Source organism: Kluyvera intermedia (assembly GCF_034424175.1).
Taxonomy (GTDB): domain Bacteria; phylum Pseudomonadota; class Gammaproteobacteria; order Enterobacterales; family Enterobacteriaceae; genus Kluyvera; species Kluyvera intermedia.
In genome coordinates, this window is the sequence record NZ_CP139986.1 from 3,394,017 (window position 1) to 3,619,763 (window position 225,747).

At 52.5% G+C, this 225,747-nt stretch carries 236 protein-coding genes, 1 tRNA gene, 1 other RNA gene, 6 pseudogenes and 1 other annotated feature (1 of these 245 cut by a window edge); of the genes and pseudogenes, 100 read left to right on the top strand and 144 right to left on the bottom strand.

The annotated features are described in order from the left end of the window. The first annotated feature begins 169 nt into the window (after positions 1 to 169). Positions 170 to 934, top strand: a complete 765-nt coding sequence (locus U0026_RS16405) for an SDR family NAD(P)-dependent oxidoreductase (RefSeq protein ID WP_062775261.1) — start codon at positions 170 to 172, stop codon at positions 932 to 934. Positions 935 to 1,105: 171 nt separating this feature from the next. On the opposite strand, the gene U0026_RS16410 is transcribed toward U0026_RS16405, so the two are convergent. The 4 genes from U0026_RS16410 to U0026_RS16425 are packed head-to-tail and all read right to left on the bottom strand — an operon-like array spanning position 1,106 to position 4,080. Next, positions 1,106 to 1,867 (bottom strand): amino acid ABC transporter ATP-binding protein, encoded by a 762-nt coding sequence (locus U0026_RS16410; RefSeq protein WP_062777155.1) that lies wholly within the window; start codon positions 1,865 to 1,867, stop codon positions 1,106 to 1,108. Continuing rightward, entirely contained in the window at positions 1,860 to 2,525 is a 666-nt protein-coding gene (locus tag U0026_RS16415; RefSeq protein ID WP_062777152.1) for an amino acid ABC transporter permease, read from the bottom strand. Before U0026_RS16415 ends, U0026_RS16410 begins: the two co-directional genes overlap by 8 nt. 14 nt (positions 2,526 to 2,539) lie before the next feature. Further along, complete coding sequence (locus U0026_RS16420; RefSeq protein ID WP_062777149.1) at positions 2,540 to 3,181, bottom strand: amino acid ABC transporter permease; 642 nt, start codon at positions 3,179 to 3,181, stop codon at positions 2,540 to 2,542. 47 nt (positions 3,182 to 3,228) lie between these two features. Then, on the bottom strand, positions 3,229 to 4,080 hold the full coding sequence (locus tag U0026_RS16425) for a transporter substrate-binding domain-containing protein (protein WP_062777146.1): 852 nt from the start codon (positions 4,078 to 4,080) through the stop codon (positions 3,229 to 3,231). Between the two features lie 232 nt (positions 4,081 to 4,312). Between U0026_RS16425 and pdxR (U0026_RS16430) the strand changes: the two genes are divergently transcribed. Next, a complete protein-coding gene (pdxR, locus tag U0026_RS16430; protein WP_062777144.1) occupies positions 4,313 to 5,776 on the top strand; it encodes a MocR-like pyridoxine biosynthesis transcription factor PdxR in 1,464 nt (487 codons plus the stop codon). On the opposite strand, the pseudogene U0026_RS16435 reads toward pdxR (U0026_RS16430), so the two are convergent. From U0026_RS16435 to U0026_RS16445, 3 genes and pseudogenes are all read right to left on the bottom strand, one after another. Next, a pseudogene (locus U0026_RS16435) lies at positions 5,773 to 8,868 on the bottom strand (efflux RND transporter permease subunit). The gene pdxR (U0026_RS16430) and the pseudogene U0026_RS16435 overlap by 4 nt on opposite strands. Before the next feature lie 14 nt (positions 8,869 to 8,882). After that, positions 8,883 to 9,953 (bottom strand): efflux RND transporter periplasmic adaptor subunit, encoded by a 1,071-nt coding sequence (locus tag U0026_RS16440; RefSeq protein WP_062777141.1) that lies wholly within the window; start codon positions 9,951 to 9,953, stop codon positions 8,883 to 8,885. A 54-nt stretch (positions 9,954 to 10,007) separates the two neighbouring features. Then, positions 10,008 to 12,731 carry a cation-transporting P-type ATPase gene (locus U0026_RS16445; protein WP_373859559.1) on the bottom strand — a complete coding sequence of 908 codons (2,724 nt, stop codon included), beginning with the start codon at positions 12,729 to 12,731 and terminating at the stop codon, positions 10,008 to 10,010. Positions 12,732 to 13,236: 505 nt separating this feature from the next. Here U0026_RS16445 and U0026_RS16450 point away from each other — a divergent pair. Beyond that, positions 13,237 to 13,485, top strand: coding sequence for a DUF1158 domain-containing protein (locus U0026_RS16450; protein ID WP_062777136.1), 249 nt, complete (start codon positions 13,237 to 13,239; stop codon positions 13,483 to 13,485). A gap of 134 nt (positions 13,486 to 13,619) precedes the next feature. On the opposite strand, the gene U0026_RS16455 is transcribed toward U0026_RS16450, so the two are convergent. After that, positions 13,620 to 13,967 (bottom strand): RamA family antibiotic efflux transcriptional regulator, encoded by a 348-nt coding sequence (locus tag U0026_RS16455; RefSeq protein ID WP_062777133.1) that lies wholly within the window; start codon positions 13,965 to 13,967, stop codon positions 13,620 to 13,622. A 33-nt stretch (positions 13,968 to 14,000) separates the two neighbouring features. Beyond that, positions 14,001 to 15,116, bottom strand: coding sequence for an MBL fold metallo-hydrolase (locus tag U0026_RS16460; RefSeq protein WP_164717444.1), 1,116 nt, complete (start codon positions 15,114 to 15,116; stop codon positions 14,001 to 14,003). Between the two features lie 174 nt (positions 15,117 to 15,290). Between U0026_RS16460 and U0026_RS16465 the strand changes: the two genes are divergently transcribed. The 3 genes from U0026_RS16465 (at position 15,291) to nfsB (ending at position 17,010) form a co-directional block, all read left to right on the top strand. Then, a complete protein-coding gene (locus U0026_RS16465) occupies positions 15,291 to 15,866 on the top strand; it encodes a TetR/AcrR family transcriptional regulator (RefSeq protein ID WP_062777130.1) in 576 nt (191 codons plus the stop codon). After that, complete coding sequence (locus U0026_RS16470) at positions 15,866 to 16,234, top strand: MmcQ/YjbR family DNA-binding protein (protein WP_062777127.1); 369 nt, start codon at positions 15,866 to 15,868, stop codon at positions 16,232 to 16,234. The genes U0026_RS16465 and U0026_RS16470 overlap by 1 nt, the downstream gene beginning before the upstream one ends. A 122-nt stretch (positions 16,235 to 16,356) precedes the next feature. Beyond that, positions 16,357 to 17,010, top strand: coding sequence for an oxygen-insensitive NAD(P)H nitroreductase (gene nfsB / locus U0026_RS16475; RefSeq protein ID WP_062777124.1), 654 nt, complete (start codon positions 16,357 to 16,359; stop codon positions 17,008 to 17,010). An 88-nt stretch (positions 17,011 to 17,098) separates the two neighbouring features. Here the strand turns inward: nfsB and U0026_RS16480 are convergent, their stop codons facing one another. The 3 genes from U0026_RS16480 to U0026_RS16490 form a co-directional block, all read right to left on the bottom strand. Continuing rightward, positions 17,099 to 17,386, bottom strand: coding sequence for a helix-turn-helix domain-containing protein (locus U0026_RS16480; protein WP_062777121.1), 288 nt, complete (start codon positions 17,384 to 17,386; stop codon positions 17,099 to 17,101). Next, complete coding sequence (locus U0026_RS16485) at positions 17,367 to 17,696, bottom strand: type II toxin-antitoxin system RelE/ParE family toxin (protein WP_062777176.1); 330 nt, start codon at positions 17,694 to 17,696, stop codon at positions 17,367 to 17,369. The genes U0026_RS16480 and U0026_RS16485 overlap by 20 nt, the downstream gene beginning before the upstream one ends. 180 nt (positions 17,697 to 17,876) lie before the next feature. Continuing rightward, positions 17,877 to 18,746 carry a helix-turn-helix transcriptional regulator gene (locus U0026_RS16490; RefSeq protein WP_062777118.1) on the bottom strand — a complete coding sequence of 290 codons (870 nt, stop codon included), beginning with the start codon at positions 18,744 to 18,746 and terminating at the stop codon, positions 17,877 to 17,879. Positions 18,747 to 18,853: 107 nt separating this feature from the next. On the opposite strand from U0026_RS16490, the gene U0026_RS16495 reads away from it, so the two are divergent. Together U0026_RS16495 and U0026_RS16500 are read left to right on the top strand one after the other, a co-directional pair. Continuing rightward, complete coding sequence (locus tag U0026_RS16495; protein WP_062777115.1) at positions 18,854 to 20,281, top strand: MFS transporter; 1,428 nt, start codon at positions 18,854 to 18,856, stop codon at positions 20,279 to 20,281. A 202-nt stretch (positions 20,282 to 20,483) separates the two neighbouring features. Beyond that, positions 20,484 to 21,728, top strand: coding sequence for a mechanosensitive ion channel family protein (locus U0026_RS16500; RefSeq protein WP_062777112.1), 1,245 nt, complete (start codon positions 20,484 to 20,486; stop codon positions 21,726 to 21,728). 3 nt (positions 21,729 to 21,731) lie between these two features. Here U0026_RS16500 and U0026_RS16505 read toward each other — a convergent pair whose 3' ends face one another. The 7 genes from U0026_RS16505 to U0026_RS16535 all read right to left on the bottom strand — a co-directional run bounded on the left by U0026_RS16505 (position 21,732) and on the right by U0026_RS16535 (position 31,424). Continuing rightward, on the bottom strand, positions 21,732 to 22,712 hold the full coding sequence (locus U0026_RS16505) for a LacI family DNA-binding transcriptional regulator (RefSeq protein WP_062777109.1): 981 nt from the start codon (positions 22,710 to 22,712) through the stop codon (positions 21,732 to 21,734). A gap of 75 nt (positions 22,713 to 22,787) precedes the next feature. Further along, complete coding sequence (locus U0026_RS16510; RefSeq protein WP_062777106.1) at positions 22,788 to 23,939, bottom strand: Gfo/Idh/MocA family protein; 1,152 nt, start codon at positions 23,937 to 23,939, stop codon at positions 22,788 to 22,790. Then, the gene (locus U0026_RS16515; RefSeq protein ID WP_062777103.1) at positions 23,936 to 24,964 is read right to left on the bottom strand and encodes a sugar phosphate isomerase/epimerase family protein; all 1,029 of its coding nucleotides are present in this window, start codon (positions 24,962 to 24,964) and stop codon (positions 23,936 to 23,938) included. Before U0026_RS16515 ends, U0026_RS16510 begins: the two co-directional genes overlap by 4 nt. 20 nt (positions 24,965 to 24,984) lie before the next feature. Further along, the gene (locus tag U0026_RS16520; RefSeq protein WP_062777100.1) at positions 24,985 to 26,229 is read right to left on the bottom strand and encodes an MFS transporter; all 1,245 of its coding nucleotides are present in this window, start codon (positions 26,227 to 26,229) and stop codon (positions 24,985 to 24,987) included. A 225-nt stretch (positions 26,230 to 26,454) separates the two neighbouring features. Then, positions 26,455 to 27,846, bottom strand: coding sequence for a phenylalanine transporter (gene pheP, locus U0026_RS16525; protein ID WP_062777098.1), 1,392 nt, complete (start codon positions 27,844 to 27,846; stop codon positions 26,455 to 26,457). A 280-nt stretch (positions 27,847 to 28,126) separates the two neighbouring features. Then, positions 28,127 to 30,343, bottom strand: coding sequence for a TonB-dependent receptor (locus U0026_RS16530; protein ID WP_062777095.1), 2,217 nt, complete (start codon positions 30,341 to 30,343; stop codon positions 28,127 to 28,129). Between the two features lie 169 nt (positions 30,344 to 30,512). Continuing rightward, the gene (locus U0026_RS16535; RefSeq protein ID WP_062777092.1) at positions 30,513 to 31,424 is read right to left on the bottom strand and encodes a LysR family transcriptional regulator; all 912 of its coding nucleotides are present in this window, start codon (positions 31,422 to 31,424) and stop codon (positions 30,513 to 30,515) included. A 139-nt stretch (positions 31,425 to 31,563) separates the two neighbouring features. On the opposite strand from U0026_RS16535, the gene U0026_RS16540 reads away from it, so the two are divergent. After that, positions 31,564 to 32,874 (top strand): serine hydrolase domain-containing protein, encoded by a 1,311-nt coding sequence (locus U0026_RS16540; protein ID WP_062777089.1) that lies wholly within the window; start codon positions 31,564 to 31,566, stop codon positions 32,872 to 32,874. Between the two features lie 54 nt (positions 32,875 to 32,928). Here the strand turns inward: U0026_RS16540 and sbmC are convergent, their stop codons facing one another. Next, a complete protein-coding gene (gene sbmC, locus U0026_RS16545; protein WP_062777086.1) occupies positions 32,929 to 33,399 on the bottom strand; it encodes a DNA gyrase inhibitor SbmC in 471 nt (156 codons plus the stop codon). A gap of 429 nt (positions 33,400 to 33,828) precedes the next feature. Between sbmC and U0026_RS16550 the strand changes: the two are divergent. Next, positions 33,829 to 33,957: pseudogene (locus tag U0026_RS16550) on the top strand (integrase); the annotation flags it as partial. A gap of 119 nt (positions 33,958 to 34,076) precedes the next feature. Here U0026_RS16550 and U0026_RS16555 read toward each other — a convergent pair. The 3 genes from U0026_RS16555 to U0026_RS16565 form a co-directional block, all read right to left on the bottom strand. Continuing rightward, entirely contained in the window at positions 34,077 to 34,853 is a 777-nt protein-coding gene (locus U0026_RS16555) for an ORF6N domain-containing protein (protein ID WP_062777083.1), read from the bottom strand. Between the two features lie 83 nt (positions 34,854 to 34,936). Further along, positions 34,937 to 35,662, bottom strand: coding sequence for a BRO family protein (locus U0026_RS16560; RefSeq protein WP_062777080.1), 726 nt, complete (start codon positions 35,660 to 35,662; stop codon positions 34,937 to 34,939). After that, the gene (locus U0026_RS16565) at positions 35,652 to 35,825 is read right to left on the bottom strand and encodes a hypothetical protein (RefSeq protein ID WP_062777077.1); all 174 of its coding nucleotides are present in this window, start codon (positions 35,823 to 35,825) and stop codon (positions 35,652 to 35,654) included. The genes U0026_RS16560 and U0026_RS16565 overlap by 11 nt, the downstream gene beginning before the upstream one ends. Before the next feature lie 111 nt (positions 35,826 to 35,936). Here U0026_RS16565 and U0026_RS16570 point away from each other — a divergent pair, with 111 nt between their 5' ends. Next, the gene (locus U0026_RS16570) at positions 35,937 to 36,305 is read left to right on the top strand and encodes an Arc family DNA-binding protein (protein ID WP_082806324.1); all 369 of its coding nucleotides are present in this window, start codon (positions 35,937 to 35,939) and stop codon (positions 36,303 to 36,305) included. 225 nt (positions 36,306 to 36,530) lie between these two features. After that, positions 36,531 to 37,631 carry an acyltransferase family protein gene (locus U0026_RS16575; protein WP_082806323.1) on the top strand — a complete coding sequence of 367 codons (1,101 nt, stop codon included), beginning with the start codon at positions 36,531 to 36,533 and terminating at the stop codon, positions 37,629 to 37,631. Between the two features lie 8 nt (positions 37,632 to 37,639). On the opposite strand, the gene U0026_RS16580 is transcribed toward U0026_RS16575, so the two are convergent. From U0026_RS16580 to U0026_RS16790, 43 genes and pseudogenes are all read right to left on the bottom strand, one after another. After that, the gene (locus tag U0026_RS16580) at positions 37,640 to 39,520 is read right to left on the bottom strand and encodes a tail fiber/spike domain-containing protein (protein WP_062777073.1); all 1,881 of its coding nucleotides are present in this window, start codon (positions 39,518 to 39,520) and stop codon (positions 37,640 to 37,642) included. Between the two features lie 58 nt (positions 39,521 to 39,578). Continuing rightward, complete coding sequence (locus U0026_RS16585; RefSeq protein WP_062777072.1) at positions 39,579 to 42,056, bottom strand: host specificity factor TipJ family phage tail protein; 2,478 nt, start codon at positions 42,054 to 42,056, stop codon at positions 39,579 to 39,581. Next, positions 42,043 to 42,459, bottom strand: coding sequence for an NlpC/P60 family protein (locus tag U0026_RS16590; protein WP_062777070.1), 417 nt, complete (start codon positions 42,457 to 42,459; stop codon positions 42,043 to 42,045). The genes U0026_RS16585 and U0026_RS16590 overlap by 14 nt, the downstream gene beginning before the upstream one ends. Beyond that, on the bottom strand, positions 42,422 to 42,892 hold the full coding sequence (locus U0026_RS16595) for a hypothetical protein (RefSeq protein WP_062777069.1): 471 nt from the start codon (positions 42,890 to 42,892) through the stop codon (positions 42,422 to 42,424). The genes U0026_RS16590 and U0026_RS16595 overlap by 38 nt, the downstream gene beginning before the upstream one ends. Next, positions 42,892 to 43,389 carry a hypothetical protein gene (locus U0026_RS16600; RefSeq protein ID WP_062777067.1) on the bottom strand — a complete coding sequence of 166 codons (498 nt, stop codon included), beginning with the start codon at positions 43,387 to 43,389 and terminating at the stop codon, positions 42,892 to 42,894. Before U0026_RS16600 ends, U0026_RS16595 begins: the two co-directional genes overlap by 1 nt. Continuing rightward, the gene (locus U0026_RS16605) at positions 43,389 to 46,079 is read right to left on the bottom strand and encodes a tape measure protein (RefSeq protein ID WP_062777065.1); all 2,691 of its coding nucleotides are present in this window, start codon (positions 46,077 to 46,079) and stop codon (positions 43,389 to 43,391) included. The genes U0026_RS16600 and U0026_RS16605 overlap by 1 nt, the downstream gene beginning before the upstream one ends. Positions 46,080 to 46,137: 58 nt before the next feature. Further along, positions 46,138 to 46,812, bottom strand: a complete 675-nt coding sequence (locus U0026_RS16610) for a DUF6246 family protein (protein WP_062777064.1) — start codon at positions 46,810 to 46,812, stop codon at positions 46,138 to 46,140. Positions 46,813 to 46,862: 50 nt separating this feature from the next. Further along, positions 46,863 to 47,621, bottom strand: a complete 759-nt coding sequence (locus tag U0026_RS16615) for an Ig-like domain-containing protein (protein WP_062777062.1) — start codon at positions 47,619 to 47,621, stop codon at positions 46,863 to 46,865. Between the two features lie 64 nt (positions 47,622 to 47,685). Beyond that, the gene (locus U0026_RS16620; RefSeq protein WP_062777061.1) at positions 47,686 to 48,075 is read right to left on the bottom strand and encodes a phage tail termination protein; all 390 of its coding nucleotides are present in this window, start codon (positions 48,073 to 48,075) and stop codon (positions 47,686 to 47,688) included. Further along, entirely contained in the window at positions 48,072 to 48,440 is a 369-nt protein-coding gene (locus U0026_RS16625; RefSeq protein ID WP_062777057.1) for a hypothetical protein, read from the bottom strand. The genes U0026_RS16620 and U0026_RS16625 overlap by 4 nt, the downstream gene beginning before the upstream one ends. A gap of 2 nt (positions 48,441 to 48,442) precedes the next feature. Beyond that, a complete protein-coding gene (locus U0026_RS16630; RefSeq protein WP_062777055.1) occupies positions 48,443 to 48,790 on the bottom strand; it encodes a hypothetical protein in 348 nt (115 codons plus the stop codon). Continuing rightward, a complete protein-coding gene (locus tag U0026_RS16635) occupies positions 48,790 to 48,963 on the bottom strand; it encodes a hypothetical protein (RefSeq protein WP_062777053.1) in 174 nt (57 codons plus the stop codon). Before U0026_RS16635 ends, U0026_RS16630 begins: the two co-directional genes overlap by 1 nt. Beyond that, positions 48,963 to 49,343: a DUF7370 family protein gene (locus tag U0026_RS16640; protein ID WP_062777052.1), complete on the bottom strand. Its 381-nt coding sequence runs from the start codon at positions 49,341 to 49,343 to the stop codon at positions 48,963 to 48,965. The genes U0026_RS16635 and U0026_RS16640 overlap by 1 nt, the downstream gene beginning before the upstream one ends. A gap of 2 nt (positions 49,344 to 49,345) precedes the next feature. Continuing rightward, positions 49,346 to 49,711, bottom strand: a complete 366-nt coding sequence (locus U0026_RS16645) for a hypothetical protein (protein ID WP_062777050.1) — start codon at positions 49,709 to 49,711, stop codon at positions 49,346 to 49,348. A 9-nt stretch (positions 49,712 to 49,720) separates the two neighbouring features. Beyond that, positions 49,721 to 50,806 carry a major capsid protein gene (locus U0026_RS16650; protein ID WP_062777048.1) on the bottom strand — a complete coding sequence of 362 codons (1,086 nt, stop codon included), beginning with the start codon at positions 50,804 to 50,806 and terminating at the stop codon, positions 49,721 to 49,723. Positions 50,807 to 50,816: 10 nt separating this feature from the next. After that, positions 50,817 to 51,251 (bottom strand): hypothetical protein, encoded by a 435-nt coding sequence (locus tag U0026_RS16655; protein WP_062777046.1) that lies wholly within the window; start codon positions 51,249 to 51,251, stop codon positions 50,817 to 50,819. Between the two features lie 3 nt (positions 51,252 to 51,254). Then, entirely contained in the window at positions 51,255 to 52,442 is a 1,188-nt protein-coding gene (locus tag U0026_RS16660; protein ID WP_062777044.1) for a DUF2213 domain-containing protein, read from the bottom strand. A 63-nt stretch (positions 52,443 to 52,505) separates the two neighbouring features. Then, positions 52,506 to 52,835 (bottom strand): hypothetical protein, encoded by a 330-nt coding sequence (locus tag U0026_RS16665; protein WP_126440818.1) that lies wholly within the window; start codon positions 52,833 to 52,835, stop codon positions 52,506 to 52,508. Between the two features lie 99 nt (positions 52,836 to 52,934). Further along, positions 52,935 to 53,939, bottom strand: coding sequence for a phage minor head protein (locus tag U0026_RS16670; protein ID WP_073971174.1), 1,005 nt, complete (start codon positions 53,937 to 53,939; stop codon positions 52,935 to 52,937). Further along, entirely contained in the window at positions 53,866 to 55,335 is a 1,470-nt protein-coding gene (locus tag U0026_RS16675) for a DUF1073 domain-containing protein (RefSeq protein ID WP_062777040.1), read from the bottom strand. Before U0026_RS16675 ends, U0026_RS16670 begins: the two co-directional genes overlap by 74 nt. Positions 55,336 to 55,347: 12 nt before the next feature. Next, positions 55,348 to 56,820 (bottom strand): hypothetical protein, encoded by a 1,473-nt coding sequence (locus tag U0026_RS16680; RefSeq protein ID WP_062777038.1) that lies wholly within the window; start codon positions 56,818 to 56,820, stop codon positions 55,348 to 55,350. Next, positions 56,820 to 57,335, bottom strand: coding sequence for a hypothetical protein (locus U0026_RS16685; protein ID WP_062777036.1), 516 nt, complete (start codon positions 57,333 to 57,335; stop codon positions 56,820 to 56,822). Before U0026_RS16685 ends, U0026_RS16680 begins: the two co-directional genes overlap by 1 nt. 165 nt (positions 57,336 to 57,500) lie before the next feature. Beyond that, complete coding sequence (locus U0026_RS16690) at positions 57,501 to 57,719, bottom strand: hypothetical protein (RefSeq protein ID WP_062777032.1); 219 nt, start codon at positions 57,717 to 57,719, stop codon at positions 57,501 to 57,503. Further along, positions 57,712 to 57,864 carry a hypothetical protein gene (locus tag U0026_RS16695; protein ID WP_023311425.1) on the bottom strand — a complete coding sequence of 51 codons (153 nt, stop codon included), beginning with the start codon at positions 57,862 to 57,864 and terminating at the stop codon, positions 57,712 to 57,714. The genes U0026_RS16690 and U0026_RS16695 overlap by 8 nt, the downstream gene beginning before the upstream one ends. Before the next feature lie 124 nt (positions 57,865 to 57,988). Beyond that, entirely contained in the window at positions 57,989 to 58,510 is a 522-nt protein-coding gene (locus tag U0026_RS16700) for a KilA-N domain-containing protein (RefSeq protein ID WP_062777030.1), read from the bottom strand. A gap of 199 nt (positions 58,511 to 58,709) precedes the next feature. After that, the gene (locus U0026_RS16705) at positions 58,710 to 59,183 is read right to left on the bottom strand and encodes a lysis protein (protein ID WP_062777028.1); all 474 of its coding nucleotides are present in this window, start codon (positions 59,181 to 59,183) and stop codon (positions 58,710 to 58,712) included. Further along, positions 59,180 to 59,629: a lysozyme gene (locus tag U0026_RS16710; protein WP_062777026.1), complete on the bottom strand. Its 450-nt coding sequence runs from the start codon at positions 59,627 to 59,629 to the stop codon at positions 59,180 to 59,182. Before U0026_RS16710 ends, U0026_RS16705 begins: the two co-directional genes overlap by 4 nt. Continuing rightward, positions 59,619 to 59,936, bottom strand: a complete 318-nt coding sequence (locus tag U0026_RS16715; RefSeq protein WP_062777024.1) for a phage holin, lambda family — start codon at positions 59,934 to 59,936, stop codon at positions 59,619 to 59,621. The genes U0026_RS16710 and U0026_RS16715 overlap by 11 nt, the downstream gene beginning before the upstream one ends. Before the next feature lie 706 nt (positions 59,937 to 60,642). After that, positions 60,643 to 61,326, bottom strand: coding sequence for a DUF1133 family protein (locus tag U0026_RS16720; protein WP_062777022.1), 684 nt, complete (start codon positions 61,324 to 61,326; stop codon positions 60,643 to 60,645). After that, positions 61,323 to 61,904 (bottom strand): recombination protein NinG, encoded by a 582-nt coding sequence (locus tag U0026_RS16725; RefSeq protein WP_062777020.1) that lies wholly within the window; start codon positions 61,902 to 61,904, stop codon positions 61,323 to 61,325. The genes U0026_RS16720 and U0026_RS16725 overlap by 4 nt, the downstream gene beginning before the upstream one ends. Next, positions 61,897 to 62,346: a recombination protein NinB gene (locus U0026_RS16730; RefSeq protein WP_062777018.1), complete on the bottom strand. Its 450-nt coding sequence runs from the start codon at positions 62,344 to 62,346 to the stop codon at positions 61,897 to 61,899. Before U0026_RS16730 ends, U0026_RS16725 begins: the two co-directional genes overlap by 8 nt. A gap of 233 nt (positions 62,347 to 62,579) precedes the next feature. Next, positions 62,580 to 62,861, bottom strand: a complete 282-nt coding sequence (locus tag U0026_RS16735; RefSeq protein WP_062777016.1) for a hypothetical protein — start codon at positions 62,859 to 62,861, stop codon at positions 62,580 to 62,582. Positions 62,862 to 62,949: 88 nt separating this feature from the next. Continuing rightward, positions 62,950 to 63,654: a hypothetical protein gene (locus U0026_RS16740; protein ID WP_062777014.1), complete on the bottom strand. Its 705-nt coding sequence runs from the start codon at positions 63,652 to 63,654 to the stop codon at positions 62,950 to 62,952. Beyond that, positions 63,651 to 64,067 (bottom strand): HNH endonuclease, encoded by a 417-nt coding sequence (locus U0026_RS16745; RefSeq protein ID WP_062777013.1) that lies wholly within the window; start codon positions 64,065 to 64,067, stop codon positions 63,651 to 63,653. Before U0026_RS16745 ends, U0026_RS16740 begins: the two co-directional genes overlap by 4 nt. Before the next feature lie 146 nt (positions 64,068 to 64,213). Next, positions 64,214 to 64,342, bottom strand: a pseudogene (locus tag U0026_RS22785) (ead/Ea22-like family protein); the annotation flags it as partial. A 128-nt stretch (positions 64,343 to 64,470) separates the two neighbouring features. After that, positions 64,471 to 64,692 carry a hypothetical protein gene (locus tag U0026_RS16755; RefSeq protein ID WP_062777009.1) on the bottom strand — a complete coding sequence of 74 codons (222 nt, stop codon included), beginning with the start codon at positions 64,690 to 64,692 and terminating at the stop codon, positions 64,471 to 64,473. Then, on the bottom strand, positions 64,689 to 64,853 hold the full coding sequence (locus U0026_RS16760) for a hypothetical protein (protein WP_164717408.1): 165 nt from the start codon (positions 64,851 to 64,853) through the stop codon (positions 64,689 to 64,691). Before U0026_RS16760 ends, U0026_RS16755 begins: the two co-directional genes overlap by 4 nt. Beyond that, positions 64,850 to 65,119 carry a hypothetical protein gene (locus U0026_RS16765; RefSeq protein ID WP_062777008.1) on the bottom strand — a complete coding sequence of 90 codons (270 nt, stop codon included), beginning with the start codon at positions 65,117 to 65,119 and terminating at the stop codon, positions 64,850 to 64,852. Before U0026_RS16765 ends, U0026_RS16760 begins: the two co-directional genes overlap by 4 nt. Continuing rightward, positions 65,116 to 65,406, bottom strand: coding sequence for a hypothetical protein (locus tag U0026_RS16770; protein ID WP_062777006.1), 291 nt, complete (start codon positions 65,404 to 65,406; stop codon positions 65,116 to 65,118). The genes U0026_RS16765 and U0026_RS16770 overlap by 4 nt, the downstream gene beginning before the upstream one ends. Continuing rightward, the gene (locus U0026_RS16775; protein WP_241974016.1) at positions 65,403 to 66,284 is read right to left on the bottom strand and encodes an ATP-binding protein; all 882 of its coding nucleotides are present in this window, start codon (positions 66,282 to 66,284) and stop codon (positions 65,403 to 65,405) included. Before U0026_RS16775 ends, U0026_RS16770 begins: the two co-directional genes overlap by 4 nt. Positions 66,285 to 66,286: 2 nt before the next feature. Beyond that, entirely contained in the window at positions 66,287 to 67,141 is an 855-nt protein-coding gene (locus U0026_RS16780; protein WP_062777004.1) for a replication protein, read from the bottom strand. Positions 67,142 to 67,173: 32 nt separating this feature from the next. Continuing rightward, positions 67,174 to 67,473 (bottom strand): CII family transcriptional regulator, encoded by a 300-nt coding sequence (locus tag U0026_RS16785; protein ID WP_062777002.1) that lies wholly within the window; start codon positions 67,471 to 67,473, stop codon positions 67,174 to 67,176. A gap of 130 nt (positions 67,474 to 67,603) precedes the next feature. Beyond that, the gene (locus U0026_RS16790) at positions 67,604 to 67,819 is read right to left on the bottom strand and encodes a helix-turn-helix transcriptional regulator (RefSeq protein WP_073971171.1); all 216 of its coding nucleotides are present in this window, start codon (positions 67,817 to 67,819) and stop codon (positions 67,604 to 67,606) included. 76 nt (positions 67,820 to 67,895) lie between these two features. Here U0026_RS16790 and U0026_RS16795 point away from each other — a divergent pair, with 76 nt between their 5' ends. From U0026_RS16795 to U0026_RS16810, 4 genes are all read left to right on the top strand, one after another. Then, positions 67,896 to 68,591: a LexA family protein gene (locus U0026_RS16795; protein ID WP_126440822.1), complete on the top strand. Its 696-nt coding sequence runs from the start codon at positions 67,896 to 67,898 to the stop codon at positions 68,589 to 68,591. 69 nt (positions 68,592 to 68,660) lie between these two features. Beyond that, positions 68,661 to 68,966 (top strand): hypothetical protein, encoded by a 306-nt coding sequence (locus U0026_RS16800; protein ID WP_057101628.1) that lies wholly within the window; start codon positions 68,661 to 68,663, stop codon positions 68,964 to 68,966. A gap of 3 nt (positions 68,967 to 68,969) precedes the next feature. After that, positions 68,970 to 69,557: a hypothetical protein gene (locus U0026_RS16805; protein ID WP_174525772.1), complete on the top strand. Its 588-nt coding sequence runs from the start codon at positions 68,970 to 68,972 to the stop codon at positions 69,555 to 69,557. Between the two features lie 83 nt (positions 69,558 to 69,640). Next, positions 69,641 to 69,997: a hypothetical protein gene (locus U0026_RS16810; protein WP_062776998.1), complete on the top strand. Its 357-nt coding sequence runs from the start codon at positions 69,641 to 69,643 to the stop codon at positions 69,995 to 69,997. A gap of 32 nt (positions 69,998 to 70,029) precedes the next feature. Here the strand turns inward: U0026_RS16810 and U0026_RS16815 are convergent, their stop codons facing one another. Beyond that, positions 70,030 to 70,404: a hypothetical protein gene (locus tag U0026_RS16815; RefSeq protein WP_062776997.1), complete on the bottom strand. Its 375-nt coding sequence runs from the start codon at positions 70,402 to 70,404 to the stop codon at positions 70,030 to 70,032. A 352-nt stretch (positions 70,405 to 70,756) separates the two neighbouring features. Here U0026_RS16815 and U0026_RS16820 point away from each other — a divergent pair, with 352 nt between their 5' ends. Beyond that, positions 70,757 to 71,119, top strand: a complete 363-nt coding sequence (locus tag U0026_RS16820; RefSeq protein WP_062776995.1) for a transcriptional antitermination N peptide — start codon at positions 70,757 to 70,759, stop codon at positions 71,117 to 71,119. 278 nt (positions 71,120 to 71,397) lie between these two features. Here the strand turns inward: U0026_RS16820 and U0026_RS16825 are convergent, their stop codons facing one another. Next, complete coding sequence (locus U0026_RS16825; RefSeq protein ID WP_062776993.1) at positions 71,398 to 71,652, bottom strand: hypothetical protein; 255 nt, start codon at positions 71,650 to 71,652, stop codon at positions 71,398 to 71,400. Between the two features lie 164 nt (positions 71,653 to 71,816). Here U0026_RS16825 and U0026_RS16830 point away from each other — a divergent pair, with 164 nt between their 5' ends. From U0026_RS16830 to U0026_RS16905, 16 genes and pseudogenes are all read left to right on the top strand, one after another. Continuing rightward, entirely contained in the window at positions 71,817 to 71,978 is a 162-nt protein-coding gene (locus U0026_RS16830) for a hypothetical protein (protein WP_156484212.1), read from the top strand. A gap of 154 nt (positions 71,979 to 72,132) precedes the next feature. Beyond that, complete coding sequence (locus U0026_RS16835) at positions 72,133 to 72,342, top strand: hypothetical protein (protein ID WP_062777167.1); 210 nt, start codon at positions 72,133 to 72,135, stop codon at positions 72,340 to 72,342. Position 72,343: 1 nt separating this feature from the next. Next, positions 72,344 to 72,514, top strand: coding sequence for a host cell division inhibitory peptide Kil (locus U0026_RS16840; RefSeq protein WP_062776991.1), 171 nt, complete (start codon positions 72,344 to 72,346; stop codon positions 72,512 to 72,514). Continuing rightward, the gene (locus U0026_RS16845) at positions 72,501 to 72,713 is read left to right on the top strand and encodes a DUF551 domain-containing protein (protein WP_073971170.1); all 213 of its coding nucleotides are present in this window, start codon (positions 72,501 to 72,503) and stop codon (positions 72,711 to 72,713) included. Before U0026_RS16840 ends, U0026_RS16845 begins: the two co-directional genes overlap by 14 nt. A gap of 71 nt (positions 72,714 to 72,784) precedes the next feature. Further along, positions 72,785 to 73,780 (top strand): coiled-coil domain-containing protein, encoded by a 996-nt coding sequence (locus tag U0026_RS16850; RefSeq protein ID WP_062776990.1) that lies wholly within the window; start codon positions 72,785 to 72,787, stop codon positions 73,778 to 73,780. Between the two features lie 8 nt (positions 73,781 to 73,788). Then, entirely contained in the window at positions 73,789 to 74,085 is a 297-nt protein-coding gene (locus tag U0026_RS16855; RefSeq protein WP_062776988.1) for a host-nuclease inhibitor Gam family protein, read from the top strand. After that, on the top strand, positions 74,086 to 74,907 hold the full coding sequence (locus U0026_RS16860) for a PD-(D/E)XK nuclease-like domain-containing protein (RefSeq protein WP_062776986.1): 822 nt from the start codon (positions 74,086 to 74,088) through the stop codon (positions 74,905 to 74,907). Next, positions 74,907 to 75,476, top strand: coding sequence for a hypothetical protein (locus U0026_RS16865; protein ID WP_062776984.1), 570 nt, complete (start codon positions 74,907 to 74,909; stop codon positions 75,474 to 75,476). The genes U0026_RS16860 and U0026_RS16865 overlap by 1 nt, the downstream gene beginning before the upstream one ends. Continuing rightward, positions 75,476 to 75,769 (top strand): hypothetical protein, encoded by a 294-nt coding sequence (locus tag U0026_RS16870; RefSeq protein WP_062776982.1) that lies wholly within the window; start codon positions 75,476 to 75,478, stop codon positions 75,767 to 75,769. Before U0026_RS16865 ends, U0026_RS16870 begins: the two co-directional genes overlap by 1 nt. Continuing rightward, positions 75,766 to 76,887, top strand: a complete 1,122-nt coding sequence (locus tag U0026_RS16875; protein ID WP_062776980.1) for a DNA-methyltransferase — start codon at positions 75,766 to 75,768, stop codon at positions 76,885 to 76,887. The genes U0026_RS16870 and U0026_RS16875 overlap by 4 nt, the downstream gene beginning before the upstream one ends. Then, positions 76,884 to 77,102, top strand: a complete 219-nt coding sequence (locus tag U0026_RS16880; protein ID WP_062776978.1) for a hypothetical protein — start codon at positions 76,884 to 76,886, stop codon at positions 77,100 to 77,102. Before U0026_RS16875 ends, U0026_RS16880 begins: the two co-directional genes overlap by 4 nt. A gap of 86 nt (positions 77,103 to 77,188) precedes the next feature. After that, entirely contained in the window at positions 77,189 to 77,539 is a 351-nt protein-coding gene (locus U0026_RS16885; protein ID WP_062776977.1) for a hypothetical protein, read from the top strand. A gap of 62 nt (positions 77,540 to 77,601) precedes the next feature. Then, complete coding sequence (locus U0026_RS16890) at positions 77,602 to 77,751, top strand: TraR/DksA C4-type zinc finger protein (RefSeq protein WP_327030840.1); 150 nt, start codon at positions 77,602 to 77,604, stop codon at positions 77,749 to 77,751. Positions 77,752 to 77,759: 8 nt separating this feature from the next. After that, positions 77,760 to 77,936 carry a hypothetical protein gene (locus tag U0026_RS16895; protein ID WP_241974017.1) on the top strand — a complete coding sequence of 59 codons (177 nt, stop codon included), beginning with the start codon at positions 77,760 to 77,762 and terminating at the stop codon, positions 77,934 to 77,936. 102 nt (positions 77,937 to 78,038) lie between these two features. Next, positions 78,039 to 78,104: pseudogene (locus U0026_RS16900) on the top strand (helix-turn-helix domain-containing protein); the annotation flags it as partial. A 161-nt stretch (positions 78,105 to 78,265) separates the two neighbouring features. Beyond that, a complete protein-coding gene (locus U0026_RS16905; protein WP_062776971.1) occupies positions 78,266 to 79,429 on the top strand; it encodes a tyrosine-type recombinase/integrase in 1,164 nt (387 codons plus the stop codon). A 15-nt stretch (positions 79,430 to 79,444) separates the two neighbouring features. Here the strand turns inward: U0026_RS16905 and U0026_RS16910 are convergent. Continuing rightward, positions 79,445 to 79,521 (bottom strand) — tRNA-Arg (locus U0026_RS16910). Positions 79,522 to 79,767: 246 nt separating this feature from the next. Between U0026_RS16910 and folD the strand changes: the two genes are divergently transcribed. The 6 genes from folD to U0026_RS16940 all read left to right on the top strand — a co-directional run bounded on the left by folD (position 79,768) and on the right by U0026_RS16940 (position 84,861). Further along, positions 79,768 to 80,634 (top strand): bifunctional methylenetetrahydrofolate dehydrogenase/methenyltetrahydrofolate cyclohydrolase FolD, encoded by an 867-nt coding sequence (gene folD / locus U0026_RS16915; protein WP_062776969.1) that lies wholly within the window; start codon positions 79,768 to 79,770, stop codon positions 80,632 to 80,634. Between the two features lies 1 nt (position 80,635). After that, positions 80,636 to 80,848 (top strand): ribosome-associated protein YbcJ, encoded by a 213-nt coding sequence (gene ybcJ, locus U0026_RS16920; RefSeq protein ID WP_062776967.1) that lies wholly within the window; start codon positions 80,636 to 80,638, stop codon positions 80,846 to 80,848. A 130-nt stretch (positions 80,849 to 80,978) separates the two neighbouring features. Next, entirely contained in the window at positions 80,979 to 81,500 is a 522-nt protein-coding gene (locus tag U0026_RS16925) for a metal-dependent hydrolase (RefSeq protein WP_062776965.1), read from the top strand. 314 nt (positions 81,501 to 81,814) lie between these two features. Next, positions 81,815 to 82,648 carry a xanthosine phosphorylase gene (xapA, locus tag U0026_RS16930; protein ID WP_062776963.1) on the top strand — a complete coding sequence of 278 codons (834 nt, stop codon included), beginning with the start codon at positions 81,815 to 81,817 and terminating at the stop codon, positions 82,646 to 82,648. 48 nt (positions 82,649 to 82,696) lie between these two features. Further along, positions 82,697 to 83,902 carry an MFS transporter TsgA gene (gene tsgA / locus U0026_RS16935; RefSeq protein ID WP_062776961.1) on the top strand — a complete coding sequence of 402 codons (1,206 nt, stop codon included), beginning with the start codon at positions 82,697 to 82,699 and terminating at the stop codon, positions 83,900 to 83,902. Between the two features lie 23 nt (positions 83,903 to 83,925). Then, positions 83,926 to 84,861, top strand: a complete 936-nt coding sequence (locus U0026_RS16940; protein ID WP_062777164.1) for a LysR family transcriptional regulator — start codon at positions 83,926 to 83,928, stop codon at positions 84,859 to 84,861. A gap of 88 nt (positions 84,862 to 84,949) precedes the next feature. On the opposite strand, the gene cysS is transcribed toward U0026_RS16940, so the two are convergent. Both cysS and U0026_RS16950 read right to left on the bottom strand, forming a co-directional pair. After that, entirely contained in the window at positions 84,950 to 86,335 is a 1,386-nt protein-coding gene (gene cysS, locus U0026_RS16945) for a cysteine--tRNA ligase (RefSeq protein WP_062776959.1), read from the bottom strand. A 112-nt stretch (positions 86,336 to 86,447) separates the two neighbouring features. Beyond that, positions 86,448 to 87,470, bottom strand: a complete 1,023-nt coding sequence (locus tag U0026_RS16950; RefSeq protein WP_174525771.1) for an RNA-guided endonuclease InsQ/TnpB family protein — start codon at positions 87,468 to 87,470, stop codon at positions 86,448 to 86,450. Positions 87,471 to 87,728: 258 nt separating this feature from the next. On the opposite strand from U0026_RS16950, the gene ppiB reads away from it, so the two are divergent. The 5 genes from ppiB (at position 87,729) to mnmH (ending at position 91,840) form a co-directional block, all read left to right on the top strand. After that, the gene (gene ppiB / locus U0026_RS16955) at positions 87,729 to 88,223 is read left to right on the top strand and encodes a peptidylprolyl isomerase B (RefSeq protein WP_062776957.1); all 495 of its coding nucleotides are present in this window, start codon (positions 87,729 to 87,731) and stop codon (positions 88,221 to 88,223) included. A 3-nt stretch (positions 88,224 to 88,226) separates the two neighbouring features. Further along, on the top strand, positions 88,227 to 88,949 hold the full coding sequence (gene lpxH / locus U0026_RS16960; RefSeq protein WP_062777158.1) for a UDP-2,3-diacylglucosamine diphosphatase: 723 nt from the start codon (positions 88,227 to 88,229) through the stop codon (positions 88,947 to 88,949). 118 nt (positions 88,950 to 89,067) lie between these two features. Next, positions 89,068 to 89,577, top strand: coding sequence for a 5-(carboxyamino)imidazole ribonucleotide mutase (gene purE / locus U0026_RS16965; RefSeq protein WP_062776955.1), 510 nt, complete (start codon positions 89,068 to 89,070; stop codon positions 89,575 to 89,577). Next, positions 89,574 to 90,641, top strand: a complete 1,068-nt coding sequence (gene purK, locus U0026_RS16970; RefSeq protein WP_062776953.1) for a 5-(carboxyamino)imidazole ribonucleotide synthase — start codon at positions 89,574 to 89,576, stop codon at positions 90,639 to 90,641. The genes purE and purK overlap by 4 nt, the downstream gene beginning before the upstream one ends. Before the next feature lie 107 nt (positions 90,642 to 90,748). Further along, a complete protein-coding gene (gene mnmH / locus U0026_RS16975) occupies positions 90,749 to 91,840 on the top strand; it encodes a tRNA 2-selenouridine(34) synthase MnmH (protein WP_062776951.1) in 1,092 nt (363 codons plus the stop codon). 107 nt (positions 91,841 to 91,947) lie between these two features. On the opposite strand, the gene U0026_RS16980 is transcribed toward mnmH, so the two are convergent. The 3 genes from U0026_RS16980 to ybbA all read right to left on the bottom strand — a co-directional run bounded on the left by U0026_RS16980 (position 91,948) and on the right by ybbA (position 96,470). After that, complete coding sequence (locus U0026_RS16980; RefSeq protein WP_062776949.1) at positions 91,948 to 93,090, bottom strand: porin; 1,143 nt, start codon at positions 93,088 to 93,090, stop codon at positions 91,948 to 91,950. Between the two features lie 282 nt (positions 93,091 to 93,372). Further along, positions 93,373 to 95,787: a putative ABC transporter permease subunit YbbP gene (gene ybbP / locus U0026_RS16985; RefSeq protein WP_062776947.1), complete on the bottom strand. Its 2,415-nt coding sequence runs from the start codon at positions 95,785 to 95,787 to the stop codon at positions 93,373 to 93,375. Then, on the bottom strand, positions 95,784 to 96,470 hold the full coding sequence (gene ybbA, locus U0026_RS16990; RefSeq protein WP_062776945.1) for a putative ABC transporter ATP-binding protein YbbA: 687 nt from the start codon (positions 96,468 to 96,470) through the stop codon (positions 95,784 to 95,786). The genes ybbP and ybbA overlap by 4 nt, the downstream gene beginning before the upstream one ends. On the opposite strand from ybbA, the gene tesA reads away from it, so the two are divergent. From tesA to U0026_RS17005, 3 genes are read left to right on the top strand one after another with little or no spacing between them, the layout of a single operon-like run. Further along, positions 96,438 to 97,070, top strand: a complete 633-nt coding sequence (tesA, locus tag U0026_RS16995) for a multifunctional acyl-CoA thioesterase I/protease I/lysophospholipase L1 (RefSeq protein ID WP_126440827.1) — start codon at positions 96,438 to 96,440, stop codon at positions 97,068 to 97,070. The two genes, ybbA and tesA, sit on opposite strands and share 33 nt — an antisense overlap. Positions 97,071 to 97,092: 22 nt before the next feature. Beyond that, complete coding sequence (locus U0026_RS17000; protein WP_062776942.1) at positions 97,093 to 97,860, top strand: SDR family oxidoreductase; 768 nt, start codon at positions 97,093 to 97,095, stop codon at positions 97,858 to 97,860. 58 nt (positions 97,861 to 97,918) lie between these two features. Further along, positions 97,919 to 98,773 (top strand): thioredoxin family protein, encoded by an 855-nt coding sequence (locus U0026_RS17005; protein ID WP_062776940.1) that lies wholly within the window; start codon positions 97,919 to 97,921, stop codon positions 98,771 to 98,773. An 87-nt stretch (positions 98,774 to 98,860) separates the two neighbouring features. Here the strand turns inward: U0026_RS17005 and fetB are convergent, their stop codons facing one another. Further along, on the bottom strand, positions 98,861 to 99,643 hold the full coding sequence (fetB, locus tag U0026_RS17010; RefSeq protein WP_062773771.1) for an iron efflux ABC transporter permease subunit FetB: 783 nt from the start codon (positions 99,641 to 99,643) through the stop codon (positions 98,861 to 98,863). Further along, positions 99,636 to 100,307: an iron efflux ABC transporter ATP-binding subunit FetA gene (gene fetA / locus U0026_RS17015; protein WP_062773773.1), complete on the bottom strand. Its 672-nt coding sequence runs from the start codon at positions 100,305 to 100,307 to the stop codon at positions 99,636 to 99,638. The genes fetB and fetA overlap by 8 nt, the downstream gene beginning before the upstream one ends. A gap of 126 nt (positions 100,308 to 100,433) precedes the next feature. Between fetA and U0026_RS17020 the strand changes: the two genes are divergently transcribed. Both U0026_RS17020 and U0026_RS17025 read left to right on the top strand, forming a co-directional pair. Next, positions 100,434 to 101,348: an SPFH domain-containing protein gene (locus U0026_RS17020; RefSeq protein ID WP_062773775.1), complete on the top strand. Its 915-nt coding sequence runs from the start codon at positions 100,434 to 100,436 to the stop codon at positions 101,346 to 101,348. Continuing rightward, the gene (locus U0026_RS17025; protein ID WP_062773777.1) at positions 101,348 to 101,809 is read left to right on the top strand and encodes an NfeD family protein; all 462 of its coding nucleotides are present in this window, start codon (positions 101,348 to 101,350) and stop codon (positions 101,807 to 101,809) included. The genes U0026_RS17020 and U0026_RS17025 overlap by 1 nt, the downstream gene beginning before the upstream one ends. A gap of 3 nt (positions 101,810 to 101,812) precedes the next feature. On the opposite strand, the gene cueR is transcribed toward U0026_RS17025, so the two are convergent. Next, positions 101,813 to 102,223: a Cu(I)-responsive transcriptional regulator gene (gene cueR / locus U0026_RS17030; protein ID WP_062773779.1), complete on the bottom strand. Its 411-nt coding sequence runs from the start codon at positions 102,221 to 102,223 to the stop codon at positions 101,813 to 101,815. 94 nt (positions 102,224 to 102,317) lie between these two features. Between cueR and copA the strand changes: the two genes are divergently transcribed. The 3 genes from copA to ybaK all read left to right on the top strand — a co-directional run bounded on the left by copA (position 102,318) and on the right by ybaK (position 106,384). Then, a complete protein-coding gene (copA, locus tag U0026_RS17035; protein ID WP_062773781.1) occupies positions 102,318 to 104,819 on the top strand; it encodes a copper-exporting P-type ATPase CopA in 2,502 nt (833 codons plus the stop codon). A gap of 89 nt (positions 104,820 to 104,908) precedes the next feature. Then, a complete protein-coding gene (locus tag U0026_RS17040) occupies positions 104,909 to 105,703 on the top strand; it encodes a TraB/GumN family protein (protein WP_062773782.1) in 795 nt (264 codons plus the stop codon). Positions 105,704 to 105,904: 201 nt separating this feature from the next. Continuing rightward, complete coding sequence (gene ybaK, locus U0026_RS17045; protein WP_062773784.1) at positions 105,905 to 106,384, top strand: Cys-tRNA(Pro)/Cys-tRNA(Cys) deacylase YbaK; 480 nt, start codon at positions 105,905 to 105,907, stop codon at positions 106,382 to 106,384. A 75-nt stretch (positions 106,385 to 106,459) separates the two neighbouring features. On the opposite strand, the gene ushA is transcribed toward ybaK, so the two are convergent. Next, on the bottom strand, positions 106,460 to 108,112 hold the full coding sequence (gene ushA / locus U0026_RS17050; RefSeq protein ID WP_062773785.1) for a bifunctional UDP-sugar hydrolase/5'-nucleotidase UshA: 1,653 nt from the start codon (positions 108,110 to 108,112) through the stop codon (positions 106,460 to 106,462). 174 nt (positions 108,113 to 108,286) lie between these two features. Here ushA and U0026_RS17055 point away from each other — a divergent pair, with 174 nt between their 5' ends. Together U0026_RS17055 and ybaL are read left to right on the top strand one after the other, a co-directional pair. Then, positions 108,287 to 109,507 (top strand): MFS transporter, encoded by a 1,221-nt coding sequence (locus U0026_RS17055; protein ID WP_062773787.1) that lies wholly within the window; start codon positions 108,287 to 108,289, stop codon positions 109,505 to 109,507. A gap of 254 nt (positions 109,508 to 109,761) precedes the next feature. After that, complete coding sequence (gene ybaL / locus U0026_RS17060; RefSeq protein ID WP_062773789.1) at positions 109,762 to 111,438, top strand: YbaL family putative K(+) efflux transporter; 1,677 nt, start codon at positions 109,762 to 109,764, stop codon at positions 111,436 to 111,438. A gap of 86 nt (positions 111,439 to 111,524) precedes the next feature. Here the strand turns inward: ybaL and U0026_RS17065 are convergent, their stop codons facing one another. Both U0026_RS17065 and hemH read right to left on the bottom strand, forming a co-directional pair. After that, on the bottom strand, positions 111,525 to 112,829 hold the full coding sequence (locus tag U0026_RS17065; protein WP_062773795.1) for an inosine/guanosine kinase: 1,305 nt from the start codon (positions 112,827 to 112,829) through the stop codon (positions 111,525 to 111,527). A gap of 62 nt (positions 112,830 to 112,891) precedes the next feature. After that, positions 112,892 to 113,854 (bottom strand): ferrochelatase, encoded by a 963-nt coding sequence (gene hemH, locus U0026_RS17070; RefSeq protein ID WP_062773796.1) that lies wholly within the window; start codon positions 113,852 to 113,854, stop codon positions 112,892 to 112,894. 86 nt (positions 113,855 to 113,940) lie between these two features. On the opposite strand from hemH, the pseudogene U0026_RS22790 reads away from it, so the two are divergent. Continuing rightward, positions 113,941 to 114,018 (top strand): annotated as a pseudogene (locus U0026_RS22790) (hypothetical protein); the annotation flags it as partial. A gap of 18 nt (positions 114,019 to 114,036) precedes the next feature. Here U0026_RS22790 and adk read toward each other — a convergent pair. The 7 genes from adk to U0026_RS17105 all read right to left on the bottom strand — a co-directional run bounded on the left by adk (position 114,037) and on the right by U0026_RS17105 (position 120,995). Beyond that, a complete protein-coding gene (gene adk, locus U0026_RS17075; RefSeq protein ID WP_062773798.1) occupies positions 114,037 to 114,681 on the bottom strand; it encodes an adenylate kinase in 645 nt (214 codons plus the stop codon). Between the two features lie 234 nt (positions 114,682 to 114,915). Further along, positions 114,916 to 116,790 carry a molecular chaperone HtpG gene (htpG, locus tag U0026_RS17080; RefSeq protein ID WP_062773800.1) on the bottom strand — a complete coding sequence of 625 codons (1,875 nt, stop codon included), beginning with the start codon at positions 116,788 to 116,790 and terminating at the stop codon, positions 114,916 to 114,918. Positions 116,791 to 116,898: 108 nt separating this feature from the next. Next, on the bottom strand, positions 116,899 to 117,504 hold the full coding sequence (gene recR, locus U0026_RS17085; RefSeq protein WP_061282030.1) for a recombination mediator RecR: 606 nt from the start codon (positions 117,502 to 117,504) through the stop codon (positions 116,899 to 116,901). After that, positions 117,504 to 117,836, bottom strand: a complete 333-nt coding sequence (locus tag U0026_RS17090) for a YbaB/EbfC family nucleoid-associated protein (RefSeq protein ID WP_052283815.1) — start codon at positions 117,834 to 117,836, stop codon at positions 117,504 to 117,506. The genes recR and U0026_RS17090 overlap by 1 nt, the downstream gene beginning before the upstream one ends. Positions 117,837 to 117,892: 56 nt before the next feature. After that, on the bottom strand, positions 117,893 to 119,824 hold the full coding sequence (gene dnaX / locus U0026_RS17095; RefSeq protein WP_062773802.1) for a DNA polymerase III subunit gamma/tau: 1,932 nt from the start codon (positions 119,822 to 119,824) through the stop codon (positions 117,893 to 117,895). Beyond that, positions 118,499 to 118,563, bottom strand: a sequence feature (DnaX frameshifting element). Its footprint overlaps the gene before it by 65 nt. Before the next feature lie 92 nt (positions 119,825 to 119,916). Then, a complete protein-coding gene (apt, locus tag U0026_RS17100; protein ID WP_062773804.1) occupies positions 119,917 to 120,468 on the bottom strand; it encodes an adenine phosphoribosyltransferase in 552 nt (183 codons plus the stop codon). A gap of 149 nt (positions 120,469 to 120,617) precedes the next feature. Then, positions 120,618 to 120,995, bottom strand: a complete 378-nt coding sequence (locus U0026_RS17105) for a DUF454 family protein (RefSeq protein ID WP_062773806.1) — start codon at positions 120,993 to 120,995, stop codon at positions 120,618 to 120,620. A gap of 66 nt (positions 120,996 to 121,061) precedes the next feature. Between U0026_RS17105 and priC the strand changes: the two genes are divergently transcribed. The 4 genes and pseudogenes from priC to U0026_RS17120 all read left to right on the top strand — a co-directional run bounded on the left by priC (position 121,062) and on the right by U0026_RS17120 (position 122,333). Continuing rightward, entirely contained in the window at positions 121,062 to 121,589 is a 528-nt protein-coding gene (priC, locus tag U0026_RS17110) for a primosomal replication protein N'' (RefSeq protein ID WP_062773808.1), read from the top strand. Positions 121,590 to 121,601: 12 nt separating this feature from the next. After that, positions 121,602 to 121,760, top strand: coding sequence for a pleiotropic regulatory protein RsmS (gene rsmS, locus U0026_RS17115; protein ID WP_073971095.1), 159 nt, complete (start codon positions 121,602 to 121,604; stop codon positions 121,758 to 121,760). An 83-nt stretch (positions 121,761 to 121,843) separates the two neighbouring features. Then, positions 121,844 to 121,948 (top strand): annotated as a pseudogene (locus U0026_RS22795) (Rpn family recombination-promoting nuclease/putative transposase); the annotation flags it as partial. 187 nt (positions 121,949 to 122,135) lie between these two features. Beyond that, a complete protein-coding gene (locus U0026_RS17120; protein WP_062773810.1) occupies positions 122,136 to 122,333 on the top strand; it encodes a hypothetical protein in 198 nt (65 codons plus the stop codon). 29 nt (positions 122,334 to 122,362) lie between these two features. Here the strand turns inward: U0026_RS17120 and mscK are convergent, their stop codons facing one another. After that, positions 122,363 to 125,716 (bottom strand): mechanosensitive channel MscK, encoded by a 3,354-nt coding sequence (gene mscK, locus U0026_RS17125; RefSeq protein WP_062773812.1) that lies wholly within the window; start codon positions 125,714 to 125,716, stop codon positions 122,363 to 122,365. A gap of 125 nt (positions 125,717 to 125,841) precedes the next feature. Next, a complete protein-coding gene (gene acrR / locus U0026_RS17130) occupies positions 125,842 to 126,486 on the bottom strand; it encodes a multidrug efflux transporter transcriptional repressor AcrR (RefSeq protein ID WP_062773814.1) in 645 nt (214 codons plus the stop codon). Positions 126,487 to 126,628: 142 nt separating this feature from the next. On the opposite strand from acrR, the gene acrA reads away from it, so the two are divergent. The 6 genes from acrA (at position 126,629) to U0026_RS17160 (ending at position 133,430) form a co-directional block, all read left to right on the top strand. Beyond that, positions 126,629 to 127,825, top strand: coding sequence for a multidrug efflux RND transporter periplasmic adaptor subunit AcrA (gene acrA / locus U0026_RS17135; protein WP_062773816.1), 1,197 nt, complete (start codon positions 126,629 to 126,631; stop codon positions 127,823 to 127,825). 22 nt (positions 127,826 to 127,847) lie between these two features. Continuing rightward, on the top strand, positions 127,848 to 130,994 hold the full coding sequence (gene acrB, locus U0026_RS17140) for a multidrug efflux RND transporter permease subunit AcrB (RefSeq protein ID WP_062773818.1): 3,147 nt from the start codon (positions 127,848 to 127,850) through the stop codon (positions 130,992 to 130,994). 548 nt (positions 130,995 to 131,542) lie between these two features. Then, on the top strand, positions 131,543 to 131,917 hold the full coding sequence (gene tomB, locus U0026_RS17145; protein ID WP_062773820.1) for an Hha toxicity modulator TomB: 375 nt from the start codon (positions 131,543 to 131,545) through the stop codon (positions 131,915 to 131,917). 25 nt (positions 131,918 to 131,942) lie between these two features. Beyond that, a complete protein-coding gene (locus tag U0026_RS17150; protein ID WP_062773821.1) occupies positions 131,943 to 132,161 on the top strand; it encodes an HHA domain-containing protein in 219 nt (72 codons plus the stop codon). Positions 132,162 to 132,301: 140 nt separating this feature from the next. After that, positions 132,302 to 132,856: a maltose O-acetyltransferase gene (gene maa / locus U0026_RS17155; protein ID WP_062773823.1), complete on the top strand. Its 555-nt coding sequence runs from the start codon at positions 132,302 to 132,304 to the stop codon at positions 132,854 to 132,856. A 103-nt stretch (positions 132,857 to 132,959) separates the two neighbouring features. Then, the gene (locus tag U0026_RS17160; RefSeq protein WP_062774064.1) at positions 132,960 to 133,430 is read left to right on the top strand and encodes a YlaC family protein; all 471 of its coding nucleotides are present in this window, start codon (positions 132,960 to 132,962) and stop codon (positions 133,428 to 133,430) included. On the opposite strand, the gene pdxR (U0026_RS17165) is transcribed toward U0026_RS17160, so the two are convergent. Further along, positions 133,405 to 134,850, bottom strand: a complete 1,446-nt coding sequence (gene pdxR, locus U0026_RS17165; protein WP_062773825.1) for a MocR-like pyridoxine biosynthesis transcription factor PdxR — start codon at positions 134,848 to 134,850, stop codon at positions 133,405 to 133,407. The genes U0026_RS17160 and pdxR (U0026_RS17165) overlap by 26 nt on opposite strands. A gap of 102 nt (positions 134,851 to 134,952) precedes the next feature. Here pdxR (U0026_RS17165) and U0026_RS17170 point away from each other — a divergent pair, with 102 nt between their 5' ends. Next, positions 134,953 to 135,663 carry a GNAT family N-acetyltransferase gene (locus tag U0026_RS17170; protein WP_062773826.1) on the top strand — a complete coding sequence of 237 codons (711 nt, stop codon included), beginning with the start codon at positions 134,953 to 134,955 and terminating at the stop codon, positions 135,661 to 135,663. Here U0026_RS17170 and ykgO read toward each other — a convergent pair. Together ykgO and U0026_RS17180 are read right to left on the bottom strand one after the other, a co-directional pair. Next, a complete protein-coding gene (ykgO, locus tag U0026_RS17175) occupies positions 135,660 to 135,800 on the bottom strand; it encodes a type B 50S ribosomal protein L36 (RefSeq protein ID WP_003859006.1) in 141 nt (46 codons plus the stop codon). The genes U0026_RS17170 and ykgO overlap by 4 nt on opposite strands. Next, the gene (locus tag U0026_RS17180) at positions 135,800 to 136,063 is read right to left on the bottom strand and encodes a type B 50S ribosomal protein L31 (protein ID WP_052283831.1); all 264 of its coding nucleotides are present in this window, start codon (positions 136,061 to 136,063) and stop codon (positions 135,800 to 135,802) included. Before U0026_RS17180 ends, ykgO begins: the two co-directional genes overlap by 1 nt. Before the next feature lie 282 nt (positions 136,064 to 136,345). Between U0026_RS17180 and U0026_RS17185 the strand changes: the two genes are divergently transcribed. The 5 genes from U0026_RS17185 (at position 136,346) to U0026_RS17205 (ending at position 141,283) form a co-directional block, all read left to right on the top strand. After that, on the top strand, positions 136,346 to 137,377 hold the full coding sequence (locus U0026_RS17185) for an isopenicillin N synthase family dioxygenase (protein WP_062773828.1): 1,032 nt from the start codon (positions 136,346 to 136,348) through the stop codon (positions 137,375 to 137,377). Positions 137,378 to 137,403: 26 nt separating this feature from the next. After that, entirely contained in the window at positions 137,404 to 138,210 is an 807-nt protein-coding gene (locus tag U0026_RS17190) for a MetQ/NlpA family ABC transporter substrate-binding protein (protein ID WP_062773829.1), read from the top strand. Continuing rightward, complete coding sequence (locus U0026_RS17195) at positions 138,207 to 138,998, top strand: methionine ABC transporter ATP-binding protein (protein WP_073971100.1); 792 nt, start codon at positions 138,207 to 138,209, stop codon at positions 138,996 to 138,998. The genes U0026_RS17190 and U0026_RS17195 overlap by 4 nt, the downstream gene beginning before the upstream one ends. Beyond that, positions 138,995 to 139,654 (top strand): methionine ABC transporter permease, encoded by a 660-nt coding sequence (locus tag U0026_RS17200; protein WP_164717445.1) that lies wholly within the window; start codon positions 138,995 to 138,997, stop codon positions 139,652 to 139,654. The genes U0026_RS17195 and U0026_RS17200 overlap by 4 nt, the downstream gene beginning before the upstream one ends. Positions 139,655 to 139,750: 96 nt before the next feature. Continuing rightward, positions 139,751 to 141,283 (top strand): EAL domain-containing protein, encoded by a 1,533-nt coding sequence (locus U0026_RS17205; RefSeq protein ID WP_062773832.1) that lies wholly within the window; start codon positions 139,751 to 139,753, stop codon positions 141,281 to 141,283. A 60-nt stretch (positions 141,284 to 141,343) separates the two neighbouring features. Here the strand turns inward: U0026_RS17205 and U0026_RS17210 are convergent, their stop codons facing one another. From U0026_RS17210 to yczE, 3 genes are all read right to left on the bottom strand, one after another. After that, entirely contained in the window at positions 141,344 to 144,430 is a 3,087-nt protein-coding gene (locus U0026_RS17210) for a beta-galactosidase (RefSeq protein ID WP_062773834.1), read from the bottom strand. A gap of 93 nt (positions 144,431 to 144,523) precedes the next feature. Then, positions 144,524 to 145,603, bottom strand: a complete 1,080-nt coding sequence (locus tag U0026_RS17215) for a LacI family DNA-binding transcriptional regulator (RefSeq protein WP_062773835.1) — start codon at positions 145,601 to 145,603, stop codon at positions 144,524 to 144,526. 76 nt (positions 145,604 to 145,679) lie between these two features. Next, entirely contained in the window at positions 145,680 to 146,294 is a 615-nt protein-coding gene (yczE, locus tag U0026_RS17220; RefSeq protein ID WP_062773837.1) for a membrane protein YczE, read from the bottom strand. Positions 146,295 to 146,383: 89 nt separating this feature from the next. Here yczE and yczR point away from each other — a divergent pair, with 89 nt between their 5' ends. Beyond that, positions 146,384 to 147,808 (top strand): MocR-like transcription factor YczR, encoded by a 1,425-nt coding sequence (gene yczR, locus U0026_RS17225; protein ID WP_062773838.1) that lies wholly within the window; start codon positions 146,384 to 146,386, stop codon positions 147,806 to 147,808. A gap of 87 nt (positions 147,809 to 147,895) precedes the next feature. On the opposite strand, the gene U0026_RS17230 is transcribed toward yczR, so the two are convergent. The 3 genes from U0026_RS17230 to ffs form a co-directional block, all read right to left on the bottom strand. Next, entirely contained in the window at positions 147,896 to 148,111 is a 216-nt protein-coding gene (locus tag U0026_RS17230; protein ID WP_062773840.1) for a hypothetical protein, read from the bottom strand. Then, positions 148,108 to 148,356, bottom strand: coding sequence for a hypothetical protein (locus U0026_RS17235; RefSeq protein ID WP_062773841.1), 249 nt, complete (start codon positions 148,354 to 148,356; stop codon positions 148,108 to 148,110). Before U0026_RS17235 ends, U0026_RS17230 begins: the two co-directional genes overlap by 4 nt. Before the next feature lie 304 nt (positions 148,357 to 148,660). Further along, positions 148,661 to 148,757, bottom strand: an RNA gene (gene ffs, locus U0026_RS17240) — signal recognition particle sRNA small type. A 165-nt stretch (positions 148,758 to 148,922) separates the two neighbouring features. On the opposite strand from ffs, the gene U0026_RS17245 reads away from it, so the two are divergent. Next, the gene (locus U0026_RS17245) at positions 148,923 to 149,234 is read left to right on the top strand and encodes an MGMT family protein (RefSeq protein ID WP_062773842.1); all 312 of its coding nucleotides are present in this window, start codon (positions 148,923 to 148,925) and stop codon (positions 149,232 to 149,234) included. A gap of 55 nt (positions 149,235 to 149,289) precedes the next feature. Here U0026_RS17245 and U0026_RS17250 read toward each other — a convergent pair whose 3' ends face one another. After that, on the bottom strand, positions 149,290 to 149,793 hold the full coding sequence (locus tag U0026_RS17250; protein WP_062773843.1) for a YbaY family lipoprotein: 504 nt from the start codon (positions 149,791 to 149,793) through the stop codon (positions 149,290 to 149,292). A 217-nt stretch (positions 149,794 to 150,010) separates the two neighbouring features. Between U0026_RS17250 and tesB the strand changes: the two genes are divergently transcribed. Further along, the gene (gene tesB / locus U0026_RS17255; protein WP_062773845.1) at positions 150,011 to 150,871 is read left to right on the top strand and encodes an acyl-CoA thioesterase II; all 861 of its coding nucleotides are present in this window, start codon (positions 150,011 to 150,013) and stop codon (positions 150,869 to 150,871) included. 107 nt (positions 150,872 to 150,978) lie between these two features. Here the strand turns inward: tesB and amtB are convergent, their stop codons facing one another. The 5 genes from amtB to U0026_RS17280 form a co-directional block, all read right to left on the bottom strand. Continuing rightward, complete coding sequence (gene amtB / locus U0026_RS17260; protein ID WP_062774066.1) at positions 150,979 to 152,265, bottom strand: ammonium transporter AmtB; 1,287 nt, start codon at positions 152,263 to 152,265, stop codon at positions 150,979 to 150,981. Positions 152,266 to 152,298: 33 nt separating this feature from the next. After that, a complete protein-coding gene (glnK, locus tag U0026_RS17265; protein ID WP_004858743.1) occupies positions 152,299 to 152,637 on the bottom strand; it encodes a P-II family nitrogen regulator in 339 nt (112 codons plus the stop codon). Between the two features lie 209 nt (positions 152,638 to 152,846). Beyond that, entirely contained in the window at positions 152,847 to 154,625 is a 1,779-nt protein-coding gene (locus U0026_RS17270) for a SmdB family multidrug efflux ABC transporter permease/ATP-binding protein (protein WP_062773850.1), read from the bottom strand. Continuing rightward, entirely contained in the window at positions 154,618 to 156,393 is a 1,776-nt protein-coding gene (locus U0026_RS17275; protein WP_062773851.1) for a SmdA family multidrug ABC transporter permease/ATP-binding protein, read from the bottom strand. The genes U0026_RS17270 and U0026_RS17275 overlap by 8 nt, the downstream gene beginning before the upstream one ends. A gap of 23 nt (positions 156,394 to 156,416) precedes the next feature. Then, positions 156,417 to 156,875, bottom strand: coding sequence for an Lrp/AsnC family transcriptional regulator (locus U0026_RS17280; RefSeq protein ID WP_062773853.1), 459 nt, complete (start codon positions 156,873 to 156,875; stop codon positions 156,417 to 156,419). A 115-nt stretch (positions 156,876 to 156,990) separates the two neighbouring features. Between U0026_RS17280 and U0026_RS17285 the strand changes: the two genes are divergently transcribed. After that, positions 156,991 to 158,040 (top strand): PLP-dependent cysteine synthase family protein, encoded by a 1,050-nt coding sequence (locus U0026_RS17285; protein WP_062773855.1) that lies wholly within the window; start codon positions 156,991 to 156,993, stop codon positions 158,038 to 158,040. 45 nt (positions 158,041 to 158,085) lie between these two features. Here U0026_RS17285 and cof read toward each other — a convergent pair whose 3' ends face one another. Then, the gene (gene cof / locus U0026_RS17290) at positions 158,086 to 158,904 is read right to left on the bottom strand and encodes an HMP-PP phosphatase (RefSeq protein WP_062773857.1); all 819 of its coding nucleotides are present in this window, start codon (positions 158,902 to 158,904) and stop codon (positions 158,086 to 158,088) included. 98 nt (positions 158,905 to 159,002) lie between these two features. Between cof and U0026_RS17295 the strand changes: the two genes are divergently transcribed. Both U0026_RS17295 and queC read left to right on the top strand, forming a co-directional pair. Beyond that, a complete protein-coding gene (locus tag U0026_RS17295; RefSeq protein ID WP_062773859.1) occupies positions 159,003 to 160,703 on the top strand; it encodes an SgrR family transcriptional regulator in 1,701 nt (566 codons plus the stop codon). A gap of 67 nt (positions 160,704 to 160,770) precedes the next feature. Next, entirely contained in the window at positions 160,771 to 161,466 is a 696-nt protein-coding gene (gene queC, locus U0026_RS17300; RefSeq protein WP_062773861.1) for a 7-cyano-7-deazaguanine synthase QueC, read from the top strand. A 242-nt stretch (positions 161,467 to 161,708) separates the two neighbouring features. Here the strand turns inward: queC and U0026_RS17305 are convergent, their stop codons facing one another. The 9 genes from U0026_RS17305 to bolA form a co-directional block, all read right to left on the bottom strand. Continuing rightward, complete coding sequence (locus U0026_RS17305; protein WP_062773863.1) at positions 161,709 to 162,107, bottom strand: YbgC/FadM family acyl-CoA thioesterase; 399 nt, start codon at positions 162,105 to 162,107, stop codon at positions 161,709 to 161,711. 103 nt (positions 162,108 to 162,210) lie between these two features. Next, entirely contained in the window at positions 162,211 to 162,588 is a 378-nt protein-coding gene (locus tag U0026_RS17310; RefSeq protein ID WP_062773866.1) for a helix-hairpin-helix domain-containing protein, read from the bottom strand. A 150-nt stretch (positions 162,589 to 162,738) separates the two neighbouring features. Continuing rightward, positions 162,739 to 164,610 carry a peptidylprolyl isomerase gene (gene ppiD, locus U0026_RS17315; RefSeq protein WP_062773868.1) on the bottom strand — a complete coding sequence of 624 codons (1,872 nt, stop codon included), beginning with the start codon at positions 164,608 to 164,610 and terminating at the stop codon, positions 162,739 to 162,741. Between the two features lie 212 nt (positions 164,611 to 164,822). Then, the gene (hupB, locus tag U0026_RS17320) at positions 164,823 to 165,095 is read right to left on the bottom strand and encodes a nucleoid-associated protein HU-beta (RefSeq protein WP_062773870.1); all 273 of its coding nucleotides are present in this window, start codon (positions 165,093 to 165,095) and stop codon (positions 164,823 to 164,825) included. Between the two features lie 209 nt (positions 165,096 to 165,304). Continuing rightward, positions 165,305 to 167,659, bottom strand: coding sequence for an endopeptidase La (gene lon / locus U0026_RS17325; protein ID WP_062773871.1), 2,355 nt, complete (start codon positions 167,657 to 167,659; stop codon positions 165,305 to 165,307). Positions 167,660 to 167,842: 183 nt separating this feature from the next. Further along, entirely contained in the window at positions 167,843 to 169,117 is a 1,275-nt protein-coding gene (clpX, locus tag U0026_RS17330; RefSeq protein ID WP_062773872.1) for an ATP-dependent protease ATP-binding subunit ClpX, read from the bottom strand. A gap of 124 nt (positions 169,118 to 169,241) precedes the next feature. Further along, positions 169,242 to 169,865 carry an ATP-dependent Clp endopeptidase proteolytic subunit ClpP gene (clpP, locus tag U0026_RS17335; RefSeq protein WP_062773874.1) on the bottom strand — a complete coding sequence of 208 codons (624 nt, stop codon included), beginning with the start codon at positions 169,863 to 169,865 and terminating at the stop codon, positions 169,242 to 169,244. Between the two features lie 230 nt (positions 169,866 to 170,095). Then, complete coding sequence (gene tig / locus U0026_RS17340) at positions 170,096 to 171,394, bottom strand: trigger factor (protein WP_062773876.1); 1,299 nt, start codon at positions 171,392 to 171,394, stop codon at positions 170,096 to 170,098. A gap of 335 nt (positions 171,395 to 171,729) precedes the next feature. Beyond that, on the bottom strand, positions 171,730 to 172,047 hold the full coding sequence (gene bolA, locus U0026_RS17345) for a transcriptional regulator BolA (protein WP_062773878.1): 318 nt from the start codon (positions 172,045 to 172,047) through the stop codon (positions 171,730 to 171,732). Between the two features lie 298 nt (positions 172,048 to 172,345). Between bolA and U0026_RS17350 the strand changes: the two genes are divergently transcribed. The 9 genes from U0026_RS17350 to U0026_RS17390 all read left to right on the top strand — a co-directional run bounded on the left by U0026_RS17350 (position 172,346) and on the right by U0026_RS17390 (position 181,966). Next, positions 172,346 to 172,924 carry a lipoprotein gene (locus tag U0026_RS17350; RefSeq protein ID WP_062774068.1) on the top strand — a complete coding sequence of 193 codons (579 nt, stop codon included), beginning with the start codon at positions 172,346 to 172,348 and terminating at the stop codon, positions 172,922 to 172,924. 45 nt (positions 172,925 to 172,969) lie between these two features. Continuing rightward, entirely contained in the window at positions 172,970 to 174,445 is a 1,476-nt protein-coding gene (ampG, locus tag U0026_RS17355) for a muropeptide MFS transporter AmpG (protein WP_062773879.1), read from the top strand. Between the two features lie 472 nt (positions 174,446 to 174,917). Then, positions 174,918 to 175,865 carry a cytochrome o ubiquinol oxidase subunit II gene (gene cyoA, locus U0026_RS17360; RefSeq protein ID WP_062773881.1) on the top strand — a complete coding sequence of 316 codons (948 nt, stop codon included), beginning with the start codon at positions 174,918 to 174,920 and terminating at the stop codon, positions 175,863 to 175,865. Positions 175,866 to 175,884: 19 nt separating this feature from the next. Continuing rightward, complete coding sequence (cyoB, locus tag U0026_RS17365; protein ID WP_062773883.1) at positions 175,885 to 177,876, top strand: cytochrome o ubiquinol oxidase subunit I; 1,992 nt, start codon at positions 175,885 to 175,887, stop codon at positions 177,874 to 177,876. Further along, positions 177,866 to 178,477, top strand: a complete 612-nt coding sequence (locus U0026_RS17370) for a cytochrome o ubiquinol oxidase subunit III (protein WP_062773885.1) — start codon at positions 177,866 to 177,868, stop codon at positions 178,475 to 178,477. The genes cyoB and U0026_RS17370 overlap by 11 nt, the downstream gene beginning before the upstream one ends. Beyond that, positions 178,477 to 178,806 (top strand): cytochrome o ubiquinol oxidase subunit IV, encoded by a 330-nt coding sequence (locus tag U0026_RS17375; protein ID WP_062773886.1) that lies wholly within the window; start codon positions 178,477 to 178,479, stop codon positions 178,804 to 178,806. Before U0026_RS17370 ends, U0026_RS17375 begins: the two co-directional genes overlap by 1 nt. Positions 178,807 to 178,817: 11 nt before the next feature. Continuing rightward, on the top strand, positions 178,818 to 179,705 hold the full coding sequence (gene cyoE, locus U0026_RS17380; protein ID WP_062773887.1) for a heme o synthase: 888 nt from the start codon (positions 178,818 to 178,820) through the stop codon (positions 179,703 to 179,705). A gap of 318 nt (positions 179,706 to 180,023) precedes the next feature. Continuing rightward, the gene (locus U0026_RS17385) at positions 180,024 to 180,179 is read left to right on the top strand and encodes a Hok/Gef family protein (RefSeq protein ID WP_062773889.1); all 156 of its coding nucleotides are present in this window, start codon (positions 180,024 to 180,026) and stop codon (positions 180,177 to 180,179) included. A gap of 422 nt (positions 180,180 to 180,601) precedes the next feature. Beyond that, a complete protein-coding gene (locus tag U0026_RS17390) occupies positions 180,602 to 181,966 on the top strand; it encodes an MFS transporter (protein ID WP_062773891.1) in 1,365 nt (454 codons plus the stop codon). Positions 181,967 to 182,008: 42 nt separating this feature from the next. Here the strand turns inward: U0026_RS17390 and U0026_RS17395 are convergent, their stop codons facing one another. Continuing rightward, positions 182,009 to 182,500 carry a YajQ family cyclic di-GMP-binding protein gene (locus U0026_RS17395; protein ID WP_062773893.1) on the bottom strand — a complete coding sequence of 164 codons (492 nt, stop codon included), beginning with the start codon at positions 182,498 to 182,500 and terminating at the stop codon, positions 182,009 to 182,011. Between the two features lie 279 nt (positions 182,501 to 182,779). Here U0026_RS17395 and panE point away from each other — a divergent pair, with 279 nt between their 5' ends. Both panE and yajL read left to right on the top strand, forming a co-directional pair. Then, positions 182,780 to 183,691, top strand: coding sequence for a 2-dehydropantoate 2-reductase (panE, locus tag U0026_RS17400; protein WP_062773895.1), 912 nt, complete (start codon positions 182,780 to 182,782; stop codon positions 183,689 to 183,691). Further along, positions 183,654 to 184,247: a protein deglycase YajL gene (gene yajL / locus U0026_RS17405; protein WP_062773898.1), complete on the top strand. Its 594-nt coding sequence runs from the start codon at positions 183,654 to 183,656 to the stop codon at positions 184,245 to 184,247. Before panE ends, yajL begins: the two co-directional genes overlap by 38 nt. A 97-nt stretch (positions 184,248 to 184,344) precedes the next feature. Here the strand turns inward: yajL and U0026_RS17410 are convergent, their stop codons facing one another. Together U0026_RS17410 and thiI are read right to left on the bottom strand one after the other, a co-directional pair. Then, positions 184,345 to 185,130, bottom strand: a complete 786-nt coding sequence (locus U0026_RS17410; RefSeq protein ID WP_241974018.1) for a hypothetical protein — start codon at positions 185,128 to 185,130, stop codon at positions 184,345 to 184,347. Positions 185,131 to 185,443: 313 nt separating this feature from the next. After that, positions 185,444 to 186,892 carry a tRNA uracil 4-sulfurtransferase ThiI gene (gene thiI / locus U0026_RS17415; RefSeq protein WP_062773902.1) on the bottom strand — a complete coding sequence of 483 codons (1,449 nt, stop codon included), beginning with the start codon at positions 186,890 to 186,892 and terminating at the stop codon, positions 185,444 to 185,446. A 199-nt stretch (positions 186,893 to 187,091) separates the two neighbouring features. On the opposite strand from thiI, the gene xseB reads away from it, so the two are divergent. From xseB to U0026_RS17435, 4 genes are all read left to right on the top strand, one after another. After that, positions 187,092 to 187,334: an exodeoxyribonuclease VII small subunit gene (gene xseB / locus U0026_RS17420; RefSeq protein WP_062773904.1), complete on the top strand. Its 243-nt coding sequence runs from the start codon at positions 187,092 to 187,094 to the stop codon at positions 187,332 to 187,334. Position 187,335: 1 nt separating this feature from the next. Next, the gene (gene ispA, locus U0026_RS17425; RefSeq protein WP_062773906.1) at positions 187,336 to 188,235 is read left to right on the top strand and encodes a (2E,6E)-farnesyl diphosphate synthase; all 900 of its coding nucleotides are present in this window, start codon (positions 187,336 to 187,338) and stop codon (positions 188,233 to 188,235) included. Between the two features lie 18 nt (positions 188,236 to 188,253). Further along, positions 188,254 to 190,116: a 1-deoxy-D-xylulose-5-phosphate synthase gene (gene dxs / locus U0026_RS17430; protein ID WP_062773907.1), complete on the top strand. Its 1,863-nt coding sequence runs from the start codon at positions 188,254 to 188,256 to the stop codon at positions 190,114 to 190,116. Positions 190,117 to 190,180: 64 nt separating this feature from the next. Further along, entirely contained in the window at positions 190,181 to 191,155 is a 975-nt protein-coding gene (locus tag U0026_RS17435) for an aldo/keto reductase (protein WP_062773909.1), read from the top strand. Between the two features lie 136 nt (positions 191,156 to 191,291). On the opposite strand, the gene pgpA is transcribed toward U0026_RS17435, so the two are convergent. The 6 genes from pgpA to nrdR form a co-directional block, all read right to left on the bottom strand. Next, the gene (gene pgpA, locus U0026_RS17440; protein ID WP_228552159.1) at positions 191,292 to 191,783 is read right to left on the bottom strand and encodes a phosphatidylglycerophosphatase A; all 492 of its coding nucleotides are present in this window, start codon (positions 191,781 to 191,783) and stop codon (positions 191,292 to 191,294) included. Next, a complete protein-coding gene (thiL, locus tag U0026_RS17445) occupies positions 191,776 to 192,747 on the bottom strand; it encodes a thiamine-phosphate kinase (protein WP_062773911.1) in 972 nt (323 codons plus the stop codon). Before thiL ends, pgpA begins: the two co-directional genes overlap by 8 nt. Positions 192,748 to 192,821: 74 nt before the next feature. Next, the gene (gene nusB / locus U0026_RS17450; RefSeq protein ID WP_062773912.1) at positions 192,822 to 193,241 is read right to left on the bottom strand and encodes a transcription antitermination factor NusB; all 420 of its coding nucleotides are present in this window, start codon (positions 193,239 to 193,241) and stop codon (positions 192,822 to 192,824) included. Between the two features lie 19 nt (positions 193,242 to 193,260). Further along, complete coding sequence (ribH, locus tag U0026_RS17455) at positions 193,261 to 193,731, bottom strand: 6,7-dimethyl-8-ribityllumazine synthase (protein ID WP_062773913.1); 471 nt, start codon at positions 193,729 to 193,731, stop codon at positions 193,261 to 193,263. An 85-nt stretch (positions 193,732 to 193,816) separates the two neighbouring features. Further along, positions 193,817 to 194,920, bottom strand: a complete 1,104-nt coding sequence (gene ribD, locus U0026_RS17460; RefSeq protein WP_062773915.1) for a bifunctional diaminohydroxyphosphoribosylaminopyrimidine deaminase/5-amino-6-(5-phosphoribosylamino)uracil reductase RibD — start codon at positions 194,918 to 194,920, stop codon at positions 193,817 to 193,819. Positions 194,921 to 194,923: 3 nt separating this feature from the next. Beyond that, on the bottom strand, positions 194,924 to 195,373 hold the full coding sequence (nrdR, locus tag U0026_RS17465; RefSeq protein ID WP_052283888.1) for a transcriptional regulator NrdR: 450 nt from the start codon (positions 195,371 to 195,373) through the stop codon (positions 194,924 to 194,926). 150 nt (positions 195,374 to 195,523) lie between these two features. Between nrdR and U0026_RS17470 the strand changes: the two genes are divergently transcribed. Both U0026_RS17470 and U0026_RS17475 read left to right on the top strand, forming a co-directional pair. Further along, a complete protein-coding gene (locus U0026_RS17470; protein WP_082806307.1) occupies positions 195,524 to 196,066 on the top strand; it encodes a SadB/YajI family lipoprotein in 543 nt (180 codons plus the stop codon). A gap of 293 nt (positions 196,067 to 196,359) precedes the next feature. Continuing rightward, the gene (locus U0026_RS17475) at positions 196,360 to 197,223 is read left to right on the top strand and encodes a nucleoside-specific channel-forming protein Tsx (protein WP_062773919.1); all 864 of its coding nucleotides are present in this window, start codon (positions 196,360 to 196,362) and stop codon (positions 197,221 to 197,223) included. Positions 197,224 to 197,311: 88 nt separating this feature from the next. Here the strand turns inward: U0026_RS17475 and U0026_RS17480 are convergent, their stop codons facing one another. The 7 genes from U0026_RS17480 to queA form a co-directional block, all read right to left on the bottom strand. After that, the gene (locus tag U0026_RS17480) at positions 197,312 to 197,419 is read right to left on the bottom strand and encodes a type I toxin-antitoxin system toxin Ldr family protein (protein WP_126441012.1); all 108 of its coding nucleotides are present in this window, start codon (positions 197,417 to 197,419) and stop codon (positions 197,312 to 197,314) included. Positions 197,420 to 197,708: 289 nt separating this feature from the next. Then, positions 197,709 to 198,056 (bottom strand): HNH nuclease YajD, encoded by a 348-nt coding sequence (gene yajD / locus U0026_RS17485; RefSeq protein WP_062773921.1) that lies wholly within the window; start codon positions 198,054 to 198,056, stop codon positions 197,709 to 197,711. A 110-nt stretch (positions 198,057 to 198,166) separates the two neighbouring features. Next, positions 198,167 to 199,138, bottom strand: a complete 972-nt coding sequence (gene secF, locus U0026_RS17490; protein ID WP_062773923.1) for a protein translocase subunit SecF — start codon at positions 199,136 to 199,138, stop codon at positions 198,167 to 198,169. Between the two features lie 10 nt (positions 199,139 to 199,148). Beyond that, entirely contained in the window at positions 199,149 to 200,996 is a 1,848-nt protein-coding gene (secD, locus tag U0026_RS17495) for a protein translocase subunit SecD (RefSeq protein WP_073971097.1), read from the bottom strand. A 27-nt stretch (positions 200,997 to 201,023) separates the two neighbouring features. Beyond that, entirely contained in the window at positions 201,024 to 201,356 is a 333-nt protein-coding gene (gene yajC, locus U0026_RS17500; protein WP_062773927.1) for a preprotein translocase subunit YajC, read from the bottom strand. A gap of 22 nt (positions 201,357 to 201,378) precedes the next feature. Then, complete coding sequence (gene tgt / locus U0026_RS17505) at positions 201,379 to 202,506, bottom strand: tRNA guanosine(34) transglycosylase Tgt (RefSeq protein ID WP_062773929.1); 1,128 nt, start codon at positions 202,504 to 202,506, stop codon at positions 201,379 to 201,381. A gap of 53 nt (positions 202,507 to 202,559) precedes the next feature. Next, complete coding sequence (gene queA, locus U0026_RS17510; protein ID WP_062773931.1) at positions 202,560 to 203,630, bottom strand: tRNA preQ1(34) S-adenosylmethionine ribosyltransferase-isomerase QueA; 1,071 nt, start codon at positions 203,628 to 203,630, stop codon at positions 202,560 to 202,562. 91 nt (positions 203,631 to 203,721) lie between these two features. Between queA and acpH the strand changes: the two genes are divergently transcribed. Beyond that, positions 203,722 to 204,303 (top strand): ACP phosphodiesterase, encoded by a 582-nt coding sequence (gene acpH / locus U0026_RS17515; RefSeq protein WP_062773933.1) that lies wholly within the window; start codon positions 203,722 to 203,724, stop codon positions 204,301 to 204,303. Positions 204,304 to 204,474: 171 nt separating this feature from the next. Next, positions 204,475 to 205,077 carry a peroxiredoxin C gene (locus U0026_RS17520; protein ID WP_062773935.1) on the top strand — a complete coding sequence of 201 codons (603 nt, stop codon included), beginning with the start codon at positions 204,475 to 204,477 and terminating at the stop codon, positions 205,075 to 205,077. A gap of 103 nt (positions 205,078 to 205,180) precedes the next feature. Here U0026_RS17520 and U0026_RS17525 read toward each other — a convergent pair whose 3' ends face one another. The 6 genes from U0026_RS17525 to U0026_RS17550 form a co-directional block, all read right to left on the bottom strand. After that, positions 205,181 to 205,876 carry a fimbrial biogenesis chaperone gene (locus tag U0026_RS17525; RefSeq protein ID WP_062774069.1) on the bottom strand — a complete coding sequence of 232 codons (696 nt, stop codon included), beginning with the start codon at positions 205,874 to 205,876 and terminating at the stop codon, positions 205,181 to 205,183. Next, the gene (gene ecpD / locus U0026_RS17530; protein WP_062773937.1) at positions 205,845 to 207,488 is read right to left on the bottom strand and encodes a fimbrial adhesin EcpD; all 1,644 of its coding nucleotides are present in this window, start codon (positions 207,486 to 207,488) and stop codon (positions 205,845 to 205,847) included. The genes U0026_RS17525 and ecpD overlap by 32 nt, the downstream gene beginning before the upstream one ends. Then, the gene (locus U0026_RS17535; RefSeq protein WP_062773939.1) at positions 207,478 to 210,003 is read right to left on the bottom strand and encodes a CS1-pili formation C-terminal domain-containing protein; all 2,526 of its coding nucleotides are present in this window, start codon (positions 210,001 to 210,003) and stop codon (positions 207,478 to 207,480) included. Before U0026_RS17535 ends, ecpD begins: the two co-directional genes overlap by 11 nt. Before the next feature lie 23 nt (positions 210,004 to 210,026). Then, on the bottom strand, positions 210,027 to 210,695 hold the full coding sequence (locus U0026_RS17540; protein ID WP_062773940.1) for an EcpB family pilus assembly chaperone: 669 nt from the start codon (positions 210,693 to 210,695) through the stop codon (positions 210,027 to 210,029). A gap of 60 nt (positions 210,696 to 210,755) precedes the next feature. After that, entirely contained in the window at positions 210,756 to 211,340 is a 585-nt protein-coding gene (gene ecpA / locus U0026_RS17545; RefSeq protein WP_062773942.1) for a common pilus major fimbrillin subunit EcpA, read from the bottom strand. A 188-nt stretch (positions 211,341 to 211,528) separates the two neighbouring features. Next, positions 211,529 to 212,083 carry a helix-turn-helix transcriptional regulator gene (locus U0026_RS17550; RefSeq protein ID WP_062773943.1) on the bottom strand — a complete coding sequence of 185 codons (555 nt, stop codon included), beginning with the start codon at positions 212,081 to 212,083 and terminating at the stop codon, positions 211,529 to 211,531. Between the two features lie 464 nt (positions 212,084 to 212,547). On the opposite strand from U0026_RS17550, the gene U0026_RS17555 reads away from it, so the two are divergent. Together U0026_RS17555 and U0026_RS17560 are read left to right on the top strand one after the other, a co-directional pair. Continuing rightward, entirely contained in the window at positions 212,548 to 213,360 is an 813-nt protein-coding gene (locus U0026_RS17555) for a winged helix-turn-helix domain-containing protein (protein ID WP_062773945.1), read from the top strand. A gap of 4 nt (positions 213,361 to 213,364) precedes the next feature. After that, positions 213,365 to 213,841, top strand: coding sequence for a hypothetical protein (locus tag U0026_RS17560; protein WP_126440831.1), 477 nt, complete (start codon positions 213,365 to 213,367; stop codon positions 213,839 to 213,841). A 135-nt stretch (positions 213,842 to 213,976) separates the two neighbouring features. On the opposite strand, the gene U0026_RS17565 is transcribed toward U0026_RS17560, so the two are convergent. The 3 genes from U0026_RS17565 to U0026_RS17575 are packed head-to-tail and all read right to left on the bottom strand — an operon-like array spanning position 213,977 to position 217,110. Beyond that, complete coding sequence (locus tag U0026_RS17565) at positions 213,977 to 215,845, bottom strand: amidohydrolase (RefSeq protein WP_062773948.1); 1,869 nt, start codon at positions 215,843 to 215,845, stop codon at positions 213,977 to 213,979. A gap of 22 nt (positions 215,846 to 215,867) precedes the next feature. Next, positions 215,868 to 216,410 carry an antibiotic biosynthesis monooxygenase gene (locus tag U0026_RS17570; RefSeq protein WP_062773949.1) on the bottom strand — a complete coding sequence of 181 codons (543 nt, stop codon included), beginning with the start codon at positions 216,408 to 216,410 and terminating at the stop codon, positions 215,868 to 215,870. A gap of 58 nt (positions 216,411 to 216,468) precedes the next feature. Beyond that, positions 216,469 to 217,110, bottom strand: a complete 642-nt coding sequence (locus tag U0026_RS17575; protein ID WP_062773951.1) for a hydrolase — start codon at positions 217,108 to 217,110, stop codon at positions 216,469 to 216,471. A 273-nt stretch (positions 217,111 to 217,383) separates the two neighbouring features. Here U0026_RS17575 and U0026_RS17580 point away from each other — a divergent pair, with 273 nt between their 5' ends. Continuing rightward, on the top strand, positions 217,384 to 218,286 hold the full coding sequence (locus U0026_RS17580; protein WP_062773953.1) for a LysR family transcriptional regulator: 903 nt from the start codon (positions 217,384 to 217,386) through the stop codon (positions 218,284 to 218,286). Here U0026_RS17580 and malZ read toward each other — a convergent pair. From malZ to phoB, 5 genes are all read right to left on the bottom strand, one after another. Then, positions 218,280 to 220,094 carry a maltodextrin glucosidase gene (gene malZ / locus U0026_RS17585; RefSeq protein ID WP_062773955.1) on the bottom strand — a complete coding sequence of 605 codons (1,815 nt, stop codon included), beginning with the start codon at positions 220,092 to 220,094 and terminating at the stop codon, positions 218,280 to 218,282. The two genes, U0026_RS17580 and malZ, sit on opposite strands and share 7 nt — an antisense overlap. Before the next feature lie 156 nt (positions 220,095 to 220,250). After that, a complete protein-coding gene (gene proY, locus U0026_RS17590; RefSeq protein ID WP_062774071.1) occupies positions 220,251 to 221,603 on the bottom strand; it encodes a proline-specific permease ProY in 1,353 nt (450 codons plus the stop codon). 139 nt (positions 221,604 to 221,742) lie between these two features. Continuing rightward, complete coding sequence (brnQ, locus tag U0026_RS17595) at positions 221,743 to 223,062, bottom strand: branched-chain amino acid transporter carrier protein BrnQ (RefSeq protein ID WP_062773957.1); 1,320 nt, start codon at positions 223,060 to 223,062, stop codon at positions 221,743 to 221,745. A gap of 411 nt (positions 223,063 to 223,473) precedes the next feature. Continuing rightward, positions 223,474 to 224,769 carry a phosphate regulon sensor histidine kinase PhoR gene (gene phoR / locus U0026_RS17600; protein WP_062773958.1) on the bottom strand — a complete coding sequence of 432 codons (1,296 nt, stop codon included), beginning with the start codon at positions 224,767 to 224,769 and terminating at the stop codon, positions 223,474 to 223,476. Positions 224,770 to 224,790: 21 nt separating this feature from the next. Further along, complete coding sequence (gene phoB / locus U0026_RS17605; protein ID WP_062773960.1) at positions 224,791 to 225,480, bottom strand: phosphate response regulator transcription factor PhoB; 690 nt, start codon at positions 225,478 to 225,480, stop codon at positions 224,791 to 224,793. Positions 225,481 to 225,671: 191 nt separating this feature from the next. Here phoB and sbcD point away from each other — a divergent pair, with 191 nt between their 5' ends. Beyond that, on the top strand, positions 225,672 to 225,747 hold the start of the coding sequence (gene sbcD, locus U0026_RS17610) for an exonuclease subunit SbcD (protein ID WP_062773962.1). 1,127 nt of this gene lie beyond the right edge of the window; only the first 76 of its 1,203 coding nucleotides appear in the window; the start codon lies at positions 225,672 to 225,674; its stop codon lies off the right edge, out of view.

The window sequence follows — 225,747 nt, forward strand, 5'->3', positions numbered from 1 at the left end:
GCATACCGTTGGCTGTGACCCATCATGTCGCTGGCGAAAAAAAAAGTGATAGAGCCAGTGTAGACCTGCGGTTGTGACACCGGTGTCACAACGCCATCTACCGACTGTCCCTCGGCAGGCAGAGTCCTGGTTTTTATAGTGTTCAGAACAACCTGCACAGGAGAGCACAATGCAAAATCGTAAAGTGGTGTTTATTACCGGGGCGACCTCCGGCTTTGGGGAAGCCGCAGCGCAGGTCTTTGCGCGCGCGGGCTGGTCACTGGTGCTGAGCGGTCGTCGGCTGGCGCGACTACAGGCCTTGCAGGCAGAGCTGGCATCACTGGTGCCGGTGCATGTGATGGAACTGGACGTGCGCGATAGCCAGGCGGTGGCGTCCGCGGTCGCCACCCTGCCCGCGGAATTTGCGGATATCACCGCGCTGATTAATAACGCCGGGCTGGCGCTTGCCGCGCTGCCTGCGCAAAAAGTGGAGCTGACGGACTGGCATACCATGATTGATACCAACGTCACCGGGCTGGTGAACGTCACGCATGCGCTGCTGCCAACGCTGATTCGCCACGGCGCGGGGGCCAGTATTATCAATATCGGCTCGATTGCCGGGCAGTGGCCGTATCCCGGTAGCCATGTGTATGGCGCGAGCAAAGCGTTTGTGAAACAGTTTAGCTATAACCTGCGTTGCGACCTGCTCGGCACCGGTGTGCGGGTGACCGACCTGGCGCCGGGGATTGCCGAAACGGAGTTTACGCTGGTGCGCACTAAAGGTGACCAGGCGGCATCGGATGCGCTTTATCGTGGTACGACGCCGCTGTCCGCGATCGATATCGCCGAGCAGATGTTTTATATCGCAAGCCTACCGGATCATATGAACATTAATCGCGTGGAGGTGATGCCGGTGCGTCAGGCGTGGCAGCCATTTGCGATTGACAGGGATTAGTATGGTTTGCTCCCTCTCCCTTGCAGGGAGAGGGCCGGGGTGAGGGTATTACGCGCACGTTTCCCCCTCACCCTAACCCTCTCCCCACGGGGGAGAGGGGACTGTTTCGCGCCGTTGCATGATTTTCTTCCCCCCTCCCATGGGTGAGGGAACCGAATGGCGTGGTTTGTATTATCGGCTGCTTTGCAAAAACTGTTTTACCCGCTCGGACTTTGGCTGCGTAAAGAAGATCTCCGGCGGGGCTTTCTCAATCAAAATCCCCTTCTCCAGAAACACCACTTCGTTCGACACCTGGCGGGCAAACTCCATCTCGTGCGTCACCACCACCATGGTGTAACCATCGGCTGCCAGCGATTTCATCACGCTTAGCACTTCATTCACGCGCTCGGGGTCGAGCGCTGAGGTCGGTTCGTCAAACAGCAGCACCTCTGGCGACATCGCCAGCGAGCGGGCAATCGCTACACGCTGCTTTTGCCCGCCGGAAAGGGTTATCGGGTAAGCTTCCGCTTTATTGGCCATCCCCACTTTTTCCAACTGCTGGCGCGCAATCGCCTGCGCCTCGCCGCGCTTCATGCCTTTCACGTGCAGCAGCGCCTCCATCACGTTCTGCTCAACCGTCAGGTGCGGCCACAGGTTGAAGCTCTGAAACACCATCCCCACCCGTTCGCGGATTTTCGACAGGTCACGGTGCGACATCGCTTTACCGTTGTTATCATCCACGCCAATGCGCTGACCGCCAATGTGGATCTCGCCCCGGTCGGGCTGCTCCAACCAGTTCATACAGCGCAACAGTGTCGATTTCCCCGAGCCTGAGGAGCCGAGAATACTGACCACCGTCCCCTTCTCCACCGTCAGGTTGATATCGCGCAGCACCTCAACGTTATCGAACTGTTTAGAGACATTTTTGACGCTTACCGCCGTGATATCAGACATGGCTCATTCCCCTTTTGGCGCTATAAACAGTTAACCGTTTCACCAGCAGTTCAAGCACAATGCTGATAGCCCAATACAGCGCAATGGCGACAATAAAGGCGTTAAACGGAATAAAGTAGGTCGCCTGCACGCTATTCGCGGCGGCCGTAATTTCTTGTACGGTAATAATGCTTAGAAACGCGGTGTCCTTCAGGCAGATAATCAGTTGATTGCCAAGAAGCGGCAGCGCGGAGGAGAAAATATTCGGCAGGACGATACGGCGAAAAAGCGTATAGCGGGAGAACCCCTGAACTATCGCAGCTTCAATATAGCCGTGTGAGAATACCCGACGCTGGCTGCGTAAAATCTCAAAGAAATAGGCGCCGTGGTAGATAACCAGTGCCAATAATCCCGCCGTCCAGGCATCAAGGCTCAGCCCCAACTCCGGCAGGCCGTAGTAGAGTAAATAAGCAAGGATCAAAAACGGGACGGCGCGCATCAGGTTTACCAATCCCATAATCACATTATTGAGTACGCGCTTTTGATATTCGGTGAGATAGCACAGCAGGACGCCGATAAATAACCCACAGACGGCGGCAATAATAAACAGTTCCAGCGTCGCCAATAGCCCGGCGAAAAAGTTGCCGCGCTCGGCCCAGATAATTGCCCATTGATTCATGATTCCTCCTGGGTTCAACGCGCCAGTCGTTTGGCTTTTCGTTCCGCCATGCTCTGGAGTTTCAGCAGCAGACCAATAATCACCACATACAGCAGTCCGGCCGCCAGAATGGGGGAAAGCGGTTCATAGGTCACAGATGAAATACGGTTAGTGACACGGGTGAGATCCACCACGCCGATGACTGCAATCGCCGGGCTGCCTTTGATTAAAAAGGACATCTCATTAACCAGTGCGGGCAGGCTTTCCAGCCACATTTGCGGCAGCATGATGTAGCGAAAATAGGGCCAGCGGCGCATCCCCACCGACTCCGCCGCTTCGCGCTGTTCCCGCGGGAAAGTGCGAAAAGCATTGCGCCAGATTTCGGCGTTAAACGCCGAGGTGTTCAGCGTCAGGGCGACAATCGCCGCCACCGTTTTATCCAGATTGATGCCCACGGTCGGCAGTGATAAAAACAGGAACAGTACCAGCGTCACCAGCGGCGTGGCGCGTGCCAGGCTGATATAGACCACCAGAATCTGGTCAATGACCGGGATTTTCATCATACGTACAAAGGCGATGACCAGCCCGATAACCACGCCACAGGCGATGGCGATAGCCGAGATCCAGAGGGTCGTCCATGCGCCTTCAAACAGTAACTGCCATGCGATTGAGTCCATGTAGCCCTCCTGTGTCAAACGGGCGGCGGGCTATCCCGCCGCATTCATTACTGTCCGGCTAATTTGTGGAATTGCGCGGCGCTGGTGATGGGTTCCGTTGGCAGGTCGTCATAGGTTTCGCCAAACCATTTTTTCTGCAAGGCAGCAAGCTGACCGGTTGCCCGCATGTGCTCGGTAAATTTCGTCATGTAAGCTAACAGCTCCGGCGAGCTTTTCGGCATCGGCCAGGCCATATAGCCCGGGCCGGAAACCGGCAGTCCTTTGGCGAAGACTTTCGGTTTGGCTTTCACCAGGTCGTTGACGGAAATCACCACGTTAATCACGTAGTCGAGGCGTTTGTTGGCTAAATCAGCATAGGCTTCCGGGTAGGAAGGATATTCCACCACCGGCCCCAGTTTGCCGCCGGTTTTTTCAATCATCGCTTTCAGTTCGGGTAAACGCGCTAATAACGCGCTGCCTGCCTGAAGACCCACTTTTTTACCGCTAAGATCGGCAATGGTATTTAACGAGGTGTCCCCCGCTCGCTTCACAAAATAGTGCTGCGCCGAAGCCCATGGTGGGGTGAAATTAAACACGTTAAGACGTTCATCGGTGACCACAGCACCGGTTAAGGCCATATCGTATTGCCCGGTTGAGACTGCGGCTAATAGCCCGGTCCACGGTAAAATACTTTGCGTGACGTTGAATTTGGCGTACTCACGCAGCGCCGCCAGCATATCTTTGTTAAACCCGTCGGCATTGCCGTTATTCATAAAGTTAAACGGCGCGTAATCATCCTCAGTCGCCACTTTTAACGTCCCGGATTTTTCAATTGCCGGTAAGTCGGCCGCAGCCACCTGCACAGAAAAGGTCATTGCCATGACGGCAGCCAGATAATACGAACCCATCGTTTTTTTCATCGTGTGACCCCTGTTAAACATGCCCGATACGTTTATTCCTGACGCCCTGAAAGCGTTGCAAGATATGTGCCGACAGCGACAAACCGAAGCGGTTGCGAGTGGCGTTTTTACTGTAGGGAGACTTTTTACTTTCTGAATAGAGCCAGTTTTTGCGCGTCGTTGTGTCAGACGATTTCAGGCTGGTACAAAAATTGCTGAGGTCTTTGAAAGCGAATGGGGAAAGGAGCAGCGGATGATTCGGCACTTAATGCACGTGGATTTCGACCGTCAGCGCGGTTTACAAGAGCAGGTTCGCGAGTCGCTGGTCAACGCCATTCTGGGCGGTATTTTTGCCGCCGAGACGCCGTTGCCCTCATGCCGACAGCTGGCGCAGCAGCTTCAGGTTTCACGAAATACCACCGCGCTGGTGTTCGAAAGTCTGGTCAACGAAGGCTATCTGATTAGCCGCCCCCGCAGCGGTTATTATCTGCATCCGGACTACCACGCCCCGCGCCAGAACAGCGCCGTACCTGCTCCGATTGATGCCGATAATGCACCATCATGGGGCAAGCGGCTCAATATTACCCCCAGCCAGCAGGAGTCGATATTAAAACCCGCTGGTTGGATGAACTACCGCTACCCATTTATCTACGGTCAGCCTGATGCCCGCCAGTTTCCGCTGGTGAGCTGGCGTTCAGCGGCTAACTGGTTGCACGGCGGCGCGCGCGACCCGTCGTGGGTTGTCGACCACATCGACCAGGATGTGCCGATGTTGATCGAGCAGATTCGCACTCGCGTGCTGCCCAAGCGCGGTATTGTTGCCGCGCCGGACGAAATTCTCATCACGCTGGGTTCGCAAAATGCGCTGTATCTGTTAACCCGTTTGTTGATGTCTCGCCAGACCCGCGTCGGCGTGGAAAATCCCGGATTTCGCGAAGCGATTAACACCTTTGGGCTGAGCGAATGCCAGATTGTGCCGCACCCGGTCGATGAACAAGGGATCGTGCTCAATGATGCCCCGTGCGATTACTACTATGTGACGCCAGGGCATCAAGTGCCGACCGGAGTCACCATGAGCAAAGCCCGTCGCAACCAGCTACTGACACACGCAGCCCAACACGATGCGGTGATTATTGAAGATGATTATGATTCGGAAAGTAACTTCCAGATAAACCCGCTCCCGGCGCTGAAAGCCAGCGACCGCAGCGGGCGAGTGATTTATGTCAGCAGCCTGTCGAAAGCGCTGTCACCGGGATTACGACTGGGGTTTATGGTCGCTGACCCGGACTTAATTGATGAGGCGCGCGCGCTGCGTCGGCTGGTGTACCGCCATCCACCGACCAATATTCAGTATCAGATGGCGCATTTTCTGGCGCAGGGCCATTACGAAACTCATCTGCGGCGCTACCGCGATGATTCTGCCAGACGTTGGGAGATGCTCAATAACGCACTTTCGACGCTGCTACCAGCGTGCCAGCCGCTGCCCGGCAGCGAGCATGCCAATGCTTTCTGGCTGCGCACGCCTGCGCATATCAGTACCCAGCAGTTAACCTGGCGTGCGGCGCATACCGGGGTGCTCATTGAACCCGGCGCGCGTCATTTTCTTGATATCACGCCGCCGGATAACTTTTTCCGCATGGGCTTTCATGCCATTCACCCCGACGCCATCGCGCCGGGGGTGGATGTGCTGCGTCATCAGCTTGCGCAGATGGGTTAACCCGCCCGGCGGTGCGCCCACTCGCGCAAACGCTGGAACAGCGCATACAGCGATGGGATAAACAGAATGCCAATCACCGTCGCCACCAACATCCCACTGAACACCGTGGTACCGATTATCTGGCGGCTCTGCGCCCCCGCGCCGGTGGAGAACATCATCGGCATGATCCCGATAATAAACGACACCGCTGTCATCATCACCGCCCGGAAGCGGCGCGTTGCCCCTTCACGTGCGGCATCAACAATCGACAGCCCCGCCTGCCGCTGGGCGCGGGCAAATTCGACGATCAGAATCGCGTTTTTCGCCGCCAGGGCTATCAGTAGCACCAGCCCTATCTGCACGTACACGTCATTCGCATAGCCCGCAAGCCACAACCACAGCAGCGCGCCACCGATGGCGAACAGCACCGACAGCATTACGCTTGCCGGTAGCGTCCAGCTTTCATACTGCGCGACGAGGAACAGCCACGCCATCGCTACCGCCGCCAGCACAATCCATATTGCCTGGTTGCCGGTCTGCTGCTCCTGCCAGGACAAGCCGCTCCACGCGTAGTCGTAGCCTTCCGGCAAGTGCTCAGCCAGCAACGTTTCCATCTGCATCATCGCCGTGCGGCTGCTGACCCCTTCTGCCGCCGAACCACTAACCGAGACCGACGGGAACTGGTTGTACTGCTGGATAAACGGCGCGCCAACGGTTGGCGTAATGGTCACCAGATTGCTCAGACGCACGCGCTCGCCGTGGTTGCTGCGCACAAACAGTTCGCTGATTTGCCCGGCGCGCTCGCGCCACTGCATGTCGTTTTGCATCACCACGTGGTAGACGCGGTTGTTGATACTGAAGTCCCCGGCTCGTGCGCCGCCGAATGCCGTTTGCAGGCTGCTAAAGATGCGTGATACCGGCACGTCTAAACGGGCGGCCTGGTCGCGGTCGACCGTCAGTGTCAGTTGTGGGACGTTGCTGCTCCAGGTGGTGAACACACGACTTAACTGCGGGTGCTGATTCGCCGCCATTAATATCGTGCGCGTCACCTGCTCCAGTTCAGCAGAAGATTGCCCGGCCTGCGCCAGAATGCGCAGGTCAAAACCGGCAGCATTCCCCAGCCCCGGCAGCGTCGGCGGTGCAAACAGCATAATGTTCGCTTCCGGCAGCGCATGAAGCTGGCGCTGTAATTCACCCATCACCGACGCCAGCGGCGCGCGCTGCGACCAGTCTTTGAGCATCAGCGAGATAAAACCGCTGTTAGACGCGCTGGTACCGCTGAGAATGCTAAAGCCGGAGACCTGAATTACATCCTCTACCGCCGGATGCGCCGCCAGCAGTTCACGCGCCTGCGTCATCACCGCTTCGGTACGTTCTAAAGATGCCGACTCCGGCAACTGGACGTTAGCAAAAACGTAGCCCTGATCTTCGGCTGGCAGGAAGCCTTTCGGCATGGTCATAAAACTAAACACCACCAGCAGCGCGGCGGTTAAGGTTGCCGCAACGGCCACCCACGGGCGGCGGTTCATCCACATCACTAATCGACCGTAGCCATCGCGCGTGGCGTCCAACCCACGGTTGAACAACACGAAGAATGCCGCAGGTTGCGCCGGACGCGGGCGCAGCAACAGCGCACAGAGTGCCGGAGTGAGAGTCAGCGCCACAATGCTCGACAGCGTCACCGCCGTGGAGAGCGTGACGGCAAACTGACGGTACAATTCGCCAACGATCCCCGGCAGCATCGCCACCGGGACAAACACCGCCAGCAGCGCCAGCGTGGTGGCGATCACCGGCCCGGCAATCTGACGCAGCGCCAGCGCCGTTGCTTCGGTGCGATTTAACCCGTCCGCCATATGCCCTTCGACGCTTTCCACCACCACGATGGCGTCATCCACCACCATGGTCAGCGCCAGAATAATCGCGAACAGACTCAGGGTGTTGGCACTGTAACCCAGCAGGTAGAGCACCGCGAAGGTGCCAACCAGCGACACTGGAATGGCTAACGCCACAATCAACGTCGCGCGCACGCTTTGCAGGAACAGCGAAACCACCGCCACTACCGCCAGCAGAGTGAGCGCCAGCGAGGTGCCAATCTCTTTAATGGTTGCCGCCACAAAGCGGGTGGTATCAAATTTGACTTCCCAGGTCAGGTCGGCCGGAAAGCGGTTTTGCAGGCGGGTGAGTTCGTCGCGCACGGCGCTCGCCACCTGCAAGGCGTTAGCGGTCGGCGTGGGATAAATGCCCATGTAGGCTGATTCCACACCGTTTAGCTGGGCGCTGGAATTGTAGCTGCGCGCGCCAAGCTCGATGGTTGCCACATCGGAAAGGCGAACTAACTGCCCTTGTTCACCGCTGCGCACCACGATTTCAGCAAACTCCGCTGCGGTAGTCAGACGTCCCAGCCCGTTGATGGTCAGGGTTTGTTGTTGACCGTTAAATACCGGCGGTGTGCCTACCTGCCCGGATGCGCCCTGCACGTGCTGCTCGCTGAGCGCTTTGGCGATATCGTCGCTGGTGATATTCAGCGCATTCATCCGGTCCGGGCGCAGCCAGATACGCATGCTGTAATCACGCGCACCAAACATCTGCACCTGGCCAACGCCCGGCAGACGCGCCAGCGCTTCACGGATCTGTGTGCTGGCGTAGTTACTGACCTGTAATGGCGCAAGCGTGCCGTTTGGGGAATAGAGGCTCACCCCCATCAGCAAATTACTCGCGCGTTTACGCACCTACACGCCGTTTTGCTGGACGTCGGTAGGCAGTTGCGCCACGGCCTGAGCGACGCGATTTTGCACGTCAATCGCCGCCATATCCGGGTCGGTTCCTGCGGCAAAAGTCAGGTTAAGACTGTAGCCGCCATCGTCTGAGCTGGTCGACTCCATGTACAGCATCTGGTCAACGCCGTTGAGCTGTGTTTCCAGCGGCGCGGCAATGGCCTCCGCCACATCCTGCGCGCTGGCGCCAGGCCAACTGGCGCTCACGTTCACCACCGGCGGGGTGATTTGCGGGTACTGCTCCACCGGAATAAGCTTCAACGCCACCGCACCGACAAAAGTCATCAGCAGCGCAATCACCATCGCGAAACGCGGACGACGGATAAAAAACGTCAGCATCGTTCACTCCTTCCTTAATTCAACGGCTGCACGGCTGCGCCGTCGGTCAGACGCTGTGCGCCTTCGATGACCACGCGCTCGCCTGCCTGAAGTCCCTGGCTAACGGCAAAATTTTGTCCCTGCTGCCCGCCTAATGTCAGGCGCAGCTGCACAGCGGTATTCTCAGACGTCAGCACCCAGCTAAAGTAGCCCTGCGCATCTTGCTGAACCGCCGACACGGGGATCATCAGACTCTCGCCTGTGACCTGTGGACGCAGCGTGACGTTAACATTGCCGCCCGGCAGCAGCCGGTGCTGCGGGTTGGCAAATTCGGCGCGAACGGCAACGCTTGCGGTACGCGCATCGATACGGTTATCGACGGAGGTCAGCACGCCATCTTCACGTTTGCCATCAAGGGTAATTTGCGCCAGCCATGCAGCTTTCAGCGTGCTGATATCCGGGTGCTGCCCGGCCTTGCTGTAAAATGCCGACTCGTCGAGCGCAAAACTCACGCGCACCGGGTCGAGCTGGACCACCTCCACCAACACGCCGCTGGCGGGGTTCACCAGGCTGCCAACGTGAAAGGCGCTGTGCCCCACGCGACCGTTCACCGGCGAGGTAATACGGGTGTAATCAAGGATAATCTGCTGGGCGCTGACCCGCGCTTTCGCCTGTTCAACGGCGGCAGCGGCGACATCACGCTGCATCTGCGCGGTATCCACATCATTACGGCTGATCGACTGGTGGGTTTTCAGGCTCTGGAAGCGAGTCAACAGCTGCTGAGCCTGACGTAACGAGGCCTGCGCGCTTTTTAACTCAGCCTGCGCTAACGCCAGCGCCGCACGCGGCTGGGCATCGTCGAGGGTAAACAGCAGGTCGCCTGCCTGAATATTTTGTCCATCCTGGAATTGGCGCTGCACGATTGCGCCTTCGGTACGGGCGCGGATATCGACGGCATGAATGGCCTCGACGCTGCCCGGTAACTGGCGCTCCACCGCATGTGGTGCAGGTTCAACGGTAGTGACACGTACCGGAACCGCAGCCGATGCGAGGGTGCAGTAAGCCAGCCCGCAGGCAAGCCAGGCGAGGCGGAGTGTTTTTTTCATCGGGGAGTCCTTGCAGAGTCAGTGCTCCTCTCCCTTAGAGAGGAGCACTTCAGGCTATGCGGTTTTGCGGAATCGGCGGGTCAGGCGCTTTTCAACTTCAACCACCAGGAACATCACCCCACCCATGGCGAGCGTAATCCCCCAGTAGCGCAGCGGCAGCGCTTCGGTGCCAAACAGCGTCTGCATCAGCGGCAGATAGATAATCGCCACCTGCAGCGCCAGCAGGACACCGGTCACAAGCCAAATGCCTTTGTTCTTCAACAGGCCGCTGTTCAAGGAGAAACGGTCGCTGCTGCGGCAGTTGATCATGTAAACCCACTGCGCGGTCACCAGCATCTGCAACAGCACGGTGCGGATAAACTCGGCGCTGTGGCCGCGCGGTGCCAGCCAGGCTTCCAGCATAAAGGCGGCGATGGCAATCATCGAGCCAACGAAGGCCACGCGCCAGACGGCAAAGGCATCCATCACGTGCTGACCGGTTTTACGCGGCGGGCGGTTCATCACGTTACGCTCGGCGGCTTCAAAGGCGAGGCCGAAGGAGAGCGTGGCGGAGGTCGCCATGTTCATCCACAAGATCAGTACCGGCGTCAGCGGGATAATATTGCCCGCCAGCAGCGCGATGATAATCAGCAGTCCCTGCGCCAGGTTGGTCGGCATGATAAACAGGATGGTCTTTTTCAGGTTGTCGTAGACCCGACGGCCTTCTTTGACCGAGCTGGCGATAGTGGCAAAGTTGTCATCGGTCAGTACCATGTCGGCGGCCTCTTTGGTCACCTCGGTTCCTTTGATACCCATGGCGATACCGACGTCAGCCTGACGCAGCGCCGGGGCGTCGTTAACACCATCACCGGTCATACCAACGATTTCACCGCTGTCCTGCAAGGCTTTTACCAGGCGCAGCTTATGCTCCGGGCTGGTACGTGCAAAGATGTCGTACTCCACCGCCGCTTTGGCCAGCTCGGCGTCGTCCATGTGCTCCAGCTGGTAGCCGGTCATCGCTTCGCTGCTGTTGTGGATCCCCAGCATCTGGCCGATGCTCATCGCCGTCTGCGGGTGATCGCCGGTGATCATCTTCACGCGGATCCCCGCGTTCTGGCAGGTGTGGATCGCATCAACCGCTTCTGGACGCGGCGGGTCCATCATTCCGGCAATGCCGAGGAACACCAGGCCGTTCTGGAGGTCGCTGTGGTCGAGCGTTTTTTGCCCAGCCTTGGCCGGTTTGGCCGCCGCTGCGACCATGCGCAGCCCCTGGCTGGCAAAGCGCGCCATTTCAGTTTCCCAATAACCCCGGTCGAACGGTGCAATACCGCGCGAAGTCTGCTGCTGCTGACACAAGGCAAACAGGACATCCGGCGCGCCGGTCACCATCACGGTCTCTTTATCAGCCAACTGGAAGTGGGTGGCCATATATTTGTACTGCGAATCAAACGGGATTTTCGCAATCAGTTGGGTACGCAGTGGCGTAAGGTTAGCCTTCGCCGCCAGCACCTTCAGTGCGCCTTCGGTTGGGCCGCCGGTAATCCCCCAGTGGCCTTCGGTATCCTGAACCAGCTGGCTGTCATTACACAGATCGATAGTCCGCAGGTAGGTTTCCAGTACCGTATTCGGCTGAACCTCGACCGCCGTGTCGCAGCCTTCCAGATAAATTTTGCCGTGCGGCTCGTAGCTGTTGCCGTCTACGCGGTAGCAGCTATCCGCGGTAATGATCGCTTTCACGGTCATTTCATTCATGGTCAGGGTGCCGGTTTTATCCGAGCAGACCACGGTCATCGCTCCCAGCGTTTCCACCGTAGGCAGCTTGCGGATAATCGCCCGCTTGCGCGCCATCGCCTGGACACCCAAAGACAAGATAATGGAGATAATCGCTGGCAGACCTTCCGGGACAGCGGCAACGGCCAGGCTAATCAGCGACAGCAGCAGTTCGCCCAGCGGGATATCGCGCAGCAGCATGCTGAAGACAAACAGCGCCACCATCATCGCCAGAATAATGGCAAAGATGGCCTTGCCAAGTTTATCCATCTGCACCAGCAGCGGCGTGCGGTGTTTTTCAATGCCCGCCATCATCTGGTTGATGTGGCCAAGCTCAGTCTCCTGACCGGTAGCGACCACCACGCCCATGCCGCCGCCCGCGCTCACGGTGGTGCCGGAGAACAGCATGTTGGTACGGTCACCCAACGACAGTTCACCGTGTAATGCTTCGGTGTGCTTATCAACAACGGTTGACTCACCGGTGAGGATTGCCTCTTCCACGCGCAGGTTGTGCGCTTCAATCAGGCGCATGTCCGCCGGAATGCGGTCGCCCGCACGCAGCACCACGATATCGCCCGGGACCAGTTCGGTGGTCGCCACCGTCATGTGGTTACCGTCGCGAATCACCTGCGCGTCACTTGCGAGCATGTTGCGGATGCTTTTCAGCGATTTCTCGGCGTTGCTTTCCTGAATATGACCAATCAGGGCGTTAATCACCGTGACACCGAGAATAACGGCGGTATCGACCCAGTGGCCCATCACTGCGGTTAGCGCAGCGGCGGCCAGCAGGACGTAGATCAGGACATCATTAAAATGCGCGAGAAAACGCAGCCAGGCAGGCTTGCCTTTCTTTTCCGGCAATGCGTTCGGGCCGTAGACATGCAGACGCTGCTGGGCATCGGCGGCGCTAAGCCCCTCGGGCTGGCTGTTCATCTGCGACAGGACATCCTGTGCAGAACGCTGGTACGCATGCTCGTGCGGGTCGTGACCCGGGTGTGGCACATTCTGATTGTTTATCATTTTTGACAAAATAGCGTTTCCTTTTAAATTCCTGCGAACGGAAAGCCTGAATTCATTTTCTGGCCAAGGCGATATCGTTAATTATTTACCGCGTTCAAAGAACGTTTATTCTCAGACAAAATTCTTTGTTGTATAAATTTCAAAACGACATTAAGTTTATTAACTGATATTAATATTACAGAATATTCCTAAACCCAATCTAAACGAGGTCATTATGTTTGGAATCTACAGAGGGCGCCGCCTGGCGCTGTACATAGTGTTAGCTATAGTGGTCGCTACGCTGGTTGGATACAGTACTTATACTTTTGTAAAAATACTGTCTGGTGCATGACGTTAATTTACGAAACACTTATTTAGTTTAATTTAGATTATTAATTGACATGCGCGATACGATTATTTTCGTAAGACTTGTTATTTATATTAATTATTCGCTTCGTCATTTATTAAATTAGAAACATTGCGTTCCATAAAAAATTACCGGACAATAATATCTTTAACTAAAGATTAACATTACATGAAGCATCCACTCGAAACGCTGATGACCGCCGCCGGCATTTTATTGCTGGCGTTTCTCTCCTGCCTGCTGCTGCCAGCACCGTCACTGGGGCTGACGCTGGCACAAAAGCTCGTTGAGACCTTCCATTTTATGGATCTCAATCAGTTCTATACGGTGCTGTTTTGCGTGTGGTTTCTGGCGCTGGGGACGGTGGAATATCTGGTGCTGCGTTTTGTGTGGCGGCGTTGGTTTTCGCTGGCGGATTAGATGATGGTGCGTCCCGGCGTCGCTTCGCTCGGCCAGGCTACGCGCACATACTTATTCCCTCGCCCCTTTGGGGAGAGGGTTAGGGTGGGGGGAAACCGGCGACAAAGCCACATCCCCGCTCCCCCCTGAGAAGATCAATGCGTTTGCGGGCGATGATTCTCTTTGCGGTACGCACCCGGCGGTTGATTAAACGTGCGGGTAAAAATACGCGTAAAGGTCTGCTGGGATTCAAACCCATACTTCAGGCAAATGTCGTACACCTTTTGATCGGTTGTACACAACTCATCCGCCGCCAAATCGAGCTTACGCTTGCGAATATAGCGCCCAAGGCTCTCCCCTTTGTGCTGTAAGAAAATGCGCTGCAGATGCCATTTTGAATACCCGGCTCGGCGAGCAATTTCATCAATGCGCAGCGGTTGATGCAGATTATTGTCAATCCATTCGACCAGTGTGTCGACAACCTGAGTGGCTAATTCGGTCATATACCCCTCCCCTCATTTAACTACAACCGGTGGTTATTCCCACCAGGCATGAAATGTTTGCATAGTGTCGGCAAGCCATACAGGCTCACCCTGCATCGGCGTCAGCAGCCGATACGTCTTGTCTTTACTGGCAGCGGCCAGCCGTTTGTACGGGTCATCCCAGGTATGTTTTGCCAATACAAAGCGCCCGGCGTGCCCCGGCAGCACACGCTGTGCGTTAAGATCTACCGCCGCCTGCGCGGTTTGCTCCGGCATCATGTGAATGTAGCGCCAGTCCTGGTCATACTGACCGTCTTCCTGAATGGCGAGGTCAACCTTGCCAAACTGTTCGCCAATCGCTTTAAAGTGCGGGCCGTAGCCGCTGTCGCCGCTGTAGTAAATCTTTTGCGTCGGCGTCACGAACATAAAGCTGGCCCACAGGGTCTGGTTACGCTTGATGCCTCGGCCGGAAAAGTGACGCGCGGGTAAAACGTGTACGCTCAGCGCATCACTGATAGTGACGCTTTGCTGCCAGTCCGCTTCGGTGATGATCTCGTCTTTCATCCCCCAGTAACGCAGGTGAGAACCCACCCCCAGCGGCACGACAGCGCGTTTCACCTTCGGCATCAACCCTTTAATGGTGGCGTAGTCGAGATGATCGTAGTGATCGTGGGAGATAATCAGCAGGTCGATTTCCGGCATATTGGCCGCCTGCCATGGATAATTACCGTCAAACGCCTTATTCAAAAAAGCGAAGGGTGCGGCGTAACTGCTAAATACCGGGTCAATCAGAATGCGTTTGCCGGACAACTGTAAATACCACGACGAGTGGCCCAGCCAAATCATGGTGTCTTGTTGCAGTGGCAGACTGGCGAGGTCAGTTGGCACCAGCGGCAGCGGCTGCTGTGGACGGGCATTTTCACGTTTAGCCGTTAAAAATTCCCACCACGCCATGATCATATTTTTGTCGCCGGTAAAACCCGGCGTAGGCAATGTGTTCTGGAACGCGCCATCGCGATAGTTTGGCGAGCGCTCTATCTGACTTTTCTCGGCCCCCTGCGGTGCCTGGCCAAAACCAGCGTTCAGAACGAAAGGTAAACTTGCAGCACTGGCAATAAGCATGATGGCAACCACACAGATGATGAAACGTTTCATGTCCTGACCCGAGATTGGCTTCATCCAGGAAGCCACACTAAAAAAGTTGATTATGAGTGAGTAGGCACTCATTATAGGAAGGTGAGAAAAAAATCGTCAAGCAATTTCCAAAATTAAACAATCGACGTTGAAGTCTCAGGGCTCAACATGTTTCAATCACCGTTTTAACCGTCAGAGAGGTAAAGTGTAGTGGCTCGTCCGAAGAGTGAAGATAAAAAACAAGCGTTACTAGATGCTGCTACCAGCGCCATTGCCCAATCCGGTATTGCCGCGTCGACTGCGCTTATTGCACGCAGTGCCGGGGTGGCTGAAGGCACACTGTTTCGCTATTTCGCCACCAAAGACGACCTGCTGAATGCGCTTTATCTGCATCTGAAGAGCGACCTGTGTCAGGCTATGCTTGCCGGACTTGTCGAGAACGTCTCGCCAAAAGAATTTACCCACAGTATCTGGAACAGCTATATCGACTGGGGCGTGCGAAACCCCACCGGGCATCACGCCATTCGCCGCATGGCGGTGAGCGAAAAAATCACCGATGAAACCATCGAGCAGGTGCGTGCCATGTTCCCTGAGCTACAGAAGCTCTGCCAACGCTCGGTTCGTCCGGTATTTATGTCGGACGAATTCCGCTCCTTTGGCGATGCGCTGTTCCTGTCGCTGGCGGAAGCCACCATTGAATTTGCCAGCCGAGAGCCACAGCGCGCCGATGCTCTGAAGGCGCTGGGTTTTGAAGCCATGTGGCTGGCACTCGCCGAGGAAGAGTAATGGACGGTAAAACTCTGCATGCACGGGCGCATGATTTTGCGCTTACCCTGCCCTTCTCGGATATCTACTGGCCGTTCGGGCCGGAATATGACGTCTTCACCGTCGAAGGGAAGATATTTATGCTGAAAACCTGTCTGCGCGGTGAGGCGATCCTCAACCTGAAGGTCGATCCCGAGCAATCGCTTTTACATCAGGCGATCTACCCGCATATCAAGCCGGGTTACCACATGAATAAAAAACACTGGATTTCCGTCTATCCGGGCCCGGAGATCACCGAGGATCTGCTCAACAGTTTGATTGAGGATTCCTGGAATCTGGTGGTCAACAAGTTGCCGAAGCGTGTTCAGCAACGCGTCCGTCCCTCCTGATTTTGCGTTCAATGCGATAAGTGTTATCGCATTGAATACCCTTCTCATTTGTTAATCAGCGCGGTACCCTGCTGTGATTCAACGCACCGATTGGCGGTGCTTTTCATCATTCAGGAGTATTTATGGATATCGTTTCCGTTGCCTTAGCACGCTATTCCACCAAGGCGTTCGACGCCAGCAAAAAACTGACCGCTGAGCAGGCTGCAAACCTGAAAACGCTGCTGCGCTATAGCCCGTCGAGCACCAACTCCCAGCCGTGGCATTTCATCGTCGCCAGCACCGACGAAGGGAAAGCACGTGTGGCGAAATCCACTGCGGGCGGCTACGTGTTTAACGAACGCAAAATGCTCGATGCCTCTCACGTGGTAGTGTTCTGCGCGAAAACCGCCATTGATGACGCGTGGCTGGAAAAAGTGGTCGATCAGGAAGAAGTCGATGGCCGTTTCGCCAACCCGGAAGCCAAAGCGGCTAACCATAAAGGCCGTACTTTCTTTGCCGATCTGCACCGTAAAGAGTACCACGATGACGATCAGTGGGCTGCGCGTCAGACCTACCTGAACGTCGGTAACTTCCTGCTGGCAATGGGCGCAATGGGCCTGGATGCGGTACCGATTGAAGGCTTTGATGCTGCCGTTCTCGACGCCGAGTTTGGTCTGAAAGAGAAAGGCTTCACCAGCCTGGTGGTGGTACCGGTGGGCTATCACAGCGAAGAAGATTTCAACAAGAAGCTGCCTAAATCACGTCTGCCTGAAGAGACGGTGATTACCGAGATTTAATCGGTTTAGGTGTTACTCCCGGCGGCGCTGCGCTTGGCCGGGCTACGTATTGCGGTAACCCGGTTTCGCTACGTGACGCCGGGAAATCTCAATATAGCACTATCTGCGGATGCTTGACGCCGCACGCCAGCGCATAGCGCGTCAGCGTGTCCAGGCTCGCACGGGTTACATTCGCTTCCATTCTTGATACCGTTGGCGCACTGACGCCCATCTTCATCGCCACCTGCGCCCGAGTCAGCCCCGCATGATTTCGCCATTGTGCCAGCATGGCACGCAGTCTTTCTCGCCGTGCCTCAGCATCAAACGCTGCTTTCACATCCGGTGCGTCCAGCATCTCGGCTTTCAGTTCATCCCAATCAATAATTTTCTTGCTCATCCCGCATCTCCTGTAGCCGCTTTAGTGCCAGACGTATCTCCGCTGGGGGCGTTTTTGGCATTTTTTTAATAAAAACGCGTAGCAAAAAAATCGTTTCTTCACGCTGAAATACATAGATGCCTCGGGTATGGATACCTCCGAGCGTGCGTATTTCAAAGAGTCCATGAGAAAGAGGCTTGCTGTCCGGTTCCCGCAGTAAGGTAGGGTTATGCCGAAGTTTCTCTATCTTGCCGATCATTTTAGCCTGAGCCGACGCAGGCAGTGCCAGCAGCTCATCTCTGACATCCGAATGAACAACGATTCTGAACACGATTTTCGTCTCTGAAATATTAGCATATAAGGCAAATTGCATTAAAGGCTAATCTGCCAACCATGCATGACTTTATGCGCAATAAAGACGACATTCAGATCCTATCATCAATTCTGGATAGCGGATCGTAAAACAGCATCGAACCGTAGCCCGGCCAAGCGCAGCGCCGCCGGGAGTGTTTCAGCGCGAGAGCTTCTCCAGCACTACCTCCCCCGCTTCATCGACCGGTAAATACACCAGCAGGCGTGAGCCGTTACGCGGCGCGGAGTACCAGTACATTTGCTGGAGCTGGAATTCACCGAACTCGGGATGGTTAAAATTTTTAATCTGGTTTTCGACGCCGCGAACTTCGTAGCGCTGATGCCACAGGGCTTCAAACTCGGCAGAGGCGGCGAAAAAACGTGCCAGCTTGTTTTCCCACGCCGGTTCACCACGGTGTTCTGCCATCGCGGCGCGGAAATAAGAGACAAAGGTCGCCAGCGCATCACGATTCGCCAGACGGCTGCGCCAGCCGGGGTGCGTCAGATACAGGTAGATACAATTTCTATCGTCTTCCGGAAGGGTTGAAAAATCGACCCCCATCAGCCGACAAAAGGCATCATTCCACGCCACAATATCGAAATTCGGTCGCTGAACGCTGGCGGGATTAGGCAGCAAACTGTCCAGCATACGGCGTGCGCCGGGGCTTATTGAGTCACACTGAGGGACGTTGACGGATTCCAGCGGCGCCAGCCCCGCCAGCACAAACAGATGGCGCGTCTCAAGCTCGCTGCACGAAAGCGCCTCGGCGACCGCTTGCATTACCGCGACCGACGGATTAACCTCGCGCCCCTGCTCAAGCCAGGTATACCAGGTCACGCCAACATCTGCCAGCATCGCCACCTCTTCGCGACGCAGACCCGGCGTGCGCCGCCGTCCGCTGCGCGGTAATCCCAGCCGTTGCGGATCGAGACTTTCCCGTCGCGCCCGAAGAAATGCACCCAGCTGCTTACGGCTATCGCTCTGCCGTGTCTGCAATGCATCAATTTCACTGTGGCTGATGAGGCTCATGGTATCTCCAGCATAGTAGTGCCAATACCAGTATAACCAGGAACTGGTACCCGTTTATTTAAAGAGCGATGCTACGGCCAATCGCTGAATGACGCAATGGAGTCACCATGAAAACGTCTACTGTTTCACCCGGCCGTGCGGGGCTTCTCCTGCTGATGATCGGCCTGATGTTGCCGCAAATTGATACCTCAATTACCAACGTCGCCCTCGATTCAATTACCGCGTCGCTGCACGCCAGCGCCACGCAACTGGAGCTTATCGTCGCATTGTACGGCGTGGCGTTCGCCGTCTGTCTGGCAATGGGCAGTAAGCTGGGCGATAACTACGGCCGTCGTCGCCTGTTTATGTGGGGCGTGGCGGTGTTTAGCCTGGCCTCGCTGCTGTGCGGCATATCGAATTCAATTACCGCCCTGCTGGCTGCACGCACGCTGCAAGGGGCGGGTGCGGCGTTGATAGTGCCGCAGATTCTCGCGACGCTTCATGTGACTATGAAAGGTACCGCGCACGCTCGCGCAATTAGCCTGTACGGGGGGATCGGCGGGATCTCGTTTATCGTCGGCCAGATGTTCGGCGGCTGGCTGGTGTCGGCGGATATCGCCGGGATGGGCTGGCGTAACGCTTTTTTCATCAACGTACCGATTGGCCTGCTGGTGCTGGCATTCAGCCGCCGCTATGTCCCGGAAACCCGTCGCGACGAGCATTCCAGCATCGACTGGCAGGGCACGCTTAGCCTGGGGCTGGTGCTGTGCTGCCTGCTGTTTCCGATGGCATTGGGGCCGGAACTGCATTGGCCGTGGTCAATGCGTCTGATGCTGCTGGCGACGATTCCACTGCTGTTCTGGATGCGCACAAGCGCGCGACAAAAAGAGCGACGCGGTGAGCATCCTCTGTTACCACCACGGCTGTTGAAATTCGCCAGTATTCGCTTCGGGATGGTTATCGCCCTGCTGTTTTTCAGCGCCTGGTCTGGGTTTATGTTCTGTATGGCGCTGACCATGCAGTCGGGTCTGGGCATGGCACCGTGGCAGTCAGGAAACAGCTTTGTCGCCCTTGGCGTCGCCTACTTCCTGTCGGCGATGTACGCACCGAAACTGATCGCCCGCCACAGTATGGGACGGATTATGGTTGCCGGTCTGGTGGTGCAAATTAGCGGTCTGTTGCTGCTGATGGAGACTTTCCATCACTTCGGCCAATCAACCACTACGCTAATCCTGATGCCGTCGACGGCGCTGATTGGCTATGGTCAGGCGCTGATTGTGAACTGCTTCTACCGCGTAGGAATGCGTGATATCACCGCCAATGATGCCGGTGCCGGCAGCGCGCTGCTCAGTACGGTGCAACAAGCCACGCTGGGCCTTGGTCCTGCGGTATTTGGCTCACTGCTGCTGGTGTTGATGCGTAACCATCACGGCAGTTATACCGATGCGATGGTCGGCTTCCTTGGCGTTGAAGCGGTGATGATGCTGCTGCTGGCGATTATCGCCATTGGCCTGCGCCATCATTTAAACCGTAGCCCGGCGCTCTCCACCTCGTAATGTTAAGTTCCTGTATATGCTCGTCGTCTTTCAAGTTGCAGGTGCGTTGGCTGTGTTCGTTCACCCGAATCACTTACTACAGTAAGCTCATCGGGATTCACTCGCTTGCCGCCTTCCTGCAACTTGAAATCCATAGAGCATAGCGGTTTGCATATTATAGCCAGCCTGTCCATTATAAAGGGCTGGCATTAAAGGAGACGTTATGCAGGAACTGATTACCCAAATCGAAGAAATGGGCATTGAAATAAACCATACCAATTCACTCTTCATCATCTTTGGTATTATTTTTCTCACTGCCATCATTGTCCATCTGATACTGCATCGGCTGGTGCTTCGAACCTTTGAAAAGCGTGCGCAGGCGAGCAGTCATTTATGGCTGCAAATCATTACGCAAAATAAACTGTTTCACCGTCTGGCGTTTACCCTGCAAGGGATTATTGTCAACGTGCAGGCAGTGTTATGGCTGCAAAAAGGCAGCGATGCGGCACAAATATTAACCACCGTCGCGCAACTGTGGGTCATGCTATATGCCCTGCTATCGTTCTTCTCGTTGCTGGACGTTATTTTTAATCTCTCACAAAAACTTTCGGTAGCTTCGCAACTACCGTTAAAAGGGATATTCCAGGGCGTTAAGCTGGTCAGCGCCATTTTGGTCGGCATCCTGATAATCTCCCTGCTACTGGGGCAGTCACCGGCAATTCTGATAAGCGGTTTGGGTGCCATGGCCGCGGTATTGATGCTGGTGTTTAAAGACCCGATACTCGGTCTGGTGGCGGGCATTCAGCTGTCTGCCAACGATATGTTGAAACTGGGTGATTGGCTGGAGATGCCGAAATACGGTGCAGACGGCGCGGTGACCGATATTGGTTTAACCACGGTCAAAGTGCGTAACTGGGATAATACTATTACCACTATTCCGACCTGGTCGTTGGTGTCCGATTCCTTTAAAAACTGGAGCGGAATGTCAGCCTCCGGCGGGCGTCGAATTAAGCGCAGTATTAATATCGACACCACCAGCGTGCATTTTCTGGATGAGCAAGAACAGCAGCGCTTAATTCAAGCGCGATTGCTCAAACCGTATATGGACTCACGTCATGAAGAAATTACCATGTGGAACCAGCAGCACGGTGGCGGCGAGTCGGTGCTTAACCTGCGTAAGATGACCAATATCGGTACGTTTCGTGCCTATCTCAATGAATATCTGCGCAACCATCCGCGTATTCGCAAAGATATGACGTTGATGGTACGCCAGCTGGCACCGGATAATAACGGGCTGCCGATTGAGATTTATGCGTTTACCAATACCGTGGTGTGGGCGGAATATGAAAGCATTCAGGCCGATATCTTTGACCATCTTTTTGCGGTGGTGGAAGAGTTTGGTTTACGTATTCACCAGTCACCGACCGGTAATGATATTCGCGCCCTGGCAGGCGCGATAGGTCAGTAATCCTCAGGCGCTGGCGCGTGAAATAAAGCGCCAGTCCAGCATCACCCGTTCCGTTGGGACGTCCGGATTCTCAATCTTATTAAGCAGCAGCTCCACGGCCTTAGCCCCGATCTCACGTGACGGTTGCTGGACGGTGGTAAGCTGCGGCGACACCATTTCAGCCAACTCCGTGCCGTCAAAACCCACAACCGCAATATCTTCCGGCACCCGTAGCCCGGCCTGTTCAATGGCACGCATGGCACCGGCCGCCAGCGAATCGGAAACGGCAAATACCGCATCCGGGCGTGGATTCATCGCCAGCAGTTTTTTCATTGCCGCCTTACCCGCCGCCGCGCTCAGGTCGTTAGCGTACTCAACGGCCGAACAGTCCAGTTCCTGCTTTTGCAGTACCGATTTATATCCCTGTTCGCGCAGACGGGCATATTTATAGCTCAGGTCGTGGTTGATCAGCGCAATATGCTGACGCCCCATTGCCGCCAGATAACCCACTGCATGTTCCGCCGCATCGACATCGTTAATACCGACGCAAGACACCGCGCCCGCATCGGCATATTCAGCACACTGTACCCACGGCGCATCACCAATGACGGTGGTCAGTTCCGGCAGTCTGGTGAAGGCGTCCATGGTGATAATTCCGTCGACCATTTTGCCGGTCAGCAGGCGCAGGCCCGACTTTGAACGTTCAATATCAGAGCCGGAGTGGCACAGCAAAATACGATAACCGTTTTGCTCAGCCGCCTCCTCGATTCCTTTCACCACCTCGGCGCAAAATGGGTTAGCGATATTCGACACCATCACTAAAATCATCGAGCTGCGTGCCGTCCTGAGCTGGCGTGCCAGAAGGTTCGGCTGGTAGTTGCTCTCTTTTATCGCCTTAAGCACCCGCTCGCGATTTTTCTCTTTCACCGTCTCGCTGTTATTCAACACACGCGATACGGTGGCGACCGAAACCCCCGCTAGTTGGGCGATTTTCTGAATTGACATAGCTACGCGATTCCCTGCAATTAACGCTTTGGTGCAGGCTATCATAAAAACGTGCCCGGCGTACCGGGCACAGGATTATTGCTCTACGCTGACCCAACGCCGTTGTTGATGGCTTTTCACTATTGCATCAATGATATACATCACGTTCGCGCCTTCACTGAATGAAGCAAAACGACGCTCGCGAGCCTCCGGCATTTTTCCGGCCTCAACCGCCTGGTAGAAATTAAGCATCATATTTTTAAACGCATCCGGCCAGCCTTCGCTATGCCCCCCGGGGAAATGCGCCTGCCCGGCAACATCACGATTGAGCAGGCTAGGATCATCGCTTAGCCATTGATTTGCCTGGCTGCGTTTGCCAATCCACAATTGCTGCGGGTTTTCCTGATCCCACGACAGTGAGCTTGCGCTGGCGTTGATATCAAAATGCAGGCGGTTTTTACGCCCGGCGCTGACCTGCGAAACGCTAAAGCAGCCTTTGCTGCCGTCGTCAAAGCGGAACAAAATGGAACCGGCGTCTTCGGTAGTGACCGGAATATCCTGATACTGCGCGTCAGGACGATGCTCGCTAAAGGTAGCTTCTGCGGTGACGCTGGCTTTGCGCGTCGGCCAGACGATAGCAAGGTCAGCCATCACATCAACAATACGCCGCCCGGTGACGAACTGGATGGTATCGCACCAGTGGGAGCCAATATCGGCCACCGCACGCGACACGCCGCCCTGCTGCGCATCCACTCGCCAGTTGAAGTCGGTTTCCAGTAACATCCAGTCCTGATGATAACCGCCGTAGGCTGAAAAGAGCCGCCCGGCGCTACCGTCACGCATCATGCTCGCCGCCTGCTGCACCATCGCAAACTGGCGATAGACAAAACTGACCCCGTGTACCACGCCCGCCTTTTGCGCCAGTTGCTCAAGCTCTCTCGCCTCTTCCGGCGTCAGGCACAGCGGTTTCTCGGAGAAAACGTGCTTGCCCGCGTTTAGGATCTGCCGGTTGACCTGCGCGTGCAGGAAGTTGGGCGTGCAGTTGTGTACCACCTGTAATCCCGGATGGGCCAGCAAAGCATCAACGTCACCGTAAGCATGAGGAATATTGAGCTGGCGCGCCTTTTCCTGCGCCTGTTCCAGCGACGCATCGCACAGCGCTACCACCTCGACAAACCCCAGTCGGCGCAGCGCTTCTACATGCGCCGGGCCGATAAACCCGGAGCCAACGATACCGACATGAATCATCCGCGTACCTCGCTGCCTGCGGCGAAGTCATCAAATGCCCGTGCGGAGACAGGGATGATATGCCGCTGGATAAATTCACTGCCTTCCCGTGCGCCAACCTGCGCATCCTTCAGGCAACATTCCCACTCCAGCACCGCCCAACCGTCAAAGTCATACTGGGTCAGCTTGCTGAAAATCTTTTTAAAATCGATATCACCGTCGCCCAGTGAGCGGAAACGCCCGGGGCGATCGGCCCAGTTTTGATAGCCGCCGTAGACGCCGCTGCGCCCGTTTTTCTGGAACTCAGCATCCTTGACGTGGAACGCCCGAATGCGTGAGTGGTAGATATCGAGATAAGCCAGATAATCAATGTTCTGCAGATGCAGGTGGCTCGGATCGTACAGCATGTGGCAACGCGGGTGGTTATCCAGCTTGTCCAGAAAACGCTCAAAGGTCACGCCGTCATGCAGGTCTTCACCGGGGTGAATTTCATAGCATACGTCGACTCCGTGCTCCTCAAAGCAGTCGAGAATCGGCCGCCAGCGTTTCGCCAGCTCGTTGAACGCCTCATCCAGAAGCTGAGCATTGTGCGGCGGCCACGGGTAAAACCACGGCCAGGCCAGCGCCCCGGAGAACGTCGCATGAGCTTTAAGCCCCAGCCTTGAGGAGGCCTGTGCGGCTTTCATCACGCTGTCTACCGCCCACTGCTGGCGCGCCGCTGGATTGCCTTTCACGGCGGCAGGCGCAAAAGCATCGAAAGCCTGGTCGTAGGTTGGGTTCACGGCGACAAGCTGCCCTTCGAGGTGGGTCGATAGCTCGCTTATCACCAGACCGTGTTCCGCCAGCCGCCCGGCGATATCATCGCAGTAGGTCTGGCTGGCGGCGGCCTGCTCAAGATTGAAAATGGCAGGATGATTGCACGGCAACTGTAGTGCTTTGAACCCTAGCCCTACCGCCCATTGTGCCAGCCCATCGAGCGTATTAAACGGCGGCTGACCGCCGATAAACTGCGCCAGAAAAATCCCCGGCCCCTTGATGGTTTTCATACCCTTCCTCCTTAAAAAAATCACGCCTGCTCTTTATCGTCGTACTTAAACGAGACCAGGAAAAGCAAAGCAATAACGACGGCGGCAACCGCAGGGATCCACCAGAAATTCACCCATGCCTGCGGCACGGTTTGCCCGGCGACCAACTGGTTGTAGAGGACGCCGGAGATCTGCGAGCCCAGCAACATACCGATACCGTATGTGAACATCACCACCATACTCTGCGCTTGTCCTTTCACCTTCTCCCCCGCCACGCGGTCGGTGTAGATAAAGCCCACCACAAAGAAGAAGTCGTAGCACACGCCGTGCAGCAGAATGCCGAGATACAGCAGGAAGCGCGTTTCTTCGTTGATGCCGAGTGCGAAGAACATGTAGCGCACGAACCACGCCAGCATGCCGATAAGCAGCATGTATTTCACGCCCAAACGACGGAACAGCAGCGGGATAATCAGCATAAAGACGATTTCTGACATCTGCCCGAAGGACATTGCGGTGCTAACGTCCGCCACGCCCGCATCGGCCAGATAAGAGGCGGTGTAGGCGTAGTAGGTGCCTAATGGCACGGAGATAAGCGTCGCGCAGATGGCGAATACCAGAAAGTGGCGGGTTTTCAGCAAGGCAAAGGCATCGGCACAAAACAGATCGCGCAGTTTCAGCGGTTGGCCTTTGGCCGGGGCTGGCGTGTGTGGCAGCGTCAGGCTGTAGACCGCCAATATCACCGAGCACAGCGCCGCCAGCGTAAAGATACCGGTGGTATCTGATATGCCCGTCACGCCGATAAAGATCCCGGCAATAATCCAGCCGATAGTGCCGAACACGCGCACCACCGGGAAGGTTTTGTCGATATTGTTCAGGCTGTGGAAAGCAATGTTGTTGGTCAGCGCCAGCGTTGGCATGTAGCACAGGGTGTAGCCAAACAGCAGGCCGATAAGCAGCGCGCCATTTTCTGCCACCAGCGCCTGCGGCACAAACCATAGGATTACCGCACCCAGCAGGTGCATTACTGCCATCACCTTTTGTGACGGGAAGAAGCGGTCAACCAGCATCCCCAGTACAAACGGTGAAAGGATAGAAGCAATCGGCCCTGCCGAGAAAGCATCACCAATCAGCAGGGACATATTGTGTTGGCTCATCACCAGACCTAAGGTGACTGACCAACTGCCCCAGATAAAGAACTGCATAAACATCATCAATGACAGACGCGGCACCAGCAGCCGGTGCTGTACTCCGTTATTTTCAGGACCTTGTGTTGTTGTGGAGACCATGTTTTTACCCTCAAAGTAATCGATTACAAAAACAGCTCAAAAGAAAAGTAATCGATTACAAATTAAAGATCGCGCATGAAATAGCAGATTTGCGAGAAGGGTCACGATTAAAAATGAGTCGGGGATAGAGGCGGGATGGGAGAGTGCCCGGCGGCGCTGCGCTTGGCCGGGCTACCCGTTCAAGTAGCATGGCCGAGCATCGCGACGCCGGGAAGTGCGCGGTAATTACGCTTTGCGACGTAACACTTTAAATGCGATGAACAGGAACAGCACCCATACCGGCAGCAGAATAGCCGACAGACGCATGCCGTCCATGGTGCACATTAGAACCAGTACCATCAGCAGGAAAGCGATACAGATATAGTTGCTGGCCGGTGCCCACAACGCTTTGAATTTTGGCTCACGACCTTTACGACGCATAGCGGCACGGAATTTGAGGTGCGCCATGCAGATCATTACCCAGTTTAGCAGCAGCGTTGCCACCACCAGCGCCATCAGCAGACCAAACGCCTTCTGCGGCAGCAGATAGTTCACCAGCACCACCAGCGAAGTAATGGCCCCGGAGAGAACAAGCGAGTTCACCGGCACACCGCGACGGCTGACTTTGGTCAAAAAGCGTGGTGCGTTACCCTGCACTGAGAGGCCAAACAGCATGCGGCTGTTGGAATACACGCCGCTATTATAAACCGACAGTGAGGCCACCAGAATGACAAAGTTCAGCACCGAAGCCACCAGGTTGCTGTCCAGATTGTGGAAGATCATCACAAATGGGCTGCTGTCAGATTTAATGGCATGCCACGGGTAAAGCGCCAGTAATACAATCAGTGAACCGATGTAAAACAGAAGGATACGGTATACAACCTGATTGACGGCTTTCGGAATTGAGCGTTCCGGATCACGCGCTTCCGCCGCCGTAATCCCAATCAGTTCCAGCCCGCCGAAGGAGAACATAATCACCGCCAGCGATAAGATAAGCCCTTTCCAGCCGGTCGCCAGGAAGCCATCGAAGCGCCAGAGGTTATCGATACTGGCATGCTCGCCGCCTTTACCCGAGGCCAGCATCCAGATGCCAAAACCAATCATGCCAATGATCGCCAGCACTTTAATCAACGCAAACCAGAATTCCGTTTCGCCATACAGGCGCACGTTTACGAGGTTAACGGCGTTAATCAGCACGAAGAAGCCCGCGGCCCACACCCACGTTGGGATATCAGGCAGCCAATATTGCATATAGATCCCGGCGGCAGTCAGTTCAGCCATGCCTACCAGCACGAACATGACCCAGTAGTTCCAGCCGGAGAGAAATCCAGCGAACGGCCCCCAGTATTTATAAGCAAAATGAGCAAACGATCCGGATACCGGCTCTTCAACAACCATCTCGCCTAAAAGGCGCATGATCATAAAGGCGATAACACCGGCAATGGCATAACCCAACACAACCGCCGGGCCTGCCATTTGGATAGCCGGGCCGATGCCGAGGAACAGGCCGGTACCGATGGCGCCGCCGAGGGCGATTAATTGGATATGGCGGTTTTGTAATCCGCGGTGAAGCGTCGGGCTATTTTCCGACGACGCATCCGGTTGATTCTGGCTGGATGCTGATGACGCGTTTCTCACGTCTGACCCCTGTAGCTTTGATATGAAGGGGCACCTTTTAACACTTAGCGCGGCTTGTCGCAAGGCAATCAGTACCCGTAGCACTACGCTAAAAAGCCAGGCAATGCGTAAGATGAGCGCGGTAGGCCTGAAAGCTGCGCACCATCCGGCAGTGTGCGGCAGATTGCCGGATGGCGCGCAGCTCATCCGGCCTACGGTATGATTTATCTCATCCGCATGATGATGAATTTATTGCCACCATGATGCTGAGTGTCAAAACGCTCCTGTTAAGAAGCCTCTTTTAGAAGTCGTAGCTGACGGAAACTTTCAGCGTACGCGCTTCACCCTGGTACAGATAGACACCAAGGTCATCGACGCCAGACCAATATTTCTCGTTGGTCACGTTGGTGATACCGGCACGCCACACCAGATCGTTCTGATCCTGATTCAGGTGCATACGATAACGGACGCCTAAATCCAGCGTGGTGTAGCTATCGAGTTTTTTGGTGTTGGCAGAGTCAGCATATTGGGAGCCGGTATGGTTAACACGCGCGGTGGCCGTCAGGCCCTCAACCGGTTTGATGTCGTATTCAGCACCCAGAACTGCATAGAAGCGGGATACGCCAATCGCATCGTTACCATCGTTGAGACCGCCTTTGGTTTTGGTCATCTCCGGGTCAATCCACAGGGTGCTGCCGTTCAGGCGCAGGCCAAGAACCGGTTCGCCAAAGACGTTCAGCTCAACGCCACGGTTGCGCTGCTCGCCGTCCATGCCGTAGTAGCCGTCGCTATCGAGCACGCCGGACGGTTTCTTAATCTGGAACAGCGCCAGTGAACCGCCAACACGTTCGTAGTCAATTTTCACGCCCACTTCATCCTGCTTCGAGTGAGCGATACCGATACTCTGACCAAAGTTTTTCGCTGTGCTTGGCGCGTTGCCGCCCGGTTGCAGCGCTTCGGTATGGTTTGCGTACAGCGATACCGTTTCCCACGGCTTGTAGACCAGGCCGAAGGTTGGCATCCAACGGCTTTCATCAAAGCTTGAGGTGGTGGTTTCCAGACCGGTGCTGTTGTTGTAGTTGCGAATCACTACTTTCTGATGACGTGCGGCAGCGGTAAACAGCACGGTGTCATCAAAGAAGCCCAACGTATCGCTGAACAGCCAGCCCTGAGTCCGGTTGCGCGCGGTGGTCAGCGGGTCGTGATAGTTGCCACCGGTCAGGGTGTAATCCGGCATCGCAACGCCCTGGTTGTCGTAGATATTAGTGGTTGGGTTGGTTTTAGTATTCGACATACGCCAGGCCGTGGCATCGCGGGTGAGCTTCGCCGAGTAGCCAATATTCACTTTATGTGAGATAGCGCCAGTGTCGAAGTTGCCGCGAAGGCCGCCCATGCCGCTGAAGCTATCAATAAGGCGGTTGGTATCCAGACGCCCGACGGTAGCATCACCATTCACATTGGTCAGCTTCGGCGTGGCGTAAATGCCCTCTTCGTGTGCATGCTGCGCACCGAGGCCAACGTAAGTGGTCCAGTTGTCGGTCAGATCATATTCTGCTTTTGCCATACCGAATTCGTTTTCAATATCGCTATAGCCCCACTTCTGGCCGGTATTTTTGGTATTGCTCGGCACATCCGGGATTTCGCTAATCGCCGCGAACCCCACGCCCATCTCACCGCCGTGGAAGGTTTTTTTCTGGTAGCCAAAATCGAACGAAGAACGGAAACGATCGCCACGATAATCCAGCCCTAAGGAAGCCAAAGTGGTACGACGGTTGTCGTTATCGACACGCGCTTCCCCTTCGCGATGCAGCACGTTCACGCGGGCGCCCCACTGGTTGTCATCGCCAAAACGGCGGCCAACATCCAGCGCACCGCCGACCTGAGAGTTACCGGTGTAATCCACGCCGATACGCGTCGTGGGGATATCTTCGGCGCGTTTAGGTTCCAGGTTAATCATCCCACCGACGCCAGAGCTTGCCGCACCGTTCACTAGCGCGTTAGCTCCTTTAAAGACTTCAATGCGTTCCAGCATCTGGGTATCGACCACCTGACGCGGTACGACGCCTGACAGGCCGCCCATCGTCATGTCATCACCATCGAGCTTCAAACCGCGAATACGATAGGTTTCGGCAAAGTTACCGTAACCCTGAACTGCCTGCACACCGGCATCGTTTTTGACCACGTCGGCGATGGTTTTTGCCTGCTGATCCTGCACCAGCTTCGAGGTGTAGCCGATAACGTTGAACGGCACATCCATTGATTTCTGCTCGCCTAGCATCCCAAGGCGTCCACCGTGAGCTATCTGCCCATCAAGGTAAGCGGGTACCAGTTGGTCGCCGCCGGGCGTGAAATCACTGCTACCCACGCCCTGCACCACCATGGTTTCGGTCTGATTTTTCTTAGCAGTGGCCTCTTGTGTCGCTGCATTGGCGGCAGGCATGACAGCGCTTATCGCCAGTGCGAGCGCAGACAGTTTTGTTTTCATGAGTGGATCCCCAGGTATCAATAAAAAATTCATCTGAAGTGCCAGCAGGTTTCGCAACTTCGCGCCTCAGAATCCCCCAGTGAAATCCCTCACCGATGACTGAGCCAGCCGTACCGCCTTGATGAATAAAAAAGAGACTGAGAACTATACTCATTATCGTTACATGATCAAGCGCAATGAAACACTTAGGGAGAATGCGTATTTAAGGTGGAGGCATTGTCGCGCTGCGGGCGCTTTGCCACAGTGCCGGGATTTGTAAAAGCACCTCTTCAATCATTCGGCGTTTATCATGGCCGGGGCGCCAGAGGGTGACCATTGTCTGACTTATCCCTTCATTGCCGACTGCCACAGGGATGACTGATACATTTTGCCAACCCGCGGCCTGAAAATGCGTGGGCAGAAAACCCCATCCGCAGCCTGATTCAATCAGGCCTTGTAGCATCTCCAGTTCGTTGGTGAAAATAATGCTTCCAGCAATTTGCAAGCGTTGCGATACCGGAATATCAGAGGCCGCATGCATAACAATTTGCGGGGTTAAGGACAAATCGAGCAGTGAACACGGCTTAGCAACCTCCGCGAAAAGCGACTGTGCGGCGTAAAAATCCATCTCGATTGTGCCGATTGCTCGCCACTCCATTTCCGTGCCGATACTGCGATTGTTTGCCTGGAAGAATCCCAGGTCAGCCTCTCCGGCAGCCAGCGCCTGCTCCCCGGCTTCACGCGGCATGCAGATCAGACTCAATCGTACATGCCGTTTTGCCATAACGGTAATCAGGCCATGGATAAACTGCCGCGGCGTAAAGGCATCGTAAACGACACTCAGCGCGTGTGTTTGCGTCGACGGCACCTGACACGCAAACTGCTCAAATGCCCTCGCCTGCTGCATAAGCAGTTGCGCCTGTCGCCGAAGCAACTCACCTTCCGGCGTTAATTGCAGTGCTCTCCCTTCACGGACAAACAGCGCATATCCCAGGCCATCTTCCAGCAAATCGATAAGATCGCGTAGCGTCGTTCGGTCTTTGCCGAGTCTGGAGGCAGCTTTCATCAGGCTTCCGTACTTCGCCACGGCAGTAAAGGCTTCTAGCTGAGAAAACGAATACGACAGTGAAGGCAAAACAAACTCCTGGGTTCAAAGTGGGGGTTTTTCCCCCATTAGGCGTTTTTTATTATAGGCCGTCGATTTTTATACTGCACCTAACCCGTTATCACCCCGGGTTAAGGTGTCTATCTTTTAAACTTCGAACGAGAATACGATGAATAATAAACAAAAATCGTTAACTACCGGGTCATGCATCCTGGCAAGCGTTATCGCTGGCGCACTGTTTTCCCCCTCTGCAATGGCGGCCTGCGAAGGCACTGCGTTAACGCATTGTCCCGCGCCTTTTGATAAGCAGCTGCCTGACACACGGAAAATGCTAACCTGGAGCCAGGCCGATCGCGTAATCGGTTTTCGTAACGACTATCGTAACTATCAGGGCGATGTCTTCCACCACGGTAAATCCACTCCTCTACTGGCCGCCGAAAAACCGCTAAAACAGGCGACGTATCAGGTCAACGGCCAGCAGTGGAATCTGCAGGACTATATTAAGCGACAGAATGTCAGCGGGATGCTGGTGCTAAAGGACGGTAAGGTCGCGTGGAAATATCTTGCAGCGGGCAATACCGATACGACGCTATGGACCTCACGCTCGGTGGGGAAAGCCGTCGTTTCTGTGCTGGTAGGCGCGGCGGTCAAGGAAGGCAAAATTCACTCAATGGACGACCTGGTTACCCAATATGAACCTGACCTAAAAGGTACAGCCTGGGAAGGCGTGACCTTGAAGCAACTGATCCAGCATACCTCCGGCGTAGCGTGGAACGAGGATTATACCAATCCACAGTCTGATTTCGCTAAATTAACCCAATGCGAAGCGCATCCAGGCACCTACGACTGCGTTCGTAAACTGGTTTCGGGCCTGAAACGTGCTCACCCTGCCGGAGAGGCCTGGTCCTACTCCTCGGGCGGCGCCTGGTTACTGGGTGACGTTCTCGAACGCGCAACCGGCATGCCGCTGGCCCATTATCTGGAAAAAACGCTCTGGAAGCCTTATGGCATGGCCAATGATGGCGTCTGGCATTCCTACAGCAAAGATAAGCATGATGTTGGCGCACACGGCTTTAACGCCACGCTGGAAGACTGGGGTCGCTTTGGCGAGTTTGTCTTAAACGATGGACGTCTTCCCGATGGTACACAGGTACTGGCGAAGAACTGGATAGCGCAATCAGCAGACTGGACCACGGCGAAAAACTCGGTCTCGGCTGGTCATCCGCAGGGAATTTACGGCTACCAGTGGTGGAATAATGAAGTGCCCGTTAATGCGACAGGAGTGATACCGCGCCCGCAGGATTCGCTTAAAGATTCTATGTGGGCATTGGGTATTTTTGGCCAGATGATTATGGTTAACCGCGCGGAAAACCTGGTTATCGTCCAGTGGTCAACCTGGCCACAGGCGGAGCCATCGTTCAGCGCACAGCCTCTTGAGGCCTCGCTGATGTTTAGCGCGATAGCCCAGGCACTGCATTAATCAGCAGCCGTTATTGATAACGCCAGAGCCACCTTCGCGCTCTGGCGTTTTCCCTTACGGTTTTGGCTCTACCGCGACATACATTTCAATATCCCAGTAGCCGTCTTGCGCCCCGTTGTTATGATAAATTTCAAAACACGGTTTAGCCGCAATCGGGTGCTTTTCATCCTTCAGAACGCTATCAAAGAACTGATACCAGGGTGTCGCAAAGTCATGATTTTCGACACGAGTCCGCGCTACAGCGTACAAGCCACCGGCTACTGACGCCGTCATCACTCCTTCGCTATTTTCCGGCACGACAAAATCATCAGCAACGGAAACGACCGTGTCACAGCGTAGTTTTTCCGCTGGGACTTCATCAGGGTTATCGTAATAGACGGCGATCCACTCCTGCGCGGGGATCTGCTTGCCATCTACCCACATCATCAGTTGTTCGAAACCTTGCTTTACTGTTTGCTCCCACGGGCCAACCATATGAAAACCGGCGATTTTACGCGGTTCAACTTGTTTAAGTTCGTAGTCCATACTGCCTCCGCATCAACACTGTATTTTCATACAGTGTAATCTGTAACTTGAGGTTTAAACAAACGGATAGTGAGCATTATGTGAGCGAATTCGCAATGTGGTTTGGGAGCGTATAGATATCGTTGAGGGGGGAGTAAAACAGAGAAAATGGTGCGCCCTGCAGGATTCGAACCTGCGGCCCACGACTTAGAAGTTCATAGAACTACCAACTATAACAGCTACTTACCGCATCATTGCTGCGCTCACACGTCCCATGATGCTAAAACTTAGAAAGCCATCACAACCCATCAAAACGCATGAGTGTCCCGAATGCGTCCCACCAACCGCATGGCATTAGTGCAATATGAATAAGTTCCTAAGTCTGTTTTGAGTTGTTTTAGCCAAATTTATTCCCATGTATACTCCTGGCTTGAAATCAGGGCTATCTATGCCATCGAGAAGCAACTGGCGCACGCAAACAGCGGTTCAATACGAGGGATATACAATCACGCTCAGTACATGGATAAGCGCCGGGAGATGATGCAATGGTGGGCGGACTGGGTTGATGAGAAGGTATGAATCATTAGCACAAGACGACTAACCACCTACCCCGGTGTTGAGTTGTTTTGCGCTAATTTTTTGTCCCATCCATGCCCCAAACGAAAAACCCGCCTAAGCGGGTTGTGATTTTATGACAGTTAGAACAGTTTACGAAGGTCCACCCCGTACACCGCCAGCCACGCCGCGCGAGGCCAGGACTTCACGCTGCCAAAGCGCGGGTCTTGTACATCATGTGGAGTTTCGTCGTTATCGCGACACCATTTACGCAGAGGCTGCCAGGGGAACTTCTTTCCGAGCTTCTTCTCTACCGGGATAATAGCTGCATAGTTTTTCCCTTCGCCAAGGCGCTCTGCCAACTTATTTTTCTCGCGCACAGCAATAGAAGCCGTTGTCATAGCAGTTACTTCTCGCTTCTCGGAAATCCAGCGTTTCTCTTTAACTGCACGATCACGCTGTTCAGCAATGATGCGATTCTCTTTCACCTTCAAGAGCAGATCTTCGAGTGCGGCTTCATAGCTAAGCGGAATACCGATAACCGGAGCTGGACGGAAGTACGAATCCTCTAGGCACTCGAAGAAAGACCATGCGTCGTCCGTATCAACAATCTTGGACATACGCGCAGCCCCTTTTTCGGTCCACAATGTAAGCGATCTTGCATTTTTACCAACAGAGTGACTATCAGATACCCTGTTCTTAAACTCACGCAATTCTGGCCCGCTTAAAAGAAAGTAGTGCTTACCGTCTTCAAACCGTTCAAGATTTCGCGAAAGGTTTTTACGAATATTGGCCTCGTCCGTGCCATAACCTTCAGCCAGCGTTTCAGTCGTTACAACGCGCAATCCCTTCCATTCAATAACCGGCAATGGCTGGGGATCGACATTTGGTTCACGAACTGCTAAATTTAATGAAGTCATTGGTTGGTCCCTTATGACAAGTTTCAATGGAAGCCGGTAGCTCTAACTGCCGGCTTTTCTATGTGCGCCATCCCATGCGCCTATCAGTGAATCCATCCTTCCTCACCGCGAAGCCTCGCAAGCATTGGCTGTGCCCGCTTCACGACAAAGTTGTTGTTATCAAGGTTCTCAGCCTCGCGAAGTAACATCTTTTTTGTTTCATCCGTCATGTACTTTGTCTCACAGGCAATATCGCGAATCTTCCCTGAAAGCTCAGAGCCTAACTGTTTCATTCCTGGGTATAGGTGTTTACACATCTGCTGGCTTTTCTCCATCCACAGTTGCAGATAGCAGAGGCTTACCAGTTCATCGTCGGAGAACTGCTTGGCGATCGGTGAGTGTTCAACCTCACGATCAAGAATGTCGAGCACCCAGCGGCGGAACTCTTTAGCCTTGGGCGTGGAAGCAAACATCGCAACCAAGTGAGCACCTCGCAGCGAGTAAACTCTGACCGATTTGTTACGTAAGCTATTGTTTATCCCGTTGACCTTCATATTGAGGGTCAATGACATGGAGTCAGAAAACTCATCAGCATTACGGGCATAGATCTGGCTGATGGCATCAGTTTTTTTGTAGCCGAGAGCCTTAGCCAGTTCGGTGGAGGTAAACCAGATAGAGCCGCTTTCAGTGATGGGATTGAAAGCGAATCCTTGGAAGTTATAATCTGATTTTGCTACACTATTCATGTCGATATTTCCTATGCGGTTATTTTCGATAGAGGCCCGGTTAGTGTTAGCGCACTTCTGGGCTTCGCTGTTTTTAGCGACCATTCGCCACCTCTTCCCTCACGCCCTTCGCCAGCAGACGAACAATTGCAGAGTTCAGAGAAATGCAATCCATCTCAGCCAAGCGCCTGATATCTTTATCCAAACGAGCTGGTAGGCGAAGGTTTAGCTTGATGTTCTTTCGTTCTGTAAAAAGTGATTCTTGCATATCAATCTCCATCTTTGGGGCCAAGTTAACACCTGATATTAAATTAACACCATTGCAGCATATGTCAAGTTGGCCCCATAATAAAATCAAGAAATAATTTTGAGGGTTACCATGAGCAAGTATCCAAGTCAGATGCAGGACAAGTTCAACCTTCGCTTCCCGGACGGGATGCGGGATGTCATAGCAGAACGAGCTAAACGGAATGGTCGCTCTATGAACTCTGAAATCGTGGATATCATCTCAAATGCTTTGTCACAGCCAGCACTAGCACAGGAAGGAATTGAGTTTTTGCTAGGCTTGGCTGATCCAGGTGAGGTTGAAAAGCTGTCAGAAAATGAAAGGAAGCAAGCCAGGAGTCTTCTTATAGATGCATCAGCTATTATGGCGCAGAGACTGGAATCAGAAACCAAAGATTTAAGAGTGCTTTTGTACTTAGCTTCAAAAGAGAGCCCCCTTAATGAGACCAAAAAGACCACCTAACTGTTAAAGAGCGCCTACCCCGTGATTAGGATGGTATGGTCGCTAGATGAGGATGGTGTACTTCTATAGGTTCGGCGAGAAACCACGTGGACTAGTTAAAGAAATCTAATCGATTTTTCTTGCATGTGAAGATAATAACTACTATCAGGGAGTAGTGTGCTGATGCTTGCTTGGTGCTATACTCCTGCAAATTTTTATTAATAATATAAACATTTAGAGCTATTTATGGTCGATGATAAAATAGATTCAAGAGCGGTAAATGAGCCATGCTTGACCGTTGCAAATGCACTAAGTAGGGGACAAAATAACCTAGATTTAATTAGGATAATAGCGGCCTTAATGGTTATATTTGGACACTCATTCGCCCTGACTCTTAATCCAAATGCGCAGGAGCCATTTAGTTATTTCTTCAACTTCACTTACTCAGGGTCCATAGCTGTAAAGATATTTTTCTTCATAAGTGGATTGCTTGTAACTAACAGCATGATGAGAAGCAATGATATTTTGACATTTGTTTCTGCCCGGTTTTTCAGAATATACCCGGCATTCGCCGCCACCATAATAATCACAGGACTTGTAATCGGACCGGTGGTGTATAGCGGGACTTTAGAACAGTACTATGACAGTGGATCATATGTTAATTATATAGTCAACTCATTGCACTTTAACACTCAGTACTTTATTGATGGTGTATTTACTGGCAATAAAGATGGCGGTTCTATCAATGGTTCACTCTGGACCATAGCAATAGAGGTTTCGGCCTATTTACTGGTGTTGTCTGCTTATATATTTACTGGATTTAAAAACAAAATAATCCTGAATACTTTATGTATACTTACAATAGTAATCCCACTTACAAGCATTGATGGATTAAACTTTATAGCAGAGCGTACATCAGAGGCGTTTCTTTTGCCTTCGTGTTTTGCACTGGGGTCTCTTTACGCTATTAACAAAAACAATATACATGCAGATTTAAAGATACCTATAGCGTTCTTCATTATATATAAAGTTTCATACTCCCCTTTGATGAGTTATTTTGCATTTTATGCCGGAGTTTGCACTCTTGCTCTGTGGTTGTCCACAACGAGAATTGCAAAGATGATTACCATAAGAAAAGACATTTCTTACGGTATTTATTTGTGGGGATTCCCTATACAGCAATCACTTAGTTATTTTTACGGGCTAAGTACAATTCAATTAATCATCTTCTCATCCATCCTCTCAATAATCGCAGGTTATGTATCATTTGTTTTCATTGAGAGTCCAGCTATAGCTCTTTCTAAAAAGATAATTAGTCGCCAGAATGAGGGGAAGGCTCATCCGTGAGCCTAAACTTAAGGTTGAACTGTATCAATCCAGTATTCACCGTCAAGGTGGATCATGTCGTTTGCAGACAGGGGGAATGGCGAGACGTCTGTCACTAACCCCCCAGAATGCGTTAATGTGATCCCTGTTTCACCAGCCTTTATATACCCCTGTATTGGGTAGGATTTGTTGTCCGATGTATCAAACAGACACCCATTAACAAATGAGGTTTTCGTTGCCGCAACTGGTGTTGTTACGGCTATAGCGCCTGAAACCGAACTCCCGCCGCCAAACTCAACATGAACATAAAGCTTAAGTTTGTTCCCAAGTTTGTTATAGGCCCCGAAAACCGAACCGGCTCCAACGTTAACATTGTTAATCGTTGGTGTGTATGGGTGAGATGCTGCCTGTATAGGTGCGGCAACAAAAAATGGTGCTTCGTTTTTAACTGGCAGACTAGAGTCAACGCTCAGCATCCTGGTAATTGACGGCCTGGCAAGAACAGCGTAGACATCACTCCCTGCCGGTGAATCGTATGCTAGATTAATACCAGAAACGTTACATCCGCCTGCGGAAACATCAACTGCATACTTTATATTCCACGCCCTTCCGCCTTGCACATTGATATCAGAGCAAGATACGGCAATAGAAATTCCTATATTTTCTATAGAGGCATCAAATGTCTGTCCGTCGACATATGTATCATGAAATGTAAACCCTCTGGCTATACCCTTTAAATCAACACCAAGCGTACCTTCTGACGGCTTGAGCCTTTCAAACTTAAAGGCGTCGCCACCATCTATTTCAATTTGGGTATAACCGCCATTGCACCCTATGGCATGAACATCGTTTATTTCTAAAAAACTATTTTCCTGAAAACCGTCTGGGTCAGAAGGCTTGCTCTCATAAATTTTAACACCAAGGCCACCTGTCCCTCTAACCTCTATACTTTTAAGTGAGTGGTCAAAAACTGACTGAGCATACAGTCCAATACCACCAACATAATGAATCTTTAAATCACTGAATAATGACCATAACCCCACCCTTCGAATATCGAGGCCATTACCAGTAAAGTTTGCCGTATTATTACTGGTAATCGTGAAGCCGCAGAACTCAACCCCGAACGCTGCTCCACCTCCTGATGAACCCCAACCAAGCCCCCATGCTTTTACAGCAGCAGAGAAATCACCAAGCGGGGTGATAAATGATGAGTTTCTTCCAGCGCCATGAATCCTGGCTACTGCTCCTGTATCCTGATCTACTAACTGTAATTCCCCTGATATCTTATACGTCCTTCCGCTAGATCCATACACAACCTGCCCGCTTACCTGAGAGTGTTTTATTGCCCTTCTAAACGCCTCAGTGTCATCAACATCACTCTGAAAGAGAAAATCATCAATGGTATAACGCTCAGCCATCTTGTCATGAACCGTTCTGGCTACAGTCCCAGATCCAGGCTGTTTTACCGATATAAGAGCATCACCACTTCCATCTTGTGCGTTAATTAAATCTGCCCGAAGAGAGGCGTCACCCACACTCAACCACTTGCCAATCCCCACCCCCCCTGTAGTTCCAGGCGTAGAACCAGAAGGAACGACTTTAGGGAATGCCCCGTCCCAGCGATAGTACTCACCATCAGTTTCATCCTGAAGCACCTGATTCGGGAGTTTCAATTCGTTATCTGGTAAAGGCGCTCCAAGTTGAAAGCTTTTCAGTGTGATGTAACCAAACTCTGATATAGCCTGCTGAGCAATCCAGCGAAGCCCTTCTATCGTGTAATGCTTCGAACCAAAGCGGTCTGTGTAAGTCCAGCCCATTGAGGTGACAAACTCGTCAATCTTCCCTGCGTTAAATTTCAGGTCACGAGGTGATTCACTTGGAACGGGCAGGTTAGTTGGTTGCGTGCTCATATTTTTCCCATTAAAAAACCCGGCGCGGTGGCCGGGTTATGCTGTGAAACTGGAGTGATTAGGAGTAGATGCTGTCGCTATATTCCGCGACCGTCAGAGATACCGTATTGTCGGTGTTCGGTTTAATGCTGTTGACCGTCCACAACTGACTATCCAGCTCTTGCACTGTCGCTATGAGATAGCGCGATGGTAACTGCACTGTGTCTCCGTTCCAGATGTTGAGTTGAATATCGGGAATAGCTGCGGTAAAGCCGTATTTAGTGTCTATTCTGGCAGTCGCTGGATAACGTAATGTCGGATTTCCTAAGCTGTCGGTAACAATCACATACATCGAGTCGGTAAACTCGATCGGCTCACTGGTTTCGAAATCATTCCCTTTGCGGCCGGTGATGTAACCCTGTTGCTGGTTGCTATCGTAAATGTCTGCAATCTGTACGACACTGCCAACCTGCATAATACCGTCTTCAAACACCTTGGCATTCATCTTCGTTCGAGAGTAGATAAGTCGCTTCGTCTCGCGTAGCGCACGCTCCCTGGCCTGATACTCATTACGGAAACCGGCTATCTCAAGCTTGTTTGGGTTCTCTGCTTCCTGCTCGACAATAGTGCCATTCAGCACACGGTAGTTGATGTAAGTTTTGTTGTTCGTTGTCGGATGGACATAGGAGACCTGCACGCCGTCGTAACCGCCTGGAAGTGTTGCTTCGTACGTAATTTTGTACTCATCCGTCTTCATGTTGGCCCGGTTGAATACGGCTGCTGGGTTATCGACTTTCTGATCACGTGTAAATGTCAGTACGCCGTCATCCCAGTACGCCATCACAGACGCAGCATTGCAGATGGCCTGAACACGGTCACCTAGTGAATCTTTCTCATCGTCGAAGGTGTAGTCGAAGTATCCCAGCCTCTCATCAGGAAGGCTTTCAGCAAGCGAGTAAAGCCCATAAAGGTCAATGCTGCTTTCCTCCTGTGCCCCCATCACAAGCCATGTGTGCGCCACAGCATCTGCGAAACTCCTGGATGCTCGAAGGTTGTAATCTACCGCCTGTGTGTCAAGGTCGTAACTTATCGTGTGTCGCGTAACCAGTGCATTATATTTTCGATCACGACTACCAAGAGCGTTCTCAGTTGCTCTGACCTTCACTCTCACCAGTGTGTCGGTTTGGTGAACGACATTACTCCGGATATTAACGGCATGTATTTCCTCAAGTTTCAGAATAGAGTGGTCGTTGGAGTTGTTGGTACGCTGTAGGTTAATGGCGTACTTCCCAAATCCGGCCGCCGGTTTTAGCTTATCGGTACGGTAAAAAATCTCGCTGTCAGATTTGTGCGGAGTACCTTGATGGAAGGTGAATGTTTGCTGAGTACCCGGAACCTGATTGTAATCGTCGTCGATTTGCCAGATTGTCACCTTCCAGTCGGTGTAGTCCCTACCGCCGAGCGATGATTGCGTGTGCAGCCACAAATCTGTCGATTCAACCGGTGAGAAGAATGGCCCAACGACCAGCGCTTCATTATCATTGAGGACAAATTTAGTCGTGTTAATTGTTGCGTTCGCCGGAATATCAGATGGACCAGTCAGTTCCCCCATGGTGAATGTATACCAGTGAACCGGATCGATAACTGAGCCGTCATCGGTTTCTGCTGCTGATACGAGGACGCCAGAGAATGAAGCGTCGGTAGTCACGGTGCCTGATGGTGTGTTGTAAGTAACGTTAACAACAAACGTCACAGCGTGCGGAAGCACTAGCCACATGAAGTAGTCAAACTCAGCTTGCTTCACGATTTTCATCGCTATCTGCCCGCCAGCGTAAGTACCACTTACAACAGAATTAGCCGTCGCCGACTCAACAGGGAAGTTATCGCTCTCGTTGGGCCCCGGCATTTCCTGTCCATCAACATCATCAAAAGAGTACCCTTCATTGATCGTTGGTATCACTTCGCCCGGCTGGTAAAACTGGAATTCTGCTCCCGCCATAGACCCGAGGCTCGATTCAGAGTAGCGGACAGAGCTATAGTCATATTTTCCTATACCGATGCACATCCACTCGGTAACGTATTTCAGCCCGCCATCATTTTCATCTCGTCGGACATATTCAAAAATAGACTCCTGAATCAAGTCAGGGAATGAACGAACCTGACCGTAAATATCCGGCTTTGCCTTATAAACACGGGCTGTGTTCGTCTGCCCAGTCAGGCTGTTATTCGGTGAGTCAACAGTGTTTCCACCAGTGTTAGAGATAGCTGGTTTCGGAGCAAGAAACGAGAATACCGAGCCAACAACTTTAAATATTGGACTCAGGATGTCGCCGATAACGCCCTTTGGCTGGTCGAATATCTGGATGTGGTCCAGCTCGCTCAGCTCAAACGTCAGTTCGTCATCGTCGCCCAGCTTCACACCATTGCGGACGATCAGCAGGTCGCTGTGAAGGGTGGAATCATTGGCTGCAATCCAGTCATAAAAAATGGTGCCGTTTGGCACCCTGTAGCGTTCTTTTGGCGTTCCGGGAAATCGGCTTAACTCAATGAGAGCCATACTTGAAAAACTCCACCTTAGTGAATGCCCGCTGAATAACGAGTAAAGAATCTTCTCTCACGCTTCCGTTCTCTCCACGCGAGTGCAGCGCCTTGCGGTTCAGTACCAGCCCAACATGCGCAGGTTGCGCACCGCGGTACCCGACAAATATCCCACCCTCTACAGGCTTATCGACCTGGTTCCAGAAAACTACGTCACCCAGATAGCAGGTAAAGAAGTCCTCACCGGCTTCGTAGTCCGGAGTCTGGTGCAGTTCAATGCCGAGAACATGCCGGTAATACATCACCACCAACCCCCAGCAATCCACCTTATCGAATGAACAAGCACGATTAGCCCACGGCACGCCAATCACCCTCCTAATAAAATCAGAGGTGCTGCAGGCCTGAGTATTCCTGCGGATCATAAAGTCGACCTATATTGTTATTTAGCGGGTTGGTAACAGACAGCGTGACAGAGGCCGAATCTGCATCGATATCAACCGTTTTGACGTACAGCGTCCACGATTTAATCGGTACAGACACATCCGAGCTATCGAATATTTGCCGCGTTGCAGTTATAGCTGTCAGCCGGGCCGTTCCCTTCCATTTCGTCATCAACATTTTGATATCCGACGACAGCCGCCCAAGCTTCACCGTCGCGTCGATCACCGGCGTGCCGCTCTGCTGGCTCTCTTCGATTTCAAAGCGTGCTGGCGTGTAAGTCTGGCTTCCAAGTGTCTTCGGGAAGAACTGCTTATCGACCAGGCGCACGTAGCCAAATGATGGGTGGTAAAAGGTGATAGTGTCGTAGAGTCCGCGCGTCGGGCGCTGCTGTTTATATTCTCTGTACGTCGGCATTATGGAACCCTCGGAAGTGATTCCGGATCGCGTCCGTCCGGATAGCCAGTGACAACGATATCCAGCCAGGAATCCCACGGAGCCGGCAGTTCAACAATGATGTCGTCGAATTCGTCGTCGGCGTTGTAGAGGTGGTTCGCAATAACGGTCCCCGTCCAGGTCACCACCCCGCCAGAGATATTTGTCTGCACCGGCATCTGCGTGAAGTGAAGCTCCTGCAGTTGCATGCCACTGCCGCCCAGGTTGATATTCATCCGGAACCAGTTCAGGCCCTTATTGAGATAATTTGGGCTGCGCAACCACTGCTGAAAAGCGCGCTCCTGATCCAGTGTGAAGATCCAACTTAGCGACCAGGTAACCTTCAGGTCATCGGTGAGGTTCTGGAAGATAGCCGGGCCGACCGCTGGCTGGTCAGTCTGGAACCCGGTATCGAGCGTCATATTTTTGCTGGATTTTTGCGCCAACGGCAGCCAGTCGGGATAGTCGATAATTGGCATCAGCTTTGCCCTCTTGGCGTGCGTTTAACATTCATGTTGCTGGTAATGGCACTACTTGCAGGACCACCGTTATTCATGTCAGCTATGAACGCCTCAAGCGTCCAAGAACCATCACCATTCTGCGTAGCCTGAGCATCCACAGAAGCGGGTGAGTAGTTGTATATGTTGAGTATTGGAGCCCCTCCACCACCTCCGGCTGTCATATCCTTATTGCTGATAACCTTGCCATTGTCTCCCGGTATCATGTACTGCTTACCGGTGCTGGCCTGGTAAATCTCCGGTTTCCCCTTTTCGCCTACCTGATACAAGCCGCCAGCATTCACCGGGCCGCCGTTGTAACGCATGCCTGTTAGAGCAAGGCCTGATGCCAGGCCTACCGTTGACGTAATACCTGTCATGGCAGGAACTGAGTTCCCACCAAAAGAGGCAAGACTGGCAAAGGCTGCTGCCGGAGCCCATGCAGCCGCCGTCGTGGTCGCCATACCGACAGAAGCAGCGGTAGAAGCTGCGCCCAATGTCTGCCCGATAATAAAGTTTTTGAGGGCCTCAACTCCAACCTGGACTAGCGAATTGACCACGCTGTTCAGCATCGTATTCCCGAGTGAACGCATAGCATCCTGCGCTGACATCGTTCCGGTGATCAGCCCGGTTAACGCATTGGATGCATTGCCTGAAAACGCATCCACCGCGCTTGTCAGCATTTCATAACCAAGGCCTTGTTGGCTGAGCAATTGCCACTGAGCGGCTGTCATCTGCTCATTGAACTGGTTTTCCTGCGCAGTCTTTAAGGCAAGGTACTGGGCATCGGTAGCTGCCTTTGCGGCAACGAATTGATCGTAATTTATTTTCCCTTTTTGGTAACTTTGCTGGAGTATCGCCTGTTCCTGCTGCTGATATTGCTGCATCAGGGCTAACTTCTGGTTATTTTCATTCACCAGTTGCTGTACCGGGTCAACTTCTGCTCGGGCAGAAGCTACCGGATTGACTGTGGCCTGGGCGTTAATCTTGGCGAGGTTATTCTGGTGCTCCTGCTCGATGCGCTCAGATTCACGGCTGTACTGCTCTTGAGAGAGAAGTAATTGCCCGTTAGCGTCGGTCTGCCCTTTCAGGCTTTCGAGTGCCGCTTTCTGCGTGTTATAGCTGGCGTTTTCTTTCAGCTCAGGAACGGCGTTTTGAGCCTTAAGAGCTGCGGTGGTTTGCCAAGTCTTCTCCGCGTACTTACCGGCCAGGTCAATATCCTTCTGTGTCGCCGCTGCCCCCAAGGACTGCTGGGCGCGAAGAATGGCCTGTTCCTTGCTTAGGTCTTGCGTTGATCCGGCTGCTAACTCAGATTGCTGTTTCAGATTGGCAAGTTTTTGCGCTACAGACTCTGTTTGAGATTCGGCATTTGCGTTTGTTTTGTTATTTTCTTTCTGGGCCGCAGTGTTTTTGTAAGTTGCTGCGTACTGGTCTTCTAGCGCCTTAACTCTTTTCTCATCAGTAAGACCTGCGTCAGCAGCATCATACTGAGCCTGAAGCCTGGCCCTTGCCTCACCTTCCAGTTTCGATAATGCAAGGCGGCGCTCACCGTTCTGGACGAGCTTTGCTGTCTCTTTGCTGTCAGACTTGGAGTCTGGCCCTTTGAAGCCAGTATCATTCTTTGCATCGTTTGCGGCTTTCGCTCTAATGTGAGCAATTTCACCCTCAACCTGCTTAAGCTGGAATGCAGCTTGTGTGCGACGAATTACCCAATCGTCTTCGCTAAAGTCATACCATTTTCGCCCTTCCTTTAACTCATCGTTATATTTCTTCTGTAGCTCAAGGAGCTTTGGCATCCTGCCAGCATCACCTGCGTTGTTATTGTAGTAATTAAGGTTGTCAGCAACGTTTTGCATCAACCCTGCCAGTGTTGATGTAAGGCCAATGGCCTGGTTCAAGTCGCTTATTGCATTCTTAAATGCAACATCAAGACTGTTTTTAGCCCTGTCGATGCTGACCGGCATTTTGTCGAATTCATCATTTACAGCCTGAGAGCGGTTCTGTATGGCGTTAAGCGCATCTGTTGCCGTCAGCTTCCCTTCCAGCATTCTCTTGCGCAACTCACCTATAGAGATACCCATTCCGGTAGCAATCTGGCGGGCAAGCTCTGGCATTTGCTCAAGGATTGAGTTGAATTCCTCCGCGCGCACCGTACCGCCCGCGATAGACTGCCCAAACTGACGTAATGCGTTAGACATCTCTTCGGTTGATGAGCCGCCGATTGTGCCTATTTTTTGCAGAGTTGAAGTAAGGGCAAGAATCTGTGAGTTTGTAGCTCCAGTCTCTTTAAGCGATGATGTTAATGACTCCCAAAGGCGCTCAGTATCTGCAAGGCTATTGCCGGTTTGTGAGGCGATTGCAGATAGTGCTTTCATCGACTCTTTGGCAGCATCAATACTAGGACTAAGTCGAGTTACGCGGGCCTGAAGGGTATTCATCTCATCGCCAATTGCGATCAGTCGCTTAGCTGTCTCGATGGTAAAAGCAGCGGCAATTGCTACCCCAACCTTGCTCATTGCCCCTTCAAATTTACTGGCAGATCGCGACGTTTTGTTAAAGCCACCTTCCATCTGATCAAGGCGTTGATTAACTTTCTGTTGCGCCTCAATTAGATTGGCAACGTTCATTTCTACTTCATAAACAATATTGCCAAGTTGCTTTTCGCCTGCCATTAGTTATCTCCGGGCATAAAAAAACCCGCATGCGCGGGAGTTACAATAAAATTATCAATCAGACTAACTTAGCCAGCCGGCGCTTGCGTCGCGCAAAGAAATCATCCGCCGATGCCTCATATTCTTCTCTTGTATAGCCTTTCTGATCTGGATATTTTGCTGCCAGCATTAATTGGAATTCCGTCATAGTTAGCTGCTCTGCTTCATTTCTAGGCATGCTGAAGTGATGACGGGCGGCGCTTACGTAATCGAATGCTCTAAATTCTGTGGTTGCCTCGCCAGTTTCATGCTTTTGAAGCCGCCTAACTTTTGCCTTCCCGATTACGCCATGCACGATTAGCGACTGGGCTATCACAATCATTTCAAATGCAGACATGACACCTTTTCGGTAAACGAATGCCCACTTACCCGATTTGCCAGGGATTATTTCTCCCGTTAGCAATGAAGTATCTTCATCACAACAAGCCTGAATAACACTGATTGCGGCAAGCATGCTTCTCTTTATTACCTGAGGCTGGTGAGCGAACTTAAGTAACCAATCAGGGACGAAGCCATAAGCATTAACGCCGCGTTGTAACAGCGAAGATACCTCGTTGTTGTGCAGGTCGTAGAAAGCCTGAACTATCTCATCTGGCTCTCCGATTCGTGTCATTGCCGTTAATGATGGGCGGAAGAAATAATCCCGGTCACCAACGGTTATGCTGCATTCGCCTATTTCTTTTACTGGCGTCATTTTTCCTCCATAAGCAAAATCAAGGGCAGCCTCGCCACCCTTTGGTTTGATTACGGGACAGTCACGGTCACTGTGTGCGTAGCCGTAAAGTCACCATCATCGGTTTTCACCGTGATGACCGCTGTGCCAGCCGTTGCATTTGATGGAGATGAAATCGTGACGGTGTTACCAACAGCGGCAACAGTCGCTCGGGCTGGTACTGATGAGCTAACGGTGAATAGCTTGTTATCTGCGTCAGCAGGTGCAATAGCTACCGTGAAAGTGTTGCTAGCCCCTGCAGCCAAAGAGCTGGTTGTTGGTGTCAATGTCACACCAGTAACAGGAATGTCTGTGTCCGCTTGGGTTAACTGGAAGGTGGTGCCAACGTTCAGCTTAAATTCAAAGCTGTACGTAACGATTTCCTTCACGCCGCCACCATCACTCGCGCCTGACGGAACCATATAACCAATGTGGTAATAATCACCCCAATGCAGGCGCATCCACACCGCTGGCTGGCGTAATGCCTTAACTTCATCAACGATGTATTTAACAAATGCCTGAATACCAAACTCATCAGTGCGATCTTTTGTTCTGACTTCACCCTCAATTGAATACGTTGGGTCTAAAGCAGAGATCATCGTAGCGGTAATGCCGCCTTCATCAGCATCAGAGTTCAATGATTCTGGGCTCAAATCCCATGACGTAGTAGTCGGAAGGCCCATCAGTTTCCAGTCACCCTCCGCTGGAAGAGTATCTGGGCAGCCGTAGGCCAGTTCGAGCGTCTTAGCTCGCCCAATCATGCGGTCAAAGCTGGTTGGACAACCTTGCATAATTTCTTACCTCAATTTTGATAATAAAAAAGCCGCCGCAGCGACCTTGTTTGAGCTTTTGGTGTTACTCACCGTAGAGGCAAGCAAATTGCAGACGCCATACCATGCGTCCTTCTGTTGTTTGAACTGGTGCCGGGATGCCGCCCATGTTGGTTATTTGCCCGACGCATGGGTTGCTGATAGGGTTTGCCTGAATGTAGTCAATTATCGCCTGAGCATCAGCCGCTGACTTTTCGTAATCTCCAATGCTTTTCCCGCTAATTAAATCCACTAGAACGTAATATTCAGAAGACAAATCACGATCTATTGCTGGCCCACCGTTGGGGCGAAAAACAACAAATCGCTCAGCGAGCTTTCCGGTATCCCTCCAGCTTAGGTATTGAGTGCTGTAGTCATCAGTAAGGTGGGCATCAAACAACATGTTGCGAACACGGCGATACATTGGAGGATTCACAGGCTCATTTCCTTGTAAACAACCCGGTCTATCTGCTCTTTGGAATCCTCAAACCCTTTGGTTAAAAATTCCTTCTGCGCAGTAGCTCGCCTGAAGGTTTGCGGCACATTCGGATCGTGAACGTATATCGCATAGTTTGCAGAGTAACCAACACGACCGGTTAACCTATCGCCTCGAACGGAAATGTCTCGAAACTGACTATTGATAAGCGTGGACGTGTCGATAGGGGTATAAATGGCAGCCTGAGTTGAGCCAATAATTAAAGCACTTTGTATGGCCCTAACCGCCTTCCGACCCTGAATGTTACCAATCAGGGCATCAAGGTTTTTCTTCGCCTTACTGATGCCAGTTACTTTCGCGCCCATAGCTACACTCCAGTAATAATTGCCCAATCGTCTGCAATGCGGTCGAACGTATCGGCATATCGAATGACCTGCATAATCTCGTCAGCTCCAGCATTAAGCGGGTCTGGGTCAACACTGGTTCCGATGAGAATGTAATCGCCTGTGCTGGCGTCGGCGTACTCGCTCCAAATCGTGTTCTTAGCGACTATCTCAGCGCCGATGCTGCCAATGCGCTTGCTTAGGCCGCCTTCGTAGTCACAAAGAATCTGGATTGGTGCCGAGTACCCGAGACTGTCGCCGCTTTCGCTGTAACCGAGCGTTTTCCAGACCGTGGCTTGAGCGGTGTAGCTCCAACTGGCCGCTGCCGACATTATCCATCCCTCCAACTAACCACTACCGCACCCGTAGCGCGAATGGTCACGCAGTTGATAACCCACTCGCCGTCCGTTTTCACGTAGCCGGTAGTCTCTCGCCCGGTGTCCGTTTGCACCCATACGCGAGACAACGCTTTCGGCTTGCTCGCCGTTACCGGTTGCCACTCCATCAGCAGCCCCCGACAACAGCAAAGAACCCGACAGAATTACCCGCGCTAATTGGTAGCTCTCCAGTGCATCCACTCGTATCAAGTTGAGACAGGGAGTTACGTAGCCAGGTGATGCTATCGTCGCCATACTCAAACGAGCGGGAAGCGCCAGACGGCGCACCCTGCGATTTGATGCGGCGCGCACCTGATGACGTAGCCATCAGAGCCGCTGCGTACATCAGAATTAGCTGCGCGGTGCAATCGTCATATCCGGCACCTTCAAGGCACGGGATAATCTTGTTCACCACGCAGAGGATCGGATTAAGCAAAGCGTCAGGGATGGCATACCCCAATTCGGAGAGGAAGCCTTTCACATCGTCAGCCGTAACTGGAGTAGCCATAGTTATTTCCCTTTCTTCTGCAAATCTGCCAGCACTGCTTCTGCATCATCGGCGCGTTTCTTTTCTGCTGCCAGCGCGTCGGCGTGAGCCTTGTCTTTCGCTTCGGCTTCGGCGGCCAGCTTTTCGTTCTGCTCCAGCGCGTCAGCGAGTTGCTTTTGCAGGCCGGTCAGATCTGCTGACGGCGCGGAAGGAGTGGAGACTTCGAAGGAAAGCTTCTCGCCTTTCTTCTTGTCGGTTTCCTTCGCCTTGCCAGTGCTGATCCAGCGCTCAGCTGTTGCGTCGTCCACATCTACCACCGAACCAACCTCCAGTTTGCGGAGATTGGCACCGGCGTGCAGGTTATTTGCCACGATTTCTACCAGTGCCATGATTTATCCTCAGCTCGATGCGTGAATTACGGAGTATTTGTTGTTGATGTCCTGCTTAACCATCAACCCCATTGCGCCCCAGGTGCGCCAGATGTAGTCGCTGTTGTACTCAGGGCGCGGAGATGCAACGGTACCGATAGCCTGGCCGACGATCGGAGCGATAACTCCTGCGCCTAGTGGAACAATGACGATTTCGTTACCAGTCAACTGGCTGTCTTCTTTAATCGCTGCCACGCCGGTCAGTTTCAGGATTTCATCCATGATGGTGCCCGACTGGAAGTTGTCAGAGAAGTAGCGCTCCAGATTGGAGATGATTTCACCGGACACATACCAGGTCTGCTCTGCATACTGACTATTCACTCGGCGCATCTGGTCACGCAAAGCGATCGCGCCTGCACGGATAGCCTGTGATGTCGCAGTGCCAGACGTAAAGTCGATGTTCAGGCCAGAAGCACCGAGGTCGATTTGCGCCACACGCTCATCGTCTTTGATGCCTTTCCAGGTCAACCCATCGAATACGGCGAAGTTACCCGCTTTATCACGGAAACCGTTGAAGATGTAGTCAACGTAACGACGCTGGACGTCTTCAACCGAACCACGCTGCGCATCAGACTGTGACTGCAAGGCCTGAGGGCTGTTGAAAATCGGGTCACGCCACTCAAACTTAAATCCTGAGTCGTGGATCGGCACCATCGTGCCATCGAAGGAATAGCTGCGAGCATCGAGCGCCGCACCAACCTGACCAGACATTGAGGTGTGCGCCCAGCCGCGACCGCCGGTGCGGGCATAGTCGTAGCGTGACTGTTCAATGCGCACTGAACGAGACAGCGGCATCAGGTCATTCAGCAGCGTGAACTCTGTATTCGGTTCGAACTGCTGCAGCACGGTGGTATCGAAAGCGCGGTACAGGCGGCGAATATCATCTACAGCGTTTACCGCGTCCAGATGACCATTCTCGCCAAAGCGCGTACGAGCCAGAAAGTCAGCAACAGCCTGCGCACTGGCATTACGCTCATTTTGCAGGTTGTTGAACTGCCACTGGTTAACTTCTGCGTTACCGGTCTTTTCGCCGATAGACTTGGAGAATACAAACATTCAGTGCTCCTTACTTGAACACAACACGAATCAGATCGCCCGCCACCGCAGTGACAGCTTTATCTTCTTCGATGTAGGCGAATACAACGGCATCAGCGACAACGGCGGTGACGCGACCATTTGCGACGGCAACAGGCTGGCCTTTGGTGTAGGTACCGGCAGCGGCCCGAACGTTCAGGAACATACCTGGCAACGGATGAATGCCAACGACCAACTCATTGGTTGGAATGGCATCATCAACGCTCAGGCAGCGCAGGTAATCTTTGTTTGCCACGTACTTAATCGCTGCTTCTGCACCTGCCACAGAAGCCGTGAATTTATCCGTGGCGCTGAAGAATCCCACGGTTCCAGGCAGAGTAGATGCAGCTGCGCCGCCTTCACGGTTGAGAAGCGGGTTCGGGAATACGCCACCCGCGTGGATGATATGCTTTCCATCTTTAGCCATTATTTACTCCGGCATTTCGCTGACTGATTCTGAGGAATTGACCTGGCGGAATGCACCATTCAGGCCGGTGGAGGACTGGCATTGAGCAAACAAACCATCCAGAGCTGCGCCATCGAGCGCGTTAACAGCAAGGTCGTCCAGGCCAAACTTCGTTTTTACGGCTGCGCGCTTTTCGCCTTTCTCTTTATCTGCATTAACGGTCATGCCAGATTTAACAGCGGCGAGATCATCAGCGAATGGTTTGAACCATGCAGGTGCTTGCTCATTGTTGGTTGCGGTATCTTTGGCCTTCTTATCAGCCTCTTCTTTATCTTTCTTGGCCTTCTCATCAGCATCAGCTTTCGCTTTTGCGTCTTCAGTGACCATCTGGTTATACGCATCCATCAGCTCAGCTTCAGTCTTACCTTCGACTTCTTTGCCTTTCGCTTTCAGCGCGTTCGTGATGAGTTCTTTCATCGGGTTTGCTTCCTCTTTGACGTGCTTAGTGTTGGCGCTGAAAAACGCCATGAAGTGGTTGAGCATCTGCTTTAATGCAGGGTCTTGCGGATCAGGGATATCGCTATCTGATAGGTTTACAGTTTCAATCTGCTGCTCATCTCCATCAGAGTTAACGAAGATGCCTACGCCTTCATCCGGAGTACCGGCGCCAGGCTCATCGAGCAGCACCGCAACATGGTCAAACATCATGTTGGTGGCGATCTCGTTGTACTTCTTGCCCTTCGATTCGCCGTTGGCGGCGATGCCGGAATACAGCAAGCCAGTGGAGATGTGGATGGGGTCAGCGTTGGTACCTGCGAGCATCTCATCCAGGCGGTTAATCAGGCGTTTGCCCTTCTCACTGGATTCGGCGTACTGGCGGTTGACGTACATGTCTCCCGTCACCTTCCCGTCTTTATGGCTGACGTTCTGCAGCCAGGCACCGACGTGGTATTCGTTTACCGCCCGGACATCGCGCGCCGAAACATGCTTGCCGTCCACCTTCGGGTGGCCCAGCGGCATCGGGTTACGCTCAAGCGTGTTGTAGGACTTTTCGATTTCTGCTGCCGGGTACAACTTCCGGTTCATCACGATATCGTCCACGACAGGCGTGATGCCGCGAACCACGATATGTGGCTTGCTGTCGATGGTTTCAGTGGTGATGTTTGAAGCGGAGTTGACGACGGTCAGCACGTTAACGCGGTTGCGTTTCATGCTGGGTCCTCATTAGTGGATTTCAGGCAATAAAAAAGGCCGCCATGGCGACCCTTCTATTTTTTATTTCAAACGAATTCTTGCATCATCAAGATTGATTTTCCTTCTTCCATCGAACAGCTCGACTTCTTTTTTACAGGAAGGGCACCATAATTCGTCAATATCGCGATCTACAGGGGTTTTACAAGTTTTGCAGTAAAGAGTACCGTCTTTATCCCATAGTTGCTCAAACTTCATTTTATAATGGCTTGATGGTTTGCGAAGTTTTGCTATTAGCGCCACCACTGTGATGGCGAGTACAGCGATAGCAAATTCACGCCAGTATACTAAATACGGAGTTATATACCCCCTCGCAAAGCCGTATATAAATTCCTTTCCTGAATCTGTTAGCATGGGTATTGCTATCGACGTGAGAATAAGGAAGATGCCAGTCAATATTTTTTTCATATCAGTAAAGTTGTAAGTTGCGGTTTCTCAACTCTGCATTAGACGTTAATTTTCTTCAGCCGTCCACGCCTTACGCTCTTTCGCTAATTTATCCGCCAGCCCCTCATTGAAGATGCTTCCATCGTCGTTGAGCAGTACCGGAATCTGGCTGCAGTAGCAGTTGTACCGGTTGCCATTCTCAGCGTAGAAGTCCTGAACCTCTTCGGTGGTGTAGACCTTGCCGTGACGACTGGCGTGCCACGCTCTAGTCGATGGCTTCAGTGCTGACAGCCACAGCAAGCCGGTATTCAGCCCAAGTCTGTCAGCTGCCCAGTCTGTTTCGTTCCACTGTGCTTGTCGCAGCGCGCCGACCTGCTCAGTCTGAGCGATGGTCTTCGCCTTCGACATCGACACATCGAGCCGCTTACTGATAACGCTGGCTGTCTCGCGAGGATTGACGCCACGAGCCACCGCATCGGTGATGATATTGGTCAGGTCGCCGCGGGCTGTGTCGCTGATAACCTTCCAGTCACTGAACGTTGTCAGCCTTGCCGCCGCTATCTGGTTTAGATAACCGGGGCTGTTTAAAAGCTGCTGTAACGTCGTCTGACTGGCGTAAATCTGCGACTGCTGTGAAAGGTTGTTGAATGCCTCTAAAGTCCCACGTTGTGCCTCAGCGGAGACGTAATCCATCGCCCACAGGTTTTGCTCGCCGCCATCCAGCAGGTAATCATCCAGAATCGACTGCACCGCCTCGAGCAAATCAGTCAGTTCCTGCGCCGACATGTCGTAGATGAACTTGCCAGCGTTGACCTGGTAGAGCCGCATATCCTCGCCGTGGTCATGGCAAAGGAAGTGCCAGTTATGGCTGTTAACCTCTCGCTCTCGCCCGGTAAGGCGCTGGTCGAACAATGCTTTCAGTGCGCGCTTGATGCCGAGATACCGGTCTTCGATATCCCGGAAAATCGCGGTTACCTGCTTAGCTGAGCGCGTCGGGTCAACTTTGCTTCTCGGAACTATCGGCAGCCCCACCTTTGCCGTCTGTTCTGGTGTCATCGGCCAGTGGATCATCGGTCGTTACCTTCTCTTCTGGTTTCGGCGGTTCTTTCGGCTCAGGTAGCGGGTCAAGGCCAACAATCTCGCGCAGCTCATTAGCGGTAAATGCAGGCTCGCCACCATAGAAGCCAGATGCTTTCTGCACAATGTCAGCCAGTTTCGAAGCGTTCTCGATTTTCTCTTTCTCACCGGGCGCAAGCAGGTCGCTCCATGAGATGGTGACTTCACCTTTGGTTGGGGGATCAATGATGCCCAGAGTCCAGAAACGCTCAAGCAGCGCTGTGATGCGGTCAGTCAGGAAGCCATTACGGCGCGTGTTGCGTCGGATAGCCCAGTCCGTTTTATCCTCGTCGCTAGCCAGTCGCCCGGTCTGCTGACCGAACAGGATGGTAAACGGGATTTGTACGGAGGCTGCCAATTCGTTCGCAGTAACCTCCCAGGTCGGCCCCGGGTCGCCAGGAGTAACACTAAGCACGTGCATCTGCCCGGCCTGCATAACGGCTGCCGCATCGGTACCGCGATTCAGCTTGTTGACCTTGTCGCCCATCGCTTCGCCGAGATCGGCATATCCAGCCTTCTTAGCCTGGTCTGCCAGCGTAGCCATGTCGGTCTCTTTGCTGAACTCGACTGCAATCTGACGGCTAGCATTCTTGAGGAATCCTTCAGCGCCACCTCCGGAAACCTTCTCAAGATCGAGCCCTTTGTTGAAGCCGGCTTCAAGTAGTGGAATGCCTGACAAGACGTTGTCGTCTTCAGACCCTTCGCAGAACAGTATCACCCGACTCGGATGCACCGGTTCGCCACGCATCGGGCCAACGAATGCTTCATCACCGACAGGCTGCTCGTTGAAGTTGAACATCTTCGGCTGACCAAATGTTTCTGACTGACGGTCATTATCCCAATCAGCTACCGTTAACTGCGGTTCCCATACCGGGATAAGCTTCACCAGTGCGGACTGACCGAGCGCCTTCACCAGTTTCATATCTACCGGCTCGTTCCACGGCTTGTTGTCTTTCACCTGCAACAGAAGCGCGGAATATCGCCCGACCATATTGCGGCGATCGGCATCCTTCACCTTTGGCCACCACTTCTTCATGAACTTGGTGACATTCTTTTCCCATGGGTTGGTTTTCTTGGCCTCCTGCGCTTCGTCACCATCCACAATGATCGGGTAATCCTGCCAGCAACCGTCCAGCAACCGATGCACCACAGCAAAGCCAGCGGCGTTACGTCGGTACATGTTGTAGAAGTCGTTGAAGGTGATAGTGCGCGGATAGCCAAACTCCTGGTAAAGCGTCGGGCGTTTCGTGTTGCCGCCACCAATGCCAATGGCATTCAGGTAACTCGCTCGCCGCATTTCAGTGGCGAGGTTGTTCACAGCCAGTTGAAGGCCGTTATCTTGTTCGCTCACTGGCGATGCTCCTTAGAAGAATACTGTGCCGACCTGCTTGCGGTTGTTCTTCGCTACTGCGAAATAACGGAAGCTGTCAGCGCCATGCGATGTGAAGTCATGAAGCGGTTTATCTTTCCAGCAGCCGCGTTTGTCGTCCCACTCCTTTCGGTAGCCCTCAAGATGAGAGATACCCTCAGAACATTTCTCTTCATCGAATACGCAGGACGGGAGGATTTCACGGGCCGATTCAATACCGGTGTCGATCCCAGCCTTTGGCACGACCCGGAAATTCATCGAGTACATCTGACCGTCAATCTCGTAGCCCTCTCGAGCCAGTTCTTTACGTGACTTCGCATCAGCAGCAAACTCGCGGTTCTCGATGTCGTGCGGGCCCCAGTGTTCGCCGTACTCATAGCCACGGTCTTTTAGCACCTTCATGTAGTGCCTCAGACCCTCACCAGAGTTTTCGTAGTAGTCGATGATGTGGAACTCATTGCCAACTTCGCGAACAAACCAGATAGCCGTAGAGTCGCCCACGCCGATATCCCAAAACGTGTGAACCGGGAGGTGTGAGTTATCCGGTATTTGACCGATCCGCTTATTGGTGTAGAGCCAGCGGAACTGCTTGGCGTAATACGCGCCCTCAACAGACTGCTGGAATGCCTCAGACGGAATGGTCGGGTACTCTCGCTTCATATCATCGCCGAGGGTCTTCTCTTTGGCGTGATACCAGGCTTTCTGGCGTTCGTTGACGACTACACCATGCTTTGCTTCCATCTCGGCGAAGTAATCAATCAGGCGCTGCGGTAAAGGCTCTACCGGGTCGATTGCATACTGCGGATTCTTCCACCAGGAGAAGAAGAAAAACTTCCAGTCCAGTGCGGATAACGTTTTTCCCTGCAATAACGCTTTCTCAGCCGTCTGGCAGTAATCGAAGAAATACCCCGCCCGACCCTCTGCCGTGCTTTCGATAGTGGCAAAGCATCCGGTTGACACCGCCTCAAATGCACCAGTGACGATTTCACGGGCTTTATGAGGAAACTTGGCGCATATCTTCCCAAACTCGGACACGTGCAGGTAACGCAGCGTACCACCACGAAATGAGGTACTGACGTATAACGACCCCCCCTTCTGAAATACCAATTCTCCCGAAGAGTCATTGCTCGCTGGGTTCGCAGCTTTTATTTCTTTAGGCAGCTTGTCGTAGGCGTACTTCACTTTCTCGCGGAACAGGCGCTTAGCGTCATTCAACGTGTGGGCAATCAGCGCGCACTTCGCAGACTCGAACAGGGCCGCATCCAACTGGATGATGCACACCTCAGTGGTGAAGCCGAGCTGACGAGCTTTCAGGATGATGTTGCGGGTGTGGATCCCCTCGAAGTATTCGCGCTGCTCAGGTGTCATCCTGAACCGCGTTGGCTTTCCCTCTTTGTCGGTGATCCAGTAAAGATTGTTCAGCCGCCAGTCTTTGTCGGCTAGCAGCTTGATGTGCTCAGGTTTCATTAAGCCCCCTGAGACAGTGAATCCATCAGATTAGACAGGTCATCGACCGTCTTATTTCCTTCCTCGGTGTCGAGGTTATACGCCTTGCGCTCAGCGTTTATCACTTTAATTTGAGCATCAACACCGGCAGTGATCGAACGAGACATTGAGGCGTGATTGTCTTCTGTGATTTCTGCATCCTCGAGGAAGTCGCGCAGCTTATTGGTGATGCCGCGCCATGCAGCCAGACCTTCACGGTGAGCCATGACTACAGCGGCCGCCTCATCGGATGCCTTGTCAATAATCTGCTCATCAGTAACCACTGGTGACTGGTTACCGTCTTTGGTTACCGACTTGGTTACCTTGGCTTTCGTTGCCGCTCTGACCTTTTCTGTCAGGTCGCGCTGCCATCCCTCTTTGTTAGCTCTCTTCAGGATGGTGGCGTGGTTAACGCCATGCTTTTCACCGATGGCCCTTACTGACAATGAACCAGCCCGGTAAGCCGATTCAATGGCCTCCCAATCTGGTTTGCTCATTGGTTACTCCGTTATCTATTTACAGGCTCTGACTTCACCTTCTGGCTGATACCATGCTTAACGATGAAATCACCCACCTTTTGGTAATCAGGCTCGCGCCGCGTCATCATGCAGAATAGTGTTAGCGTCCTGATATAGATGGGAAGCCACCACTTGCTTTTGATTTCAACTGACAGTCTGAACGTCGCCATTGCTTTCTTCCTCTGCTGGCACTGGCGTGAACTGCACGCGCTTCACATCGGCCGGGGCGAAATACAGCCACTCGCCGGTCTCAGTCGCCAGCGGCACAAAGCCATTAACCAGCTCAGGCTGACGTCGTGACATCTTGCCCGTGAAGCTTTCGCCTGTTTGGGTGGTTAGCGTGATTTGGTAGATGTCAGCCATTCAGTTCCACCTCTGCGCCTTCTGCGACAACCTCTTTCTTGAAGCAGATATCAGTTAACCAGTGCCAGTTAGTCAGTGCCGCGACAAACAGCAAAGGCTTCATGTATGGGCGAAGTGTCATTTTATAGGTTAGGGTGCCAATCATAATTTACCTCTGCTTGTCATTATCGAAGCCCCTCAGCGAAGAGCTTCTGTAATGAAGAGCCGTTGTGAAAGTGGCTCTCTTTAACTATCTGTTTTTTCAGCAAAGCGTAAAATTGCGCCCGGCATCAAACGGCAATATCCAGCGTCAACTGAAGCTGTTCACGCCAGAATTCTACATTGGCCTCAATCGCTGGCTTATCCCATCTCCAGCGAGCCATCTCTCTTGCCCCATTGCTGGCTTTTGATTTCCGGTCATCGTGAATACGGCAAGCTTGCTCAAACTTCTGTTGCTCAGTCAGTTCGCCACGAAGCAGGCTATCAATGTGCAAGTCGCACCACACAGCAAAGCGAGCATCACACCAACGGGCAAACGCAACGGAAAGCTTGGGATGTAGCCACGTCCCGCCACCCCTGTCCTTTCGCGCCCTACTGGTTTTTACATACCTCGATTGTGAGGGATGTAAAATTTGAGATTCTTCGCCCGTAAGCGCCTCATCTAAAGCCCGGACGTATTCGAGCGTTTCTGCCAGGCGCATCCAGTTATCTATGCGTTTGCCATATCTTTCAGCAATGCCAGTGACATTGACCCAACCATCGGTATTGAAGCGCACAGCTTCACCTTTGTAATTCAGTGGAATCACATTCATAGCGTTTACCTTTCTTTGAGATGAACCCTTGCCGCAATGGAAATCAGCCCACCGAAGGCTCGCCAGCACAAACTGACTTCCTCAAGGGCTCATTTCAAAGTGGTTGGTTCGGTGTGGTTATGTGCGCATTGCGGTGCGCGGTTTACTGCGGGCATAAAAAAGCCCGACCGAAGTCAGGCTCTGTTATTTGGGTTACGAATCACTTCAGGCACTGGGTAGTGATGTATTCCTGCATGCCGTGAATCATTTTGTCGACGGTGGCGATTCCGTCTCGGTGATCGAAATAATTCCGTCGAGCGTCTGGAGTAAGTTCGGGGGCTCCTGCATCATCCACGCCGGTGGCGGAGGTGGCTTTACGCACGGCTGGGCAAGTTGCGGCGACGCGCAGCCGTTTAGCGCCAGAATCGACATCCCGACGCAAATCGCTAATGGTTTTTTGCGCATCGGCTAGCTCCTTCGTGTATTTGGCATCCAGCGCAGCGACATAACGCTGGCGCGTCTGCATGTCGGTGATGGTTGCTTTTGCCAGAGCGGCTTCGTTAACTGCTGTGTCTCGCTGCTTCTTGTATTCGGTGGCGTTGTCGCGGTAGTGGTTAACGAAGAAAGCCTGCACTCCGATTAGTACGACAACCGACAGCTGCAACCAGTAACGCTTAACCAGCGCGCCAATCACGACAGGAACAGAGCGCGCTCCGCCTCACGTCGACGGGTAAGCCCATTCAGGACTTTGCCGCCAGCTTTATTCCAGCGCAGGAACTCGTCAGCCGCCCCTTGAACATCTCCATCATTAAGCTTTTTCAGCAGAGTAGAAGTAGAGAGCGCCCGGGAACCGACGTTGTAGGCAAACGAGACCAGAGCATCGAACTGACCCTGGGTTAGCTTTACCTTAACCACTTTGAGGACGTCATTCTCAAAGCTAACGAGGCCTGTGCGAAGAAGACGATCTGCAGTTTTCATGTCTATCTTCATTCCGGGTTTTACTGGTTTTCCATCTACAGGATGAGTCCAGCCATAACCGATTGTCCAAGGAGCGCCACCTGTTCCCGGATCAGGATACGCGGTTAAGCTGCATCCCTCGAAATCCTTGATGTTCTTTATCCCTTTTTCACTAGTTTGCATCGTCCACCCCTACTTTCTTGGCAGTGAATTTCTTGATAAGCGATCCGATTGAAGCAGTACCGAGATAGCCAATAAAAACACTGCCGATATAGGCAAGGTTTGTGCTCATACCGATGAACACGAGAATGTCTCTTACGAACCAGGCAAACATCGCGCACATCAATCCATCAATAAGCGTTTTTGATAGCGTGTCACCGTTATAGCGGCCACGCAGATACGCCATGATGAATGCCAGGATCGCACCAATGCCCTGCTCTTTGGCAGCTAGCAAAGCGGCGATGAAGTCTTGTTTGTAGGGCATCTTCATAGTCTCTCTCCTCGCAGTAGAAGCGGGAGCTGTGTTTGTAGTGGGGAAAGGCCGTCAGACACATATGCTACGGGGCATCTGAGTTTGAATGTCTGCGGCCTGCAATAAAAAAGCCCACGGCGAAGTGGGCAAGATGAGGGTAGTGCGTTGAGCTTTCGCTCTTATGGTCCTGGGTAGGTATTTGGTGTGTGGTGACCGGTGCTGTGTTTTCCGGCATGTAAATGAACTACCCGTCGTCGCCATGGTGAGCCTTTACCTCACCATCTAGCTGATAAGTTAGCGCATCAGCCTGCGCATTCACCACAACGATAATTGCACTGCGCCTGTTTCGGTTAGCGTAACGGGATTAACCGGTCACCCCAATGCAATTATCTGTTGTGCAGATACAAAAAAGCCCCGAGCTGTTAACTCAGGGCCATTAAATAGTTGCTCAGCTCACCCCATCCACCTAAGTGACCTTTGATGGGCTACGCTACACGATGTGTTTCATCTCATCTCAGAGAATCATCAGGCGCATTGATTGGTCACCCCGGACACCTACTTGCTGAGCGATGGTGTCGTACGCTCTTGCAAACCTCTCAGCTTGCGATGGTTGGAGTGCCAGACTATGCGTCGAAGATACCAACTAGGCGGTTTAGTGGTGAGAGCCGCCTCTTTCGCCTCACCACCCTAGCTCTTTCGCCTTCGACGTCCGAGCATACACTGATTATGCATCTTCAAAACTTGTTTTCAAGTCTTTTTTGAAAGTTTCTTTATTTTCGATACCAAGTTCTGCAATTAACGTGAAGAAGACAGCAGAATTGAACAACTCAATACACCAACGAACGCGATCGATGCACTGTTTTTCGGTAAGAAATGGGGCGTGGCAGTGCTGCATCCATCGGGCCATATCATTGATGGTCTTTCGCCAGGTGTAATAGTCCTTTCCGATTTCGTAGACGATGCTGTTTGTGGCGAATGATTTGAGAATCATGCGCTCCATGAATTCAGCTTCTTCCTCGTCAGCCGCCTTCCCCATCAGGTCAGATAGTGACTTCTTAGGCCAGATGATAGCCTTTGCCTGGGTGATCAGCTGATCGCCAGTGAATCCCATCTTGCGCAGCCCAGCCAGAACCGTGGTTATGCGCTCTTGCTGCTCACCAGTCCACCCGGTAAGAATCATCGACCACATGCCGCCGCCGTCGGTCAGGTGCTCCGTACCACTCCCGCCAAACTCTCTGCCCCACAATCCGAGCAGAGAGCGAACCCAGCGGCTTTGTGATGGGGTCAGGCGGCGGTATTTCCCCAGGTACGACCGGCGAGGAACGGAGGCCAACTTCATCCAGGAACATTCAGGATCGGCACGCAGTACCGAGGATTTCTGGTAGTTATTGATTTCGGTGCGGGTCATGCTGCCTCCCTGGTTTTGATGAGTTGACGCCTCAGGGCGCTGAAATGCTTCCTGATAGCTTCGAGTTCTTCAACGGTATATCGGTGCGGGGTGTTATCGTTATCGAGTACCTCGACGCGTTCAGTGCCGATTTTGCGTATCAGGCGAATGCGGTACTGCTGCTGATTTCCGGATAACTGAACATTGCAGTGGTGACATTGTTTATTGATATTGTCTTCGGTATAGCGCAGGTGTGATGCCTTACCACGTGAGCGGTAGTGACCTGCTTCCCACTGGACGGTGTCGAACGTTCCGCAACTGATGCATGGCAAATCATGGTCACGCTCACGAATGTAGTCATTAACGACGCGCTGAGTTACGTCTTCCCAATGCCTGAGAGGTTTGACGGCTGCTTTTCGCTTGCGCCATGCAACGCGATCCGCTTTCTGTTTTTCGGCGAGTTGTTTTTCTCGCTTCTTCCCCAGCACCTGTAGAGCGTATTCAGCGCCATGCTCAGGGCAGCACCACCAGACGTTATCGAATGTGGCAGCAAATTTGGTTTTGCAGATTTTGCAGCTGCGGCGGGATGGTTTACGCATTGCGATCACCCCACTGCTTGGCCCACTCGATTTCGATGCGGGACTTCTCGCTGAATTTGACGTTCTGCTGAGTGCCGAACCAGTAGATAGCCTCGATGACTTCAACCATCTGCTTGACGGTCATCTTGCTGGTGCGCTGTCCGAACATCACAATGCCGCCATCCAGACCGGGGGCCATGCGCTGCTCCTGCTTTTTGGATTTGGCAACCATCGCGGTTATCAAATCCTTCCAGTCATCTGAGTCGTATTTGTTGCCGAACCAGAGAACCTGGTCAGAGAGGTCTTTCAGAAGCGGCCACATTTTTTTGTTTTGAATTGCGGTGCGCGTCATCTCTTTGATATCGAGAATCAACGGACGCTTAGCATCCACCGGCAATGCCCGGATGAAGTTGATAGCGTTCTGCTTAACGGATTCGTTAACGAGATGGAATTGTTGCTTCACGCTTCACCTCCGCAGAGGTCAAACGCAGAATGCAGAAAAGCACAGGCGCCGGAAAGCATCTGTGACAGGTGATGTGATACTTGTTTGTTCATTTGCGCCATGTGTCCCCACTTGGCGCCGGATGCATTACAGCCGGGCGTTCAACTCCGACTGCAATGCAATTATCGCTTACTGATTATGATTTATCAAACGATGTTGCGTGACGTTGATGTTCTTTGCGTTCTGCGGAGGATTTAGGCATCAATATTCACCTTGATAGCAAACACCTTCACCGGTTCCGGCCCGAAGTGCGGATGAGTAATCACCTTCACCTCATAGCCGTCATATGGGATGTCGATGCGCTTGCTCAGGTCATCGCGCTTCGGGTAGCCGCGAGTAATTATCAGCCGGTCATACCAGCGACCGAAAATGCGATTTCCCCAGTACGGATTCACCAGCCGGTACTCTTCGACTTTCTCTCCGCGCTTCATCTGGTCGAAGTATTCACCGTTCACTGCCAGTTGCAGGTTAGCCATCACTTCACCTCCCGCGCAGCTTTACGCTTTGCTCTTGCCAGCAAACAAGTAAGCACGAAAGCACGGTGCTGTCGCATTCCTTCAGTCATCACCCCACCTCCTTCGGCGCTGCCGGTAGTGTGCATTCGCACTCCACTGTCCCAAGCATCTGCGGGCAGTGATAAGTTCCGCGTCCGCCGCATTTAGGGCAATTGGTTGACGTTTCCGAGATTTCCCGAAAATATCTGGTTGACGAATCCTCGTTTTTCCGACAATTGCCAGCCTCATAAGCTACGCGCATCCAATGGAACAGGACTTCTGTCATTACACAGCCGCAATCAACATCGATAGAGCCTTCCTGCTGTGAAAGCCACTGCTCAAACGGCAACTCATCACGATTACTTACAGGTTCGAGTTGTTCGGAATTACCGGATAGCTGAAGCATGGCGTCCTCATTGGTGAGGGTACCATCGGACTGAAGCATGGCGGCGCGGCAGGTGTTCCACCCTGCGTGATAATCAGTGAAATTCTCCGTTTTCTTGTAGGCGGGAGGCGCTGGCGGTGCGGCGTAGAGAGGCGTCGAATGCAGGCCTAATATCCCCTCAGCATTGGCGACATAGCCGCTGTCGGTAGTTAATTGGTCACCAGTGCGGGCGTGAACTATCCACGCCACCGGCTCACCCTTCGCCATCCGCAGTTCCCGCAGCTCTCTCATCAGCGAAAGCTGCTTGGGCGTCATACCGTCACGCTCTAACTTCCATATCATCTGGTCGAGTTCTTCGTCGGTTACTGGTACTGTTTGGTTGGTTGTCATGCTGCACCTTCCTGATATTTTTCGAACCAGAACACGACTGGCTTTTCGACCGTCTCAACCAGGCCAAATCGTTCAGCGGTACGGAAGTTGACGCTATAAGCGCGAGCCCTATCAGCCTGTCGCGCAATCTCTTCCCGGAACAGGTCAACGCTAAATGTGGCCTTGAATAGATTGCATGGCGCACAAGCCGGGAACAGATTTTCAATAGCGTCATTCTCAGGCCGCCAGAATTCACCCGTAGCCACCGCGCGGCGTGTACCATTTGACTGGCGTTCGCCAAACTCCCATTTGCGCAGCGCGGCTTCAACGTGGTCTGCATGCCAGCCTTTCTCGGGCAGTTCGCAGCCGCAATAAGCACAACGGCCGCCGAACTTCATACGCAGCTCTGTGCGTTGTTTCTTCGTCAGTGCCATCATGCCTCTCCTTCGATAACCTGGATGCCAGCGGCGCGGTGTGCTTCACGGTATGCCGATACTACGGGGCAGGTATTCGCCATATCAGCGTTAACGCTACCGTCCGCGTTTAGGTACTCTGCTGGCAGCTTCACGGTGACGGTGCGGGACTCTGATTCCAGTGGTGGCAGGTCTGGAGTCTTAACACCAAATAGCGCCGCCAGTGCCCTGTAGTTCTGTTCACTGTGATAGCGACCTTTGCAGCGAACCAGTTTCTCGGCGGCAGCAGTGATTGCCTGCGCCTTCTCCAGCGCCTCTACCAGCGCCAGAACTTCCACAGTATGCATCGCCATATTGAACTCTCCGTGTTCGTTGGCTTTCTCTGCTGTCGCTCGAAGTTGCTGCGCCAGTGCTGTGATATCGTTCATTGGGCCTCCTTTGGGTGCCAGGTGTACACCGGAGCGATAATCACCTCCATGCAGGTTCCGCGCTCATTATGCTGCTCAAGTGCTTCGAGAATGTCTGCGTCGGACTGTGTGTCTCCGTAGCTTCCGACTATGCAAAGCAGATCAACGGGTGCGCCAAGATTTTGCATGGCTATGGTTAACTGTTTAGCCAGTTTCATTTTCATTGCTTCGTCGCTCATTGGGCCTCCTTCTTGACCAGCTTGGTCATGTCGATAATTTCTTCGCACAAATCTGAATATTGAAACGGGCCGCAGTTATGCGAGTTTCTGAGTGCAGAGAATGCAGTCCGACGCAATTCTTTGAGAGCGGTTTCAAGTTCTTGATAGGTCGGCTTGCTCATAGCGCTGCTCCCTGTCGTAACTGGGCGGCGAACTCTTTAGCTACCGTTGAATATGGGTGCTCATGTGGGCCAAGAACTTTCAGGCTGGATGCGAACATCTCAACACCCTGAGCCTTGATGTTTGCAATGGCGGCGTCGGTTGCCGGGGTTTTAGGCCACCCCATGCGTTTTAACGCTGGAGTATCGCGGTAATCATCTTTCAGCCCCGCATTCTCCGCGACCACCGCAGCCAGTTGCTGCTCAAGTTCTTCGTATGTTGGTTTCATGCCATCACCCCGTAAATTGATAAGACCCGACGCATTGCCGCACTGCTACGGCATTCGCTGAAAATTAAATTCGTACTAACCCGACCTGATTTCTCATCGTCAGTCTCCAGCCGGTAATAGACCGTTCGCCAAAGCTTCGACTCGACAACAATCACGCCCTCACGGAATAACGTGTTAGTCGCCTGGCTAATGCAGGATCGGGAGCTTCCGTGAAAAGCGGCTACGTCAGTGGAGTTAAACGAGCGATGTGTTTTCAGGTATTCGATAATTGCTTGTCGTGCTGTCATGACTGGCTCCTGTAGCTATCCCAGGTGAATGACAAGGTGCAGCCGCCGCCGTCGTTCATGCGGTCAATGACGCGCTCCCCGATGAATGCCGATAACTCATCCTTGGTCTGGTTGCTGATCAGAATGGTGGGCTTCATTTTTTCGTACCGAGTGTTGATGATTTCAAACATGATCAGCTTCTCGGCCTCGCTTCCGAACTGAACGCCAACCTCATCAATAATCAGCAGGTCTACATGGGTGAAGTGCGATATCACTTCATCCTCGCTACGGGTTGATGTTTTAGACCATGTCGATTTGAAGTCGCGTGCAATTTTGAGTGCGGTAGTGAATATCACTGAACTCTGGTGATGCTCGATTACGTGGCGAGCTATCGCCAATGCGAGATGATTTTTCCCTGTTCCTGGCTTTCCGCACATCACTAACCCACCGCCTTGCTTAAGACGTTCAGGCCATTTTGCTGCGTATGCCTGGCATACTCGCATGGCGCGATCGGCATCTTTCGTGACTGGTTGGTAGTTATCCAGGGTGCAGGAGGCAAACCGCTCAGGGATGCTCAGAGAGCTAAGCAGAGAATCAATATTTGCCTGCTTAGCGAGCCGCAGAGATTCCTGATGTTCAATTTCACGATCAGCAAGCTTGTCTCTCAGGCATGACGGGCATTTAGATTTCGATGAGATGATTTCTCTTCCAGCGATCACCACTTTTCTGACAAATGCCGAGTAATCACCGTGTTTGCAGCAATTCGCATCGACCTCTTCAAAGGAAACTCCATCCTGCAATTCCGGCTTAGGATTGCTTACTGACTCAAGCTCTCGACGCAATGACTCAATGTCTTTCAGTTGCCCGTCAAGAATCTGTTTGTGCATGTTGATATTCATTGTTAGTCCCTCGCCCACGCAGGAATTTCGGTTTTCCCATAGTCTTTGCCAGCGAAATTCTCTGGAATTCGACTTTGAGGTTTTTGTTGCTGCTTACCAGCTTTAGGCTCAAACAGTCCTTGCCAGCCATTGGCGATGCTCTGGTTAATGATTTCTTCAGGTTGGTATCCGTTGTTCCTACAGCGTTCGAGAAGGTTTATCGATTGTGTAACCGTCTGCTGGGATTTGATTGGCTTCTTCAGGTCATGCCTGTATGAAACCCATGAAGCCCATAGCGAGGAAGATAACCATTCTGGTAATGCCGAATTGTTGGGGTCGAAACTAACGGGCTTAGGCGTCTTATTTGTTTTATTACTATTGTCTTTCTTGTCTTTTGTATGTTTGTCTTTTGTGTTTACCTGATTCGGGTAAGTGTCGTTACCTGATTCGGGTAAACTTTTCTTACCTGATTCGGGTAAAGTTACCTCTTTCAGGTAATGTTTTATTTTCTTACCTGATTCGGGTGAGTTAGCCCACTCGCTGACTGTTTTGTTAATCCCTACACTTCTCCCAGATTGGGAGAAAATCCCACGCTTCACTAATGCACTTTTTGCTGCTGAACATTTATGAGAAAGAATCCCGGTTAGTGCAGAAAGTTGTTCATTGCTAACCCAATCAGATTTCTTGTTAAAGCCATAGGTTTTGCGCATTACAGCCATGAATACCAGTAGCTGATGCTGAGACAAGCCAGCCAGCATGACAGCTTCAAGAAGTTCGTTGGCAATGCGCGTATAGCCATCTTCAAGATCTGCCACGCGCAGCTCCTTAAGTGCCACGTCAGGCACAGGGAAATTGATTACTCTGGCGATATTTGCCATAATTACTCCTGTGAATTGATCCAGTTATTCGGCTAGAATTTCATGGAAATCTGATCAGAGTCCTCGGTTGCCGCCGGGGACTTTTTCTTTGTGAGAACAGCAGCTACTTCCTTCGCAAGACGGGCCATGTCGTCATCGACAACACCCCACTCCAGAACAGCGAGAAGCATTGATAGCTTCGGCAGCATGCTTTCCTTCCAGCGCGTAATACCTGATTTATCCATACCCAGCGCTTTGGCTACGTTAGTGGAGCCACGCATGGCAATCTGATTCAGGATCCAAGACTCGATTTTTCGAGCCTGGTCTTTGTTTCGTGTCGTTGTGGTTTCCATTGTGTAAAGTTCCTTTGTGTTGAAATAGTTAAAAGGCCATGCGCAGATACGCATAGCCATTAAGACTTGTTTGTTATTTGAAGTTAGCTTTTCAGCTACGTAGGCCGGACGGCCGTTGTGAGGGTATTAATTATGCTGCGTGGTGTTCAGGTGGGAACACGTCGTCAAGATTAACGGTTGCGCCTAACTTGTTTAGGCAGTCAACAATCGCTCGACAAGTTTTAAGGTCTGGGTGGCGTCTACCACACTCCCAATGACCTATTGCGCCTTGGCTACATCCAATAATGTCCGCCAACGTTGTTTGGGATACCTTCAAGGACTCCCGATACATTCTTAGGTTGCTCATACATCCTCCATAGTAACCATAACCAGACAATACAATATGTACTTTGATAAAGCAACACAAAAAATACATAACGTGCATGGCTGATTGTAGTACAAAGCGTAATAATGGCGATATGAATATGAAATGGAACGAACTGGCAAGAGCCAGAATGAAAGAGCTTGGCATTACGCAAGAAATGCTGGCTGAAGAGCTTGGAATGACGCAGGGTGGCGTAGGTCACTGGTTGCGTGGATCGCGACATCCATCGTTAGATGAAATCGGGATTATTTTTCAATATCTTGGGATTTCAAATGTTTCATTTAATCATGATGGTACATTCTCGATCTCTGGCCAGGTTACCAATGCGCCAGTGAAAAAGCAGTATGACTACCCAGTATTCTCACATGTACAGGCTGGCATGTTCTCCCCTGAATTTCGCACATTCACCGAGCGTGATGCGGAACGATGGGTAAGCACAACGAAGAAAGCCAGCGACAATGCATTCTGGCTTGAAGTTGATGGTCACTCAATGACAGCACCACCTGGTTCAAAGCCAAGCTTCCCGGAAGGAATGTTGATTCTGGTAGACCCGGAAGAACCGGTCGATCCTGGTGACTTCTGCATTGCTCGCCTTGGTGGCGATGAGTTCACGTTCAAGAAGCTGATCAAAGACAGTGGGCAGGTATTTCTACAGCCGCTAAATCCTCAGTTCCCTATGATGCCATGCAATGAGCATTGCCGGGTTGTAGGGAAGGTTGTTGCATCACAGTGGCCTGAAGAGACGTTTGGGTAAATAAGTTTAGATTAAAACAAACTGTAATCAGTGACAAAATCAAGTTTCCTAGCAAGGGAGTAGTTAGATATGCCACAAATTAAAAAATCAAAAGATTTTAATACTAATTTTGCTGATGTTTTTATCACTACAGGCATGAATATTGGTGACAATGAATATTGTCAGATTACATTTTGCAGGCACATCGTTGATAATATCAGCATCCCTGATGAAGCGAATCCCGATGCTGCCGCCAGTATGTACTTAGAGGCCACCAACACAATTACCCTCCCGATGTCTATGGCAAAAAACATGGCACAGGCAATCCTTAATGCCCATATCGCTGATCCTGGCCTTGTAACTCCATTTGAGAGAAACGTCGAAATAAAGGATTAATTCGTGGATCGCGCCTCAATAGTCAGCTCATCGTCAGCAGCAGTCAAGGTTGACGCATATGTGATGCCTGCATATCATGAAAAAGCAGATGCGCAGCCTATTTTGCCATCAGAACCAATTGAATTCAGTTTAGTGGCCCCTAGAACTAAGCCCACATCTGACGGTCCAAGTAATGCGCGACAAGCAAACTTAGAGGTAGACGACGTGGTCATTTCACGGGAAGAATTGGAAGCTAAACTAGCCCAAAATAAAGCTGAAGTCGATGTAATCGCTGCGGAAATGCGGCGCGAAATGGCTGAGTTTAGGGCTTTTCAGTCGCAGCAATTTACTGCAATAAGCACTTCTATCTCTGAAATCAAATCACAGATTTCCGGAGTCAATGGCGAAGTTACTGGCCTCAAAGGCCAGATTGATGGATTGAAAACAACATCTGCAACCTTGCAATGGATGGTGGGGGCAATATTAGCTTTATTAGCTGTAATTCTCGCTCTCCCTCAAATGCAATCTTACCTTAAACCTGTCGACAACCATCAAACTCAAAGCGTACCTGTAAATCAACCTCAGCCCACCGCTACCGAAAGTCACAAATAACCCGGCCACCGCGCCGGGTTTTTATTTGACCAGACTATTCATGGTGTTAAGATGATTCCGATTGCAATCAAGGGAAATATAAAATGAAGAAAGTAGTTCTTTTAGCGCTTGGAGCGCTTTTATTGTCTGGCTGTACTGTTCGTGTGGCCGATCTGACTGTGGCAAGCACCAAAAATTACAACCTCAACGGTGGTAAGTTCTACAAAGGTAAGCGAGTTACTGCTGAGGACAGCTATCCAGTAATCATCTTCCCTACTGGCATTCCTAACGTCAAAACCGCAGCAGACCGTGCGATCGAGAAAGACCGCTGCGCTGTTGGTCTGAGCGATGTTGTGGTAACGCAGCTCAACCACGCGTTTATCTTCGGTAAAATCGGCCTACGCGTAGAAGGCAACTTAGTCATTGACCGTAGCCTTCCTGGTTGCGAAAACGCGAGCTAAGTTCACTTCAACCCGGCCACCGCGCCGGGTTTTTACTGCCTCCACCCTTCCCTTTCCCTCTGCTCTTCTAGCTCATTCACTCTTTCGAAATTTTTTCTTTTCTTCATGATAGATATGAGTTGGCGATAGCCATGATGCGCTGGCGCGTAAAATTCCATATAGTATTTTTTCCCGGTCAGCTCTTCATACTCAGCAGCCTGATTATCATGCTTTTCCTTCAAAGCGGGAAAAGACAACTCGCCCAAAGCTATCTGCTGCTCACATAGCTGAACAGCCCTTTCCAGGTTGTCATCTATATCCCTTAACTTGTAGTGCCTTTTTATTTCTTCTTGAAGTTTAAAGTGCAGATCTATCACCTGGCTTCCGCTAAGCCACCGCAACTTATCCACCCATTCTTTCTTATCCATAACCATGCCCTCTTTGGTGTTTTTATGAGCATATCACCACAGATTAAAAATAAATACCTCACTCAAACAATACGTTATGGTGTTTTCTTTGATTTATAGAACAAATTGTATTGACCAATTACAAGTACAACATGTACTATTAATTCCATCAACAGGACGCAACATTCACCAGGACGGTGAGAATACAACGATTCAGTGATGAATCTACGCGGCTGAAAAGCCGAAACAACCAAAGTGAACTTTGGGGTGAATGCAGAAGCTAACCTTCTCGGCGGAGGCGCTTGGCAATGAGTTCGCGACCGGAGTTAGTCGCCCGGCTGTGTTCACCACCAAAGTTCATTAGGAGGTCACCATGTCCCGCAGAACAGCATTCAATGGTTCAGCTTCAGGCCGCCGCCGTGAGCGACGCGCAGCTCTCCAGAGCGAATTAACAAGCAGTACCGAAACATTGCACCGCCCTACTCTTAGCCGCGCTCAGAAGCAGGCTCATGGCTCGCATTTCACACCTTCATGCATCGAAGAAGCAACGGCTATTAAGTCCGTTTCTCAGGATGCCAAGTCTCAGCAGGATGAGTACAAACGCCAGCTGGAACGCGCGGTAATTGTATTTGGTTATGAGTTTGGCCATGCGCAGTTGGAGTCAGGAATGTGTCTGCCAGATGTGGCTTTATACGCAGCGGGGCATCGCAAATCCAAACAAGTCACCGCTCGCTGATTTGAGGATGAATATGAAAAACAGCGTTAAATGTCCGGTCTGTGGCCGTGACTTCGACCCACGCACACCGGTCTGCCACATCAGCAAGTATCACCAGTCTGCGAAGAATTGCGAGCTGGAGAAGATTCGAGACGCCAGGCGCAGATATTACACGCAACATTCAGGCCGATAGCTCTTCACGAGGGGCTGACGGTAAACAAACAGAGAGGTGAGTATGGAAGAAACCACAAATGAACTGGTCAGGAAAATGGCTGACCAGTTTTTAAAGGAAATGGAAGTTATTTCAGCGAACCAACAACGCTTTCAATTTCTTTTTGACGCTTATCAAAAGAGTCAACGAGAGAGTCTGGAGCGCCGTTAACTGAGAGTTCGTAAGACTCTTTCAGCACTGCCCTTGCTTGTTGTGTTACTTCAGCAGGCAGATGCGCAATCGTAGCCATGAGGACGGCCTTGAGTGCGTTGTTTTTAGTCTCAAGCTCATCAACTCTTGCGCTCAATTCCTTAACTAAATATTCAACTTTAACTTCTGACATAAATAAATCCTTTTTATGACTGTGGAAACACCAGTCTACGGCTTTCCTTTGACTGTGGAAAGCAGGGAAGCCACGCGCCGGGCGTGGATAAATATCCCGGCACTAATCTGACATAGGCTGCCTAACTGGCGGCCTTTTTATTGGTAACTACAGAGGGTAAGAGGATGGAAGGATTGCAACCGACTCAGGCCATGATAGATGCAGGAATTAAAGAACTTATCGAAAACGGTGTGGATATTGAAACCTTGTGGGGTGATATCGAAATAAGCCTTGAAGATTTGCTGTGCTTTGTATGGCAGGCGATGAAATCTGCACAAATCGAATGACCCGCTCCGGCGGGTTTTTTCATACCTCAGCAGCTTCTCAGAGGCTGTTCAGTTATGAAGCGGCTATCCAACCGCAATGACGCAACAGTACAAACTGGCACGGCGTCGAATGCATTTCAACGTTCAGCGGCGCGGCTTAAGCGCGGAGATGATTATGAGTAATACGGAATTAGCTTTGAAGATATTCATCATTTGGTTTATTGGCGTGTTCCTGCTTGGCATTGCCATCAACTTAACGACCAAAAAGGAATACAGAAAAACACTCAAGGAACTTGCAGTGGAGCACATACGAATGACCACCGTATTTGGTGGTGTGGGCGCTGTAATTTGTGCGCTTGTCTGGATTTTATTCGAGGTGTTTTGAAATGACTATCAACCACAAGTTACTCATTCAGGCACAACAGAAAGCCCGTGCAGCACGTCAGAACGGTGACGGCGCTAAGTGGATGGAAGCCAACGAAGAGATGAAGAAAGCGGCTGGTATGCCGTGGTATCGCGGGAATGTGGCGGGAGGTACTCAGTATGGAATGGATTAAGTGCAGCGACCAGATGCCATCTAATGACCTTGATGTAACACTATTCTCACCAACTATTGGCGTTTTTAACGGTTATTTTTGGCGCGTCCAAATTTGTAATGAATCAGTAGGGTTTTATAGCAACAGTGGTGAGCACGATGATGGATTGAAGAGTGATGTTACCCACTGGCAACCGCTTCCCAAGCCACCAACAGAATAACCCCCCCTCCCTTTCCTCTCTGGCAGTCATTCAGATGCCGGGCAGCGCTTACACACAATTCAGGAGAACTCATGAGCGAGTTGACCGTAATCGAAATCAAACCAGACCAGGCTCCGGCGCTTTATGTGCCAAACGGGCTTGATGCTTATCTCGAACAGATCCGACAGTTGTCTCAGGAAGTCCCTGATGTAACCACCAAAAAAGGCCGAGACCGCATTGGCAGTCTGGCCCGCGCCGTTGGCTCAAGTAAAAAGGCGATTGAGGATCCGGGCCGTGCTTATCTGAAGCACCTCAAGGAAGCAGTGAAGCCAGCAGAAGAAGAACTGCGCCGATTCACTCGTGAGTGTGATGGTATTCGCGACGCCATCCTGAAGCCTCGTGACGATTGGGAGGCAGAGCAGGAACGCATCAAGGTAGGGGAAAAAGCCAAGCGAGAATCTGAGGAACTAGCTAAGGAGATTGAACTGGCTCACAGGGAAGCGATCCTGGATAACATCGAATATGACCGTGAACTGGCAGAGAAGAAAGCCGAAGCCGAACGCCAGCGCATTGCTCACGAAGAAGAGTTGAAACGTCAGGCAGCGGAAAAAGCCAAGCGCGAAGCAGAAGAGAAAGCAGCGGCCGAACTGGCGGCGGCGAAGAAACGTGAAGAAGATGCGATCGCTGCAAAGGCTCAGGCTGAATTGCTGGCTAAGCAAGCACAGGAACGCGCAGAGCGGGAAGCTAAAGAGGCACAAGAGCGCACAGCAAAACTGGCGCAGGAAGCGCGTGAACAAGCTGAGCGTGAAAAGCAAGAAGCTATTGCCGCCGAGCAGCGCAAAGCTCAGGAAGAAGCGACTCGCATTAAGCGTGAGGCTGAGCAGAAAGAAGCGGCACGACTGGCAGAAGAGAAACGCATCGCTGATGAAAAGGCCAAGCGTGAAGCTGATGTTAAGCACCGCAAAGCGATCGACACAGACATTGTGAACGCGCTCACCGCAAACTCCAGCATCAGCCGTTACCAGGCTATCGAAGTACTTACCGCTCTGATGAACGGCCTGATACCACATTCCAACATTAATTACTGAGGTGGCTCATGGCAGCGTACCACGTTCAAGACCGTATCGAGGCGCAGAACTGGACGCGCCATTATCAGCAACTGGCCCGTGAAGAGCGCGAGTCTGAACTTGCAGATGACCTTGAAAAAGGATTGCCTCAGAGCAAGCTGGAGTCGTTATGCATTGACGAATTACAGCGCCGAGGTGCTAGCCGGAAGGCAATCTCAAAGGCATTCGACGACGACGTCGAGTTTCAGGAAAAGGCCGGAGAGTTTATCCGCCACATGGCTGAGGTAATCGCTCGCCACCAAACAGATATAGACGAGGCAAACTAAATGAAGCCAGGTGTATACAAGGGACTTAGCGACGCTGACTACCACGCCGATCCGGCAATTGGTTCAACGTCGGTTAAGCAGGTTAGCATCAGCCCAGCAAACCTTTACTTCAACCCATTCAAAGGCAGTAAGTCTGCACATATTGGCTCTGCAATCCACTCCGTTCTACTTGAGCCGCATGCTTTCAGTGAGAGTTATGTGTTGCGTGATGACATAGCAACTCGCGCATCGAAAGAATTTAAATCACTGGCTGCCGTTCACTCGCCTGATCGCATCATCATCGGTAGCGAAGTTGAAACCATCAAGCGGATGGTGGAAACCGCAAAAATGAATGATGACCTTACCAACTACATGGCGACAAAAGGTGATTCTGAATTATCAATGTTCGCTAAATGCCCTACTACCGGGTTAATGCTTAAGTGTCGATTTGACCGGTTATCAGAGTCACTACCCTACCCTCTGGACGTGAAAAGTTGCCGTGATGCATCAGAGCGAGGGTTTAGTAGCGCGTTCGGTCAGTACAAATACCATATTCAGGCCGCGTTTTACCTCTACGTCCTAAAGCTCGCTACAGGCATTGAGCTTAATAACTTCGCTTTTTTCGCTATCGAGAACACCGCCCCGTACCGGAATTGTATGTACTACATCGGCGAAGAGTCTCTTGATTTGGGCCGCCGTGAAATGTGGCCAGCGCTGGAAAAAATAAAAGAATGCATGGTTGATGAGTCCGTTAAGTACGAGGGGATCGTCCTGCCATCCAACGAAATTAACGTCCCGGCATATCTGCTGGATGAAGAATATGACGATGAGGTAATTCTCTGATGGATCTTTCACGAACAATCATTCCCAAGTCAGACCAACTCAACTTTGAAGATGTCCAGAGCCTGAACATTACGGCAACCATTAAAGCCGTTCGAGCTGGCAACTCTGAGCAGCCAGTTTTCATCGATCTAGAAGGTTATGAAGGCAGGCCATACAAGCCGTCTAAATCAATGCGACGAGTTCTTATCGGTGGCTGGGGTGCTGATGGTCATTCATGGGTTGGTAAGTCGCTGACTCTAGCGGGTGACCCCAGCGTTAAATTTGGCGGCGTGGCTGTCGGCGGGATTAAGGTTTACGCCATGAGCGATGTTGAAGGTGATTTCTCTCTGATGCTGTCTGTGTCTCGCGGAAAGCGCCAGGAGCACCGGGTGAGAAAACTAGAGGTGCAGAAGAAAATTACTGACCCACAAGAAATTCTCACGTGGTTTAGCGGATCCGCATTGAAGGCTGATTTGACGGTGCTTGAAACAACATACAACAGAGCCAAGGCAGCCCTTTCTTCTCATCCAGAAGAGATGAAGAAACTCGAATCCGTTTACTCAACAAGGAAGGCGGAACTGGAGGCGTAATGAAGTGTGACCCTTGGGAGTGGTACGAAGAGGACTTCCTCCGGGAAGTCGCCTCATCGATGACTGCTGATGATATCGGGGAGAAGCTCGACCGCACATCAAGCTCGGTATTCAACAAAGCCTCAAGGATGGGAATCAGGCTAACCGCGTTAAAGGAATGCAAGCCATGGAATCAGATTGAGGAAGAGATGATAGCTAACCTCCCCGCTAACGCCGTCGCTGACCGAACCGGTCGCAGCATCTACGCGGTACGGGCCAAGCGGTACAAGCTGAGTCGACGGGAGGCCGCATGACTTATCAACTACACGTTGGACGCTGCGAGGAAGTACTTAAGGCAATGCCAGATAACTCTGTCGATGCGATCGTAACCGACCCGCCATACGGACTGAGCTTCATGAATCACAAATGGGATTACGACGTACCCACGGTAGAGCAGTGGAAGGAGTGCTTGCGGGTACTTAAGCCGGGCGGTCATCTGCTGGCTTTCGGTGGTTCACGAACCTATCACCGCCTTGTCGTTAATGCAGAGGATGCCGGTTTCGAGATCCGCGACCAAATCCTCTGGATTTACGGCAGCGGTTTCCCGAAGTCACATAACTTAGATGGTGAGTTTGATGGCTGGGGTACCGCATTGAAACCCGCTCATGAGCCTATCGTCATGGCACGCAAGCCATTTAAGCAGACTGTATCCGCCAACATGTCCGAGCATGGTACCGGAGCGATTAATATCGACGCCTGCCGGATACCAACCGGAGAGGTACTTATCGGTGGGTCTGGCGGCCTGCTTTCGCATCAGCGTGACGGTAACGAGCCAGTTGGCGACTACGAACAGGCACCGGAGGGACGCTGGCCAGCAAACATCATTCACGACGGAAGCGATGCTGTAGTGTCAGCGTTTCCGGATGCGAAAGGCCAGCAAGGGAATTTAAAAGAAACTGGACGCGCACGTCCATCACAGGGTCGATATGGAGATATGGCTCCGCCAAAGGCGCACGTTGCCAGGGTGGAAAGTGAAAAAAGCGCCGCCAGATTCTTCTACTGCGCCAAGGTCAAACCGAAAGAGCGCGACGAAGGCCTCGAGAAATTCATCTCGACGTCAGCCAGTGATATGACCGGCGGACGCAAAGAGGGAAGCGTCGGAATTAACGATCCGCGCGCAGGTGCCGGACGAATCAATGGCGCTAAGAACAATCACCCTACTGTTAAGCCAATCGCTCTGATGAGCTATCTATGCAGGCTGATTACTCCGAAAGGCGGTACCGTGCTTGATCCGTGGATGGGGAGTGGCAGCACAGGTCGGGCAGCTATCGAGGAAGGATTTAACTTCATCGGCATCGACCTGAATCCTGACTACGTGACAATCGCTTCGGCACGTATCGCACACTCCTTCAAGAAAACGGAGGCAGCATGACACCAGAAGAAAACAACGTAGTCCGCTCACAGGGACGTAAGTGTGTAGCAGAAATTCAGCAGGCACTTAAATGCAGGCCTAAGCCGAAATGGAATGCAGTAGTGCCGCCGATTCTCAAGAAGCACCACAAGGTTATTGCCGGGCTTGGTGTTTCTCTCATTGAGTTCAATAGCATCATGGGCCGCATGCAGGGCCGTTACGGTGTCGAGTCATGACCAAACTATCGCAAATCATCAGGGAGCTTAGAGCTCCCTTTTTATTGCTCACATTAACTATCAATCAGACGTTCAGGGAGTGAGAAATGACAGAGTTTAAAGGTACTCCGGGCAAGTGGGGGTTTACTCATAGCTCAGCAAGCGATAGCAGCACTGCGTGCATAGAAATTACATCAACGGAATCTCTCCATGAAGTTGCCTACTTGCAGAGCACCCCATCAAACATTGGGAAATATGAGCAGACATCATTCGACAGAACGATTTCAAACGCTCACTTAATCGCTGCGGCTCCTGAACTACTCGAAGCACTGCAATGCCTGTTCGAACACTATAAAGCACTAGCTGATTCAGGCGATGCCGGTAACTGGCTACTCGAAGATGAACCCGCAGGCAAGAAAGCCCTCCACGCCATCGCCAAAGCACTCAGTAAGGAATAGCTATGGACATTATCGATAACGCATCAACGCTTGAAGATTTGCATCGTGAAGCAGCACTGAGTATGCACCGGCTTAACCGCAACCTGGTATCTGCGGAGAAATGTAGTGATTGCAGAGATCCGCTAACTAAGGAGCGTCAAGAGGCTTCTCCCGGCTGCACGATGTGCGTTAGCTGTCAGGATGATGCAGAGAGACGGAATCGGAGGATGTGATGGGAAAAATGACTTTCGTATTTGAGTATGAGGACGGCAAGGAGCCGCTGGTTAACGCGGGGATGGAGTTTATGGGCGGGAAGATTGTAGCGGCGGCTTTTCGTGATGCTCTCGAAGATCCTGAGGTTTGTGATGTCCCGGCTCCAGAACCTGATTGGCTGGAGAAACTACTCAACAGGTCATGACGCAACTGATAGCTAATTCACTGAGTCGGCTATTGGGTGCAAGCCGTTATCACCTGATGTTCTTGCCCACTCCGGTGGGCCTTTTTTTGCCTGGAGAAAACCATGGAGCAATACAGCCTTACTTTAGATGAGGCCTGTGCATTTCTGAAAATATCCAGACCCACCGCGACAAACTGGATCCGCACTGGCCGACTTCAAGCAACCCGCAAAGACCCTTCCAAACCTAAATCCCCTTACCTCACCACCAGACAGGCTTGCATTGCGGCGCTTAACTCACCGCTGCATACTGTCGATGTGAGCGCGGTGGATGCATTTAAAGAGGAAATAAAATGTCCATCTTCCGCAGAGGTGAAATCTGGTACGCCTCGTACTCGCTCCCGGGCGGGAAGCGAATTAAGGAATCTCTTGGCACAGCGGACAAGCGGCAAGCTCAGGAATTGCACGACAAGAGAAAGGCCGAACTCTGGCGAGTAGACCGGCTTGGTGATTTTCCTGACGTCTCGTTTGAAGAAGCATGCTTGCGCTGGCTGGAAGAGAAAGCAGATAAGAAGTCTCTCGACTCAGACAAGAGCCGGATCGAGTTCTGGCTGATTCATTTTGAGGGTATAAGGCTTAAGGATATTACTGAGGCGAAGATTTACGCTGCAGTAAGCAGGATGCAGAACAGGAAGGCAAAGGAGATCTGGCAGAGTAAGGTTGATGCAGCAAAGAGGAAGGGGAAGGATGTGCCTGTGTTCGAACCCAGGCCTGTAACTACCGCAACAAAGGCCAAGCACCTTGCAATGATGAAGGCGCTACTCCGTGCCGCTGAGCGCGACTGGAAGTGGCTGGAGAAAGCACCTGTTATCAAAGTTCCAGCTGTGAGAAACAAACGTGTCAGATGGCTTGAGCATGCCGAGGCCAAACGGCTTATTGATGAATGTCCGGAGCCGCTGAAGTCGGTCGTTAAGTTTGCGCTGGCAACCGGCCTTCGTCGGTCGAACATCATCAATATGGAATGGCAACAAATCGACATGCAGCGTCGTGTTGCCTGGGTGAATCCTGAAGACAGTAAATCAAACCGCGCTATTGGCGTAGCGCTGAATGAGACTGCATGTAAGACGATCCGCTCTCAGATAGGCAACCATAGTAAATGGGTGTTCGTGCATTTGAAATCGGGCTATCGAGGCGATGGGACATCAACGCCTTCAGTACGGAAGATGAGAGTAGACGATAACCGGGCATGGGGTGCGGCTTGTAAACGAGCGGGCATTGAAGACTTCCGCTTTCACGACCTGAGACATACATGGGCAAGTTGGCTGATTCAATCTGGAGTGCCGTTGTCAGTTCTGCAGGAAATGGGTGGATGGGAGAGCATAGAAATGGTTCGCCGATATGCTCACCTGGCACCTAGTCACCTGACCGAACACGCACGCCAAATTGACTCGATTTTTGCCGATGATGTCCCAAATATGTCCCACACGGGAAATCAGGAGAAAGCGAAAGAAGCGTAAGTGTATGATTTGAAATGGTGCGCCCTGCAGGATTCGAACCTGCGGCCCACGACTTAGAAGGTCGTTGCTCTATCCAACTGAGCTAAGGGCGCACTGGGGAACTTCTTGATGAGGTGAAGCGCGTGGAATTATACGGGCGCAGACAGGTGAGTCAATCCATTTCCATGCGAAACCTGCACTGAATGTGGTGATGGATAAACTACCGCCAACTATCGCTCAACTCTTCAACAAAACGACTTTCCGATGAAAACTCGCAAACGATACCTGACAGCGGGCCTCGCATCTGACAAAATATGTCCATCCCCCCTTCGTTAATGACAGATGGAATAATTTCCCTGATGGCAGCAAAGATTATTGACGGTAAAACGATTGCGCAGCAGGTGCGCTCTGAGGTTGCGGAAAAAGTGAAGGCTCGCATTAAAGCCGGAAAACGCGCCCCTGGGCTGGCCGTTGTGTTGGTTGGCAGCAACCCCGCATCGCAAATTTATGTCGGCAGCAAGCGCAAAGCCTGCGAAGAGGTGGGCTTTATCTCCCGCTCCTACGATCTGCCGGAAACCACCAGCGAAGCTGAACTGCTGACGCTGATTGATACCCTGAACAACGACACCGCTATCGACGGTATCCTGGTGCAGCTTCCGCTGCCTGCGGGCATTGATAACGTGAAAGTATTGGAACGTATCGATCCAGACAAAGACGTTGATGGTTTCCATCCGTATAACGTGGGCCGTCTGTGCCAGCGCGCACCGCGCCTGCGTCCATGTACCCCACGCGGTATTGTGACGCTGCTTGAACGCTACAATATCGACACTTACGGTCTGAACGCCGTGGTGATTGGCGCCTCCAACATCGTAGGCCGCCCAATGAGCATGGAACTGCTGCTGGCTGGCTGTACGACCACTGTGACCCACCGCTTTACCAAAAACCTGCGTCATCACGTCGAAAATGCCGACCTGTTGATCGTAGCGGTCGGTAAACCTGGTTTTATTCCGGGTGAGTGGATCAAAGAAGGCGCCATAGTGATTGATGTCGGGATTAATCGCCTCGAAAGCGGTAAAGTAGTCGGCGATGTGGTGTTTGAGGATGCCGCTGCGCGCGCGTCCTACATCACCCCGGTACCAGGCGGCGTAGGTCCAATGACCGTCGCAACCTTGATTGAAAACACCTTACAGGCGTGTGAAGAGTATCACGACGTGGAGAAGGCATAAGATGGCAACATTTTCTTTGGGTAAGCATCCGCATGTGGAACTCTGTGACTTACTGAAACTGGAAGGCTGGAGCGAAAGCGGCGCACAGGCGAAACTCGTCATTGCCGACGGTCTGGTAAAAGTTGACGGTGCGGTAGAAACCCGCAAACGCTGCAAAATTGTCGCGGGTCAAACCGTAGATTTTGCTGGCCAGAGCATTACCGTCACCGCATAAGCCTCACCAGTAACCCGGCAGAGCATTGCGACGCCGGGTTCATTTTTGCACAATTTCAGAATAACACCCTGCTGCATAAATTGCCTCTAACAGCGATACTCTGTACTCCTTAGCTTGATACGGATTACAGATGCCCACCATCATCACCCATGCCGCCGTCCCAATTTGCCTGGGGTTAGGCCTTGGCACGCGCGTTATCCCACCACGTTTACTGTTTAGCGGCATTGTCCTTGCGATGCTGCCCGACGCCGACGTGCTGGCGTTTAAGTTCGGTATTGCCTACGGCAACGTTTTTGGCCATCGCGGCTTTACCCATTCGCTGCTGTTCGCTTTTCTTGTTCCTCTACTCTGCGTACTGATAGGCCGACGATGGTTTCGCGCAGGGCTGGTCCGCTGCTGGCTATTTCTGACGGTTTCACTGCTTTCACACAGTTTGCTGGATTCGGTTACTACCGGCGGTAAAGGCGTCGGCTGGCTGTGGCCGTGGTCGGATGAACGCTTCTTTGCCCCGTGGCAGGTAATTAAGGTCGCGCCATTTGCGCTTTCTCGCTATGCCACACCGTATGGGCATCAGGTGATTATGTCGGAGCTGATGTGGGTGTGGCTACCGGGTGTGGTGGTGATGGGGTGTCTGTGGTGGCGTCGGCGGTGAGTCAGGGGTCCCGGCGGCGCTGCGCCTGGCCGGCTACATTTGTAGGCCGGATAAGGCGTTTACGCCGCCATCCGGCGTTATCCAAAATGACACTGCTGACAAAGTGAAGCTCATCACAAATCATCATACCTGGCGGCCCCCTTTCAGAGCACTAAAACGTTTGTTCTATCCGTAATCGTTTGATTATCAAAAACTAAAAATCGCCCTCGCCGAGATTGATATAATAATCATATCAATAACAGCATTTATCAAATTGGATTGGCAATCAACCGCTCCCCAGAATAGCGCAAAACATCCCTGATTCTGGAGTTCCTATGTCACCGTCAATCCTCAACAATACCCCTTATGAAGCCGTCGAAATCCTTCGCGCAGCCAAGCCTGGGTTTATCCCACGTATCGCACTGATTCTCGGCTCTGGCCTCGGTGCACTGGCCGACCGCATGGAGAACAAAACCGCATTATCCTACGAGGAACTTCCGGGCTTTCCGGTCAGTACCGTCATCGGTCATGCCGGGGAAATTGTTATGGGTACGCTGCACGGCGTACCGCTTATCTGCATGAAGGGGCGAGGTCATTTCTACGAAGGTTTAGGTATGGGCATCATGACCCAGGCGGTGCGGACCTTTAAGCTGCTCGGCTGCGAATTTATGTTCTGCACCAATGCCGCGGGTTCGCTTAACCCAGCGATTCCTGCCGGAAGCCTCGTCGCCTTAAACGATCATATCAACACCATGCCATCCACACCGATGGTCGGCCCAAACGATGACCGCTTCGGCCCGCGCTTTTTCAGCCTGGCAAACGCCTACGATAAAGATCTGCGTGAACAGTTACATCAGACGGCGAAAAGCCTTGAAATCTCCCTCAATGAGGGCGTTTTCGTCTCCTACCCGGGGCCGAACTTCGAAACTGCCGCTGAGATCCGCATGATGCAACGCATGGGCGGCGATGTGGTCGGCATGTCGGTTGTCCCTGAAGTGATTGCCGCGCGCCACTGCGGGCTGAAGGTGCTGGCAGTTTCCGCCATCACCAATATGGCGGAAGGGCTGAGCGATGTAGAACTCTCGCACGAGCAGACGTTGAAATGTGCAGCCATGGTGACCGACGATTTTATTCGTCTGATAGGTCAGTTCATTAAACAGTTCGCCTAATCCTTGAATGATCGGCGGGCTGTAAGCTGCTCGCCTGGAGAGATGTATATGTCAGAATCGTCATTTTCTCGTCCGAATTTAAACGCCGTCTCGTACCTGAGCTACTACTTCGTCGGTGCGCTTGTCTCTACGCTCGGTATCGTGCTCGGTCCACTGTGCGCGGCATTTAATAAGGATCCAAGCTTTATCGGCCAGGTCTTTACGCTCATGAATATGGGCATGTTTATTCCGATCATGCTGGGCGGGATTCTGATGCGTAAATGGGGGCTACAAAAACCGCTGGTGATTGCGGCGGCTTTGACTGTCCTTATCAGCGCGATTCTTTTCGTTTCCCCTACCCTGACGATGTTCAGCTTCGCGGTGGCCGGTATTGGCGCCTGCGGAGGGATTTTCATGACCATCGGCAGCTATCTGGTTGTACGTATTAACCCGGATGAAAAAAGCCGCTCCTCAAGCCTGATTTTTACCGACTTCTTCTTTAGTCTTGCTGGCGCGACTCTCTCCTTCCTGCTCGCCTGGTTGTTCCGTATGGGCGCAAGTTGGATAGCGATGTACGGCATCATGGGCGGCTTAGGTGCGCTGATGTTAGCGTTGACTTTGCGCTGTCGCTTCCCGACAACAGAAGCACCTGCGCCGCAACAGCACAACACGGCTGTCACCCGCGAACCCTGGGGGCCGTCGATTTACTTGATCTGTTTTGCCCTCTTCGCCTTCCTGCTGGCGGAGCCTATCTTCACTATGTGGACGCCGGGCTACCTACAGTTCCGCTTCCATATCCAGCCGCAAGAAGCGGCGCTTTATACCACCGTGTACTGGGTCGCGAAGGCAATTGGTCTGTTCCTCAATCAGTTCACCGTGAAGTGGATGAAGTTACGCACCTTCCTGCTGGGCTGTACCTGCATCGGGCTGGTCGCCATTGCGCTGATTGCCAACAGCAGCAATACCACGCTTATTCTGGTGGCCTGCGCAGTCTTTGGCTTCTTTAACTCAGGCCTCTTCTCCGGACTAATGAGTTACGGCTCGCTACAGGTTAGCCAGAGTTCACCGACGCTTATCTCTGCACTGCTGACCTGCGGCACGGTGGGAACGCTGCTGTTCGCAAGTGTCTCTTCACTGGTAAATGGCCATTACGGTCTGCACGGCGCGTTGAATACGGCCACGATTTCCTACGCTATTTTGCTGCTGGTTCTGGTTGTCGCCATCGTTTGTAGCCGCGCAGAACGTCTGCACACCACCGCGCCGGCGGCGGTTTGACAAGGCAAAAGGAGGGAGGCATGATGGCCTTCCCTCCTCTTTTCCCTGAACAGCCGATGAACGACGCTCTGGCCAACAATCGCATAAATATCCGCGCCCTACGCTATTTTCAGGCCCTTGCCGAAGAGTTACATTTTGGCCGCGCCGCCACGCGGCTGAATATCTCCCAGCCGCCACTCAGCATCCAGATTAAAGAGCTGGAGGAGACGCTGGAGACCAAACTGTTCGAGCGAACCAGTCGTAAGGTAGCGCTGACCCGCGCAGGTCAGGTGTTAAAAACCGAGGTTGACAGGATTCTGAACGCCACGGAGCTATCCCTTAACTACGTGCGACAAATTGGCCGCAGCGAAAACCAGCATATCAGCATCGGCATCGTCGGCAGCGCGCTTTGGGGCACGCTACTGACACGGCTGAAAAAGTTCAAAGCCACCCATCCCGATGTTGACTGGAATCTGCACGAATTGTCACAACATCAGCAAATTGACGCACTGCGTGCTCGCACCATTGATATCGCGATTAACCGCAACGTATTGCCTTATAGCGAAGCCCATATTCGCAACCAGCTTATCTCCCATGAATTCATCGCGCTTGCCGTGCCGGAAAACGATCCCCTGACCCAACTGGACGCAGTGCCTTTAACCGAGCTTGCCACAAGGCCCCTGATTTCACTGTCTTTCCAGCAAAGTGACTTTGCTCGTCAGCTTAATGACCGCTGCGCGGAAGCCGGGTTTTATCCGCTGATAGCGCATCAGGTAAATGAGCCACAAACGGCGCTGGCGCTGGTTAGCGCGGGAATGGGGGTGTCATTGTTGCCGGAGACCTGCGGGCTTATCCACTGGCCTGGTGTACGTTTTTTAGCGCTGGAGGAAGCTGTGCCAGCCGATCTGTATGCGTTGTGGTATGACGAACCGCTATCTGAACTGATGACGGCATTTGTGGCGGGATTACAGGGACGTTAACGCCGAGAGATTCCCCGGAGTCGACGCTACCGTCGATGTAGGCCGGATAAGGCGAAGCCGCCATCCGGCCTACGTACACGTTACAGACTTACTTACGACGCCAGGTGGTACCCTGCGGGCCATCTTCCAGCACGATGTTCATCGCGTTCAGACGGTCACGCGCGGCGTCGGCTGCCGCCCAGTCTTTGGCTTTACGCGCATCAAGACGCTGTTGGATCAGCGCTTCAATTTCTGCGACTTCACCATCATCTGCCTGCGCACCGCTTTGCAAAAATGCTTCTGGCTCTTGCTCCAGCAAGCCCAGTACTGAAGCAAGCTTACGCATATGTGACGCCAGCGCATTGGCGGCATGCGCATCTTCAGTTTTCAGACGGTTCACTTCACGAGCCATATCGAACAACGCGGAATAGGCTTCCGGCGTATTGAAGTCATCATCCATCGCTTCAATGAAACGCGCTTCAAACGCTTCGCCACCCGCCGCCGCGACGGATTTGTCAGTGCCACGAAGCGCTGTGTACAGACGCTCAAGCGCTGAACGCGCTTGTTTTAAGTTCTCTTCGCTGTAGTTTAGCTGGCTACGATAATGGCCGGACATCAGGAAGTAGCGGATGGTTTCCGCGTCGTAATATTTCAGCACATCACGCACGGTAAAGAAGTTGCCCAGCGATTTGGACATCTTTTCACGGTCAACCATCACCATGCCGGAGTGCATCCAGTAGTTAACGTATTCACCGTCGTGCGCGCAGGTAGACTGAGCGATTTCGTTTTCGTGGTGCGGGAACATCAGATCTGAACCGCCGCCGTGAATATCAAAATGGTTGCCCAGCTGTTTGCAGTTCATTGCTGAACATTCAATGTGCCAGCCCGGACGACCTGCGCCCCACGGGGATGGCCAGCTTGGTTCACCCTCTTTCGACATCTTCCACAGCACAAAGTCCATCGGGTTGCGTTTAACGTCAACAACGTCAACGCGCGCACCCGCCTGAAGCTGGTCCAGATCCTGACGTGACAGCTTGCCGTAATCGACATCGGTTGGAACGTCGAACATCACGTCACCGTTGTCCGCCACGTAGGCATGGCCTTTGGCGATGAGCTGCTCGGTGATTTCGATGATTTCAGGAATATGGTGGGTGGCACGCGGCTCCTGATCCGGACGCAGAATATTCAGCGCGTCAAAATCGTTATGCATTTCAACGATCATCCGATCAACCAACGCCACGAAGCTCTCACCGTTATCGTTAGCGCGTTTGATAATTTTGTCGTCGATATCGGTAATATTGCGCACGTATTTCAGCTTATAGCCAAGGAAACGCAAATAACGCGCCACCACGTCAAAGGAGACAAACGTACGGCCATGGCCGATATGACAGAGATCGTAAACGGTGATACCACACACGTACATACCGACTTCACCGGCGTGAATAGGCTTAAATTCCTCTTTTTGGCGCGTCATTGTGTTGAAGATTTTTAGCATCGAGAATTCCATGTTTACGTGTGTGAACCGGGCTTTCGCCTCAAACGGCATATTCTACCCGTAATTCAACCCGGAAGCAGCACACAATGCAAGTTGGCATCCACCCCACATTCTATGTGAGGTTTCCTGCACCCAGACGGCAATGCCCTGCCGCAAGAATATTCTTCGCCGCATTAATGTCGCGGTCATGTATTGCTCCGCACTCAACACAAGTCCATTCTCTTATTCGCAAACCTGCCCTACCTTTCGGACTGTTGACAGAAATAGCACCGCAACACGAACACGTTTGGGTGGAGTACCTTTCACTGACAATATCAAACACGACTGACCGCGCGATCGCCTTATATTTCAATTGTGTTTTCAACATTGTCCAACTTGCATCTAAAACACTTTTAGCAAGCTTGGTTTGAATCAATGCCTTACTACTTATATCACCAACAAATATCGCCACGTATTGGTTAACCAGACCCGTAGTGTATTTATGTAGACTATCCTTTCTACGATTTTTAATTTTTGCATGAATGTTTTTAATGCGATATTTTTTTCGAGCCCTTTGCGCTTTTCTTAACACCGGCTCAAGACTGCGATAAAAGTGTCCAACCTCAAGCCTTCCACCCTCTGAATCTGTCGCCGTAGCCTTCAGACCTAAATCAATCCCTAGCGCACGAGTTCCTGGTGAGATCGAAGTCGATATTTCTACAAAAATATTAAAATACCAACGCCCGCGACTATCCTCAGCAAAACTACCAGCACGAAATATATAATTTTCAAGATGATAGCTATCCCACACCTTAAATAAATGCCCTGCAAATAATACACATCCATCACGCCATTGCGCTGCTCGTGATTTAAAAGGAACCCAACCTAAAGAACGCCTCACGCCATGACTTTTGCGCCATCTTAAACGAGGTCGCTTAGATTGTTGGCGAGCCTTGCTATGATAGGAAATAACCTCCTGCACGGTTGACGAACCAATTATCCATCCCCGTTTTCGCTGAATGCCCGCAGTCATTTTTCGCACATCAAAAGCCGATAGCCACTGAGGTTTCTGCGCACCGAACTCCCCTGCGTTAGAATATGCAGCGCAGGTTATTTCATTTGTCAGATTAAAGATGGCATTCACTTCACTTGCCATTTTCCGTAGCAAGCCTGCATGACAATCCTTTACCCGGACAGAAAGTGTTCTGATATGTGTGCTCATACTGTGTATATACACAGTCAAGGGAAATATAAGATTGACCAACATCAATGACAATGCATAACGCCGCCTGGCCTCTTTGCAATAGCGCAGGAAAGGCTTAGTGATCGATGTGCACGGTTATGCTATAACAGGCACCTATATGCCGCTAAATTGCGGGCTAAAGCACCATACTAAACGGAACAGGATGCAGAAATGGTTACTTTCCACACTAATCACGGCGATATCGTCATCAAAACGTTCGACGATAAAGCGCCGGAAACAGTTAAAAACTTCCTGGACTACTGCCGCGAAGGTTTCTACAACAACACAATTTTCCACCGTGTTATTAATGGCTTCATGATTCAGGGCGGCGGTTTTGAGCCTGGCATGAACCAGAAAGAAACCAAAGAAGCCATCAAAAACGAAGCGAACAACGGTCTGAAAAACACCCGTGGTACGCTGGCAATGGCGCGTACCCAGGCTCCACACTCAGCGACTGCACAGTTCTTCATCAACGTTGCAGACAACGACTTCCTGAACTTCTCCGGTGAGAACCTGCAGGGCTGGGGTTATTGCGTATTCGCAGAAGTGGTTGAAGGTATGGACGTTGTTGAGAAGATCAAAGGCGTTTCTACTGGCCGTAGCGGTATGCACCAGGACGTTCCAAAAGAAGACGTTATCATTACAAGCGTGACCGTTAGCGAGTAATTGGTGGCGACACTCTTTATTGCAGACCTGCATCTGCAAACAGAAGAACCGGCGATTACCGCCGGTTTTCTGCGTTTTTTACACGGTGAAGCCCGCAGCGCCGATGCGCTGTATATCTTAGGCGACCTGTTTGAAGCCTGGATTGGCGACGACGACCCTAACCCGCTGCACCGTGAAATTGCCTGTGCTATCAAATCATTGGCTGATTCCGGCGTCCCCTGCTACTTCATTCATGGCAACCGGGATTTCCTTATCGGCAAGCGTTTTGCGACCGAAAGCGGCATGCAATTGCTGCCTGAAGAGAAAGTGCTCGATCTCTACGGCCGCCGGGTGCTGATTATGCACGGCGACACGCTTTGCACCGACGACCCCGGTTATCTGGCGTTTCGTGCCAAAGTTCATACGCCGTGGATCCAGAAATTATTCCTGGCCTTACCGCTATTTATCCGCCGCCGCATTGCACAGAAGATGCGTGACGACAGCAAAGCCGCCAACAGCAGTAAGTCGATGGAGATTATGGACGTCAACGCACAGGCCGTAGTTGAGGTCATGGAAAAACATCATGTGCAGTGGCTGATTCATGGGCATACCCATCGCCCGGATACCCATACGCTCGATGCCAACGGCGAAACCGCACATCGTGTGGTACTGGGCGCCTGGCACACGCAAGGCTCGATGGTAAAAGTCAGCGTCGACGACGTCGAACTTATCCCCTTCCCGTTTTAATATCTCCGCCCAATAAGAACATTCTCTCTCTACGCAACCGTTTTCCTTGCCCATTTTACATGTTATTCTCTGTGACCTCTAAGTCGTGTGCAGCACACCCACAGGAGTTTTCAGACGCATGTCTTCGCGCAATAATCCGGTACGTATCGCCATCGTGATGGGGTCCAAAAGCGACTGGGCTACCATGCAGTTCACCGCAGAAATCCTCGATATTCTGAACGTTCCTCACCATGTTGAAGTGGTTTCCGCCCACCGCACCCCCGATAAACTGTTTAGCTTCGCCGAAGAAGCAGAGAGTAACGGTTATCAGGTGATTATTGCCGGTGCCGGTGGTGCTGCGCATTTACCCGGAATGATTGCAGCCAAAACTCTGGTGCCCGTGCTGGGTGTACCGGTACAAAGCGCAGCGTTAAGCGGCGTCGATAGCCTTTACTCCATCGTCCAGATGCCGCGTGGTATTCCGGTTGGCACGCTGGCAATTGGTAAAGCGGGCGCAGCCAACGCCGCCCTGCTCGCCGCACAGATCCTGGCGCAGCACGACACTGAACTGCACCAGCGCCTGCAAGAGTGGCGTCGCGTACAAACGGATGAAGTGCTGGAGAATCCAGACCCACGAGGTGCGGCATGAAGCAGGTCTGCGTATTGGGTAATGGTCAGCTAGGCCGAATGTTACGCCAGGCCGGTGAACCACTGGGTATTGCCGTCTGGCCTGTTGGCCTGGAAGCCGACCCGGCTGCGGTGCCGTTCCAGCAAAGCGTGATTACCGCCGAGATTGAACGCTGGCCGGAAACCGCATTAACCCGCGAGTTAGCGGAGCATAAGGCGTTCGTTAACCGTGACGTCTTCCCGATTATTGCCGACCGTCTGACGCAAAAACAGCTGTTCGATAAGCTCAACCTCGCGACCGCACCGTGGCAGTTGCTGGCGAGCGCCGAAGAGTGGCCTGCGGTCTTTGACCGTCTGGGTGAGCTGGCTATCGTCAAGCGCCGTACTGGCGGCTACGATGGTCGCGGCCAGTGGCGTCTGCGCAAAGACGAAACGGCACAGTTACCGGACGACTGCTACGGCGAGTGTATTGTCGAGCAAGGGATTAACTTCTCTGGCGAAGTCTCGCTGGTCGGCGCACGTGCCCACGATGGCAGCACCGTATTCTATCCGCTGACCCACAACCTGCATCAGGACGGGATTCTGCGCATGAGCGTGGCTTTCCCACAGGCTGATGCCGGGCAGCAAGCGCAGGCAGAAGCGATGCTTTCGGCGATTATGCAGGAGCTGAATTATGTTGGCGTGATGGCGATGGAGTGCTTTGTCACCCCAGCCGGACTGCTGATTAACGAACTGGCACCGCGCGTTCATAACAGCGGTCACTGGACGCAAAACGGAGCGTCAATCAGTCAGTTCGAGCTACATCTGCGCGCGATTACCGACCTGCCGCTGCCACCACCGGTGGTGAATAACCCTTCAGTGATGATTAACCTGATTGGCACCGAGCTGAACTACAATTGGCTAAAACTGCCACTGGTGCACCTACACTGGTACGACAAAGAGGTTCGTGACGGTCGTAAAGTCGGTCACCTGAATCTCAATGACAGCGATACCGGCCGTCTCAGCGCCACGCTGGAAGCGCTGGTTCCTCTCTTGTCTACCGAGTACGCCAGCGGTATTGCCTGGGCGCAAGCGCGTCTGAAATAGGCCATTAATGCCGGGGAAGAAACTTACGCTTCCCCGGCCCCCTCTTCAAAGCGTAAAATCCTGTCATAACCGCAATACCCCCTGTAGATACATAGAAGGATTTCCCCATGAATAATGGGACGGATTACTGCGCGATTCTGCGTGCAGAAACGCCCATCATTGACGTTCGCGCCCCCGTCGAATTTGCGCAAGGCGCGATGCCTGCCGCCGTCAATCTCCCGCTGATGAACGACGAAGAACGTGCCGCCGTCGGTACCTGCTACAAACGCGAAGGGGCAGACGCGGCGCTGGCGTTGGGGCATAAATTGGTTGCCGGCGAGACGCGTCAAAAACGCATTGATGCCTGGCTTGCCGCCTGCAAAGAGGCGCCGCAGGGCTATCTGTGTTGCGCGCGCGGCGGACAGCGCTCGCATATTACGCAGAGCTGGATCAAAGAACACGGTATTGATTACCCGCTGATCGTCGGCGGCTACAAGGCGCTGCGTCAGGCGGCGATCCAGGCCACCGAGATGCTGGTGCGCCATCCGATCGTGTTGATCGGCGGCTGCACTGGCAACGGCAAAACACCGCTGGTGCGCGAACAATCACAGGGGATCGACCTCGAAGGGCTCGCCCACCACCGCGGATCGTCGTTTGGTCGTACGCTGACGCCACAGTTTTCTCAGGCGACCTTTGAAAATCATCTGGCGACTGCGCTGCTGAAAGGCGCGCATCAGCAGGATCAGGTTCGCTGGGTGCTGGAAGATGAAGGCCATATGATCGGCGCTAACCATCTGCCGGAATGCCTGCGCGATCGGATGGCACAGTCACCGATCGCCGTCGTCGAAGATCCGTTTGAGCTGCGCATTGAACGCCTGCGAGAAGAGTATTTCACCCGCATGCATCACGATTTCATCGCCGCCTATGGTGAAGAGCTGGGCTGGCAGGAATACAGCGAGTATCTGCATCATGGGCTGTTTGCGATTCGCCGCCGTTTGGGGCTACAGCGCTTTGCGGAACTGACCGCCACGCTCGATAACGCGCTAGCTCAGCAACAATGCAGCGGCTCTACCGAAGCGCATTTTGCCTGGCTGGTGCCATTATTAAACGAATATTACGATCCGATGTACTGTTATCAGTTAGAGAAGAAAGCGGACAAGATTGTGTTTCGCGGGACGTCAGAAGCCGTGGTCGAGTGGCTGGCAGGCAATCAATTGTAGGTCGGATAAGGCGCGGCATCGCCATGCCTGATGGGCCGTCATGCTTATCGGGCCTAAGCGTACCGTTAAACAAAAAGTAAGGGCGGCAAAAGCCGCCCTTTTTACGATTAGAAATCGTAACGCAGACGGACCAGGTTCATATCACCCAGGTCGTCGGTGCTGGAGGTAAAGACGTGTTCGTAATCAACACGGAAACCATAATCCAGCTGGAAGCTGATACCCACGCCATTGTCGATGCGCTGGTAGTTGCGACCATTCACGTATTCAATACGGTCACCCATGAAGTATGGCTGAACAGATTTAAGCGCATACTGGCCAACCGGGATTTTGTAGCCCGCGAAGTATTCCACACCCCATGCATCGCCCGCGAAATAGTCATTAACAGACGCTTTCTTGGTGGTCATGAAGTTCTGATACCAGCCGCCGCCAACAGAGAAGGTCCAGTTGTCTGGCGTCCAGCTCAATGCGGTACCGACGATGTTTTGATCGTAGGTTTTGCTGTCGTTGTTGTGGGTGGTGTTCATATCAGCACGGGTGTAGTTCCATGCGGTACCCCAGGTCAGGTCGTCGGTGATATGGTAATCCACACCCAGTGAACCGCCGCCTTTACGTTTGTAAAGCAGGCCGTTATTCAGGTTTAGGTCATCGCTGAACAAGTAAGAAGCGTAGAGATCAACATCGCCCACGGTTTTCTTATATTTCAGAGATTTACGGGTACGATAAGAACCATCGTAGTCGCCGTTGATGCCGTTACCTGAAGCCTGACCAATCATGTCATAGTCCCAGATATCGGTTTTCACACCCACAACATCGTAGTAGATGCTGTTTTGTTGACCGAAGGTCAGCGTACCCCAGGTATCACTCTTCAGGCCGGTGTAAAGCATACGACGAGTCGTGTCGTTGGCGCCTTTAGCGTAGTGGTTATCCCAGTCGAATACCGCAGGAATGTTCACACCCAGCTCGTAGTAGCTGACCCAGCTAATATCATCGAACAGGTAGTAATCTGCTGCGAAACGGAAACGGGTGCCGCCGTCAAAACCGTTACGCTTGTAACCGTTTTTACCGTCATTACCGTTCATGTTCTGGAACTGCGGACGAATACTGCCGCCCACGGTGAAGTTCAGACGGCTTAATGGGTTACCAGCCTGAGGATCCTGCTTAAGCAGGGTGATTTCAGCCTGGGATGCGAAAGACGTCAAAGCCACTGCAGCACCGATCGATAACGCCAGTGCTTTCATTTTTATAGTCATTATTTTTCCTTGATAGATTGCGAGCCAACTATCTGGCTGACAAATATTATCGTTTATTAATAAATTCCACCTCGCTGATTTTTAATGAAACGTGCGATTTAGGTTTCCAGATTTACCCAATGGTGCCGTAAAAGAGACAAAGCGATGAAAGGATAGGCAATTTGACGAGACAGCAAAATGTTGCCGGCTTCACTGCGTGACGCCGGGGTGTGTCGTAATAACCCCTGGCGCCATTCCCGGGGTCGGCGTAAACGCCTCACCCGGGCTACAGATTATGCAAAACTAACTGGCGAACTGACGGAACAACGCACGGCCTTTCAGGAGTCGCAGCCCCAGGCCTACTCCGCAAAGCGACAGCAGTAATGCCCCGCACAGCGGCAATGCCACCCACAAACGCCAGTCCGGCGACCATGGGAAATCGAACACTTTGCTTTGTAGCATCGCTAACGCGGTTTCAGCGCCGATTGCCGCCACCAGCCCGGAAATCGCGCCCAATAGCGCAAACTCCGCCAGCAACGTGGCACGCAGCAATGGCTTGCCAGCACCGAGCGTACGATAAACCACCAGTTCCTGATGGCGCTGACGCATGCCAACCTGCACCTGAGCAAGCAGCAGCAACACGCCACAGGCAGTGACAAGAACCACCATCACTTCCAGCGCCCGACTGACCTGCGACAGCACCTGCCCTACCTGTTTCAAAATAGCCCCGATATCCAACAGACTCACCGTTGGAAACTCGCGGTTAAGCTGGGTCAGAAGCGTAGTATCGCGATCCCAGCGGAAACTGGTCAGCCAACTCTGCGGCTGACCGTCCAGCGCGCCGTCCGGGAAGATAAAGAAGAAATTCGGCCGTAGGCTCTCCCAATCCACTTTCCGAATACTGCTCACCTTCGCGCTAAAGTCCTGGGTGTCACCGGTAAAGGTTACGCTATCGCCGAGACCAATATTAAGCCGCTGCGCCAGCCCTTCCTCAATCGACACCTCCCCCGCTTTCGGCGGCCAACTGCCCGCCACCAGTGGATTATGTTCAGGGCGCTGGTTTTGCCAGGTGAGGTTTAGCTCACGGTTGAGCGATTCGTCTTTATTGCCTTCAGTACTCTGGTTATTAATCTGCGTCAGACGAGCGCGGACGATCGGATAGAACGCCGCCGGGATCACCTGATGATCGGCGAGGAAGGTTTTCACCTCACGCACCTGCTCAGGTGCAATGTTGATAAGGAAATAGTTCGGGCTTTCCGGCGGAAGCTGCTGCTGCCAGCGATCCAGGAGATCGCCTCTCAGCACCAGCAGTAGCGCCAGTAGCATAAACGACAGCGAGAAGGCCGCCAGTTGGCTCAACGTTGACCACGGCTGACGGAGCAACCGGTTGACCGCCAGACGCAGGGGCAACGCGCGCAGCGTCAGGCGTTTTAATACCTTCAGCAGCAGCCACCCCACCAGGCCACACAGTACCGCCAGAACCACCGCCCCGGCCAATACCGACCACAGAAGCGGGCTTGCGCCCATCAGCCACGCCAGCAATGCCACCGTCACCGCACTCACCAGCGGCAGATAAATTTTCAGCGGCCAGACGTTGGCGACCATATCCTGGCGCAGTACGCGTAAAGGCTGCGTTGCCAGCAGTAAGCGGTACGGACGCAGCCCCACCAGCATCGAGATCACCGTCATTGACCCCACCGCCCACAGCCACGGCCAGGCGCTGGCGGCAGGAAGCGCTGCCGGTAATACCGGCTTTAACAGCATCAGCAGAATGGACTCAAAAAGCAGCCCCATCGCTCCCCCCGCCAGCGCCGACAGCGCCAGCAGCAGCACCCACTGGCCGATAATCAGTTTGCGCAGCTGCGCGCGTCCAGCCCCCAGCGTTTTCAGGACCGCCACCAGATCGTAACGACTGCGGCAATAATGCCCCATTGCCACCGCGACTGCCGCCACGGCTAAAAGCAGGGTTAACAAGGCGGACAACAATAAAAACTGCTGGGAACGTTGCAGCGATTTGCCCAATGCCCCCTCGTCCTTGTCCGGACTCAGCCAGCGGTGTTCGGGCTTAAGCTGCGGCAACAGCCAGCCTTCATAGCTCGCCAACTGCGGCGGCGTTCCCGCGAACTTGTAGCTCCAGCTCACCCGGCTACCAGGCTGTACCGCACCGGTTTTCGCCACATCTGCCAGGTTCATCATCAAGCGCGGAGCCATTTGGAAGGGGTTAAAGCCGCTGTCCGGCTCCTGTATGACCTCTCCAGCAATCCGTAACGTGGCGTCACCGACGTCAATGTTATCGCCAGTTTTCAAATTCAGCAGCGCCATCAGACGTGGCGCCATCAGCACCGTACCCGCCTGCGGCTTCACGTTGGCAGGTAACGTTTGTAGTTCACCGTACAACGGGTAGCTATCGTCCACGGCATTGACATCCGCCAGTTGTGGGGTATCGCCCGCCCAGGTCATGGTCGAGAAGTTAATCTGTTCGCCGACCGTCAGCCCCAGCGCACGCGCTTTCTCCAGCCACGCATGCGGGACTTCACGTGAACTGCGCAGCGCCCGATCGCCCGCCATATATTCACGACTTTGTTGATTAAGCCCTTTGTCCATACGGTCACTGATGCTGCCCAGCGCCAGCACGCAGGCCACCGCCAGGCTTAACGCCAGCCAGACAATCAGCAGCGATGGCGAGCGCCATTCGCGCCAGAACCAGCGTAAAATCATGCTTCCTCCTGGAGCTGTCCATCAACCAGACGTAGACGGCGGTCGCAGCGTGCAGCCAGTTGTGCATCGTGGGTGACGAGGATAAGCGTAGTGCCATGTTCGCGATTCATAGAAAACAGCAGGTCGGCGATTTTGTCGCCGGTCTGACGGTCAAGATTGCCGGTCGGCTCATCGGCAAATAACAGGTCTGGGCGACCGTTAAAGGCGCGCGCCAGCGCCACGCGCTGCTGTTCGCCGCCGGAAAGTTGCGCCGGAAGATGGTGCAGACGCTTGCCCAGCCCCAGCTGTTCGAGCAGCGCTTTCGCCCCCTGGCGACTCTGACCGTCGCTCTCACCTCTGAGCAATGCGGGCAGCTCAACGTTCTCCTGCGCATTCAGCGTCGGAATCAACATAAAGGATTGAAAGACAAAACCAATATGTTGGGCTCGCAAACGCGCACGTGCCTCTTCGTCCATGTTAGTCAGCGGATGGCCCAACAGTTTCACCTCGCCGCTGCTCCCATCGTCCAGCCCCGCGAGAATTGCCAGCAACGTCGACTTACCGGAACCCGACTCGCCAATTAAAGCAAGGGTTTGCGCCGGTTTGACAATCAGGTTAACTCCGGTAAGGATGGAAAGCTCATGCTCCCCCTGACCGACGGATTTCTTAAGATGATGAACTTCAAGTACGTTTTCCGCTGGCATTTGCCTGTCCTGTTTGTAATTTTGTTAAGCTTTCGCGCCGCGGCGGCGGACACGTTGTTAGTGCTGGGCGACAGCCTTAGCGCCGGCTATCGCATGGCGGGCAACACCGCCTGGCCCGTCTTACTGAACGATAAATGGCAGCCAAAAATCACCGTCGTCAACGCCAGTATCAGTGGCGACACCGCCCAACAGGGGCTGGCTCGCCTGCCGGTACTTCTCAAGCAACACCAGCCACGCTGGGTGTTAGTTGAGCTTGGCGGCAACGACGGCCTGCGCGGTTTTCCACCGCAGCAGATCGAGCAAACACTGCGCACTATTTTGCAACAGCTTAAAGCCGCCGACGTTCAACCGTTATTAATGCAAATTCGTCTGCCCGCAAACTATGGACGCCGCTATAATGAGGCCTTTAGCGCCGTGTATCCGAAGCTTGCCAGCGAGTTCACCGTGCCACTGCTGCCCTTCTTTATGGAAGAGGTCTATCTCAAGCCGCAGTGGATGCAGGATGATGGCATCCATCCCAACCGTGACGCCCAGCCGTTTATTGCTGACTGGATGGCGACACGTCTGGCTCCATTAGTTAATCACGACGCCGGAAAGTAAAGCGGTGTCTTCAGGTAAAGTTATGCAAAAATCGGTCTTAATTACAGGATGTTCCAGCGGGATTGGCCTTGAAAGCGCGCTTGAGTTAAAACGCCAGGGGTTTCACGTGCTGGCCGCCTGCCGCAAACCCGATGATGTTAAACGCATGGACGGCATGGGGCTGACGGGGATTTTACTTGATCTCGACAGCCCGGAGAGCGTTGATAACGCCGCCGAGCAGGTTATTGCCCTGACCCATAATCGCCTGTACGGCCTGTTCAATAACGCCGGATATGGCGTCTATGGTCCGCTGGAGAGCATCAGCCGCGCGCAAATGGTGCAGCAGTTTTCCGCCAACTTTTTTGGCGTCCACCAGCTGACCATGCGCCTGCTGCCTGCCATGGTGCCGCACGGTGAAGGTCGGATTGTGATGACTTCATCGGTGATGGGGTTGATTTCGACGCCGGGCCGGGGCGCTTACGCAGCCAGTAAATACGCGCTGGAAGCGTGGTCTGACGCCCTGCGTATGGAATTGCGCCACTCAGGTGTGAAAGTCAGCCTGATTGAGCCTGGCCCTATTCGCACCCGCTTTACCGACAATGTGAATCAAACCAGCGATAAAGCGGTTGAGAACCCCGGTATCGCCGCACGTTTTACCCTTGGGCCGGATGCGGTAGTGGAAAAAGTGCGCCACGCGTTTATTAGCGATAAGCCTAAACTGCGCTACCCGGTGACATTAGTCACCCATGCCGTTGGCTGGCTCAAACGTCTGCTGCCGGGTCGGTTGATGGACAAAATTCTGCAGGGCTAGGTTGAAGTGCTCACTTTTGCCCTCATCTCGAATACAAACTGACTATAGAGAATGACTTATGTCCGTACAGAATATCGTAAACGTTACAGAAGCTAACCTGCACCAGACTCTGGAGCAATCCGCCTCCATTCCGGTGCTGTTCTATTTCTGGTCTGAACGTAGCCAGCATTGTCTGGAATTAACCCCGGTGCTGGAAAGCCTGGCCGCGCAGTACAACGGTCAGTTCATTCTGGCAAAAGTTGACTGCGACGCTGAGCAGATGGTGGCCTCCCAGTTCGGCCTGCGCGCCATCCCAACCGTCTATCTGTTCCAGAACGGCCAGCCGGTCGATGGTTTCCAGGGGCCGCAGCCGGAAGAAGCCATTCGCGCGCTGCTGGAAAAAGTGTTGCCGCGTGAAGAAGAGTTGAAAGCGCAGCAAGCGCTGGCCCTGATTCAGGAAGGCAATCACGCCGAAGCGCTGCCGCTGCTCAAAGACGCCTGGCAGATCTCCGGTCAGGACAGCCAGATTGGTCTGCTGCTGGCAGAGACGCAAATTGTACTGAATCGTTCAGAAGACGCCGAAGCGGTGCTGAAAACTATTCCGTTGCAGGATCAGGACACCCGCTATCAGGGCCTGCTGGCGCAGATTGAACTGCTGAAACAGGCGGCAGATACGCCGGAAATTCAGCTGCTGCAACAGCAGGTAGAACAGAATCCGGATGATGCAGAACTGGCGTCTAAGCTGGCGTTGCAGTTGCATCAGGTGGGCCGCAATGAAGAAGCGCTGGAACTGCTGTTCAGCCACCTGCGTAAAGATTTGGGCGCGGCTGACGGCCAGGCGCGCAAAATGTTGCAGGAGATTCTGGCAGCGCTTGGTACGGGGGATGCGCTGGCATCTAAGTATCGTCGTCTGCTTTATTCGCTGCTGTACTAACGGTGCCATCCCGGCGGCGCTGCGCTTGGCCGGGCTACTTTCGTGCATATTTGTAGCCCGGCCAAGCGCAGCGCCGCCGGGAATTTTTCATGCACTCTTCTTCAACTGCGTCACCACTAATTGATGCCGAGTGTTGTAAAACTTCCGATAGGTCAGGTAGCAGGCAATTATTGTTGACAGGCTGGCGGTCGACAGCAACATAAATGTTACCATTATCTGATACTTAATCGCTTTTACCGGGTCAATACCGGCAAAAATCAGCCCCGACATCATCCCCGGTAAACTCACTAGCCCAACGGTTTTCGCCGAATCCACGGTCGGAATAAGCGATGCACGAATACTTTCACGAATAATCCGTGCGGAGGCCATTTTCGGCGTTGCCCCCAGGCTTAGCTTCTCCTGAATCTGCTGCTGTTCGGCGCTAAAACGCTGGCCCAGATTGTTGTAGCACAGCCCCACGGCAATCATCGCGTTACCGGCAATCATCCCGGAAATAGGGATAACCTGCATCGGCACGAAAGCAATCGAGCCAGAAAACACCAGTACCGCCAACGTCAAACCCGCGCCTGCAGTGATCGCGATAAACGATGAAATAAAGGCATTACCGATATATTTACTGCGCTTTTGCGCGTTGTAGGCAGCGTTAAAGCAGATAAACAGCACCATACACAGCGTGAGCACCGCGTGGTTGACGTTGAAGATATACTTCAGCACGTAACCGACAATCACCAGTTGCACTACCGCCCGGCAAATACTCCAGATAATGTCTTTTTCGAGCGCCAGTTTTTCCCGATAGCTCACCAGCACGGCTATCAGCACCAGCACCATCGACAGGGCTAGAGATTCGTTAGTAATGATATGATCATTCATGATGTGCCTCCCGCACGCTTGCATGGTGGGATGGCAGCATTATCACTTCATCCGCATGGCTAATTTCATCTTTATCGTGCGTCACCCACAATACCGCCACCTGCTTATCACGCACGTAGCGATGAATAATGTCGTTCACGTTCTTTTTATTTTGCTCGTCCAGCGCACTGGTAATCTCATCCAGCAATAGCACTTGGGGCAGAAATTGCAGATTGCGAATTAACGATATCCGCTGTTTCTCCCCGCCAGAGAGTTCGTTAATTGACTTAGATAACGTCTCTTCCGGCAGACCGAAACGGGTCAGTTGTGTGAGAAAACGGTCTGGTTCCGGGTGCTGGTGGCGAATTTGCCAGGGGAAAATCAGATTGTCATAAACCGTATCGCCAAACAGCGCGGGGGTTTGCGCGCAGTATGATACCTGCTGGCGATAGGTTTCCGGAGCGAGCGTGTTGATGTCTTTGCCATCAAAGAGGATTTGCCCGGCACTCGGTGAAAGCAGCGAGGCCACTATCTTTAATAACGTGCTTTTGCCACAACCTGAAGGGCCGGTAATCAGCTTAAACTCGCCAGGGGCGATGCTAAGATTAACCTCTTTAAGAATTGTATTCCCACCAATATCAAAGCTCACATTCTGGAGCTGTAAAATCGCGTTATTATCCTTCATGGCCTTCCATTGTCCTGATTCGTACTTTTAGTCCCCTAGTGTAACGCCAATTAATTTCGGGGGGCGAATTTCACCGCCATAGCCGATATACTTGTTCACGTTACGGACAGTTAAACAGGAGGTTTTATGCTGGTATTTATCCCTATTCTTATCTTTGTGGCCCTGGTTGTTGTCGCCGCAGGCGTCAAAATCGTGCCACAAGGCTATCAATGGACGGTTGAACGTTTTGGGCGTTACACCAAATCACTGCACCCGGGTTTAAGCCTGGTGGTACCTTTCATGGACCGTATTGGTCGCAAGATCAATATGATGGAACAAGTTCTCGATATCCCTTCTCAGGAAGTTATCTCCAAAGACAACGCCAACGTTTCCATTGATGCCGTCTGCTTTATTCAGGTGATTGATGCGCCTAAAGCGGCGTATGAAGTCAGCAACCTTGAGCTGGCGATTATCAACCTGACGATGACCAACATTCGTACGGTGCTCGGTTCAATGGAACTCGACGAAATGCTCTCCCAGCGCGATAACATCAATACGCGCCTGCTGCATATTGTTGATGAAGCCACCAATCCCTGGGGCATCAAAATCACCCGTATTGAAATTCGCGACGTGCGTCCACCGGCAGAGCTTATTGATGCCATGAACGCGCAGATGAAAGCGGAACGTACCAAACGTGCTTACATACTGGAAGCCGAAGGGATCCGTCAGGCGCAAATCGTCAAAGCGGAAGGTGAGAAACAGGCGCAAATACTGACTGCGGAAGGCGAGCGTCAGTCGGCATTCCTGCAAGCAGAAGCGCGTGAACGTTCTGCCGAAGCGGAAGCTCAGGCCACCAAAATGGTTTCTGAGGCCATTGCCGCCGGTGACATCCAGGCGATCAACTACTTCGTTGCCCAGAAATATACCGACGCACTGCAGCAAATTGGTTCTGCCAATAACAGTAAAGTGGTGATGATGCCGCTGGATGCCAGCAGTCTGATGGGCTCCATTGCCGGGATCGCCGAGCTGATTAAAGACAGCGCAAGCGAGCGGAAATCATAATGATTGCCCTCATTATGGCGCACCCTCACCTCTTCTGGTTAAGCCTTGGCGGTCTGCTGCTGGCGGCTGAAATGCTCGGGGGCAGCGGCTATTTGCTGTGGAGCGGCGTGGCTGCAGCAGTCACCGGGTTACTGACCTGGGTGCTGCCGATTGGCTGGGAGTGGCAGGGAACGCTATTTGCCGTGCTCACGCTGCTGGCAGCCTGGCTATGGTGGAAATGGCTAAGTCTGCGGAGCGGTCGTCAACGCCCCGCAGAAAACCAGCTCAACCAGCGCGGTCAGCAACTGCTGGGACAACGCTTCACCCTCGACAACACGCTGGTCAACGGACGCGGCCACATGCGCGTGGGCGACAGTTCGTGGCCGGTTGTGGCAGAGGACGATCTGCCTTCAGGCAGCAAAGTTGAAGTGATTGCGGTAGAAGGGATTGTCTTACGTATCAGACTCACCCCTTCGCGTTAAGTCTCAGGCCTGGGCTTTACGGTGGCAGCAGCCGGACAGATTATCAATAATCGGGCATTCGGCGCTGTCATCGCCCGGGCATGATGCCGCAAGCGTTAAGAGCTGATCGCGCATCACCTGTAAATCGCTGATATGGCGTTCAATATCGGCTACTTTTTGTAGCGTATAGGCTTTAACATCTGCGCTATGCCGTTTTGGGTTATTAAACAGATTCACCAGCTCGCCACATTCTTCCAGATTAAACCCCACCTGTCGCGCCTGGCGCAGTAGCGTAAACTCATCAAGGTGCTTTTGCGTATAGCTACGGTAGCCGTTCTCGCTGCGCAGCGGTGGCGTCACCAGCCCTTTCTCTTCATAAAAGCGAATGGCTTTGCTGGTTAAGCCGGTTTTTTTAGCAACATCACTGATATTCACTTTTCCCCCTTGACCTTCCCCTTGCTGGAAGGTTTAACCTTCATAACTGTAGACCAAAAGAGATTATTGGTCATTCATTATTGAGGAAAGTGATATGTCTCATACCATCGATCTGGCACTGGACGGTCTGTCCTGCGGCCATTGCGTAAAACGCGTAAAAGAAAGTCTGGAGCAACGCCCTGACGTCGAACAGGCGGACGTAACCATTGAAGCGGCGCACGTCACCGGCAGTGCCAGCGCCGAGTCACTTATCGACACCATTAAACAAGCCGGTTACGGTGCGGAGCTAAGCCACCCAAAGGCTAAACCGCTGGCAGAGTCATCACTCCCGTCGGAAGCACTGACAGCGGCCACCCCTGAGCTTCCGGCAGCACAGGAAATCGATGACAGCCAACAGTTGCTGTTAAGCGGTATGAGCTGCGCCAGCTGCGTTTCCCGGGTACAAAAGGCGCTGCAAGCCGTACCGGGCGTCGTACAGGTACGGGTTAACCTGGCGGAGCGCACGGCCCTCGTGATGGGCAATGTCTCCGCCAGCGATTTAGTGCAGGCCGTCGAGAAAGCGGGCTACGGCGCGGAAGCGATTGAAGACGACCTTGAACGCCGCGAACGCCAGCAGGAAACTGCGCTGGCGACCATGAAGCGTTTTCGCTGGCAGGCAATTGTCGCCCTGCTGGTCGGTATTCCGGTGATGGTCTGGGGGATGATCGGTGACAACATGATGGTCACCGACGATAACCGTTCCCTGTGGCTGGTTATCGGCCTTGCCACCCTCGCGGTGATGGTCTTTGCAGGCGGTCACTTTTATCGCAGCGCCTATACAAGCCTGAAAAATCGCACCGCCACCATGGATACGCTGGTCGCACTCGGCACAGGCGTGGCGTGGCTGTACTCAATGAGCGTCAACCTGTGGCCACAGTGGTTCCCAATGGAAGCTCGCCACCTCTATTACGAAGCCAGCGCCATGATTATCGGCCTGATTAACCTCGGGCATATGCTGGAAGCGCGGGCGCGTCAGCGTTCGTCTCGGGCGCTGGAAAAATTGCTCGACCTTACTCCACCCACCGCGCGCGTGGTGACCGACGAGGGTGAAAAAACCGTGCCACTGGCGGAGGTACAGCCGGGCATGATCCTACGTCTGGCGACCGGTGACCGCGTCCCGGTTGATGGTGAAATTAGCCAGGGCGAAGCCTGGTTTGATGAAGCAATGCTCACCGGCGAACCGATTCCACAGCAAAAAAGCGATGGAGACAGCATTCATGCCGGTACCGTCGTGCAGGACGGTTCGGTGCTGTTCCGCGCTAGCGCAGTCGGTAGCCACACCACGTTATCGCGCATTATTAAAATGGTGCGTCAGGCGCAGAGCAGTAAGCCTGAAATTGGTCAGCTCGCCGATAAAATCTCGGCGGTATTTGTCCCAGTCGTCGTCGGTATCGCCATTTTTAGCGCCGCTATCTGGTATTTCTTCGGCCCTGCGCCGCAGATTGTCTATACCCTGGTGATTGCCACCACGGTACTGATTATCGCCTGTCCTTGCGCATTAGGGCTGGCAACGCCGATGTCGATTATCTCCGGCGTCGGTCGCGCCGCGGAATACGGTGTACTGGTACGAGATGCCGATGCGTTACAGCGTGCCAGTGAGCTGACGACTCTTGTGTTTGATAAAACCGGTACCCTGACCGAAGGCAAACCGCAGGTGGTGGCGGTGAAAACGCTCGGCACCATCAGCCAAGCCACCGCTCTGCGTCTGGCTGCCGCGCTGGAACAAGGTTCAAATCATCCGCTGGCACGTGCCATTATGGAAAAGGCTGCCGAGACATCATTGCCGCAGGTCAGTGCTTTTCGCACCCTACGTGGATTGGGCGTCAGCGGCGAGGCTGACGGGCATCGGCTGCTGTTGGGCAACCAGGCGTTAATGCACGAGCAGCAGATCGTGACCCACGAGTTAGACGAAGAATTGGCACAACAGGCAGCGCTTGGAGCGACGCCGGTACTGTTAGCCATTGATGGTCAAGCCGCCGCGCTGTTCGCCATTCGCGACCCGCTGCGCAGCGACAGCGTCGCGGCCCTGCAACGTCTGCATCGCGAAGGTTATCGTCTGGTGATGCTCACCGGTGATAATCCCGTCACTGCGAACGCAATCGCTAAAGAGGCCGGCATTGATGAAGTGATTGCGGGCGTGCTACCGGACGGTAAAGCGCAAGCCATTATCAATTTGCAGGCCCAGGGTCAGAAAGTCGCGATGATCGGCGACGGTATTAATGACGCCCCTGCGCTGGCGCAAGCGGATGTGGGCATCGCTATGGGCGGCGGCAGCGATGTGGCGATTGAAACGGCGGCTATCACACTGATGCGCCACAGTCTGGTTGGCGTGGCGGATGCGCTGGCTATCTCCCGAGCCACGCTGCGCAATATGAAGCAGAACCTGCTGGGGGCATTTATCTATAACTCACTGGGGATTCCAATTGCTGCAGGGATCTTGTGGCCGCTGACCGGCACGCTGCTAAACCCGGTAGTCGCGGGTGCGGCAATGGCGCTGTCCTCTATTACTGTGGTGAGTAACGCTAACCGCCTGCTGCGGTTTAAACCGAAACAGTAATCTTCCCGTCCCTCCTGCTCTTGGGGGGGACGCATTTGCACCTTTTCGTCCATCGCGCTAGCATGAGATTTTGTTTTCAGGGAGCGCGAATGAGTCTGGTAATTCATCTACAACGCCTTTGGCGCGCCCTGCGTGGTTCGCCCTACAGCTGGCCTGCGATTGATATTTCACTGCCCGGTGGACGCCACTTACATCTGGTTGGCAGTATTCATATGGGGACTCGTGACATGGCCCCTCTTCCCGCCAAATTAATTAAGAAGCTTCGCCAGGCCGATGCGCTGATTGTCGAAGCCGATGTCTCGGGTAATGAAACTCCCTTCAACAATCTGCCGGTCTGCCCGCCTCTGGACGAAAGACTGAGCGAGATACAGCGCAATACTCTGGAGAAACTGGCCGAGGAGCAAGGGCTTTCCCTGTCTCGTTTTGACAGCCAGCCACTTTGGCAAATTGCAATGATACTTCAGGCAACGCAAGCGCAGCGGCTGGGACTACGGCCCGATTACGGCATTGACTACCAACTGCTGGCTGCCGCGCGTGAGGCTGCGCTGCCGGTTCAGGAGCTCGAAGGAGCAGACAGCCAGATTGACCTGCTGTGCCAACTGCCTGATGGTGGCATGGCGCTGCTCGATGATACGCTAACCCACTGGCACACCAACGCACGGTTGTTACAGGTGATGATTGGCTGGTGGCTCCAGCAGCCGCCGTCAAATGGCAGCGCTTCGTTACCCAATACGTTCAGTCAGTCGCTTTACGATGTGTTGATGGTCAAGCGCAATGAAGCCTGGCGCGACACGCTGCTGACGCTGCCACCAGGACGCTACGTGGTTGCCGTAGGGGCGTTGCATCTGTATGGGGAAGGCAACCTGCCGGAGATGTTGAAATAAAAAAATGGCCAATATTTCTATTGGCCCGTCAAAGAGGAATTTCATCATTATTATTATCCCGGCGTTTTCACTCCGGATCCTTCGATTGTCGCTCAAAGTTACCGCAACTGCCAACACCTATTGCGCAAGATTATACTATTTTTTAGTCCGCTTCCGGGCGTATGCTGAGGGCATATCACGTCTGTAGTCGGAAGGAACGTTATGACACCCGCCGTTAAGTTACTCGAAAAGAACAAAATCCCGTTTAGTATTCATACCTACGATCACGATCCGAATGAGACCAATTTCGGCGACGAAGTCGTGCGCAAATTAGGGCTTAATGCCGACCAGGTCTACAAAACGCTGCTGGTGGCGATGAATGGCGACATGAAGCAGCTTGCCGTGGCGGTAACGCCGGTTGCCGGGCAGTTGGATCTCAAGAAGGTCGCCAAAGCGCTGGGGGCGAAGAAGGTGGATATGGCGGATCCGATGGTGGCTCAGCGCGTCACCGGCTATCTGGTGGGCGGTATTAGTCCGCTGGGGCAGAAAAAACGGCTACCGACGGTCATTGATGCGCCGTCGCAGGAATTTAGTTCTATCTTTGTCTCCGGCGGTAAACGTGGGCTGGATATTGAACTGGCCGCGGGAGATTTAGCGAAAATCCTTAGCGCAACTTTTGCGGATATTGCTCGTCGGGATTAAAGGTTAACCCCAGGGTCGCATGCGCTCGCCTGGGTAAACCCGGCGGCGCTGCGCCGCCGGGAACGGCTCAAAACCTTACTGCCAGCTCACTTCCCCTTTCGGTTCGTAAGCCTTCACATCCAGCGGTGAATTTTGCTCAATATACTGTTTGAGCACCTCTGCATCGATAAAACCGGTATTCACATAGCCAGGCTTAGTATCAATTTTTGGATAACCATCGCCACCGGTGGCGTTGAAGCTCAGCGTCGCCATGCGATAAGTTTTCGCCGGATCGACCGGTTCACCTTTGATTTTAAGATCCTGAAGCTGTCCGCCCTTTGCCACAAAGCTAACGTTAGCAAACTGCGGGTAAGCGCCTGAGTCCGGCTTCATTTTCGCCACAGCGGTCAGGTACTCAATCACCTCTTTCCCGCTCATGTCGGCATACACCACCACATTGCCAAACGGCTGTACTTTCAGCACGCTTTTGTAGGTGATATTGCCAGACTCAATAGAATCACGAATGCCACCACCGCTCATCACGCCAAAATCAGCGCTGGTACGTGCCATTTGTGCCGCCAGAATCAGATGCCCCATATTCGTCTGCACAAAACGGACTTTGCTGCGGTCGCCTTCAAGTTGCCCGTTCACGCTGCCCACTTTGACGTCCAGCTGTGCTTTACCTTTGCTCTGGAACGGCGTTAGCAGGGAGAGCATCTGCGGGCTTTCAGGGATTTGCGGCGTGTAGAGTACGCGCTCACTCTGCCCGTTATCGTAGGTGACCTTCTTCTTCAAGTTGACCGGAATCAGCTGATAATGCATAAGTTTCAGTTCGCCGTTGCGGAACTCAAAGTCCGCACGTCCGACATATTTCCCCCACTCATGCGCCTGCACAATCCAGATACCGTTCTGTTTATCCGGCGCGCACGGGGTGCCTGGAACATAATCCACCTGCTTTTTATTCTCTGATGCCATACACACTGGATCTTGTGAGTGACCACCCACAATCATCGCCAATGAGCCTGCTGGCAGGCTGCGCGCCATCTCCACGTCACCCGGCGCGTTGGAACCGTGTTCACCGTTATCGTAATGGCCCATGTGGGTAGTTGCCAGAATCAGATCAGGCTTCTCGTTTTGCTGTAGCTCCTGAATCACCAGTTTGGCTTCATCCGCCGGTTTGCGGAATTCAATATCGGTGAAATATTCCGGGTTGCCAATTTTTGCCGTGTCGTCGGTTGTTAATCCAATCACGGCAATTTTTAGATCCTGGCGTTTAAACAGCGCCCAGGGTTTAAACAGGCGTTCACCGGTACTTTTCTGGTAGATATTGGCCGAGAGGAACGGGAATTTGGCCCATTTTTCCTGCTGACGCAGGACGCTCATTGGGTTATCAAATTCGTGGTTACCGACCGCCATAGCGTCATAACCCACCAGATTCATGCCACGAAAGTCCGGCTCAGCGTCCTGTAGGTCAGATTCCGGCACGCCAGTGTTGATATCGCCGCCGGAGAGCAGCAATACGCTGCCGCCTTCAGCAGCCACCTCTTTACGAATGCCATCCACCAGCGTTTTTTGCGCCGCCAGGCCGTATTCACCATATTCACTGCGCCAGAAATGCCCGTGATGATCGTTGGTATGCAAAATGGTGATTTTATAAGTTTTATCTTGCTGGTAAGCCTGTGCCGGTAAACTGGCGACAGATAATGCCGCCAGCATCGCCAACGCCACGCCCCGTTTGACGAATCGCATAATTCTCTCCCTGAGTGAATAACAACCGCAGAAATTACAACGCTCTGAAATATTAGTCCATTTTGTTTTCAGAAATGAGACTTCCTTCAAACGTCTTAGGCAGGTATCTTAGTCTGATAATTATTATTAAAGCGTATATCCCCAACATCGCTCGATAAAATACAAGTGGAATCTATGGCAATCACTGAAACCAGCCCTAACCGGCCTGGCCCTTCTGCGTCCTCGCAACAGGGTCGTACCTCATTTGGTATCCTGGGAGCAATCAGCCTCTCCCACCTGCTCAACGACATGATCCAGTCGTTGATCCTGGCGATCTATCCGCTGCTGCAATCGGAGTTTTCACTCTCCTTCGTGCAGATAGGCATGATCACCCTGACCTTCCAGCTCACCTCGTCGCTATTCCAGCCGGTTATCGGCTACATTACCGATAAACGCTCGATGCCGTGGTCGCTACCGGTGGGAATGTGCTTTACGTTGAGTGGTCTGGTACTGCTGGCGCTGGCTGGAAGCTTTGGCACTGTATTACTGGCGGCAGCGCTCGTCGGTACCGGTTCCTCGGTTTTCCACCCGGAATCATCCCGCGTGGCGCGCATGGCTTCCGGTGGTCGTCACGGTCTGGCACAGTCCATTTTCCAGGTTGGCGGCAATTTCGGCAGCTCGCTGGGGCCATTGCTTGCAGCGGTGATCATCGCGCCTTACGGTAAAGGTAATGTGGCCTGGTTTGTTCTTGCCGCACTGCTGGCGATTGTGGTACTGGCACAGGTAAGCCGTTGGTATGCCGCACAGCATCGTATGAATAAAGGCAAACCTAAGGCACCGATTATCAATCCACTGCCAAAAAACAAGGTCATCCTGGCGGTTTCCATCCTGTTAATGCTGATTTTCTCCAAATACTTCTATATGGCGAGCATTAGCAGCTATTACACCTTTTATCTGATGCAAAAATTCGGATTATCGGTACAAAATGCGCAGATTCATTTGTTTGCGTTCCTGTTTGCGGTAGCCGCCGGCACGGTGATTGGTGGCCCTGTTGGCGATAAAATTGGCCGTAAATATGTTATTTGGGGCTCTATCCTCGGCGTTGCGCCTTTCACCCTCCTTTTACCCTACGCAACCCTGTGGTGGACCGGTATTTTAACGGTGATCATTGGATTTATCCTCGCTTCAGCATTTTCTGCCATCCTGGTGTACGCTCAGGAGCTATTACCGGGGCGTATCGGTATGGTTTCCGGACTATTCTTCGGTTTCGCCTTCGGCATGGGAGGCTTAGGTGCCGCGGTGTTGGGGCTAGTTGCAGACCACACCAGTATCGAATTGGTCTATAAAATATGTGCTTTCCTACCACTTATTGGGATGTTGACCATATTCTTACCTGATAACCGGCAAAAACACTAAGTTACCGGCGGCCAAAGTCTCTCTTTGGCTGCCTTCATCTCCGCGCAAACTCGCCTCTTACCTGACTTATCCCATTTAATTTTCACTTTTGTGCCGTTTACTCCGAAAATTCAATTTTTTAGCCAAATTCAACAATTATTCACAAACATAATAGTGAAAATTGTCATAAACTATTACCAGGCTTTTTGGTTTTCAGGCTGCTTTGACACTCTGCGCCAAAAATGGAACCACGCATCACGACGAAAGGAGACGGAATGCATCACGCCACACCGCTTATTACCACCATTGTTGGTGGCCTTGTGCTCGCTTTTTTCCTTGGCATGATTGCCAATAAGTTAAGAATTTCACCACTGGTGGGTTATTTATTAGCGGGCGTGCTGGCCGGACCATTTACTCCAGGATTTGTTGCTGACACCAAGCTTGCACCCGAGCTGGCAGAACTGGGCGTTATTTTACTAATGTTTGGCGTGGGTCTCCATTTCTCGCTTAAGGATCTGATGGCAGTGAAAGCCATCGCCATCCCCGGAGCCATTGCTCAAATAGCCGTCGCCACATTGTTGGGGATGCTGCTTGCCACCTTCTTAGGCTGGTCGATGATGACCGGTATCGTCTTCGGTTTATGTCTTTCGACCGCCAGTACCGTTGTGCTTTTACGCGCCCTGGAAGAAAGGCAACTGATTGATAGTCAGCGCGGGCAAATTGCCATCGGCTGGCTGATTGTTGAAGACCTGGTGATGGTACTGACACTGGTTTTACTGCCAGCCGTTGCCGGGATGATGGAAAAAGAGAACATCGGCTTCGCCTCACTGGCTATCGATATGGGGATTACTATCGGTAAAGTGGTGGCATTTATTGCCATTATGATGCTGGTTGGCCGCCGTCTGGTGCCGTGGATCCTCGCTCGCAGCGCCGCCACCGGTTCACGCGAGCTGTTTACGCTGTCAGTGCTGGCGCTGGCACTAGGCATCGCCTTTGGCGCGGTTGAATTGTTTGACGTCTCCTTCGCGCTGGGTGCCTTCTTCGCCGGTATGGTGCTAAACGAATCCGAGCTTAGCCACCGCGCGGCCCACGATACGCTGCCGCTGCGCGATGCGTTTGCCGTCCTGTTCTTTGTCTCCGTCGGCATGCTGTTCGACCCGCATATCCTGATTGAGCAGCCGCTGGCCGTTCTGGCGACGCTGGCTATCATCATCTTTGGTAAGTCGCTGGCGGCATTCGGTCTGGTACGCCTGTTTGGTCACTCGCAGCGTACTGCATTGACCATCGCCACCAGCCTTGCGCAGATTGGTGAGTTTGCCTTCATTCTGGCAGGTCTGGGAATGGTGTTGGGTCTGCTACCGCAGGCAGGGCAAAATCTGGTGCTGGCTGGCGCGATTCTCTCCATTATGCTTAACCCCGTGCTGTTCACGTTGCTTGAGAAATTCCTCGAGAAAACGGAAACGCTTGAGGAGCAAACGCTGGAAGAGGCTCTGGAAGACGAGACGCAAATCCCAGTGGATATCTGCAACCATGCGCTATTAGTGGGCTATGGGCGCGTAGGCAGCCTGCTGGGCGAGAAATTGATGGCTCAGGGCATTCCTCTGGTGGTGATTGAAACGTCACGTACACGGGTTGATGAGCTGCGTGAGCGCGGCATTCGCGCAGTGCTGGGCAATGCGGCCAATGAAGAGATTATGAATCTGGCGCACCTGGACTGCGCGCGCTGGCTGCTGCTGACCATTCCAAATGGTTACGAAGCGGGAGAGATCGTCGCGAGCGCCCGTGAGAAGTGCCCACACCTCGAGATTATTGCTCGCGCGCATTACGACGATGAAGTGGCTTATATCAGCGAGCGTGGTGCCAATGAAGTGGTCATGGGTGAACGTGAGATTGCTAAAACGATGCTTGGGCTGTTGAGCGAACCGCCGTTGAAAGAGGCGGTAAGCGGGTAAGATTGTGCGATCCCGGCGGCGCTACGCTTGCCCGGGCTACAAGGATGTAGCCCGGGCGAACGAAGTGACCCCGGGACTGCTCGGGCTTAACGTTCCCAGTACGCCTCTTCCAGACTATCCTCTTTCTCCGGCAGGCCACGCGTCAGACGCGGTGAGTGCTGGTTTAATACTTGATAGCTTACCCGATTAGCATACTTACAGACCTGCGCCAATGACGAATAAGTCAGCCAGTTGTGCTGGTGCTTGCTGGAATTCGGCACGTTCGAACGGTGATAAGCATTGGCGGTAATATCATGCAGCAGGGCCGCCAGCGCGCCGTCACCAGCACCATTAGTATTCATAATCTTCTCAGGCCCCCCCATAAAAGGCGCGATATGTGAGTAGATACGCAACGGATCCTGGCAATCTTTAAAGCGCACCGCGCGGCTGAATTCATACTGGTTAAACTCGGCAATTGCACCTGGCAAAAGCGGATGCTGGGTTTTACGCTTAGTGTCGTTCTCGGTAAAACTTGCCATATACAGCCCGGTTGGCCCCGCAGTACACAACACCAGGTCCACCCAATCCAGCGCTTTATCCGACGCTTGTAGCGGGTCGCTCAGGCCCGTCAACGCTTCGGCCTCTTCTTCGTTCATCGCCAGAATCGATACATGATCTTTGATAAAGCTCTGCCACCAATCTGGGCTTTCGGCGATCACAAATTTGGTGCCCAGCGTCAGCACGACCGGCACATCATATTTTTTCGCGTAGGCGATGGCCTGCATGGTCGCTTCCGGCATTGGCTCGCCAGGCTTGCAGCGCACTAAGTAGGAAGTCAGTACCAGCGCAGAAGCACCGGCGATAACCGACTCAGGAATGCTTTCCGGGCGCAGCTTGTTCATATGGCCCGGGCTTATCGCAAACGTACGCTCTCCGGCATCACCAATCAGCGTAAAGCAGCGACCAATTGGCCCATCAACGCCCTGCAAATGGTTCAGGTCAGTACGGCTGGAGGTATTGCACAGATAGCGATAGGCGTAGCCGCCAATCTCGATGTTGCTGCACATCACGCCCAGCAGTACGGAGCGGTCGTCCGCCAGTACCGAGTAGTTGTGCATGGTATTACCGATGGTGCCGCCGGCAAACTGGTGGGTGATCAGATTTTCACGCACCAGTTCCTGATACAGCGCTTCAGCAATATCATCTTCAATCACCAGTGAGTGCCCGGCGCTCAGGCCATAGCGCTCAATAAACGCATCGTCGACTTTGGCTTCAATATCGACCAGAGTCTGGTCAATACCCACGACCCACGAGATGCTGGTTTCGCTCTCAGGCTGGATCTGTTTTAGCAATGGATCGCGAGCGTCCACCGGGAAATAGTGTTTGGATTTGCGTTTACCGGGAAATTTCATGGTGATTTTTGAGTGGCCTTAACAGGCGGAGAATAGTAACACACTCCTCCACCTGCTTGCGATCAGCGGTATTGCGCGGTCAAATTCGCCATCATTTTGATATGTGCATCATCGTCATTCAGCGCTGGAATATATTCATATTTCTGCCCACCCGCCTCAAGGAACAACTCACGGTTTTGTACGGCAATCTCTTCCAGCGTTTCCAGACAGTCGGCGGAGAAGCCCGGGCACATCACCTGAATATGCTTAACGCCTTTTTCACCGAGCATTTTCAGCGTTTCATCGGTGTACGGCGTCAGCCACGGCTCACGGCCAAAGCGTGACTGGAAGGTCATCATCACCTTATCAGGTGAAATCCCCAGAGAAGAAACCAGCTCACGGGTGGTATCACGGCAACGCTGCGGATAGTCATCGCCTTCATGCGCATAGCGCTGTGGGATGCCGTGATAGGAAAGCAGCAGCACTTCCGGTTCACCGTGACGCTCAAATGAAGCCTGTGCGCTGGCAGCCAGCGCCTGAATATAGTCCCGGTCTGTCGCGTAGTCGCGAATAAACGACACGCTTGGAATCGCGCGTTTTTTTGCCAGTATGCGTGCCAGTTCATCCCACACCGCCGCAACGGTCGAGCAGGAATATTGTGGATACAGAGGCAGCACAATGAGCTGGTCAATATCCTGCGCCAATAACTCATCAACCGCGCTTTGCAGCGACGGCGTGCCGTAACTCATGCCAAGCACTACCAGCACATCCGGCAGATGAGCCGCCAGCGCGCGCTGCTGGCGACGACTGTAGACCATCAGCGGAGAACCTTCCTCCATCCACACGGATTGATACAGCTTCGCCACACGCGGTGCACGGATGGGGAGAATGACGCCACGGAGCAACGGCCACCAGAGTAAACGGTTGGTGTCGACCACGCGGCGGTCGCTTAAAAATTGCAGCAGATAACGCTTAATCGCGCCCGGCGTCGGCGCGTCGGGGGTGCCGAGGTTAACCAGCAGAATACCGGGTTTCTTGTAATGCATTACCGTCTCTTATCGATTCAAATTGTTGATAATTGTAGCGGAAAAGCGAGGAAGAAAAACTAATTGCTGCGAGAGGTGGGGAGAGAATTTTGCCTGATGGCGCTGCGCTTATCAGGCCTACGGGAGAGTGTAGGCCGGATAAGGCGTTTACGCCGCCATCCGGCATCGGAGGCGGCAAAACATTAACCGAGAATCTTCGCCAGTTCAGCGCGTACGTCAGCCACGGCTTTAGTGCCGTCAACTTTTGCGTACTTGGTGTTACCCGCCTGCGCTTCTTTGGAATAGTAACCAATCAGCGGTGCGGTCATCTGATGGTATTCCACCAGGCGCTTACGTACGGTTTCTTCCTGATCGTCTTTACGAGTAGACAGGTCTTCACCGGTGACGTCATCTTTACCTTCAACCTTCGGTGGATTGAATTTGATGTGATAAACGCGGCCAGAAGCGGCGTGAACGCGACGACCAATGATACGGTCAACGATCAGCTCGTCCGGTACGTCGAATTCCAGAACGTAATCGACGTTGATGCCTGCTTCTTTCATGGCATCAGCCTGAGGAATGGTACGTGGGAAACCGTCCAGCAGGAAACCGTTACGGCAGTCTTCCTGGGAGATACGCTCTTTCACCAGCGCGATAACCAGTTCATCAGTTACCAGTTTGCCCGCATCCATGATGTCTTTGGCTTGTTTGCCCAGCTCGCTGCCAGATTTTACTGCGGCACGCAGCATGTCACCGGTGGAAATTTGCGGAATGCCATATTTCTCCATGATGAACTGAGCCTGAGTTCCTTTCCCCGCGCCCGGAGCGCCAAGCAGAATGATACGCATTACGAAAATCCCCTTAAAGGTTGTCGATATTTTTTAAAAAGCGCTAAAAGATACCACCAGAACGGCGATGGCTCAAGGAAGGAGGGTCGGCTGAAACGGTTAACGGTGAGATATTTTGCGTACGGTGCGGTTTAATGCCCTCACCCCGGCCCTCTCCCACAGGGAGAGGGAGAAAACCAATACCGGGCCAGTCCCCTCTCCCTTTTAGGGAGAGGGTTAGGGTGAGGGTAAGTCTTACGACACCAGCAACTGATTCATACGGCGAATAAACTGGTTCGGATCTTCCAGCGTACCGCGTTCAGCAAACAGAGCCTGGTCAAGCAGCAGCTCAACCCACTCTTTAAACTGCCCTTCGTCTTCGGTGTCAGCAGTGCGTTTCACCAGTACATGATCCGGGTTCAGTTCAAAGATGTATTTCACTTCTGGTGCAGCCTGGCCCGCAGCGGCAAACAGTTTTGCCATCTGAGTGCTCATATCGTCAGCATCGGTCGTGACAATCGCCGGAGTGTCGGTCAGACGATGCGTCAGACGCACCTCTTTCACACGCTCGCCCAGCAGAGTTTTCACGCGCTCAACGAACGGTGTCAGCGCTTTTTCTGCTTCTTTCGCGCTTTCGTCGACTTCGTCAGCCAGCTTGTCGATGGACTCATCGGCTTTTGCCACGGACTGGAATACCTTACCATCGAACTCGGTCAGGTAGTTCATCATCCACTCATCGATACGGTCAGAAAGCAGCAGGACTTCGATACCTTTCTTACGCAGCAGCTCCAGGTGCGGACTGCTTTTCGCCGCTGCATAGCTATCAGCGGTGATGTAATAGATTTTTTCCTGCCCTTCTTTCATGCGCGAGACATAGTCGGCAAGCGACACGGTCTGCTCGGAAGAGTCGGTATGGGTAGACGCGAAACGCAGCAGTTTAGCAATCGCTTCCTGGTTGCCGTTATCTTCCGCCGGGCCTTCTTTGAGTACCAGACCGAACTGTTTCCAGAAGGTCAGGTATTTCTCGGCATCGTCTTTCGCCAGTTTATCCAGCATCTGCAATACGCGTTTGGTCAGCGCATTACGCAGGTTACGCGTCACCGTGCTGTCTTGCAGAATTTCACGCGACACGTTCAGCGGCAGATCGTTGGAGTCTATCAGGCCACGGACAAAGCGCAGGTAGTTCGGCATAAACTGCTCGGCGTCGTCCATGATAAAGACGCGCTGCACGTACAGTTTAAGGCCGTGCTTATGATCACGGTTCCACATATCCCACGGCGCCTGCGATGGGATGTACAGCAGGCTGGTGTACTCCTGCTTACCTTCCACACGGTTGTGGCTCCAGGTCAGCGGGTCGGTAAAGTCGTGGGCAATGTGCTTGTAGAACTCTTTGTATTCGTCGTCGTTAAGCTCAGCTTTATTACGCGTCCACAGCGCCTGTGCCTTGTTGATTTTTTCCCAGGAGACGACGGTTTCGCCGTCTTTTTCTTCCTGTTTTTCAATCTCTACCGGCAACGCGATATGGTCAGAATATTTGCTGATAACCGAACGCACGCGCCAGTCGTCGAGGAAATCATCCTCGCCTTCGCGCAGATGCAGGGTGATTTCGGTCCCACGGTCAGCTTTTGTGATATCCGCAACGGTGTATTCACCAGCGCCTTCAGATTCCCAGAACACGCCATTTTCTGGCTTGTCGCCGGCTGCACGGGTACGCACGGTGACTTTGTCAGCCACGATAAACGCCGAGTAGAAACCGACGCCGAACTGGCCGATAAGCTGGCTGTCCTTCGCCTGGTCAGAACCCATGGATTCGAGGAATGCCTTGGTGCCGGACTTGGCGATGGTCCCGAGGTGGTCGATAACCTCTTCACGATTCATGCCAATGCCGTTATCGGCAATGGTCAACGTACGCTTATCTTTATCGAAGGAGACACGCACACGCAGTTCGCCGTCACCTTCATACAGATCTGGCGTCGACAACGCGCGAAAACGCAGTTTGTCCGCCGCATCCGATGCGTTAGAGATAAGCTCACGCAGGAAGATTTCTTTGTTGGAATACAGAGAATGGATCATCAGGTGCAGAAGCTGTTTTACTTCTGACTGAAAGCCACGTGTTTCTTGTCCTTTCATTGCAAAATACCTCAATGCTGATTACAAGGTAAAAAAAAGCGATGAGAGGAAAATGGGGATGAGTGAAGAGAATTTCAAGCGAGAGCAGTAAATCCTGCTCTCGATTGATTAAAAACGAATCTTATGACGCCCGGCCAAAGAGTGCGAAAGCGTAGTGCCATCGACCATCTCAAGCTCACCACCGACGGGTACACCATGGGCAATACGGCTGGCTTCAACACCAGACTGCGCGCACAGCTCGGCGATGTAGTTAGCGGTCGCCTCCCCTTCCACCGTTGGGTTGGTGGCGAGGATAACCTCGGTGAGCTGCTCCGTTTCCAGACGCTGCTCAAGGCGGTCAAGTCCGATATCGTCCGGCCCGATGCCATCCAGCGGCGAGAGGTGGCCCATCAGCACGAAATAGCGGCCAGAAAATTGTCCGGTCTGCTCAATGGCGTAAATGTCCGCAGGACTTTCCACCACGCAGATTTGACCGTTTTCCTGACGACGCGGGTTCGAACAGATGTTGCACACCTCTTGCTCGGTGAAGGTGCGGCAATCGGCACAATGGCCGATTTCCGACATCGCGCGCGTTAATGCCTGCGCCAGACGCATCCCGCCGCTGCGATCACGCTGCAGCAGGGTAAACGCCATGCGCTGCGCTGACTTCGGGCCAACGCCCGGCAGACAGCGCAATGCTTCCATCAGCTGAGTTAACAGCGGACTGGTTTGCATCAGAATGGCATCTTGAAGCCTGGCGGCAATTGCATACCGGAGGAGACAGACGCCATTTTTTCTTTCTGGGTTTCATCAATACGGCGCGCCGCATCGTTGAAGGCCGCAGCCACCAGATCTTCCAGCATGTCTTTATCGTCTTCCAGCAGGCTTGGGTCGATTTCAACGCGACGGCAGTTATGCGCGCCGTTGATGGTCACTTTTACCAGACCTGCGCCAGATTCGCCGGTTACTTCCAGCTGAGCGATTTCTTCCTGCATTTTCTGCATTTTATCTTGCATCTGCTGGGCCTGTTTCATCAGGTTACCCAGACCGCCTTTACCACCAAACATAGGCTTCTCTCTTGTAAGTCACGTTAAAGGATGACAACCGTGAGCCAGGCTCACAATCAAATGGGGCGAATACTCTCTTCATCCAGATCCGCATCGAAAAATCGGCGCAGGGTCTGAATATTATTATCCGCGATAATCGACTCGCGCGCCTGCGCGAGCTTCTCTTCATAGATGGCCTGTCGCCATTCCAGCGGCGTACGCACCGCCGGATTATCATCTTCAACGATGGTCAATTCAACAGGCGCACCGAATAAAGTGCTCATGGCCTCGGACAGCTTTTGCAGTGAACCCGGCGAATTCAGGTGCCGCTGCGTCGAGCGCAGATGCAGACACACGGCATTGCCGTTTTGCTCTTTCCACGCGTTAAGCGCCACCTGTTCTACCAGCTTTGGCAGCGCCATCTGACTGACCTGCGCCGCCCACTCGTCACGCTCAATGGCTTCAGCCGTCAGCTTGACGGCAAGCTCAGGGGTTTTCTCATGCTCCAGCGCCTTCTTCAGCGCCTTCGGCGTGGCGACCTCTTCTTTTTTCACCTCAGCGACTGGCGTGGTCGCTTTCCAGCGATAGGCCTCTTTTTTCGCCGCGGGCTGGGTCAGTGCCGTCGGAGCCGGACGCGCCTGAACGCGCTCGGCTACCGAAGCCAATCTTTCCAGCGCAGCGTTATTCACCGGCCGCGCGCGGGAAGCGGCTGCCGGTTCACTCTTTTTTGGTTGGGTTGCTCCCTGATTACCTTGCTGGAGCTGACGACGTGCGGCAAGTACCTGATTGGTTGAATCAGGCAGAGTCGCCGCAGGCGGCGTTACCGGCGCGGTGTTTTGCACTGGCGGTTGCGGCTGTTGCATTACCGGCGTATTCGCAGGGACATATGTCTGCGGTGGCGTTTCCGGTTCAGGTAACGGCGCATTCGGGTGGAATGCCAGCGCCCGCAACAAGGTCATCTCAATGCCCATACGTCTGTCTGGTGCATACGGTAACTCTTTGCGGCCCATCAACAGCGTCTGGTAGTAAAGCTGAATATCCGTTGGCGGAACGGTACGCGCCAGGTTGCGCATCCGCTGTTCCACTGCCGCCATATCGCTGCCCAGCGCCGCAGGCGAAAGCTGAACCATCGCAATGCGGTGGAGCAAGCTTTGCATTTCAATCAGCAGCGCTTCCCAGTCAACACCACGCAGCGCAGCATCGTTAACCCGTTCCATCACCTGCTCACCGTTGGCGGCCACTAATGCTTCAATCAGCGACAGCGCCTGTGAGTCATCCAGCGTACCGAGCATTTCGCTCACCGAAACGGTCGTCAGCTGCCCATCACCGCTGGCGATCGCCTGATCGGTCAGACTTAAAGCATCACGCAGGCTACCGTCCGCGGCGCGCGCCAGCAGTTGCAGAGCGCGTGGTTCGTGAGTGATATGTTCTTCGTCGAGGATATGCTCAAGCTGATGGCGGATCTGCTCAACGTCCAGCGCTTTGAGATGGAACTGTAAGCAACGCGACAGAATCGTCACCGGCAGCTTTTGCGGATCGGTGGTTGCCAGCAGGAATTTGACGTGCGCAGGCGGTTCTTCCAGCGTCTTCAGCAAGGCATTAAAGCTGTGACGGGAAAGCATGTGCACTTCATCGATCAGATAGACTTTAAAACGACCGCGCGCAGGCGCGTACTGGACATTATCCAGCAGGTCGCGGGTATCTTCGACTTTGGTTCGTGACGCGGCATCGATCTCAATCAGATCGACAAAGCGCCCCTGTTCGATTTCCCGACAGTTGTCACACACGCCGCACGGCGTGGCGGTGATACCGGTTTCGCAATTCAGTCCTTTCGCCAGTAAACGGGCGATGGAGGTTTTCCCCACACCACGGGTGCCGGAGAAGAGATATGCGTGATGAATGCGCCCTAACGATAAGCCGTTCGCCAGTGCGGTCAGCACATGTTCCTGGCCAACGACGTCAGCGAAGGTTTGTGGGCGCCATTTTCGGGCTAAGACCTGATAACTCATTGGCTGACTCTGAAACGCTGGAAGGTGGATTCTTGAAGGGGTAATGCTACCACAGCCCCGCCAACTCGGCGAGGCTATGTATCGGGAAATGCTTAGTGACCCGGGAAATTCACCAGACTGTAGCTGGTGATGCCCTGTTTTTCCAGGCGCTGTTCGCCGCCGAGGTCAAACAGGTTGATGATGAATGCCGCATCGTGCACTTCGCCACCCAGACGACGAATCAGTTTCACCGTCGCTTCAATCGTTCCGCCGGTTGCCAGCAGATCGTCGACGACCAGTACTTTATCGCCAGCTTTAATCGCATCAACGTGGATTTCCAGCTGATCGGTGCCGTATTCCAGCTCGTAGCTTTCGGCAATGGTTTCACGTGGCAGTTTGCGTGGTTTACGTACTGGGACAAAACCGACGCCCATCGCCAGGGCTACCGGTGCGCCGAACAAGAAACCACGTGCTTCGGTACCCACCACTTTGGTGATGCCGGCATCTTTGTACTTCTCGACCAGCAGTTCAATGCTGAGCGCGTAAGCTTTCGGGTCTTCCAGTAAGCTTGTGACATCGCGGAAAAGGATGCCTGGTTTAGGATAATCCTCGATGCTCTGGATGCTGTTCTTCAGGTATTCAAGCTGCTGTGCAGTTGCGGTCATAGGTTTGTGCCTAATTAAAACAGTGTTACTTAAGGCGAGCAAAACGGGTTAAAAACCTTAAATGATTAATTTTTAACCGGGCGCGCCTGTGCTCGAAAACGCCAGAATTTACTGGCTAGTTCGGAGAATTGCAACACCATTAATGCGGTTCACGATTTTTGTTGTTCTGCATCAACCACCGGGATCCGCCACATAAAAATGAGTAACCCGCAGAGAATGGCGAGCAGCAGCAGGCGTACCCAAAGCATGTTGACCAGCCACAGAGAGACACCGAAAGTCAGTAAAATCAGCGCGATTGCCCGAGGTTTTGCGCCCGGCGGCATTGCTCGATAGCGCTGCCAGTGGCGCAGATAGCTGCCAAACCATGAGCGGTAAAGCAACCACTGGTGGAATCGTGGCGATGAGCGAGCAAAGCACCATGCTGCCAGCAGAATAAACGGCGTTGTCGGCAACAGCGGTAAAACCACGCCGATTGTGCCAAGGGCTACCGCCAGCCAGCCAATAATGATTAGAATAGTACGTTGCATATGCGAATCGTTATCAAGTGAGTCTGCTAATGTAGCATAGCCGATAAGTTTAATACGGAGAACCTGGTGAAAACGGCCCTGCTTTTACAAACGCTGGAACAACAGCTTGCCCGCCTGCAAACTCAGGTCGCGCCGCTGGCCTCGCACGCGACGCTGAGCGCCCGTTTTGACCGCCAGCTTTTTCGCACGCGCAGCACGCAGATGCAGGCCTATCTCGATGAAGCTTACGCTCATTTTCAGGAACTCAAACATGCGGTCGAACAGCAGCAGCTTCCACAGGTTGCCTGGCTTGCCGAACATCTGGCCGCACAAATTGAGGCCATTAATCGCGAAAGTGAATCCTGGTCGCTGCGAGTGTGGGATAGCGCCTCACCGGGGCTGCGCCGCTGGCAGCGTAAGCGACTGGAAACACAAGATTTTGAACGCCGCTTGCTGGAAATGAAGCAATTGCGTCAGCAGCAGTATCAACAGGCCACCACGCTTGACGAGCAGCAACGTCTGGCGCGTGAGATTACCGCTTTTGACGGGCGCATCGCGCGCTGTCAGCAGGCACTACAGGAAATTGAACGCGTTCTGGCGCGTATGACACGCTAACAAGGAGACGCTATGTCGCTGGAAAATGCCCCGGATGACGTCAAACTGGCAGTCGATCTTATCGAGCTGCTGGAGAGCAATAACATCGCGCCACAAATTGTGCTAAGCGCGCTGGAAATGGTACGGCAAGATTATGTCAACAAACTAAAAAATGCGGAAGACGCCTCGTAAAACGCATCTTTGCGAGCTGTGGTTCCCTCATCGTCTGTGGCACATTCCAGGCCACATTCAGGACGATACGATGACGAAATATCATGAAACTTTTCTCGGCAACACCACACGACGCCATTTTTAAACAGCTTTTGCATCATCAGGCGATTGCCCGCGATTTCTTACAGATACATCTACCCACAACACTGCTATATACGCCAAAGCGATCTGGCCACATTACATGAACAGCTCGGCGTTTTGCTTTTGGATAATGGGTTAACTGCACCACAGTTAGACGCGTTGATTAGCTATATGCTGCAGGCGGGCGGGACACAGCACCCAGAGGAACTCATTACCAGACTTGCGGAATATTCACCACAACATAGGGAGCAACTGATGACAATTGCGGAATGGCTTGCCGAGAAAGGGCGAAAACAAGGGATTGTGCAAGGCATGGAACAAGGCGAAGCGATTGGGCGCAGAGAAGAAGCGTATAAAATAGCACGCAATATGTTAAGCGCAGGACTCAGCGTCACGCTGATTACCCAGCTTACCGGCTTAACCGCTGATGATCTTGAAACCCAACACGATTAAAAAAGGGCGACAAATTGTCGCCCTTTTCCTTAGCAATCGATGACGAGATCCTTTCCGTCGTCTTTACTATCGCGTTTCACTTCCGTCACTTCATCACCCTTTTCATTGTGCAAATGCACTTCCAACTGGTTGAAGGCGATATTGATATCGTTTTCACGACACAGACGATCGATGGTGCGGTTCAGCTCATCAACGGTATAGCTACGATCGCGTAATTCACGCACGTATAAGCGCAGTTCATGATCCAGCGTGCTGGCGCCAAAGGTGGTGAAGAACACGGAAGGCTCAGGATCGTGCATCACTTTCGGATGGCTGGTTGCAGCCTCCAGCAGTACCTTTTTCACCTTATCCAGATCCGAACCATAAGCGACGCCAAGGCGGATAACGACACGGGTAATGGTATCGCTGAGCGACCAGTTGATCAGTCGCTCGGTCACAAAGGCTTTGTTCGGAATAATGACTTCTTTGCGATCAAAATCGGTAATGGTGGTAGCACGAATACGGATCTTGCTGACCGTCCCGGAGAAGGTACCGATGGTGACGGTATCGCCAATACGTACCGGGCGCTCAAACAGAATAATCAGGCCAGAGACGAAGTTACCGAAGATCTCCTGCAAACCAAAACCAAGGCCTACCGACAGCGCGGCGGCAAGCCATTGCAGTTTGTCCCACGATACGCCCAGCGAACCGAAGACGGCCATCGCCCCGACAACCAGAATGACGTAGTTGAGGATCGTGGTGATCGCGTAAGACGCACCCTGGCGCATATTTAAACGCGAGAGCACCAGGACCTCCAGCAGCCCTGGTAAGTTGCGGATCAAGGCCCATGCCACCATGGAAGCAATAATCGCAAAGAGCAGGCTGCCCATGGTGACGTCTTTAACGACGCTCGCCCCGGCTTCAGTACCGTTGTAGTGCCACAGTGTAATGCTATCGAGGTAGCTAAACACGGTAATCAAATCTGACCAGATGGCCCAGAACATCACACCAAATAGCGCCACCATCACCAGCATGGTGATACGCAGCGTTTGCTGGTTAATTTGTTCAAGCGCAATCGTCGGCTCTTCCTGAGGCTCAGCCCCTTCAGCACCCTCTTTCACCATATTCTGTCGACGCGCAACCGCGCGGCGATAGGCGATACGGCGCGCAGCCACGCTCAGGCCACGCAGAACGGTCTGGTAAAGCAGGTTCCAGAATATGACCAGATAGACCGTTTCAATCCAGCGGCCAGACAGGCGCAGCGTGGTGTAGAAATACCCCGTCGCGGTTAACACCATCAGACCCAGCGGCACCAGTGCCAGCACGGTGACGGTGATAAGACGCAGGCTGTGCGACTCTTTGTCACGCCAGCTATCACGACACATCGGCCACATCAGTACCGCAATCACCAGCAGGTTCATCAGGATAACAAACTGCCCCAGCACGTCATCCATCAGGTTTAGCGGGGAGAGTTCAGATACCACCGACCAGAAGTGAAGCGGCAGAAGTGCCAGGCTGACACGAACAATCTGCCGACGCCAGTGGCTGGTCAATTGTTCCGGCATGTTGAAATGACGTACGGCGACGCCGTTTTTCTCCAGCACTTTCCAGCACAGACCAAATACCAGCCAGAAAATCGCCAGTTTTTTACAAAAAGCCCACAACAACATGCTGATGTTGAGCTGCATCGTCAGCAATATCAGACCAATCGCCAGCACCAACAGCACCACCGGCAGGGCGCGGATCAAGTCGATTAAAATGGCTTTTGGCGTATGTAACTGACTGTCGTTGCGTAAATTACCGACCTGATCGCCGAGACGATTTTGGTAATTTCTCAACCACTGAAGCCGCCAGCGAATCAGTCCGGCAATCAGTAAAAGTGGCAGACCGGCCAGAAAAGCGATGAACACCGCAGGCCACGCTTTTTCCCAGTTAACGGTGATTTTCATCGACTTAAACTGGTCTTTTAGCGCGCCCGGGAAAGATTTGATCCAGTCCCAGTCCATCGGTCTGTTACTGTTCACCCAGAAAATTTGCTGAGTCAGAATGGATTTCAAACTTTTGGAGACGCTCATCAACTGTTGCTGATTAATTTGCAAGTTGATGGCCATCATCAGTTGGTTACCCAACTGTTTGTTAATCAAGTCAAGCATTTCACGTCGTGCATCAACAATCTGCAACAGCGCGTCGTGTACTTCGCTATCCACTTCATTACTGTGCCCTTCCTCCACTTTGGCAACAAATTCGTCGCTCTGGAATAAGGCATCACGCTGCTGGTTAATTTCAAACTGCTCCAGCCGCAGGTCTGCAATGCGCGTCGTCATATCCTGCAACTCATCTGCCGATGGCAGCGTCTGTTGCTGTTGATACAGAATTCGTGACAACAGCAGGCTGCCTCGTAAAACCGCAATCTGCTCTTTGACGTTTCGCTCTGATTGCAGCGCCCGGTCAAGCCAGGTTTTCACCTTGATATTTTGCTGCACCAGTTGGTTACCGCTTTCGGTTGCGGTAATCAATTTTTGGCTCAGTTGATGGTTAATCTCCAGCTCTTGCTTAACCAGCGGGTTACCCTGGATACGCGCAGTCTCTTCAGGCGATGCGGTCTCTGCGGCCGTTTTTTCCGATAGCAACAGGCGCTTGCTATTCACGGCTTCTTGCAGCAATTGAAGTTGATGTTCAAGGCGAGTGCTATAAGCAGTCACGTAATCACGCTGCTTTTGCAGGGTGTCCTGCAATACGGTGTTACCGGCGAGGCTTTTACGCTGAAGTTCAATCTCAGCATCGAGCAGCGTTTTCTGCACCTGCAGCATGGTCTGCTGGGTCGGTCTTAGTGCATCGCCGATGGTGCTGCCATTCAGGCTGTTTCGCACCTGCAGCAATTGCTGCGAGGCGGAGTTCATCGCGTTTTGTACCCGCTCAGGCTGCGTTTGCAGTGAGACCAGTTGGCTGTTGTAGGTGGCCAAATCGTTTTGCGCATTCTGCAAGTCATCAACGGCTTGCGAGACGCGAGCCTCCAGTTGACGAAGCGAGAGCGTACTGAGCGTTTTACGCGTTTCATCGTCGTTGTCGACGTCGCTGAGAGAGTTCAGGTTGTCGGTAGCCTGACGAAGCTTCGCTGGTGCCTGTTCCACCTGCTTTTGTAGCTGGCTGGTTTCGGCTTTGACGCGCTCTATTTTATCAAGCAGTTGCAGCGTTTCATCGAGATCCTGCTGCACCAGCTTATCCTGCGGCGTCAGGTCTTTCTTATTATTGAGGGAATTCAGTTGATCCTGAACGTCAGTACGGTCAGGAATATCATTGCCGTTTATCGCCCGCGCGTGTACCGCAGCGATAGAAAAGAAAAAGCAGACAGCAATAATACAAAATGCGGAAATCGTGGCCCGTGGGCGGATAGTAAGCAGCATAATATTAACATGAGTGATTGCTAAAGCCGGCAATTGCCGGGGATAAATGCCTGGGCAGAATAGCACTAATGGTGACAAGCGAATAGACGGATAATCCAGGATTCTTCCTGGTAATTAGGGGGTATTTAAACCGCCGATTCCCCGCGCAGTGTCGGGCAAAACTGGTACATCTCAAGTAAGATTGCGACGTAAGACTGCGCTTCAGCCCGCAGGTCAAATGACGCAGGAGCAAATAGCCAGTTTTCCATCAGTCCTGAAATGTAGCTACGGGTTAAAATTGCCGCTCGGCGACTTAATAAATTGGCCGGTAACATGTTTGCCATGACACAGTCATTTAACGCCTGTTCAATTCTATCGTAACTTTCTATACATAAATTGTACTGTGCTTGTTGCACTACGGCCATTTCACCGACAAACTCACACTTGTGAAAAATAATTTCCATTAAGAGACGTCGGCGTTCTTCCATCACGGTTGCTTCAAGAATATAAACCAGTATTTCCCTTAAAACTGAGAGTGGATCGTCCGGGAATTTTGCCCGATACTCAATTTCAAGATCGCTAATGCTGGATTCTGATAACGCCCAGATCTCGTTAAACAGATCGGACTTACCCTTAAAGTGCCAGTAAATGGCGCCACGCGTTACGCCAGCCGCTTTTGCAATCTCGGCCAGTGAGGTGGACGATACGCCTTGCTGTGAGAATAAACGCAGGGCGACATCCAGTATGTGTTGACGCGTGACACGCGCTTGTTCTTTGGTTTTTCGTGCCATAGGCCAGTGAAATTGCAGAGGTTATGGTTACATACATTTATGAATGTATGTACGATAGTATGATGATAATACAAACGCAGCAATGGGTTTGTGAACGCTTGTTTCATTGATCAATTTGAAATCGGACACTCGAGGTTTACATATGAACAAAAACAGAGGGTTAACGCCTCTGGCGGTCGTTCTGATGCTCTCAGGCAGCTTAGCGCTAACAGGATGTGACGACAAACCAGCTCAGCAAGGAGCACAACAGGCGCCAGAAGTTGGCGTCGTAACGGTCAAATCTGAACCTCTTGTCATCACAACGGAACTGCCAGGCCGCACCAATGCCTTCCGCATTGCCGAAGTACGCCCGCAGGTTAGCGGCATTATTCTTAAGCGTAACTTTACCGAGGGTGGCGAAATCACAGCGGGCGAGTCGCTGTATCAAATTGATCCAGCAACTTACCAGGCGTCTTATGAAAGCGCGAAAGGTGATTTAGCGAAAGCGCAAGCTGCCGCCAATATTGCCAAAGTCACCGTCAACCGTTATTCCAAACTGCTCGGCACTCAGTACATCAGCCGTCAGGACTACGATACTGCGGTCGCCGATGCGCAACAGGCTAACGCCGCCGTCCTCGCCGCAAAAGCGGCCGTTGAAACGGCACGTATTAACCTGGCTTATACCAAAGTGACCTCTCCAATCAGCGGTCGTATTGGTAAATCATCCGTCACTGAAGGTGCACTGGTGCAAAATGGCCAAACCACCGCGCTGGCAACCGTTCAACAGTTAGATCCGATCTACGTTGACGTCACCCAATCCAGCAATGACTTCTTACGTCTGAAGCAAGAACTGGCAGATGGCAAACTGAAGCAGGAAAACGGCAAAGCGAAAGTGGATCTGGTGACCAACGATGGCATCAAGTATCCGCAGAGCGGCGCATTAGAGTTTTCTGACGTGACCGTTGACCAGACGACCGGTTCTATCACGCTGCGTGCGGTGTTCCCGAACCCTGATCATACGCTGCTGCCGGGCATGTTCGTCCGTGCACGTCTGCAGGAAGGGACCAACCCGAACGCGCTGCTGGTACCACAGCAGGGTGTCACCCGTACTCCGCGTGGCGATGCAACCGCGTTGGTTGTCGGTGAAGGCGATAAAGTTGAAACCCGTCCGATCGTTGCCTCACAGGCAATTGGCGATAAGTGGCTGGTAACCGAAGGTTTGAAAGACGGCGATCGTGTCATCATCACCGGTCTGCAAAAAGTGAAACCTGGCGTGCAGGTAAAAGCTCAGGAAGTCACTTCTGACGATAAACAGCAAGCCTCAGCAGGCGCCGCTCAGTCAGAACAAACCAAGTCTTAACTTAAACAGGAGCCGTTAAGACATGCCTAATTTCTTTATCGATCGCCCCATATTTGCATGGGTGATCGCCATTATTATCATGCTGGCTGGGGGGCTATCGATCCTCAAATTGCCGGTAGCGCAATATCCAACGATTGCGCCGCCTGCGATTTCGATCACAGCCATGTATCCCGGGGCTGACGCCGAAACGGTGCAGAACACCGTAACTCAGGTTATCGAACAGAACATGAACGGTATCGATCACCTGATGTACATGTCCTCCAACGGTGACTCAACCGGTACAGCGACCATCACCCTGACCTTCGAATCCGGTACCGATCCGGATATCGCACAGGTTCAGGTTCAGAACAAGCTCGCTTTGGCGACGCCACTTCTGCCGCAGGAAGTTCAGCAGCAGGGTATCAGCGTTGAAAAAGCCTCGAGCAGCTTCCTGATGGTTGTCGGCGTTATCAACACTAACGGCACCATGAATCAGGATGATATTTCTGACTACGTGGCTGCCAACATGAAGGATGCGATTAGCCGTACCAGCGGCGTCGGTGACGTTCAGCTGTTTGGTTCCCAGTACGCGATGCGTATCTGGATGGATCCTAACAAACTGAACAACTTCCAGTTGACGCCGGTTGATGTTATCGCCGCACTGAAAGCACAGAACGCCCAGGTTGCTGCAGGCCAGTTAGGTGGTACACCGCCGGTTAAAGGTCAGCAGTTGAACGCCTCCATCGTGGCACAGACCCGTCTGACCAACGTGGATGAGTTCAGCAAAATTCTGCTGAAAGTGAATCCAGATGGTTCCCAGGTTCGCCTGCGCGATGTGGCGAAAGTGGAGCTGGGCGGTGAAAACTATGACGTGGTCGCGAAGTTTAACGGCCAACCGGCTTCCGGTTTGGGGATTAAACTGGCTACCGGTGCTAACGCCCTGGATACTGCCAATGCTATCCGCGCTGAACTGGCGAAGATGGAGCCGTTCTTCCCATCAGGGATGAAAATCGTTTACCCATACGACACCACCCCGTTCGTTAAGATCTCGATCCACGAAGTGGTGAAAACGCTGGTCGAAGCGATCATTCTGGTGTTCCTGGTCATGTACCTGTTCCTGCAAAACTTCCGCGCGACGTTGATTCCAACTATCGCAGTACCGGTTGTATTGCTGGGGACCTTTGCCGTGCTTGCTGCATTCGGCTTCTCGATAAACACCCTGACGATGTTCGGGATGGTGCTCGCCATCGGCCTGTTGGTGGATGACGCCATCGTGGTGGTCGAGAACGTTGAGCGTGTAATGGCGGAAGAAGGGCTACCGCCGAAAGAAGCCACGCGTAAATCAATGGGCCAGATTCAGGGCGCGTTGGTCGGTATTGCGATGGTGCTGTCAGCGGTATTTATCCCGATGGCCTTCTTCGGTGGTTCGACCGGGGCAATCTACCGTCAGTTCTCCATCACTATCGTTTCCGCGATGGCGCTGTCAGTACTGGTTGCGTTGATCCTGACGCCGGCACTGTGTGCCACCATGCTGAAACCGATTAAGAAAGGTAGCCACGGCGCGACCACCGGTTTCTTTGGTTGGTTTAACCGTATGTTCGATAAGAGTACGCACCACTACACCGACAGCGTAGGTAACATTCTGCGCAGTACCGGTCGTTATCTGCTGCTCTATCTGATCATCGTTGTGGGTATGGCGTTCCTGTTCGTTCGTCTGCCAAGCTCGTTCCTGCCGGACGAAGACCAGGGTGTATTCCTCAGCATGGCGCAGCTGCCTGCTGGTGCTACCCAGGAACGTACGCAGAAAGTGCTTGATGAGATGACCGACTACTATCTCACCAAAGAGAAAGCCAACGTTGAATCAGTCTTCGCCGTTAACGGCTTTGGCTTCGCAGGTCGTGGTCAGAACACCGGTATCGCGTTCGTCTCTCTGAAAGACTGGAGTGAACGTCCGGGTGATGAGAACAAGGTTGAAGCCATTACCGGCCGTGCGATGGGCTACTTCTCGCAGATTAAAGATGCGATGGTGTTCGCCTTTAACCTGCCAGCGATTGTTGAACTGGGTACCGCGACCGGTTTCGACTTCCAGCTGATTGACCAGGCAGGTCTGGGTCACGAAAAACTGACTCAAGCACGTAACCAACTGTTCGGCATGATTGCGCAGCACCCTGACATGCTGGCGGGCGTACGTCCGAACGGCCTGGAAGATACGCCGCAGTTTAAAGTCGATATCGATCAGGAAAAAGCACAGGCGCTGGGTGTTTCGATCAGCGACATCAACACCACGCTGGGCACAGCCTGGGGCGGTAGTTACGTCAACGACTTCATCGACCGTGGTCGTGTGAAGAAAGTGTATCTGATGTCCGAAGCGAAATACCGTATGCTGCCAGAAGATATCGGTAACTGGTACGTTCGCGGCAGCGATGGTCAGATGGTGCCGTTCTCGGCCTTCTCTACCTCGCGCTGGGAATACGGTTCACCGCGTCTGGAACGTTACAACGGTCTGCCTTCTATGGAGATCTTAGGTCAGGCAACACCAGGTAAGAGTACCGGTGAAGCCATGAACCTGATGGAAGAGCTAGCGGGTAAACTGCCTGCGGGTATCGGTTACGACTGGACGGGCATGTCCTATCAGGAACGTCTGTCCGGTAACCAGGCCCCTGCCCTGTATGCCATCTCGCTTATCGTCGTCTTCTTGTGTCTGGCAGCACTGTACGAGAGCTGGTCTATTCCGTTCTCGGTTATGCTGGTTGTTCCGCTGGGGGTTGTCGGCGCGCTGCTGGCGGCAACATTCCGTGGCTTAACCAACGACGTTTACTTCCAGGTAGGTCTGTTGACCACCATCGGGCTATCGGCGAAGAACGCAATATTGATTGTGGAATTTGCTAAAGACCTGATGGATAAAGAAGGTAAAGGCTTGATTGAAGCAACGCTGGAAGCGGTACGTATGCGTCTGCGTCCAATCCTGATGACTTCACTGGCGTTTATCCTCGGCGTTATGCCGCTGGTTATCAGTACCGGTGCAGGCTCCGGTGCGCAAAACGCCGTAGGTACTGGGGTTATGGGCGGGATGGTCACCGCGACCGTTCTGGCTATCTTCTTCGTACCGGTGTTCTTCGTGGTGGTCCGTCGTCGCTTTAGCCGTAAGAGCGAAGACGTTGAGCACAGCCACAAGGTTGAGCATCACTAACAGTACGTCATCCCAGGGGCCGCGCAAGCGGCCCTTTTTTTATCCTGTTGCCTCCCCCTGGCTCTAACATTCGCCCATAACGTCTATTTTTTATTCACCATAAAATAGAGAGCGTGTGTTATGCACAATATTAAAAATAAACTTCCTGTCGCTAAAAATCTGCAATTGAGATTTTTCTATAATTAATTATGAATAATCTGCATTTTTCTTATCCGTTATAGGATTTAAGATTATTCCTACGAAAGTAAGTGGCACGATGCTAAGTTATACGCTGTCTAATGTATTCATTAGACCTTTTCCACCTAACATTCTGACGCGCAAACAAGGTGTTAGCCTTTGAGGTGTCACAGACTTTCTCTTCTTCACATAAAAAACTATCCTATTGAGGATTAATTGTAATTTTTCGTAATAGCTCGGTGAAATCTTATCCAGAGTAGATTATAGTTACAGCAGATCGGGAACACCTGTATGTTTCAGATTGATCAGTAGTACCCATCCCACAACGGTATTTGTTATTCGCTTTTGTATTACTATCAGGGGGATGCGTTATGGACGAATACTCACCAAAAAGACATGATATCGCACAGCTTAAGTTTCTTTGTGAAACCCTGTATCATGATAGTCTTGCCACGCTGGAAGAGAGCAACCATGGCTGGGTCAATGACCCGACATCAGCAGTCAATCTGCAGCTTAATGAGCTGATAGAACATATTGCAACGTTTGCACTTAATTATAAGATTAAGTACAGCGAAGATAATAAACTGATTGCGCAGATTGATGAATATCTGGATGATACTTTTATGCTATTCGGCAACTACGGCGTTAATAGCGATGATCTTCAGAAATGGCGCAAGTCAGGGAACAAACTTTTCCGCTGTTTCGTCAACGCAAGCCGTGCTAACCCCGTTAGCCTCTCTTGTTAAAACTATTACAATCAATGGGTGAATTATGTCTGATAAACCACTAACTAAAACTGATTATTTGATGCGCCTGCGACGCTGTCAGTCAATTGATACGCTGGAGCGTGTCATTGAAAAAAATAAATATGAACTCTCTGATAATGAACTGGCTGTATTTTACTCAGCGGCCGATCATCGCCTGGCAGAATTGACCATGAATAAACTCTACGACAAAATTCCACCAACCGTATGGAAATTTATTCGTTAAGTCTTTTCCCTTAAGGTGCGTCACTTACCCCCTCTTGCTTCGTCAATATCTGTGATTATTATCACAGCGTTAGATTGGGAACGTTCCCAATCAATGAACAACCTTCTATGGTGATAGCTTCCAGCAATAGGGAGGCTCCCATGAGTGAAGAAAAACGTAAGATGATCGCCGGTGAGGCCTATAGCCCGGCAGACGATACGCTAAGAACAGACAGAATACGCGCCAGACAACTCATCCACCGCTATAACCATACGACTCCGGATGAGAAAACCGAACGCGCACAACTGCTCAAAGAGTTATTAGGTCAGGGCGACAACGCCTATATCGAACCGACTTTTCGCTGTGATTACGGCTACAACATCTATCTTGGTGCTAATTTCTACGCCAATTTTGACTGCGTCATGCTGGATGTCTGCCCGATTCATATCGGTGATAATTGCATGCTAGCGCCGGGCGTACATATCTACACCGCCACACATCCGCTGAACGCCACTGAGCGTAATAGCGGTATCGAATTTGGTAAACCGGTCAAGATTGGACACAACGTCTGGATTGGTGGCAGAGCCATTATTAATCCCGGCGTGACGATTGGTGACAATGCGGTCATTGCATCCGGTGCCGTGGTGGTAAAAGATGTGCCAGCCAACGCCGTTGTCGGGGGTAATCCTGCGGTCATCATCAAAATGGTCCCCTGATGCATTGCTGACTGTTATGCTTTTTTGCAACTGATCTGTTACTTTCAGTAAGGATTAGTGCAACATACAATAGGCTATTGTGCCTTACGTTTCCGAGCAAAAGATGTCAGAGATCCAGCGATTACTCACGCAAACCATTGATGAATTGAATACCACTGAAAAGCGCGACAACCGTCCGCGCTTTAGTATCAGTTTTATCCGCAATCATCCCGGCCTCTTTATCGCCATGTATCTCGCCTTCTTTGCCACCCTGGTGGTGATGATGCGCTCAGATACGCTGGCTGATTCCGTCTGGCTGCTGTGGTTAATGTTTGTGGTGCTAAACGGCTTTTTCTTTTTCGACGTTTATCCGCGCTATCGTTACGAAGATATCGACGTTCTCGATTTTCGCGTTTGCTACAACGGTGAATGGTATAACACCCGTTTTGTGCCGCCGCAGCTGATAGAGCGAATCCTTGAATCCAACCGTGTAGATCATTCATTGAAAACACGGCTGCAAAAAATGATCGCCACTAAGGGCGAGCTGTCATTTTACGACGTATTCAGTCTTACCCGCGTCGAAGCGGTACAATAAGCCGCTGTAACGTCCGTATTGCCGCTGAAAACTGCGATGCGGACGTATTGCCATAGCCCAATACCAGACCGCTTCGCGCTTGCTGCTTCTCAAGATAAAACGGGCTGAGCGCGCTGGGTGCCATTTGATGCAGTCGAGCCTGGCGCACCCATTCAACATCATCAACCCCTTCGATTTCCACCGTCAGATGTAACCCGCCTTCTCCCGCCATCAAGCGATGCGGCACGGTCAGTTCCTGCTTTAGCACATCCTGCAACTGCGTTTGGCGCTTGCGGTACAAACGACGCATCGCCGCCAGATGCCGGGAATAATGCCCCTCTTCGATAAAGTTCGCTAGCGCGCGTTGTTCGGCGCGATGTCCACCGCGTAATAGCGCGCGTATCACGGGTTGCGCTGCTTCAACCAACATGGACGGCAACACCATAAAACCAATACGTAGCGAGGGGAAAAGTGTCTTACTGAACGTACCGAGATACACCACCGGAGCGTTATCTGCCATCCCGCGCATGGCAGGAATGGGTTCACCGCTAAAGCGAAACTCACTGTCATAGTCATCTTCCACAATCCAGACACCGTGCTGACGCGCATAGTCTAACAGCGCCAACCGCCGGGCGGCGCTCAACACGCTACCGGTAGGATACTGATGTGAAGGTGAGGTAAAAATCAGCGTGGGTGGCGCTAAATCAGTCGCCAACTGCATACCTTCATTATCGACAGAAATACCTTGCAGCCTGAGCCCCGCCGCGATGAATGCGCTTTTGGCCCCAAAATATCCCGGATCCTCAACCCAGGCAGTTTGCCCGGGTTCGCTCAGTAAATGGGTACACAAATTGACGCCTTCCAGTGCCCCTTCCGTGATCACAATCTGCCGGGCATCACAGTCGATACCGCGTGATAACGCCAGATGCCGCGCAATAGCCACCCGTAGCGGCCATTCTCCTGCCGCATCGCCGTAGCCCAGCAGGGAGCTCCCCTCTTCACGGAGCACTCTATCGAGCAGTCTCCGCCACAGCGGCAGGGGGAAATAGTTTATCGCTGGCGTTCCCGGTGCAAACAGCAGCGGCGGTGTGTCGCGAGGCAGAACCTGCGGTAACGACTGCAAACGCGAGGGCAACGATACCGGGGCGGCCGGTGAATCACAGGATTCCTGCGGCAGTGAGGCAACGCGTGAGCCGCGACGATCGCGATATAAATATCCTTCCATCGCCAGTTGCTCCATCGCAGCGTTCACCGTGTTTCGCGAGATCTGCAACCGCTCAGCGATCACTCGCGAGCCAGGAAGCCAGCACTCGGCCTGTAGCTGCCCGTGCATAATCGCCTCTCGCAGAGCGCTATACAAACTGCGTTGCAGCGTTAATCCGCCCCGGGTTTGCAGCGATCGGGCCAGCATGGCAAAAAAAGGGGCGTCGGGAATATTCATGGCTTCTCCTGGTGGCACTATCAGAATATAGTCTCGTGGCACTTTTTATGGAACCAGTAAAAACGCTACTCTCGACGTCTTGTTAATTCCTAAGGAGAGGTTATGAGTCAGCTTAATCAATTTGGTCAATTAATTGGCGATGCCCTACCTGACTGGCAACCGCGCCCACATCCACAGCGGATTACGCTGGAAGGCCGTTACTGCCGACTGGAGCCGCTCAGCTTAAAGCACGCTGACGCGCTGTTTGCCGCCCACCAGCAGGCAACGGATACCCGTGCATGGACATGGTTACTGCGCGAAGCGGAGAGTTCGTTAGCGGTTTATCGCGAATGGATTGCCAGCGTAGAAACGCTGCAGGATCCTATCCAGTTTGCGGTGATTGATACGCGTACCAACCTGCCGGTCGGCTCATTGGCACTGATGCGTATTGACCCTAATCATGGTGTTGTGGAGGTGGGGCATGTGCATTTCTCCCCATTACTTAGCCGCACGCCAGCCTCTACCGAAGCTCAGTGGCTGCTGATGCATTATATTTTTGAAACCCTGGGATACCGTCGCTATGAGTGGAAGTGCAACAGCTTCAACGAACCGTCACGTAATGCCGCACAGCGATTAGGTTTTCAATTTGAAGGCCGTTTCCGCCAGGCGCTGGTCATTAAAGGCCATAACCGCGATACCGACTGGTTCTCCATTATTGACGGTGAGTGGCCGGCATTAGATACCGCCTTCCAGAAATGGCTTGCCGCCGACAATTTTACCGCCGACGGCAAGCAGCGCCAGTCCCTGGAGACATTTCGTCAAGCTCACGCTTAACGTCGTTTCTTACGCCCCTGCACGGCCTTGAAGCGGGGATTGGATTTGCAGATAACATACAGACGCCCTTTACGTTTCACTATCTGACAGTCGGGGTGTCTTTGTTTCGCGCTGCGCAGCGAGTTAAGTACCTGCATCATGAACCTCTTTTAACATCGACAAAACGACCAAAACGCTGGGTGAAACGAGCCACGCTACCTTCCGTCGACGCGGTGCGCTGTTTCCCGGTGTAATACGGATGCGACTTGGACGAAACATCAATGGTGACATAAGGATATGTCACGCCTTCGAGCTCAATTTCCCGGTCGGTTTTGATGGTGGAGCCCACCGTAAAGAACTCATTCGCGCTGGTATCGTGAAACACCACAGGACGATAATGGGGATGGATATTCGCTTTCATCTGAACCTCAATCAATATGTTATAACATAACAATTAAGATACGCCGTCATTGCCCACATTACAACCCTCCTGTTGTCAGGTTTTCTCTATAGTCATTTTTCGCAAAAGCTCAGACCCCCACGCCGACATAAATTAGAAAATAACGTTATTGGAGCCAGGTTTCGTCATCAGGCAGGCTGTGATTATCAACCTAACGGAGATATCCCATGCAGCGCTGTTGTTGTCATCCCGCATTTGCACCACCGGAATATCAAAATAAAGATCTGCAAAACGGAGAACATGATGAGCCTTACCTCCCTGCCCGTATTAAGCCTGGCCCGCTATCACCAGCCCTCTGAACGCCCGCTATTTTTAGAGCAGCTTCGCCATGCAGCCCGTGACGTCGGATTCTTTTATCTGACCGATCACGGCATCAATGAGGCTCTCCAGCAGTCAGTACAATCGGAATCACGCCGTTTCTTCGCGCTGTCCGACGCACAAAAACAGCAGGTGGCGATGATTCACTCACCACACTTTCGCGGTTACAACCGCAGCGCCGCAGAGCTCACGCGCGGACAGCCAGACTGGCGAGAACAATTTGATATCGGCGCCGAACGGCAGGCGATTTCCCTACGTGAACACGATCCTCGTTGGCTGCAATTGCAGGGGCCAAATCTGTGGCCTGATGCCCAACCCACCTTGCGCCCGGTATTAATTCAATGGCAGCGAGCGATGACCGATATGGCCATGACGCTACTACGCGCTTTTGCCGAAGCCTTACAGCTCCCGCCGCAAGCGTTCGACACGCTATACGGCGAAAAACCCAACGAGCACATTAAGCTCATTCGTTATCCCGGCCAGCAGGATACGCACAACAGCACACAGGGCGTTGGGGCGCATAAAGACTCAGGTTTTTTAAGCTTCCTGTTACAGGATGAACAAAAAGGATTACAGGTGGAGGTCAACGAAGGTCAGTGGATCGACGCCGAACCGCTGCCCGGCAGCTTTGTGGTGAATATTGGCGAATTGCTGGAACTGGCGACCAACGGCTATCTGCGGGCAACCGTCCACCGCGTTGTTTCACCGCCGTCGCATCAACAACGTCTGTCGATAGCCTTCTTCCTCGGCGCACAGCTGGACGCCATCGTACCTATTTACGCGCTACCGGAGACGCTCGCCAGCGAGGCCACCGGCCCGCAAAGCGACCCGCAAAACCCGCTACTACGGGATGTTGGCTGGAACTACCTGAAAGGCCGTCTACGTTCCCACCCGGACGTGGCGGAACGCTACTACCGTGACGTACTGCGCGCGCGCAGTGAACAACTCATCGCCTGACAACAACACGAATAAGGAATCACACCATGAAACATGCCGCCTTTAAACTGGCAGGGATTGCACTGTCTCTTTCTCTGGCCTTTAACGCATCAGCCGAGCCGCTGCGTATTGCCGCCGACCCGGTACCGCACGCCGAGATCCTCAACTTTATTAAAAAACAGGATCCGAAACTCGACCTGAAAATCATTGAGCTGACCAGCGGCGTCAACGCCAACGAGCTGCTGGCGAATGGCGATGTTGACGCCAACTACTTCCAGCACGTGCCGTATTTAAAAGATCAGGAAAAAGCGCTGGGCAAAACCTTTGCCGTCGCTGCTACCGTACACATTGAACCGCTGGGGATTTACTCGCGCAAACATAAAGATCTGAAATCCCTGCCGGAAGGGGCTACGGTGGCAGTGCCCAATAACACGACCAATCTCAGCCGCGCGCTATTTCTGCTACAAAGTCACGGGCTGATTAAACTGGCGGATAAATTCACCGACCCGGCCACCACGCTCGCGACGCCAAAAGATATCGCAGAAAACCCGCATAAGTTAAAGATCCTCGAAGTCGAATCGCCACAAATCCCGCGCTCGCTGGACGATGTAGACCTTGGTGTTATCAACGGTAACTACGCGCTGGAAGCCGGGTTGACCCCTTCAAAAGATGCGCTAGGGCTGGAGAGTGCCACCAACAATCCGTATGCCAATATCCTTGTCACGACTCCACAGCTGGCGAATGACCCACGAATTAAAGAACTGGCAAAAGATCTAACCTCCCCGCAGGTGGCTGAATTTATTCGTCAGCACTACAACGGTTCAGTGATCCCGGTTAGCGCGCCAAAATCATGATCGTCATTGAAGGGCTGAGCAAGCAGTATGCCGGAAGCGGCCAACCGGCACTCAACGACGTTTCGTTCACCGTCCCGAAAGGGGCGATTTACGGAATACTGGGGCGCAGTGGCGCGGGGAAAAGCACGCTTATCCGCTGCCTGAACTTACTGGAGCGGCCCAGTGCGGGCCGCATTCTGTTCAACGGTGACGATATTGTGCAGTACGACAAAGCGCAGCTCCGCGCTCATCGTCTGCGCACCGGTATGATTTTTCAGCACTTCAATCTGCTGCACGCCCGTAGCGTGGCCGACAACGTCGCGGTCCCGCTGGAAATCGCTGGCGTCGCGAAAGCCCAGCGACAACAACGCGTCGCCGAACTGCTGGCTCTGGTCGGGCTGAGTGATAAGGCGCACGCCTTCCCCTCCCAACTTTCCGGCGGACAAAAACAGCGTGTCGGCATTGCGCGGGCGCTAGCAGCAAACCCGGATGTCCTGCTATGCGATGAGGCCACCAGCGCGCTGGACAGTGAAACTACGGCCAGCGTACTGGCGCTGCTGGAAACCATCAACCGCCAGTTAGGGCTGACTATCGTGCTAATTACCCATCAACTGGAGGTGGTGAAAACCCTCTGCGATCACGCGGCGCTTTTAGAAGCGGGTGAACTTCAGGAGAGCGGAAAAATCGCCGACCTGCTGGCCTCACCCTGGTCACGTTTGCGGGATATTTTACTGGGCGACGGCGATGAAGAACGCCGTTTCCTGGCACGCCACGGTCTGGATGGGAGACACCTATGCATAGTCGCATGAGCTGGGAAGATTTATGGCCACTGCTGGCTGAAGGGACGCTGGATACACTCTACATGGTTGGCCTGGCCGCACTGTTTACCGTCTTAATCGGCTTACCGCTCGGCGTGCTGTTGTTTATTTCTCGCCGCCAAGGGCTGGTGCCGATGCCACGGCTCAACGCTGTGCTGGGTACCATCATCAATACCGGACGTTCACTGCCGTTTATCGTGCTGCTGATTGCGCTTATCCCTTTCACCCGACTGCTGGTCGGCACCACGTTGGGCAGCACGGCGGCAATTGTACCGATTACCATTGGCGCATTCCCGTTCTTTGCCCGCCTGACCGAAAGCGCGCTGGATGAGGTGGATTACGGGCGCATCGAAGCCGTCCTGTCGATGGGTGGTAACGCATGGCACGTTATCAGCAAAGCGCTGTTACCGGAGGCGCTCCCCGCGTTATTCGCGGCCACGACACTGACGGTGGTCATGTTGATTGGCTTCTCCTCAATGGCGGGCGTTATCGGCGGCGGCGGACTGGGCGATCTGGCGATTCGCTATGGCTATCAGCGATTTAACGATCAGATAATGGTGGGTACGGTGGTCATCCTGGTACTGATGGTGCAAGGCGTACAGATGGGTGGTGATCGCTTAGTCCGGGCACTGGCGCATCGCCGCTAAGTGGGGGAAATTCTGACAACGGTCAATGATTTCCCGTCATCAGCACACGGGTTGTCAGGTATACTTGTCAGAATTACCCCAGGATAAGGACTGGCAGTGACAACACGACATTTGGTCGGTCTGATAACCGGCGTGCTTATCCTGGCCATCCTCCTGCCTATCCTCTTAAGTATCTGGCTTGCCCAGCGTGAAGCCCATAGGCAGTTTATTGACGAGCAGGAGACTTATGCCTCACGGGTGCTGATTCGTACCGGGCAGGTGATGGATCAGGTCAAAAGCGCGCTAAAACAGATGGATACGCTAACAGCTCCGGGGTGTACCAGGATTCACCAGCAGGAGATGCGTCGCCTTTCTTACTCCTGGCGCTATATTCAGGAAGTGCTTTATATCGATGGACTCACGACCAAATGCTCGTCGCTGGAAAATAACGGCAAAACCTTTACCTTCCCCCAGCCTGACCGCGTGACGCCCGCAGGCTATCGCGCGTGGTATACCGAACAAAACGATCTTGGCGTTAAACGCTATATGGCCGCTTTCGCCTCAGAACACCATATGGTGATCATCGATCCCATATCGTTTATTGACGTGATCCCCTTTACCAATAACACCACGCAGATTGCGCTCATCAGCGCCCACAATAACCGTGTGTTTGCCAGTAGCGACGAGTTGGATCCAAAAGTCTGGGAGCGTATCCACAAAAACAATCTCACCACGCTGACCGAAAACAACGTGGTTTACACGGTGCGTCAATACCCTGATCTACAACTGACAATTTTGACCTGGTCTTCCACCCTGCCGTTGTCCGAACGATTACATCATCAGCTTCTCATCTGGATGCCCGCGGGTATGCTGTTTAGCCTGCTGGCGAGTTGGCTGATTATTCGCGTCCTGCGTCGTCTACAATCGCCACATCAGAGGATGCTGGATGCGCTGAATAACGCCGAAATAACCGTTAACTATCAGCCAATTGTGTCGCTACAGGATGGAAAGGTCGTTGGCTGTGAAGCGCTGGCCCGCTGGAAGCAGCCCGATGGCAGCTATCTCTCTCCCGATATTTTCATTCCGCTTGCCGAGCAAACTGGCCTCATAACCCACCTGACCGAGAATGTGGTCAAATCGGTATTCCATGACCTCGGTAAATGGTTGCATCTCCACCCTGATTTCCATGTCTCCATTAATCTGTCAGTAGCTGACTTCCACTCTGTGGTACTACGAACCTTACTGCATCAACAGTTGAGAACGTGGAACATTAAGCCACAACAAATTGCGCTGGAGCTCACTGAACGCGGCTTTGCGGATTCGAAGACCACCCTGCCCGCGATTGCCGCCTATCGCCGTAATGGGCACCCTGTCTATATCGATGATTTTGGAACCGGCTACTCCAGCCTGCGCTACCTGCAAGACCTTGAAGTCGATACCTTAAAACTCGACAAATCTTTCGTCGATGCACTGGAATACGCGCAGGTAACGCCGTATATCATTGAGATGGCAAAAACGTTGCAACTGAATATTGTGGCGGAGGGCATTGAAACGCCCTGTCAGGAGAAATGGTTACGCGAACATGGCGTACAGTTTGGGCAGGGCTGGCTCTACAGTAAAGCCTTACCGAAAGAGGCTTTTATTCTCTGAGCTGAGAATAACCTGCGTGGACATGGCATCAGCGCTTCGCACTGATGCCATGCGATTGAATTAGCGTTGCTGCCAGCTAAACGTATAGCGCAACCGCCGTTGCGGCAGTAAATACTCCGGCAGTACGCTAGGGCTCCAGGAATCATCTCCGCCGACGCCCATATGGAAGGCATCAAGGTTCAGCCAGCATCCCGGCTCTTCCCGCAGCAGGTGATGATGCGTGACCTCGTGTAGCTGACGCTGGCTGTAGCGACTCAAGCCGAAGTGGAAATTACCCTGCCAGCCGTGCACACCGTAATCAAGCTGGCGCGTTTCGCCGCGCAGGCCGTTTTCCGTCGGGAAGATATACGGCGTATGCAGCGCCGCCAGCGGCAATGTCCAGCGCCCCTGGCGCGCCGCTAGCCGACGATCAGGATAGTTTTCATGTGGGCCTAATCCCAGCCAACTGACCTGTTCTTCCACCGCCGCCAACTGACAATGCAAACCAATACGCGCCGGATGCGGGATATCGTCAGCGACCTGCACATCGATATCACCGTGCAGCACGCCATGTGTATCGATAAGCCAGAGTTTATGGCTGATAAACAACACCTTGCCCTGATATTCCCAGCTATGCTGCGTTTCCACTTCAACGCCACGGTCATATTCAAACGCTCGGCACAGCAGCAATCGTGGCATCATCGCGTACATCCCCGCCGCTTTCCAACGTTCCACCCATGCATTCGGGTCAATGCGTGTGACTTCGCTTACACCAATGTCGTTATCCAACGGTGCACGAGTGAAATTATCACTCAGCGGTGACAACAAGCTCGGTTGCCCGTCGCGCCACCACTGCGCCAAATCACCAGACTCACGGCTAAACTGCCAGCGCTGGTTGCCATGGTGAATCTCGAATGCCTGGGCCTCAACGCACAGTTGCGGTGCTTCACCTTCACCCTGCGGTACGGGCAGTGACAATGCTGACGGCAGCGGCCACTGCTCCCAGGCGCATATATGATTGGCCGCAGACCAGTCTGTCGCCTGTGGCTGATAAACTTCGAGGTTTAACCAGCACTCGCCATGTAGCGCAGCAAATTCGCTGAATGGCAGCGTCACCCGTTGGGTCGACTGCGGTGCAATATTCAGCGCGATATCGCCATCGGCAATGGTTTTGCCCGCGACGTTAACCGACCAGCGCAGCCGCTCGTTATCGGTGTGACGGAACAGGTAATCACTGGTGATATCGACCGTGAACGGCGTGGGTTCCACTTGCTTAAAGGTGAAGAACTGCTGCGCCCGCTGGGCCTCAAAGAGCGCCGGATGTGGGGTTCTATCCGGGAACACCAGTCCGTTCATACAAAACTGGCGGTCGTTTGGCGTATCACCAAAATCGCCGCCATAGGCCCAGAAGGTGATGCCGCTGTCATCGGTTTTACACAGCGCCTGATCGACCCAGTCCCAGACAAATCCGCCCTGCAAGCGCGGATTTTCACGGAACGCCTGCCAGTATTTAGCAAAGCCGCCGAAGCTATTGCCCATCGCATGGGCGTATTCACATAAGATCAGCGGACGCGTCTCATCCGGCAGGCCAATCCACTTTTTGATGCCCCATTTCGTTACTGTCGGATGCGGCTGATCGGTATCCACGCGGGAATACATCGGACAGATAATATCGGTCGCCGCCGTATTGGCTCCGCCGCCCTCATACTGTACCGGACGCGAAGGATCGGCCGTTTTTAGCCAGCGATACAGCGCATCATGGTTTGCGCCGTGGCCCGACTCATTGCCTAAAGACCAGATGATAATGGAAGGATGATTGCGGTCACGCGCGACCATACGGGTCACACGTTCACTCATCGCAGGTAGCCAGCGCGGATCGTCTGCGAGACGGCTCATCGGCACCATGCCATGGGTTTCAATGTTTGCCTCGTCCACCACGTACAAACCGTACTGGTCACACAGGCGATACCACAGCGGATGATTAGGATAATGGGAGCAGCGCACCGCATTGAAATTATGCTGTTTCATCAGTTCAATATCGCGGCGCATAGTCGCTTCATCCACCGCCTGCCCATATTCCGGGTGATGCTCATGACGGTTCACACCGCGAATCAGCAGCGGCTGACCATTCAGCTTGAGCAGGCCGTTACTGATTTCCACCTGACGGAAACCCACGTCGCAAGCTTCCGATTCCAGTTGTTGCCCATTCGCATCACGCAGAGTCAGCACCAGACGGTAGAGATTTGGCGCTTCCGCACTCCATAAGGCCGGCTGCGCCAGCGACAGCGTCAGGTTAACGCGTTCAGCCCAACCGCCGCGTTCATCAACGATATTGTCACCCGGCGTTTGACGACCGCTCGCCACTTGCTTTTCGCCGTGCCATAGCGTGGCCTCCACTTCCGCTGCCGCAAAATCCTCCCCCTCCAGGGTGACCTGAATGTCCAGCTCGCCGTGGGTGAATCGGTCATACAGTCGTGGCGTGACCTGATAATCGGCAATACGGGTAGCCGTTTTGTGCAGTAGCGTGACGTCGCGATAAATGCCGCTCATCCGCCACATATCCTGATCTTCAAGATAGCTGCCATCGCACCAGCGCAGCACCATCACCGCCAGCCGGTTCTCCCCGGCCTGCACTACGCCGCTAAGATCAAATTCGGCGGGCAATCTGCTGTCTTGTGAATAACCGACCCATTTTCCGTTGCACCACAGGTGAAATGCCGAGTTAACACCGTCGAAAATAATCCGCGTCTGGCCTTGTGCCAGCCAGTCAGCTTTGACATGGAATGTGCGTGAATAGCAGCCGGTTGGGTTATCGATCGGCACCCACGGCGGCGTTACCGCAATAGGATAAGTGACGTTAGTATAAATCGGCGTATCGAAGCCCTGCATCTGCCAGTTAGACGGTACCGGCATCACCACCGTATCGCTAAGATCCTGTTCTACCCAGCTCTCTGGCACCGCTTCTGGCGCGTTGAAAAAGCTAAATTGCCAATTGCCGTTCAGCGAGCGGCGGGCGGTGCTGACGTTATCCCACAATGCGTCTTCTGGCGTGCGCCAGCTGTGAAACGGCGCATGGGCAGGCAAACGGTGCCACTGGCTCAACTGTGGATTTTCCCAATCACGGCGTGCCAGTAAAGCAGAGAGGGGTAAAGCGGAAGACGACGTCATAATTACCTCATTGCGAAGCGCTCACAATTTCTTATGAGAGTGCCCGGATCGCGCAGTTTGGTAAAGGATCGGATCAGCAGGAAGCGAGTTAGATCACAAATCGTTCGATCGTCTTGCTACCCTCGCCGCCAGCTCCTGCAAGCACTGCGCCAGACAATCATCCGGCAATACCTCCGGTGCGCTGGCCGCCGTTGAGTGACGCACAACAAGTTCGACATTCAGACGAACTTGTTGAAGCTCTGTGGCCTGCGAAGTCTTATTAATCAGCCAGTCAACGCTTAGGCGCCCGGCCTCTTTAAACTGCTGACGCACGGTGGTCAGCGGCGGCGAGAACCAGGCGCTGTCGGTGGTATCGTCATAGCCGATAACCGATAATTGTCCCGGCACCCGAATACCTTTTTCCGCACAGGCACGTAGTACGCCCAGCGCCATCTGGTCGTTTGCCACCAGCACGGCTTGCGGATACGGTTTGGTATTGAGCAGGTGATGCGCTTTTTCATATCCCGATGCCGCGCTCCAGTCACCATACGCCACTGCACCGGACTCAATTCCCGCCTGTTGCAGCGCACGCTGCCAGCCAGCGAGTCGCGCCCGCGCAGAGACTGAGCTTTGCGGGCCAGCCAAGAGTGCAATCCGCTGATGCCCTAACGCCAGCAGATGTTCAACGCCCAAGTCAGCGCCCTGGTCTGCGTCAAACACTAGGCTATTCACCTGCGCATCATTGCCCACATCAAGAAACAGCACGGGCACAGGTGAAGCCGCAGCCAGCGCTTCTGCCACCTCGCGCTCCAGCGGCACGTTGATCAGTAGACCTTCCACACGTTGGGACAAAAGTTCCTGTAAAGCCGTAAAACAGGCATCGCGGTCGTTGTTTTCTACCATCGAAATCAATACCGACAACCCCACTTCTCCCGCGCGTCGCTTCACGGCAGAGGCAATTTGCGAGGGAGCGTGAAGCGCCAGATCGGTGGTCAATAACCCTAGCGTACGCGTCGCCTTGCCGGCCAGCTGTTGCGCGCCGCGATTAGGCACGTAGTTCAGTTCCCGCATCGCGGCCTGCACTTTTTCTCGCGTACGTTCAGAGACATGCGCGGCCTGATTGATGACCCGCGACACAGTCTGATAGGAAACCCCGGCAACACGGGCTACATCATAAAGCGTAATTGTTTTCATACTGACTCAGATAAACCGGCGTGATAGCAGCAGTGTAACCTGAAAAATTAATTTGTGCTGTGAGCGCTTCGCAAAATCAGATTGGCCGCTCAGCTTTTATCGGGCGGCGCTGAGCCACACGCGGTAACTGGAACCACGGTAGACAAATCTGTATGAGCGGCCCAATCGCCAGCGCATAAATTACGGTACCGATACCGAACGTACCGCCCAGTAGCGTACCAATCACTAACACCGACAGCTCAATAGCCATGCGGATCCAGCGAACAGACCAGCCGGTACGCGTATGAATACCGGTCATCAGCCCATCGCGCGGCCCGGCGCCAAAGCCCGCGCCAATATACATACCGGTCGCCAGTGCGTTAAGAATCACCGCCAGCCCCAGCATCAGCCCGCGTAGCCATAACGATTCCAGCGGCGGCATGAGCGCTAGCGTCGCATCTGCGGCCAGCCCCAACACAATCACATTACTGATAGTGCCAAGCCCCGGACGCTGACGCAGCGGGATCCACAGCAGCAACACGGCGGCACCGGTGAGGATCATCACCACGCCCAAATTCACGGAGGTCAATCCGGCGACCCCAAGATGAAATACGTTCCACGGGTCAGCGCCCAGGTTGGCGCGGACGTAAACGGCGGTCGACACCCCATAAAGCATTAACCCAAAATAAAGCTGAATCAGTCGGCGTAGCATTGGCACCTCTGCCTGTCGGTTTAGAGCTTCATCATCACCAAAAATGGCATTATGATTAATGACCAGTTTTTAAAAAGTGGACTGCTGATATGTTACGACGTTCCACCACGCAATCTTTAGTCCGCCTGCTGGGTCACTGGCAGGAAACTCCATCATCCACACCGCTGTGGCGACAGCTGACGGATGCGCTGCAGTTATTGATTCTCGATGGGCGACTGCCGCTAGGAACCCGTCTGCCTGGCGAGCGCGAGTTCGCCAGCGCGCTGGGCGTAAGCCGCACCACTATTGCTAGCGCACTGGCGCAGCTGCGTGATGAGGGATATGTGCAGAGCCGTCAGGGTAGCGGGTCGACGGTCACGCTCGCGGGTGAAAGTGCCCAGCGTTCATCGCGTCTGCCGACCTCGCCGACGCTCGACCTCTCCACCGCCGCACTTGCCGCGGGAGCAGAAATACATCAAGCATACAGCCATGCTCTCGGGGCGCTGCCGGGCTATCTCAGCCATACCGGCTACGACCAGCAGGGTCTACCGGAATTACGCGAAGCCATTGCTCGTCGCTATTGCGCACGTGGATTGCCCACCACCGCTGATGAAATTATGTTGGTTAACGGCGCACTAAGCGGACTGGCATTAATCCTGCGTTACCTCACCGGGCCGGGCGATCGTGTGGTGGTAGAAACCCCCACCTACCCGCTTGCCATCGCCGCGATTGAAGGCGCGTCATGCCGACCGGTCGCCCTTCCCCTGCCGCACAACGGCTGGGATACAGACGGGCTGGCGGCTATCATCGCCCAAACGGCACCACGTCTGGCGTATCTGATGCCCGATTTTCAAAACCCAACCGGACAGTGTATGGATGCAGCGACCCGACAAATTGTCGCCGACCTTTCTGCACGCACCTGTACCGCATTGGTCGTCGACGAAACCATGGTTGATTTATGGTACAACGCCCCACCCCCGCCGCCGCTGGCGGCATTTAATACAGATGCACCAATTATCACCGTCGGCTCAACCGGGAAAAGTTTTTGGGGTGGTCTGCGACTGGGATGGCTGCGGGCATCGTCTCAAACCATCGCTGCACTGATCCAAACTCGCGATACCCTGGATTTAGGCTCGCCGCTGCTGGAACAACTCGCCACCTGCTGGCTATTGGACAACGAAAAAACGCTGCTCCCTGAACGAAGAAGGCTGCTGACAGCGCGACGGGATATGTGTGCGGAACTGATGCGTGAGTATTTTCCACAATGGAAATTTGTCTTACCGGAGGGAGGATTGTCGTTCTGGGTGGAGTTACCCGAAATGATGGCCACCCGCTTTGCCGCACGCGCGGAAAGCAGTGGCATCCATCTTGGCGTCGGCACGCGTTTTGGCCTGGCGGGTGGCGGGGAAAGAAACCTGCGCATACCTTTTACGCTTGATGACGAAACGCTTAAGCGTGCCTTCACCACATTACAGCCAATATGGGCAATGTTAGCAGGCCAGCATGGCGCAAATAGAATACGGAAAATTATATAATAACGCGCCGAGGAAAAATGAATCCTCAAACAGAACTAGCCTTGTATTATTATATTATTTAGTGAAAACCCAGCACAAAATAATATATTAATGCTGCGGAGGAATCGGGAATCCTTTCAGGGAAATGACAAACGATTCTCCCTCTTTTTTAATCTTTGCGCCGGTATCGCACCAGTCAGAGGCAATACGAAAGAACTCATCGCTGCCCACATCCCAGTCCAGAAGAACATGTTTAACATAGCCTGAACGTAACAGATTGCAGGCTTCACTGTAATTACACGCTATTGAGGGTTGCTGTTTCATTTTTTCTTCTTCAGGATTTTCCGTAATGCTTTGATTTCTTTAGATGTAAATGGCGAAACATCTTCTTCCGTATGTTGGCTATCGATGTCATCTTCACATACACCCGCCTGTTCCTGGTTCTCGAAAGCAAGCAACAGGAGCTTTTGGGTCGCGGCACTTAATGTCAGGCTATTCTCTTCGGCATAGTGGCGAAGACTTTCTTTTACGGTTTCATCAATTTTTACATTGAGCACTGCGACTGTCATGTTGACCTCTTCCTGTCACAACGCGCATCGGCGCGGATAAAATGGTTTTTTTGTATTTTTCGGTAATAACTAATACATCAAACCAACAATACATTCCACAAATATATTTATAACAAGATGAACAAGATAAATACCCAATATTAATCTAAATACAATTTATGACATGTATATGACAGTATTATTACAGGCGCATGAAATTTAATGGCATAAGAAAAAGCGTAAAGCAGAAATTAACCATGAATATAGTATGGGGAAGAGTGAGATTTTTTCGAATGACTTCAGGGAGGGCTGAATTGGGTGGGGGCCCTGCCAGCTACATCCCGGCACACGCGTCATCTGCCCTGGCTGCTTCCTTCCGGATCTGACCTGGTGAACAGAGTAGCGTTGCGGGAGAACCAACAGAGCCCCCATTGAGAGCGTTGTTCCCAACGCGCAGGCGCATTATCACTGCTGTGCCCGGCAATTGCAAGCTATCAGCTTTCACCTGCTGGATTCTTGCGCAATCACCTCTTCACAGCAGGCATTTAGCTGATTATGCTGAGGGTTCTTCCTTCAGGAATAGAACAATGGATGCAGTAGACTCATTCCCCCATCGCGTATGGCAAATTGTCGCCGCCATCCCACCAGGTTACGTCACCACCTACGGTGACGTTGCAAGGCTCGCAGGGTCACCCCGCGCTGCGCGGCAGGTCGGGGGTGTGCTAAGGCGCCTGCCGGAAGGTTCTACACTACCGTGGTTTCGGGTGGTGAATCGTCATGGCGCCATTTCACTGACCGGGCCGGATCTCCAGCGACAACGTCAGGCGCTGCTGGCCGATGGCGTACAGGTATCGGGAAGTGGGCAAATTGATATGCAGAAGTATCGCTGGCGGTATTAAAGATTCTGGCGAGATGTGTTGAAAAAAATGCCCTCGCAAGGAGGGCATTCGTTGATTAAGGGATCTGCACTGGAGCAGTGTCCTTAACCGGTACCGTGGAGGTATCCTGAACCGGAACCGCCGTTTGCTGTACCGGAACCAAAATCAAATCGGCCTTCGTTCCGTTACGGTTGACGACTTCCTGGATGGTGTCAGTAATAAACAGCAGCTTACCATCAACCGTGATAGCTGCACTCAGCAGGATACGGGCATTCGGCTGAATATCCGCTGGATTGAATGGCAGCACAAAGCTAAATGGTGCCTGTTTCCCGTCGGTACGGGCAACTTTCTGCGCCAGCACTTTCGATGGCGCGTCGGCAAGCGAAGCATCGGACAAGGTTACCGTTAACACCGCATTCGGTGGCAATGCCACTTTCTGGCGGATCAAGACATTACCGGTTACGCTCGGGCCAGCGATGGCCTGAACGGCTTCTGGGGTGTGATTTTGCTGGTGCGTCTGCGAACAGCCCGCGAGGGCAAGTGCAACCGCCAAACCGCTTAAGATCGGCACAAGTTTCATTAGCATTCTCCTTTTTGCTCACTCAAATTAAGGCCATTTTCTCAATTGAGTGACAACGCCTTAACAAACTTAACCGCTTAAGTGTGGCACATATTTTACATTTATTCCTGCAAACACCCCATTATTCAGATAATTGAACCCATCGGACCACTCGCCAAATTACGTTATAATGGAGAGATTCACCTGCCGTACGACAGTAAAATTATAGAGGGTACCAATGAGCCAGGCGCTATCAAATCTGCTGACATTACTGAATCTGGAAAGAATTGAAGAAGGCCTGTTTCGCGGCCAGAGTGAAGACCTCGGCCTGCGCCAGGTCTTTGGCGGGCAGGTTGTTGGCCAGGCATTGTATGCAGCCAAAGAGACCGTGCCTGCTGACCGTTTAGTTCACTCGTTCCACAGCTACTTCTTGCGTCCAGGCGACAGCCAGAAGCCGATTATTTACGACGTAGAAGTCCTGCGCGACGGTAATAGTTTCAGCGCGCGACGCGTTGCCGCAATTCAAAATGGCAAACCGATCTTCTATATGACGGCGTCATTCCAGGCTCCTGAGCCGGGTTACGAGCATCAGAAAACCATGCCAACGGCCCCATCACCGGATGGTCTGCCATCTGAGACGGATATCGCCCGTTCGCTGTCACAGCTGCTGCCGCCGCAGGTAGCCGAGAAGTTTTTGTGCGAGAAACCGATTGAGATCCGCCCGGTTGAATTCCACAACCCCTTAAAAGGCCACACCGCCGAACCACGTCGTCAGGTATGGATGCGTGCCAATGGCGCTGTGCCGGACGATCTGCATATTCATCAGTACCTACTGGGCTATGCATCCGATTTCAACTTCCTGCCGGTGGCGTTACAGCCGCACGGCGTCGGCTTCCTTGAGCCGGGCATGCAGGTTGCTACCATCGATCATTCCATGTGGTTCCATCGCCCGTTCAATTTAAACGATTGGCTGCTGTATAGCGTGGAAAGTACTTCTGCATCCAGCGCTCGTGGCTTTGTTCGCGGTGAGTTTTATACCCAGGACGGTGTACTCGTTGCTTCAACGGTACAGGAAGGGGTGATGCGTAACCGGGGATAATCCGTTGGTAGCCCGGCCAAGCGCAGCGCCGCCGGGAATTCCCCGGAGTCGGTGCTGACGCACCTCGTCCGGGCTACCATTGCAGGATGTTCAATTATCGACAGGATTTATGCGTTGTAGGCGTTTTCGCCGTGGCTGTTGACGTCCAGACCTTCGCGCTCCTGGTCTTCTGGAACACGCAGACCTACCGTCAAATCAGCGACCTTGTAGGCAATAAAGGCCACGACGCCAGACCAGACGATGGTGATACCGATGCTTTCCAGCTGAACGAGAACCTGATGGCCCATGGTCACGCCTTCGGCGTAGCCCACACCGCCAAGCGATGTTGAGGCGAAGATACCGGTCAGGATACAGCCAACAATGCCGCAGACGCCGTGGACACCGAACACATCACAAGGGTCATCTACACGCAGTACGCGTTTCAGAGAAGTCACCCCCCACAGCCCCGCCAGACCAGCAACAATACCCAGAATCAACGCGCCACCGACACCGATAAAACCGCACGCTGGCGTGATACCGACCAGACCCGCAATCGCCCCGGAACAAGCACCCAGCAGAGAAGGTTTACCGCGCAGCACCCATTCACCAAAGACCCAACCGAGAATCGCGGCTGCGGTCGCCACAACGGTGTTCACAAAGGCCAGACCGGCGATTTCGTTGGCCGCGCTTGCGGAACCGGCATTGAAGCCGAACCAGCCGAAATAGAGGATCGCGGTACCGATAAACACCATCGGCAGGTTGTGCGGTTTGAATGCTTCTTTACCGAAGCCCACGCGCTTGCCAATCAGATAGGCACCGACCAGCCCCGCCACCGCGGCGTTAATGTGTACCACTGTGCCGCCCGCAAAATCGAGCGCACCGTGACTCCCCAGCAGGCCGCCGCCCCAAACCATATGCGCAATCGGCACGTAGGAGAGCGTCAGCCAAATAACCACGAAAATCAGCACCGCAGAGAAGCGAATACGTTCAGCGAGCGCGCCGACAATCAGCCCCACGGTGATGCAGGCAAAGGAGCCCTGGAACGCCACGTGGATATACTGATAGAAGGAGCCCATCGGGTCGGTAATCTTAATATTTTTCAGCATCACCCAATCGAAGTTGCCGAAGAAGCTGCCGCCGGAACCAAAGGCCAGCGAGTAGCCATAAATCACCCACAGCACGCAGACCAGCGCGAAAGTTACCGCGACCTGCGTCAGCATAGAGAGCACGTTTTTGCCACGGATCAGGCCGCCGTAAAACAGTGCAATACCTGGGATGGTCATAAACAACACCAGCGCGGTACAAATCATCATAAAGGCGTTATCGGCTTTATCGATGACGGCAGGTGCCGCCATCGCCAGACCCGGCAACAGTGCCAATGCGCCAAACCCCGTTTTTACCATTGTTTTTTTCATCATCTCGATCCCTATCACTGTGCTGGCTGGGAATTACAGCGCCGCTTCGTCGGCTTCGCCGGTACGAATACGGATTACGCGCTGCAGTTCGGCGACAAAAATCTTACCGTCGCCAATTTTTCCGGTGTAAGCGGCTTTGCTGATCACATCGACGACTTCATCGAGCTGATCGTCGGCGATAGCCACATCAATCTTTACTTTCGGCAGGAAGTTGACGCTGTATTCCGCCCCGCGGTACAGCTCTGCATGGCCTTTCTGACGACCGAAGCCTTTCACTTCCGTCACCGTTAAGCCCTGAATGCCAATGGAAGACAGCGCTTCGCGAACGTCTTCAAGTTTGAATGGTTTGATTACCACGGTAACCAGCTTCATAGATCCCCTCCAGTCAGAATTCGGTAATGGCTGTGAACACGAAAGAGATAAAGCAAGGGTCGTGCCAGAAATGAAAAGGGGCATGCTGGGCGTGAAAATCGGGGGGGATGTCGTTCAGTCAGGAGGAAAGGTAAACAAAAACGCACCATGCGGGTGCATGATGCGTTTCACAACGGCATTCTGTTAGAAAAATGCCTGACGCTGGTGCATCAGTGGGCCAATGCTTCATCCTGAGCGCTGGCAGCCAGTTCTTCACCCGCAAGCTGGAGCTGATACATTTGCCAGTATCGCCCTTTTGCTTCAAGCAGTTGCTGATGCGATCCCTGCTCTACCGCCTGCCCACGATGAAGCACCATGATGGTGTCCGCATCCACAATGGTCGACAAACGGTGCGCAATCACCACCAGCGTCGTGTGCTGGCGCACGGCGGCCAGCGCATGTTGAATCGCCTGCTCGGTACCCGAGTCAATATTGGCCGTCGCTTCATCGAGAATCAGCACCTGCGGCGTATCAACCAGCACGCGAGCCAGCGCCAGCAGTTGTTTTTGCCCTACCGAGAGGTTATTACCCTGCTCCCCAAGATGCGTATAAATACCGTCACTCATCCCGCGCGCCAGTTCCGCCAGCTGCACCGTTTCCAGAACCTGCCAGACCTGCGACTCACTGATATCACGCCCCAGGGTGACGTTAGCGAAGAATGAGTCCGCGAGCACCACAGGATCTTGTTGCACCACGGCGATGCCTTCACGTAACACGGCGTGGCTGAGGCTTTGCAGGGGGCGACCACCGAGGCGTATTTCACCGGAGTTCGGCGGATAATAGCCCATCAGCAGACTGGCCAGCGTACTTTTACCGCTTCCGGTATGTCCCACCAGGGCGACAAAACTGCGCGCCGGGATCGACAACGAAATATTTTGCAGCACCAGTTTGTCGTCACGATAGGCAAACGAAACGTTATCGATATCAATATTGCCATTTTCCAGTGGCGCCATGTCATTGCCATACTGCTGACGCGGCCTGTCCATCAGTTCGAACACGCGTTCCCCCGCTACCACCGCCTGTTGCAGTATGGATTGCTGGGTAGTCAACTCAATCAACGGCTCATTCAGTCGCCCAAGATAGCTAATAAAGGCATACAGCACGCCGACCTGGATCGATCCCTGCGCGCTAAAACCAAACAGCATCAACAAGCCACAGAGCACCAGCGTGGAAAACAGGCTAAGCAGTGGACGCAGTAAGAAACCGTCAAGCCGTAGGGTTTGCATCCGTGCCATATAGTGTGAACGGCTAACTTCCCCAATACGCTCGCCAAAGCGCACCTGCTGGCGGAACTGCTGAATCACGCTCATCCCGTTGATGACTTCGTTGAAGCCGTCGTTAATATCCGCGAGATAAGCCCGCACGCGACGCACAATCGGCGTGCTGTAGCGTTGATAAATAACCATCACCGTCATCACCGCCGGGAAGATAGCCAGTGCCACCAGCGCCATGCGCCAGTCAAGGCTAAACATTGCCACCAGCATGGCACCAATCAGCGCGGCGCTGCGGAGCACCGTCGCCACAACGGTGACATAGAGATCGCGGATCACCTCGGTATCGTTAGTCACACGGGAAATCAGTTGCCCTACCGGCTGGGTGTCAAACTCGCTCAACGGCTGGCGAAGCGCGGCATCCATCACGTCGATTCGTAATTGCTGTACGACGCCGACTGCCGCACGGTTAAACAGCAGCGACTGACTGTAGTGCAAGCCTGCCGCCAACAGTTGTAAACCGATATAGGCCGCCGCCAGACCCGCTACGGTACCCCACGGTAAAATATCCTTCGCCACCATGTTATCGATAAAGTAGCTTATCAGGAGCGGCCCGCTAACCTCTGCGGCAGCCGCCACCCATAACATGATCACCGCATTCGTCAGCGGTTTGCGCCACGGCGAGCCGTAGGCCAGCAGGCGTTTTAACGTAGGCCACAGTTGCCCAAAACTACGCATCGGCGGCCTCCGTTTTTTCATCTTCTGGCGCGTCGTTCAGCGCGGCTTCAAGCTGTTGATAGCGGTGCATGTCGCGATACCACCCCGCCTGATGCGCCAATTGGTCATGGTCACCACGTTGCGCGATATGACCATGCTGCATCACAATAATCTCGCTGGCATCGGTCAGCGCCGAGAGCCGGTGGGCGCTAATGATAAGCGTCCGCCCCTCGCCCCACTGGCGCAGGTTATGCAGTATCTGGTGCTCAGTACGGCCATCGACCGCCGATAACGCATCGTCAAGAATCAAAATTTCAGCGTCCAGCAACAGAGCACGGGCAATGGAAATACGCTGTTTTTGGCCGCCGGATAGCATCACGCCTCGCTCACCCACTTCGGTGTCATAACCTTGTGGTAAACGCAGAATATCGTCATGAACACAGGCCAGCCGTGCCGCGTGTTCTATCTCTTCCTGCGTCGCTCCTGGGTTGCCCAAAGCGATATTGCTGGCGACCGTATCCGAAAACAGGAACGGCGTCTGACTGACAACTGCCAGGCGGCTGCGCCAGGCATCCAGTTGCAGCTGACGCAATGGAATATCGTGGAAACAGATCTCGCCCTCATCGACATCAAAATGGCGTTGAATCAACGACAAAATGGTCGATTTCCCTGAGCCAGTTGGGCCACAAAGACCCAACATATGGCCCGGTTTCAGGGTCACATTCACATCGCTCAATGTCGCTTTATCCGTTTGCGGGTAACTAAAGCGATGAATCGCCAGCGTTAACGTTCCACGGCCTTCAGGCACTGGCTGCGAGCCATCGTTAACCACGGGCGCTTCCGCCAGCAACGTACGAATTCGACTGTAGGCGGCGCTCCCACGCTCAACGATATTGAACATCCAGGCCAGCGCCAGCATCGGCCAGATCATCAGCCCCAGGTACATCATAAAACTGGTTAACTGACCGAGTGTGAGCATGTCCTGCGTGACCATCCAGCTACCGCCCGCAATAGCCAACAGATTCGCCATACCGATGGCGATATAGATAGTGGGATCAAAGCGAGCATCAATACGCGCCACGCGCATGTTTTTCACCCCGGTATCCGCCGCGTCGGCGGCAAATTGCGCGGACTGACGGTCTTCGAGGCCAAAAGCTTTAATCATGCGGATACTGGTCAGGCTTTCCTGGGTGCGGTCGTTAAGGCTCGAGAATGCCGCCTGGGCTAATTTGAAGCGCTCATGCAGCAGGTTGCCGTAGCGGTGGATGACCAACGCCATGATGGGCATCGGAACCAGTGCCAGTAAGGTGAGCTGCCAGCTGATTTGGGTCGACATGACGATCAACACCGCACAGCCCATCACCAGCGAATCCACCAACGTTAATACCCCTTCCCCGGCGGCAAAGACCACGCGGTCGACATCGTTAGTGGCGCGGGCCATTAAATCACCGGTACGGTGGCGCAGATAAAATTCCGGATGTTGGCGACTTAGCTGACGATAGAAGTCTTCACGCAGCTCAACGGCTAACTGATAGGATGCACCAAACAGCAGCACGCGCCAGACATAGCGCAGCAGGTAGACCACTATCGCAATCAGCACCATGGTGCCAACCCACATCATCAGCGTCCCAGCGCTAACGCGCTGTTGCGATACGCCATCCACCACGATGCCCACTATTTTCGGTGGGATAAGTTGCAGGATGGCAATAATAATCAGCAACACGACCGCGCCGAGATAGCGACGCCATTCCCGACGGAAGTACCAGCTGAGTTGAGCAAATAATCGCACGCAGTAAAATTCCAGAGATAGTGTTATTCGATGGGCAGCGCGGTGGTGTATTTAATCTGTTCCATCGCAAAGCTTGAGGTCACATCCGACAGCCCAGGAACCCGGTTGACCAGGCTCTTATAGAAATCATCGTAGCGTTTCATGTCGGCCACCTGCACCCGCATCAGGTAGTCATACTCCCCAGCCATACGCCAGAAACCGAGGACTTCCGGCATCTGTGTCACTTCACTGACAAATAGGCTGTACCAGTCGCTGCTGTGATGCTGAGTTTTAATCAGCACAAATGCCGTAAGCCCCAAACCAAGCTTTTCCGCATCAAGCAATGCCACGCGACCCAATAGCACACCGTCATCTTCCAGTCGTTTAAGACGTTTCCAGCAAGGTGTGGTGGTCAGATTAACGGCATCCGCTAACGCCTGCAAAGAGAGCGTGCAATCTTTCTGTAATAAGGCGAGCAGCTTTCGGTCAATTTTATCTAACATAGGAGTCACCGGGAGAAAACTTTTCTATCTTTATTCTATTTTAAAGATTAGAAGGCAACAATTTTTTCTGTGCTTTTCGCTAAGCTAGGCACAAAATGACAAACGGAAAATCACGATGAATAGCACCTGGGTCAAACACGCGATTAGCGAAATTAACGCCGATTACCAACGCAGCGCCGACACGCATTTGATTCGCCTGGCGCTTCCCGCTTTTCCTGGCATTCAGCTGTACCTGAAAGATGAAAGCACCCACCCCACCGGCAGCCTGAAGCACCGTCTGGCTCGTTCCTTATTCCTTTACGGTCTATGCAATGGCTGGATCAAGGAAGGCACCACCATTATTGAATCGTCGTCGGGCTCAACGGCGGTTTCTGAAGCCTATTTCGCCCGTCTATTGGGGCTACCGTTTATCGCGGTAATGCCGTCGTGTACGGCAAAGCGCAAAATTGAGCAGATTGAGTTTTACGGTGGGCGCTGCCACTTTGTTGAGAGCGCCTGCGAAATCTACGCGGCGTCCGAAACGCTGGCGCGCGAGCTGAACGGTCACTATATGGATCAGTTCACCTACGCTGAACGCGCTACCGACTGGCGGGGAAATAACAATATCGCCGACAGCATTTTCCGTCAGATGTCGCATGAGCCCAATCCAGTGCCTGCATGGGTAGTGATGAGCGCGGGGACTGGCGGTACTTCCGCAACGATTGGACGCTATATCCGCTGTCAGGGCTATGAGACGCAGCTGATGGTGGTCGACCCTGAAAACTCTGTTTTTATGGACTACTGGCAAAGCCGGGATGCCAGCCTGCGCGGCACAGTAGGCAGCAAAATTGAAGGGATTGGTCGCCCGCGCGTCGAGCCATCTTTTATCCCGGACGTGGTTGATGACATGCTACGTGTTCCCGATGCTGCCAGCGTTGCCACTGCGCAATGGCTGGAAACCCAGCTTGGACGCAAGGTTGGCGCATCCACCGGAACCAATATGTGGGGAGCACTGCAGCTCGCCGTGCAGATGCGCGCAGAAGGCAAAACCGGGTCAATTGTGACGCTGCTGTGCGACAGCGGCGAGCGCTATCTCGATACCTATTACAACCCGCAGTGGGTGGCGAGCCATATTGGCGATGTTGCCCCATGGCACAACCAGATTCAGCAGCTTCTCGGTCAATAAAAAAAGCCAGGCATCATCTGATGTCTGGCTTGCTGGAAGATCTCTCTATTCGGGGGAATAAGGAAGGTTTGGTTTATCCAGCCAATGCGTTAAATAGTGAGAAACCGCCTGAGTATTGCAGTTTCCGATAACCGGTAGATGGGGCAGCGCCGCTTTTAGTTGCCCCATTGCGTTGCCCATGATCACACCGCGGCCCACCAGCCCCAGCATTTCACGGTCATTCATTGCATCGCCAAAGGCCATGCATTCGTCCATCCCGACGCCCAAATGTTCTCCCAGCACCGACAGCGCCGCGCCTTTGTTGCTGCCTAGCGGCAACACTTCCAGACAGTCCACGGCCGAGAAACAGATATCGGCGCGCTTATCCAGCGCTTCCACCAATTGGATGCGCAGGCGGCAGAGATCGTCGTGATCGCCGCAGAAACAGATTTTGGTCACCTGATGCGCCGGGATCCGTCGCAAGTCGCGCAGCTGGTAGCGGAAACCGTTGTAGATATGCGCCAGTAACAAATCAGGAATGTCGTGACCGGTAAACCATCCGCTGTCATTAAAAACGTGGACGCTGGCCTCTGTCTCCCAGTGGCTATGCAGTACCTGCTCAGCCACATCCGGAGGGAGATCGCTACGGTGCATCACCTCACCCTGCTGAGAGTGAATGCGCGTGCCATTACCCGTTATCAAAAATGCATTCAGGGATAACGCTTCAACGAGGGGGCGCATCTCCAGTACGTGGCGGCCGGTGGCAAAAGTCAGCGTGATATTGCGCTCGCGCAGTCTCTTTAATACCGCGACTGTACGGTCACCTAAACGATGGTCTGGCATCAAAAGGGTGCCATCCATATCAAACGCTGCCAGTCTTGCCATTTTTATTCCGCCTGTGATCGCTTTTTCTTGCCACCCAGTATCTGCTGAGATATACGGAAGTAATACTGAATAGTTAACATTTATTGTTCCGGGTTTATATGCGACTGTTAAACCGTTTAAATCAGTTTCAGCGTCTGTGGCAGCCGTCACAGGGGGAAGAACAGCAGGTAACCATCGCCGAGCTGGCAGCGCGCTGTTTTTGCAGCGAGCGACACGTGCGCACGCTGCTTCGTCAGGCACAGGAAGCGGGTTGGCTCACCTGGCAGGCGCAATCCGGGCGAGGAAAGCGTGGGCGGCTTACGTTCCATACCGCTCCGGAAACGCTGCGTAACGAGATGATGGAAACCGCACTGAACCGCGGCCAGCAGCACAATGCGCTAGAGCTTGCGCAAATTGCGCCACTAGAACTGCGTGCGCTGCTGCATCCGTTTTTGGGCGGGCAGTGGCAAAACAATACGCCCACGCTGCGTATTCCCTACTATCGACCGCTGGAACCCCTACACCCTGGTTTTCTGGCCGGGCGCGCTGAACAACATCTTGCGGGCCAGGTCTACTCCGGATTAACCCGCTTCAACCAGGAAGCTTCACAGCCACAAGGCGATTTAGCGCACCACTGGTCGGTCTCCTCTGATGGGTTATGCTGGCAATTTTATATTCGTTCCACGTTGCACTGGCACAATGGCGATGTGGTAGAAACCGATCAGCTTCGCCGCCGTCTGCTAATGCTACTGGCGCTGCCTGAACTGACTCGCCTGTTCTCGAGCGTCAAAGCGATTAGTCAGACGCATCCCCAATGCCTGACCTTTTCCCTACATCGTCCGGATTACTGGCTACCCCATCGGCTGGCAAGCTATTGCAGCGTGCTGGCGCACCCGGACGAGCCGGAACAGGGAACCGGGCCATTTATGCTAAAAATTTTCGAACCGGAACTGGTGCGTATTGAAAGCCATCATCGCTACCATCACAGTCATCCATTGCTGCAAGCGATTGAATACTGGATAACCCCGCAGCTTTTTGAGCAGGGCCTGGGAACCAGTTGTCAGCACCCGGTACAAATCGCCATCGGTAAGCCGGAGGAGTTGGGCAAATTGCGGCTGGTGAGCCACAGCATTAGTTTGGGATTTTGCTACCTGGCACTGCGTCAGAGCCGACGGTTGAGCATGGCGCAAGCACAGCGTGTGATCGCATTAATTCACCGCTCAGGGCTGCTGCAAAGCCTACCGCTGGGTGAGAACTTAATTACCCCCAGCGAGGAGATGCTGCCAGGCTGGGCCATTCCGCTGGCGCAGGATAATAGCGATGTTCCCCTACCATCACACCTGACGCTCATCTACCATCTCCCTGTGGAACTCCATACCATGGCAGAACAGCTTAAGGCAGCGCTAGCGAAGTCAGGCTGCGAACTGACGGTTATTTTTTACGATGCCAAAAGCTGGAACGGTTGCACAGACTTGCCGCAAGCGGATCTGTTTATGGGTGACCGACTGATTGGTGAAATGCCTGAATATGCCCTGGAGCAATGGCTACGCTGCGATGCGCTGTGGCCGGCACTGTTTACCGATGCGCAGGCTCGGCACGTGCAAAATGCGCTGGATGAGACGCAGGCCGAGCCCGATGATGAACAGCGTATTGCCGCGCTTAAGCATCTTTTTACTCACCTGATGCGCGATGCCATTCTGACACCGCTATTTAATTATCAATATCAGGTCAGTGCCCCTCCGGGCGTTAACGGCATTCATCTGAACGCACGCGGTTGGTTCGATTTTTCCGAAGCCTGGCTGCCACCCGCCACGCGGTGAAGAAGCTGGTCGACGCGGCGCGCAGGCGTTACCATAGCGGCTTTTAGAGTCACAGACAGGAAAAGCCATGAAACGTGCCGTTGTCGTCTTTAGCGGTGGACAAGATTCCACCACATGCCTGGTGCAGGCGCTGCATCAATATGATGAAGTTCACTGCGTCACGTTTGATTATGGCCAGCGCCATCGCGCTGAAATTGACGTTGCCCGTGAACTGGCATTAACGCTGGGTGCACGTGCGCACAAGGTGCTGGACGTTACGCTATTAAACGAACTGGCCGTCAGCAGTCTGACCCGTGACAGCATCCCCGTGCCAGATTACGAACCAGACGCCGATGGCATCCCCAATACCTTTGTGCCGGGGCGTAATATTCTGTTCCTGACGCTGACGGCAATTTACGCCTATCAGGTTAAGGCGGAAGCCATTATTACCGGCGTGTGTGAAACCGACTTCTCCGGCTACCCGGACTGCCGCGACGAGTTCGTCAAGGCGCTACACCATGCGGTAAGTTTAGGGATGGCAAAAGATATCCGTTTTGAAACGCCGCTGATGTGGCTGGATAAAGCGCAAACCTGGGCACTGGCGGACTACTGGGGCAAATTAGACCTGGTGCGTAGCGAAACGCTGACCTGTTATAACGGGATTAAAGGTGACGGTTGCGGTCATTGCGCGGCCTGTAGCCTGCGAGCTAATGGATTGAACCACTATCTTGCAGACAAGCCTGCGGTCATGGCGGCGATGAAGCAGAAAACGGGGTTGAAATAAGCCTGGCGATATTCCCGGCGGCGCTGCGCTTGGCCGGGCTACCCGAGGGCGTAGGCCGGATAAGGCAAAGCCGCCATCCGGTAATGTGCGCGGTTATGCCTGATGGCGCGTAGCTTATCAGGCCTGCATGTTGTCAATGCTCACAGTATCTACAAATATACACGAAAGTAGCCCGCCCAAGCACAGCGCCGCCGGGGCCACAAATGTGGCGAGGCGTTTACGCCGACCCCGGGTCGGGCACATCACTCAATCATCGCTTCCAGGTGTTCCCGCAACTCCCCTTCCAGCGCCAGTGCTTTCTGCGTTTTCAGGTCGATACACACGAAAGTAATCAGCGCATCGGCGACAACCTGCCCTTCAGGCTCCAGCGTCACGACCTGACTTAACACGCCGCTTTTCGCATTGAGTTGCTGCACCTTGCTGGTCACCGTCAGCAGATCGCCAAGCACCGCCGGACGGCGGTAGTTAATGTTAATATTCACCACCACGAAGGCGATATTATTCGCACTCATCCACTGAAATCCCGCACTGCTCTCCAGCCCATCCCATCGGGCCTCTTCAAGAAACTCCAGATAGCGAGCGTTGTTGACGTGTTGATAGACGTCCATGTGGTAACCGCGAACTTTGATTTGTGTCTGCATAGCGCCTTAGCCTTATTATTTTAAATAGAGTCAGAGGCCACACCACTGGTATGACCTCTTTAGTCTGGCAAATTTTCAGACGAGTGCAAACACTCCGGATGAATTAAAGCGTGAGATGCGCCAGATTTCGCTCAACCAATGAGTTGCCCATTCCCGGCACCTGCTTGAGATCGTCGAGCGTTTTAAACGGACCATACCCTTCCCGATAGCTGACAATAGCCTGCGCCTTCTTGAGGCCAACACCGTTCATGGCCTGAGCCAATGCCTCTGCCGTCGCCGTGTTGATACTCACCTGGGTACCTTCATCGTCAGCGGCTTTAGCACTAGCAGAAGCTTTCGCCTGTTCTCCCGACGCCTCGCTGGCTTTCGTCTGTACGGCCTGCGCTTTCGCTGAGGCCGGCTGTGCCGCCTGCGCACTCGCACTCATCCCGGCACATGCCAATACAGCCGCCATAACACACATTTTGATTCCACGTTTCATTCTGATTTTCCTTGTTAGTTGATAGCGAGGAAACCATAACGGCTGTGGAGACACAGTTCAAAAGGCAGATTTTAAATGTGGAAAAGGCCGCGAAAGCGGCCTTTGTGGTGTACAACGCCTTACAAATTTATGCGAGGCGTGTTCCGATTATTACTGCTGCTCGATGATATCGCCGAACTTAATCTTCGCGGATTTACGCAGGTTGTTCATCAGTGCTTCGAAAGATACCTGGGCGTTATTCTGAGTAATCCCCTGTACCATCGCTTTCTTCTGCGCTTCCGGCATTTCACCGGCTTTCACTTCGTCCAGAGCCAGCAGAACCACGTTGCCCTGCATATCGTTGCCGATACCAAAGCTTGGCTTATCTTTGTGCGGCAGTGGCAGGGCGAAGGCCGCCTGACTCAGCGGATCCTGAGCTGCACGGCTCAGCGTTTTGCTTGCGCTAAAGCTCAGACCAGCCGCTTTCATGGCTTCATCACCTTTACCGTCTTTCAGCGCCACCAGCAGCTTCTCAGCATCCAGTTTGGCCTGCTGCGTTGCTTTGTTGTGCTTAACGATATCCGTGACTTGTGCTTTCACATCAGCCAGCGGTTTCACCGTCTCGGCTTTGTGTTCACTCACGCGCAGGATGAAGGCACGGTCACCGTCAACGGTAATAATGTCGGAGTTGCTGCCCGGCATGCCGTTATCGCCAACCAGACCGCCGTTAAAGATAGCATCGGAGACCGGTTTGAAATTCAATTCTTCCGGCAGGGAGTTGCGATCGAACCAGCCTGTCTCAACGGCTTTCACACCCGCAGCCTGCTCAGCACCCGCCAGCGAGTTGTTGTCGTTGCTGGCCGCGTCGCTCACCTTCTGCTGCAGCGCGTAGTAGGCATCAAGAGACTTCTCTTGCTTCACTTTGTTCGCGATATCGCTACGCACGTCCGCCAGAGGTTTAACCTGTGAGGCCTGAACATCGTCCAGACGAGCGACCAGGAAACCAACGGAGGATTTAATAACACCAGACAGCTGGCCTTTCTCTTTCAGACCGGCATTTTTCAGCTCGTCAGGCGTCGTGGACTCTTCCAGCCATCCCATATCGCCGCCATTACGTGCGGAGATAATGTCAGACGATTTCTCTTTAGCCAGTGCGGCAAAGTCGCCACCTTTGTTCAGCGCGTCCAGGACGGCTTTCGCATCGGCTTCTGTTTTGGTCTGAATCACGCTGTAGCGGTTACGCTGCGGCTGGGTGAACTGATCTTTATGCTCATCGTAATAGGACTGGATTTCTTCGTCAGTCACTTCGTGAGTCATCGACGCGGCATCCAGTTTGATGTAGCTAATACGGAACTGTTCTGGCGCCACGAACTGACCTTTGTTCTGTTCGTAGTAACTCGCCACTTCCGCGTCGCTCACCTGCTGTTTTGCCGCCAGAGCATTCACATCGATGGTCGCTTCACGCACCAGACGCTGCTGAGCAACCAGCGCTGCCAGCTGTTCAGTTTCACCAGGCAACATGAAGTCGGTGCCCGCCACAGCATTCACCAGCTGTTGAGTGGTTAACTGGTTACGTAACGCCTGAGCGTACTGGTCAGCCGTCATGCCCATCTGATTAACCAGCGCGTTGTAGCGGGTGTTATCAAATTTGCCTTCGCTCTGGAATGATGGTGTCGCGATGATAGCTTTACGCACTTGCTCATCGCTGATGCCAAGGCCTAAGTTTTTCGCATATTGATCCAGCAGCGCTTCATCAATCAGACGATTCAACACCTGCTGGCGCATAGATTTGATGTAATTTTCGTTAGCAGCCAGTTCAGAGTACTGGTCGCCAAGCTGCTGCTGCATGCGGTTACGCTCGCTAGCAACGGCATTTTCAAACTGGCCGCGGCCTATTTCCTGGTCATTGACTTTCGCGGCATAATTATTGTTACCGCCGATCAGATAACCACTCACGCCGGTCAAAATGAACGACACGATAATGAGACCGAAAATGACTTTGATCACGACGCTATTGGCTGCCGTGCGTAAATTGTCCATCATGGTGTAACAACACTCCGCTGTAGGTGACAAATACCTCGAGCAGCATAGCACGTGATGGCCGCTGCGCGTGAGGCCGTATTGTGACAAGAAACCGGGGTGGTTGTCAGCACACACCGTACATAAACGCCTAAAACGCCGCATTCAGGCATAAAAAAAGGCACATCAGTCGATGCGCCCTTGTACTTTGCCACATTCCCGTTACGGGAAAGCGATCAATTTACTGCGTCTTTCAGTGCTTTACCTGCACGGAATGAAGGTACTTTAGCCGCAGCGATAGTGATCTCTTTACCGGTCTGAGGGTTACGGCCAGTACGGGCAGCACGATCTTTGACAGCAAAGGTACCGAAACCTACCAGTGCAACGTCATCCCCAGCTTGCAGAGATTCAGTAACAGAAGCAATTAAAGCATCTAACGCACGTCCAGCTGCAGCTTTGGAGATATCCGCGCCAGCAGCAATTTTGTCAATCAGTTGAGATTTGTTCACTGTTCTCTTCCTCTCTTTATTATTTATATCGCACCGGAATCCTTCGCGGCACAATCGCGGAGCAGTTATATCAGGACTACCATGCCCTTACAACACCCGTTGTCGACGACACACCTGCCAGCCGTCTAAATTAGCGAGACAAAAAAAGGCTGGCAAGTCAGTTTATGCTTGCCAGCCCCATATTTATTATCGCTCTTTGCGCGAGGTCACTATTTTGCGCTTACAACCTGCATTCCACTCGGTTCATTTTGCAGCGCCAGAGCCAGAACTTCCTCAATACGCTTCACAGGATGAATCTCAAGATCGGCGAGGACGTTGTCAGGAATCTCTTCCAGATCGCGTTTATTCTCGTCAGGAATCAGAACTGTCTTAATGCCGCCACGGTGTGCTGCAAGCAGTTTTTCCTTCAGACCACCGATTGGCAGCACCAGCCCACGCAGGGTGATTTCACCCGTCATTGCCACGTCTGCACGCACCGGGTTACCGGTCAGACAGGAAACCAGAGCTGTACACATCGCAATACCGGCGCTTGGACCGTCTTTCGGTGTAGCCCCTTCCGGTACGTGAACGTGGATATCGCGTTTTTCGTAGAAATCTGGGTTAATCCCCAGTTTTTCCGCGCGCGCGCGCACCACGGTCAGCGCTGCCTGAATGGACTCTTGCATCACTTCACCTAGCGATCCGGTGTAGGTCAGCTTGCCTTTACCCGGTACACAGGCGGTTTCGATGGTCAGCAGATCGCCGCCGACTTCCGTCCAAGCAAGTCCTGTTACCTGACCGACACGGTTTTCTTCATCCGCACGACCGTAGTCGAAACGCTGAATGCCGAGGTAGTCGTGCAGGTTATCGCCGTTAATCTCGATGTGTTTAAGCGTTTTATCCAGCAGCAGCTGTTTCACCGCTTTACGGCACAGTTTCGAGATTTCACGTTCCAGGCTACGCACGCCCGCTTCGCGAGTGTAGTAACGAATAATGCCGACAATGGCGCTATCGTCTACCGTCAGCTCGCCCTTTTTCAGCGCGTTACGCTCAATCTGCTTCGGCAGCAGGTGACGTTTGGCAATGTTCAGCTTCTCGTCTTCGGTATAACCGGACAGACGGATCACTTCCATACGATCCAGCAATGGTGCCGGGATGTTCATGGAGTTTGACGTTGCCACAAACATCACGTCGCTGAGATCGTAATCCACTTCCAGGTAGTGATCGCTGAATGCCACGTTCTGTTCTGGATCAAGGACTTCCAGCAAAGCAGAGGCCGGATCGCCACGCATGTCCGAAGACATTTTGTCGATCTCATCAAGCAGGAACAGCGGGTTTTTAACGCCCACTTTCGCCATTTTCTGGATAAGTTTACCCGGCATTGAACCGATGTAAGTACGACGGTGACCGCGAATTTCCGCTTCATCACGTACGCCGCCCAGCGCCATACGAACATACTTACGTCCGGTTGCCTGCGCAATGGACTGACCCAGAGACGTTTTACCCACCCCAGGAGGCCCTACCAAGCACAGAATTGGCCCTTTGAGCTTGTTTACACGACTTTGAACCGCGAGATACTCAAGGATGCGGTCTTTAACGCGTTCAAGGCCGTAATGGTCGGTATCGAGAATTTCCTGCGCCTGGCGAAGGTCTTTTTTGACCTTGCTGCGCGTATTCCACGGCACCTGTACCATCCAGTCGATATAACCGCGAACCACGGTAGCTTCTGCTGACATCGGTGACATCATTTTCAGCTTCTGCAGTTCAGCTTCAGTTTTCTCTTTTGCCTCTTTCGGCATTTTCGCGGCGTCGATCTTACGCTTCAGCGCTTCGTTCTCGTCCGGGACTTCGTCCATCTCGCCGAGTTCTTTCTGAATCGCCTTCATTTGCTCGTTCAGATAGTACTCACGCTGGGATTTTTCCATCTGCTTTTTAACGCGGTTGCGAATGCGTTTCTCAACCTGCAGCAGATCGATTTCAGACTCCATCATCGCCATCAGATATTCCAGACGCTCGTTGATGTCAGACATCTCGAGTACGGACTGTTTATCAGCAAGCTTCAGCGGCATGTGCGCAGCGATGGTATCCGCCAGACGTGCAGGGTCGTCGATACTGTTGAGCGACGTCAGCACTTCTGGTGGGATTTTCTTGTTCAGTTTGATATAGCCTTCAAACTGACCGATTGCAGTACGCACCAGCACTTCCTGCTCGCGTTCTTCAATCGCCGGCGACTCCAAATACTCCGCTTTCGCCGAGAAATGCTCACCGTTATCGGAGAGCGTGGAGATACGCGCACGCTGCAACCCTTCGACCAGTACTTTGACCGTACCATCAGGGAGTTTCAGCATTTGTAAAATAGAGGCCACGGTCCCGACGGTGAAAAGATCGTTTACACCCGGCTCATCCGTTGAAGCATCTTTCTGCGCGACCAGCATGATTTTTTTATCATGATCCATGGCCGCTTCCAGACAACGGATAGATTTTTCCCGCCCTACGAATAAGGGAATGACCATGTGCGGATAAACCACCACATCGCGCAGCGGCAATACGGGGATTTCAATGCGTTCAGAACGCTCAGGATTCATAGAGCTCTCTCTTAGTTTAGTGTCCGCCAGGTAAGCTGGTCATGTGACTGTGCTTCACACAACCATTAACATGTAACCAGTATATGGGGATGTATTCCACACATTCAACGCCAGGAATCAGGAAAAATAAAAGGGGAGATAAAATCCCCCCTTTTTAATTAACTGATTGTATGAACTGGTGAATTATTCGCCAGATGCCTGCTGTGCTTCCGGCTTGCCGTAAATCAGCAATGGTGCACTTTGACCCTCAATCACCGATTCATCGATAACCACTTTTTCAACGTCTTCCATTGAAGGCAGATCGTACATGGTCTCGAGCAGCGCCGCTTCTACGATTGAACGCAGACCACGGGCACCGGTTTTACGGCTCATCGCTTTCTTCGCGATAGCATCCAACGCTTCATCACGGAATTCCAGATCCACGCCTTCAAGGTTAAACAGCGCCTGATACTGCTTGGTCAGGGCGTTTTTCGGCTCTTTCAGGATCTGAATCAACGCGTCTTCGCTCAGCTCAGTCAGCGTGGCAACAACCGGCAGACGACCGATAAACTCAGGGATCAGACCAAATTTGATCAGATCTTCTGGTTCTACCTGGGTCAGCAGTTGGCCTTCGCTGGCTTTGTCAGTTTTCGATTTCACCGTTGCGCCAAAGCCAATACCTGAACCGGTTTCTACGCGGTTGGCGATCACTTTATCCAGACCGGCAAATGCGCCGCCACAGATAAAGAGGATCTTCGAGGTATCAACCTGCAGGAACTCCTGCTGCGGATGCTTACGTCCACCCTGCGGCGGAACGGCAGCCACGGTGCCTTCGATAAGTTTCAGCAGAGCCTGCTGTACGCCTTCACCGGAGACATCGCGCGTGATCGACGGGTTGTCGGATTTACGCGAGATTTTGTCGATTTCATCGATGTAAACAATACCGCGCTGCGCTTTCTGTACGTCGTAATCGCACTTCTGCAGCAGTTTCTGAATAATGTTTTCAACGTCTTCACCAACGTAACCGGCTTCGGTCAGCGTCGTCGCATCCGCCATGGTGAACGGAACGTCCAGCAAGCGTGCCAGGGTTTCCGCCAGCAGCGTTTTACCTGAACCAGTTGGGCCAATCAGCAGAATGTTACTTTTGCCAAGCTCAACACCGTTGCTGGTATCGCCATTACGCAGACGTTTGTAGTGGTTATAAACCGCGACGGCCAGCACTTTTTTCGCCTGTTCCTGACCGATGACGTAGTCATCAAGATGGTGACGAATTTCGTGCGGTGTTGGCAGCGCGCTGCGTTCACGATGCGGCGCTACCTCTTTAATCTCTTCGCGAATGATGTCGTTACATAAGTCGACACATTCGTCGCAGATATACACGGATGGGCCGGCGATGAGCTTACGCACTTCGTGCTGGCTTTTGCCGCAAAAAGAGCAGTACAACAATTTGCCCGAGCCATCTTTGCGTTTATCTGTCATGAGTCAAAACCTCTTTTTAAGTTCTTTGTGCCGCCTATGACGACGCAAATGCCATTCTTAAGCGCGAGCTGGTTTGAGCCGCCTTTAGAGTATATACCCTGCTGCGGCCCGTGCCGTCATGACATTAGTTACGCTGACTCAGAATTGAGTCAACCAAACCATACTCCACCGCTTCAGGGGCAGACAGGAAACGATCACGTTCAGTGTCGCTTTCAATCTGCTCCAGAGATTTGCCAGTATGGAGCGCCATTAGCTCATTCATGCGCCCTTTCACTTTCAGGATTTCACGGGCGTGGATTTCGATATCCGTCGCCTGGCCCTGATAACCGCCCAGAGGCTGGTGAATCATCACGCGGGAGTTTGGTAAGCAGAAACGCTTACCTTTTGCGCCTGCCGTCAGCAGGAACGCACCCATTGACGCCGCTTGCCCCATACAGATGGTGCTAACGTCCGGTTTGATAAACTGCATGGTGTCATAAATAGACATCCCTGCTGTAATCACGCCGCCAGGGGAGTTGATATACAGGTAGATATCTTTTTCCGGATTTTCCGCTTCCAGAAACAGCATTTGCGCCACAATCAGGTTTGCCATGTGGTCTTCCACCTGACCGGTCAGAAAGATGACGCGCTCTTTCAGCAGACGGGAGTAGATATCAAAAGAACGTTCGCCACGTGAGGTCTGTTCAATGACCATCGGCACCAGGGCCATGTGGGGTGCAAAGTTATCTCGTTCGCCACTGTATGACATTTCCGTCTCCTGGATAAAAAATAATATAGCCACAGCATTCTGATTTTAGAGATGCGGCGAGTGAATCGTTCCCCCAGTAATGGGTACGATCTTACCCTATTTCAAGCATAACAATATTTTGTTGTTACGCTAATACAGAAAAGGGCTTTAGTTGGCTATCAGTGCAATAAAAAAAACCCGTCACCAGAAGGCAACGGGTTTTTCTCAAAACCATCAACCGGAAAGCGAAATTACGCCTGCTGGTTCATCAGTTCATTGAAGGAAGTTGCTTTTTCAGTCACTTTCGCTTTTTCCAGAACCGCTTCAACAGCCTGTTCTTCCAGAGCGACACTGCGCATGTTTTCCATCAGCTCTTTGTTTTTGCCGTAGAATTCAATGACTTCTTTCGGATCTTCGTAGGCAGAAGCCATTTCTTCGATCAGGGTAGCTACGCGTGCTTCGTCAGCTTTCAGTTCGTGGGTACGAATCACTTCGCCCAGCAGCAGACCAACAACAACGCGGCGTTTAGCCTGCTCTTCGAACAGTTCACGAGGCAGTTCCATCGCTTGCTGCTGGTTGCCACCGAAACGCTGTGCAGCCTGACGGCGCAGTACGTCGATTTCGCTGTCAATCAGGGCAGCAGGAACGTCGATTTCGTTAGCCTGTACCAGACCTTCGATTGCCTGAGTTTTAACACGGTTACGTACCGCGGCTTTCAGTTCGCGATCCATGTTTTTACGCACTTCTGCACGCAGACCTTCTACGGAACCATCTTCCACGCCGAAACGTTTGATGAAATCAGCAGTCAGTTCTGGCAGCTCACGCTCTTCAACTTTCTTCAGGTTGATAACGAATTTAGCCGCTTTACCTTTCAGGTTTTCAGCGTGGTATTCTTCTGGGAAAGTCACGTCGATGGTGAACTCTTCGCCCGCTTTGTGACCTTTGATACCGTCTTCAAAGCCTGGGATCATGCGACCCTGGCCCATTGCCAGTACGAAATCAGTCGCTTTACCGCCTTCGAATTCTTCACCGTCTACGGAACCGGAGAAATCAACGGTAACGCGGTCTTCAGCGTCAACTGCACCGTCTTTGTCTTTCCAGGTTGCCTGCTGCTTACGCAGAGTGTCCAGCATGCCGTCAACGTCGGCTTCGGTCACATCAACAACCGGTTTTTCAACTTCGATAGCGTCCAGACCTTTCAGTTCAACTTCTGGGTACACTTCGAATTCTACTGCGTAGGTGAAGTCTTCACCCTGCTTGTATTCGCCCGGAACGTAGTTCGGTGCGCCAGCTGGATTAATCTTCTCTTTGATGATCGCATCAACAAAGTTGCGGCTCATCAGGTCACCCAGCACGTCCTGACGCACGGAGGCGCCATAACGCTGGGCAACAACATTCATCGGTACTTTACCTTTACGGAAACCGTCAATGCGTACTTTTTTCGCGACGTTGACCAGCTCGCTTTTTACAGCGTTCTCGATGCTGTCAGCAGCGATAGTAATCGTTACACGGCGGCCAAGGCCCTGAGTGGTTTCAACTGAAACTTGCATCTTGTTACCTCAAAAAAATCACAGTGCTCGGTCAACTCTGAATCATGCCATGCAGTACCGGGATGTTATCTTTAAATCAGAAACACATTCCCTGTAGCCAGAATCATCCCGAAGACATTCCGAAAAATAAGACGCAGCATTATAGCGGCATCACTTTTATGAGTCGAGAACGGTTATCACGCGTTGCTGCGGCATTTTTCACAATTCCCGGCTATTTTTTGTCTGAATACTGTCTTTGTCGCTCAAAATTCAGACAAAACAAAACGGCCCGCAGGCCGTTTTCTCATAATCTGTACGCAACATACTGGAAAAGTTCCGTGTTGCAAATGCCTTTTCTACGCGATAGTGCCCGCACCACGACATGGTGGAGAGGCAATGACAGTATCCTGCAAACCTTCCCACTCTTTTCGTGTGTAAGTATGTAATGCCAGCGCATGTACGGTGGACGCAAACTCCTCTGTCAGGGTGCCATAAATCATCCGGTGACGGTTAAGGAAGCGTTCCCCAGTAAACTTGTCGCTGACCAACACAACTTTAAAGTGGCTCTCAGAGCCTGCCGGTACGTTGTGGCGGTAGCTTTCATCGACAACTTCCAGGAACACAGGATCAAACGCTGCCCTTAATTTTTCTTCGATTCGTTCACGCATCATCATGATATTACTCCTTCGACAACGTTAAGATGCCGCCTATCCCTTTAAATGTTAGCCGCTTTCGCTGACTTCATTACACAAAGGTAACAAAAAATTAGCGTTCGCCCCATTTTATTTGTCAAGTAGATGAAGTTAACGCCTTTTACAATCCGCGCTCATCTGAAATCCACTCTGGAATTGTCCGCAAGCGCATAAAAACGTCAAGACGATGAAATTACATGCATTGCCTACTTCCCCTAGCCGTTGGCGATGTTATGATGACGGGGATTTTCAGTAAACAATGCGTTTTGAGACCCCTAACATGTTAAAAAAAATCCTCTTCCCTTTGGTTGCACTGTTTATGTTGGCTGGATGCGCGACGCCTCCGACGACCGTTGACGTGTCGCCTAAAATTGCCCTGCCGCAGCAGGATCCAAGTCTGATGGGCGTGACTGTCAGCATCAACGGCGCCGACCAGCGTCAGGATCAGGCACTGGCCAAAGTGACCCGCAACAACCAGATGGTCACGCTGACTGCTTCCCGCGACCTGCGTTTCCTGATGCAGGAAGTGCTGGAAAAACAGATGGCTGCTCGTGGTTATATGATTGGCCCGAACGGTGCGGCAAACCTGCAGATTATCGTAAGCCAGCTTTATGCGGACGTTTCCCAGGGTAACGTGCGTTACAACATCTCTACCAAAGCAGACATCGCTATCATCGCGACGGCGGCTAACGGTAACAAGATGACTAAAAACTACCGTTCAAACTATTCCGTTGAAGGCGCGTTCCAGGCCTCTAATAAAAATATCTCTGACACGGTTGATAGCGTACTGAGCGACACCATCGCGGATATGTCTCAGGACACCACTATCCACGAATTTATCAAACAGAACGCGCGTTAATCCGTCCCAGACCCGGCTTCAGGCCGGGTCTGAACGTTAATATTTATGTCAACTCACTACCTGCGTATTTTTCAGCAACCGAAATCAGCCATTCTGCTGATTCTTGGTTTTGCCTCCGGTTTACCGCTTGCCCTCACCTCCGGGACGCTACAGGCGTGGATGACGGTCGAGAACATCGATCTGAAAACCATCGGTTTCTTTTCGCTTGTCGGTCAGGCGTACGTCTTTAAGTTTCTCTGGTCACCGGTGATGGACCGCTATACGCCGCCGTTTTTAGGGCGTCGTCGCGGCTGGCTGCTGACAACCCAATGTTTATTACTGCTCGCTATCGCGGCGATGGGCTTTCTCGAGCCCACATCGCAACTGCGCTGGATGGCCGCGCTGGCGGTGGTTATCGCCTTCTGCTCAGCGTCTCAGGATATTGTTTTCGATGCCTGGAAAACGGACGTTCTCCCGACGGAAGAACGAGGAGCCGGAGCCGCTATCAGCGTGCTGGGCTATCGTCTGGGGATGCTGGTTTCCGGCGGTTTAGCACTGTGGCTGGCCGATAAATGGCTTGGCTGGCAGGGTATGTACTGGCTGATGGCCGCACTGATGGTGCCGTGTATTATCGCGACGCTGATGGCGCCGGAACCCAGCGATGTTATCCCGGTGCCCAAAAGCCTTGAACAGGCGGTGGTTGCCCCACTTAAAGATTTCTTTGGCCGCAATAATGCGTGGCTTATTCTGCTGCTGATTGTGATGTACAAACTCGGCGATGCTTTCGCCATGAGCCTCACTACCACGTTTTTAATCCGCGGAGTGGGGTTTGATGCGGGTCAGGTGGGAATGGTCAATAAAACTCTTGGCCTGTTTGCCACTATTCTCGGTGCGCTGTACGGCGGCGTATTGATGCAGCGCCTGACGCTGTTTCGCGCGTTGCTCATCTTCGGCATCCTGCAGGGCGTGTCCAACGCCGGTTACTGGATGCTGTCGGTCACGGATAAGCATATCTATTCAATGGCCGCTGCCGTTTTCTTTGAAAACTTGTGCGGCGGTATGGGTACAGCCGCGTTCGTCGCGCTGCTGATGACCCTGTGTAACAAATCGTTCTCAGCCACCCAGTTCGCCCTGCTGTCCGCACTTTCTGCTGTAGGCCGGGTTTACGTGGGGCCGATTGCAGGTTGGTTTGTCGAAGCACATGGTTGGCCAACGTTTTATCTGTTCTCGGTTATTGCTGCGATCCCAGGTATTTTGCTTCTGCTGGTTTGCCGACGAACGCTGGAATATACGCAAGAAACCGGGCAGTTTATGCCGCGTAATGCCTTTAGCGGCGGCTATCGATTGGCTCTGCGTTTACTGTTAATTGGCACTGTTCTGCTGGGTATCTGGCTGCTGATACTGATAACCAATGCGCTGAATTTATCCGCGCTGAGTGGGTCTGCAATCGTACTAGAAGCGGGTGTGCTCATTGCCTTTGCCGGGATTGTCATTGGATGCTTGTTAGATTATCTGGCGATGCGCAAGGCACATTTGCACTAAGTACGAATAAAATACGATCGATACGTTGTAATCACGATACGTAATAATAACAACCGCATCGTATATTAAAAAAAATATTTGTGCTTTTGTGCCCTTAAAAATTCTGGAAATTATTGGAACGACTTAGCTGCGCGTTATTTCATTAAACGATTCAGCATCCTTTCAATTAATTTTTCGTTTTCTAATTGTCTATTATTTGATGGTTAATTGTTAATTATTTGTATATTTTTGACAATGGTTATACCAATTGCCCTCTTAACCCCTCTTTCGCTTCCCCTTTCGTTATAACACCCGCCATATGGGCTTTCAGCCTGAAAAGTAGACATATTTAGCAACATCTGTGACAGGTGCGGCAGAACCCGGTAACACCTCACTGACAGAGCACCAATGATGTTTACAGTAATGTAACCTTCCCGTAAAATGCCCACACACTTTAAACGCCACCAACACCCCGTGGAATTGAGGTCGTTACATGAGACTCAGGAAATACAATAAAAACTTGGGATGGTTGTCATTAATCGCCAGCACTGTATTACTCAGTGGTTGTGATTCTGCGCTACTTGACCCCAAAGGACAGATTGGACTGGAGCAGCGTTCGCTGATACTGACGGCTTTTGGCCTGATGATGATCGTCGTGATTCCCGCCGTCTTAATGGCAGTCGGTTTTGCCTGGAAGTACCGTGCAAGCAATAAAGATGCGAAGTACAGCCCTAACTGGTCACACTCCAACAAAGTTGAAGCTGTGGTCTGGACAGTGCCTATCCTTATCATCGTGTTCCTCGCCGTACTGACATGGAAAACCACTCACGCCTTAGAACCTAGCAAACCGCTGGTTCATGACGAGAAGCCTATTACTATCGAAGTCATTTCTATGGACTGGAAATGGTTCTTCATCTACCCGGAGCAGGGCATTGCTACCGTTAACGAAATCGCTTTCCCAGCGAACGTTCCGGTGCAGTTCAAAGTGACCTCCAACTCCGTGATGAACTCCTTCTTTATTCCGCGTCTGGGTAGCCAGATTTACGCAATGGCCGGTATGCAGACCAACCTGCATCTGATCGCTAACGAACCAGGTATCTACGACGGTATTTCTGCAAGTTATAGCGGCCCGGGCTTCTCTGGTATGAAGTTCAAAGCCATTGCGACACCGGATCGTGCCACATTCGATCAGTGGGTCGCTAAAGCGAAACAATCTTCGAACACCATGGATAACATGGCGGCATTCGAGAAAGTGGCTGCACCGAGCGAATACAACAAGGTGGAGTACTTCTCCAGCGTGAAACCTGATTTGTTTAAAGCAGTTACCAGCAAATTTATGGATCACGGCAAGGGCATGGACATGTCCAAACCTGAAGGCGAGCACGCATCGCACGAAGGAATGGAAGGCATGGACATGAGCCACGCGGAATCCGCTCACTAAGGGGCCGAGGAAGAATACGATGTTCGGAAAACTTACACTGGATGCAGTGCCCTATCACGAACCCATTATCGTGATTACGGTGGCTGCCATTATCGTCGGGGGACTCGCTCTCCTGGCGGCTATCACTTACTTCGGTAAGTGGTCATATCTATGGAAAGAGTGGCTGACTTCGGTTGACCACAAACGACTCGGCATTATGTATGTCATCGTCGCTATCGTCATGCTGCTGCGTGGCTTTGCCGATGCCGTTATGATGCGTAGCCAGCAGGTGCTGGCCTCCGCCGGGGAAGCAGGGTTCCTGCCGCCTCATCACTACGATCAGATCTTTACCGCCCACGGCGTTATCATGATCTTCTTCGTCGCGATGCCGTTCGTTATCGGTCTGATGAACCTCGTGGTTCCTCTGCAGATTGGCGCGCGCGACGTGGCATTCCCGTTCCTGAACAACCTGAGCTTCTGGTTTACGGTTGTCGGTGTGATTCTGGTTAACCTGTCATTGGGCGTAGGTGAGTTCGCGCAGACCGGTTGGCTGGCGTATCCACCGCTCTCAGGAATTGAGTACAGTCCGGGCGTTGGCGTCGATTACTGGATATGGGCATTGCAGCTCTCCGGTATCGGTACGACCCTGACCGGTATTAACTTCTTCGTGACCATCATCAAGATGCGTGCACCAGGTATGACGATGTTCAAGATGCCAGTATTTACCTGGGCATCTCTGTGCGCCAACATCCTGATTATCGCCTCCTTCCCAATTCTGACGGTTACCGTCGCGTTGCTGACCCTGGATCGCTATCTGGGCACCCATTTCTTTACCAATGATATGGGCGGCAACATGATGATGTACATCAACCTGATTTGGGCCTGGGGTCACCCGGAAGTGTACATTCTGGTTCTGCCTGTATTCGGTGTCTTCTCCGAAGTGGCGGCAACCTTCTCGCGTAAACGCCTGTTTGGCTACACCTCGCTGGTGTGGGCGACCGTGTGTATTACCATCCTGTCGTTCATCGTTTGGCTGCATCACTTCTTTACTATGGGTGCCGGCGCGAACGTTAACGCCTTCTTCGGTATTACCACGATGATTATCGCCATCCCTACCGGGGTGAAGATCTTCAACTGGCTGTTCACCATGTATCAGGGTCGCATCGTCTTCAACTCTGCGATGCTGTGGACCATCGGCTTTATCGTGACCTTCTCGGTTGGCGGTATGACCGGTGTTCTGCTGGCAGTTCCGGGTGCTGACTTCGTGCTGCACAACAGCCTGTTCCTGATTGCGCACTTCCATAACGTCATCATCGGCGGTGTGGTATTCGGTTGCTTCGCAGGTCTCACCTACTGGTGGCCGAAAGCCTTTGGCTTTACCCTGAACGAAACCTGGGGTATCCGCGCATTCTGGTTCTGGATCATCGGCTTCTTCGTCGCATTTATGCCGCTGTACGTACTGGGCTTCATGGGCATGACCCGTCGCCTGAGCCAGCAGATTGACCCGCAATTCCACCCAATGCTGGTTGTTGCAGCCTGCGGTGCGGCACTGATTGCCTGCGGTATCCTCTGCCAGCTGATTCAGTTCTATGTGTCTATCCGTGACCGCGAGCAAAACCGCGATCTGACCGGTGACCCATGGGGTGGCCGTACGCTGGAGTGGGCAACCTCTTCCCCGCCTCCGTTCTATAACTTTGCCATTGTGCCGCACATTCATGAGCGTGATGCATTCTGGGAAATGAAAGAGAAAGGCGAAGCGTACAAACAGCCGACACAGTATGAAGAAATTCATATGCCGAAAAACAGCGGTGCGGGCATCGTGATTGCCGCCTTCGCAACGGTATTTGGTTTCGCCATGATCTGGCATATCTGGTGGATGGCGATTGCAAGCTTCGCGGGCATCATCATCACCTGGATTATCAAAAGCTTTGACGAGGACGTGGATTACTACGTGCCGGTGGCGGAAGTCGAAAAACTGGAAAATCAGCATTTCGATGAGATTTCTAAGGCAGGGCTGAAAAATGGCAACTGATACTCTGGCGCATAATGCCCACGCGCACGAACACGGGCACCACGATACAGGGCCGATGAAGATCTTCGGCTTCTGGATCTACCTGATGAGCGACTGCATTATCTTCGCCACGCTGTTCGCCACCTATGCCGTTCTAGTGAACGGCACGGCAGGCGGCCCGACCGGTAAAGATATCTTTGAACTGCCGTTCGTTATGGTTGAAACCGCACTGCTGCTGTTCAGCTCCATCACCTATGGCATGGCGGCTATCGCCATGTACAAAAACAACAAGAGCCAGGTTGTTTCCTGGCTGGCGCTGACCTTCCTCTTCGGGGCAGGATTCATCGCGATGGAAATCTATGAATTCCATCACCTGATTGTTGAAGGTATGGGCCCGGATCGCAGTGGCTTCCTGTCAGCGTTCTTTGCGCTGGTCGGTACGCACGGTCTGCACGTCACCTCCGGTCTTATCTGGATGGCTGTGCTGATGGTGCAGGTTTCCCGTCGCGGCCTGACCAGCACTAACCGTACCCGCATCCTGTGCCTGAGCTTGTTCTGGCACTTCCTGGACGTGGTATGGATCTGTGTGTTCTCCGTTGTTTACCTGATGGGGGCAATGTAATGAGTCATTCTACTGAAAGCAGCGGCGCTTCCCATGGCAGCGTAAAGTCCTACATGACAGGTTTTATCCTGTCTATCATCCTGACGGTTATTCCGTTCTGGATGGTGATGTCGGGCAGCGCGTCGCATGCGGTAATTCTGGGGACCATTCTGGTCACCGCTGTGGTGCAGATTGTCGTACACCTGGTGTACTTCCTGCACATGAACAGCAAGTCTGACGAAGGCTGGAACCTGACCGCGTTTGTCTTTACCGTGATAATCATTGCCATCGTAGTAGTCGGTTCAATCTGGATTATGTGGAACCTGAACTACAACATGATGGTTCACTAAGAGCGGCGAGTATGTTTAAGCGATACCTGCAAGTTACGAAGCCTGGCATCATTTTTGGCAACCTGATCTCCGTGATCGGCGGTTTCCTGCTGGCCTCCAAGGGCCACATCGATTACCCGCTGTTCGCATGGACCTTGATCGGTGTGTCTCTGGTGGTCGCCTCGGGTTGTGTTTTCAACAACTACATCGATCGTGACATCGACCGTAAGATGGAACGTACGAAGAACCGAGTGCTGGTTAAGGGACTGATTGCGCCAAAAACGTCACTGGTCTACGCCACTTTGCTGGGTCTCGCTGGCTTCATGCTGCTGTGGTTCGGTGCCAATCCCCTCGCCTGCTGGCTTGGGGTGATGGGATTTGTGGTTTATGTCGGCGTCTACAGCCTGTACATGAAGCGCCACTCCGTTTACGGCACGCTGATTGGTTCACTCTCCGGCGCCGCGCCGCCGGTGATTGGCTACTGCGCCGTTACCGGCAACTTCGACAGCGGCGCGTTGATTCTGCTGGCGATCTTCAGCCTGTGGCAGATGCCTCACTCCTACGCTATCGCGATTTTCCGCTTCAAGGATTATCAGGCAGCGAATATTCCGGTTCTTCCGGTAGTGAAAGGCATTGCTGTGGCGAAAAATCACATCACGTTGTACATCGTGGCGTTTGCTTTAGCGACGCTGATGCTCTCGCTTGGCGGCTACGCAGGTTACAAATACCTGGTGGTTGCCGCAGCGGTTAGCGTCTGGTGGCTTGGTATGGCACTGCGCGGTTACAAAGTGGAAGATGATAAGGTCTGGGCGCGCAAGCTGTTCGGTTTCTCCATCATCGCCATTACCGCACTCAGCGTTATGATGTCGGTCGACTTTATGGTGCCGAGCTCACAGAACTTGTTAGCTTCAGTCTGGTAAGACAAAAGGCTGTTACTGAAAACCCTGCTCCGGCAGGGTTTTTTATTGCCTGAAAAACAGTCAGCAAACCTATATTGATGTATTCCGAATTATCGGCACGGTCAGCGTTTAGACAGCTAAGGCGAAGGATATCAGGTATAGAATCGCGGCGGGTGCTTGAGACTATTTGTCTTGAGCATGGTGTGAAAGGCAGATAGACAAAAGCCCCAGATAACATTCAGCGTCCAGCAAGACGCTTAACATTAATCTGAGGCCCCTAAATGCACAACAACATTAGGTTAGCCTCTTACCGACCTTCGGGTCAAGGAGAAGTAGGCTATGAAGCGGAACAAGGCAATCGTTATTGCCCTGATAGTCTTGGGTATTACCGTCATGATGTCGGTACTGGTCACACGCAAAGATCTTTGCGAGGTCCATATCCGAAGCGGACAGACAGAGGTCGCCGTCTTCACAGCTTACGAATCTGTTAAGTAAGAGACCCGGCGGGGAGAAATCCCCGCCACTCTTGATGTTGGCAAGTATTCTCAGCGCACCCAATTTACTTTATTACACTTAACCCACCAGCATTACATACGCGCTATTGCTGGAAACACCCTATCGCCCCATTCATCCTACAGATGAGACATTTCCTACTGGTATCCGCTGGTGAAGCCATATCAATTATTAATGCAAATGATGCATTAAAATCTCGAAGATCATCCACATCATCCGCCAGGTTTCGTTGCAAGCCGCATTATGCTTTACCTTCTTCCGGTAGCGCCTCTGCCACCGGATTATTCATTTTCGTCTCTATTTCGCACAAATGATTCAATAATGTAATATTTGTTAATTAAGCGTCTGTTTACCCTGCCCTCTCCCCGCACTACACTACTCCCAGCTTTTATTTTGAGGTGGGAATGAACGATTACAAAATGACGCCCAGCGAGTTACGCGCAACCTGGGGTTTAGGAACCGTATTTTCTTTGCGTATGCTCGGCATGTTTATGGTTCTGCCGGTTCTGACCACATACGGCATGGCATTGCAGGGCGCAAGCGAAGCGCTCATTGGTTTGGCTATCGGTATTTACGGCCTGGCGCAGGCTATCTTTCAGATTCCCTTTGGGCTGGTCTCTGACCGCATTGGACGCAAGCCGTTAATTATCGGCGGGCTGGCGATTTTCGTTCTCGGCAGCGTGATTGCCGCTATGTCCGATTCCATCTGGGGCATTATTCTTGGCCGAGCGCTACAGGGCTCCGGGGCCATTGCGGCAGCGGTCATGGCGCTGCTTTCCGACCTGACCCGTGAACAAAACCGCACCAAGGCAATGGCGTTTATCGGCGTCAGCTTTGGTGTCACCTTCGCCATTGCGATGGTACTTGGTCCCATCATCACCCATAAACTTGGCCTCCACGCGCTATTCTGGATGATCGCCGGGCTGGCAACGCTCGGTATTGTGTTAACCATTCTGGTGGTACCGGACAGCAAAAATCACGTTCTCAACCGTGAGTCCGGGATGGTGAAAGGGTGCTTTAGCAAGGTATTGATGGAGCCACGTCTGCTGAAGCTCAACTTCGGCATCATGTGCCTGCACATTCTACTCATGTCCACCTTCGTTGCCCTGCCGGGCCAGCTGGAGGCTGCCGGATTCCCGGCGGCCGAGCACTGGAAAATCTACCTGGTAACGATGCTGGTATCGTTCATATCGGTAGTGCCTTTTATCATTTACGCCGAAGTAAAACGCCGCATGAAGCGCGTGTTTGTGCTGTGTATTTCCCTGCTGTTGATTGCCGAAATCGTCCTGTGGGGTTCCGGTAATTCATTCTGGGAACTGGTCATTGGCGTGCAGATATTCTTCCTCGCCTTCAACCTGATGGAGGCGCTGCTGCCTTCGCTTATCAGCAAGGAGTCGCCAGCAGGTTACAAAGGCACGGCGATGGGGATTTACTCCACCAGCCAGTTCCTGGGCGTCGCGATTGGCGGGTCATTGGGCGGCTGGGTTGACGGCCTGTTTGATTCCCAAACGGTATTCCTCGCCGGTGCATTATTGGCGACCGTCTGGCTGTTGGTGTCGATGACAATGCAGGAACCGCAGTATGTCAGCAGTCTGCGTGTTGAAATTCCAAAAGATATCGACGCAAGCGATGCCTTACGTGAACGGCTGCTGGTAATGGATGGAGTCAAAGAGGTTCTGGTAGTGGCAGAAGAACATTCGGCCTATGTCAAAATTGACAGCAAAGTAACCAATCGCTTTGAGGTTGAGCAGGCGATTGCCGCTCAATAAAATGGTGCTGCCCGCATAGCTAAGCGGGCAGCGCTTACGCAATTAGTCGCGGAAGTTTTTAAACTGGAACGGCTGACCAAGGTCACCGCCGCGTACCAACGCCATCGTAGACTGCAGATCGTCGCGCGCCTTGCCGGTCACACGAATCTCTTCACCCTGAATTTGCGCCTGTACTTTCAGCTTGCTGTCTTTAATCAGCTTAACGATTTTCTTCTGAACCGCACTCTCAATCCCCTGCTTCAACTTGGCTTCAACAAACCAGGTTTTCCCGCTGTGGACGAAATCTTCCGGCACGTCCAGCGACGTCCCTTCAATGCCGCGTTTAAGCAGCTTAGCGCGCAGAATATCCAGCAACTGATTGACCTGGAAATCAGATTCGCTCAGTACTTTAATCGTCTTATTCGCTTCGTTTAATTCAAAAGTGGCTTCAACACCACGAAAGTCAAAGCGTGACTCTACTTCGCGGCTCGCGTTATCTACCGCGTTGCGCGCTTCCTGAAGATCGACTTCAGAGACAATATCGAAAGATGGCATCTTTTCCCCTCCCTTAGTTTCTTTTGCGTTGCATAATACCTGCAACACGGCATAACTCAACTGGTTATCCCCGGAAGCTGAATTGATAGCGCTATACTCGTCGTCTTTCCAGTTGTAGATGCGCGGACGACGTCCATTTACCCGAACTACGGACAAAAAGAGATTCACTCTCTTGAGCCGTCCTACAACTCGAAATCCATTAAGCATATACTCACGGTCAGCGTGAAGTATGACATACCAGCAGCATCGTTTGTGGTAAGAAGACGGTCAGGAGGTTATTTGAAAATTACGGTATTGGGATGTGGCGCGCTAGGCCAATTATGGATGACGGCACTCCACAAAAAAGGATTTGAAGTACAAGGCTGGTTACGCGTACCTCAGCCCTACTGTAGCGTGAATCTCTTAGAACTTGACGGCACGATATTTAATCAGTCCCTTATCGCTAACGACCCCGATTTTCTGGCGCAAAGTGATTTGCTTTTGGTCACGTTAAAAGCGTGGCAGGTTTCCGATGCGGTGAGAAGCCTGGCGGTTCATCTCCCGGTAACAACGCCTATCCTGCTGATTCATAATGGTATGGGTACGTTACAGGAGCTAAACGATCTCAAGCAGCCTATTTTGCTCGGCGCGACCACCCAGGCTGCACGCCGCGATGGTAGCGTCATCATTCATGTTGCTAACGGCACGACGCACATCGGCCCAGCGAAGCACTACGATGAAGACTACAGCGTACTGGCTGAAACCCTGCAAAATGTGCTGCCAGACGTAGCCTGGCACGACAGCATTCATTCCGCGATGTGGCGCAAACTCGCCGTTAACTGCGTCATCAACCCACTCACCGCGCTAATGAACTGCCCTAACGGCGATTTGCGCTATCATCAGGAGCAGATTGCCCATATCTGCGAAGAAGTGGCGATGACCATGACGCGGGAAGGATTTCATACTTCACCGGAAAGTTTGTTACTTTATGTCAATCAGGTGATTGATCTAACAGCAGAAAATATATCTTCTATGCTGCAGGACATTCGTGCACTTCGGCACACAGAAATTGACTATATCACCGGTTTCCTGCTCAAGCGCGCACGGGCACATGGCATTCCGGTGCCTGAAAATACCCGACTGTATGAACAGGTTAAACGTAAGGAGAGTGAATATGAGCGCGTCAGCACTGATTTGCCTCGCTCCTGGTAGCGAAGAAATGGAAGCCGTGACCACGATTGATTTGTTGGTGCGTGTCGGTATCCAGGTCACAACCGCCAGCGTGGCAAGCGATGGCAATCTGGCTATCACCTGCTCGCGCGGTGTCAAGATTCTGGCCGATGCCCCGCTGGTTCAAGTGGCAGATGGGGACTTCGATATCATCATTCTGCCGGGCGGTATAAAAGGTGCGGAATACTTCCGTGACAGTACGCTGCTGGTTGAAACGGTGAAACAGTTCCAGCGTTCCGGGCGCATTGTCGCCACCATTTGCGCCGCCGCTGCCACTGTTCTGGTCCCGCATAATATTTTCCCTATTGGTAATATGACCGGCTTCCCCGCACTGAAGGATCGAATCCCTGAAGAACAATGGCAAGACCGACGTGTAGTCTGGGATCCTCGGGTGAATCTGCTCACCAGTCAGGGGCCTGGGACAGCAATTGATTTTGGGCTGAAAATTATTGAATTGCTGGTAGGCCGCGAAAAGGCGTATGAGATTTCGACGCGATTGGTGATGGCGGCGGGGATTTATAATTTTTATGAGGAGTAAATGTAATTTAGGCCAGGCACTTTGGTGATAGCATAGCTAGCAGATTGGTTTCCATCGAAATAATGTCAGGAAACCAATCCTCTGTATCACGTGACAATCAATGCCTGCTGTACCGCTCAACCAAATCTTCTACCACCATTTTACACGTCGCCTTTTCAAGATCGTTTATTTTCCTCTGAATAGAGTCAGCATCGTTTTTCTGATCTTTTGCAGGGACTAACGGAATCGTCAATGATTCAGCGTTAACCGGGGAGTATGTTGACCACTCTCCACTGGCTACATCAACCAAAACAAACCGAATCAAATAGCGCAAAGATATACCCGCGATCTTTTCGCCACTATATTTTTTCCAGACAGTTTCTTTTAAGGCTGAATTATATTTAGCAGACTCAATCTCATCCCAATAGACGATGATGGTATTATGCCGACCTTTTGCAGCAATATATCTCAGTGCCTGCATGTAATTAGCATTAATCACAGCGCTTTTATTCTCTATTTCATTTTCAGCCAGGTCACTGACCGTTTGCTTAATCGAAGAGGCTGGCTGGGAGGCTCTTTTTTTCCTGACAACCGGAATCCCAGAAAATGTTGATACCTTATAATAGCGCTGCATTTCCTTTTGCATCATAACGTCTGGCGCTCGCGAACCCGATTTCACCAGGACAATAGATGAGTGCAGAGGAACGTCAAACTGTCCTTCAGCTTCCTCAACGGCATTCTGGATATCCTCTTCTGTGATCTCCAGCGTTAACTCATTGCCGAAAACATCCTGCTCAGAAAGTTGGGTAGTAGAAGTTACATCAGTGCGCTGCGAGGTTACCGATTTTTTCTTATCATCAATTGATGAGGATTTTGAACATCCATTAAGTAAAGCAATGCTCATAAACAGAATCAATAAATATCTATTATTCATCGAGAGGCCCAATCATTAATATATTTATCTGACACACAGAAATAAGGCTTCTGATTATACTTTTATTTTAAGAGCAAAAGCATAAAAATAAATATTCATTTATTGAATAATAAAAGCACAAAAATAACACCAGTGAATAAATTAAAATACCTATAATGCTTTTCAATAATAAAAAATAAAATTAGAGATGCTTATTAAAATCCGGGTATAACCATAAAAAAACGCCTCTAAAGAGGCGTTTCAGGAAGCAAATTGTGCAGCAAATACGGGTGAGCGATTTGTCCTACGGACGATAAACTTTGACGTTAGCAAAGCCCTGCTCGCGCAGATACAGCGCCTGCAGGCGACTCATCACGCCACGTTCACACCACAGCAGATAGGTTTTACTCTGATCAAGGTTACCAAACTGCGTACTCAGCTTGTAGAACGGCAGCGATTCCACGCCGACACCTTCCACCTTCAGCGGCTTAGCATCCTGCTCATCAATAGAACGAATATCCAGGATCACGTCGTTCTCAGTGAAACCACTAACGGTTTCAACTTCTACCACTTCCTGCTCGGTCTGCTGAGCGATATCACGGATATCGACGTTATTCGCTTCGGTAACCACTTTATCGAGAATGGTGAAATCGAAGTTGGCTTCTTCCGCTTCAATTTTCGCCTTCACGGCCTTGATGGTTGGGCTTTTCGAGATCACACCGCAGTATTCCGGCATGGTACGAGCAAAATCTTCAGTACCAATTTCACGCGCCAGATCGATGATGTGCTCTTTATCATGGGAAATCAGCGGACGCAGAATCAGAGTATCGGACACATTGTCGATTAAACGCAGGTTCGTCAGGGTCTGGCTGGAAACCTGACCTAACGCTTCACCGGTCACCAGCGCTTGCACGCCGTAACGTTCAGCGACTTGTGATGCCGCACGGACCATCATGCGCTTGAGCACCACACCCATCTGTCCGTCTTCGACTTTCTCGAGGATTTCGCCAACCACAGGTTCAAAGTTGATAGCCACAAAGCGCACACGGTGTGAACTGCCGAAGCGGTTCCACAGGTAGTGCGCGACCTGGCGAACACCGATTTCGTGGGCGGCGCCACCGAGGTTAAAGAAGCAGTAATGTACGCGGCAGCCGCGACGCATCAGCATGTAACTGGAAACACCAGAGTCGAAACCGCCAGAGATCAGCGACAGGACGTCTTCCTGGGTACCGATAGGGAAACCGCCGATACCTTCGTAACGCCCTTTCACCAACAGCAGACGATCGTTCTCGATCTCGAGGTTGACGGTCACATCTGGCTTAGTCAGCTTCACGCGCGCCGTTTCAATATGTTGATTCAAGCCACCGCCTACGTAACGCTCGGCTTCAATGGACGTGAACTCATGCTTACCGCGACGTTTAACGCGCACGCAGAAGCTTTTGCCTTCAAGCGCGTCACGCCACAGCGGCAGCGTCTGCTCAAAAATATTGTGCAGCGAGGTAAACGGAACGTCTTCCACTTCCAGAATATGATGAATACCCGGAATACGCGTCATCGCGTCGATAAGGGTCTGGCGCTTATCTTCATCTTTCGAGCGAACTTCGATGTGATCCCAGTGACGAACGATAGCGAGGGTTTCATCGAGATTTTTGAGAACGTTACGGATATTCCCGGTTAAAATTTTAATAAAGCGCAAACGCACAGTTTGGCTTTTGATGGTGATTTCCGGGAACAATTTAATGATAAACTTCATGGCGGCAATGGTTCGTTGGCAAGCCCTGAGGGGCTTTGAGCAAAAAGATGTATCGCAGTGTACTGATAATTCCAGGCGTACCTGCGTCCAGGTCGCGGAGTATACCATCATCCTGCTTACCATTGCGTGTTATTTGCTTCACGCCCAGACTCCGTTACCATAGACACCGTCGCGATTTAACAAGAGCCAAACATTCACTATGCCAAAGAAAAATGATGCCCCGGCCAGTTTCGAAACTGCTTTAACCGAGCTTGAGCAGATTGTTAACCGTCTGGAAAGCGGCTCCCTCCCACTGGAAGAAGCGCTAAACGAATTTGAACGTGGCGTGCAGCTGGCACGTCAGGGGCAGACAAAACTGCAACAAGCGGAACAGCGCGTGCAGATCCTGCTTGCCGATAACGAAGACGCTCCCTTAACGCCATTCACGCCGGACGCCGAATAAAATGGATTTTTCGCAACAGCTCAATGCCTGTGTCGTCCAGGCAAACGACGCGCTGCGCCGATTTATCGCTCCGCTACCGTTTCAGAACACTCCACTGGTTGACGCCATGCAGTATGGCGCATTATTGGGCGGTAAACGCCTGCGCCCGTTCCTGGTGTATGCCACCGGCAAAATGTTTGGCGTTAGCATGACAACGCTGGATGCCCCGGCAGCTGCCGTTGAATGCATTCATGCCTATTCACTCATGCACGACGATCTGCCGGCAATGGACAACGACGATCTGCGTCGCGGCCAGCCAACCTGTCATATTAAATTTGGCGAGGCGAGCGCAATTCTGGCTGGTGACGCGCTACAAACGCTGGCATTTTCTATACTCAGTGATGCGCCGATGACAGAAGTCTCTGACCGCGATCGCCTGGCGATGCTGTCCGAACTCGCCACCGCCAGCGGCGTGGCAGGTATGTGCGGCGGTCAGGCGCTGGATCTGGAAGCGGAAGGCCAGCGGGTGAATCTGGAAATGCTGGAGCGTATCCATCGCCATAAAACCGGCGCGTTGATTCGTGCCGCCGTGCGTCTTGGTGCATTAAGCGCCGGTGAGCAAGGCCGCAAGGCGCTGCCGCTGCTGGATAAGTACGCCGAATGCATCGGCCTGGCATTCCAGGTTCAGGATGACATTCTGGATGTGGTGGGGGATACTGCGACCCTCGGAAAACGCCAGGGTGCCGACCAACAACTCGGTAAAAGCACCTATCCTGCACTACTGGGCCTTGAGCAAGCCCGGAAAAAAGCCAGTGACCTCATCGCTGAGGCACGCCAGTCATTAACCGTACTGGCGGCACAGTCACTGGATACCACAGCACTGGAAGCGCTAGCGGATTACATCATCCTGCGCGACAAATAAACAATAAATGAGTCTCCGATGAGTTTTGATATTGCCAAATACCCGACCCTGGCGCTGGTCGATTCCACCCAGGAATTGCGCCTGTTGCCAAAAGAGAGCCTGCCGAAACTGTGTGACGAGCTACGCCGTTACCTGCTCGACAGCGTGAGCCGTTCAAGCGGACACTTTGCCTCCGGGCTTGGCACGGTGGAACTCACCGTGGCGCTGCATTACGTCTACAATACGCCATTCGACCAGCTTATCTGGGACGTCGGCCACCAGGCATATCCGCACAAAATTTTGACCGGGCGTCGCGACAAGATTGACACCATTCGGCAAAAAGGTGGGCTACACCCATTCCCATGGCGCGGTGAGAGTGAGTATGACGTGCTGAGCGTCGGTCACTCATCGACCTCCATTTCCGCAGGAATTGGCATTGCGGTAGCGGCTGAAAAAGAAAATAAACAGCGCCGTACCGTCTGCGTGATTGGCGATGGCGCAATTACTGCGGGCATGGCATTTGAAGCCATGAACCATGCGGGCGATATCAAGCCAGATATGCTGGTCGTGCTGAACGACAACGAAATGTCGATCTCGGAAAACGTCGGTGCGCTGAATAACCATCTGGCGCAATTGCTCTCCGGAAAACTCTACTCTTCCCTGCGCGAAGGCGGCAAAAAAGTCTTTTCTGGCGTTCCGCCGATCAAAGAATTGCTCAAGCGTACCGAAGAGCATATCAAAGGGATGGTCGTCCCCGGCACCCTGTTTGAAGAGCTAGGCTTTAACTATATCGGGCCGGTAGACGGTCACGACGTACTGGGGCTGGTCAATACGCTTAAAAACATGCGCGACCTGAAAGGCCCGCAGTTCCTGCATATTATGACCAAAAAAGGCCGTGGTTATGAGCCGGCCGAAAAAGACCCGATTACCTTCCACGCGGTGCCAAAATTCGATCACACCAGCGGTAAGTTGCCTAAAAGCAGCGGCGGTCTGCCATCATATTCCAAAATCTTCGGCGACTGGCTGTGTGAAACGGCAGCCAAAGACAGCAAGCTGATGGCGGTAACGCCTGCGATGCGCGAAGGCTCTGGGATGGTCGAGTTCTCGAAAAAATATCCCGATCAGTATTTCGATGTCGCGATTGCCGAGCAACATGCGGTCACGTTTGCCGCAGGGCTGGCAATTGGCGGTTATAAGCCGATTGTGGCTATCTATTCGACCTTCCTGCAACGCGCTTACGATCAAGTGATCCACGACGTCGCCATTCAGAAATTGCCGGTGCTGTTTGCTATCGATCGTGCAGGCATTGTCGGTGCTGATGGGCAGACTCACCAGGGGGCGTTTGATATCTCCTTCCTGCGCTGCATCCCGGAAATGGTCATCATGACGCCAAGCGATGAAAACGAATGCCGCCAGATGTTGTACACCGGCTACCACTACGGCGACGGCCCAAGCGCCGTGCGATATCCGCGCGGAACGGGCACTGGCGCAACGCTTGAACCGTTAGCAAAACTGCCGCTGGGCAAAGGCGTGGTGAAACGTGAAGGCGAGAAACTGGCGATCCTTAACTTCGGCACGTTGCTGGTGGAAGCTGAAATCGTCGCAGAAAAACTTAATGCGACGCTGGTCGATATGCGTTTTGTGAAGCCGCTGGATGAGAGCCTGATTCTTGAGATGGCTGCTCGTCACGAATCGCTGGTCACACTGGAAGAAAACGCCGTTATCGGTGGCGCGGGAAGCGGCGTCAATGAAGTGCTGATGGCACATCGTAAACCGGTACCGGTACTCAACCTTGGCCTGCCCGATTTCTTTGTCCCGCAAGGGACGCAGGAAGAGGCGCGAGCCGATCTTGGTCTGGATGCCGCGGGCATTAGCGCCAGGATCGCGGCCTGGTTAGCATAATCCCTCCTCTCGCTCCTGCTATGCTTAAAGGTAAACCTTTTACCCCGCTAGCAGGAGCGACATCATGCAATACCATCTCTTAGGACAAACCGATCTTCGTGTTTCCCGCCTTTGTCTGGGCTGTATGACCTTCGGCGAACCGGACCGGGGTAAACATGCCTGGACACTGCCAGAAGACAGCAGCCGCCCCATAATCCAACGCGCTCTCGAAGGTGGCATCAATTTTTTCGATACTGCAAATAGCTACTCTGACGGCAGCAGTGAAGAGATTGTTGGCCGTGCACTGCGCGACTTTGCTCGCCGTGATGATGTGGTGGTCGCCACTAAAGTTTATCATCAGGTGGGTTCCCTTGAAGAAGGACTCTCCCGCGCGCAGATCCTGCGCTCCATTGACGATAGCCTAAGCCGACTCGGCATGGACTATGTTGATCTGCTGCAAATTCACCGCTGGGACTATCGCACGCCGATTGAAGAGACGCTGGAAGCATTGGACGAGGTTGTAAAATCAGGGAAAGCCCGTTTTATCGGCGCTTCTTCAATGCACGCCCGCCAGTTCGCCCATGCGCTAGCGCTACAGAAAACCAACGGCTGGGCGCCATTTGTCACCATGCAGGATCACTACAATCTCATCTATCGCGAAGAAGAACGTGACATGCTGCCGCTGTGTACCCAGGAAGGCGTGGCGGTGATTCCATGGAGTCCGTTAGCACGCGGACGTCTGACGCGTCCGTGGGGGGAAACGACGGCGCGACTGGTTTCAGATGAGTTCGGTCAGACGCTCTACAGCTCGACGGAGGGGAACGACGAACAAATTGCCGGAGAACTGGAGCGAGTTGCAGAAGAGATTGAGGCCAGCCGGGCGCAAACGGCACTAGCGTGGCTTCTGAGTAAACCGGGTGTGGCAGCGCCAATTATTGGTGCGTCGCGTGAGGATCAATTGGATGAACTGCTGAATGCGGTGGATATTACGCTGACATCAGAGCAAATTGAGGCGATGGAAGCACCGTATCAGGTGCATCCGGTGGTAGGGTTTAAATAAGCGCTTGTTTCCCCTCACCCTAGCCCTCTCCCCAAAGGGGCGAGGGAACCGATCGGTGTCGTGGGAAAGTCGGTAGTTCAAATAGGCGTCAGTATTGGTTTTCCCCCTCTCCCTGGAAGGGAGAGGGGGAAAACCATCACAGAATATGATGCCCTACCACGTACAAAATCCCCGCCGAAATAACCCCGGCGATAATATCGTCCACCATAATCCCCATACCACCGTGGATATTGCGGTCAAACCAGCGGATCGGCCACGGCTTCCACATATCAAAAATGCGGAATACAACGAATCCAGCCAGCACCCACTGCCAACTGATAACCGGGATCGCCATCAGGGTTATCCACATGCCGATAAACTCATCCCACACAATGCTACCGTGGTCATGCGTACCCATATCGCGCGCCGTGCGACGGCAGATATATACGCCGATGCAAATACCGAACATCACCACTAGCGAATACACTTGTAGCGGTAAAAATGTCAGCAAGTACCAGAATGGAATCGAGGCTAACGACCCCATCGTGCCTGGCATAATTGGACTGAGTCCGCTGCCAAATCCAGTCGCCAGCAGGTGCCAGGGGTTACCTAAATTCAGGCGGCTTTTAGCGGTATCAGGCTTAGCCAAAGTGATCGTATCCTTTCCAGTCCAGCGTGACCGCTTTGCCATCTTGCGTAAAATTCAGCCCTTCCACATCCGCGCTGATTTGCCCAACACAGGTAAACGGCGTACCCAGTTTGCCCAGCGCGACTTCCAGCGCTCCGCGGTTCAGTTCGGGAACGGTAAAGCAGAGTTCATAGTCTTCGCCGCCGGAGAGCGCCCAGCGGCAGGCCTGTTCTGGCGCAACATGACGCTGCATCGCTTCAGAATAGGGCAACGCATCCAGATCCACGCGCGCGCCCACACCGCTGGCCTTCAGGATATGCCCGAGGTCAGAAATCAGCCCATCAGAGATATCGATAGCCGAGTTCGCAAGATCGCGCAGTGCCTGCCCTTGCAGAATACGCGGTGTTGGACGCAGGTGTCGCTGGCGCAGATAAGCGGCGTCTTCCGGTTCATCAATGGTTAACTGATTGAGGAGCAACGCCAGCCCGGCGGCACTATCACCCGGCGTACCGGTAACGTAAATCCAGTCTCCCGGCTTCGCACCAGAACGCTTCAGCGCCCGCCCCACCGGTACATACCCGTGGATGCTGAGCGTCATCGACAGCGGCCCTTTGGTGGTATCGCCGCCAATAAGCTGCATATCGTAGTAATTTAGCTGCTCAAACAGGCTATCACTGAACGCCGCAAGCCAGTTTTCATCGACCGAAGGCAGAGTCAGCGCGAGCGTTAACCACGCAGGATCGGCCCCCATAGCGGCGAGATCGCTGACGTTAACCGCCAGAGCTTTATACGCGAGATCCGCAGGGTCAATATCAGGAAGAAAATGATTACCGACTACCAGCGTATCGGTGCTGATTGCCAGGGTTTGTTTTTCGGGGATGTTGAGTAACGCGCAGTCGTCACCAATTCCGGTTTCGACATCAAGACGGGCGTTTCTTACTCGGTCAAAATAACGGGCAATCAGGGAGAATTCGCCGCATGCCATACGTTATGCCTCAGCAGAAGGATAAAACAAGGCCGGGGAAAGTGGTAGACACCACCCTCTCACCGGCCTACGGGTTACTTTTTGCGGGGACGAATGGCAGGAGCGGCTTTATCCAGTACACCGTTGACAAACTTGTGGCTGTCTTCAGCGCCGAAAGTTTTTGCCAGCTCAATAGCTTCGTTGATAGCCACTTTGTACGGCACATCATCACGCTTGGACAGTTCGAACAGCGCAATACGCAGTACCGCTTTTTCTACCTGGCCCAGCTCTTCGAGCAGACGGGAAAGGTACGGCTTCATCAATCCGTCGAGGTACGCGCTGTTAGTCGCTACCCCGGACAGCAGTTCGCGGAAGTACGCGACGTCAACATCTTTAACGTCTTGTTCCGCCAGGAACTGGTATTCAACATCAGAGATGTCGTTCTGGGACAACTGCCAGGAGTAGAGCGCCTGGACGGCACACTCACGGGCGCGGCGACGAGCAGCAGGTTTCACGGATTTCCCCTTACAAAAATCAGGCCTTGATGGCTTTCAATACATTAATCATTTCAATCGCGGTCAGTGCAGCTTCTGCACCTTTGTTCCCGGCTTTTGTGCCAGCGCGTTCGATAGCTTGTTCAATACTTTCGGTGGTCAGAACACCAAAGGCTACCGGGATTCCGCTGTCCTGAGCGACTTGCGCCAGACCATTGCTTGCCCCGCCAGCGACATATTCGAAGTGAGCTGTACCGCCACGGATAACTGTACCCAGTGCTATCACCGCATCGTATTTACCGGTTTTTGCCAGCGCATCTGCTGCCAGCGGCAGCTCATAAGCACCTGGAACCCAAACTACGGTGATGTTTTCATCTTTAACCTGACCAATGCGTTTCAGGGCGTCGATAGCACCTTCCAGCAGGCTGTCATTGATAAAGTTGTTGAAACGCGCGATGGTGATGGCGACGCGAGCGTCCGGGGTAGCAACGTTAGCTTCAATAATGTTCATACTCTTCCTTTGGGTTCATTTGCCCCGCAGGGGGGCGGATTTTATCATAATATTCCGGGCGCTGCTGCTTCTAATTCAGAAAGCCTCACCTGGCTGTTAAATGCAGGCAGACATCAGGGCCGACCTGACGTATCTCATTGAATTTAAAATGGGGGGCATCGGCCAGTTTCTCAAGCCCCGGCAGCACACATAATCCGCGCGCGTCGCTGCCTAATAGTTTAGGTGCGATGTAGACGATAAGCTCATCAACCAGACCCGCCTGAATCAGCGCACCGGCAAGCGTTGGCCCGGCCTCAACCCAGATGCTGTTAATTTGCTGTTTTCCCAGTTGCATCATCAATAAAACCAGATCGAGATGCCCGTTATGCTCTGGCACTTTTAGCGTTTGCACGCCTTCCGGCCAGCTACGGGTATCATCTTTGGTGCGCGCAAACAGCGTTTCACCCGGCTGCTGCACAATTCGATGCTCTGGCGTCACACGATTACCGCTGTCGATAACAATACGCAGTGGCTGACGCAGATTTTCTTGCGGGTAAAGCTGCTGAGTGTCGGCACTCAGCTCATCCCAACGTACGGTTAAAGCGGGATCGTCTGCCAGCACCGTGGCGCTACTGGTTAAAATGGCGTGACTTTCCGCGCGCAGGCGCTGCACATCGCGGCGAGCCTGCGGGGAGGTGATCCACTGACTTTCACCGCTGGCCATCGCCGTGCGGCCATCAAGCGATGCGCCAAGCTTTAGCTGTACATAAGGAAAACCGGTGCGCATACGTTTGAGAAAACCTTTGTTCAACGCTTCGCCTTCACTCATCATCAAGCCATGACTGACCTCAATACCGGCCTGCTGCAAGCGATAGAGACCACGGCCCGCCACCTGCGGATTCGGATCCTGCATGGCAGCCACCACGCGTGAAACACCGGCGGCAATCAATGCATCGCAGCACGGCGGCGTGCGACCGTGATGGCTGCATGGTTCAAGCGTCACATAGGCGGTCGCGCCCTTCGCTTTATCACCCGCCATCCGCAGCGCGTGAACTTCCGCATGCGGCTCACCGGCACGATAATGAAAACCTTCGCCGACGATTTCGCCTTGATTCACAATCACACAGCCAACACGCGGGTTCGGATGGGTGGTGAATCGCCCGCGCGCCGCTAACTTTAGCGCGCGCGCCATGTACATTTCATCGTGCATAGCTTAGTCCTGTAAGCGGGCGATCTCTTCGCCAAACTCTTTAATATCTTCAAAGCTGCGATAAACGGAAGCAAAGCGAATATAAGCCACTTTATCGAGCTTTTTCAGTTGCTCCATCACCAGATTACCCAGCAGCTTGCTCGGGACTTCGCGTTCACCGGTAGCGCGCAGATGCGATTTGATATGATTAATCGCCATTTCTACATCATCGGAACTTACCGGGCGCTTTTCCAGCGCTCTGAGCATACCGCTACGCAGCTTGTCTTCGTTAAACGGTTCGCGCACGTCATTGCTTTTCACCACGCGAGGCATCACCAGCTCAGCCACTTCAAAAGTGGTGAAGCGTTCGTTGCATACCAGGCATTGCCGACGGCGGCGAACGGAGGAACCTTCTCCCACAAGGCGGGAGTCAATCACTTTAGTGTCTACGGCGAAACAGAATGGGCAGTGCATACGACGTCCTGACGGTGAGGGTTAATGAAATCTATTTTACCCTGAACTGGCGAGACAACAAAGGAACAGCGCTTTTGAGATAATGGATCGATGCCAGAAGACCTAATGCGCGCTACCATTGCGTTATCCCAAGAGAAGGAAAAAGACACAATGACAAGACGTTACCTAAGAATAGCCCTGCTGGGAAGCCTCGTCAGCCTGACCGCCTGTGCACAGCAGGCGGAAGTGAAGCAAATGCATCAAAGTATCAGTACATTAAGCGCTGAAATGACGCAGTTGAACAAAGAAACGGTAAAAATCACTCAGCAGAATGCGTTGAATGCAAAGTCAACCCGTGGCGCTTACCTGCTGCCAGGCGCAAACACACCTGCGCGTTTGAACAGCCAGGTTGGAACACTGCGTATGTCGCTGAAAAATATCGCGCCAAATGCGCAGGGGACCGCGCTCACTTTACGTATTCAGGGTGAATCCAACGATCCGCTACCGGCCTTCACCGGTACCGTGGAATGGGGGAAAATTCAGGGTACCACCGAGCAGTATCAGGAAGTGAACGTGCAAAATCAGCTTTTCTCAGCGCCAGCAAGCATACTTGCGCCAAGCGATGTGGATATTCCCCTCCAGCTTAATGGTGTGACGCCTGACCAACTAGGCTTTGTACGTATTCACGACGTTCAGCCCGCTAACCCACAATAAAGCTTTCAGGCACCGGAGTGACAATAACGCTCCGGTGCTGCCATTGCTTCCCTCACCTTCTATACATTTCCTGTGTGTAAAAATTTGCAATAATTCACTCCATCAGTACAATCGCGGCGTCCAATCTACGCAAACGTGAACGCAATCGATTACGCACTTGAAAAATGTGTGAACTGCGACTGATTTTCGTGAGCAAGGATTCATATAATAGGCACGCAGAAACACGAAACATTTAGAAAAACTTCGGTGATAAAAATCACTCTCTTTCGAATTTTTTTATTAGTGGCATAAATATGAAAAAAACATTACTTGCAGCCGGTGCCGCGCTGGCGCTTACCGCTTCTTTCACTGCTAATGCTGCGGACAGCACTCAGCCGCAGTACGTTTCCGACTGGTGGCATCAGAGCGTCAACGTTGTTGGTAGCTACCACACTCGCTTCTCTCCAAAATTGAACAACGACGTTTATCTGGAGTACGAAGCATTTGCCAAAAAAGATTGGTTAGATTTCTACGGCTACATCGATATCCCAAAAACCTTCGACTGGGGTAACGGCAACGATAAAGGCATTTGGTCAGACGGTTCCCCAATGTTCATGGAAATCGAACCGCGCTTTTCTATCGACAAGCTGACCGGTGCAGACCTGAGCTTTGGTCCGTTCAAAGAGTGGTATATCGCCAACAACTACATCTACGATATGGGCGATAACAAAGCCAGCCGCCAGAGCACCTGGTACATGGGTCTGGGTACCGATATCGACACTGGCCTGCCAATGAGCCTGTCAATGAACGTGTACGCGAAGTACCAGTGGCAGAACTATGGCGCATCCAACGAAAACGAATGGGATGGCTACCGTTTCAAAGTGAAATACTTTGTGCCGATTTCCGACCTGTGGGGCGGTAAACTGAGCTACATCGGTTTCACCAACTTCGACTGGGGCTCAGATCTGGGCGATGATGAAAACCGTACCAGCAATTCCATCGCCTCCAGCCACGTCCTGGCACTGAACTACGATCACTGGCACTACTCTGTTGTCGCACGTTACTTCCATAACGGCGGCCAGTGGAAAGAAGGCTCAACCCTGAACTGGGGTGAAGGCGACTTTAGCGCCAAATCTACCGGCTGGGGTGGTTACCTGGTGGTGGGTTACAACTTCTAAGTTCGATACCGCAAAAAAGGCCAGAGGTTTCCCTCTGGCCTGTTTCGGGCGCATGCTGCCACGCGGCGACAATCACGCCCACCGCGCATTATTTCCTGCTATGCCACCAGCCTAAAAACAGACCTGTCGCAATACTGACAAGCGTAGGTGCCGCCAGATCGTGCCAGAAAAAAATGCAAACTTCCGTGAGCGTCATATAGCCGCCTTGGTTGCAATGGCAACGGTTCGCGGCTATCCTGATGTTGTCTAGACATAGGATCGCCCCCGTTATGTTGCCGGTGAATACCGAACAATGTGCGGGGGTTTTCTCTTTCCAGCAACAACGCCACCGGGGATCAAGCCCCCGCAACACTGCGCCTCACCGGGTAAACCCGGCTTGCCGCTGATTCTACTCTGCCAAGACATATCCACATGACTTAAAAACAAAAAAATCCCAACCTTGCGATCGGGATTCCAGTAGCAATGTACGCGTTACAACACGTCGGTTATTTCTTTTTATTCATCATCGCTTGCAGGTTGGCAAATGGATTATAGGTCGCCTCACCCACATCCTTCTGCGCATCTTCCCCGGCAATCACCGTCGAACCGTATTGATCCGCTTCAGTATATTTTGAGTGCTCGTGATCGTGACAATACAGGCATAAAAGCTCCCAGTTACTGCCGTCTTCCGGGTTATTGGTATGGTCGTGATCCATATGGTGAACCGTGAGTTCGCGCAGATTGGAGTAAACAAACTCTCGTGAACAGCGCCCGCAGACCCACGGGAACAGCTTCAATGCTTTTTCGCGATAACCACTTTCCAGACGGACGTAGTTTTTAGGGATGATGGCCATGATGACTCCTCACAAAACAATAATCGGGCTTATTTTTAGAATACTGCAATAAAAAAGCCGCAACACAATCGGTGTGTTACGGCTTTTTTCAATGACGTAATAACGCTCGCTTACGGCAGAATGGACGGCTGATCCGCCCCTTCCTTCTCAACTTTCTGCTGCAGCATATGCTCACGCTTCATACCCAACTTCAGCGCCAGCGCCGATGCTACGTAGATAGAAGACGCGGTACCGATGGAAACACCGATAAGCATGGTCAGCGAGAAGCCTTCTAACACCGGACCACCGAAGAGGTACAGCATCAGAATAACCACTAACGTGGTACCGGACGTAATCAACGTACGGTGCAGCGTCTGGGTCAACGACACGTTAAAGATTTCGTAAGGCGTACCGCGACGAATTTTGCGGAAGTTTTCACGAATACGGTCAGATACCACGATGCTATCGTTAAGCGAGTAACCGATTACCGACATCAAGGATGCCACGATAGTCAGGTCAATCTCGATCTGGAACAGCGAGAGGATACCAACAGTGATGATCACGTCGTGCGCAAGCGAGATAACCACACCTGCCGCCAGTCGCCATTCAAAACGGAAACCGACGTACACAAGGATGGATAACAGCGCCACCATCAGTGCCATTGCACCAGTCTGTGCCAGATCGGCACCAACGCTTGGCCCAACGAACTCGATACGCTTCACGGCGGCGTTCTGGTCGGTTGCTTCGTTAATCACACTCAGCACCTTACTTCCCAGCACCTGCCCGCCATCTGCACCTTCAGTTGGCGGCATACGCACCATGATGTCATGACTGCTACCGAAGTTCTGCAGAAGCGGCTCAACGAAGCCCGCTTTCTCCAGCGCATCGCGCATCACGTCCATATCCGCTGGTTTTTCCAGCGTAATTTCAATCACCGTACCACCGGTGAAATCGAGCCCCCAGTTAAACCCGCGTACGCCCATCACCACGATGGCCGCAATCAGCAGGAAACCCGAGATGCCGAAAGCCCAGTAGTCCCAGCGCATAAAGTCATAGACTTTACGGCCGTGGTTCAATTGTTCAACAGTATATTCCTGTGCCACATCGCACTCCTCAGATTGACAGCTTTTTGACGCGCTTGCCGCCATACAACAGGTTTACGATGGCACGCGTACCGACAATCGCGGTAAACATCGACGTCGCCACACCGATACCGGTAGTAATCGCGAACCCTTTAATTGCCCCGGTGCCGACTGCATACAGGATCAGGACTTTAATCAGCGTCGTAATGTTCGCATCGAAGATGGAACTGAACGCGCCAGCATAGCCCTCGTTGATAGCCTGTTGTACCGAGCGTCCGTTACTGAGCTCTTCTTTGATACGTTCGTTGATAAGAACGTTCGCATCGACCGCCACGGCAAGGGTTAACACAATCCCCGCAATACCTGGCATACTCAGCGTTGCCCCCGGCAGCAATGACATGATACCGACGATCAGTACCAGGTTTGCCAGCAGAGCACTGGTCGCAATCAGGCCAAACTTCTTATAGAAGAACAGCATGAACAGGATAGAGACCACCAGACCGGCCAGACATGCTTCCAGACCTTGCTTGATGTTCTGCATACCCAACGTTGGACCAATGGTACGTTCTTCAACAATCTGGATTGGCGCAATCAACGCACCCGCACGCAGCAGCAGCGACAGCTGACGCGCTTCGTTCGGGTTGCCGATCCCAGTGATACGGAAGCTGTTACCCAGTCGGGACTGGATATTGGCGATGTTAATCACCTCTTCTTGTTTCACCAGTACTGCACGGCCATTCGCATCTTTCTTACCGCTGTCTTTATACTCCACAAACAGGGTCGCCATCGGTTTACCGATATTGTCCTTGGTGAAGTTGGACATGATGTTACCACCTGCGCTATCCAGCGAGATGTTAACCTGCGGTTGGTTATATTCGTCCTGGCTCGAAGTCGAGTCGGTGATATGGTCACCGGTCAGAATCACACGTTTGAACAGCACAACCGGCTGGCCTTCACGAGTGTTTTTCACTTCAGAGTCGCCCGGAATACGCCCGGAAGCGGCTGCTGCCTGGTCAACATTGCTGTTTACCAGACGGAATTCCAGCGTCGCCGTGGCGCCCAGAATTTCTTTCGCACGCGCGGTGTCCTGAATACCCGGCAATTCGACCACAATACGGTCAGCGCCCTGACGTTGAACGACTGGCTCAGCAACGCCCAGCTGGTTCACACGGTTACGCAGAATGTTGATGTTCTGCTGTACCGCATATTCGCGGGCTTCGCTCAGACGCGCATCGGTCATCACCGCACGCATGGCAGTACTGCCCTGGCTTGAGATAACCAGATCCTGATGACGCTTGCTCAGATACGAGATCGCTTCATCACGCGCATTACTGTCACGGAAGGTAATGCTCAGACCGTAGTTGTCTTCTTTGCGAACGGTAGTATAAGGAATGCCTTTTTCACGCAAGTCGCTGCGCAGGCTATCGATATTTTGTTCCTGGAGTTTGCCAAGCGCGGTGTCCATATCCACTTCCATCAGGAAGTGAACGCCGCCACGCAGGTCAAGACCGAGCTTCATTGGTTCTGCATGAATTGCAGCCAACCAGCGCGGCGTTGCCGGAGCAAGGTTAAGCGCCACGACATATTTGTCACCCAGCACGCTCATCAACGCTTCACGCGCGCGCAACTGGATATCGGTGGTGTCGAAGCGCGCAAGAATAGCGCCCTCTTCCAGTGCCACAGACTTAGCGGTAATTTTTTCTTCTTGTAACGTTTTCTGGACCTGGATCAGCGTTTGCTCACTGGCGGCGACACCGCGCACGCCAGTGATTTGAACGGCCGGATCCTCACCATACAGGTTGGGAAGCGCATACAGCAGGCCGACGACAATCACGACGACCAGCATGACATACTTCCACAAAGGATAACGGTTTAACACGGCAGTTCCCTTTGGGAAAACGGAATATTACAGCGCCTTCATGGTGCCTTTCGGCAGAACGGCAGCTACGAAGTCACGTTTGATAACCACTTCAGTGGTGTCGTTCAGTGCGATTGAGATGTAGCCGGTTTCTGCTACTTTCGTCACACGACCCACCAGGCCACCGTTTGTCAGAACTTCATCACCTTTGGCAATGGAGCTCATCAGGTTTTTATGTTCTTTGGTACGTTTCTGCTGTGGACGCAAGATCATGAAATAGAAAATCAGACCAAAGACCACCAGCATCAGAATCAGAGACATCGGGCTGCCCTGCGACGGTGCCCCAGTTGCTGCTACCGCATCAGAAATAAAAAAGCTCATTCAAATTCCCTCATTATTAAAATTAATCAACGTTCAAAGGTGGAACCGTACGCCCCTGGCGTTGGTAAAAATCGGTCACGAAGCTCTCTAATTTACCCTCTTCAATAGCCTTGCGTAAACCAGCCATTAAGCGCTGATAGTAGCGAAGATTATGAATGGTATTGAGGCGCGCGCCCAATATTTCGTTGCAACGATCAAGATGATGCAAGTACGCACGTGAATAATTGCGACAGGTGTAGCAATCACACTCCGCATCAAGCGTGCTGGTGTCGCTTTTATGCTTAGCATTGCGGATTTTTACCACACCGTCGGTCACGAACAAATGACCATTACGGGCGTTACGCGTTGGCATAACGCAGTCAAACATGTCGATACCACGACGTACGCCTTCCACCAGATCCTCTGGTTTGCCGACGCCCATCAGGTAGCGTGGTTTATCGGCTGGGATCTGCGGGCATACGTGCTCCAGAATTCGGTGCATGTCTGCCTTCGGCTCACCGACCGCTAAACCGCCGACAGCGTAGCCATCAAAGCCAATATCCACCAGACCTTTCACGGAGATATCACGTAAATCTTCGTAAACGCCGCCCTGAATAATGCCAAAAAGCGCGTTTTTGTTGCCGAGGTCGTCAAAACGGTCGCGGCTACGCTTGGCCCAACGCAGAGACATTTCCATGGAGCGCTTCGCATAATCCCAGTCCGCCGGGTACGGCGTACATTCGTCGAAGATCATGACGACGTCAGAACCGAGATCGTACTGAATTTCCATCGATTTTTCTGGATCGAGGAAAATCTGATCGCCGTTGATCGGGTTGCGGAAGTGCACGCCCTGTTCGGTGATCTTGCGGATATGACCAAGGCTAAAGACCTGGAAACCACCGGAATCGGTAAGGATCGGTCCTTTCCACTGCATGAAGTCATGCAGGTCGCCGTGCAACTTCATGATTTCCTGACCCGGGCGCAGCCACAGGTGGAAGGTGTTGCCGAGAATAATCTGTGCGCCGGTATCTTTCACTTCTTCCGGCGTCATGCCTTTTACGGTGCCGTAGGTACCCACCGGCATAAAGGCTGGCGTTTCAACAACGCCGCGGTCAAAAACCAGGCGGCCGCGACGCGCGCGACCGTCTGTGGTATCCAGTTCAAATTTCATCTTCACTCCTGCGTCAGAAAAACAGTCTGACGTTAAACACTCATGCGGGAGACTTATTCTCCGACACGCTCAGAAATAGCCTGCGGATTGTACGTGATAAACATCGCATCCCCGTAACTAAAAAAGCGATATTCCGCTTTTACCGCTTCGTGATAGGCATTCATGGTGTTTTTATAACCAGCAAACGCCGATACCAGCATAATCAGCGTCGATTCCGGTAAGTGGAAGTTAGTCACCAGCGCATCAATGACCTGATATTGGTAGCCAGGGAAAATGAAGATTTGCGTGTCACCGAAGAACGGCGCAATCAGTTCATCTTTTGCTGCCTGCGCTGCGCTTTCCAGCGAACGCACGGAGGTGGTGCCTACGGCAATAACGCGATTACCGCGCGCTTTGGCCGCCAGCACCGCATCCACCACATCCTGCGGCACTTCCGCATATTCGGAGTGCATGATGTGATCTTCAATGGTATCGACGCGAACTGGCTGGAACGTACCGGCACCGACGTGCAGAGTGACGAACGCCATCTCAATGCCTTTTTCGCGAAGTTTCGCCAGCAGCGGTTCGTCAAAGTGCAGACCGGCGGTCGGCGCGGCAACCGCACCGGGCTTTTCGCTATACACCGTCTGATACAGTTCACGGTCAGCATCTTCATCTGGACGGTCAATGTACGGCGGCAGCGGCATGTGGCCGATGGCATTGAGGATATCCAGCACGCTGCGCTCGTCATCAAACTCGACTTCAAACAACGCATCGTGGCGTGCGACCATCGTCGCTTTAATACTTTCGTCGTCGCCCAATAGCAGTTCAGCACCCGGCTTCGGCGCTTTAGACGCGCGAATATGTGCCAGAATACGTTTATCATCCAGCATACGCTCGACCAGCACTTCAATCTTGCCGCCGCTAGCCTTGCGGCCGAACAGGCGCGCTGGGATCACGCGGGTATTGTTAAAGACCAGCAGATCGCCAGGGTTGAGCTTGTCGAGCAAATCGGTGAAAGTACCGTGCGTCAGCGCGCCCGTTGGCCCATCCAGAGACAGCAAGCGGCAGCTGCTGCGTTCAGCTTGTGGATAGTGGGCAATCAGGGATTCGGGTAGTTCAAAGGAGAAATCGGTAACGCGCATGACGGTAACTCTGGGCTTAATAATGAGGCGGGTAGTCTAGTGCCGGGGCGTCTTCCCTGCAACCCTTACCCCTCTGGATAAAGAACAAACAATGAATTTTCTCGCTCACCTGCACCTCGCTCATCTCGCTGACAGCTCGCTGTCTGGGAACCTGCTGGCGGATTTTGTCCGCGGAAATCCAAAAGAGGACTACCCGGCCGATATTGTTGATGGCATTCATATGCATCGTCGTATTGATGTCATGACCGATAACCTGCCGCAGGTTAAAGAGGCGCGCGAATGGTTTCGTCCCGAAACACGCCGGGTTGCGCCTATTACGCTGGACGTGATGTGGGATCACTTTTTATCTCGCCATTGGGCGCAGATTTCCCCAGATATCGCGCTGCCGGAGTTCATCCACTACGCCCATACCCAGGTCACCACCATTTTGCCACAGGCCCCAGAGCGCTTTATCGTACTGAACCAACATCTCTGGTCAGAGCGCTGGCTGGAACGCTATCGTGAGATGGATTTTATCCAGCGGGTATTGAACGGCATGGCCAGCCGTCGTCCAAAACTGGATGCGCTTCGTGATTCCTGGCAGGATCTGGATACGCACTATAACGAGCTGGAGATTCGTTTCTGGCAGTTTTATCCGCAGATGATGCAGCAGGCAAAAAACAAAACGCTGTAATCCTTGCATCGCGCCACGGAACGGCTATTCTTGATCCTTTGGTAAAAATAAAATATTAATAGTCAAAACCTATCCAATTAATCGTCAGAGCCTCTTTGTGTTAATCCCCTTTAGTGTCTATACTTGCCCGCGTTGCGTTATATTAACCCTATAAATTCAAAGGAGAACCCCATGGTTCTGGTTACTCGTCAAGCGCCTGACTTTACCGCTGCTGCGGTACTGGGCAACGGTGAAATCGTTGAGAAATTCAATTTCAAACAGCACACCCAGGGTAAAACAACCGTTCTGTTCTTCTGGCCGATGGACTTCACCTTCGTCTGCCCATCCGAGCTGATTGCCTTCGACAAACGTTACGAAGAGTTCCAGAAGCGCGGTGTTGAAGTGGTTGGTGTTTCTTTTGACTCTGAATTTGTCCACAACGCATGGCGTAACACCCCTGTCGACAAAGGCGGCATCGGTGAAGTGAAATACGCAATGGTTGCTGACATTAAGCGCGAAATTCAGAAAGCTTACGGCATCGAACACCCGGACGAAGGCGTTGCACTGCGCGGCTCGTTCCTGATCGACGCGAACGGTGTTGTCCGTCACCAGGTGGTGAACGATCTGCCGCTGGGCCGTAACGTTGACGAAATGCTGCGTATGGTTGACGCACTGCAATTCCACGAAGAGCACGGTGAAGTTTGCCCGGCACAGTGGGAAAAAGGCAAAGAAGGCATGAACGCGTCTCCAGACGGCGTTGCTAAATACCTGAGCGAAAACGTTTCTAGCCTGTAATCGGCTGACGTTTCGTCAAAAAAGGCTCGCATTTGCGAGCCTTTTTTATTGCCTACACGCGGCATCAGTCTGAATACCGCGTTCGCGTTAAACATCACGTTTATCAGCAATCATCTGAAACCTTGATAAATTTTTCATTGTAAATGAGATATTTGCGCCCAACCTTCTGCAATGTTTTTTGCTTAACCGTATCACCAGGTCGAAGATACCAGGTATCCCCTTCATCTTCCGTTGACCCACACCCCGGCTTAACGATTAATTTAAACCAGGTGTTGCCGCTGTTACTCACAGAGCCTGTCTGTGGGTCAAAACGCCACTCGAAATGCACCTGACGCGGACGTACCACAAGAATGGTTTCAATGATGACAATGGGATCGGCGCTGATAGAACTGCCTGCCCCCCTGGTTTCTGTGCGGCTATGAGTGGGGATTTCCCGAAACGAAACGCGATAGTAGCGCTCACGATTATCCTGTGGGCCGTGGTAGTAAAACTTAAAGTAATCACCTTCGCCCGGTTGCAGCAGAAGTTGACGTGGGGCAAACAGGAGCTCTCCGTCCGTTGGACGAGCGCGCGATTCGTTCTCCCCTGGCCTGTCAATCGCCACAATGGAAATCTGATATAAGCGTGCGCTCGGATTATTATTCAGCACGCGTTTAGCAACGAAGGTATTGTCTGCCGACATTGAAAATGTCAGCGTGCCTACGGATATCGCCATACCGGTCATCGGTAAACCTACTGCAATTAGCCACAAGGCAACCCGAAAGATATTAATTAACATTTCGCCACGTCGCCTGAACACGAATTTCACCTGATGCACTGACATCGCCAAACCAATCCTCGCCATCAACGGTTTTCAGAGAGATACCATCATTCATCGGAATCGAAAGTTTTACGGTAGCTTTATTCATCAAGCCAGTATCCCCCGAAATATCATTCCAGGGCGTACTGAGCCAAAGGGCATCGGTCAGATCTCGCCAGCTATCATCACATCCAGTATCAAAGGTTTTAGCTACACCATCCTGGGTAATAAAGGAGAGGATGGCCGGGAAAGGTACCCTCGTCGTATTATCCGCTGAGCTGAAAATACAGTATGAGCGGCCAGCAATTGTCTGAACGGGACCGGTAACCTTCACCAGTACTTCGTCTGCCGCCGTTTTCCCACTGGTTGTCACGATATAGCCAAAATCAAGAGACGGTTTCCCGGAGCCAACTCCCCCTTCATGATGCGGCGTCATGGTATATTCATCCGAGACAATACTGATACTGAAATCGCGGGGTTTAATTATCAGCGCATTCGATGTAGAAAATTCGTACCATCCAGACTCTGGCGACGTGATGTTTTGGAAGCGAAAGTTAAAGAGATCTTGCGTATTAATGTCGCTGATGCCCTGCTCGACCATTTTCTTAAAGAAATTACTTGAGAAGAATAGATAAATGGAATCGGAGCTTTTCATATCGTTAAAGTTATAATATTGCGCGGTACCGTTGACGGGCTTCCAGCTATTACCATTAAGACTAAACTGCATATCATAACTGCCAATCGCAGAAGATAATGCGTTGTTACTGACAGCGGGAAAAATATGAATCGAGGTATTACTTAACCCATTATGTTGCAGCGTATAATTAACCATTTTACAGCTTATCCCTACGCGGGAACCGATGGTTTGTGGTTTACAGTTTGAACTGCCTTCGCCAAGCGTAGGAACACCGTCGGAATTAATAAAAACTTCATTTAAGGTATGGGTATCAATCAGTTTTAAATTAGCCGCTTTGGTGTGCGTGACCCGTCGGGTATACCAAGTCCCTGACGCCTGATCGATGCAACGGGCACCGCTGGTACTGTCGTAATTCACAGATGTCTGACATCCGTTGATAACCATGGAGAAACTACTGCCAACCTGCATCTGCCGGAGATACTGATAGAACGAATCCGACATCATTCCATGCATCCATTTTGCCCCGCCGGGTGTCACCGTTGCGCCGTAAAAACCCTTTGCATCGGTTGTTTGTGGTTCGATAAGACTGGTCGTCATATTACAGCCGCCATACCAGTTGATACATCGTAAGCCGGTTAGCGGATGCGACATTGGCGCATCCTCAAGCCACATATCATATTTCCAGTTAGCATGGAGCCCGGTATTATAACCATTATCGATATAGCCCAGGCTTTGCTGGTAAATCGTACCCGAGCCGGTATATTTTAATCCCGTCCACGCGCTGCCGCCGGTCAGGCGCGGGTCTAAAGCCCCACCCGGGGTGACAAAATAGTTGTCATCATTATTGTTATCAACTAAAACAAACTGCATGGCAGAAGCATTAGGCCAGTTGGTTTTAGTTACCGCCGCCCGAGCGCACGTCAAATACGCCATTGAGAGCAACATCATCACCACGACATACCATTTAGCTCGCATGAATATCTCCTTCTTGAATATTATTGGCAAAGGTTTTCAATCCACTGCAAATAACATCACCGACCCAAACCGCACCACGGGATTTATTCAGATCCAGCGCCACTTCACAACTCATATTATTACCGTAGTTAAAATCAATGGTGGGATACTTTTTATCGACATCCATGACAAACTCGCCTTTGTCATCGGTGCGAGTACGCCCGATATGATTATTGATATGTGCATTTGCCAGTAGCGTTCCGTCCTCGGCACGGATGCGCCCTGATACCGTCACCATCTGTTTAACGTGAGGCTCAATAACTGCCACATTACCTGGGTAAAGGGTTAAATGACTTTTCCGATTTCGAGTAATATCGTAGCTCTCAAGTGAGTTTTTGCTGTTTTGTAGTTCAATCTCATAACGGCTGTATGGCGAGAGCGGAAGATAATTTCGCTTGCCGGTTAATGGGAATACCCGCCCGTTAACCCTGGCGCTTAGCATACCGTCGTTCTCAATATCCGTATTGAAAATCACCCCTGCATTACCGTCAGTGCGACCGCTGGCGGCGACATTCTTACCCTGCCAGCCGATACTTCCATTGGCGGTAAGGTTGGTATTGATATAGCCATCAGCGCCACTGTTGACGTTAATCGTCCCAGTCGAGTAGCGGGTATCAAACTGTGCATATGCACCGCCGCTGAGGGTTTTATCATCACCGGTATTGCCCGACACGGCGCGGGAAATATTGGCACCCAAGGTACGAATGCGGCCCTCATTGAACTGTTTACGCACAGCGAGGTTCGCCATGGTGTAACCATTCTGATGGGTCATCCCGGTACTGAACCAATTCCCGAGCGGCAGTGAGAAATCAAGGGCGATATATTTACCGGCATTGCTATTTCTGTCGCCGTTATTGAAGCGCTGGATCCCTGCGCGCACCCCTAGCGAACCCAATTTTCCGCTGTAGATGGTTTGATAATAATCGGCAGTGTAATAATGGCTTTGGTTACGACGATCGTCGTTATAGCTCACGCTTAGGGTGCCTAATTTCGACCACAGGGGATTCAGGTTCAACGTGCCGCCAATAGATCGGTTATCGGTACTGCTACGCCGAAGCTTATCGCCAATAAGCGTTTTTTCCTGATTTAGCCATATGCTACTGAATCCACCTGGAAGCGTCGCGCTAACGCTGCTGATGCTGCTCCAGGAGTTGTCGCTGGCCAACATATTTTGCAGATTGACGCTGACTGCTTCGGTGAGCGGAAGCGTCATACGGGTTTCGCCAATCGCGTTGTTGTCGTAACCATAGCCTGTCGCAGCCCAGCTAAACGTTGCTAACGCGCCCGAACCAGAAACACCGGCCAACCAGCTCTCTTTTGCCGGGCGTGTTTTCTTACCACTTTCTGACCAGCTATCCATATGAAAACTACCGCCCCAAATTTGCCAGGCTACGGGCGCACCTGCGCCGCGACCGCGGCTAAACAGCTTATTGACTCGCTGAGTGTGCTTGCTGACGACCCGACCATTGACGACAACCTCAACATCAACATCGTAAATTCCGTATGAGAGCCCACGGGTATCAACTTCATGATTACCCATCGTGAAGTTTTGGACGCTCAACAAACGACCATCCCGTGATAGGTGGACTTCCCCTGCGGCAGGTAAAAAAGCAATGATTGGCGTGGCCGATTGTGAGTTATCAAATACCGTTGAACTTGCCTGATTGCCCCACGATGCCCCGTATATTTTCCCGGCTGAAACAGCCGTCATCGGTCCCAGAGATTGTAAATTCCAGGTGTCCAGCATCCCTCCGGCAAAACGGTGCCCCGCGAAATCACGCTCATACATCGCTTTATAGAGTTCTCGGTCCTGTTGCCCAGTCCCTATTCCGTACAATGACCCATCCAGCACCACATGGTGTTCACGAAGAGACAGGACATCATTAAGCGAAAGATAGCTAGATGTCGTGCTTTGCGCATTCCGCATCTGATTGTTATAAATGCCAAGATTGTAGTTGAGGCTGCTGCTGACACTGCTCACGCTCGATTGGCCAATATCTTCACTACGAGAACGGAGCACCGTGCCCAGCGCTTCTTTCTTCACGACCAACTGAAGTAATAGTTGGCGCAGGCTAAGCTGCAACAGTGCGTCGGACGTGACATTGATGCGAAGCGCGTCATCAAACGATACATTCTCCAGTGAAGCGAGCATTTTCCGAGTTGATGCGCTGACGGTGGCATTATTATCATTTTCTTCCAACTGAATTTGCCGGATACGTAGTGAACCCTTATCCAGCCAGATAAATGCGCTACCCAAGCGACTATCACTCTGGGCGTTATTACTGCCTTCCAGATGAATAAAAAGAGGGATACTCATCCCGTCCTGAAGCGCCTGACTGAATGCCCCAGGAATAATTACACCGCCGATTTGCGGTACTTTTTCAATAGCGGCATTCGCGCTGAGTGAAGCAAAAACGAATGCCGTTCCAGAGGTTAGTAGCGTACTAAATACAGGAGAGTTCCATCTAAAAAACATATTTTATTCCGTCAACATAATAACTATTTTACGGGAATAAATTGCTCACCTTGCCAGAGAGCGACCCGACCTTTTTTGTCGGCAACGTTGACGCGTAAAAAACGACGATCCTTGCCGGGCATGAGGTAATAATTTTCTTTGCATTCTTTACCATCTACGGGCTTAGCGCAGGGCCCATAGGCAAGGATCCTCAGCGTAGTATTTCCTGTATTGCTCAACGTTCCCTGGCTGTACTGATAGTTAAAGTGAGCTTCTCGTGGTGCGATAACCAAAATCGTACCAATCCGGGCCGAGGCGGTAGCGACCGCACTTCGGCGAGTATTATTTTTCTGTGCATCGCTTAATGCCTGATCAAACCAAACAATTCGGTAATAACGTTCCTGAGAATCAGCAGGACCTTTGTAGAAAAAACGGATTTCCTCAGTACTTTTTGCCGGCAGCAACAAACTTGCGGGCGTTAGCAACACTTCGTCTGGCTTATCCATCGGGATAACTTTACCGCTATCAAGCGGCGAGGAGAGACGCTCCAGATGGATGTTGATTAATCGACCACTGTCGGTTGTATTTTTAATCTCTTTACTGAGGACACTACTGTTGCTATCCATAAAGGAAGAGATATCCCCAACATCCAGCGCCTGTGCCGATATCACGGCACAGAAATACAGACCGAGAGCAAGAATGTGTTTTTTCATACGAGTGATATCCGATAAAAAGAAAGCAGGGGAATCCCCCTGCTTTGTGTGTCACAAGGATTAGCTGGTCCAGGTCGCGTCAAATTGGACGCTAACGTCACCGCTCCAAATCCCTTCAGGCAGAGTGCTGTAGTCAGTGACTGCGGTAGTACCGTCAGTGGTACCGCCGATAATAGAGAAGTTGAAACTATCCTGAGCGGTGGTACGCCCCGCCTTGTTGTAACCATTGGACAGACTGCTTAGATTGCCGCCTAAAACACCCGCGGTAGTATCAATCATCACGGTGTCCGCTGATTTCTCCACGGCTTCGCCGTTATAATTAACCCCGACGTCCAGCGTGGATCCTGAAGTATCCAGTTGGGTTAAGGTGTTAGTGATCAGGCGCGAAGTCAGTTTAAATGCAGTCGCTGTAGCATCACCTTCTACGGCAACATCAAAAAGACCTTTCTGAGAGTTAAAGCCTTTGATTCCCTCAGCATACTGAAATGATAAGCTTCCCAGCGGCGTCACAACGAGCTTGCTGGTCGTATCTTTCTTAGCGGTGGCAGACCAGGTCGCGACGGCCTGCGCAGTCATATCCGCAGCCTGTGCGGTGCCAAAGCAGAAAGTTGTTACGAGAGCCACAGCGAATACATTTGATTTCATAATTATCACCTGAAAATAAACGGCCTAAATGACCGATAATAGAACCATTGTTTTATGGAATAGTTAACGCAATGGGTTATTCCCTTACGTTAAATTTGCTTACGTCAATGCATACACACTGAACATAAAAATAATATCAATCGTGCGACTCTTAAAATAAAAGGCCACACACATCACCAGAATGGTAGTCACACCGCTTTTAAAACAAACCTCATCAAACCAAAGAACATGAAATTATTTTTATTAATCAAGCCTATTTTTTCGATGATTTTATTTTTGCGAAAACTCACCGTTTTTATACTCATCCCCAACATTTTCGAGATATCCGTCATCGCTACACCATCAAGCATTAACGTCATCGTTATTCTCTCGGCTTCGGTAAGCGCACATTTTCTAAAAAAACTGAGCTTATGTTTAAAAACGGCATCAATTGTTTTAACACTTGTTGTGGATGACACAAAAAAAATATTATCAACCTCACAGATAACGCTAGTCATTTTTATATCAGCATCAACAATGACCGTTGCCTGGCAGTGATACTGGCAAAAATGATGAAAATCCTCGATACCTTTAAGGCTAGAAAATTGAATTATAATAAAGTCATCTTTTTCAAGTTCTTCGCATCGTGTACGAGCCTGGCTTCCTATCCGTTTTCCGGGGGCATAAATGCAATGACAATTTTCCGCAATATGCTCCAATCCTTTAATGTAATAATAGTTATCACTAACAACCAGAACAGCCATTGTAGTAAAACCTCAACATTCTTGATCACCACATTAGAGGGCATCCCCAACCGGTTAATATTTTTATTCATTGGAACCCATTTATGACTTACGCACACCTCATACTTTAATTGTAGCTTACATCTAATAGTAATATATGAACAATACCAAATCAGTACAGTTCAGGATTGCTGCATCTCACGATTTAAATAGTACAACTTAACAATCAATTGCTGATACTCATAAATATATGAAATGTATTATTCATGTTTCCTTCAGAGATCAACCTTTATAACCACTTGAAAATAAAGAAATTAAACATTTAATTGATTATTAATTAATATTATTGCAACATTTATTTTCGCATATTCAGATTATCCTTGATTATAAGTCCATGCCAAGATTTGCCTTTGGTGATAACATCTCATCATCAATCTTGCGATGAAAAAGCATACAGAGAATGCGACAGACAATATGAGTGATATATGGAAAAATTTTACATCGTCGAACACAAACTTATTTATGATGCTGAAACACACACATTAACCTCGACCGCAAACAATGAGCGTATCGCGTTGGCGATTCCAGCGAGTCTGTGTTTCAGGCTGCTGATTAAAAAGCAGGGGCATATAGTGACTCAGGCCGAGCTATTACATGAAGCCTGGGGTGAAAGAGGAATGAATGTTACACAGAATACATTACATCAAAATATTTCATTGTTAAGAAAGGCATTATCGCGCTTGAGTGTTGATGCATCTATCATACAAACGCTACCTAAACGTGGTTTTATGATAGCGGATAGTATCGATATCGTGGACCAGGATTACTTTGATGATATTAATACTGAACCTATTATCCAGATTGAGGAAAGTCCCCTCATTTCAATTAAGCCAAACATTCCCATCGTAGAGCTAGAGCCTCCTGTTGAGTGCGCTCAAACTCCTGCGAAAATGTCAGCCACATCAATACTAATGAGGTATAAGTACTTCGTAATAATATTTTTTATTTTATTGATAGCGTTGGGCTCCTGCTACAGTAAAAAGCAGATTGAAAATCCTTTTTCTTCATACTTGAAATTGATCCATCTAAAGGGATGTGATGTATACAGGAATAATGATTTGCAGGATAACAACTATTACCTTGCAATGGTGAAAAAATACCAACTGGATTGCTTACCAGGTAAGGTAGCCTATATCACCAATAATTATCCATCAAGCAGAGTATCCTTCATCATCTGCCGCCGACCGATAACAAGTAATGGAAAATCATTCTGCACATCAACATACTATTTGAAGTAAGATTATGAATAGAAAAAAAATGTTCTACACGGGGATTGCCGTGATTATTACAGTGCCATTACTGGTGGTTTTCTACATTAAGAGTTTCACACAAAGTAATGAGATTATTAATTGCAAGTCGGCCTTTTCGATTGTCAGCGGCCCGGATAGGCTATCATTCTCAGTAACGTTTTTCATTAAAGATGGCAGCGGTCTCTTTACATTTTCAGGCAATTCGGGCAGCAATGAAGACGACATGATTCTTAGGAAATACTTTTCATACACTAAAAAATCACGCGATATCTATGTTTTAAAAGGCCTTGATTCCGAAGTCAGAATAAAACCGGGTGCACAGACCGAGCACTTTACCCAGTTTTTCCCTTTTTTCTTCACTAATGTAAACGAAGGCAGTGATTTCATTTTAAAAGTAATACAAATCAAGGAACAAGCGTGGTTGCTGATGTCCACAAACACCCCCTATTTTTTATGTGAGCAAAATTAAGCTCACCAAATAGGCTGGATTTCATGGGAGCCAGCATCTCACCGCTGTCTTAACTAACGCAGGAAGGGAAAATGCCCAATGAAATTCATTGGGCGTGAGTGGCAATCTAATCCAGGATTCGTCGGCGTTGATGCGTTAGAACGAGAAGCACGAGCAACCGAGCGCCCCCCAGAAGGCTCGATCATCAGAGACCGGAACACCTGACTGACGCGCAAGATCATGCTGATGTCCGTGGACACCGCAGCTTCCGCAGCACTGATGCATCTGTACGACTGCCCCCATATGCACACCGCCCGGAGGCGCTGAGCGATAGTGTCCAGGGACTTTCACCACCGGCGACCAATCAGGGACCACTGGGATAGCAGGCGGCGCTAGCGGCGTAAAGTGCCCCGCAGCGTACACCACTTTGCCATCGACAATCGTCATGACTGACTCAATGCCCTTGATCTCTTCTTCGGGTACGTTGAAATAGTCTTTCGACAAGACCACCAAATCCGCCAGTTGATCCTTTTCAATCCGTCCTTTTTTACCCTGCTCGCTGGAGAACCAGGCACTGCCCGCCGTCCACAGTTCCAGCGCGACATCGCGGGGCAGGCGATTGTCGTCATCGTACATCGACATCCCACCCACGGTACGCCCGGAAACCAGCCAGTACAGCGCCGTCCACGGGTTATAGCTCGCCACGCGGGTGGCATCGGTTCCCAAGCCAACCGGTACTTCCAGCTCCAGCATTTTCGCCACCGGCGGAGTATGTTTCACCGCATCTTTACCGTAGCGATCGACAAAATATTCGCCCTGGAACGCCATGCGATGCTGCACCGCAATCCCGCCACCCAGCGCCTTCACACGTTCGATATTGCGCTCGGTGATGGTTTCCGCGTGGTCAAAGAACCAGTGCAGGCCGTTAAACGGAATATCGCGGTTGACCTTCTCAAAGACATCCAGCATACGGCTGATGGACTCATCGTAGGTGGCATGCAGGCGGAACGGCCAGCGATGTTCAACCAAATGGCGCACCACGCGCTCCAGTTCATCTTCCATGCCCGGCGGCAGATCCGGACGAGGTTGCAGGAAATCTTCAAAATCGGCCGCCGAGAACACCAGCATTTCACCGGCACCGTTGGCGCGGTAAAAATCGGTTCCCTGCCCCGGTTTGAGCATATCGGTCCAGCGTTCGAAATCTTCCACTTCCTGCTTCGGACGCTGGGTAAACAGGTTATAGGCGATACGGATGGTCATCTGCTTATTGGCATGCAATTGCTCGATGATTTCGTAATCTTCCGGATAGTTCTGGAAACCACCGCCCGCATCAATAGCGCTGGTCAGCCCGAGACGATTTAACTCACGCATAAACTGGCGCGTAGAGTTCACCTGCATCTCCAGCGGCAGCTTCGGCCCTTTCGCCAGCGTAGCGTAAAGGATCATGGCGTTAGGTTTAGCAATCAGCATCCCGGTCGGGTTGCCGTTGTTATCGCGAACGATTTCCCCACCCGCCGGTGCTGGCGTCTCTTTGGTATAACCGACGGCTTTTAGCGCGGCACGATTTAGCAACGCTCTGTCGTAGAGATGCAGCACAAATACCGGCGTATCCGGTGCCGCTTCATTGAGTTCTTCAAGCGTTGGCATACGACGTTCAGCAAACTGGAATTCGCTCCAGCCACCGACCACACGAACCCACTGCGGCGACGGCGTTCTGTCAGCCTGATCTTTTAGCATACGCAGCGCATCCGCCAGCGACGGCACGCCTTCCCAACGCAATTCGAGGTTGTAGTTCAACCCACCACGAATAAGGTGGAGATGCGAGTCGTTAAGCCCTGGGATCACCGTATGACCATGAAGATCGACAATCTGCGTGCCTTCGCCCGCATAGGACATCATCTGCGCATCGCTGCCGACGGCAAGGATCTTGCCGTTAGCGATCGCCACCGCATCCGCACGTGGCTGCTGAGGATCCAGGGTATGAACCTGCCCCTTTGTTAAAATCAGTGTCGCGGTTTGTGACATAACATTCTCCTCTCGTGCCGGATCAGGCCTTTTTCAGCCACCCGGCAAACAAGCGGGTCACGATGGGCATCCAGAACCAGACCACCAGCGCAACCACACAGGCATCATTGAAAAAATGCAGCAATAGCGTTCCCTTCATCGACGGCAGCAATACACCGGTAATGGCAGGCACCAGATTGGTACTGGGAAAAATCACCAGCAGGGTTATCAGAAATTGTTTCCAGCGCTTGGGCTGACGCACGTTAGCGGCGGGTGGCGTGAACCAGAATGCGGCTTCGGTACGCACTTCGGTATGGTCGCCTTCGGCTAACAGTGGCGTTATGTCATCTACCAGCTTCTGCCGCACGTCAGACTGGGTCCAGGCGTAGAGATGTTCGAGGGTGTCAAAGTGGATGATGATATTCCATGCCGTCTGTCCATCAGCCGGGCGGATAACGTTCGCCCCCAGATGGCCGGGATAATTGGCGGCTACGGGCATAATCTCACTTAGCCAGGCTTCATACTGCGCAACGTGTTCGGGACGGATGGCGTGGGTAATAACCAGCGTGACATGCTTTTGCGTCATGGCGGGGGTTCCTTGCTATCGCTTTATGGCGGGGAGATCCCCCGCCAGCATCATGACGTTAGGCTTTACGTTCTGGTGCGCCGTGCACCATGGTGTAAGCATAATCCACGCCCATACCGTAGGCGCCGCTATGCTCACGAACCAGATTCATCACCGCGTCATAGGTTTCTTTGCGTGACCAGTCGCGTTGATACTCCAGCAGCACCTGCTGCCAGGTCACCGGCACCGCACCTGCTTGCACCATGCGGTCAATGGAGCGCTCATGCGCATCCACGGAGGTGCCGCCGGAGGTGTCAGTCACCACATACACTTCAAAACCCTCTTCCAGCGCCATCAGGGCTGGGAAAGTCAGGCAAACTTCCGTCCACAGTGCGGAGATAATCAGTTTTTTACGCCCGGTCGCTTTGACGGCTTTCACAAAAGCAGCGTCTTCCCAGGAGTTCATTGAAGTACGTTCAATAGGCTTCACATCAGGGTGCACAGCCAATAATTCAGGCCAAATATAACCACTAAAACTTTTTGTTTCGACAGAGGTATAAATTACCGGAACATTAAATATCTTCCCGGCCTTAGCGAGCGCTACGGTATTATTTTTTAAAGTTTGGCGGTCGATATTGGCCACGCCAAAAGACATTTGTGGCTGATGATCAATAAAAATAAGCGTAGAGTTTTGCGGGTCAATCAGTTCCCTAATAGACATAACATACCTTCTCAATCAACAAGTTAAAAGGTTACGGCTTTAAGTCGCCGTCAGCAATTGGATCCTGAATCAGAAAGCTTGTTGAGTATAGCGGGAAATTTCTAACGAGTTATTAAAGAAAACTGACCATCCGGTGACACTAATAATTCAGCCGCGTAATATTCCCCAGCAAACATCAAAAAAATGCGCAGGTTATATCTAATTTATTCACTAGCATTGTGTTTAGGCATTCGGTACAACGTAGGGGATTATTTTTTTGGATATTTTTCTCTTATGCGTATCAATCTGGACGTCCTGCTTATTCTCGATGCCCTCGACAAACACGGCTCCTTTGCCGCCGCTGCCGAATCCCTGTTTAAAACGTCCGCAGCCCTTAGCTATATGATTCAGAAGCTGGAAAACGATCTCGGCATCACCCTGCTTGACCGTTCCGGCCATCGGGCGAAATTTACCGATACCGGGCGCATGATGCTGGAAAAGGGACGTTTACTGCTGGATGCGGCTAAAGATCTGGAAAAGCAGGCGCTACAACTCAGCGCCGGCTGGGAAAAAGAGCTAGCGATTGCGCTTGATGACTCTTTTCCTTTTGCGGCGCTGGTGCCCATCATTAAGGATTTTTATGCGCTGCATAAACAAACGCGGCTTAACTTCTCACATCATACCCTCGCCGGTTCATGGGAGGAGCTCACCCACAACGGTGCTGATATTATTCTCGGCGCCATCAATGAACCGCCTACCTCTGCGGCCTGGTCGTACAAAATGCTGGGCACGATGGATAACGTCTTTGTCGTAGCGCCCGATCATCCGCTGGCCAGCGCGTCGGAAGATTTAACCAACGAGCAGTTATGCCTGCACAGAGCCATTGTCATCAGCGACAGCGCCCGTTTCTGTCATCCTTTAAAATCCAACCTGATGGATGAACAGCCACAAACCCGCGTCGATGATTTTCACAGTAAAGTCACGCTCCTGCGCGCAGGTGTTGGCTGTGGTTTTCTACCGCGCCATATTGCCAGCCCACTGCTGGCAACGGGCGAACTGGTCGAAAAATCGGTAATTTCATTTCGCCAGACCGACGTCGCCTATATGGCATGGCGTAATGGTCACGATGGGCTAGCGCAGCGCTGGTGGCGTGAAACGTTGCTAACCAGCACCGCGATCACCGGTCTTTATCAGTGACTTTTCCATACCGTGGCGGAGATAGCAGGCAAAGTCAGCACTCCCTCCGCCAACTGCCCTGCCCCCTCCATGCGCTGCCATTCCACGTCCAGCAGCGGTGATTCAGGTAGCACCACCTCACAGGCTTCGCGGCGGTTAATCGCCACCATCACCCGCTGTGCGCCTAGTACGCGCAGGAATACCACCACATCACCTTCGGCATACAGCACTTCACAGCCGCCCAGACGTAATGCCGGTGTGGTTTTACGTAGCGCCGCTAGACGCTGATAAAGCGCCAACAGTGCACGGTCCTGCTTTTTCTCATCCCACGGGAATGGCTTGCGGCAGAAGGGATCGTTATCCCCATCCAGCCCCACTTCATCGCCGTAATAGATGCACGGGACGCCAGGCCAGCTGAATAGCCAGACCACCGCCAGCGGCAGACGTGCCGCATCGCGACCCAGCAGTGATTTAAAACGCGCGGTATCGTGGCTGTCGAGTTGATTAAACATCCGCAGCTGCTGCTGATGCGACAGTCCGGCGCGATAATCTTCCATCCATGCAATACAGGTTTGCGCATCGATTTTCTGTGGATCGTAGGAGATATCGGTGTTCGCGAGAAAGCCCCACAGCGGGAAGGTAAAACCACGGTAGTTCATCGCCGCGTCCTCCGCATCCTGCTGCAACCACTGCCTGGCATCGCCAAAGTGTTCGCCGAAGACGAAAGCATCCGCGCGTTCGTCTTTCGCCGCCTGCGTAATCCCCGCCACATGATGGAGATTATTCTTCGCCCCACCCGCTTCACCAAGCATATGCACCACGTCCAGCCGCCAGCCGTCCATATTCCAGGGTGCTTTTAGCCAGTGACGAACGATGCTGTCTTCGCTGCGATAAATTTCATTCACCAACCCCTCAGACTGGAAGTCGAGCTTCGGCAAGCTGGAGTAACCCAGCCAGTCCAGCGCTTTGCCATCATCAGAGAAACTGTAGCGATCGCGCCACGGCGATGCCGGATGATGACAGGCACCGTCGCTACCGCGATGATGGCGGTCAAACCACGCGTGGGTATCACCGCTGTGATTGAATACGCCATCGAGGATCATCCGCATCCCCTCTCGCTGAGTATTGTGGCGTAAACGCAGCAGTGCCTCGTTGCCGCCAAACTGCGGATCAACCTGGCGATAATCTTCGGTGTCGTATTTGTGTACGCTGGGTGCGGTGAAAACCGGGTTCAGGTACAGCGCGGTAATACCCAGTTCCTTCAGGTACGGGAGTTTGGCGCTGATACCGTCAAGATCGCCACCATAGAAGGTTGAGCCGCCCGCCTCTCCGGTTAGCGGTTCATCCCACTCCCGGCGAATAATCTCGTGCCCGGCGGCATGGTGGTGATAGACCTTATCCTGCCCTTCGCCGCGCGTCTGACTACGGGCAAAACGGTCAGGGAAAATTTGATAGAAAATCTGCTCAGTTACCCACTGGGGGCCGTTATCCACGCAGTCATAAGCAAACATTTCCAGCTTGGCGGGCGGGAAAGCACTCATCCCTTTTGGCGAAAACCACTGCTGGCGGTCTGCCCACAACAGCTTAAACGCATAGCGTCGACGCGGTTGCCCTTCCTGCAACGTAATCTCCCCACGCCATTGCACCACGTCAGGCGCCGGTGATTTACCACTGCGGCGCATCGGCAGCGCCATCTCTTCGTTATCCACTTCCGCGCGCAGGGTAACCCGCTGTGGCAGGTCATCGCCGCGCAGCCAAAGGGTTATTATTAATTTGTCCTGCTGCTGTTTTATAAAGGGTGCAACAGGCAGGTGCCAGGCATTTAACATCGTCTATCCCCTATTTTCAAAATGTGCCCACCTTGCCACACGGACATTTCACCCTACTCATCTTTTAGGCTTTTTTGTAGGGAGGAGGACGGGGGCGCAGATTTCAGGCATAAAAAAACCCGGCGTAAACCGGGTTTTCACGAAACAACGCAGCAATTAGCTGCGACGACGCGTTTTAAACATCCAGCCAACCAGCAACAGCAGGATCCACGCAAAGCCCACATACAGGGAGATTCGGGTGTCCGGATGATAACCAATCAGCGCGATAATAAAGACCAGGAACACCAGACCTACGGAAGTGGTTGCTACGCCGCCCGGTACTTTAAACTTCAGCGCCTTCACTTCATCAGCGGACAAACGACGGCGGAATGCTACCTGCGAGAGCAGGATCATAATCCACACCCAAACGGTGGCGAAAGTTGCCAGCGATGCAATCACCAGGAAGACGTTTTCCGGCATGATGTAGTTCAGATACACCGCAAACAGCAGCGCGATCGTCATAACCGTGACCGTCACCCACGGAATACCGCGGCGTGAAGTTTTGGCAAAAAACTTAGGCGCACTACCCTGCTCGGCCATGCCATGCAGCATACGACCGACGCCAAAGACGTCTGCGTTGATTGCTGAGAGCGACGCCGTCAACACCACGAAGTTCAGGATGCTGGCGGCAAAGGTAATCCCCAGATGCTGGAAAGTCAGCACAAACGGGCTACCATCGGTACCCACCTGGTTCCATGGGTAGATGGACATAATGACGAACAGCGTACCAACATAGAACACCAGAATACGCATCGGTACGGAGTTAATAGCACGCGGAATAGACTCTTCAGGGTTCTTCGCTTCACCGGCGGTAATACCGATAATCTCAATACCGCCGTAGGCAAACATCACCATCTGTAGCGACATCACCATACCGATCCAGCCGTTACTGAAGAAGCCGCCGTTGCTCCACAGGTTATGAATCCCCGTAGGCTGCCCGCCGTTGCCAATACCCCAGATGATGATACCGAAACCGGCCAAAATCATGATGATAATGGTGGCCACTTTGAAGAAGGAGAACCAGAACTCCAGCTCGCCAAATACCTTGACGCTCATCAGGTTGACGGCGCAGATAATCAGCACCACGCTGAGTACCCATATCCAGTGCGGTACCGTCGGGAACCAGATGCCCATATAGATACCGAATGCTGTGACATCAGCAATGGCGACGATCAGGATCTCAAAACAGTAAGTCCAGCCGGTGATGTAGCCCGCCAGCGGCCCGAGGTTTTCCTGCGCGTAGCGAGAAAAAGAGCTGGCGGACGGGTTATGCACGGACATTTCGCCCAGCGCTCGCATAATAATATAAGCGGCCACGCCACCGATAATATAGGCCAGCAGCACGCTTGGCCCTGCCATTTTGATTGCGTCGGCGGAACCATAAAATAGCCCCGTACCAATTGCCGACCCGAGGGCCATAAAGCGGATGTGTCGGGCGCTTAGCCCGCGCTTCAGCTTGTTGTTTTCCATCGTTTCCAGTGCCATGTCAGACCCATCATCCCCGCGCTGCCCATAAAAGCCGCGCGAACAACTTAGGCTAAAGTACCCAAAATAAAAAACCACGGAACATCACGTCCCGTGGTTAAACACCGTTAAAGCGCCGTGCAGATTAATGCGCGCTTGATGTTACCTGGCGTCCTGCCATGCGATCCCAGATTACAGCCAGAATCGCCATCACGATTGTTGGCATCAACCATGCCAGACCTTGCTCCGCCATCGGTAAACGGGCAGTCCAACCCGGTAATACGTCAGCGAAAGCAGAGGCTTTGATAGCGTCAAGGATACCAAAAACCAGACTGATAAACATCGGTGGTGCAATCACGCGGCCGGAATTATGCCACCAATTGCGGGTAAAACTGAGTACTACAAGTGCGATACACGGCGGATAGATGGCCGTCAGCACCGGAATAGAGATTTGAATCAGGTGGCTCAGCCCCAGATTCGATACCGCCATCGAGAACAGACCGAGGATAAAGACCAGCGTGCGATAGGAGAACGGCAGGTACTGAGCAAAGAACTCCGCACATGCGCAGGTCAAGCCAACCGCGGTGACCAGACAAGCAATGAAGATCAGCGCCGCCAGCATGAAGCTACCCGCACCACCGAAGGTGTGCTGAACGTAAGCATGCAGAATAGCTGCACCGTTCGCGTTTTGGTCGACCAGCGTCGCGCTATCAGAACCCAGACGGAACAGCGCCAGGTACAGCAGCGTCAGGCCGACACCCGCCATCAGACCAGCCCAAATCGTGTAGCGGGTCAGCAGACGTGCTTCCGTTACGCCACGAGAACGTGCAGCGTTAACGATAACAATACCGAAGACCATCGCGCCCAACGTATCCATGGTCAGATAGCCGTTAACGAAACCGTTTGAGAACGCAGCGGTTTCATAAGCATCCAGCGCATTGCTGATAGGGCCGGCAGGCCAGATCACTGCGGCAACAGAGAGAATAATCAGCGCGAGGATTTTCAACGGTGCCAGGAAGTTACCCACGGTATCCAGCAATTTACCCGGATACAGCGAAACCAGAATCACCAGCGCAAAATAGATAATGCTGTAGATAAACAGCGGCAGTTCGCCGCTACCGGTCAGCGGCGCAATACCGATTTCAAATGAGACAGTCGCGGTACGCGGTGTGGCAAACAGCGGGCCGACAGCGAGATAACACACGGTCGCCAGCAAAACGCCCGCCACTTTACCAATTGGCGTGCTGAGGCTATCGACGCCGCCACCCACTTTCGCCAGAGCTATCACGGTCAGCACCGGGAGACCAACAGCGGTAATCAGAAAGCCAAAGGCCGCGGTCCAAACGTGAGGGCCTGCCTGCAAGCCAACCATAGGAGGAAAAATGATGTTGCCTGCGCCAACAAACAACGCAAAGGTCATAAAGCCCAGAGCGATGATGTCACGCGATTTCAATTGATGGGTCATATGTAACTACAGCCTGTGGATGTGGTGTTGTAAAACGAAAATTTATCGCGCCAGCGCCTGTGGAATGATGCAGAGGAAACCAACGACAAACTTAGCGGGATATGCTCCCTTCGCGATGTAAAGAAGAATAGTTTTTTGATTTACCGCGAATTAACAGTCTATTTGTGACTGCCAGGTGGGCAATTTAAACGCTTATAACGTTTTAAAGCAACACGGGATCGCAAAACCAGATGATTATATTGATAGTGAATTTACAGGCAGACTTTTAAACTGGATTTAAGAAAAACATCCGGCTAATCATGCGAACAAAAAACAACCAGACGTTCGTTAATCAGGCGACGTTTCATTGACTGCAAAGCAAACAGACCAGCCGAGGCTGGTCTGTGGAAAGTTAAGCTGACAAGCGTGGGATCACGCGTCATTTTTGGCAATTAAACGTTCCGGCAGCAGGAAGCTAAAGCATGAACCTTTACCCAACTCACTGGTGATATCCAGCCGACTGTCGTGATGACTCACCGCATGTTTCACAATCGCCAGCCCTAACCCACTGCCGCCGGTTTGCCGCGAACGCGCTTTATCGACACGATAGAAACTCTCGGTCAGCCTCGGCAAATGTTCCGGCGAAATTCCCGGCCCATTATCAGACACGCTAAACAGCGCGCCGTGCGGTGCATGCTGCCAGCGCACGGTAATCAGCGTCCCTTCAGGGGTATGGTTAACGGCGTTATACACCAGATTCGACATCGCGCTGCGCAGTTGATCCTCATTGCCCAGCACTTTTAGCGACTCATCAATGTCGAAATGGAACTGATGCTGATAATGGCTTAGGGTCTGCGCTTCACGCTCCACCACCCGCAGCATCATCGGCACGTCAATTTTCTCATTGAGCGCCAGCACGGGGGATGCCTCAATTTTCGACAACGTCAGCAATTGCCTGACCAGCCCTTCCATTCGCTGAGTTTGCTCACGCATGGTATGCAACGCTTTCTCACGCACCGAGCCTTCCAGCGGCTGCTCCTGCATCATCTCAAGATAGCCTTGCAGCACCGTCAGCGGTGTACGCAACTCATGGCTTACGTTCGCAAAGAAATTACGCCGTGCACCTTCCAGTTGATGCATTTGGGTAACGTCGCGCGCCACCATCAGCAACTGACGGTCGGTGTAGGGCATAATACGAATTTCCAGATGGCGGCCGCTATTGAGCACCAGGTGCAACGGCTTATGGAATTCACGCTTTTTAAGATGTTGGGTAAATTCAGGATAACGCAGCAGGTTTAAGATATTTTGCCCGCTATCGTCGGGCCAGCGAAGACCCAGCAACTGTTGGGCCAGGCCATTACACCAGAAAATCGCGCCTTCTTCAGTGGTCAGCACCACTGCATCGGGTAAAGATTCTGCGCCGCTGCGAAAACGCTTGATCAGATTACCCAGCTCACGGCGACGTTTCTTATTACGCAACTGCATCTGGTTGAGCCCATATAATAAAGGCTCCCAGCTACCGCGCCCCGGCGGAGGGGTCATACTTCTGTCAACCCACAGCCACCAGGACAATCGCAGTAAATTCCAGAAATGCCAGATAAGCAGCCCGGTCACTGCCGCCAGTAAAAACCACGGCAGATAACCGAATACCAGTCCCAGTACCACGGCCGGGAAGCAGCATAACAGCAGCTCCAGGACCAGCCTTTTCCATGACAGCCGTTCCAGCACGAGTCACACTCCAGTCAACAATTAGAAACGGGTGGAAAAACGATAACCCGTGCCGCGAACAGTTTGCACCATGCGGTCATGACCACTGTGTTCCAGCGCCTTGCGCAGGCGACGAATATGCACATCAACAGTCCTGTCTTCAACATAGACGTTAGTTCCCCAAACGTGGTTCAGCAGCTGTTCACGGCTGTAGACACGCTCCGGGTGTGTCATAAAGAAGTGCAGCAGTTTAAATTCAGTTGGCCCCATATCCAATGGGTTTTCACCGGTCATGACCCGGTGAGAGGTTGGGTCAAGGCTCAACCCCTGCATCTCAATCACCTCTTCCACCGCCATCGGTGAAATACGGCGCATAACGGCTTTGATGCGCGCAACTAGCTCTTTGGGTGAGAAGGGTTTGGTGATGTAATCATCAGCACCGGTTTCGAGGCCTCGCACGCGATCTTCTTCTTCGCCGCGAGCGGTCAGCATCACAACGGGAATATCTCGGGTCAGAGCCTCGCGTTTGATATGCTTTATAAATTGCAGCCCAGAACCGCCCGGTAACATCCAGTCAAGCAGAATCAGATCGGGCCAGGGTTCATTGAGTTTGTTGACAGCGCTGTCGTAATCTTCTGCTTCCACCGGCTGAAAACCGTTTTGCTCCAGAACGAAACAAACCATCTCACGGATAGGTGCTTCATCTTCAACGACCAGAATACGTCTTGCCATTATTTGCCCTGTTTTTAGACATCAGTATTATATACGGCGTCATTATGCGTCAGATTTATGACAGTTTTATGATAAACATGACCGTGAGATGATAGCCCTTCACCGTTTATGACACAGCACATAGACACTCATCGACCAACCCGTAGGTGAATGTTTATACTCAACTTTACGTCACTTTCCACGGAACCGCTATGCGCATTATCCACACATCGGACTGGCACCTTGGCCAGAACTTTTACAGCAAAAGCCGCGCCGCAGAACATCAAG

What these genes read in the sequence shown, in the direction of transcription:
- U0026_RS16405 (WP_062775261.1), top strand. Translation starts at nt 170, where the DNA reads ATGCAAAATCGTAAAGTGGTGTTTATTACCGGGGCGACCTCCGGCTTT.
- U0026_RS16410 (WP_062777155.1), bottom strand. Translation starts at nt 1,867, where the DNA reads ATGTCTGATATCACGGCGGTAAGCGTCAAAAATGTCTCTAAACAGTTC.
- U0026_RS16415 (WP_062777152.1), bottom strand. Translation starts at nt 2,525, where the DNA reads ATGAATCAATGGGCAATTATCTGGGCCGAGCGCGGCAACTTTTTCGCC.
- U0026_RS16420 (WP_062777149.1), bottom strand. Translation starts at nt 3,181, where the DNA reads ATGGACTCAATCGCATGGCAGTTACTGTTTGAAGGCGCATGGACGACC.
- U0026_RS16425 (WP_062777146.1), bottom strand. Translation starts at nt 4,080, where the DNA reads ATGAAAAAAACGATGGGTTCGTATTATCTGGCTGCCGTCATGGCAATG.
- pdxR (WP_062777144.1), top strand. Translation starts at nt 4,313, where the DNA reads ATGATTCGGCACTTAATGCACGTGGATTTCGACCGTCAGCGCGGTTTA.
- U0026_RS16440 (WP_062777141.1), bottom strand. Translation starts at nt 9,953, where the DNA reads ATGAAAAAAACACTCCGCCTCGCCTGGCTTGCCTGCGGGCTGGCTTAC.
- U0026_RS16450 (WP_062777136.1), top strand. Translation starts at nt 13,237, where the DNA reads ATGAAGCATCCACTCGAAACGCTGATGACCGCCGCCGGCATTTTATTG.
- U0026_RS16455 (WP_062777133.1), bottom strand. Translation starts at nt 13,967, where the DNA reads ATGACCGAATTAGCCACTCAGGTTGTCGACACACTGGTCGAATGGATT.
- U0026_RS16470 (WP_062777127.1), top strand. Translation starts at nt 15,866, where the DNA reads ATGGACGGTAAAACTCTGCATGCACGGGCGCATGATTTTGCGCTTACC.
- nfsB (WP_062777124.1), top strand. Translation starts at nt 16,357, where the DNA reads ATGGATATCGTTTCCGTTGCCTTAGCACGCTATTCCACCAAGGCGTTC.
- U0026_RS16480 (WP_062777121.1), bottom strand. Translation starts at nt 17,386, where the DNA reads ATGAGCAAGAAAATTATTGATTGGGATGAACTGAAAGCCGAGATGCTG.
- U0026_RS16490 (WP_062777118.1), bottom strand. Translation starts at nt 18,746, where the DNA reads ATGAGCCTCATCAGCCACAGTGAAATTGATGCATTGCAGACACGGCAG.
- U0026_RS16495 (WP_062777115.1), top strand. Translation starts at nt 18,854, where the DNA reads ATGAAAACGTCTACTGTTTCACCCGGCCGTGCGGGGCTTCTCCTGCTG.
- U0026_RS16500 (WP_062777112.1), top strand. Translation starts at nt 20,484, where the DNA reads ATGCAGGAACTGATTACCCAAATCGAAGAAATGGGCATTGAAATAAAC.
- U0026_RS16505 (WP_062777109.1), bottom strand. Translation starts at nt 22,712, where the DNA reads ATGTCAATTCAGAAAATCGCCCAACTAGCGGGGGTTTCGGTCGCCACC.
- U0026_RS16510 (WP_062777106.1), bottom strand. Translation starts at nt 23,939, where the DNA reads ATGATTCATGTCGGTATCGTTGGCTCCGGGTTTATCGGCCCGGCGCAT.
- U0026_RS16515 (WP_062777103.1), bottom strand. Translation starts at nt 24,964, where the DNA reads ATGAAAACCATCAAGGGGCCGGGGATTTTTCTGGCGCAGTTTATCGGC.
- U0026_RS16520 (WP_062777100.1), bottom strand. Translation starts at nt 26,229, where the DNA reads ATGGTCTCCACAACAACACAAGGTCCTGAAAATAACGGAGTACAGCAC.
- U0026_RS16530 (WP_062777095.1), bottom strand. Translation starts at nt 30,343, where the DNA reads ATGAATTTTTTATTGATACCTGGGGATCCACTCATGAAAACAAAACTG.
- U0026_RS16540 (WP_062777089.1), top strand. Translation starts at nt 31,564, where the DNA reads ATGAATAATAAACAAAAATCGTTAACTACCGGGTCATGCATCCTGGCA.
- sbmC (WP_062777086.1), bottom strand. Translation starts at nt 33,399, where the DNA reads ATGGACTACGAACTTAAACAAGTTGAACCGCGTAAAATCGCCGGTTTT.
- U0026_RS16555 (WP_062777083.1), bottom strand. Translation starts at nt 34,853, where the DNA reads ATGACTTCATTAAATTTAGCAGTTCGTGAACCAAATGTCGATCCCCAG.
- U0026_RS16560 (WP_062777080.1), bottom strand. Translation starts at nt 35,662, where the DNA reads ATGGTCGCTAAAAACAGCGAAGCCCAGAAGTGCGCTAACACTAACCGG.
- U0026_RS16565 (WP_062777077.1), bottom strand. Translation starts at nt 35,825, where the DNA reads ATGCAAGAATCACTTTTTACAGAACGAAAGAACATCAAGCTAAACCTT.
- U0026_RS16570 (WP_082806324.1), top strand. Translation starts at nt 35,937, where the DNA reads ATGAGCAAGTATCCAAGTCAGATGCAGGACAAGTTCAACCTTCGCTTC.
- U0026_RS16575 (WP_082806323.1), top strand. Translation starts at nt 36,531, where the DNA reads ATGGTCGATGATAAAATAGATTCAAGAGCGGTAAATGAGCCATGCTTG.
- U0026_RS16580 (WP_062777073.1), bottom strand. Translation starts at nt 39,520, where the DNA reads ATGAGCACGCAACCAACTAACCTGCCCGTTCCAAGTGAATCACCTCGT.
- U0026_RS16585 (WP_062777072.1), bottom strand. Translation starts at nt 42,056, where the DNA reads ATGGCTCTCATTGAGTTAAGCCGATTTCCCGGAACGCCAAAAGAACGC.
- U0026_RS16590 (WP_062777070.1), bottom strand. Translation starts at nt 42,459, where the DNA reads ATGATCCGCAGGAATACTCAGGCCTGCAGCACCTCTGATTTTATTAGG.
- U0026_RS16595 (WP_062777069.1), bottom strand. Translation starts at nt 42,892, where the DNA reads ATGCCGACGTACAGAGAATATAAACAGCAGCGCCCGACGCGCGGACTC.
- U0026_RS16600 (WP_062777067.1), bottom strand. Translation starts at nt 43,389, where the DNA reads ATGCCAATTATCGACTATCCCGACTGGCTGCCGTTGGCGCAAAAATCC.
- U0026_RS16605 (WP_062777065.1), bottom strand. Translation starts at nt 46,079, where the DNA reads ATGGCAGGCGAAAAGCAACTTGGCAATATTGTTTATGAAGTAGAAATG.
- U0026_RS16610 (WP_062777064.1), bottom strand. Translation starts at nt 46,812, where the DNA reads ATGACGCCAGTAAAAGAAATAGGCGAATGCAGCATAACCGTTGGTGAC.
- U0026_RS16615 (WP_062777062.1), bottom strand. Translation starts at nt 47,621, where the DNA reads ATGCAAGGTTGTCCAACCAGCTTTGACCGCATGATTGGGCGAGCTAAG.
- U0026_RS16625 (WP_062777057.1), bottom strand. Translation starts at nt 48,440, where the DNA reads ATGGGCGCGAAAGTAACTGGCATCAGTAAGGCGAAGAAAAACCTTGAT.
- U0026_RS16630 (WP_062777055.1), bottom strand. Translation starts at nt 48,790, where the DNA reads ATGTCGGCAGCGGCCAGTTGGAGCTACACCGCTCAAGCCACGGTCTGG.
- U0026_RS16635 (WP_062777053.1), bottom strand. Translation starts at nt 48,963, where the DNA reads ATGGAGTGGCAACCGGTAACGGCGAGCAAGCCGAAAGCGTTGTCTCGC.
- U0026_RS16640 (WP_062777052.1), bottom strand. Translation starts at nt 49,343, where the DNA reads ATGGCTACTCCAGTTACGGCTGACGATGTGAAAGGCTTCCTCTCCGAA.
- U0026_RS16645 (WP_062777050.1), bottom strand. Translation starts at nt 49,711, where the DNA reads ATGGCACTGGTAGAAATCGTGGCAAATAACCTGCACGCCGGTGCCAAT.
- U0026_RS16650 (WP_062777048.1), bottom strand. Translation starts at nt 50,806, where the DNA reads ATGTTTGTATTCTCCAAGTCTATCGGCGAAAAGACCGGTAACGCAGAA.
- U0026_RS16655 (WP_062777046.1), bottom strand. Translation starts at nt 51,251, where the DNA reads ATGGCTAAAGATGGAAAGCATATCATCCACGCGGGTGGCGTATTCCCG.
- U0026_RS16660 (WP_062777044.1), bottom strand. Translation starts at nt 52,442, where the DNA reads ATGAAACGCAACCGCGTTAACGTGCTGACCGTCGTCAACTCCGCTTCA.
- U0026_RS16665 (WP_126440818.1), bottom strand. Translation starts at nt 52,835, where the DNA reads ATGCTAACAGATTCAGGAAAGGAATTTATATACGGCTTTGCGAGGGGG.
- U0026_RS16670 (WP_073971174.1), bottom strand. Translation starts at nt 53,939, where the DNA reads ATGATCCACTGGCCGATGACACCAGAACAGACGGCAAAGGTGGGGCTG.
- U0026_RS16680 (WP_062777038.1), bottom strand. Translation starts at nt 56,820, where the DNA reads ATGAAACCTGAGCACATCAAGCTGCTAGCCGACAAAGACTGGCGGCTG.
- U0026_RS16685 (WP_062777036.1), bottom strand. Translation starts at nt 57,335, where the DNA reads ATGAGCAAACCAGATTGGGAGGCCATTGAATCGGCTTACCGGGCTGGT.
- U0026_RS16690 (WP_062777032.1), bottom strand. Translation starts at nt 57,719, where the DNA reads ATGGCTGACATCTACCAAATCACGCTAACCACCCAAACAGGCGAAAGC.
- U0026_RS16695 (WP_023311425.1), bottom strand. Translation starts at nt 57,864, where the DNA reads ATGATTGGCACCCTAACCTATAAAATGACACTTCGCCCATACATGAAG.
- U0026_RS16700 (WP_062777030.1), bottom strand. Translation starts at nt 58,510, where the DNA reads ATGAATGTGATTCCACTGAATTACAAAGGTGAAGCTGTGCGCTTCAAT.
- U0026_RS16710 (WP_062777026.1), bottom strand. Translation starts at nt 59,629, where the DNA reads ATGCAAACTAGTGAAAAAGGGATAAAGAACATCAAGGATTTCGAGGGA.
- U0026_RS16715 (WP_062777024.1), bottom strand. Translation starts at nt 59,936, where the DNA reads ATGAAGATGCCCTACAAACAAGACTTCATCGCCGCTTTGCTAGCTGCC.
- U0026_RS16720 (WP_062777022.1), bottom strand. Translation starts at nt 61,326, where the DNA reads ATGACCCGCACCGAAATCAATAACTACCAGAAATCCTCGGTACTGCGT.
- U0026_RS16725 (WP_062777020.1), bottom strand. Translation starts at nt 61,904, where the DNA reads ATGCGTAAACCATCCCGCCGCAGCTGCAAAATCTGCAAAACCAAATTT.
- U0026_RS16735 (WP_062777016.1), bottom strand. Translation starts at nt 62,861, where the DNA reads ATGGCTAACCTGCAACTGGCAGTGAACGGTGAATACTTCGACCAGATG.
- U0026_RS16740 (WP_062777014.1), bottom strand. Translation starts at nt 63,654, where the DNA reads ATGACAACCAACCAAACAGTACCAGTAACCGACGAAGAACTCGACCAG.
- U0026_RS16745 (WP_062777013.1), bottom strand. Translation starts at nt 64,067, where the DNA reads ATGGCACTGACGAAGAAACAACGCACAGAGCTGCGTATGAAGTTCGGC.
- U0026_RS16755 (WP_062777009.1), bottom strand. Translation starts at nt 64,692, where the DNA reads ATGAGCGACGAAGCAATGAAAATGAAACTGGCTAAACAGTTAACCATA.
- U0026_RS16760 (WP_164717408.1), bottom strand. Translation starts at nt 64,853, where the DNA reads ATGAGCAAGCCGACCTATCAAGAACTTGAAACCGCTCTCAAAGAATTG.
- U0026_RS16765 (WP_062777008.1), bottom strand. Translation starts at nt 65,119, where the DNA reads ATGAAACCAACATACGAAGAACTTGAGCAGCAACTGGCTGCGGTGGTC.
- U0026_RS16770 (WP_062777006.1), bottom strand. Translation starts at nt 65,406, where the DNA reads ATGACAGCACGACAAGCAATTATCGAATACCTGAAAACACATCGCTCG.
- U0026_RS16775 (WP_241974016.1), bottom strand. Translation starts at nt 66,284, where the DNA reads ATGAATATCAACATGCACAAACAGATTCTTGACGGGCAACTGAAAGAC.
- U0026_RS16780 (WP_062777004.1), bottom strand. Translation starts at nt 67,141, where the DNA reads ATGGCAAATATCGCCAGAGTAATCAATTTCCCTGTGCCTGACGTGGCA.
- U0026_RS16785 (WP_062777002.1), bottom strand. Translation starts at nt 67,473, where the DNA reads ATGGAAACCACAACGACACGAAACAAAGACCAGGCTCGAAAAATCGAG.
- U0026_RS16790 (WP_073971171.1), bottom strand. Translation starts at nt 67,819, where the DNA reads ATGAGCAACCTAAGAATGTATCGGGAGTCCTTGAAGGTATCCCAAACA.
- U0026_RS16795 (WP_126440822.1), top strand. Translation starts at nt 67,896, where the DNA reads ATGGCTGATTGTAGTACAAAGCGTAATAATGGCGATATGAATATGAAA.
- U0026_RS16800 (WP_057101628.1), top strand. Translation starts at nt 68,661, where the DNA reads ATGCCACAAATTAAAAAATCAAAAGATTTTAATACTAATTTTGCTGAT.
- U0026_RS16810 (WP_062776998.1), top strand. Translation starts at nt 69,641, where the DNA reads ATGAAGAAAGTAGTTCTTTTAGCGCTTGGAGCGCTTTTATTGTCTGGC.
- U0026_RS16815 (WP_062776997.1), bottom strand. Translation starts at nt 70,404, where the DNA reads ATGGATAAGAAAGAATGGGTGGATAAGTTGCGGTGGCTTAGCGGAAGC.
- U0026_RS16820 (WP_062776995.1), top strand. Translation starts at nt 70,757, where the DNA reads ATGTCCCGCAGAACAGCATTCAATGGTTCAGCTTCAGGCCGCCGCCGT.
- U0026_RS16825 (WP_062776993.1), bottom strand. Translation starts at nt 71,652, where the DNA reads ATGTCAGAAGTTAAAGTTGAATATTTAGTTAAGGAATTGAGCGCAAGA.
- U0026_RS16830 (WP_156484212.1), top strand. Translation starts at nt 71,817, where the DNA reads ATGGAAGGATTGCAACCGACTCAGGCCATGATAGATGCAGGAATTAAA.
- U0026_RS16835 (WP_062777167.1), top strand. Translation starts at nt 72,133, where the DNA reads ATGAGTAATACGGAATTAGCTTTGAAGATATTCATCATTTGGTTTATT.
- U0026_RS16840 (WP_062776991.1), top strand. Translation starts at nt 72,344, where the DNA reads ATGACTATCAACCACAAGTTACTCATTCAGGCACAACAGAAAGCCCGT.
- U0026_RS16845 (WP_073971170.1), top strand. Translation starts at nt 72,501, where the DNA reads ATGGAATGGATTAAGTGCAGCGACCAGATGCCATCTAATGACCTTGAT.
- U0026_RS16850 (WP_062776990.1), top strand. Translation starts at nt 72,785, where the DNA reads ATGAGCGAGTTGACCGTAATCGAAATCAAACCAGACCAGGCTCCGGCG.
- U0026_RS16855 (WP_062776988.1), top strand. Translation starts at nt 73,789, where the DNA reads ATGGCAGCGTACCACGTTCAAGACCGTATCGAGGCGCAGAACTGGACG.
- U0026_RS16860 (WP_062776986.1), top strand. Translation starts at nt 74,086, where the DNA reads ATGAAGCCAGGTGTATACAAGGGACTTAGCGACGCTGACTACCACGCC.
- U0026_RS16865 (WP_062776984.1), top strand. Translation starts at nt 74,907, where the DNA reads ATGGATCTTTCACGAACAATCATTCCCAAGTCAGACCAACTCAACTTT.
- U0026_RS16870 (WP_062776982.1), top strand. Translation starts at nt 75,476, where the DNA reads ATGAAGTGTGACCCTTGGGAGTGGTACGAAGAGGACTTCCTCCGGGAA.
- U0026_RS16875 (WP_062776980.1), top strand. Translation starts at nt 75,766, where the DNA reads ATGACTTATCAACTACACGTTGGACGCTGCGAGGAAGTACTTAAGGCA.
- U0026_RS16880 (WP_062776978.1), top strand. Translation starts at nt 76,884, where the DNA reads ATGACACCAGAAGAAAACAACGTAGTCCGCTCACAGGGACGTAAGTGT.
- U0026_RS16885 (WP_062776977.1), top strand. Translation starts at nt 77,189, where the DNA reads ATGACAGAGTTTAAAGGTACTCCGGGCAAGTGGGGGTTTACTCATAGC.
- U0026_RS16890 (WP_327030840.1), top strand. Translation starts at nt 77,602, where the DNA reads ATGCACCGGCTTAACCGCAACCTGGTATCTGCGGAGAAATGTAGTGAT.
- U0026_RS16895 (WP_241974017.1), top strand. Translation starts at nt 77,760, where the DNA reads ATGACTTTCGTATTTGAGTATGAGGACGGCAAGGAGCCGCTGGTTAAC.
- U0026_RS16905 (WP_062776971.1), top strand. Translation starts at nt 78,266, where the DNA reads ATGTCCATCTTCCGCAGAGGTGAAATCTGGTACGCCTCGTACTCGCTC.
- folD (WP_062776969.1), top strand. Translation starts at nt 79,768, where the DNA reads ATGGCAGCAAAGATTATTGACGGTAAAACGATTGCGCAGCAGGTGCGC.
- ybcJ (WP_062776967.1), top strand. Translation starts at nt 80,636, where the DNA reads ATGGCAACATTTTCTTTGGGTAAGCATCCGCATGTGGAACTCTGTGAC.
- U0026_RS16925 (WP_062776965.1), top strand. Translation starts at nt 80,979, where the DNA reads ATGCCCACCATCATCACCCATGCCGCCGTCCCAATTTGCCTGGGGTTA.
- xapA (WP_062776963.1), top strand. Translation starts at nt 81,815, where the DNA reads ATGTCACCGTCAATCCTCAACAATACCCCTTATGAAGCCGTCGAAATC.
- tsgA (WP_062776961.1), top strand. Translation starts at nt 82,697, where the DNA reads ATGTCAGAATCGTCATTTTCTCGTCCGAATTTAAACGCCGTCTCGTAC.
- U0026_RS16940 (WP_062777164.1), top strand. Translation starts at nt 83,926, where the DNA reads ATGGCCTTCCCTCCTCTTTTCCCTGAACAGCCGATGAACGACGCTCTG.
- cysS (WP_062776959.1), bottom strand. Translation starts at nt 86,335, where the DNA reads ATGCTAAAAATCTTCAACACAATGACGCGCCAAAAAGAGGAATTTAAG.
- U0026_RS16950 (WP_174525771.1), bottom strand. Translation starts at nt 87,470, where the DNA reads ATGGCAAGTGAAGTGAATGCCATCTTTAATCTGACAAATGAAATAACC.
- ppiB (WP_062776957.1), top strand. Translation starts at nt 87,729, where the DNA reads ATGGTTACTTTCCACACTAATCACGGCGATATCGTCATCAAAACGTTC.
- purE (WP_062776955.1), top strand. Translation starts at nt 89,068, where the DNA reads ATGTCTTCGCGCAATAATCCGGTACGTATCGCCATCGTGATGGGGTCC.
- purK (WP_062776953.1), top strand. Translation starts at nt 89,574, where the DNA reads ATGAAGCAGGTCTGCGTATTGGGTAATGGTCAGCTAGGCCGAATGTTA.
- mnmH (WP_062776951.1), top strand. Translation starts at nt 90,749, where the DNA reads ATGAATAATGGGACGGATTACTGCGCGATTCTGCGTGCAGAAACGCCC.
- U0026_RS16980 (WP_062776949.1), bottom strand. Translation starts at nt 93,090, where the DNA reads ATGACTATAAAAATGAAAGCACTGGCGTTATCGATCGGTGCTGCAGTG.
- ybbP (WP_062776947.1), bottom strand. Translation starts at nt 95,787, where the DNA reads ATGATTTTACGCTGGTTCTGGCGCGAATGGCGCTCGCCATCGCTGCTG.
- tesA (WP_126440827.1), top strand. Translation starts at nt 96,438, where the DNA reads ATGATGAACTTCAAGTACGTTTTCCGCTGGCATTTGCCTGTCCTGTTT.
- ybbA (WP_062776945.1), bottom strand. Translation starts at nt 96,470, where the DNA reads ATGCCAGCGGAAAACGTACTTGAAGTTCATCATCTTAAGAAATCCGTC.
- U0026_RS17000 (WP_062776942.1), top strand. Translation starts at nt 97,093, where the DNA reads ATGCAAAAATCGGTCTTAATTACAGGATGTTCCAGCGGGATTGGCCTT.
- U0026_RS17005 (WP_062776940.1), top strand. Translation starts at nt 97,919, where the DNA reads ATGTCCGTACAGAATATCGTAAACGTTACAGAAGCTAACCTGCACCAG.
- fetB (WP_062773771.1), bottom strand. Translation starts at nt 99,643, where the DNA reads ATGAATGATCATATCATTACTAACGAATCTCTAGCCCTGTCGATGGTG.
- fetA (WP_062773773.1), bottom strand. Translation starts at nt 100,307, where the DNA reads ATGAAGGATAATAACGCGATTTTACAGCTCCAGAATGTGAGCTTTGAT.
- U0026_RS17020 (WP_062773775.1), top strand. Translation starts at nt 100,434, where the DNA reads ATGCTGGTATTTATCCCTATTCTTATCTTTGTGGCCCTGGTTGTTGTC.
- U0026_RS17025 (WP_062773777.1), top strand. Translation starts at nt 101,348, where the DNA reads ATGATTGCCCTCATTATGGCGCACCCTCACCTCTTCTGGTTAAGCCTT.
- copA (WP_062773781.1), top strand. Translation starts at nt 102,318, where the DNA reads ATGTCTCATACCATCGATCTGGCACTGGACGGTCTGTCCTGCGGCCAT.
- U0026_RS17040 (WP_062773782.1), top strand. Translation starts at nt 104,909, where the DNA reads ATGAGTCTGGTAATTCATCTACAACGCCTTTGGCGCGCCCTGCGTGGT.
- ybaK (WP_062773784.1), top strand. Translation starts at nt 105,905, where the DNA reads ATGACACCCGCCGTTAAGTTACTCGAAAAGAACAAAATCCCGTTTAGT.
- ushA (WP_062773785.1), bottom strand. Translation starts at nt 108,112, where the DNA reads ATGCGATTCGTCAAACGGGGCGTGGCGTTGGCGATGCTGGCGGCATTA.
- U0026_RS17055 (WP_062773787.1), top strand. Translation starts at nt 108,287, where the DNA reads ATGGCAATCACTGAAACCAGCCCTAACCGGCCTGGCCCTTCTGCGTCC.
- ybaL (WP_062773789.1), top strand. Translation starts at nt 109,762, where the DNA reads ATGCATCACGCCACACCGCTTATTACCACCATTGTTGGTGGCCTTGTG.
- U0026_RS17065 (WP_062773795.1), bottom strand. Translation starts at nt 112,829, where the DNA reads ATGAAATTTCCCGGTAAACGCAAATCCAAACACTATTTCCCGGTGGAC.
- hemH (WP_062773796.1), bottom strand. Translation starts at nt 113,854, where the DNA reads ATGCATTACAAGAAACCCGGTATTCTGCTGGTTAACCTCGGCACCCCC.
- adk (WP_062773798.1), bottom strand. Translation starts at nt 114,681, where the DNA reads ATGCGTATCATTCTGCTTGGCGCTCCGGGCGCGGGGAAAGGAACTCAG.
- htpG (WP_062773800.1), bottom strand. Translation starts at nt 116,790, where the DNA reads ATGAAAGGACAAGAAACACGTGGCTTTCAGTCAGAAGTAAAACAGCTT.
- recR (WP_061282030.1), bottom strand. Translation starts at nt 117,504, where the DNA reads ATGCAAACCAGTCCGCTGTTAACTCAGCTGATGGAAGCATTGCGCTGT.
- U0026_RS17090 (WP_052283815.1), bottom strand. Translation starts at nt 117,836, where the DNA reads ATGTTTGGTGGTAAAGGCGGTCTGGGTAACCTGATGAAACAGGCCCAG.
- dnaX (WP_062773802.1), bottom strand. Translation starts at nt 119,824, where the DNA reads ATGAGTTATCAGGTCTTAGCCCGAAAATGGCGCCCACAAACCTTCGCT.
- apt (WP_062773804.1), bottom strand. Translation starts at nt 120,468, where the DNA reads ATGACCGCAACTGCACAGCAGCTTGAATACCTGAAGAACAGCATCCAG.
- U0026_RS17105 (WP_062773806.1), bottom strand. Translation starts at nt 120,995, where the DNA reads ATGCAACGTACTATTCTAATCATTATTGGCTGGCTGGCGGTAGCCCTT.
- rsmS (WP_073971095.1), top strand. Translation starts at nt 121,602, where the DNA reads ATGTCGCTGGAAAATGCCCCGGATGACGTCAAACTGGCAGTCGATCTT.
- U0026_RS17120 (WP_062773810.1), top strand. Translation starts at nt 122,136, where the DNA reads ATGACAATTGCGGAATGGCTTGCCGAGAAAGGGCGAAAACAAGGGATT.
- mscK (WP_062773812.1), bottom strand. Translation starts at nt 125,716, where the DNA reads ATGCTGCTTACTATCCGCCCACGGGCCACGATTTCCGCATTTTGTATT.
- acrR (WP_062773814.1), bottom strand. Translation starts at nt 126,486, where the DNA reads ATGGCACGAAAAACCAAAGAACAAGCGCGTGTCACGCGTCAACACATA.
- acrA (WP_062773816.1), top strand. Translation starts at nt 126,629, where the DNA reads ATGAACAAAAACAGAGGGTTAACGCCTCTGGCGGTCGTTCTGATGCTC.
- acrB (WP_062773818.1), top strand. Translation starts at nt 127,848, where the DNA reads ATGCCTAATTTCTTTATCGATCGCCCCATATTTGCATGGGTGATCGCC.
- tomB (WP_062773820.1), top strand. Translation starts at nt 131,543, where the DNA reads ATGGACGAATACTCACCAAAAAGACATGATATCGCACAGCTTAAGTTT.
- U0026_RS17150 (WP_062773821.1), top strand. Translation starts at nt 131,943, where the DNA reads ATGTCTGATAAACCACTAACTAAAACTGATTATTTGATGCGCCTGCGA.
- maa (WP_062773823.1), top strand. Translation starts at nt 132,302, where the DNA reads ATGAGTGAAGAAAAACGTAAGATGATCGCCGGTGAGGCCTATAGCCCG.
- U0026_RS17160 (WP_062774064.1), top strand. Translation starts at nt 132,960, where the DNA reads ATGTCAGAGATCCAGCGATTACTCACGCAAACCATTGATGAATTGAAT.
- pdxR (WP_062773825.1), bottom strand. Translation starts at nt 134,850, where the DNA reads ATGAATATTCCCGACGCCCCTTTTTTTGCCATGCTGGCCCGATCGCTG.
- U0026_RS17170 (WP_062773826.1), top strand. Translation starts at nt 134,953, where the DNA reads ATGAGTCAGCTTAATCAATTTGGTCAATTAATTGGCGATGCCCTACCT.
- ykgO (WP_003859006.1), bottom strand. Translation starts at nt 135,800, where the DNA reads ATGCAGGTACTTAACTCGCTGCGCAGCGCGAAACAAAGACACCCCGAC.
- U0026_RS17180 (WP_052283831.1), bottom strand. Translation starts at nt 136,063, where the DNA reads ATGAAAGCGAATATCCATCCCCATTATCGTCCTGTGGTGTTTCACGAT.
- U0026_RS17185 (WP_062773828.1), top strand. Translation starts at nt 136,346, where the DNA reads ATGAGCCTTACCTCCCTGCCCGTATTAAGCCTGGCCCGCTATCACCAG.
- U0026_RS17190 (WP_062773829.1), top strand. Translation starts at nt 137,404, where the DNA reads ATGAAACATGCCGCCTTTAAACTGGCAGGGATTGCACTGTCTCTTTCT.
- U0026_RS17195 (WP_073971100.1), top strand. Translation starts at nt 138,207, where the DNA reads ATGATCGTCATTGAAGGGCTGAGCAAGCAGTATGCCGGAAGCGGCCAA.
- U0026_RS17200 (WP_164717445.1), top strand. Translation starts at nt 138,995, where the DNA reads ATGAGCTGGGAAGATTTATGGCCACTGCTGGCTGAAGGGACGCTGGAT.
- U0026_RS17210 (WP_062773834.1), bottom strand. Translation starts at nt 144,430, where the DNA reads ATGACGTCGTCTTCCGCTTTACCCCTCTCTGCTTTACTGGCACGCCGT.
- U0026_RS17215 (WP_062773835.1), bottom strand. Translation starts at nt 145,603, where the DNA reads ATGAAAACAATTACGCTTTATGATGTAGCCCGTGTTGCCGGGGTTTCC.
- yczE (WP_062773837.1), bottom strand. Translation starts at nt 146,294, where the DNA reads ATGCTACGCCGACTGATTCAGCTTTATTTTGGGTTAATGCTTTATGGG.
- yczR (WP_062773838.1), top strand. Translation starts at nt 146,384, where the DNA reads ATGTTACGACGTTCCACCACGCAATCTTTAGTCCGCCTGCTGGGTCAC.
- U0026_RS17230 (WP_062773840.1), bottom strand. Translation starts at nt 148,111, where the DNA reads ATGAAACAGCAACCCTCAATAGCGTGTAATTACAGTGAAGCCTGCAAT.
- U0026_RS17235 (WP_062773841.1), bottom strand. Translation starts at nt 148,356, where the DNA reads ATGACAGTCGCAGTGCTCAATGTAAAAATTGATGAAACCGTAAAAGAA.
- U0026_RS17245 (WP_062773842.1), top strand. Translation starts at nt 148,923, where the DNA reads ATGGATGCAGTAGACTCATTCCCCCATCGCGTATGGCAAATTGTCGCC.
- U0026_RS17250 (WP_062773843.1), bottom strand. Translation starts at nt 149,793, where the DNA reads ATGAAACTTGTGCCGATCTTAAGCGGTTTGGCGGTTGCACTTGCCCTC.
- tesB (WP_062773845.1), top strand. Translation starts at nt 150,011, where the DNA reads ATGAGCCAGGCGCTATCAAATCTGCTGACATTACTGAATCTGGAAAGA.
- amtB (WP_062774066.1), bottom strand. Translation starts at nt 152,265, where the DNA reads ATGAAAAAAACAATGGTAAAAACGGGGTTTGGCGCATTGGCACTGTTG.
- glnK (WP_004858743.1), bottom strand. Translation starts at nt 152,637, where the DNA reads ATGAAGCTGGTTACCGTGGTAATCAAACCATTCAAACTTGAAGACGTT.
- U0026_RS17270 (WP_062773850.1), bottom strand. Translation starts at nt 154,625, where the DNA reads ATGCGTAGTTTTGGGCAACTGTGGCCTACGTTAAAACGCCTGCTGGCC.
- U0026_RS17280 (WP_062773853.1), bottom strand. Translation starts at nt 156,875, where the DNA reads ATGTTAGATAAAATTGACCGAAAGCTGCTCGCCTTATTACAGAAAGAT.
- U0026_RS17285 (WP_062773855.1), top strand. Translation starts at nt 156,991, where the DNA reads ATGAATAGCACCTGGGTCAAACACGCGATTAGCGAAATTAACGCCGAT.
- cof (WP_062773857.1), bottom strand. Translation starts at nt 158,904, where the DNA reads ATGGCAAGACTGGCAGCGTTTGATATGGATGGCACCCTTTTGATGCCA.
- U0026_RS17295 (WP_062773859.1), top strand. Translation starts at nt 159,003, where the DNA reads ATGCGACTGTTAAACCGTTTAAATCAGTTTCAGCGTCTGTGGCAGCCG.
- queC (WP_062773861.1), top strand. Translation starts at nt 160,771, where the DNA reads ATGAAACGTGCCGTTGTCGTCTTTAGCGGTGGACAAGATTCCACCACA.
- U0026_RS17305 (WP_062773863.1), bottom strand. Translation starts at nt 162,107, where the DNA reads ATGCAGACACAAATCAAAGTTCGCGGTTACCACATGGACGTCTATCAA.
- U0026_RS17310 (WP_062773866.1), bottom strand. Translation starts at nt 162,588, where the DNA reads ATGAAACGTGGAATCAAAATGTGTGTTATGGCGGCTGTATTGGCATGT.
- ppiD (WP_062773868.1), bottom strand. Translation starts at nt 164,610, where the DNA reads ATGATGGACAATTTACGCACGGCAGCCAATAGCGTCGTGATCAAAGTC.
- lon (WP_062773871.1), bottom strand. Translation starts at nt 167,659, where the DNA reads ATGAATCCTGAGCGTTCTGAACGCATTGAAATCCCCGTATTGCCGCTG.
- clpX (WP_062773872.1), bottom strand. Translation starts at nt 169,117, where the DNA reads ATGACAGATAAACGCAAAGATGGCTCGGGCAAATTGTTGTACTGCTCT.
- clpP (WP_062773874.1), bottom strand. Translation starts at nt 169,865, where the DNA reads ATGTCATACAGTGGCGAACGAGATAACTTTGCACCCCACATGGCCCTG.
- tig (WP_062773876.1), bottom strand. Translation starts at nt 171,394, where the DNA reads ATGCAAGTTTCAGTTGAAACCACTCAGGGCCTTGGCCGCCGTGTAACG.
- bolA (WP_062773878.1), bottom strand. Translation starts at nt 172,047, where the DNA reads ATGATGATGCGTGAACGAATCGAAGAAAAATTAAGGGCAGCGTTTGAT.
- U0026_RS17350 (WP_062774068.1), top strand. Translation starts at nt 172,346, where the DNA reads ATGTTAAAAAAAATCCTCTTCCCTTTGGTTGCACTGTTTATGTTGGCT.
- ampG (WP_062773879.1), top strand. Translation starts at nt 172,970, where the DNA reads ATGTCAACTCACTACCTGCGTATTTTTCAGCAACCGAAATCAGCCATT.
- cyoA (WP_062773881.1), top strand. Translation starts at nt 174,918, where the DNA reads ATGAGACTCAGGAAATACAATAAAAACTTGGGATGGTTGTCATTAATC.
- cyoB (WP_062773883.1), top strand. Translation starts at nt 175,885, where the DNA reads ATGTTCGGAAAACTTACACTGGATGCAGTGCCCTATCACGAACCCATT.
- U0026_RS17370 (WP_062773885.1), top strand. Translation starts at nt 177,866, where the DNA reads ATGGCAACTGATACTCTGGCGCATAATGCCCACGCGCACGAACACGGG.
- U0026_RS17375 (WP_062773886.1), top strand. Translation starts at nt 178,477, where the DNA reads ATGAGTCATTCTACTGAAAGCAGCGGCGCTTCCCATGGCAGCGTAAAG.
- cyoE (WP_062773887.1), top strand. Translation starts at nt 178,818, where the DNA reads ATGTTTAAGCGATACCTGCAAGTTACGAAGCCTGGCATCATTTTTGGC.
- U0026_RS17385 (WP_062773889.1), top strand. Translation starts at nt 180,024, where the DNA reads ATGAAGCGGAACAAGGCAATCGTTATTGCCCTGATAGTCTTGGGTATT.
- U0026_RS17390 (WP_062773891.1), top strand. Translation starts at nt 180,602, where the DNA reads ATGAACGATTACAAAATGACGCCCAGCGAGTTACGCGCAACCTGGGGT.
- U0026_RS17395 (WP_062773893.1), bottom strand. Translation starts at nt 182,500, where the DNA reads ATGCCATCTTTCGATATTGTCTCTGAAGTCGATCTTCAGGAAGCGCGC.
- yajL (WP_062773898.1), top strand. Translation starts at nt 183,654, where the DNA reads ATGAGCGCGTCAGCACTGATTTGCCTCGCTCCTGGTAGCGAAGAAATG.
- U0026_RS17410 (WP_241974018.1), bottom strand. Translation starts at nt 185,130, where the DNA reads ATGAGCATTGCTTTACTTAATGGATGTTCAAAATCCTCATCAATTGAT.
- thiI (WP_062773902.1), bottom strand. Translation starts at nt 186,892, where the DNA reads ATGAAGTTTATCATTAAATTGTTCCCGGAAATCACCATCAAAAGCCAA.
- xseB (WP_062773904.1), top strand. Translation starts at nt 187,092, where the DNA reads ATGCCAAAGAAAAATGATGCCCCGGCCAGTTTCGAAACTGCTTTAACC.
- ispA (WP_062773906.1), top strand. Translation starts at nt 187,336, where the DNA reads ATGGATTTTTCGCAACAGCTCAATGCCTGTGTCGTCCAGGCAAACGAC.
- dxs (WP_062773907.1), top strand. Translation starts at nt 188,254, where the DNA reads ATGAGTTTTGATATTGCCAAATACCCGACCCTGGCGCTGGTCGATTCC.
- U0026_RS17435 (WP_062773909.1), top strand. Translation starts at nt 190,181, where the DNA reads ATGCAATACCATCTCTTAGGACAAACCGATCTTCGTGTTTCCCGCCTT.
- thiL (WP_062773911.1), bottom strand. Translation starts at nt 192,747, where the DNA reads ATGGCATGCGGCGAATTCTCCCTGATTGCCCGTTATTTTGACCGAGTA.
- ribH (WP_062773913.1), bottom strand. Translation starts at nt 193,731, where the DNA reads ATGAACATTATTGAAGCTAACGTTGCTACCCCGGACGCTCGCGTCGCC.
- ribD (WP_062773915.1), bottom strand. Translation starts at nt 194,920, where the DNA reads ATGCACGATGAAATGTACATGGCGCGCGCGCTAAAGTTAGCGGCGCGC.
- nrdR (WP_052283888.1), bottom strand. Translation starts at nt 195,373, where the DNA reads ATGCACTGCCCATTCTGTTTCGCCGTAGACACTAAAGTGATTGACTCC.
- U0026_RS17470 (WP_082806307.1), top strand. Translation starts at nt 195,524, where the DNA reads ATGACAAGACGTTACCTAAGAATAGCCCTGCTGGGAAGCCTCGTCAGC.
- U0026_RS17475 (WP_062773919.1), top strand. Translation starts at nt 196,360, where the DNA reads ATGAAAAAAACATTACTTGCAGCCGGTGCCGCGCTGGCGCTTACCGCT.
- U0026_RS17480 (WP_126441012.1), bottom strand. Translation starts at nt 197,419, where the DNA reads ATGACGCTCACGGAAGTTTGCATTTTTTTCTGGCACGATCTGGCGGCA.
- yajD (WP_062773921.1), bottom strand. Translation starts at nt 198,056, where the DNA reads ATGGCCATCATCCCTAAAAACTACGTCCGTCTGGAAAGTGGTTATCGC.
- yajC (WP_062773927.1), bottom strand. Translation starts at nt 201,356, where the DNA reads ATGAGCTTTTTTATTTCTGATGCGGTAGCAGCAACTGGGGCACCGTCG.
- tgt (WP_062773929.1), bottom strand. Translation starts at nt 202,506, where the DNA reads ATGAAATTTGAACTGGATACCACAGACGGTCGCGCGCGTCGCGGCCGC.
- queA (WP_062773931.1), bottom strand. Translation starts at nt 203,630, where the DNA reads ATGCGCGTTACCGATTTCTCCTTTGAACTACCCGAATCCCTGATTGCC.
- acpH (WP_062773933.1), top strand. Translation starts at nt 203,722, where the DNA reads ATGAATTTTCTCGCTCACCTGCACCTCGCTCATCTCGCTGACAGCTCG.
- U0026_RS17520 (WP_062773935.1), top strand. Translation starts at nt 204,475, where the DNA reads ATGGTTCTGGTTACTCGTCAAGCGCCTGACTTTACCGCTGCTGCGGTA.
- ecpD (WP_062773937.1), bottom strand. Translation starts at nt 207,488, where the DNA reads ATGCGAGCTAAATGGTATGTCGTGGTGATGATGTTGCTCTCAATGGCG.
- U0026_RS17535 (WP_062773939.1), bottom strand. Translation starts at nt 210,003, where the DNA reads ATGTTTTTTAGATGGAACTCTCCTGTATTTAGTACGCTACTAACCTCT.
- U0026_RS17540 (WP_062773940.1), bottom strand. Translation starts at nt 210,695, where the DNA reads ATGAAAAAACACATTCTTGCTCTCGGTCTGTATTTCTGTGCCGTGATA.
- ecpA (WP_062773942.1), bottom strand. Translation starts at nt 211,340, where the DNA reads ATGAAATCAAATGTATTCGCTGTGGCTCTCGTAACAACTTTCTGCTTT.
- U0026_RS17550 (WP_062773943.1), bottom strand. Translation starts at nt 212,083, where the DNA reads ATGGCTGTTCTGGTTGTTAGTGATAACTATTATTACATTAAAGGATTG.
- U0026_RS17555 (WP_062773945.1), top strand. Translation starts at nt 212,548, where the DNA reads ATGGAAAAATTTTACATCGTCGAACACAAACTTATTTATGATGCTGAA.
- U0026_RS17560 (WP_126440831.1), top strand. Translation starts at nt 213,365, where the DNA reads ATGAATAGAAAAAAAATGTTCTACACGGGGATTGCCGTGATTATTACA.
- U0026_RS17565 (WP_062773948.1), bottom strand. Translation starts at nt 215,845, where the DNA reads ATGTCACAAACCGCGACACTGATTTTAACAAAGGGGCAGGTTCATACC.
- U0026_RS17570 (WP_062773949.1), bottom strand. Translation starts at nt 216,410, where the DNA reads ATGACGCAAAAGCATGTCACGCTGGTTATTACCCACGCCATCCGTCCC.
- U0026_RS17575 (WP_062773951.1), bottom strand. Translation starts at nt 217,110, where the DNA reads ATGTCTATTAGGGAACTGATTGACCCGCAAAACTCTACGCTTATTTTT.
- U0026_RS17580 (WP_062773953.1), top strand. Translation starts at nt 217,384, where the DNA reads ATGCGTATCAATCTGGACGTCCTGCTTATTCTCGATGCCCTCGACAAA.
- malZ (WP_062773955.1), bottom strand. Translation starts at nt 220,094, where the DNA reads ATGTTAAATGCCTGGCACCTGCCTGTTGCACCCTTTATAAAACAGCAG.
- proY (WP_062774071.1), bottom strand. Translation starts at nt 221,603, where the DNA reads ATGGAAAACAACAAGCTGAAGCGCGGGCTAAGCGCCCGACACATCCGC.
- brnQ (WP_062773957.1), bottom strand. Translation starts at nt 223,062, where the DNA reads ATGACCCATCAATTGAAATCGCGTGACATCATCGCTCTGGGCTTTATG.
- phoB (WP_062773960.1), bottom strand. Translation starts at nt 225,480, where the DNA reads ATGGCAAGACGTATTCTGGTCGTTGAAGATGAAGCACCTATCCGTGAG.